The following is a 167,821-nucleotide window of genomic DNA, read 5'->3' on the forward strand; positions in this document are numbered from 1 at the left end:
TGGAATGCGTTCGGTGGGTTGGAGTATCTGGGTCGGTGTGACGATCAGGTGAAGATCCGCGGGTTCCGGGTGGAACTCGACGAAATCCGCGCCGCGATCACCGATTGCCCCGGTGTGCGCACCGCCGTCGTCGTCGCCCGCCGTCGTCCGGACGGGCAGAACACCCTCGCGGCCTACGTCACCGCACTCGAACCCGATCGCGCGGACACGCTCGTCGACGAGGTGCGTGCGTTCCTGTCGGCGCGGTTGCCCGAGTACATGGTTCCCGCGGCGATCGGTGTGGTGGACGCGATCCCGACCACGGTCAACGGCAAGGCGGACATCGCTGCACTGCCCGAGGTCGCCCCGCTCGCAGCGGGTTCGGGCCGACTGCCGCAGACCTATCAGGAGCACGTGCTCGCCCGGCACATCGTCCGGATCCTCGCGCTACCCGAGGACACGCGAATCTCTGTGGACGACAACTTCTTCGAACTCGGTGGTCATTCGCTCGCCGCGGCCCGGCTGGTCGCGGCGATCGACGACGACTTCGGCATCGCGCTGGCGCTGCGTTCGGTGTTCGAGAATCCGACGATTGCCGGCCTCGTCGACGAGATCGCCGGTCGTGCCTCGATCGGCGTGCGCGGCGGCGACGGCATCCCGGTGGTCCTGGCCCCGGGCCGCGACGGCGGGCACACCGTCTTCGCGGTGCACGCAGCATCCGGCTACTCGACCGTGTACGCGGAGTTCGCGGCGCGGATGGCGGACGACGTCCGGGTGATCGGTCTGCAGGATCCCGCGCACGCCCGCGACGGACGGGATTTCGAGACCGCGACCGAACTCGCCGTCGCCTACGCGGATGTCGTCGTGCAGTCCCAGCCGGACGGCCCGTACCACCTGATGGGCTGGTCGTACGGCGGGCACATCGCGTTCGCGGTGGCCCGCGAACTCGAATCGCGCGGACTCGAGGTCGCCGACGTGACGATCCTCGACTCGCCGCCGGTCGCGGAGGGGAACGTGCGGGTGCGCTCCGACGAGGAACGCGAGGCCGACGTGGTCCGCGCCTTCGCCGAGTTCGCCGGCCTCGAGGAGATCGCGGGGGAGACCCGCGCCTCGGTCCAGGCCCGCAACCGCGCCGGCGCAGGTCCGCTGTCGGTCCTCGGTGACCGGGACGCGGCGGCGCTCATGGACTCGTTCGACCGCTGCCTGCGGTTGATGGGTACCGAACCCACCCACGGGCCCGTGCGTGCCCGCGGGCACGTCGTCATCGGCGCCGAACACGCCGCAGAGGGCGGCGGCGGATGCGAGCGGTGGTCGGAGTACTTCGCCGGACCGGTCGAGGTGCTCGCCGTCGACATCGACCACGAACACCTGAACACCGGTCCGGCCCTGGACCGCTGGCAGCGCTGGTGGGCGGACCACACGGGTCTGCCGCTCGCCGACGACTGACCGACCGGCCCGGCGACCCGGGCCGAACGAATCGAGCCGACACGCGTCGGCCGCAACCAGAGGAGAAACGAGAAACCATGCGAGTGATCACCTTCGGCTACCAGACCTGGGGCCACCGGACGCTGTCGGCGCTGCTCGGCTCCAAGCACGAGGTGGTGCTGTCGGTGACGCATCCGCCGAGCGACCATCCGTACGAGCAGATGTGGTCCGACTCCGTCGAGGACCTGGCCCGCGAGAACGGCATCCCGGTGTTCGTGGGCAAGCGCCCCGACGACGCGCTGATCCAGGCGGTGCGCGACGCCGACGCCGATCTGATCATCGCGAACAACTGGCGGACGTGGCTGCCGCGGGAGATCTACCAGGCGCCCCGGTTCGGCACGCTCAACGTGCACGATTCCCTGCTGCCGAAGTACGCGGGTTTCTCGCCGCTCATCTGGGCGCTCATCAACGGCGAGTCCCACGTCGGTGTCACCGCGCACCTGATGGACGACTCGCTCGACGGCGGCCCGATCGTCGCGCAGCAGGCCGTCGCGGTCGGCCCCCAGGACACCACGACGGATCTGTTCCACGCGACGGTCGATCTCATCGAGCCGGTGCTTCTGCACGCGCTGGATCTGCTCGAATCCGGGCGCACCGACTTCACCGCGCAGGATCCCGCGCAGGCGACCTACTTCCACAAGCGGTCCGAGCGCGACAGCCACATCGACTTCCGGTGGCCGGCCGACGCCATCGAGCGCCTGGTGCGGGCGCAGGCGGATCCGTACCCGAACGCGTTCACCTACTACAAGGGCGAGCGCCTGCGTGTCCTGAAGGCCTCGGTCTCGCCGCGGCTCTTCGGCGGCACACCCGGCCGTGTCACGGTCCCAGAGGGCAACGGCATCGCGGTCGTGTGCGGCCCGGACGCATGGAACGGTGGGAACCCCGCGCTGGTGCTCGAACGCCTGCGTCTGGACGACGGAACCGAGGTCGACGCAAAGGATTTCTTCGCCGGTCGCGCGGGCTATCTCGAGTGATTCGGCGCGTCGGGCTTGTGACTCAACCCGGCAAATGAACCGATTGAGACGGATCGCCCACTGCTGCTACTGTGAGGCGTTCCTTAACTGACCCTAACCTAACCTGACCCCTGAGAGTGACGAATGAAGATCAGTGCTTCCCGAGGCCTGGCCGCGCGGCTGATGGCGCTCGCCGCAGTGGTGACGCTGCCCGTGGCATGTTCGAGCAACTCCGACGACACGGCCTCCGGCAGCGGTGACTCGGACTGGACCACGGTGACGATCGACGGCGCCTTCGGCGACGCGGTCATCGAGCAGCAGCCCGAGCGGGTGCTGGCGCTGTCCGAGACCGACGCCGACATCCTGGCGTCGATCGGTGTCGACACCATCGCGTATCCGGATCCGGGTCTCGACGTGCCCGCCGGCTACCCGTGGGAGCAGGGACACTTCCCGGCCGACATCGAAGCCATCGCGGTGACCGACGACAACGACGAGGTCAACTTCGAGGCGATCGCCGCCCTCGATCCCGATCTGCTGGTCGCGACCACGTTCTACGGGCTGGACGAGGACGTCTACGCCAAGCTCAGCGCCATCGCGCCGGTCGTCCACTACACCGAGGAAGCCAACTCCGACTCGTGGCAGGACAGCACCCGCCGCATCGGTGAGGCCGTCGGACGCACCGCCGAGGCCGACGAGGCCATCGCCGAGACGGAAGCCGCTGTCGCCCAGGTCAAGTCGCAGAACCCGCAACTCGAGGGCAAGACCTTCCACGCCGTCGTATCCCCGTCCGCGGAGGGCCTGTGGGTCCTGTGTTCCAACGACGACAACATGGCCCGCGTGCTCACCTCGCTCGGCATGAAGCTCAGCGACTACGCGCAGACCGTCGACTGCAACTGGGGCAAGGGTCAGATCAGCTGGGAGGAGGCGTCCAAGCTCGACGCCGACATGCTGTGGGTCGTTCCGAACACCGCCGACACCTCGGTGTTCGACACCAACCCGGTGTGGACCGCACTGCCGGTCGTCCAGCGCGGATCCGTCGTGATCACCCCGAGCGAGGACGGCACCCCCCGCGCCGCTGCGTTCCCGTCCCCGATCAGCCTGAAGTGGGTCATCGAGGAGTACGGCCCGCAGTTCTCGGCTGCTGTCGACCAGGGAGCCGACGCTCAGCCGTGACGTAGTTTCGTGCCGTCGCCCCATATCCGGGGCGACGGCACGTACGCGTCCGGCGGCGCCTCGCCCACCCACCCCTCGAAGAACGGAGCACCCGGATGACCGCGGCGGAGAGCCTCGACGACCTGACCGAGAAGATCGTGATGCACGATCTCGTGCCCCGTCGGCTGACGGTTCTGCGCACGGTCGACCTGACCCCGCGGATGCGGCGCATCGTCGTCGGCGGTCCGGAGATCGCCGGCTTCCCGCACGGCACCGGGCGGCCCACCGACCATGTGAAGCTGTTCTTCCCCGACGACACCGGCGACGTCGCGATGCCCGAGATCGAAGGCGACGGCAAGTGGATCGAACCCGCGGGCCGGCGTCTCGAGTTCCGTGACTACACGGTTCGCGCGTTCGATCCCGAGGCCGGTGAACTCACCCTCGACTTCGTCCTGCACGAGCACGGCACCGGGGGCCGCTGGGCCGCGACCGCCGAAGCCGGAGCCCCCCTCGGCGTGCTCGGCCCCCGCGGGTCGATCCTGGTCCCCACCGGATACCCCGCCTACATCCTCGCCGCGGACGAGACCGCGTTGCCCGCGCTCGCCCGCTGGCTCGAGGAACTTCCCGCGACCGCCCGGATCCAGGCCTTCGTCGAGGTCCGCGACGCGAGCGACGAACTCGATCTCGAGCGGTCCGCCGAAGCGCGGCTGACCTACCTGCACCGCGGCAGTGCCGCACCCGGCAGCACCGACCTGCTCATCGAGGCGATCCGCGCTGCCGAGCTTCCCACCGACCCCTACTTCGTGTGGGCCGCCGGCGAAGCCACCTCACTCAAGCCGATCCGCCGGTACTTCCGCCGCGAGCTGGGTCTGCCGAAGGAACGGGTCGACATCGACGGCTACTGGAAGCGCGGAGTCGTCAATCTCGACCACCACGACGACGAGGGCGACGACGCCTGACCGGAACCGCCAGGTGCCACAACCCCCCGAGGAGCCATGAAGCTGCGCCCGCTGACGTTCAGTAGCGACCGACCGGTGGCGACCCCGCCGATCCGCGTCGACGACGACACCACCGCCCGCCGACTCGCGGTCCGCACGATCTTCGCGGCACGACGGATGACCGTGCCCGCCGCGGTGCTGATGATCGGCCACCAGGTCGGCGAGGCGCTGGTCCCGGTCGTCATGGGCCTGGCGATCGACCGGGCCATCGCGACCCACGACGGCACCCAGCTGCTGCTGTGGCTGGTGGTGCTCGGCGCGGTGTTCGCGATGCTCTCGTTCTCCTTCCGCTTCGGATCCCGGCTCGGGCTGCTCGGCATGCAGGCGGTGCAGCACCAGCTGCGCACCCGGGTCACCGACCGGATCCTCGACCCGCGCGGAATGGCCGGGCCCGCACGACTTCCCGGTGTGTCCCTGTCGATCGCGACCTCGGACGTGCAGCGTCTCGCGATGGCCTGCGCGATCGGCGTCTACCCGATCGGACAGATCGCCGCGGTGGTGTTCACCGGCATCGTGCTGCTGACCATCTCGTGGCCGCTCGGTGTCGCGGTCCTGGTGGGTGCCCCCACGATCCTGTGGATCCTCGACAAGGCCGGTGGCCCGCTGCGGGCGCGCAGCGAGCACCAGCAGGAGATGGCCGGCGAAGCGGCCGGCACCGCCACCGATCTCGTCACCGGCTTCCGGGTGGTCAAGGGCATCGGCGCCGAGGAGGTCGCCGCCCGCCGCTACTTCGAGGCAAGCCGGCGCGCCCTGCGCGGAGTGCTCGCCGCCTCCCGTTCCGAGGGCGCCTACCTCGCCGCCATGGAATCGGTGTCGGGTCTGTTCGTCGTCGCGATCGGTGTCGCCGCCGGCCTGATGGCGGTCAGCGGCGGCCTGACCGTCGGTCAGTTGATCACCGTCGTCGGCCTGACCCAGTTCGTGATGGGTCCGCTCAGCGCCCTCGGCACCAACGCCGGTGCCGTGTGGGCCGGCGCGCTCGCCTCCGCGCGCCGCGTCCTCACCGTTCTGCAGGCACCGCCCGCGACCGAGATCGGTACCGTCGGCGCGACCGCCGGTCCGCTCCGCTTCGACGGCCTCGCCCACGGACCGGTCCGGGACCTCGATTTCGAACTGCCCGCGACCGGACTCGTCGCGGTCGTGGCCGACGCTCCGACGACCGCCGCGCTCGTCGAGGTGCTGTCCCGGTCGGCCCCGCCCGAGAACGGCACCGTCCGGATCGGCGAGACCGACCTGTTCGATCTCGACGAGGACACCGCGATCGCCACCGTGCGCGTCGCCCCGCACCACGCGGCGCTGTTCGAGGGATCCGTGCTCGACAACATCGCCGCCGCCGTCGATCCGGAGGCCGCGGATCGCGACACCCGCATCACCCGTGCCGTGTTCGCCGCAGCCTGTGACGACGTCGTCGAGGTGCTGCCCGACGGCCTCGACACCCCGGTGGGGGAGGCGGGCCGGTTGCTGTCCGGTGGTCAGCGGCAGCGCGTCGCGCTGGCCCGGGCGATCGCCGCGGACTCCTCGGTGCTCGTGCTGGTCGACCCCACCACGGCGGTCGACTCCGTCACGGAATCGAATGTCGCCGAGCGGCTGGGGCAGGCCCGCACCGACGGGCTGACCCTGGTGTTCACCGACGCCCCGGCGCATCTCGCCGCAGCGGACGAGGTGATCGTCCTCGCCGAGGGACGCCTGGTCCATCGCGGAGCCGCCGACGAGGTACCCGCACTGTCCTCGGCCGTCCCGGCCGGTACGCCCGTGGAGGCCCACCGATGACCAGCACCGCGATCCACGAGACCGCACCGGCCGGTCCTCTCCCCATCGCCGACGCCCGCACCACCGCCGCGCACTTCTTCGCCGCGCTGTCCGGCAGCCGCGCACGCCTGATCGGCGTCGTCGCGCTGCTCGTCGCGGCCGCCGTGCTCGGGCTGGTCATGCCGTGGGCGCTCGGCCGCATCGTCGACATCGCCATCGACGGCGGTGACGCCGGCGATGTGTGGCGGCTCGCGATTGTCATGGTCGTCGCCACCGTCGCGGGTGCCGGGCTCACCGGCGCCGGTGTCGCCGCCTCGGCCCAGCTGTTCGAGACGGTCCTCGCCCGGCTGCGCGAACGCATGCTGGCCTCGGCGCTGCGGCTGCCGCTCTCGCGGGTCGAGGCCGCGGGCAGCGGTGACCTGGTGTCGCGTGCCACCGACGACGTCGAGGTCGTGAGCACCGCCATCTCCCAGGGTGTTCCGGCGATCTCGACATCGGTGTTCACCATCGCCGCGACCGTCGTCGGACTCGCCGCGTTGGACTGGCGGTTCCTCGCCGTCGTCGTGGTCGTGCTGCCGGTGCACATCTTCACGGTTCGGCGGTACGTGCGCGAGGCACCGCCGGTCTACACGGGGGAGCGTGCTGCGATGGCGAAACGCGCACACGAGGTGCTCGGCGCGATCCGCGGCCTCGACTCGGCACGCGCGTTCGGCCTGACCGGACGGCTGCTCACCGAGATCGAGGGACGCTCGTGGGAGGTCGTGCGCTGGACGCTGCGCGCCCGCGTCGTGCAGAACCGCTTCTTCGCGGGCATCAACCTCGCCGAATTCGTCGGTATGGCAACCATTCTCGTCGTCGGCTACATGCTCGTCGGGAACGAGGGGCTCACCGTCGGCGCCGCGACCGCGGCCATGCTGTTCTTCCTGCGGCTGTTCGGGCCGATCGGTGAACTGCTGATGGTGACCGACGACCTGCAGTCCGCAGCGGCGTCGCTGGTGCGCATCGTCGGAGTGACCGTCGAAGGCGAACGCTTCGGATCCGACCGGACCGCGGCCGCGTCGACGCCGGTGCCGCAGGGCCGGGCGCTCGAAGCGCAGGACATCACGTTCGCGTACCCGGGGAAGGACCCGGTGCTCGACGGGGTGTCGCTGACGATCGCGGACGGCGAGCACGTCGCGCTGGTCGGTGCGTCCGGCGCAGGCAAGACCACTCTCGCGGCGGTTCTCGCGGGCATCCACCGGCCCGTGCGCGGTGTGGTGCGCTTCGGTGGTGCCGACCTCGCGGAACTCGACGAATCGGAGCGTGCACGCCGGGTCGCGCTGGTGACGCAGGAAACGCACGTGTTCGCGGGTTCGCTCGCCGACGACCTGCGGATGGCCGCACCGGACGCCACCGCCGAGCAGATCCGCGACGCCCTGTGCCGGATACACGCATGGGATTGGGTGGAGCTGCTGCCCGACGGCATCGAGACGATCGTCGGCGACGGCGGACACGACCTGTCGCCGATGCAGGTCCAGCAGGTCGCGCTGGCACGGCTCGTGCTGCTCGATCCGGCACTGGTGATCCTCGACGAGGCCACCGCCGACGCCGGCAGCGCCGGCGCGAACCTGCTCGAGGCGTCCGCCGAGGCGGCGCTCGAGGGGCGGTCGGCGCTGATCGTCGCGCACCGGCTCAGCCAGGCCGCCACCGCCGACCGGATCGTGCTAATGGACCGCGGCGCCATCGTCGAGCAGGGCTCGCACGACGCGCTTCTCCGCAGCGGCGGTCGCTACGCCACCCTGTGGGCCGCCTGGGCGAGGGGTCGGGCCGGGAACTAGTCAGAGTTCGCGCCAACTGGCGTCGTTCATGTCGTGTCCGTGCGCGGCCATGAGCATCAGACCACCGTCGACCGGAATCGAACGGCCGGTCAGATACGACGCGCGCGGCGACGCCAGAAACGCGACGACGGACGCGACCTCGTTGACGTGACCGGGGCGGCCGGTCGGGTTGCCCGGACGATCCTCGTGGAAGGCCTCGGATTCGTCCATGCCGGTCATCGGGGTGGCGATCTCACCCGGAGCGACCGAATTGACGGTGATGCCGTGCCGTGCGAGTTCGAGTGCGAGACAACGGGTCAGCATCCCCAGTCCCGCCTTGGCCGTACAGTACGCGGACGCACCGAAACGCGGTACGTGTTCGTGGACGCTCGTGATGTTGATGATCCGTCCTCCCCGACCGGCGTCGACCATGTGCCGTGCTGCTCGTTGTGCGCACAGGAACGGTCCGTCGAGGTCGGTGGCAAGCACTTCCCGCCACCGGTCGTAGGACAGGTCGAGGACTCCGTCGCGATGTCCGGTGCCGGCATTGTTCACCAGTACGCCGAGCCCACCGAGTTGCCGGGCGAGGTCGTCGATCACATCGGCGGTGTCCGGGCTCGTCAGGTCCTGGCGGGTGACGAAGCACCGTCTTCCGCGCTGCTCGACGGCGGCACGGGTGTCGTCGGCCCCGGCCTCGTCGGTATGGAACGTGATGCCGACGTCGAATCCCTCGGAGGCGAGCAGTTCGGCGGTGGCCTTGCCCATGCCGGAGTCCGCGCCCGTGATCACGGCGAGTCTGTCGTGTGCTGGAACGGTCATGTTCGGGGTGTACCCCAGGGCGGGAGCGGCACACTGAGCCCATGAGGTTGTTGCTGCTGGCCGACACCCACGTCCCTGCCCGTGCGCGCCGGTTGCCCGACGAGGTGTGGAACGAGGTGGACCGCGCCGACGTCGTCGTCCACGCCGGAGACTGGATCGAGATCGGATTGTTGAACGCTCTGGAGGAACGCGCCGTACGACTCGTCGCGTGCTGGGGCAACAACGACGGCCCTGCCCTGCGGGAGCGGCTTCCGGAGATCGCTCGGGTGACGCTCGACGGTGTTCGGCTCGCTGTGGTGCACGAGACCGGGCCCTCGGCGGGCAGGGAGAAGCGCATGGCGGCGGCCTATCCGGACACGGATGTACTGGTGTTCGGCCATTCCCATATTCCGTGGGACACCACGGCCCCCGGTGGTCTGCGCTTGCTCAATCCGGGTTCGCCGACGGATCGGCGTCGGCAGCCGTATTGCACGTACATGACCGCGACGATCGAGGACGGTGCACTGGGTGGTGTGGAGTTGCATCGTCTCCTGCGCTAGGGACAGCCAGGCGGTCACCGGGTCAGTGCGAGAGCGCCGCGACGGTGCTCTCGCCCAGATCCCGCAGGAACGCGGCCCGATCCAGCGCCGGATCCGGTTCGACACCCGGCGGCAGTGTGTCCATGAAATCGAAGTGCCCGACCCGGGGCAGCACCTGTGCGTCGACCTGCCCGCGGCTGCGGCGCAGGATCTCGATCGTGGCGGGCGGAGTGATCGGGTCGCTTTCCCGGGGGACGGCACCCGCCAGGCACAGGGCGGCCCAGCCGCCGATCGAATGCCCCACCGCGAACACCGGAAGATCCCCGCTTTCGTCGTACCGTGCCAGCGCGTCCTTCAGTCCCCGGGGGCGCTCGACGAACTCGTCGGGTGTCGCAGTGTCGGGGGCGAACCGCGTGTGGCGCGGTGCGAGCACCCGGTAACCGGCGTCCGCCAGCGCGGTGAGCACGGTCCGGTACCGGGCCGGATCCCCGCCGGATCCCGACCCGAAAAGCACGATGCCCCGGGGGTTTTCGGGACCGAGCACGAGCACGTCGAGATCGTGAGGGGTCGCCATGCCGGGAAACCTATCGAAGATCCCCGACAGGTGCGGCACATGCACCGGTGGTAGAACCCGGAAAAACCGGCGCAACGGTTCGGCGCGGGCGATCATTGACGCGGAGGTCGCCATGGAGCAGAAGATCCCGGCCGATGTCGGGCACGCCGAGCCGGGTCGGTCCGGAACCGAGGTCGACGACCGAGAGTCGGCTCCCGCAGGGTCGCGCCGCAGGTTGCTGTACGTCACCCTTCCCGGATGCTGGGGTGCGCTCGTCTTCGCGTGCTTGTCGTTCACCCCGTCCCTGCTCCCGCGCGGAGGGCTCCTGCAGGGCTTGGTCTGCGGGATCACCGCGGCGATCGGGTACGGACTCGGTGTGCTCGCAGCATGGGTGTGGCGCGCGTTCGCCGACCGGGGCCCGCGGCGTCCGAGCCGGCGTGCGTGGCTGGTGTTCGCCGTCACCGCGGTGGTGCTGTTCGCCGTCGCATTCGGATTCGGGCAGTACTGGCAGCACCGGATTCGGGAGTTGATGGGGGTCACCGACTACAACATTCCGCTCGTTGTTCTCTCACCCGTGATCGCGGTGGTGGTCTTCGCCCTTCTGGTGGCGATGGGCCGTGGCATCCGAGGTATCTACCGCTGGATCGCGACGCTGCTCGATCGCTGGATCGGCCGCAGTGCGGCGTCCGCCGTCGGCTGGGTGCTGGTGGCCGCACTGGTCTACCTGGTCGTCTCGGGGGTGTTGCTCAGCGGTTTCGTCAATGTCGCCAATTCGGCGTTCTCGCTTAGGGATACGCAGACGCCGGAGGGGGTGCAGCAGCCCACGACCGGTCTGCGATCGGGCGGCCCGGAGTCTGTGGTGCCGTGGGACACGCTGGGCTACCAGGGGCGCGCCTTCATCGGAGACAGCCCCTCCGTGGACGAGATCGGCGGGTTCGTGGGCGGGCCCGCCGAGGAGCCGATCAGGATCTACGCCGGGCTCGCATCCGCCGACGACACCGAGGCCCGCGCGGCACTGGCCGTCGAGGACCTGACCCGGGCCGGCGGCTTCGAACGCGCCAACCTGCTCGTGGTGACCACGACCGGCAGCGGCTGGGTGGACCCGGCCCTGGTCGACTCGTTCGAATATCTCACCGGCGGCGATGCGGCAACCGTGGCGATCCAGTACTCGTACCTGCCCTCGTGGATCTCCTATCTGGTCGACCAGTCGAAGGCTCGTGAAGCCGGCCGGGACCTGTTCGACGCGGTCTACGAGGAGTGGCTGAAACTGCCGCCGGACAGCCGTCCCCGGCTGTTCGTTGCGGGGGAGAGCCTCGGCTCGTTCGGTGGGGAAACGGCCTTCAGCGGGGAACGCGACCTGAGCAACCGCACGGCGGGTACGTTGTTCGCCGGCCCGCCCAACTTCAACACTCTGTTCCGTGACTTCAGTGATAATCGCGAGCCGGGCAGCCCGGAGGTCGAACCGATCTACAAGAACGGGCGCACGGTGCGGTTCACGAACGACGCCGAGGCAGGGATCCCGCCCGCGGGCCGGCCGTGGGACGGCAACAGGGTCATGTACCTGATGCACCCGTCGGACCCGATCGTGTGGTGGAGTCCGCACCTGATCCTGAACGAGCCGGACTGGATCGGTGAGGCTCCGGGCACGGACGTGCTCGAGGACATGGTCTGGATGCCGTTCGTCACGTTCTGGCAGGTCACCGCGGATCTACCGTTCTCGACCGGGGTTCCCGGCGGGCACGGCCACAAGTACACGACCGAGTACGTCGACGGGTGGAACGCCGTCCTGCGGCCGGAGGGAACGACCCCCGAGGACCTCGCGACCCTCAGGTCCGTCATCGATTCCGAGGAATAGGAACCCACCGACAGCCCGCTGCCTCGTGCGTGGTTTTGGCAGCTGCCGCTACCGAAACCGCGCACGAGGCGCGGAGCGCCGTCAGTCCTGGCTGCGCGGACGCCGCAGCACCAGCAACGACCGGGCCTGCACCTGCACCGACTCGCCGGCGGCGACCGTCAGGTCCCGCAGACCGTCGGGGGTGTCCGTGTCCAGCGCCACCGTCCAGTCGGGGTCGTCGGGTCCGCCCGAGGTGACGAAGTCGATCGGCTCGTGATGGGCGTTGAAACACAGCAGGAACGTGTCGTCGACGACGCGCTGCCCGCGCTGGTCCGGCTCGGGGATGCCGTCACCGTTGAGGAACACCGCGAGGGACTTGCCGAAGCCGCTGTCCCAGTCCTCCGGCGTCATCTCGTCGCCGCCCGGCGTGCGCCACGCGATGTCGCGGGACTGGTCGCCGCTGCGGATCGGCCGGCCCTCGAAGAACCGGCGCCGCCGGAACACCGGATGAGTGCGACGCATCCGGATCACGTTGCGGGTGAAGGCGAGCATGTCGGTGTCCACGCTCTCGGGCGACCAATCCATCCACGAAAGTTCGTTGTCCTGGCAGTAGACATTGTTGTTGCCGCGCTGCGACCGGCCGATCTCGTCGCCGTGGGCGAGCATCGGGGTGCCCTGCGACAGCATCAGCGTCGCCATGATGTTGCGTTGCTGCCGCGCCCGCAACGCCAGGATCTCCGGATCGTCGGTGGGTCCTTCGGCGCCGCAGTTCCACGACCGGTTGTGCGATTCGCCGTCGCGATTGTCCTCGCCGTTGGCCTCGTTGTGTTTCTCGTTGTAGGACACCAGATCTGCGAGTGTGAACCCGTCGTGTGCGGTCACGAAGTTGATCGACGCGCCGGGACGCCGGCCCGTCGCCTCGTACAGATCCGACGACCCGGTGAGGCGGGACGCGAACTCGCCGAGGGTCGCGGGTTCACCGCGCCAGTAGTCACGGACCGTGTCGCGGAACTTGCCGTTCCATTCCGTCCACAGCCCGGGGAAATTGCCCACCTGATAGCCGCCTTCGCCGACGTCCCAGGGCTCGGCGATGAGCTTGACCTGCGAGACGACCGGGTCCTGCTGCACCAGATCGAAGAAGGCCGACAGCCGGTCCACGTCGTGCAGTTCCCGGGCCAGCGTCGACGCCAGGTCGAACCGGAACCCGTCGACGTGCATTTCGAGCACCCAGTACCGCAGCGAATCCATGATCAGCTGCAGGGTGTGCGGGTGACGGGCGTTGAGGCTGTTGCCGGTGCCCGTGTAGTCCATGTAGTGGGCCTTGTCGTCGTCGACGAGCCGGTAGTAGGCGGCGTTGTCGATGCCGCGGAAACTGATGGTCGGCCCGAGGTGGTTGCCTTCGGCGGTGTGGTTGTAGACGACGTCGAGGATCACCTCGATGTCCGCCTCGTGGAAGGCGCGCACCATCGCCTTGAACTCCGCGACGACAGCGCTGGGTTTCGTCGACGACGAGTATTCGGTGTGCGGGGCGAGGAAACCGAACGTGTTGTAACCCCAGTAGTTTCGCAGGCCCTGGTCGAGCAGTACCTGGTCGTGCATGAACTGGTGCACCGGCATCAACTCGATCGCGGTCACCCCGAGATCGCGCAGATGGTCGATGATCACCGGATGTGCCAGTCCCGCATAGGTTCCGCGCAGCTGTTCCGGGATCCCGGGGTGTGTCGCCGTCATGCCCTTGACGTGGGCCTCGTAGATGATCGTCTCGTGATAGGGCCGGCGCGGTGGGCGGTCGGTGGCCCAGTCGAAGAACGGGTTGATGACCACCGTGGTCATGGTGTGCCCGAGCGAATCGAGTTGCGGAAAACCGTCGGCGTCACCGGACTGTTCGTCGCCCGTCTCGTCCTCGGCGGGTGGGTCCTCGTCGGCGGGCTCCGGACCCTCGGCTTCGAGCGCGGTGTCCTCCTCGGCGGCCGCGTCCTCGCCGGCCCCGGATTCGTCCGCCCCGGATTCGTCGTCCCCGGCTTCGGGCACGCTGTCGTCGGCCTCCGGCACCGCGACCGCATACGAGTACAGCGAGGGGTCGCCGTCGAATGCGCCGTCGAACGCCTTGCCGTACGGATCGAGCAGCAGCTTGCTCGGATCGCAGCGCAGCCCCTGCGCCGGGTCGTACGGTCCGTGGACGCGGTAGCCGTAGCGCTGCCCGGGGGACACCATCGGCAGGTACGCGTGCCACACGTACCCGTCGACCTCCTCCAGCGGTATACGCGTCTCGGTGTTGTCGCGGGCGATCAGACACAACTCCACCTTCTCGGCGACCTCGGAGAACACCGCGAAGTTCGTGCCGGCGCCGTCGTACGTGGCGCCGAGCGGATACGGGGTGCCCGGCCAGACCAGCAGTTCCTCCTCGGAGGAGTCACCGGGCGCGGTCGCTTCGCTGGGGTCCATACTCGCTCACCCTAATCGGAACGGCCCCCACTATCCCGGCGAGCGCGACAGGTCACCACCAACCGGTGACCGTGCGCATCCGGCGGCCCAGTTCGGGCGCCAGGGTGCGCACGTACGAGGCGGTGAGGTGGTCGCGATCGCGATAGATCAGGACGTTGCCCTCCACCGCGAGGCACCGCTCCGGGCGGCACACCACATCGGACAGATCCAGCGGATGAACCGTCGGCAGGTGCGCGGCCGCGTCCTGGGCGGGATCGACGATGTCGAGTGCATCGGACCGCGCGACGCCGCACGCGTACGCGTCGCCACCGTGGGCGAGACAGTCCGAGGCGCGGTAGGGGATGCCGTCGTCCTTCAGCCACGGGGTGTCCCGGATCGCCAGGACCGGGATGCCGTACGAGGTCAGCGTCTCCCACAGCGCCACGTACCGGTCGGGGGTGTAGTCGCCCGGACCCTCGCCTGCCTCGCGGGGACGGGTCGACGTCGTGAACACGTAGTCCGGCGGATTCGCGGCCAGTTCGGCCAGCACATTCGTCGACCATGTGTCGCAGTCGAAGGTCGCCGAGTCCTCGGCCGGCGGAGTCGTCGGAGCCGAGAGCGGGCACCCCACCTTGACGTACGTGTCGACGCGGAAGTGATGCTCGACGCCGAGCAGATCCAGGGCGGGCAGCCAGTGCTCGGAATGCGAGCCGCCGGTCAGTGCGATCCGGCGGCTCGCCGTCGGATCCCCGTAGGTGCAGGACAGCGGCTCCTGCTGTCCGTTCACGGCGATGCACTCCTCGAGTGTGGTGGCAGGAAGGTCGCGATCGGCGATCGTCAGCGGGGGTTTCACCGGTGCGCTCACCGGATCGGTCAGCAGGTCGAACACGGCGGCACCGGGATACACATCGGTGGACAGGTTCGGCAGCTCGGCGATCTGCCGGGCGGAACGCTCGACGTACTGGACCCACCCCGCGGAGACGGCGGCCAGTGCCACGCCGACGCTCGTCAGAGCCGCGACGAGCGAGGTACGTCCGCGCGACGGGACGCCCTTTCGGATCGGGTCCTCCACCAGCCGGGTGGTGGCCTCGGCCAGCACCAGCGACAGGGCGATCACCCCGACACCGCCGAGCACTCCGACGGTGAGCCGGTCCCGCAGGATCAGGTACGTGATCAGCACCGGCCAGTGCCACAGGTACAGCGCGTAGGCGATCGAACCGAGCCGTACCAGCGGCGCCGACGCCAGCAGACGTGACACCGCGGTCGATCCGGTCGCGCCGGTCACGACCAGCAGCAGCGCCGCCCCGACCGGTACCAGCGCCCACGGTCCCGGGAACTGTGCGCGGCCGTCGAGTACCGCGCCGCAGCCGAGGAACGTGACCAGCGCGAGCACCGCGAGGGTCGCCGCGGCCCACCGCGGAACCCGCAGCCACGGCAGCAGGCACACGAGCAGCCCGCCGAGCGTCAGCTCCCACAGGCGCGTGGCGCTGTCGTAGTACAGCCAGGTCCGGTCCGCGCCCGAGAACGCGGCGTAGCCGAACGAGGCGGCCGTGACCACGGCGAGGAGCACCGTGAGCGGCATCCGCGTGGGCAGGCCGCGGCGCCGCAGGACCCACGCCAGGGCGAACACCACGATCACGGCGGCGAGGTAGAACTGCCCCTGCACCGCGATCGACCACAGATGCTGCAGCGGGCTCACGGACGGATCGGCCGCCAGATAGTCGCTCGCGGTGCGCGCCAGATGCCAGTTCTGCAGGAAGGTCAGCGACGCGAACAGCTGTTCCGCTGCCGAGAACCACCCGGTCGGCGGGGTGAGGACGACCTGGGCCACCGCCACCGCGGCCAGGACCAGCACCAACGGTGCCAGCAGCCGCCGGCCCACCCGGCGCAGCACCGGCCGCGGATCGAGCGGCGCGGCCGACTCGGTAACACGCAGCAGCGACCCGACGAAGAAGAAACCGGACAGCGCGAGGAACACGTCCACACCACCGGACACCCGCCCGAACCACACGTGGAACACCACGACCAGAGCGATCGCGAGGCCACGGAGGCCGTCGAGATCGGCGCGCCGGGCCGACGCGACGGCACGGTCGCGCTGAGCCGACATGACGGCACCGCCGTCGGCCGACCGCAGCCGTGGTGTGAACGTCGTGACGGGCATCGAGCTCCCTTCCGGGCCGGTCGGACTCGGAGGCGGGCACCGAGCTGTTGCTGTGACGAAAGCACACAGGTACGGGCAGCCACCCTATGCGCTGCTTCGTACGGGCATGAAACCGCCTACAGTCGGGGCTGTGAATTCGCCGTCTCTGCCCGCAGCCCGCATCGCGGAACTCGACGCCGCACACCTGTGGCACCCGTACGGGGCGTTCCCGGCCTCCACCGAGCCCCTCGTCGTCGACCACGCGCACGGCACCCGGCTCGTTCTCGCGGACGGGCGAGAGCTCGTCGACGGTATGAGCTCGTGGTGGGCCGCGGTGCACGGCTACCGGCATCCGGTGCTCGACGCGGCCGTCACCGAGCAGCTCGGACGGATGAGCCACGTGATGTTCGGCGGACTCACCCACGCGCCCGCCGCGCGCCTGGCCGAACTGCTGGTGGAGATCACCCCCGACGGGCTCGACAAGGTCTTCCTCGCCGACTCCGGGTCGGTGTCGGTGGAGGTCGCGATCAAGCTCGCGTTGCAGTACCAGCGCGCACTCGGGCGTCCGGGACGTCACCGGTTGATGACGTGGCGCGGCGGCTATCACGGCGACACGTTCGCTCCGATGAGCGTGTGCGACCCCGAGGGTGGCATGCACTCGATGTGGACCGACGTGCTCGCCCGGCAGGTGTTCGCCCCCGCACCGCCGCGCGACTTCGATCCGGCCTACGTCGCCGAGTTCGAGAAGATACTGAACGAGCACACCGACGAACTGGCCGCGGTGATCGTCGAACCGGTGGTGCAGGGCGCCGGCGGCATGCGCTTTCACGATCCCGCCTATCTGCGCGAGCTGCGCCGCATGTGCGACGAACACGGACTGCTGCTGATCCTCGACGAGATCGCCACCGGATTCGGTCGCACGGGTGAGCTGTTCGCCGCCGGTCACGCCGGGATCAGCCCCGACATCATGTGCGTCGGCAAGGCCCTCACCGGCGGATACGTCACCCTGGCGGCGGTCCTGTGCACCTCCGGGATCGCCGAGGTGATCAGCGCCGGGGAAGGTGGCGGGGTCATGCACGGGCCGACGTTCATGGGCAACCCGCTGGCGTGCGCCGTCGCGGTCGCGGCGGTCGAATTGCTGCTCTCGCGCGACTGGCGATCGGAGATCGCGGCCCTGAACGCCGGCCTCGTGAGCGGACTCGAGCCGGCCCGGGAACTGCCGGGGGTGACCGATGTGCGGGTGCTCGGCGGGATCGGCGTGCTCGAACTCGCCGAATCCGTCGACATGCGCGCCGCCACCGACGCCGCGGTCGCGGCCGGGGTGTGGCTGCGCCCGTTCCGGAACCTGATCTACGCGATGCCGCCGTACGTGTGCACCGCGGACGACGTCGCGGCGATCACCGGCGGGATGCTCGCGGCGGCACGCTCGCGGAGCTGAAGCCTGCCGGCTCGGCGGGACGGTCGTTCGTCAGTTGAACTCGTCCGGGTGGGGTCCGGTGCGCAGGTTGCGGTCGGCCGCGGTGATCGCGGCCATGTCCGTGTCGCTGAGCCGGAAGTCGAAGACGTCGAGGTTCTGGCGGATGCGGGCCGGAGTGACCGACTTGGGGATCACGATGTTGCCCAGTTGCAGATGCCAGCGCAGAACCACCTGAGCGGGTGATCTGCCGGTGCGTCGAGCGATCGCTGCGATGGCAGGATCGTCCAGAACGGCACCCTGGGCGAGAGGGCTCCATGCCTCGGTGGCGATGTCGTGCTTGGTGTGGAAGGCACGCAATTCGGCCTGCTGCAGACCGGGGTGCAGTTCGATCTGATTGACGGCCGGGGTCAGCGCACTGTCGTTCAGCAGGCGCTGGAGGTGAGTCGGCTGGAAGTTCGATACGCCCGCGGCGCGGATGCGTCCTTCCTCCGCGAGGCGTTCGAGGGCGCGCCACGAATCCGGGTAGAGGCCGCGGGCGGGGGTGGGCCAGTGGATCAGATAGAGATCCAGATAGTCGAGACCGAGGTTGGCGAGGCTCGCGTCGAAGGCGCGGAGGGTGGCGTCGTAACCCTGGTCGGCGTTCCACACCTTGGTGGTGACGAACAGTTCCTCGCGCGGTACGTCGGAGGCGGCCAGGGCGCGGCCGACGCCGGTCTCGTTGCCGTAGATCGCGGCGGTGTCGATGCTGCGGTAACCGGCCTGGAGTGCGGCGGTGACGGCCGCGGTGGTTGCGTCGTGGGGGACCTGGAAGACACCGAAGCCGAGCTGGGGGATCTCGACGTCGTTGTTCAGTTTCACGGTGGGGATCGTGGAGGGTGCCATGAGGGAATCCTTCGAAGATGTTCGCTGGGTGAGGGTTTCGAGTGACAGGGTCAGGAGTGGACGGCTCCCGCGGTGGCGTGAGCGGCGCGGCCGAGGTCGGGAGCGGCCGGTGCAGGAGTCGCGGTGGCGCGGGCGGAGCGGCGCTGCAGCCGGTGCGAGATAACGGCCGGAACCAGGGCGGAGGCGGCCAGGATCGCCCCGACGGCATTGGGTGCGGTGTAGCCGAGACCGGCGGAGATCACCAGGCCGCCGAGCCAGGCGGCCAGGGCGTTGCCGAGGTTGAAGGCGCCGATGTTGGCGGCCGAGGCCAGTGTCGGTGCACCGTGTGCGTGGTCCAGGACATGTTTCTGCAGGGGCGGGACGGTGGCGAAACCGAGTGCGCCGATGAGGAAGACGGCCACGACGGACGCGGCTTTGTCGGAGGCCAGGAAGGTGAACAGGCCGAGGACCAGTGCCAGGCCTGCGAGGGCGGTGTAGAGCATCGGCATGAGCTTGCGGTCCGCGAAGTGCCCGCCGACGAGGTTGCCGACGACCATCCCCGTCCCGAAGGCGGCCATCAGCCACGTGAGGGAGGAGTCCGCGAAGTTGCCGACCTCGGTGAGCATCGGCGCGATGTAGGTGATCGCCGCAAACACGCCGCCGAAGCCCAGGACGGTCATCGTCATGGCCAGCACGACCTGAATGTTCTCGAAGGCTGCGATCTCGTGCCGCAGCTGCACTCCCGGCGGCTTGGGGAGGTCGGGTACGAGCTTGGCGACGCCGGCAAGGCCGACGGCGCCGAGAGCGGCGACGACCAGGAAGGTCATGCGCCAGCCTGCGGTGTGGCCCACGAGCGTGCCCATCGGCACCCCGACGACGTTCGCCACGGTCAGTCCGGTGAACATCAGCGAGATGGCGGCCGCCTTCCTCTGTGGCGCCACCAGTTCGGCGGCGACGACGGAGCCGATCCCGAAGAAGGCGCCGTGGGCCAGGGACGCCACCACGCGGCCGATCAGCATGACGGCGAAGACCGGGGCCGCGGCGGAGATGATGTTGCCGAGGATGAACAGGCCCATGAGCAGCATCAGCATGTTCTTGCGAGAGATCTTGGTGCCGAGGACGGTCATGATCGGGGCGCCGATCACAACCCCGAGGGCGTAGCCGGTGACCAGGTATCCGGCCGTCGGCACGGACACCCCGAGATCCGTTCCCACTTGGGGCAGCAGCCCCATGATCACGAATTCCGTGGTGCCGATTCCGAAGGCCCCGACAGCAAGGGCCAGCAGTGCGAGCGGCATGAGAAGCGATCCTTTGATCGGATGAAGAAATGCGCGTACGCGCTTTGCAGGCGTCAACAATAATTGCAGACGCCGACTATTTGCAAGCGCGGGTATAGTCGGGCGTGATGATCACGCCGGTCGACTGCCGGCGTCACCTGTTCACACGACGGATCGAGGGAGCCGACGATGACCGCCACGGACCCGACGATGACCGCGCTGGCACACAGCTGGTCGGCGCTCTCGCTGTTGCACGGGCGAATCGAGAACAGGATCGAAAGCGCGCTGCAGTCGGCGCACGGGTTGAGCGCACGCGAGTACTCGCTGTTGGACGTGCTGGATCGCCAGCACGACGGTGAGGGTGGGCATCTCCAGATGCGACAGGTCGCCGACTCCGTCGTCCTCAGTCAGAGTGCCACCACCCGGCTCGTGACCCGATTGGAGGACCGCGGGTTGCTTGCGCGCTACCTGTGTCCCACCGACCGGCGCGGTATCTACACCGACGTCACCGAGGCCGGGCGGAGCCTGCTGGAGGAAGCCCGGCCCACCCACAACGCCGCGCTGCGTGAGGCGCTCGACGAGGCTACTGCCCAGCCGGAACTCGCGCCGCTGGTCGACGCCATCCGGCAACTGCAGGAGAACGCCCGGTCGGACGCGCCTGCCTGAGGGGGTCGGTGGTTGAGCCGACCGGTGACAGTCGGGTAGCTCGTCTCGTCTGGCCACTTGAACGCTGTTCAAGTATGGTGTCGTTCCATGACCGCACCCGTCAGTCTGGCCTGGCTCGACGACGCCGCCGAGAAGCGCCGCGTCGCGGGACTGCACCGCACACTGCTGCCTCGCACGTCCGGCTCCCGTCTCGTCGATCTGGCGTCCAACGACTACCTCGGCCTGGTCCGGCATCCCGAGGTCGTCGCCGGCGCCGCGGCCGCACTGCGCCGCTGGGGTGCGGGCGCGACCGGTTCCCGGCTGGTCACCGGCACCACCGCCGAACACGAACTGCTCGAACGTGAACTCGCCGAATTCGTCGGCGCCGAAACAGGTCTCGTGTTCGCCAGCGGATACGCCGCCAACCTCGGCGCGGTCACCGCGCTCGGCGGCCCGGACACCCTGATCGTCTCCGACGCCGGCTGCCATGCCTCGCTCGTCGACGCATGCCGCCTGTCGCGGTCGCGGATCCAGGTCGCGCCCCACGGCGACGTCGAGTTCGTCGAGGCAGTCCTCGCTGCGCGCGCGCAACCGCGCGCCCTCGTTCTCACCGATTCGGTGTTCAGCGCCGACGGTGACCTCGCGCCGCTGCAGGCACTCCACCGGGTGTGCCGGGCGCACGGCGCGTTGCTGCTCGTCGACGAGGCCCACGGTGTGGGCGTCCGCGGTGTAGGGGGACGCGGACTCGTACACGAAATGGGCCTCGCCGGCGAGCCCGACGTCGTCATCACGGCGACGCTGTCCAAGTCGCTCGCCGCACAGGGCGGAATCGTCCTCGGCGACAGCAGGATCCGGGAACATCTCATCGACACCGCCCGGACCTTCATCTTCGACACCGGGCTCGCACCCGCGGCGGTCGGCGCCGCCCGCGCCGCCCTGCGCATCCTCCGGGAGCAGCCGGAGCGTGCCACCGCGGTGCTCGACCGGGCCGCCGATCTCGCCCGCATCTCGGGTGTCGACACGCCCGAATCCGCGGTCGTCTCGGTGATCCTCGGGGACCCGATGGTCGCCGTCCGTGCCGCCGCGGCGTGCCGCGAACGCGGCCTGCACGTCGGGTGCTTCCGGCCCCCGTCCGTTCCCGCGGGTACGTCCCGGCTGCGCCTGACCGCCCGCGCGAACCTGGACGCCGACGATCTCGCGATGATCGAGTCGGTGCTCGGTGACGTCCTCGCGGAGGCACGCGTGTGAGCGTTCTCTGCGTCACCGGTACCTCCACCGACGTCGGTAAGACCGTGACGACGGCGGCAGTTGCCGCGGTTGCGGCGGCGGCCGGTCTGCGGGTCGCGGTGTGCAAACCCGCGCAGACCGGCGTCGCCGACGACGAACCCGGCGACCTCGCCGAGATCACCCGCCTCGCCGGTCCCGGCATCGACACCCTCGAACTGGCCCGCTATCCCGAACCGCTCGCGCCGGACACCGCGGCCCGACGCAGCGGACGACCGCTGCTGAGCCTGCTCGATGTCGTTGCCGCGGTACGGGAGCTCGACGCGACCCACGACCTGACACTCGTCGAAGGCGCCGGGGGAGTGCTGGTCCGGATCGGAGCCGACGGCTTCACCCTCGCCGATGTCGCGGCGGCACTGGACGCGCCGGCGCTGGTCGTGGCGGCGGCCGGTCTGGGCACCCTCAACCACAGCGCCCTGACGGTCGCGGCGCTGCGGTCGGCCGGTGTGCGGTGCATCGGCACGGTGATCGGATCATGGCCTGCGGCACCGGATCTCGCGCAGCAGTGCAATCTCGAGGATCTGCCCGACGTCACCGGTGTACCCCTGCTCGGGCGTATCCCCGAAGGTAGTGGCTCAGTCGCTCCGGAGGAGTTCGGAGCCGGTGCGGGGGAGTGGCTGGCCGCCTGCGGACTGCTGCCGGAGCCGGTCGACCCACTTCTTCGGCCGCTCGGGTGACGTCGGCTCACCGATCGGCCTGGTGGCTAGTCCTGTCCGCGTGGGGGTAGGGAGACGTTCACGCCCCCGCTGTCGTGTTCGGGACCCGCAGCCGCGCTGCCCGCCGGGACCCGCTGCCGGAACCGCGCCGCCTCACTCGGGCCGGTCGCGCCGCCCGGGTCGAGCTCACCGCGGTACGGACCCGGCTTCGGGCGCGGTGCTCCGCCCGGAAACGCGAGCCGCAGGATGGTTCGGTGCACCATGGACCACTGCTTCACCAGCCCTCCGGAGTTGTACGGCAGTTCGTACCGTTGGCAGATCTCCCGCACCTTGGGTGCGATCTCCGCGTAGCGGCTGCTCGGCATGTCCGGGTACAGGTGGTGCTCGACCTGGTATCCGAGATTTCCACTGATGATGTGGAAGAGCGGGCTGCCCTCGATGTTCGCCGCACCGACGAGCTGGCGCACGTACCAGCCGCCGCGGGTCTCGTTCTCCACCTCGCGAGGACTGAACGTGTAGGTCTGGTCCGGGAAGTGGCCGCAGAAGATGATGCCGTGTGCCCACACATTGCGGATGATGTTCGCGGTAGCGTTCGCCACCAGGGTGGCCAGGAACGTGCGCTCGACGCCCGGGACCGTGCGATCGAGGATGTCGGCGACGCCGGACCCTCGTCCGGTCGGCCGGAGGGACCGCAGCAGCCGACCGAGCCGAGAGGTTTCCGGTTGGCCGAGCCGGCCGCGGAAGGCGAGCTGGGCCAGGCCGAATGCGCCGGCGCTGATCAACGGCCAGCCGGCGTAGTCCTTGACGATCTGTGCCCGGGCCTTGCCCGCGATCCCTTTGAGGTCCTCCCAGACCTCGGGCCAGGATTTCTCGCCGGCCCGCACGGCCTCGAGGTCCATGTCGTGCAGCGCGACCCCCCATTCGAAGAAGGCCATGAGCAACACGTTGTAGAAGGGCTGGGCCAGGTAGACCGGATGCCATTTCTGGTGCGGGTCGATCCGCATGATCTCGTAGCCCAGGTCCTTGTCCTTGCCGCGGATGTTGGTGAAGGTGTGGTGGATGTAGTTGTGCGAGTGCTTCCACGCCTTCGCGGTCGACGCGGTGTCCCAGTCCCACGACGAGGAGTGGATGGCGGGGTCGTTCATCCAGTCCCATTGGCCGTGCATGACGTTGTGACCGATCTCCATGTTCTCGAGGATCTTCGCCATCCCCAGACACGCGGTGCCTGCCCACCACGCGGGTTTCGCGGCCGAACCCAGCAACAGCACCCGCCCCGCCACGGCCAACTGCCGCTGGGCGGCAATCACCGCTTTGATGTAGCGCCGGTCCCGCTCGCCGAGGTCCGCGTAGACCTCGTCGTGGATGGCGTCGAACTCCTCGGCCAACGCCTCGACGGTTTCTTCGCTCAGATGCGCGAGGGGGCTTTCCACGTCGATACTCACCTCGGTGGTCCCTTCGTTCACAGCTCGATCTCGATGTCGCCTTCCGCGGAGTTGATGCAGGTCCGCACCACCTGACCGGTGAAATCGGCAACCTCCCCGGTGCGCAGATCCCGCAACCGTCCCGATTTCAATGTCCCGGTGCAGGTATGGCAGATCCCGATCCGGCACCCGAAAGGCAACTCGGCTCCGGCCTGCTCGCCGGCAACCAGGATCGGGGTACCCCCGTCGCAGTGGGTTTCAATCCCGCTTTCCAGGAAACGGACGGTTCCGCCCGCACCGGCGGTTGCGGAGCCGCCGATGATGGGCTGGAAGCGTTCGAGGTGCAGCTTCGCGGGGTCGCCGTGGGCGTTCCAGTGCTCCACCAGCGCGTCGAGCATCTCTCCGGGACCGGAGACGAACGCCTCACGCTCGCGCCAATCCGGGCACAGTGAGTCCAGTTCGGCAGGCTGCATGCGGCCCTCCGTCTCGGTCAGCCGCACGTGCAGGTGGAAGCCTTCCCGACGACGATCCAACTCGCGCAAGGTGGAGTCGAACATGATCTGCCCGGCGGTCCGGTCCGAATGCACGGCCACCACGTCGTCGAGGGCGTCCAGGTGGTCGAGATGACGCAACATGCTCACGATCGGAGTGATGCCGCTGCCTGCACTGACGAACAGCATCCGGTCCGGGATCGGGTCGGGCAACGTGAACACGCCCTCGACCTCGCCGAGCCGGACGATGTCGCCGGGGGCGATCCCACGGACCAGGAACGGCGAGACCGTGCCGGTGGGAACCAGTTTCGGGGTCACGCTGATCAGACCGTCGTCGGCGTGGGGATCGGACGTCAACGAATAAGCGCGCCAGTGGTAGACGCCGTCGATGACCACACCGAGGCGAACGTACTGTCCGGCTCGGTGCCCGGGCCATTCGTGGGCGGGCCGGATCACGATCGTGGCCGCGGACTCGCCGGCCGGTTCGATCCGCTCGACACGTCCACGCAATTCCCGCGTGGTCCACAGCGGGTTGATCAACTCCAGGTAGTCGTCCGGGCGCAACGGGGTGAACAGATGCCGCACAGCCTTCAGCAGCCGTCGTCGCGCCTTCGGAACCTTCGGACGTGCACCACGCTCCGCCATCAATCCACCGTAGAGGACCTCGCGCGCCCCGACCGGCGCTTCCCCTCACGGGTTCGCATCGCGGTCCGCCGGTTTGTGCGCGACCACCCGGAACCCCATACCCATGGCACCGACCCGGTGCACCTCGTCGACGACGAACTCCGCGTCCTCGAGATAGGGGACCGGATCACGGGTGAGGTGATCGGCGCCGAACCGGACCGTGAGCGGTTCGACCATCCGCATGAGCGCCGCAGCCACCCGGTTGGTGGCCGGCCCGTGCTCGGCGAGGACGATGCGGCCACCGGGCACCAGTACCCGGAACGCTTCGCGGCTCGCCTGCAACGGATCCGGGATGGTGCAGAACGTCAGCGTCGAGACCACCGTGTCGATGCTGTCGTCCGGCAGGTCGAGCGCCTGAACGTCGCCGCGGCGCACGGTCGCGTGGTTCAACTGCAGATCGGTGATGCGTGCGCGGGCGATGTCGAGCATCTTCTCGGACAGGTCGATGCCGAGGACGCTCGTCACCTGGGGGCCGTACAGCGGCAGGTTCAATCCGGTGCCCACGGCGAGTTCGAGTACGCGACCCTCGGCGCGCGGGACCGCCCACTGCCGGGGCAGACCCATGACGCGGCGTTCCCACCAGTCGATCTGTGTGTCATACCGTCTCGACAGCGTGTCGAAGATCCGGCCCACCGTCTCGTTGTCCGGTTGTCGCATGGCGCCCCCGCCTCAGCCGTGGTGCGAATCCGATCCCGTCAATGTACCGAGATCGGAACCGGAATGAGCGATATACCCCTGCGGGTATATTCGGCAGGGTTGTCGAGAGAAGGGACCCGATCGTGCAGGATCGCACCGACGAAGAGCTGTGGGACGAACGCTACCGCTCGCGCACCGCCCTCTGGAGCGGCGCCGCCAACCGGCACCTCGTCGCGGAGATCGCCGACCTTGCTCCCGGCACCGCGCTCGACGTCGGCAGCGGTGAAGGCGCCGACGCGATCTGGCTCGCGCGACGCGGCTGGACCGTCACCGCGATCGACATCTCCTCGGTCGCCCTCGAACGTGCGGCCGCACACGCGGCCGCCGAACCCGCCGAGATCCGCGACCGGATCACCTGGCGGCACCAGGACATGACCGACTGGGATCCCGGCGACGACCGGTTCGACCTGGTCACGGCGCAGTACCTGCACCTGCCCGCCGGCCCGCGCGACGAGCTGTACCGGCGGCTCGCCTCCGCTGTCGCGCCCGGCGGAACACTGCTCGTCGTCGGGCATCACCCGTCCGATCTGCAGACGACGATGCCACGGCCCCCGCGACCCGAATTGTTCTTCACCGGAGACGATCTCGTCGCGCTGCTGGAACCCGACTCCTGGCAGGTGCGCACGAACGCCGCGGTGCCGCACGAGGCGACCGACCCGGAGGGGCGCGCCGTCACCGTCCACGACACCATCCTGTGCGCGCGGCGGCGCTGACCGCGGCGGGACGTCCCGGTTTGGAGCACGGCAAACGGTTCACCACTGGTGTGCGACGTCCAGCACCACCCGGGAGCCGTTGGGGCCGTCGAGCGTGAACACCCGGAACGGCAGCCGGGCGCGAACCCCGACGCCGAGGGTGGTCTGCCCCTCGAAACTGTTGGCCCACGCGACCTGCCGCAGGGTGCGGTAGCCGGTGACGTCGACGACTTCGCCGCGGTTCGCCGGTGCCCAGTAGGCGGGCGCGAGGACGACCACCTGCAGGTAGGCTCCGCCGCGCAGCGGCACGAAGAACCCGGACCCGTCCTCGTACACCGCGGGGACGTAGCCGACGCGGTACCCGGCCGCGGGCCCGGCGAGGTCGACGACGATCCGGTCGAAACACTCGTGCCGGCCCGAGCGAACCGCGGTGACCGGTGAGGTGACCATCGTCGGATTCGACTTGTCCTGCGAACCCCAGTAGATGCCGCAATAGGGCGTAGCGGCGGACGCGGTCGGGCTGATCAGTCCGATCCCCGCGATGAGTGCGAGCATCGCGAGCCACACCTGGATCCTTCTCATGGCCTTGTCCTCTGTGCGTGGCTGATGAAGTGGCATCGCAGCGGATCCGACGCGCGTTACAGGCGCACAGCGCGATGAGGCGGATGCGTTCACGCGGTGGTGGACGACGCGGTTGTGAACGATGCAAAGTCCCTGTGGCGCAAGGCATCAGTGTTCGGTCGTGAGCGCGTCCCAGAATCGGTCGGGCACCGGAGGCCAGTCGTCTCGCCACCGTCCGGCCTCGCGGTCCGCGCGCAGATCCTCGAGCAACGCCCTCAGGTGCGGGCCGCCGTCGAGCAGGTAGCGCACGATGCCGAGGGCGGCGCACTGTGCGGTGATCGTCGCGAGCAACCCCTTCGCCTCGTCGGTGCGTCCGGCCGCGGCGAGGATGTCGACCAGCAGTCGGCGTGCCTGCAGGAGCGCCCGCGGTCGGCCGGCATCGGCGAGCATGTCCACCCACTCCTGTGCCCAGATGCACGCCAGTTCCGTTGCCGTCGGCGTGCCCTCGTCGAGCAGTGCCCGGATGGCGACGGCCTCGTCGAGCTGGGCGGTGAGCGCGTCGACCCCGTGGACGGGCCGTCGTCGCTGCGCATGGGTGATCGGTGGGGACGGGGGCACGCCCGCGGCCGGGGGCAGGCCCAACCGCACACGTTCGTCCTCGATCCGGGCCCGCAGCCGGGGCAACGTCAGCGCTTGGGCGGCTCGGGCGCCCGCCTCCAGGCGCTGCGCCGCCGCTGCGCGATCGCCCCGAAGGGCCTTGACCCGGGCGCCGATCGCGTACCGGGCCGCCTTGAACTCCACGCTCCCGCCTCCGTAGTCGAGGAGGTAGGCCTCGTCGAGGAGACGTTCGGCGTCGTCGAGGCGGCCCTGCTCGTACAGCAGTTCGCCGAGCAGCGACTCCGCGAGCCGTACCGCGACCGAGTGCTCGTCCCCCTGGCTTCGGGCAACCCGCAGGGCCTGCCGGAACCGCTGCTCGGCGGCGGTGATGTCGAGTCGCTCGTGCGCGGCGATGCCGAGGTAGCAATAGCTGTGCGTCCGGATGTACGGACCGTGACTGCGGGCGTGATACGGCTCGGCCCACTCCTGGAGCCGTTCCGCCGCGTCGAAATCGAACCGGTAGACCGCGGCCATGAGGGCGAGGTGCGCGGCCGCGGACACCACCCACGGGGACAGCGAGCCGGCCCGGGCCACTGCGGGGCGGATCAGCTCGTCGACGGTGTCGAAGCGGTCGCACCGGACCTCGATGACCGCTCGCACCATCCCGCACTCGGCGCGCAGGTCCTCGGCTTCGTCGGCAGTAAGGGAAGCGGTGGCGAGAAGTGATTCGACGGCATCGACGGCCTGCTCGGCGGGTCGGACTCGGTTCGACAGGACGGCGGTCCAGGCCCGCATCAGCTGCAGGCGCGGACGGGTGGTCAGCACGGACGGGGGCAGCTTGTCGAGGAGGGCCTCCGCGGATGCCACCTGGGATAGTTCGAGCAGGATCGTGCCGTGCCGTTCGACCAGGTCGACGGCCATCTCCTGATCTCCCGCGGCCTGGGCGTGGGTCACCGCGTCACGGATGATCTCGTGTTCGGCGAACCACCGGGCCGCGGTGTGGTGCAGTTGCCTCACGCGGTCAGGGGTCTCGCGTTCGATCCGGCGCTGCAGGAACTCCCGGAACAGGTGGTGATAGCGAAACCAGGTGCGCTCCTTGTCCATTCGGCGTAGGAACAGGCCCCGGTCCTCGATTTCCTCGAGCAGCGACTGGCATCGTGTCTCGCCGGTGAGCGCGGTGGCCAGCTCGGCGGAAACGAATTCGCAAATGCACGTGGCGAGCAGGAAATCGAGAATTCGGGGTTCGAGTGTGTCGAGGACGTTTTCGGCGAGGTATTCCCCGATCGCATGGTGGCTGCCGGTGATTCCGTGGATGAGGTCCGCTGGGTCGTCGCTGTCGCGCAGGGACAGAGAGACCAATTGCAGCGCCGCCACCCAGCCGCCGGTCGCGCGGGTGAGGGCGTCGACGTCCTCGTCGGTCAGGCGCAGTCCGGCCCGCTCGACCAGCAGCTGTCGCACCTCCGCCGGATCGAACCGCAGGGCGGCAGCGTCGACCTCGATCAGCTCGTCGCGCAGCCGCATACGGCTCAGGGGCAGACCGGTGCGCGCCTGGCTGGTCACGATCACCCGGAGGTGACCGGGGTCGGTGTTGTCCAACAGGAACGCCATCGCAGCGATGGCCTCGGAGTCGGAGATTCTGTGCCAGTCGTCGATGATCAGGACGACCTGCTCCCCGGACTGCTGAAGCTCGTTGATCAACGTGGTGAACACGTACTGAGCTGCGCCGTCGCCGTGCTCCTCGAGCACCGCGCCGAGGTCCTGGGCGAGGTCCGGCCGCACTCGGCGGAGGGACTCGACCAGATGCGCCAGGAGCCACAGGGGCTTGTTGTCGTCGTTGTCGACGGACAGCCAGGCCACCTGGACGCCGGTGCCGGCAAGTTCACGCGACCACTGTGCGGCCAGGGTGGTCTTGCCGAACCCGGGTGGAGCGGTGATGGCCGTCAGCGTGCGCGGCCCGCCCGCACGCAGGAGCTGCAGCAGTCGCTCACGGACCACCAGGGGACGAGTCGCGGACGGAGGACGCAGTCGCGTGGCGGGCACCGGAGGGGTCAGCGGCCCCGAACCGGTTCGCCGGCGGTAACCGGATCCGGTGGTGGAACCGAAACGAGTGGTGCCGGAGCCGACGGAATCACCGATCTCGGGCACCGCGAGCTCGTCCACCGGCAGTCCGTGACGTTGCTGGACCGTTCGCAACTGCTCGCCGAGTTCGGCTGCCGTGCCGATGCGTGTAGCCGTATCCCGGTCCATCGCGCGCTCGATCACCGTGCAGAGGTCCTCGGGGATGTCGATACCGCCCTGCAGGTCCGGCGCCGGTCCGCCGGTGATCCGGAGGAACTGGGCGACCACCGATTCGCCGCGGCGCCGCTCGTACGCCGCGTGCCCGGTGATCAGGCAGAACAGGGTCGCGCCGAGCCCGTAGACGTCGGCGGAGCGGGTGGGGGGTTGTCCGGAGAGCACCTCCGAGGCGGTGAACGCCGGAGATCCCGTGATCGCGCCGTCGGAGGTTTCGAAGGCCCCTGCGATCCGCGCGATCCCGAAGTCGGTCAGCTGCGGCTCCCCGTAGTCGGTCAGCAGGATGTTCGCCGGCTTGACGTCCCGGTGCAGCATGTTCATGCGGTGGGCGGTCTCCAGCGCGCCGGCGATCTTGACACCGATCCCGAGTGCGTCCTCCCAGCGCATGGGTCCCTGCGCTCGGAGCTGGGCTTCGAGCGAGTTGCGACGGTGGTACTCCATCACGATGTACGGCTGACCGGATGCGGTGGCACCGACCTCGTGGACGGTGACGATGTTCGGGTGGCCGGACAGTCGCCCCATCGCGCGCTGCTCCCGCAGGAAGCGTTCGAGATTGTCGGGGTCCGGTTCCGAGGTCAGCACCTTGATGGCCACGGTGCGGTCGAGTGCCGGCTGCCGGCACCGGTAGACGACGCCGAAACCACCCCGGCCGATTTCGTGCACGTCCTCGAACCCGGCCGCGATCAGTTCGGCCACGATTCGCGGCGGGTCCTTCCGCTGCGTCGCCTGCGGATCGATCTCCGCCATCGGCTGCCTCGTCCATATCAAACCGGGGTTGGTCGAATGCCCCAATGATATGCCCGTGACAGCGGAGACGGGCGATCGTCGAACGACATCGCCCGCCTCCGGAAAGGGGATCTTTATTCGTTGTGAACGTCGGCCTGAAGGTCTGCCTCCTTTCCCGCGTTTCGAGTCGAGTCACCCGAAACGGTCGTAGTGGATGGTGTCGATCGGATGGCCGTTCGTGCTCAGCAACTGCAGGACCGCATCCACCATGGGTGGTGGTCCGGCGAGGTAGACGCGCGCACCGGTGAGGCTGTGGGCCTGTGCGGCGAGCGCGTCGGTGACATAGCCGCTGGGCGTGGAGTCGTCACCGGATGGAGTCGATGTGGTGACGTGCAGGCGGCCGTTCGGCAGTCCCGCCAGGAGATGTGCCAGTTCCGACCGGCCGACGAGTTCGTCGACGCTTCCTGCACCGTAGAAGGCTCGCACCGGCCGGGGGTCGTCGGCCGCCGCCAGTTGCCGCGCAAGCGCGAGGATCGCCGAAACCCCTGTGCCACCGGCAATCAGGACGATCGGCCGTGCGTCCTCGCGTAGCCACATGTCGCCGTACGGCAGTTCCATCGGAACAACCGAACCCAGAGGCAGGGAGAAGAGCCGTTCGCTCCCGGGACCGCCGTCGTAGCGCTTGGCGATGAACTCGACGTGATGCTGTCCGGACGTGGCCGCCATCGAATAGCAGCGCCGCAGATCCGGGCCGAGTTCGAGGAGCGCGAACTGGCCTTCCCGATACTCGGCCGGCCGATCGAGCCGGAATCGGAAGCGGTGGATGTCGGGGCCGAGTTCGTCCACCTGCTCCAGCTGCGCGGTGTAGTCGCCGGTGCCGAGATGAGCGCGCGGGGACTCGTCGGTCCAGGTCGCCTTGACGACGAGGTCCGAGCAGGCCGCGCTCTGGCACGCCAGGATCCGCTTCCGCCTTTCGTCCCGTGGATGAATCGCCGGTGCGGTGTCGAACAGCGGGTCGATCTCACCCTCGGTGAGGGTGAGTTTGCAGGTCCCGCACGCGCCCCAGCCGCATTCGAAGGGAAGCCACACTCCGGAGCGCCGGGCGGCGGCGAGGATTCTCTCTCCTTCACGGATCTTGAATTCCGTGTCGCCCGGCGTCACTCGTACTCGATATACGGAGTTCACTGTTCGTCCCCGGGCGGATCCAGGAGCCCGCACGCCTGCAGGTATTCGTGTTGTGTGGCGGTGACGGCTTCGGTCAGGTCGACGGCCGCGATCGGCTTCGGCGCCTTCTCCAGCAGCTGACCGAGACCTCCGACTGCTTCGAGCATGAGCGGTTGCCACTGCGCGATCCAGGAGAGGAGCACGTCCTTCAGCTGCGGGTCGCGCTCGATGGAGTAGCGGACGAGGGCGGCCGACCAGGTCTGGCTGCGCTTGCTGTCCTCGCCGAAGTCGGTGAACAGGCTCCGCAGGAACTCGTCGCCGTTCTGCCCGGCCAGCGCGGCGAACTGCACGTTGAGCAGCGTGTCGAGCAGCGGCTTGACCACGAGGTTGAGGGCCGCGAAGCTCTCACCCCAGTCGTACGCGATCAGAAGCCGTTCCAAGGCCTCGCGCAGCGGCTGCCACAGGGGATCCTGTTCCCAGGCGGTCCGCGCGACCTCCGTGGACGCGAGCCGGTCCCCGTGAGCGTTCGCGAGAACCTTCGTCCAGTAGGCGAGGCGCTGGATGCGGCGCATCTCGTCCGCGGCCTGGAAGTTGGCGCAGTTGGTGATGAACGACGACGGTGCCATCTGGCCGACGTACAGACCTGTCATCTGCAGGATGTGCAGCGGAAAGCGCAGTGGTACGAAGAAGCGTTCGAGCGTTGCGACCCATTCCGGGTTCAGGTTCGGAGCCGACTCCGCGCATTCGTGTTGGTCGATGAGTTTGTCGACGAACACTTCCCGCTCGTCCTGCGAGGCGACGTAGTCCCTGTAGGTGAGCTTGAAGGGGTCGCGGAACTGCTCCCAGTCGTCGACCTGGAAGGGTGATCCTTCCCGGTGCTGCAGGTACCAGCCGTTGAGGGGCATGCCCGGGTGTTCGAACGGCTGCGGATCACGACGGAAGTGGGTGTGGAAGTTCGAGGTGACGACCTCGTAGGGTGACGGCTTGCGGCGCACGTCGCCGAGCAGGCTCCAGGTCTTGGGCTTGGCCTTGATTCGCGCGTTCGATGCCATCTCAATCTTTCCTTTCCAGAAACCAGACGATCTCGTCGTCTTCGACCTGCTTCATGCGACCGGCGAATCCGCTCAGTGCCGGTTCGAGCTCGACCAGTGGGAATTCCCGTCCGAGTTCGAGTTCGAGGCTCTGCCGGGTGAGCCGGCAGTATTCGGGTACCTGGATGCGGATGTACCCTCCCTCGTCGGACACTTGAACGTCCGAGTCCGGGTTGTCTGCGATGATCGCGTCGGCGACGGCATCGGCGAGGTCCATGTCGAGGCCGCGCATGAGCGGTCCGACCATCTTGGGTGTCAGGTCTGTCATCTCCGCCTTCTAGCTTTCGTTGGCCCGGTTGTAGTGGCGTTTGCCGTCGTTCGGGATACCGACCTGGATCTGCTCGTCGGTGACACGGACGGGGAAGCGGAAGAGCTTGCAGCCGGTGGGGTTGAGTCCTTCTCCGGTGCGCATGTCGAATTCCCATTTGTGTCCGGGACATTCGAGGGTGCCTGCTTCGTCGTTCCACTCACCGTCGGCGAGCAGCACTTCCTGGTGCGGGCACATGCCCTGGAAAGCCAGGATCTCGCCGCCGTTGTGGTGGACCAGCAGGATCTGCTCTCCTTCGACCTCCACGTCGAGGATGTCGCCTTCCCACAGTTCGTCGGTTTCGAGTGCGTCGGTCCAGCCGACTTCGGGGGCGCTCATCGGTATCCCACCTGCAGCACGTCGAGCGGGCCCACTCCCGCGTCGGTCACGGTGGCGGTGTCGGCGAGTACCCGGCCCTGGAACCGGACCTGCAGGGGCCGGGGCTGGGCTGCGACGCGGCGGCCGGCGGCGTGGTACGCCACCTTCTCGGCGACGACCGACATCGGGTCCGTGTCGTCGATCGGGACGAGCAGAACGACGAAGTCGCCGTCGAAGATCCCTTGCACGGGAAACAGTGCCATGTCGAGATCCTTTCTCTCAGCTGGCCTGCCGGCTGCCGGGTTGTCCGGCGAATGCCCAGGCGTAGTTCGTGGCGTCCTGTCCCTGTTCTGCCGGCGACAGACCCATGTAGTTCAGAGCGCCCTCGATGGTCGGTGGCTGGATGACTCCGCTCAGGAAGCGGTCGATGATATTGAGATGCCCGGCGAAGCGTTCCGGGTTCTGCTCGTAGACCCACTTGCACGGTTCCGAGCAGAAGAGCCGGCGCCGGCCGTCGGTGTCCAGGATCAGAGGCTCGGGGCTGTCGAGCTTGCCGACCAGGTGGCCGGCCGGGTTCACGAGCGGGATCTGGCACATGTTGCAGACCATCGGGAACGTTTCCGGCAGGGTCAGTTCGGGTTTGCCGGCGCGGATGTTCGCGGTGATGGCGTCCCACACCTTGCCGAACGTGTCGTTCCAGCCGGGATACTTCTCCTCGAGCCAATCCCGTTCCTCGGGGGAGACCCCGGCGTCGGGATTCCACCAGACGGTCGGCCGCCAGCCCCACACCCCGAGATGCAGACCGTGGTGGTACCAGTCCAGTTCCTGCAGGAAATGGCTCTCCCAGTACCACGGCACCTCGAGACCGAAGTCGCGGAACTGGTCCACGAACTGCTTGATCACCATCTCGTTCATGAATTCCTTGAACGAGTGCTTGCGGTGCTCGAGCGGGGTGTAGTAGTCCATCGACAGCCCGGTCAGCAGGGCGAAGATGTGCCAGGTGCGCCAGAACATGTGGTCGACGAGCTTCTGCGCGACGTCCGCTTGACCGTTGGCGATGAGGACCTTGATCGTCGGTTCGCCCTGCTGGGCGTGCCGGGCCTCGTCCGTCTGGATCGACGAGATCAACGATGCGAAGTCGACGTCGCCGACCTTCATCGCGTCGGCGGCCATGCCGAGGAACTGCAGGTTGGTGAAGCCGGTCTCGAAGGTGAAGGTCAGCTGGATCGCGGTCGAGACGGCGTCGTTGGCGGTGAACATGTCGTCGAAGAGGCTGCGTGCTGCGATCACGCCCCATTCGTTGGTGTGAAATGCCTTGTGCGCCCAGTCGGCTCGGGGTTCCTCCGGCAGGAGTCCGTGGGGGAAGAAGGTCTGGATCTGGCCGTGTCGAGTCTCGTCGAGCGTTCCGTAGGTGGCCATGTTCCGCCACGCGGCCGACCGGCCGAACCGGCCCATGCGGGCCTCACCGATACCTGCCATGTATTCGGGAACCGCGATGGCGCCGTAGTGCGCCAGGATCGCCGACTTCCATCCGGGGTCGAGGTTTTCGTACATTGCCGAGCGGGCCAGGATGGAGTTGACCGCGTAGACGGACGTGTCCTTGTCGACCTGGTTGTGGACGTACTCCGGGTAGGTGATCTTGTACGGTTCGTCCCAGATCCACCACTGCTCCGTCGGGATTCCGTAACTGTTGGACTGGACCTGCGGCCACACCTGGTCCTCCTCGACGTATCGAAGTGTCCAGTTCATGTCCCGCGTGAGGTCGTACCATTCCGATCGCGCCAACTTGGGCATGTCGTTTCCCTTACTGTCGTGCTTGGTGTGTGCACGCCGCGTTGCGGCGAAAGGTGTTGCAGCGGAATCGTGATGGTTCGATTCCTGCTATCCGGGAGTCCGATGCAATTCGAAGGTGTACAGGACGACGAGCGTGCCGTCCCTGAGGCGAGACGGCCGAATCGCGACCTCTGCCTTGTCGATCGGGATCGTGTCGTCCACGACCAGCGAGACCGTGCACCGGTCGTATCCGGGTGCGCTGACGTGGATTTCGATCGCATCGGTAGCGGCGCGCGAACCGTGCGCCAGTATCTCGAAGACTCCCTCGGGTTCGGCGTCGAGGAGCACGCCCCATACTCCGACGACGGCGTCGGTCACGGCGGCGCCGTCGTCGCCGACGATCTCGCCTGCGAGAAGGAGTTCGATTGCCTCGCTGTCGAATTCGTTCACCGTGAGTGCTGCGGGGGATGCGAGGTGTGTCGAACGGGCTGCGGGAGGCTCGACGCTGATGACGGACATGTGAATCCCTCTTCTTCTTCTCCGGACGGGACGTCGGTTGGACCGCGTCCCCTTCGGGGCGGGAGTTCCGGCCACGCGCTTTGCTCGCTGTCGCGCCTTCGTTCCGGTGGATTCCCGCTCGCGTGGAAGAAATGTTAGGTGGATCACAGAGGGAGGAATATCCGCCCGGCGCAGGGTCTGGCCGGATTGCGCAACGAGTTCGAAAGCCGCGTCGACGCTCGCCTCACCACGTCGGCGACAGGGAGCTCTGTGGTTCCCTGTTGCGCAGAGTCTCGGACGGTGTCTCGCCGAACTTGTTGCGATAGGCCGCGGCGAACCGCCCGAGATGCGTGAAGCCCCATCGGAACGCACTGTCCGAGACGGACGTCTGCACCTCCGGGTTGCAGAGTTCCGCGTGCACACGCTGAAGGCGGACTTCACGCAGATAGGTGGTCGGGGATACGCCGACGTAGCGCTGGAACCCGGACTGCAGCGTTCGGGCGCTGACCCCGATCGCGCGGGAGAGTTCCGATATCGTCCATGGTTCTTCCGGCTGCTGTTCGAGCAGGTCGATCGCCTGCTTCACGACACGCGGCCGTGCCGGTCCGTGTGTGCTGAGCAGCTGTTCGGAATAGTTGTGCGGCTGACCGACCAGCAAGCCCGTCATCACCAGTTCTTCGACGCGTGCGACCAGGAGCGGCTGGTGACCGATCTCCGCGTCGCGTTCCATCTCGGCCTGCAGCAGCCTGACGCTGTCGACCCAGGTGTGCAGCGGCGGGGTGGTCAGGTCCATGCCGAAGTCGAAGCACAGCGGCGCCTTGATCTCGCAGCCCAGCAGGCCTGCAAGCTGCCGTTCCAGAGCGTGGCGTTCGATGCGGACGAAGAACATGCTGTAGTCGGGGGTCAGGGCGATCATCGAGGGGTCGTCCGCCCGATAGGCCACGCCGTGGTTCGGTATCGACACAGCGGTTTCGTGCCGGCCCCGCCGCGCTTCCGCGCTTCCCGTCAGGGGCAGAGTGAAGAAGTACTGCGCCTCGGTCGTCGGCGCCTCCAGCGTGATACGGGATTCGTACTTCAGGTACGCCAGAGTGATGTGGCCGAGCTTGGCGGCGTTCATCCGCGCATTCGAGGACACCGCGCCCAAGGCCTGCACCTTGTGGGGCACCAGGAGACGGGCGCCGACATCGCGGATCACATCGAGGTCTCCGGTGCGGAACTGAGTGCAACCGGCAAGGGGTTCCATCGCCATGTAAGCAGCACCTCTACTTCTCTGGTCCCCCCGCGCGAATGCGTTGTGTGAAAGACGTGGGGCAGCCATCGCGGGTGTGGTGTGACCCGCGTCACGGCAGTGTACGCCGAGGAGGGTGCTCGTGCCAGTTTCGGTCGAATTGCGGTGACCGCGCAGGTGCAGACAGGGAAATCGCGTCCTACGAGTGCCTGTCACACGTTCCGGGCGAGGCGCTCAGCGCGCGACCTCCTCGAAGTGCGTGCGACCCTTCCGCTGCCACAGCACACCACCGCCCGCGGTGACGCCCTGTGCCTTCAGTTCGCGCTTGAGGATCTTGTTCGTCGCGGTGACCGGCAGGTCGCGGTCGATCCGCACCCAGCGCGGCCATGCCTTCGGGGACAGGTCGGACTGCGCGGCGAGGAACTGCTCGAACTCGTCGGGGGAGAGGTCGGCATCGTCCTGCAGCACCATCGCCGCCATCACCTGATCGCCGACGGTCTCGTCGGGGACCGCGTAGACGGCGACCCGGTTCAGGGCCGGAAGGCGCTGCAGGATCCGTTCGATCGGGGCGGCGGCGAGGTTCTCGCCGTCGACGCGCATCCAGTCGGCGGTGCGTCCGGCCAGATAGATCCACCCGACCGCATCCCTGTAGCCGAGGTCGCCCGACCAGAACATGCCGCCGCGCATCCGCTCGTTCGTGGCGTCCGGATCGTTGTAGTAGCCGGAGAAGAACCCGCCACCGTGCGTGTTGACGAGTTCACCGATTGCCTTGTCCGCGTTGATCAATGCGCCGTTCTCGTCGAACTCCGCCGGCTCGCACTCGGTGAGGGTGTCGGAATCATAGACGGCGACACCGTCGAGACCGCGGCCGATCGACCCGGGTGGGGTGCCCGGCTCGCGCGTGATGATGATGGCCAGTTCCGTCGACCCGAATCCGTCGAAGACCGTGCAGCCGAAACGACGCGAGAACTCGTCGATGTCGCGGTCGGTGGCCTCGTTGCCGAACGCCACCCGCAGCGGATTGTCGCGATCGTCGGGTTGTTCGGGTGTGGCGAGAACGTAGGCGAGGGGTTTGCCGACGTAGTTCATGTACGTGACGCCGTAGCGGCGGACGTCGTCGAGGAAGCGTGTCGCCGAGAACGACACCGGCACCATCGCCGCCCCGCTGTTGATCGCGACGCTCCACCCCGCCACGATCGCGTTGGAGTGGAACAGCGGCATGGACAAGTAGCAGACGTCGTCGCCGGTGATGTCGAACCGGTCGACGAGGTTGCGGCCGGAGAAGAGCACCGTGAGGTGCGCGACCTGCACGGGTTTCGGATCGCCGCTGGTGCCGGACGTGAAGATCATCATGAACGTGTCCATGACTGCCGCTTCGCGGTGCGGGGTCAGGTCCCCGGCCGAGGCGATCAACTCGGCCCATTCCGGTGTCGAGGTGTCGAACACCCGCACTCCGGTCAGGTCGAGACCGTCGAGCAGCGGCCGGTGTTCGGCATCGGTGACGACGATCTGGCAATCGGCGCGCCGGATGTCCCGGGCGAGACCGTCCCCGCGGCGGGTGGTGTTGATGCCGCACAGCACGTACCCGCCCAGGCCGGCCGCGGCGATCGCGGTGAGCATGTCCGGGGTGTTGCCGAGCAGGGTGCCCACGTGCACGGGCCGAGCCGGGTCGGCGATGGCGAGGAGTGCGGCGGCCTGCGCCGACGCCTCGCCGAGGTGTTCCCGCCAGGTCCAGGTGCGGTCGCCGTGGACGAGCGCGACGGTGGTGTCGTCGAGGCGCTCGCGCAGTACCTGCTGGACGGTCTCGGCCATCGTCCTACCTTCGTGTCGTGGGGGCGGCGTGCCGGCCGCGGGCCGGTTCCGGGGCGGCTGCCGTGACCTCGGCAGCCTCGTCCGGGACGGTTCCGAGGTGCCGTGCGAGGAACAGGACCTGATGCTCGACCGCAGCGTCGAATCCGCGGTGACCGGCGTAGAGACCGAAGTGGTCGCACGGATAGTGCCGGACCTCGGCGCGGGCGGCGAACCCGGCGACGGCCGCGGAGTGCGGGGGTGCGCTGCGATCGAAATCGGCGATCTGCATCAGCACCGGGCACCGCACGTTCTTCGCCTGCTTCGCCGGCCGGTACGACCCGAGCTGCATCGTGATGTCCGCGTCGATCTCGTTGCGCCAGGTCGGCCCGGCGATGCCGGTGTAGTCCTCGAAATAGCCGTCCAGGCTCAGTGCCGCCGGCTCGCCGGGGCGGCCGACAACCGCGATCGTGATGCCGGTCCGCCCGGTGAGGGCGCCGACGCGGCTGCGCAGACCGATCGCGGCCGAGCGCGCGAGCGTCCGGACGCTGTGGTGACGCAGCGCGGTCACCGAGGCGGCGCGGCCGTCGACGAGCGGGGTCATCGACACCACCGCGGCGACGTCGGTGCGGCCGGCGGCCACCGCGAGCACGTGTCCGCCCGACAGGGACACCCCCCACAACGCGACCCGGCCGGGATCGACGCCGTCGAGTGCGGCCGCGGCCGACAGCGCGGCCCGGTAGTCGTCGAGCTGATCGGCCACGTCGACACGCTGACGCACCGCGCCGCCCGAGGAGCCGAACCCGCGGTAGTCGAATACGAACACGTCGAGTCCGGCGTCGGCGAGCCGCTGCGCGAACGGCTGCAACCCGGAGTCCTTCGTGCCGCCGAGCCCGTGTGCCATCACCACGATCGGCCGGCCCCGGTCGTTCGCGAGGCGGTCGTCGGAGGCGCGGAAATACCAGGCGTCGCACGGGGTTCCGGACGAAGCGAACGTGACGCTGCGGCAGGAGGCCGAGAAGGCCGGCGCTGCGCACCGGTCGTCGGGCGGTGCGGCTGCCACGAGAGCCGCGCGGGCCGCACCTTCCGGCAGTTCGCGGGTGCGCAGGTCGTGCTCGTAGAGGAAATAGTCGACCTGCTGGGTGTGCCGCGGCCGGTCGAGCATGTGACCGGTGTACTTCTGCTGGTCCTCGGCGATCACCCGCCGCATGTCGGCGATCGGCGGCAGCCGGTAACGGCCCGCCGCGTAGGCGGCGATGAGCCGCGCCTGGGATTCGACGAACGGGAACAGTGTCGGGGTCGCCTGGGCGAACCCGGCGAACGCGAGATCGTCGATGCCGGGTACGAAGATCCGCTTGTACAGGTCGATGCGGTTGCCCGGCGCGCTGATGAAGTCCTCGTCGAAGAACGGGAACGTGATGTTGTACCCGGTGGCGTGGACGATGATGTCGAACTCGCCGGACGTCCCGTCCTCGAAATGCACCGTCCGGCCGTCGAGCAGGCGGACATCGGGTCTCGGGATCACGTCACCGGAACCCAGGCGCAGCGGCAGTTCCACCGACTGGGTCGGATGTGCTTCGAAGAAGCGGTGATTCGGGGTGGGCAGGCCGTACCGCTCGGGGCGGCCGGACAGGAGCGGCTGGCCGAGTTGCGCGACCTTGCGCTGCCACGCGAGAGGAAGGTACGGGCTGGTGCGGTAGTACTTGTCGGCGGGTCTGCCGGCGATGTACTTCGGCACGATCCACGCACCCGACCGGGTGGAGAGGGTGACCTCGTTGCCGAGCGTCTTCGACGACAGCTCGACGGCGATGTCCGCGGCGCTGTTGCCGAGGCCGACGACGAGAATCCGCCGGCCGGTGAAGTCCAGCGGGGTCTGCGGGTCGATGTAGTGGTGCGAATGGATCTCGGTGCCGGTGAACTCGCCGGGGAACTCCGCCATCCGCGGATCCCAGTGATGGCCGTTGGCGACGACGAGGAAATCGGCGTGCCGGGTGCTGCCGTCCTCGAGGTCGAGGTCCCAGCCGCCGCTCTCCACCGGTTCGGCGTGCACCACACCGTTGCGGAACTCGATGTTCTTCTCGAGGTCGAACGCGCGGGCGTACCCGTCCAAGTATGCCTTGATCTGGGTGTGGTGCGGGAAATCCGGATACTCGTCGGGCATCGGATAGTCCTTGAAGGACAACTGATGCTTCGAGGTGTCGATGTGCAGCGACCGGTAGGCGCTGCTGTGGCCGTTCGGGTTCCCGAATGCCCAGTTGCCGCCGATGCGATCGGAGGTCTCGAAACAGGTGTAGGGAATGCCGTAGTCGCCCAGCATCTTTGCGGTCGTCAGCCCGCTGATTCCTGCTCCGATGACGGCCGTGGTCGGTGCCGGCATGCGTCAGCTCCTCGATCCTGCTGCCGGAGCGGTTCCGGCGCGGTGCCCGCCAATCTAGAACATGTTTCCCTCCGGTGTGAACAGATCTCGAAAACTGTCTACTGCGCGTATCGTCGCGGTTGTGTCACGGCACCGGGCCGGGACCGGTGCGGAGGCACGATGGGCACGGAAGCCGAAGCGACGACGGTGCGGGAACGGTTGCTGGACGCCGCCGAGAAATGCCTGCGGGACAAGGGGATCCGAGCAACCACCGTGCTCGAGGTCGCCGAAGCCGCGGGGGTGTCCCGGGCCTGGCTGTACCGGCACTTCCCGGACAAGGCGACCCTGGTCGGCAGCGTCATCGTCCGCCTCGACACGGCCTACTGGGCCGGAGCGCACGCGACGCTCGCCGAATGCGGTTCACTCGTCGAGCAGTTGGCGGCGGGCGTGCGGATCGGCCGGTCCGCGTACGACGACCCGGGCGCGCTCGCGATCCGGTTGCGCACCGACGAACCGGAGGAGTTCGCGGCGTGCGCGGGCGCCGGCGTCCACGAACTCGTCCCGCACCTGGCCGAATTCTGGAACCGTTATCTCGTCGCGGCGGCCGAGCGCGGCGAGATCGACCCCGGAATCGACGCTGCCGAAGCGGCCGAATGGGTTGCGCGGGTGCTGATCAGCATCGCCACCGTGCCCGGCGCAACCCTCGATCCCGAGGATCCGGCCGCGGTGCTGCGGTTTCTGCGCCGTTACGTGATGCCGGGCCTGACCGTCACGGAGCCATGGCCGCCAGGTGCGCCAGCAGGTCGGGATACCGGCGGGTGTGGGCGCCACCGTTGATGTCGATGTTCGCCCCGGTCATCCACGCCGCCGCATCCGACGCCAGGAACGCCACGACCTCGGCGATCTCCTCGGGACGTCCGCTGCGGCCGAGCGGCGTGTTCTCGAGGTAGTCCTCCGTGAGCCCGGGCACCAGCGACACCCCGGCGACCAGCGGCGTGTCGACGAGGCCGGGGGAGATCGAGTTGACCCGGATCCGCCGGGGCGCGAGTTCGAGCGCGGCGACCTCGGTCAGCATCAGCACCCCCGCTTTCGCCGAGCAGTACGCGGCCATCCCGGTGCCCGGTTGCCGGCCGTTGAGCGAGGCGATGAGCGTGATGCTGCCGCCGTCGACCACCCGCCGGCCCGCGTGTTTGACCACGAGGAACGCGCCGGTGAGACACACGTCGAGGGTGGTGCGCCAGCCGTCGAGACTCAGGTCGGTGATCGCTCCCGGAACGCTGAGCCCGGCGCAGTCCATCACCGTGCCGATGTCGCCGAACTCGGATGCGATCTCGTCGAACAATCGCTCGACGCTGTCCTCGTCCCGCACGTCGACGTGCCGCGCCACGGCCCTGTTGCCCAGTTCACCGGCGCCCAGTTCTCCGGCGCGCAGCAGCGCGGCGTCGGCGTTCACGTCCGCCACGATCACCTGTGTTCCGCGCGCGTGCAGCCGCCGGCACGTCGCCCAGCCGATCCCCGATGCGCCGCCGACGACGATTGCGTTCGCTTCCTTCACGCCGGTACCCCCGTTTCCCGTTCCACCTGTCGCCGCGATGGTAGAGACGGAACGGGCGCGCGGTGACGATTGCGGGGAACCCGCCGATCGGACGCCAGGTTTGTCGTACTGTGAATGGCGTCACATCGTGTCGGCCGGCCCGACGTGCCGACCCGCCCGCTCGGAGGTTCGGATGTCCACCACCGAAATGCAGGACCTGCAACGCACCATCGGTCACCTGCGGCAATGCGTCGGATCACTGCGCTCGCGCTACGGTGATGCCCCTGCGGTCAAGCGTCTGGCCAACGATCTCGATCGACTCGACATCGACGCGAAGGAGCTCGACAGCGCACCGCCGGCCGAGGTGCGCGGGCACACCGGTGAGCGCATCCCGGTTCCCGACGCGCCGTACGACGACAACCTGTTCCGGGGCGTCGACGTCGACGACGAAGGACTCGGCGGACTCCACGGGGAGCGGTGACCGCCCCGCCGGCCACCGGTGTTCGTTCCGCGACCCGGGCGAGGATCGCGGAACGAACGTTGCGCACCGACCGCTGGTGGCTGACCCCGCTGTTCACGGTTCTGGGCCTGACGATCTTCGTCGTCTACGCCACGATCCGGTCGTTCGTGCGCACCGCCTACTGGGTCGACGACTACCACTACCTGACGCCGTTCTACTCGCCGTGTGTCAGCGCCTCGTGCGCCCCCGGGTCGAGTCACTTCGGGGTGTGGGTGGGCGAGCTACCCATGTGGATCCCACTCGCATTCCTGTCGCTGCCGTTCCTGCTCGGATTCCGGCTCACCTGCTACTACTACCGCAAGGCCTACTACCGGTCATTCTGGCTGTCGCCGCCGGCTTGCGCGGTCGCCGAAACGCGCGCCCGCTACACGGGGGAGACGCGGCTGCCGCTGATTCTGCAGAACGTGCACCGCTACTTCTTCTACGTGGCCGTCGTGATCTCGGTGGTCAACTCGTACGACGCGATCGTCGCGTTCCACAGTCCCGGCGGATTCGGTTTCGGCCTCGGCAACGTGATCCTCGTGGTCAACGTGATCCTGCTGTGGATATACACGCTCTCGTGCCATTCCTGCCGGCACGTCACCGGGGGCAGGCTCAAGCACTTCTCGAAACATCCGGTGCGGTACCGCATCTGGACGTTCGTGTCGAAACTGAACACGCGGCACATGCAGTTCGCTTGGATCACGCTGGGCACGCTGATCATCACGGACTGCTACATCATGCTCGTTGCGAGCGGCACCATCTCGGATCTGCGGTTCGTCGGCTGACGGCACCGTCGGGGGCACCAGGGGACAGGGAGGGCAGCGATGCCGGAGGTCGAACGGCACGAATACGACGTCGTGGTGATCGGGGCGGGCGGCGCGGGGCTGCGCGCGGTCATCGAGGCGCGGCAACGCGGGCTGCGTGTCGCGGTCGTGTGCAAGTCGCTGTTCGGAAAGGCCCACACCGTCATGGCCGAGGGCGGCTGCGCCGCCGCGATGGGCAACGCCAACCCCCACGATTCGTGGCAGGTGCATTTCCAGGACACGATGCGCGGCGGGAAGTTCCTCAACAACTGGCGGATGGCCGAACTGCACGCCCGTGAGGCCCCGGACCGGGTGTGGGAACTGGAAACGTACGGGGCGCTGTTCGATCGCACCCCCGACGGGCGGATCAGCCAGCGCAACTTCGGCGGGCACACCTATCCGCGGCTCGCGCACGTCGGCGACCGCACCGGACTCGAACTGATCCGGACCATGCAGCAGAAGATCGTGTCGCTGCAGCAGGAGGACTACGCCGCCCACGGCGACTACGAGGCCCGGGTGAAGGTGTTCGCCGAGTGCACGATCACCGAACTGCTCGTCGACGAGTCGGGCCGCATCGCCGGGGCGTTCGGCTACTGGCGTGAATCCGGCCGGTTCGTGCTGTTCGACGCGCCCGCCGTCGTCATCGCCACCGGTGGCATCGGCAAGTCGTACAAGGTGACCTCGAATTCGTGGGAGTACACCGGGGACGGTCACGCGCTCGCGCTGCGGGCCGGGGCGGCGCTGATCAACATGGAGTTCATCCAGTTCCATCCGACCGGTATGATCTGGCCGCCGAGCGTGAAGGGCATCCTGGTCACCGAGGGGGTACGTGGCGACGGCGGGGTCCTCAAGAACTCCGAGGGCGAGCGGTTCATGTTCTCCTACATCCCGCCGGTGTTCAAAGGGCAGTACGCCGAGACGGAGGAGGAAGCCGACCGCTGGTACGAGGACCAGGAGAACAACCGCCGCACCCCGGATCTGCTGCCCCGCGACGAGGTCGCCCGAGCCATCAACTCCGAGGTCAAGGCCGGTCGCGATAGCCCGCACGGCGGGGTGTACCTCGACATCGCCTCCCGGATGCCGGCCGCCGAGATCGTGCGGCGGCTGCCGTCGATGCACCACCAGTTCCTCGAGCTCGCCGACGTCGACATCACGAAGGAACCGATGGAGGTCGGCCCCACCTGCCACTACGTGATGGGCGGTATCGAGGTCGATCCGGACACCGCGGCCGCGTCGGTGCCCGGCCTGTTCGCCGCCGGGGAATGCTCGGGCGGCATGCACGGATCCAACCGGCTCGGCGGCAACTCCCTGTCGGACCTGCTGGTGTTCGGGCGGCGGGCCGGGATCGGGGCCGCGGACTACGTGGAGGGGCTGACCGAACGGCCGCAGGTGACCGATGCCGCGATCGACGCGGCCGCGCGGACCGCGTTGTCGCCGTTCGATCCGGCCGCCCCGGACAGCGCCGAGAATCCGTATACCTTGCATGCGGAGTTGCAGCAGTCGATGCACGATCTGGTCGGCATCATCCGCCGCGCCGACGAGATCGAACGGGCCCTGGCCGAACTGGCCACGCTGCGCGAACGGATCCGCAACGTCGCGGTCGAGGGCAACCGGCAGTTCAACCCCGGATGGCATCTCGCGCTGGACCTGCGCAACATGCTGCTGGTCTGCGAGTGCGTGGCGCGAGCAGCGTTGCTGCGCACCGAAAGTCGCGGCGGGCACACCCGTGACGACCATCCCTCGATGGACGCGGAGTGGAGGCGGACGCTGCTCGTGTGCCGCACCGACGGCGGCGACAGATCCATCCCGGACGTGACGGTGACCCCGGAGCGGCAGCAGCCGATGCGACCGGATCTGCTCGCGTTGTTCGACATCGACGAACTGGGCAAGTACTACACCGACGAGGAACTCGCCGATCATCCGGGACGGAGGTCCTGACATGGGCTACCAGGCGGCCTTCCGGGTGTGGCGTGGGGACGCCGACGGCGGCGACCTGCACGACTACACCGTCGAAGCGAACGAGGGCGAGGTCGTGCTCGACGTCGTCCACCGATTGCAGGCCACCCAGACCCCGGACCTGGCGGTGCGCTGGAACTGCAAGGCGGGCAAGTGCGGGTCGTGTTCGGCCGAGATCAACGGCAGGCCCCGGCTGATGTGCATGACACGGATGTCGACCTTCGACCCGGACGAGACGATCACCGTCACCCCCGTACGCACCTTCCCGATCATCCGCGACCTCGTCACCGACGTGTCGTTCAACTACGAGAAGGCCCGCGAGATCCCGTCGTTCACGCCGCCACCCGACCTGGCGCCGGGGGAGTACCGCATGCAGCAGGTCGACGTCGAGCGCTCGCAGGAGTTCCGCAAGTGCATCGAATGCTTCCTGTGCCAGAACGTGTGCCACGTCGTGCGCGACCACGAGGACAACAAGTCCGCATTCGCCGGGCCCCGCTACCTCATGCGCATCGCCGAACTCGAGATGCACCCGCTCGACGTCGCCGATCGGCGCGACGCCGCGCAGGATCAGCACGGTCTTGGACTGTGCAACATCACCAAGTGCTGCACCGAGGTGTGCCCGGAGAACATCCACATCACGGACAACGCGCTGATCCCGATGAAGGAACGCGTCGCGGGCCGGCGCTACGACCCGATCGTCTGGCTGGGCAACAAGCTGTTCCGGCGCTGAGTGCCCGGAAGCGTCGGACCGGGACACCGTTCCCCGTGTTCACGTGAGTGCGGCGATGATGGCGCGGGCGATCCACTGCGCATACCGCTCAACGGTCCAGCCTCGACCCAGCACCAGCAACTCGTACAGATCGACCGCGATATAGGTCCACAGCACATCGCGCACTTCGTCCAGCTCGATTCCCGGGCGCAGCTGGCCGGTGTCGAGCAGGTGGCGTCCGAGCATGGTCATCCCGTTGAGGCGCTCGTCGACGAGGCGCCGCCAGATCTCCTCGAGGTCCTCCTGCCCGTGCCGGCCGTCCCGCAGCATCAACTGGATCCTGGCCGAGCGGACCTGCCGGGCGGCCATCTGGTCCGCATACATCGTGATCTTCTTCCGCACATCCGGTTCGGCGAAGATCGCCTTCGTTTCGGGCCGCTCGATGACGGGCACCGGATCGTCGTCCCCGGCGATCGTGTAGTCGAACACGGCCTTCGCCAAGCCTGCCTTGGTTCCGAAGATCTTGTAGACGCTTTCGGGTGCCACGCCGCCGCGCTGGGCCACCGCTGTCACCGTCGTGGGACGGTACCCGCGATCCTCGAACAAGTCCTGGGCCGCCCGCAGGATCGAGAGACGCGTCTGTTGCGCGCGTTCCCGGCGCCCCGACGCATCGTAGCGGCGTTTCCCATTGACTTTCGGCATCGCGGGTCCATACTTGTATTTGGATACTGACTCACTGTATCCAATTCTTCATTCAACGGCAGGGAGAGCCGCCGTGAACATCAATCATTCCATTTCGGCCCCATCCGTCCCGGACGTCGCCGACACGACCTCCTCCACGGAGAACAAGTCCGTCGCTGCGCGCTTCATGCACATGATGGCCGACGGTGATCGCGATACTTTCGACCGGCTCGTGGCCCCCGAGGCGATCAACCGCGAGTCCCGGACCGAGCCGCCCGCAGCGAGAGTCCCAGGTCCGGACGGGTTCTACGCCACCGCCCTGTGGCTGCGTGAAGCCTTCGGCGACTTCCGCCACGAAGTCGTCCACGCCGTGGAGGAGGACGACGTCGTCGTCCTCGACACCGTCATGACGGCCCGGCACGTCGGGCCGTTCGTGACCTACGACGAGCGTGGCCGGGTCGATCAAGTCTTCGCGCCGACCGGCAAGAGTTTCGCGGTGCATCAAACCCACTGGCTGCGCATCGCCGACGGCAAACTCGTCGAGCACTGGGCGGATCGCGACGACCTGGGCATGGCCCGGCAAGCCGGTTGGATCCCTCCGACCCCGGCCGGACTGATCCGGAACGCGCTCGCAAAACGCAAGGCGCACAAGGAAACAGCACACAGTGCGTGAGTGGCTGTGTGCTGCTCCCCGGCGGCTACGCCGACGTCGCGGCGCCGTCCCTGGTCAGCGCACCGAGCACCTCGTCGGTGTGCTCGCCGTGCGCGGGCGGCGCCGACCCGAGTCGCGGACGTTCGCCGGCGAAACTGACCGGAAAGCCGATCTGGCGCAACGGCCCTGACGGGTGATCGACCGTGCCGATCATCCCGATCGCCTCGGTGTGCGGGTCGTCGTAGATCTCGTCCAGGTAGCGGATCGCCGACACCGGCACGCCGTGCTGCTCGAGGACCGCAACCCAGTGATCGACCGTCCCATCCGCGAACGCGTCCGTCAGTTCCTTTTCGAGCAGTTCCCGATTCGCGACCCGATCGCGATTGCGGTAGAACTCGGTACGCTCGGCCAGGTCGGGCCGGCCGAGCGCGGTGCACAACCGGTCCCACAGTCCGTCGTTGCCGACCGCGACGACGAAATAGCCGTCCTGTGCTGGAAATGCTTGATACGGAGCGAGATTCGGGTGAGCGGAGCCGAGCGCGTGCGGTCGCTTGCCGTCGGCGAACCAGTTCGTCGCCCAGTTCACGTGCATCGCGAGCTGGCATTCGAACAGCGACGTCGTCACGTACTGGCCGCGTCCGGTCCGGGCCCGCTCGACGAGGGCGGCGAGCACCCCGATCGTGCCGAACAGGGCTGCGCCCAGGTCGCCCATCGCGTACCCGGCCTTCATCGGCGGACCGCCGGGTTCACCGGTCAGGGACATGAGCCCACCGGCGGCCTGCGCGACCATGTCGTAGCCCGGCTCGTCGCGCCGCGGACCCACCTCGCCGAACGCGGAGATGTGCAGCACGACCAGGTGCGGGTGACGTTCGGACAACGCGCGGTAATCGAAGATCCGTTGCAGACCGCTGCCGGGCCGGAAGTTCTCGACCACGACGTCGGCGTCCTCGAGCATGCGGTGCACGATCTCCTGCCCCGACTCCGACTTCAGATCGAGCGCCACCGACTTCTTCCCGCGGTTCACCGCCAGGTAGTAGGTGGCGTCGTCGCCGACGAACGGCGGACCCCACTGACGGGTCGGGTCACCGGCGTCGGGATGTTCGATCTTCACGACGTCCGCGCCGAGATCGGCGAACGACATCGTCGCGTACGGTCCCGCGAGGATCTTGGACAGGTCGACGACCTTGATCCCGGCCAGCGGGGCGGGGCCGGTGGGATACGTCATCGGGTAGCTCCCGTCAGATCGGTGCGCGGCGCCGAGCCCCGCGCGATCTCCGCGGCGACCTCGGTGCCGTCGACGATCACCTCGAGATGTTGCAGCGCAGCAGTATTCGTCTCCGAACGCATATCGGAGAGGTACGCGTTCGCGACGAGCAGCGAGCGGTGGTCGCCGCAACAGTCGATGCGATGCGACGCGAGATCGTAGAGTTGCACCGCCATCACCGCCCGCGCGAGCGCATCCGTGTAGCGCGCCATCTCGACCTGCGCGCGGGTGTCGTCACCGGCGAGCAGATCGTCGCCGGTCGCCGCGAGCGAGCCCCACAGGTCGGTGAGGATCTGCGCCCCGGGCCGGCAGTCCGGTGCGAGGGCGGCGAGCGTGGCCTGCATGGTCGCGGCGAGTGCGCGGTGTGCGTTCTGCTTGCGCATGCAGCGCAGGACGTCGAGCGCGATGACGTTCGACGAACCCTCCCAGATCGAACCGAGATGCGAGTCGCGGACCAGCCGGGCGAAGTCCCGCTCCTCGATGTAGCCGTTGCCGCCGCGGATTTCCATCGCCTCGCCGGTCACGCTCCGGGCCCTCTTGCAGACGTAGTGCTTGGCGATCGGGGTGAGGATCCGGATCAGGGTCGTGGCGTCCGCGTCGCCGGCGTCGGCGCGTTGCAGGCAGTCGGCGCTGTAGCCGACGAGGGCGAGTGCGCCCTCGGCCTCGAGCAGCAGCGGCAGCAGGGTTGCGCGCATGAGCGGCTGGTCGAAGAGGGGTTTGCCGAAGACGACGCGTTCGCGGGTGTGGTCGGCGGCGTCGCGGACGGCGCGGCGCATCAGCCCGGCCGAGCGCATCGCGTTCGACAGCCGCGAGGTGTTGAGCATTTCCGTCATCTGCCGGAACCCGCGGTCGAGCTCGCCGACCTGCAGGGCGTAGGCGCCGTGCAGGGTGACCTCTCCGCTCGGCATCGACCTCGTGCCCAGCTTGTCCTTCAGCCGATCGATCGTGTACGAGTTGCGGTCGCCGTTCGGAAGATGCTTGGGCACCATGAACATTCCGACGCCGCGGGTCGAGGTCGGATCTCCACCGGGGAATCGTGCGAGGGTGATGATCACGTCGGCGTCCGGGTTGGACGCGAACCACTTCCGGCCGGTCAGGCGCCATCCTGTCTCGGTGCGCTCGGCACGGGTATCGGTCTGTGCAATGTCGGTGCCGGCCTGGGTTTCGGTCATGAACATCGCGCCGGTCAACCGGCCCGGTCCGGTCGAGGTGAGTCCGTCGATCCAGGTGCCGAACACGTCCGGGTCCCCGAACATCCGCAGCGTGCGGGCGGCGGCGTCGGTCATCGACACCGGGCACGCGAGGCCGAACTCCGCCTGGACGAACAGATACGACGCGAGGTACTTCACGAGGTGCGGGGGAGTGCGGTCCCAGCCGTGGACGGGCCGGTGCGAGAGGGCGGACAGCCCGTACTCGCCGAACGCCGCCTCGCACAGTTCCAGGTAGGCGGGGTGGTAGTCGATCCGGTCGATACGGTTCCCGTCGGCGTCGAATTGGCGAAGGACGGGCGGATTCTTGTCGGCGACCGCCGCGAGCCGGACGAGACGATCGGCGGTGTCGGCACCCAACCGGTCCAGCAGTGCATCGGTGTTCGTGCGGTCCGCGTCGTCGATCCACCGGTCGGCGACGGCTCGGAGTGCGGGGTCGCGGTGCGCGTAGTTCATGGGATTCCCTTCGGCTCGAGGATCGTCTCCACTGTCACCCGCCACACCATGTAGAGTCCAAGACCTAATCGATTGCTATTCATATCCAGCACCACACAATGCGGGGTGACGTGGACATTCGTCAGATCCAGGCGTTCCTGGCGGTCGCCGAGGAATTGCACTTCGGGCGCGCGGCCGAGCGGCTCCACATCGCGCAGCCGCCGCTGAGCCAGACCATCCGGTCCCTCGAACGCGAACTCGGCGTCGAACTCTTCGCGCGCACGACGCGCTCGGTACGGCTCACGGCGGCCGGTTCGGCGCTGATGGCCCCGGCACGCATCATCGAGACGCAACTGAAGGTGTGCCGGACGGTGACGCGGGCGGCGGCGCTGGGGGAGACCGGCGTCGTCGGCATCGGATTCGGGGGCGCCGGCGGGTACGCCGTGCTCTCGGGACTGACCAACGCCGTCGCGGAGGCATATCCGGGCATCGCGCTCGAGCTGCGACCGCAGACGTACTCGGGGCAGGCGGTCGAGCTGATCCGCGCGGGCACAATCGATCTCGGGATCGTGTCGCTACCGGTCGGCGGCGATCTGGAGACGCTGACCGTGCGCAGGGAGACGCTGCTCGCGGCGCTGCCCGTGCAGCACCGGCTCGCCGGCGAGGAACGGATCGCGATGCGCGAACTCGCCGCGGACCCGTTCGTGATGTATCCGTCGGCGCACGGCTCCCGCGTCCGGGAGGCGACGTTCGCGCTGTGCGCGCAGGCGGGGATCACCCCGCGGACGGTGCACGAGGCGCCCGACCCCTACAGCCTGCTCGCGCTCGTCGGCGCCGGGCTTGGGGTGGCGGTCGTCGTCGACTCCACCACGCACGTGCGGGTGGACGGCGTGGTCTACCGGCCGATCGAGGACGAGGTGCCGCCACTCGAGATCGCGATGGCCTGGCGCGCCGAGAATCCGAACCCGGCTGCCCACCGGGTCGTCGCCGTGCTCCGGGACATGGACCTCCCGTAGGTTCCCGGCTTGGTACGGTCTCGGGCGGAGGTGACGCCTGTGGATACCGGCAGGATCGACGAACTCGTCCGGACCAGGATCGAGACGGTCGAAGAACTCGAAGCGGTCGTCGGGGTGCCCACGCCGGCGATCCTCGAGAAGCACACGACGTTCACGACGCCGCTGATGCGCGAGTACATCGAGCAGGCGCGATTCTTCGTGCTCGCAACCTCCGACGCGGACGGCAACTGCGACTGCTCGCCGCGCGGGGACCTGATCAGCAAGGTGCTGTTCCCCGACGACAAGACCCTCGTGCTCCCGGACCGCCCCGGCAACCGGCGGGCCGACTCCTACCGCAACATCCTCGAGAACCCGCACGTGGGAATCCTGTTCCTCGTACCCGGTGTCGACGAGGTGGTGCGCGTCAACGGCAGGGCGTCGCTGTCGACCGATCCCGACCTGCTGGCCGAGCTCGCGATGTCCGGCAAACCTGCGCAGCTTGCGGTGATCGTGCAGATCGACGAGGCCTATCTGCACTGCGCGCGGGCGATCCTGCGCGCCAAGCTGTGGGACCCCGAGACCTGGGTCGAGCCCGAGTCGGTGCCGTCGCTGCGCGACATCCTCGCCGAGCAGCACAACCTGAAGCACGAGGACCTCGAGCCGGCCCGGCAGGAGGCCTACCGGGCCGAGCTCTACTGAGAACCTCGGATCACTGCACCCGTTCGGCGAGCAGCGGAACGAGCTCATCGAGCGCGAACGGCACCGACAGCGCCGAATTCGTCGAGAACGCGGCGGAGATGTCCGAGTCGCTGCCGAGCACCAGGAACCGGCCGTCCTTCACCGCCGGGATCTGCTGGAACAGCACATTGTTCGTCACTTCCTCCGACGGCAGGTAGATCGGCAGGACGATCAGCATGTCCGCGTCGAGAAGGTTCAGGTTCTCCTCGGAGACCGGGATGAAGAAGCTGTCCGTCTCGGTGGCCTGCACCTGCGGGTTGTTCACGAACCCGAGTTCGGTCAGAAAATCGACCCGGGAGTCGCCGACGACGTAGGCGCCCCAGCCGTCGGACGTGTAGGCCGCGACGGTGACGGTCTTGCCGGCGAACTCGGGGTTCTCGGCGGCGGCCGCCGCGAAGTCCGCGTCGATCTGCGACAGCAGCTCCTCGCCCTTCTCCGGCACGCCGAGTGCCGTCGCGACCGACGTCACCTGATCGTCGAGGGAGGTCAGATAGGCGTCACTGCCCTCGGGCACGCCGACGGTCGTCGCGATCTTCGACAGCGACTCGTACCGGGCCGGGTCGCCGGAACTCTTGGTGTCGAGGATCAGATCCGGGGTCACCGCCGCGAGCATCTCGTAGGACGGCTCGAGCGTGCCGATGAGCTCGGGCGACGACGTGTACAGCCCCTCCGCCCACGGGCCGACGCCGTCGCCCCCGAACGCGAGCCAGTCACTGGCAGCGACCGGCTGAACCCCGAGCGCGAGTGCGGTCTCGGCGTCACCCCAGCCGAGCGCGGCGACCCGTTCGGGCTGCGCATCGATGGTGACGTCCCCGAACTTGGTGGTGACGGTCGCGGGAAATGCGCCGGAGCCGGTACCGGAGTCGGATTCGGTTCCGGTGTCGTTCGAGCCGCACGCCGTCAGAGCGAGGGCGGTGGCGGTGACGCTGGCGGTGAGCAGCGCGGCGGATCGACGCTTCATGGATTTCCTCGACTCGTGTGCACGGCAGTTCGATGAGGCAACCCTAATCTGCGTGCGGTTCCGAGGGCGCCCGGGGCGCGGACCGCGGCGCATCGTCTATATGTGTGGAATGGAAAATTCGAGCATCGTGTGCGAAGCAGGGGGACTGCTCGAAGCCCCGCTCGTGCAAGCAGACGGATCCGTGCTGTTCGCCGACACCACCACCGGTGGCGTGTACCGCTGGAACTCCTCCGGGACGCGGACGGTCGTCGAGCGCCGCCGCGGGATCGGCGGGCTCGCCGCACACGCCGACGGGGGCCTTCTCGTCAGCGGACGCGACCTCGCGTACGCCCGTGACGGCGAGACCGTCACGATCCTCGCGCCGGACGGCGCCACCGGAATCAACGACATCGCGGTCACCGCGGACGGGTCACTGCTCGCCGGCGTGCTGCGCCATCGTCCCGCGCTCGGCGAGTCCGCACCGCCGAGTGAACTGGTGAAGATCGCACCGGATGGATCCGTGCGCGTCGTCGCCGACGACCTGTTGTGGCCCAACGGGATCGGGTTCTCACCCGACGGGGCGACCACCTACGTCAGCGAGTACGCGGCGTCGCGGGTGCGCAGGTTCGACGGGGAATCGACGGCGGTGTTCGCCGAGGCTCCGCGCGGTGAATGCGACGGACTCGCCGTCGATGTCGAGGGCGGTGTGTGGGTGGCGCTCGGCAGCGGTGGGGGCATCGCCCGATTCACTCCGGCCGGTCAGCTGGACGAAATCGTCGACCTGGACGGTCGTTTCGTGTCGTCGCTGGCCTTCGCCGGCACGAGCATCTACGTCACGACGGCGGGCGCCCTGCTGCGTCTCGACGTCGGGGTCGCCGGTGTGCCCGTCTCCGAGGCGAAGGTTCCGACCGGCCGCATCCCGGGATGATCTCGGCGTGGTGGCGGCCGCGGTGAACGTCTCGAACGTTCGGTTCCCGAAGGTTCAGCGGGCGCGCAGCGCGGTCGCTGCGCCGGCGACGGCGGACGCGGCGCCGGCACCGGCCAGTCCGGTCAACATCGCCACCGCGACGGTCGCGGAGAAGGCGGTGCCGACCGCCGACTCGACGACGGCTCGGAAACCCGAGGTGCGAGGCGAGGGCGGGGCGTACTCGAGCACCGGCATCGGAAGGTGTGCTCCCGGGAGTCTGGTCGGCGCCACGGGCCGCGGTCGCCGATCGGTGCGGGTGTCGATGAAGTCGAGGGCGAAGGCGATCTCAGTCATGTCCGGGTCCTCCCCGTGTGCCGTCTCACATTGGTCTTCAGTGTTCCGGTCTTCGATCGCCGGGATGTGGCGTCGCTTTGAACACTGTGTTTCGGAATCGGATGTTTTCGGCAAACGACGCTCCGATTCCGTCCGCGCGTGACCGGTGAGTTTCGAACTCCGACAGCTTCGGGCCTTCCGCGTTGTGCGGCCTGGCCGGGAATTCGCGAATCGGCAGCCGCCGCTGGTATGTTCGTGCGCAGTGAACAACACATTGCAGCTTTGACGCAGACCTTCCGCGCTGGTGAGCCGCGCCTTCGTGCGGTGGTGATTCCGTGGGCCCCCGGAGGGAACCCGACACCGGGTTCCCGGCTCCCGCATGCATCGGAATCGTCTCTCGGAGCTCACTGTGATCACCTCATCGCCCTGTACATCCCTGACGTCGTCCGCACTCCGACCCGACACGTCGGACGCGCACACGACGGAAACCGCTCTTGACCGCACCCACTTCCGGGCCGACTGCAGTCGCTGCTTCGCGTTGTGCTGCACGGCTTTCGGATTCTCGAGATCGGCGGACTTCGCCGAGGACAAGCCCGCCGGCGCCCCGTGCCGGCACCTGGACTCCGCGTTCGGATGCAGCATTCATCGAGCATTGCCGTCCAGGGGTTTTCGCGGATGCACCGTGTTCGACTGTTTCGGCGCGGGACAGGTCGTCTCGCAACGACTGTTCTCCGGGACGAGCTGGCGAGAACGCCCGGAGCTCCGGGACCGCATGTTCTCCGCGTTCAAGATCGTGAAACAGCTGCACGAGATGCTGTGGTACCTGCTCGAGGCGCAGGAGCGTACCTATGATCCCGACGCCGAGGACGAAATTCGGGAACTCGCCGATTTCCTCGTATCCCTGACTCGCGGTGACGTGGACGAACTGCTTTCGGCCGACATGGGCGATGTGCATGCCTCGGTGCGAGCCGTCCTGATGACCGTCAGTGCGCACGTGCGGGTTTCGTACTTCGCGGACGGCGGCCGTGTGCATCCGCGCATCGCCCCGGGTGCGGATCTGGCCGGAACGGACCTTCGTGCCTACCGGCTGTGCGGCGCCGACCTGCGGGGAGCGGTTCTGATCGGTGCCGACCTGAGAGGGTGTGATCTCGCCGGGGTCGATCTGCTCGGTGCCGACCTGCGTGATGCCCGCTTGGAGGACGCCGATCTGTCCCGCGCTCTGTATCTCACTCGACCGCAGCTGAGTGCCGCCCGAGGTAACGGGAGGACGCGCGTCCCCGCAGCGGTGTCGGTACCCGAGGGTTGGTGTTGCGAGTAGCCGGACTACATGCTGTCCGGGGAATCCCCGAGAACACGGGCAACGAACCTGTCGAGCCGATGACGGAGGTTTTCGATCCGGGTCTCGGTGGGCAGTGAGCGCTCCGGCTGGGGGTCCGGCAACGGCATCAGGTTGCGCACGTAGAGCGAACAGTGGAAGTCCGTGCAGATGTACGTGCCGACACTGTTGCCCGCTTTCCCGGCGGGTCCGGCCTTGGCGGCAGTGAACAGGTTCGTGTCCGCGTTCCGCCGGGCGGACCGGCACAGATTGCACATCACCCCCCGTGCGCGGGACGGATCGGAGCCTGCGACGCGGAACTCGACACCGACGAATCCGTCCTCGCTCTCGCAGACCAGATACGCACGCTGCGGTGCCCGCGGGTCGATCCACCCGTAGAAGTCCAGGTCTTCCCACGGCGTCCGATCGAAGTCGTCCGGGAACGACACCGATTTGACTCTGCTGCGTGAGCTGTTGACGAAGCTGGCCGTGATCTCGCTTCTCGTCGGCTGCCTCACGTGTCCTCCTCCAGTTTATGAAACGATCGTAGTATAAACTCGGCGTCGTGGGACGCCCCAAGAACGACGCACGTCGACGTGAACTGCTCGCTGCCTCGGTCCGATATGCACAAGAGCGAGGCCTCTTCGGTCTGACGCTCCGGCCGCTCGCCGACGAACTGGGCACATCGACGCGGAACCTGCTGCATCACTTCGGCAGTCGGGAGGAACTGATATCCCGGATCGTCGACGAAGTCCTCACCGGTCAACTCGAGGCTTCACGCACACTGCTGTCCCGGATACGAACACTCGCGCCGGCAAGCGCCGCCGCGACCCCCACCGGGGTCGCAGACGTCATCGCGGACGGTCTCGAACTCGCGTGGACCCAGGGAACGACTCCCGAGGGCCGCACTCGGATGGCGATGTTCTTCGAGATCTATGCCGCCGCGGCGCGAGACGACGATCTTCACGCCAGGTTCGTCGTTCCCGTCGTCGCCGAATGGGTCGTCCCGATGGCACAGGCCCTCGAAGCAGCCGGTGTTGCGGACGCGCGATCGCTTGCCCACCGCATCCTGGCGGTCCACCGGGGACTACTCCTGCAGGCCACGGTGTCGGGCCCCACCCCCGAAATCGAAATCGCACACAGGGATGCGGTCGCGGCCATCCGAAACGAGATTGTTGCTCCCTGAAGGAGGTCGTGGCCATTGCCTGCGGGGGAGCGGAGGAGCACTGTGGATTACAGGGAATCGACCGGCGGCGCCACGTCGGCGCCGCCCTGACCGGAAGGGTGCCGATCGTGTATGCACGCTCGACCACAATTCATGCGCATCCGTCCTACATCGACGCCGGAATCAAGCACGTACGCGACAACGTGATGCCGGCGCTCACGGACATCGAGGGATGCATGGGAATGTCCCTGTTGATCGATCGCGACTCCGGCCGGTGCATCGCGACCAGTTCGTGGCGGGACGAGGAATCGTTGCGCGCGAGCGAGGGACCGGTGCGCGAGTTGCGGGATGCCGCCGCCGAGATCTTCCACGGCACCACGGAGGTGTCGCGGTGGGAGATCGCCGTCATGCATCGTGACCACCACGCCGAGCGTGGGGCCTGCTGCCGGGTCACGTGGATCAAGACCGAGCCGTCCGACATCGACCACGGTGTGGACCTGTGGAAGATGGCCGCACTGCCGAAGATGGAGGAAGTCCCCGGTTTCTGCAGCGCCAGCCTGATGCTCGACCGCGCACCAGGCCGCGGAGTGTCGTCCGTGACGTTCGACAGCAGAGAGGCGATGGAAGGCAACAGGGAACGTCTCGACGCCATCCGGGCCGAAACGGCACGCGCTGCGGGTGCCGAGATCCTCGACAGCTGCGAGTTCGAACTCGCCATCGCGCACCTGCACGTCCCGGAGATGGCGTGAACGATTAGGCGGCCGCGAAGGACGACCTCGCCGAGGGCCGGCGGCCGTCGCAGCCGCCGGCACCACAACCACATCACCCGAGCCATCCTCCCGAATCCGAGCGGAGGACAGCGGCAATCGCGCACCATGGTTCCGTGACCACACCCGACGAGGGCCGTCCCGCCCGAGCACCGCTGGTGCTCACATCGCTGATCCTCGTAGCGGCAGTTGCGAACCTGAACCTCGCCGTCGCGAACGTCGCGCTCCCCGACATCGGGAAGGCGTTCGACGCCGGCCAGACCGAACTCAACCTGATCGCGGTCGGCTATTCGGTCGGGTTGGCGGCGTCGGTGCTCTACCTGGGCGCAGTCGGTGACCGCTACGGCCGCAAGACCATGCTGGTACTCGGCATGTCGTTGTCGGTGCCGGCATCGCTCGTGGCCGGGTTCGCTCCGAACGCGGAGATTCTGTTCGCGGCACGGGTGGTCGGAGGCGTGTCCGCCGGTCTCGCCTTCCCGACGACGCTGGCGTTGATCACCGCGTTGTGGTCGGGTCCGGCGCGGACCCGCGCGATCGCGTTGTGGTCGTCGATCGGTGGCGGTCTCACCGCCCTCGGCCCGCTCGTCGCCGGGGCGCTCCTCGAGGGATTCTTCTGGGGATCGGTGTTCCTGGTGACGATTCCGCTGGCGTTGCTGGCGCTGGCGCTGACGTGGGTGCTCGTGCCGAGCCACGTCAACGAGTCCACCGATCCCGTCGACCATCTCGGTGGCATCGTCTCCGTGGTCCTGGTCGGCTCCCTGGTGCTCGGCATCAACTTCGTGCCGGTCGACGGGATGAAGACCGTCGCCGTCTCCGCGCTGGTGATCGCACTCGCCTCGGGGATCGCCTTCGTGCTTCGCCAATTGCGGGCCCGCAACCCGCTCTTCGATCTGCAGGTCGCGCGGCGGCGCATCTTCTGGGTCGCCGCGGTCGCGGGCATCATCGTGTTCGGCACGCTGATGGGCACGATGTACATCAGCCAGCAGTATCTGCAGAACGTGCTCGGATACTCGACGCTGGCGGCCGGTTCGGCGGCGCTGCCCGCGGCGCTGGTGATGGTGCTGGTCGCACCGCACTCGGCGAAACTCGTCGAATCGCGGGGTTCACGGTTCACCCTGCTGTCCGGATACGTGGCGATCGTGGTGGGACTGGTCGTCGCGCTGGTGTTGTGGGACGAGGACGCGCACTACTGGACAGTGGCGCTCGGGTACATGTGTCTCGGGGCGGGAGTGGGTCTCGCGGGGACACCGGCGTCGCATTCGCTGACCGGTTCGGTGCCGGTGGCCCGCGCCGGTATGGCCTCGGGTACCGCGGATCTGCAACGCGACCTCGGCGGGGCGATCGTGCAGTCGATCCTCGGTGCGCTGCTCACCGCCGGGTACACCGCGTCGTTCACGTCCACCATCGCCGCGAGCCCGCAGGCGTCGTCGGTCAGCGAGCAGACGCAGGTCGCCCTGGAGAAGTCGTTCGCGGGCGCCGTGAACATCGCCGAGACGTATCCGCAGTACGCGCAGCAGATCATCGCGGCGGCCCGGTCGGCGTTCCTCGACGGCGACACCCGCGCGTATGCCGCAGCGATCGGGATCGTGCTGATCGGAGCGGCGCTGGTGTTCTTCGTGTTCCCCAAGCACGATGCGGAAACCGCACTGCTGGAGCGGTATGCGGCCGAGGACGCGGAGACCGGGGGCAGGGAGAGCGGGGACGCGGAGACCGGGGACAGGGCGATCGGGGAGGCAGGGTAGAAAACCGGGCACCCTGTTCCTTCGAGAGGTTCCGATCGTCGCCCGGAGTGACCACCGGCCGAAGCGAGGTTTCGTGTCGGGAATGTTCCGTTCGTATTTCGTGCGGACGGCGTCGCCGCGCTCGTCGCGCGCACCGAGAACAGCTGTGGTGGAATCGGGCCGTCGTCGCTCGGCCGGGAGGATTTCATGGGCATCAGGGTCGCACTGGAGCATCGGACGGAATACCATTTCGACCGCCTCGTCGAGGTGCACCCGCACGTGATTCGGTTGCGGCCGGCTCCGCACACTCGCACCCCGATCGAGGCGTACTCGTTGAAGATCGAACCGGGCGGGCACTTCGTCAACTGGCAGCAGGACGCTTTCGGCAATTTCCTTGCCCGCGTGGTCTTCCCGGAGCGCGCCGGGAAGCTGTCGATCACCGTCGGACTCGTGGCCGACATGGAAGTGATCAACCCCTTCGACTTCTTCATCGAGGACTTCGCCGAATACTTCGGGTGGGAGTACCCGCCGGAACTCGCGGCCGACCTCGAGCCGTACCTGCGCCCGGTCGACGAGGGCGACCCCGGCTCGGGACCCGGCGAACTCGTACGAAAGTGGTTGAAGGGCTTTCATATTCCGGACAAGATCCGCACCATCGACGTGCTCGTGTCGCTCAATCAGGCACTCGAACGAGACATCGAATACAGCGTCCGGATGGAACCGGGGGTACAGAGCCCCGACCACACCCTCGCGACCGCGGTCGGTTCGTGCCGCGACTCGGCGTGGCTGATGGTGTCGGTGCTGCGGCAACTCGGTCTCGCCGCCCGGTTCGTGTCCGGATACCTGGTCCAGCTCACCGCCGACCAGCCGGCCCTCGACGGTCCCAGCGGCCCGGCCGCCGACTTCACCGACCTGCACGCCTGGGCGGAGGTGTACGTGCCGGGCGCCGGCTGGATCGGGCTCGACCCCACCTCCGGGCTGTTCGCGGGGGAGGGGCACATTCCGCTCTCCGCTGCCCCGCACCCGGTGTCGGCAGCGGCGATCACCGGTGCCACCGGGAAATGCACCGCGACCCTGACGTTCTCGAACACCGTCACACGCATCCGGGAGGATCCGCGGGTCACGTTGCCCTACACCGACGAACAGTGGGAACGCATCTGTGCTTCGGGCGCCGCACTGGACGCCCGCACCGCCGCCGCGGACGTGCGGCTGACGGTCGGCGGGGAGCCGACATTCGTGTCGATCGACCGCTACGGCGACCCGGAGTGGACCACCGAAGCCGACGGAGCCCACAAACGCGAACGTGCCTCGGACCTCGCCGAGCGGCTGCGCCGCATCTACGCGCCGACCGGCCTGGTGATGCGCAGCCAGGGCAAGTGGTATCCGGGAGAGGCGTTGCCGCGCTGGCAGATCGCGCTGTTCTGGCGCAAGGACGGCGGCGCGCTGTGGCAGAACCCCGCGCTGCTCGTCGACCCGTGGGACCCGGCGAACCCGCCGTCCGCGCAGGCCGCCGATGCCGAGCATCTCGCCGTCGAACTCGCCACCCGGCTCGGATTGCAGCCGGATGTGGTGCAGCCCGCCTACGAGGACGCGCTCGCGCGGCTGCACCGCTGGGTGCGGCTCCCGGCCGGGCCGCCCCCGGACCCTGCCGACGACCCGGCACCCGACGTCGATTCTCCCGACGCCCGCCGCGGGTTGCTCGACAGGCTCGAACGGTCCGTCACCGAACCGGCCGCGTGGGTGATCCCGCTGCAGCGCCGAGACGACGACGCCGGCTGGCAGAGCGGCCGGTGGAAGATGCGCCGCGGCCGCATCGTCCTCGTCGAGGGCGATTCCCCCGCCGGGCTGCGCCTGCCCATCCGCTCGGTGAGCTGGGAGGAACCGGACCCACTGTTCGAAGCCGATCCACTCCACGACCGGCCACCGCTGCTGTTCCAGCCGGCGCCGCCACCCGCACCGACCGCCGTCGCGTCGCCGACCGTCGGTATCCCCACCGCGCTGGTCACCGAGGTGCGCGACGACGCACTGCACGTGTTCCTTCCGCCCCTGGGCGCGCTCGAACACTTCTACGACCTGATCGCCACCGTCGAGCAGGCCCGCGCCGCGCGGCTGACCACCGAGTCCTTCGACGTCGACGGCACCCACACCGGCACCGGCGGCGGCAACCACATCACGCTCGGAGGCGCGAAACCGAGCGATTCCCCGCTGCTGCGCCGCCCCGACCTGCTCGTCTCCCTGCTCACCCACTGGCAGCGGCATCCCGCGCTGTCGTACCTGTTCTCGGGCCGGTTCATCGGCCCCACCTCGCAGGCGCCGCGCGTCGACGAGGGCAGGCCGGACGCGCTGTACGAACTCGAGATCGCCTTCACCGAGATCGAGCGGCTCACCGGCGACGCGGACGACGACCGGCCGCCGTCACCGTGGGTCGTCGACCGTGCGCTGCGGCACCTGCTCACCGACCTGACCGGCAACACGCACCGCGCCGAATTCTGCATCGACAAGCTGTACAGCCCGGACTCGGCGCGCGGCCGGCTCGGAGTGCTCGAACTGCGCGGCTTCGAGATGCCGCCGCACGCGCAGATGGCGATGGTGCAGTCGCTGCTGGTGCGCGGACTCGTCGCCCGGTTCTGGGACGAGCCGCTGCGGGCACCGCTGGTGCGGCACGGCGCGAACCTGCACGGGCGTTATCTGCTGCCGCACTTCGTCGCGGCCGACATCGCCGACGTCGTCGCGGATCTGCGCGAGCACGGCGTCGACTTCGACACCGCCTGGCTCGACCCGTTCCTCGAATTCCGCTTCCCCCGTCTGGGCAGCGTGCAGGCCGGCCCGGTCACGCTGGAACTGCGCGCCGCCGTCGAACCGTGGCACGTGCTCGGCGAGGAAGCCACTGCCGGTGGCACCGCCCGCTACGTCGACTCGTCGGTCGAACGGCTTCAGGTGTCCGTCACCGGCGCCGACCGCGGCCGGTACGTCGTCACCTGCAACGACGTGCCGGTGCCACTGCTCGAGACCGGCAAGGACGACGTGCAGGTCGCCGGGGTGCGGTATCGCGCATGGCAGCCGCCGAGCGCCCTGCATCCGACGATCGAGGTGCACAGCCCCCTGGTGTTCGACGTCGTCGACCTCGAGTCGGGTCGCTCGCGCGGCGGCTGCACCTACCACGTCGTGCATCCCGGTGGCCGCGCCTACGACACCCCGCCGGTCAACGCGGTCGAGGCGCAATCGCGCCGCAACCGCCGGTTCGAGGACCACGGATTCACACCCGGACGTATCGACCTGGCAAGGTTGCAGGAGACGCAGGCGCGGCTGGCGGCGGACGTGACGGCCCCCGGACTCCTCGACCTGCGACGGACGGACACCGCCTGGCGTTGACGGCACCGAAGCAGAGGCCCGGTGGCGCAGGCAACGAGCCCCGGGAGGACGGCAACCGATGACCGACGTCGCCGATGTGGCGCTGACCGGATACGTGCACCGCGGGCCCGAATTCGACGAACTGCTCGGTCCGGACGGCCGGTTGCGGGCCCACTGGGCCGACTTCGCGGACGGGTGGCGTCCCCGCGGGCCGGAACCGCTCGCGATGTACCGGCAGCGGCTGCGCACGCTGGTCGACCACCACGGCATCAGCTACAACCCGATCGACCCGTCCGGGACGCCGACGTCGGTGCGCTGGAACGTCGACGGCGTGCCGCTGGTGCTGGCCGCCGATGACTGGGCCGAGCTGGAACGGGGCCTGGTGCAGCGGTCGCGGCTGCTCGACGCGTTGCTCGCCGACCTGTACGGCGAACTGCGGACCGTTCGGGACGGGCTGCTGCCGCCGCGGCTGGTGTTCGGGCACGCGGGGTACGTGCGAGCCGCGCACGGGCTGACCCTGCCCGGCCCGCACCAACTGTTCCTGCACGCCGTGGATGTTGCGCGCGGCACCGACGGCCGGTTCCGGGTGTCGCGGGATCTGACGCAGGCGCCGTCGGGTGCGGGGTACGCGATGGTGGATCGGCGGGTGATGTCGCGGGCACTGCCGGACCTGTACCAGACGACGAGCCCGCGGCCGCTGTCCCCGTTCGCGCAGGCCGTGCGGCTGGCGTTGCGGGATGTCGCGCCGGTCGGCGTGGAGGATCCGACGGTCGTGGTGCTCACCCCCGGCGCGACCTCCGAAACCGCGTTCGACCAGGCCTACATCGCCGGGACCCTGGGCCTGCCGCTCGTCGAATCCGCCGATCTCGTGGTGCGCGACGGCCGGTTGTGGATGCGCTCGCTCGGATCGCTGACCCGGGTGGACGTGGTGCTGCGCCGCGTCGACGCGGCCTTCGCGGATCCGCTGGACCTGCGGCCCGATTCGCATCTCGGAGTGGTGGGACTGGTCGAGGTGGTGCGCCGCGGTGCGGTCTCCGTCGTCAACACCCTCGGCAGCGGGGTTCTCGAGAACCCGGCGCTCGCGGCGTATCTGCCGCGGTTGTGCCGGGCCTTGCTCGACGAGGAGTTGCTGCTCGAGTCGGCACCCGCCCACTGGGGCGGCACCGACGACGGGCGGTCGCTGCTCACCGCACGGTTCGACGACCTGGTGCTGCGGTCCGCGGTGACCACCGAGACAGTGGTGCCCGGGGTGCTCGACGCGGCGCAACGGGAACTGTTGCGGGACAGGGTGTTCGCCGATCCGGCACGCTGGGTCGGAACCGAACCGACCGAGCATTCGTACGCGCCGGTGCTGGCAGCCGGGCGCGACGCGTTCGAGGCCGCACCCGTCGGGATCCGCCTGTTCACGGTCGCGCAGCGGGTCGGATTCACGCCGATGCCCGGCGGGCTCGGCCAGGTCCTCGCCCCGGGCGCCGGCCGCGACATCGTCGCCAAGGACGTGTGGGTCCGGTCGGTGCCCGCCGCGTCGACGGCGGATCCGTCCGGCGCGGCCGAGACTCTGCCCGAATTCGCGGTGCCCGCGGTCGACGTGGTCACCTCACCCCGTGTCCTCGGTGACCTGTTCTGGATCGGCCGCTACTCGGAGCGCGCCGAGGACACCGCGCGGCTGCTCATCGCGGTGCGGGAACGCTACCAGGACTATCGGTTCCGGCCGTGGCTCGCGGGCAGCGAATGCCTGCCGGTGCTGCTGCAGACCCTGACGGCCGCGGCGCCGTCGTCCGAGTTCGCGGTCACCGACGATCCGGACGCGCCGCGCATCGACAGCTACCGGGTCGCGACCGCGGAGTTCCGTTCGCTGACGGTCGATGCGGGCCGGCTCGGATCACTGGCGCAGTCGTTCGCCGGACTCGAGCGGGCCGCCCGGGCCGTGCGCGACCAACTCTCGAACGACACGTGGTCGGTGCTGGCGGACGTGCGGCGCGCCCTCGACGAACTGGCCACCACCCCCGACGAAGGCGGGTCGCTGCTCGAGGTCACCCAGTCCGCGGCGCTGCGGGGCATGCTCGCGTTGTCCGGTCTGGGCGCCGAATCGATGGTCCGTGACATCGGCTGGCACGTGATGGACATCGGGAAGCGGATCGAGCGGGGACTGGCGCTCACCTCGCTGCTGTCGACGACGCTGGTCGACGTGCGCGCGCCCGGCACCGAGCGGGCCCTCGTCGAGTCGGTGCTCGTCGCGGCCGAGAGCTCGGTGACGTTCCGGCGCCGCAATCATCGGGTGCGGGTGGCGGCGGTGGCCCAGCTGCTGCTGTTCGACATCGGCAATCCGAGGTCGCTCGCGCACCTGCTGGACCGGATCAAGGAGAACCTCCGGGCGCTGCCGGACGCGTCGGGTGCCTCGCGGCCCGAGCGGCTCGCCGAGGAGCTGATCACCCGGCTGCGGCGCATCGATCCGGTGGATCTCGAGGCCGCAACGGACGGCACCCGCACCGAGCTGGCCGAACTGCTCACCGCGGTGCATCGCGGACTCGAAGAACTGTCCGAGCTGCTCCTGCAGGGACCGCTGTCGCTTCCCGGCGGCACCCGGCCGCTGTGGGGCGGCGCCGAGAACAGGAGGATGCCGTGACCGACACCGCTGGGACCGACACCGCTGGGACCGACACCGTGCGTCGTTACCGGATCGTGCACCGCACCGCCTACCGGTACGCGGGGACGGTCACCTCCTCCTACGGCCGCGGCTACCTGATGCCGCGGGACACCGGTGAGCAGCGGGTCGTCGACACCGCCGTCACCGTCGAACCGGCGCCCGGCGACACCTCCACCGGCGTCGACATCTGGGGCAACCGGGACGTGTACTTCCACGTCGTCGAACCGCACGACACGCTGGTGGTGACCGCACGTTCGGTGGTCGAGGTGAGCCGGCCCGACCCCGCGTTGTGGACGGCCGGGCCCGCGCTGCAGCCCTGGGAGTCGGCGCGACCGGCGACCGCGGGCGGTGCGCTGGCGACCGACTTCGTGCTCGACCTCGAGCCCGCCGAGATCGACGATTCGGTGATCGAATACGCCGCAGCGACATTCGTTCCGGGACGCCCGTTGGGGGAGGCGATCGTCGAGCTCACCCACCGGATCTTCACCGACTTCACGTACTGCTCGGGATCGACCTCGGTGTCCACCCGGGTTTCCGAGGTCCTCGCCGCCCGGGCCGGCGTGTGCCAGGATTTCGCGCGCCTGGCGATTGCCTGCCTGCGCGCGAACGGTCTTGCCGCACGGTATGTTTCGGGATACCTGGCAACGGATCCGCCGCCCGGCAAGGAACGCATGATCGGGGTCGACGCCACTCACGCGTGGGCGGCGGTGTGGCTCCCGGGCGATCGGTGGCTGGCCTTCGACCCGACCAACGATCAACTGGTCGACGAGCGTTACACGACGGTGGGGTGGGGCCGCGACTACGCCGACGTGCCGCCCCTGCGTGGCGTCATCTATACCGAAGCGAAGGACAGTACCATCGACGTGTCCGTGGACGTCGCACCGATCACGAAGGATGGTTTCGATGCGTGACTTCTCCTGTCCCACTTGCGGTCAGCAACTCGCCTTCGAGAACTCGGTCTGCCTGGGATGTGGCGCGCGCCTCGGTTTCGACCTCGGCACGGTCTCCATGGTCACCATCGTCGACGAACCCGCGGTCTCTCTGGATCCGAGCACAGGGTCGGTGCCCGCAGCCGCGTACCGGCTGTGCGCCAATATGCACCTCGCGCGGTGCAATTGGATCGTCCGTGTCGACCACTCCGGCAACGGCGTGACGTTGTGTCCGTCGTGCGAGCTGACCCGGACGCGGCCCGCGGACGACGACGTCGTCGCGCTCGAGGCGTTCGCCGAGGCCGAGGCGGCCAAGCGGCGGCTGCTGGTGGAGCTGACCGAGCTGGGATTGCCGGTGGTCGGCCGGGACGAGGACCCCGAGACGGGGCTGACCTTCGATCTGTTGTCGAGCCGTGACGAGCCGGTGGTCACGGGGCACGATTCCGGGGTGATCTCCCTCGATCTCGCCGAGGGCGACGACGTGCACCGCGAGCAACTGCGGGTCGCGATGGACGAGCCGTACCGCACGGTGCTCGGCCACTTCCGTCACGAGATCGGGCACTACTACCAGATGGTGCTGATCGTCGACGACGAGGCCCGGCAGCGGTTCGCGGAACTGTTCGGTGATCCCGACCAGGACTACCAGCAGGCCCTCGACCGGCACTATTCCGAGGGCGCTCCCTCCGGGTGGGAGGCCACCCACGTGTCGAGCTACGCCACGATGCACCCGGCCGAGGACTGGGCCGAAACGTTCGCCCACTACCTGCACATGCGCGACACCCTCGACACGGCCGCGGCATTCGGGTTCGCGCCGGCCGGTGCCAGCCTCGATCGCCCGCAACCCGGGCCGGCCGGTTTCGACCGGCTCGTCGAACAGTGGTTGCCTCTCACGTGGTCGTTGAACATGGTCAATCGGTCGATGGGGCGGCCGGACCTGTATCCGTTCGTGCTGCCGCCCCCGGTCCTGGACAAGATGCGTTTCGTGCACGAGCAGATCACCGCGCGCGTCTCGGTGTCCTGAGGCGCGTCTGCAGCGGCGCCGTTGTGCCGGGCGGGGGGAGCGGCCTACGGTCGAAACGGAAGCCCGTCGAGGAGTGGTCGCATGAGCCTGTTCTATCGCCTCGCCTACCGTGTCGGCTTCACACCGTGGGAACGCGCGGACGTTTCGCGGGGCGCCCATTTCGACGCGCTGCTCGAGTCGGTACCCGGCCCGGGCCGGGCGCTCGACGTCGGCTGCGGCAGCGGTGAGTTGTCGATCCGGCTCGCGCGGCGTGGCTGGGACGTCACCGGAATCGACAATGTGCCGGCAGCGGTCGAGTTGGCGATGGTTGCGGCCGAGCAGGCCGGGGTCGACGTGAGATTCGTCGAAGGCGACGTCACCGCGATGGCGGACCGGGTCGGTTCGAACTACGGACTGATCGTGGATTTCGGTTGCTTCCACGGACTTTCGGACAGCGAGCGAGCCGCGTACCGCCGGCAACTCGACCGAGTGTCCTCGCCCGACGCGACATTTCTGATGTTCGCGTTCGAGCCGCGTTTCCGCGGACCGCTCCCGCGCGGCGTCGACCTGGCCGAAATCGAGCAGATCTTCTTCGGATGGTCGGTGGTGGAGGAGGTTTCGGTGCGGGTCGGATTCCATTCGAAGTGGTATCGCTTGGTCCGGCGCCGGCACGTGCCGTAGCTCGCGGGGCTTTCGGGCATTCGACCGCGAAATCCTGGCTGCGGGAATCTGAACCGTACGGAACTGTAGAATTAACCGAATGTGCGGGTGCATCTTCGAGCTGGTCAGTTCGGCAAAGCCGGGATGGCACCGGAAATCAACGCCGAAATCATCGAGGCCGGCAGCTGCAGGTCGGGCGCCTGGGTGATGTTGGTGAGAACGACGATGACGGTGCCGTCGGCCTGTCGGACCGCAGCCTGGGTCTGGAAGCCGCTGATGTGCCCGTTGTGACCGACGAGCCCGTTCAGGTCGCCGATGCCGAGGCCGTACGGCAGGGGCCCGGTGGTGACGAAATCCAGTCGCTGAGCCTGCATCTCCGGTTCGAGGAGGTCGCCGTCGACGAGGGCCTTCGCCCAGATTGCCAGGTCCGCGGCGGTGCAGATGGCCTCGCCGGCGCCGAATCCCCAGGAGGGGTTGAAGTTCGTGACGTCGACAAGTTCCGGCCTCGGGGCGGGCGGGCTCGGGTCGTCCCACTCGGTGCCGTACTGATAGCCGTGGCTGAACGGGGCGGGAACGGTCGCATCCGTCGCGGCGGGGAGTGAGCAGCCGTTCATCTGCAGCGGGGTGAAGATGCGATCCTGGATCAACGTTTTCACGGGCGCGCCACCGAAGCGCTCGGCCAGCATTCCGAGCAGCACATAGTTGGTGTTCGAGTAGTCCCAGCCCTCGCCCGGCGCGAATTCGGCGGGCGTGCCCTCGATCGTCGCGAGCAGCTCGTCCGGGGTCCACACTCGTTGTGGATCGTCGGCCAGTGCGTTCAGGAACGCGTCGGTGGTGTAGGTCGGAATCCCGGAGGTCATGTTCAGTGCCTGACGGATGGTGGCCCCGTTGGTGTCGACCTGTGGGAAGTACTGCTCGAGTGGATCGTCCAGTCCGAACTTGCCCTCCTGAGCGAGTTGCAGGACGACCGTCGCGGTGAACGTCTTGGTGATGCTTCCGATCCGGAAGTGGTCGGTCATCTCCACCGGTTCGCCGGTGTCGATGTTCGCGACGCCGGCCGCGATCTCGTAGGCGCCCCGATCGGGACTCCGGACGATTGCGACCAGTCCCGGAATGCCCATCTCCTCCATCTGCTCGGTGATCACCGGCCGCACCGCAGCTTCGAGATCGTCCTGCGCCGGCGGGGCCTCGGCAGTCGGGGCGGAGTTGCCGCAGCCGGTCAGCGTCGCGAACATCATCGTCCCGAGCGCTGTGGCCGCCGCGGCACGATGGCTGCGCATCGAGGACGATCGAGCTCGCATCAGCGGATACCTCTGGCCCGGGCACCTGTAAGGGTGAGACGGATTGTGTTCCCGCGGAACCCTCGACCCGGGGAATGCTCAGGTCAGGGGGCACCGTCGATGACCAGTGTCGCATGTGTCCCGCGGTTTTCCATCCCGGAATCCGGACGGCATCGAACGGCCGGCCGACCGGCGGATGCGGCTTCATGCCACGGTCCGACGGACTAGTCTCGACAAACGAACAGCCTGCTGCGGGCCGCCCCGGCAGCATCTTCGGAAGGGTTTGTGATGGCTGTTTTGCGACGCGCTCTGGTCGCCGCGCTGATGGGCGGGGTGCTCGTGTGCTCGTGCGGCACGGACACGCAGGCCGAGGACGCCGTGGCGAGCGGCGACGTCGCGGGTCGGGTGGACATAGGGGACGGCCACCATTTGTATCTGGACTGTCGCGGCACCGGAAGTCCCACAGTGGTCCTGCAATCCGGGTTCGGCAACGCAGGCGACATCTGGAGCCTGAGCGAATCCGATTCTCCGGCTGTGCAACCGGCGCTCGCGACGTCGACTCGCGTGTGCTCCTACGACCGGCCCGGTTCCCTCGTCACCACGACCGTTCGCGATGGCGAAGTCGTCGACGCGGAGGAGCCGTCGCCGGGCCGCAGCGACGAGGTCCCGATGCCGCGCGATCCGGCGGAGGTGGTCGCCGAACTGCACGACCTGCTGACTGCAGCCGGTGAAACCGGGCCATACGTGCTGGTCGGGCACTCGCTGGGTGGTCCGCTGCAGGCGCTCTATGCCGCTACGTATCCCTCGGAGGTGGCCGGGATCGTCCTGGTGGACGCACCCATGCCGGAACTGCGCGACAGCGTGACCGCCGATCAATGGAACCTGATGGCCCACCCGCAGTTGACGCCGGGAAGCTATCCGGACGGATATACGGCCGAAACATATTCTCTGGACCAGCTCATGGACGAGATCGAGACTGCGCCGCCGCTACCGCCGGTGCCGATGGAGGTGCTGGTCCGCGGCGAGGACACGCCGCTTCCCGACCCGCTGCCTCCCGGCATGTCGGCCGCCGATCTCGAGGCGTTGCACGGTGCCGAGCCGCAGGCCCAGACGGACTTCGTCGCGAGCCAGCCCGATGCCGAACTCGTCGTCGTCCCCGGGACCACGCACTACATCCAGACCCAACGACCCGACGCCGTGGTCGACGCCGTGAACCGCGTCCGCGATCGCGCGGACGGATAACCTCCGCAGCACCTACGCTGCCTGGTGGAAGCGGGGGACCTCGGCGAGGCGCGCCAGCCGTTGCAGGTCGTCGGACAGCGCGTCGCGACGGTCGCGGTGTGCCTTGACGAGGAGCCAGTACACCCGGTCCAGACCGGGAGCGACGTGCACGACGTCGTAGGTCTGCACGATCCGTGTTCCGGTTCCGTTCGGTTCCAGGTCGATTCGCCACACCGTGCTGTCGACCTTGCCCCACAGGCCCACCGTCTTCCATGCCAGCGACCGTGGGGGATCGACCGTGGTGAACATGCACGAGCGGCTCCAGACGAAGATGCCGGACCGGTTCGTGCCCCGGAATCGAACGCCCGGCGCTGCACGCTGGCCGGTGCCGATCCAGTGGGCGCCCCGGCATTCGTGACTCCATTCACCGATCCGGGTCACGTCGGTGATGATGTGCCACACGGCTTCTGGCGGCGCGGCGGTGATCGCTTCGGTGCGTCCGTGTCGTGCCAGCGTGCCCATCACGAATGCTCCTCGATCGGTGCCACGCGCAGCGACGGCACGGTGGACGCAGGACCCGTGCCCCACAGCACGGCGGCCTGCCGACGGTACTTTCGGGCGAAACCGTGCAGGAGGAGGAAGCGCGGCACGGCGGGAACGACGTGCACGATCGTGTCGCGATCCTCGGGTGTCGCCCCGTCGATGATCCAGTGCGCTTCCATGCCGAGTTCGGCGAAACCCTTCGGCTCGACGAAGTACTTCTTCTCGATTGCGCGGTACTCCGCGGTGGTGATCGTGGCGGCAACGACCGGCATCATCTCGAGTTCCTCGCGCTGCAGGTGGGGGAGCAGAACGTCTTCGAGTCCGGTCACGGCGGCGAGCAACCGTGCCCGTGCGGACGGGTCGTCACCGTAGGCCCGCGCGGCGTCCTCCACGACGGCGATCGCTCCGCCGATCTGTTCGTGGTCGGACGCCATCCGATCGAGCAGCGCACCGGCCGCCGGGTCCTTCGCCCGGATCGCCGGCCACAGTCCGGCGTCCTCGCCGGCATGGTGCATGTGCAGGAACAGGCACATCCAGAGGATGTGTGCGGCAAGTGCTCTGCGGCGCGGCTCGTCGGGATACGGAGGAGCCTCCAGCACCATGCGGGCTCGTCGCAGGTCGCGACGCAGTGCACTGTGCACGATTCCCATGCTTCGTGTGTCGGCGGGCTCGATCCTGTTGGTGTTCATGGCCCGCCCTCCTTTCACTTCTCCAGGGAGAGCAATTTGACGATCGTGTCGGTGAGCCACTCTTCGTACCGAGCGGGGCTCCACCCTGCGCTGCGGATGAGAAGGTCGTAGACCTCCAACGTGATCACCGCCCAGAGGCCGTCGCCTTCGAGCGGGGTCAGTTCGCGGCCCGCGATGGCCGCTCCCGCGATGTGAACGGTCTGCCGCTGGGCCTGCCGGATCTCGTCGAGCCGGGACGCGAGTTGCGGTTCCGCGGCGGCTCCCTCGCGCAGGGCGCGTTGCAGGCCGACGGTGCGCCCGTTCACGCCGGCGACCAACTTGGCTCCCGCGGCGGCCCGTTCCAGGTGACTTCCGCGGGAAATAGCGGCGAACTCGGGCCGGTCCATCAGCGCCACCGGCTCGTCGTCGCCGACGACCGCGATATCGAGCACCTGGTTGAACAGGCGAGGCTTGGAACCGAAGTGGCTGTACACGGTCTCGAAGGAGACGCCGGCCGCGCGTGCGATCTCGCGCATCCCGACGGACCAGCCACGTTCGGTGAACAGGGCCGCGGCGGCGTCGAGGATTCGGCGTCGGCTCTCCTCGGCCTGACGGCGCCGGAGTGTCGCGTCGTACCGCCGCGCCTTCGGGGTGGTCGATGCAGTCCCGCGTGCGTCCGCGTTCGTGCTCACCACTCCATTGTGTAACGTCATTATTTTCAATACAAGTGTTTGTATCGAATCATGGCGTGACGTGGTGGGGCCGCTGTGTCTTACAGCGACTGCGCCCACCGCCCGACGTCGCCGCGTTCGAGCGCCAGCGCCAGCAGTTCCGGGAACCGGTCGGGTGTGCACGCGAACGCCGGGATTCCCAGCGCACCGAGCGCGGCCGCGTTCTCCCGATCGAAGGCCGGAGCACCGTCGTCGGACAGGGCCAGCAGCACCACCACCTGCACCCCGGCGTCGCGCATCGACGCCATCCGGCTGAGCATCTCCGCGCGGATCCCGCCCTCGTACAGGTCGGAGATCAACACGAACAGCGACTCGGTGGGCCGGGTGATCAGCGATTGGCTGTACGCGATCGCGCGGTTGATGTCGGTGCCGCCGCCGAGTTGCGTGCCGAACAGCACCTCCACCGGATCGGACAACTTGTCGGTCAGATCCACCACCGCGGTGTCGAACACGACCAGCGACGTGCGCAGCGCCCGCATCGACGCGAGCACCGCCCCGAACACCGACGCGTACACCACGCTCGACGCCATCGACCCCGATTGGTCGATCGCCAGCACCACGTCGCGCTGCACGGCCTGCGAGCGCCGGCCGTACCCGATCAGCCGCTGCGGCACCACCGTGCGGTACTCCGGCAGATAGTGCGCGAGATTCGCGCGGATCGTGCGATCCCAGTCGATGTCGCGCAACTTCGGATTCGACGTCCGCGCCGCCCGGTTCAGCGCACCGGTCACCGCGGACCGGGTGTGCTGGGCGATGCGTTCCTCGATCTCGCGCACCACCTTCTCCACGACCATCCGCGCGGTCGCGCGGGTGGTTTCCGGCATCACCTTGTTCAAGCTGAGCAATGTGCCGACGAGATGCACGTCCGGTTCGACGGCGTCGAGCAGTTCCGGTTCGAGCAGCAGCTGCGTCAGCCCCAGCCGCTCCATCGCGTCGCGCTGCATGACCTGCACCACCGAGGTGGGGAAGTAGGCGCGGATGTCGCCGAGCCAGCGCGCGACCCGCGGCGCCGAACCGCCCAGACCGGCGCTGCGCCGGCCGCTCGGATCCGGATCGCTGCGATCGTAGAGAGCGGCGAGGGCACCGTCCATCGCCTCGTCGTCGCTGGAGCTCAGCCCGCCGGTGGAGTCCTCGGAGGCTTCGCCGAGCAGCAGCCGCCAGCGACGCAGCCGTTCCGTCTCGTCCGATGATGTTGTCACGCAGGAACTCCCAGGATCAGTGCGGTGGTGCGGACGGCGCGGGCCCCGCGCTCGGCATCGACGGAGGCGACGCTGCCGTGGGTCCGCTCGCCGCCACGCACCACCGCGCCGAGCGTGCGGCGCTCGGCGGGAGCGAACGAGCCGAAGGTGCGGCGCAGCACGGGCAGCACGTCCACGAAATCCTGTGCGGGAAGTGCCGAGACCCAGTCGTCGATCAACCGCAGCAGGTCGCGGTCGTGCATGAGCAGGACCGCGCCGCCGCCGACGAATCCGTCGATCCAGCGCGCCTTCGCGCCCGGATCGCTGCCCACCGACAGTGCCCGCGACACCCGCAGCGCGGTTTCGTGCTCGTCGATCCGGCCGATGTCGCGCAGCAGTCGCACGGTCCTGCCGGTGAGGATGCCGTCGACGTCGTCGCGGTCCGCGATCACCCGGAGGGCGGCGAGCCACCGCCCGGTGGTGTCCGCGTCGTCGCGGACGGCGATCGCGGTGTGCACCTCGTCGACGGCCTTGCGCAGCGCGTCCGCGGCATCGGCATCCAGGCCGGTCGCCGCCGCGGGCAGGCCGGCGCAGATCCGCGCGAGCAACGCGTCGGTGACGTGCGCGAGCGAGGTCAGGTCGGTGCCCCGGACATCGCCGTACCGCAGTGTGCGGATCAGCGCCGGCAGCGCCGACATCAGGTGCAGCACGTCGTGATCGAGTGCGGCCGCGGCATCGACCGCGGACAGCACATCGGGGATCGCTGTGCGCAGGTCGGCGAGCAGCGCCTTCTCCAGCGTCTCGGTGACCGCACCGAGGGAAACGTCGGGGCGACTCACCCGGTCGAGGACCACCGCGTGCGCCGCCGATTCGACGGTCGTTCCCCACCGCGAGGCCTCGACGACGGCGACGGAGAGTTCCGGCTCCCACCGCAGCGTCCACGACTCGCGGAAGGTGCCGGTGGAACGGACCGCGCTCGTCGTCGGCTTCGCCCAGTCGATGCCGAGCAGCGCGAGGCGGTGCAGCAACCGCGACCGCTGCAGGTCGTTGTCCTTGCGCAGATCCAGGTCGAGGTTCTTGTCGGCCGCGGATCTCTTGAGCCGCAGCGTCTTCGACCGGGCCTGCAGGTCCGCGTCCAGAGGAACCGTCGGGGTGTCGTCGGGGATCTCGCCGAGCGCCTCGCCGACGACGAGTCGCCGCGTCACCAGGTCGAGCAGCACGTCGTCGCCGTCGCACAGCACCGACCGGGTCGCCTCGGTGACCTCGGTGAGGCCGGGCAGGGGGCGCTCGCGCAGCGCGGCGAGCGCCTCGGCCAGTCGGGTGGCCTCGATGACGTGTGCGCTCGAGACCGGTAGGTCTTCGCGGCGCAGTTCCCGCGCGACCCGAGTGAACCACCGTTCGATCGTGTGGTCGTGGTGGGTGAACAGATGGTGGTACCAGCCGGGCGAGGTGATGCCCGCGCCGTATCCGGAGGCCGCCGCCAGCCGCGAGTGCGTCCACGGCACCCACGTGAGCGACGACTTGATCTTCGGCAGGCCCTTGAGCAGTCGCGCGTCGGGTGCGGCGGGCCCGAGTTTGCCGGACAGCGCCGGAGCGTGCATCGCCCCGCACACCACCGCGACCTTCTGGGCCCCGGCCTTGACGGTCGCGCGCAGCACCTGGCGCATGTGCGCTTCGCGTCGCAGCGTGTGCTCGTCGATCTCCATCGTCTCGCGCAGCGCAGCCATCGCTTCGGTGATGGCATCGAAACCGTCTGCGTGACAGCCGTTTTCGATGTTCGTGTCGTCTCGGTGCCGGGTACGGGATTCGACGACGGCGTCCCACCACTGCTCGAAATCGTCGTAGCCGCCGGCCGCGGCGAGCGCGTCCAGCGGATCCGGACCCTGCTCACCGGCCGGCCGGTCCGCCGCGAGGCTCAGCGTCGCCGGCAGATCGCAGAAGCGGACGTCCGCGTCGTGCAGGATCGCCCACTGCAGTGCCTGCCACTCCGGGGAGAACGTGGCCAGCGGCCAGAACGCGGCCGTCGCCGGATTACCGCTCGCGTAGCCGAGCAGCGCGACGGGCGGGCGCATCTGCTCGGACGCCGCCAGCGTCACCAGCGGATCGGCGTCGGCGGGGCCCTCGATGAGCACGGTGTCCGGTTCGAACTCGGCGAGCGCGCGCAGCAGGGCGCGTGCCGAGCCCGGTCCGTGGTGCCGGATGCCCAGCACCCGGACCTGCGCGGTCACACTCACCCGGCGACCTCGCGGCACGCACGGTAGAAGTCGGCCCATTCGGGACGGCCGCGGACGACGGCTTCGAGGTACTCGTCCCACACGACGGTGTCGGCGACCGGATCCTTGATCACGGCACCGAGGATGCCGGCGGCGACATCGGCCGAGCGCAGCACGCCGTCCCCGAAGTGGGCCGACAGGGCGAGCCCGTTGGTGACCACCGAGATGGCCTCCGCGGTGGACAAGGTGCCCGACGGCGACTTGAGCTTGGTGCGGCCGTCGCTGGTCACGCCGCGCCGCAGCTCCCGGAAAACCGTTACCACGCGCCGGATCTCGTCGGCCGCCGCCGGAACCTGCGGCAGTTCCAGTGCGGACCCGAGCTGGGCGACGCGCCGCGCGACGATCTCCACCTCGTCGTCCTCGCTGGCGGGCAGCGGCAGCACCACGGTGTTGAACCGTCGGCGCAGCGCCGACGAGAGGTCGTTGACACCGCGGTCGCGGTCGTTGGCGGTGGCGATGACGTTGAATCCCTTGGCCGCCTGCACCTCGATGCCGAGCTCGGGGACGGGCAGCGTCTTCTCGGACAGGATCGTGATCAGCGCGTCCTGCACGTCGGCGGGAATGCGGGTCAGTTCCTCGATGCGGGCGACGGCGCCGTCGCGCATCGCGGTCATCACCGGGGACGGCACCAGCGCGGCCGGGGTGGGACCCTCGGCGAGCAGCCGCGCGTAGTTCCAGCCGTAGCGGACCGCTTCCTCGGCGGTGCCGGCGGTGCCCTGCACCAGACGCGTGGAGGTTCCGGAGATCGCCGCCGCCAGATGCTCGGACACCCAGGTCTTGGCGGTGCCGGGTACACCGAGCAGCAGCAATGCGCGATCGGTGGCCAGGGTCGCGACCGCCACCTCCATGAGCCGACGCGGCCCGACGTACTTGGGGCTGACGACGGTGCCGTCGGACAGTTCCCCGCCGAGCAGGTACGTCACGACCGCCCACGGCGACAGCTGCCAGGACGGCGGCCGCGGACGATCGTCGACGCGGGCGAGCGCGGCGAGTTCGTGCGCGTACTGCTGCTCCGCGTGCGGGCGCAGCAGGTTCGGCTCGTCGATGACGGTGTCGGTCAACTCAACTCCTCGTGAAGGGTTCGGCGAAGTTTCAGGATGTCGGCGGCCGTCGCGAAGCGATTGAGCCGGACGAGGTCGTCGGTGCGGGTGGCGGCGTCGTCGAACAGGTCGACCAGTTCGAACGGGGCGCGGCGCGCGAGCAGGTCGGTCAGCGCCCGGAAGCTGTGCGAAGTCGGCGCCGCGGCGGTGTAGAGGACGGTCAGAACCTTCCGGGCGATGTCGGCGGGCCACGGTGCGGGCAGCGCGGCGATGTCGTCGACGAGCAGCAGTTGCCGGGCGGACATGCGTCGCAGGTGCTCGACGAGCACGTCCCGAGGTGCGTGTTCGGCAACCCGGAGGCCGGCCCGGTCCTCGCGCGGCAGCAGCGCGGCGGCCCAGGCGCTGTCGCGCTGATGATCGACGGCGGTCTCCCGGCCGTGCCGCAGGACGTCCCGCAGGTGTTCGCTCACTTCGAGGTCCAGCACGTCGCCGATCCGCATGCCGGGCGCGAGCCATGCGGACAGCGGCGCGGACGCCGCCAGCGCCCACACCCGGGCCCGGTCGCGGGCCTCCTCGACCGGGTACGCGCGGTCGGCGCGTGCCGCCTCGGCGGCACGGGGGAGCGGATCGTCGAGACCGTCGCGCATCGCTTCCGCGTCGAGCACGTCCGGGATCGTGAACTCGACGGCGCCGCCGTGCACGCGCGCCCAGGCTCGGACACGCTCGGTCAGGCGGCGGCCGAACGCGGACTCGGGGAGCCGGCGCAGCAGGTCGAGTGCCACGTCGCGGACCTTGCGGCTGCGGTCGTCCAGCGCGGTGTCGAGCAGGTCCTCGTCGTACGCACCCAACCCGGCCGCGAGCTCGGTGAGCAGGTTCTGGCGGTTCGCGGCCGTCTCGGTGCTCCACGACGCGGCGAGCAACTCGGTCGCCGAGGCGGGGTCCTGTGCGCGCAGTGCCCGGAACCAGCGGCGCCGGGCGGCCGCGGCGCCGTGCTGCCACACGGACGGATCGTCGGTGTCGGGCGCGACCAGATCGGACCAGCGCGGATTCTGCTGCGCCAGCCATCGGCCGCGCGGCCCGAGCAGGACGAGCAGCTTGTCCCGCAGCTCCTCGTCGAGCGCCGAGGCGCGCTCGAGCAGGTCCACGACGATGCCGTGCGGGGCGCGGAAACCCTGTGCGGCATCGAGCCATTCGCCGATCAGGTCGGATCGCACGGTGAGCAGTGCACGGAGTCGTTCGCCTGCCGCCGGGGGCAGCAGCGGCCGGTCGTCGTCGGCGGCGGGCTCGGGCAGCGGGCGCGTCATGGGAACGGATCCGGCGGCGACGAACGCGCGTTCCAGTGCCGCGGCACCGAGCAGGCGGTGCTCGGGCGGGGCCACGATGGCGGCTGCCGCGTCGTGGGTGTGCAGCGCGGCGAAATCGGGTTCGGTCCGGGCGGTGCCCAGCAACGCCGCCGAGGTCAGGGTCTCGAGTCCGTGCGTGCTCACAGGGCGACCGCCTCCTGGCCCGGCTCGAACACCGAGGCCGGTGTCACGGCATGCCCGTCCCACTCGCCGCACACCGTCACCGGGAGGCCGCCGGACACCGCGAGCAGACGCCAGCGGCTGTCGAGATCACCGGCCAGTGGCAGGGCGCGGTCGGCCCGGTCGACGAGCCACCACCGGTCGTCGATGCGGGTGGGTGTCACGGCGCTGAGCAGCACCGGCCACGAGCGGATCCACGGATCGGCGCCGAGCGCGCCGGCGTAGTCGCTCAGTGCGGCGTCGAAATCCGTCGCCCGCAGGGTCGTGAAGGGTTCCGGTGCCGCGTGCCGGGTGCCGATCAGCGCGCGCAACGGTGCGGCCCCGGGATAGAAGTGCAGGTCGGCGTCGACGAGGGTGCCGGGCACCGGCGCCTCGGCGTCGAATCGTGTTGTGCCGTGCGAGAAATCGAGCACCACCGCCCATCGTCCGGTGTCCCGTCCGCGCAGCCACAGTTTGCGGGTGTAGATGCGGTTGTCCTCGGTTGTGCGGCTCGCGACCGCCTGCCAGCGGTCGCGGACCGCGGGTTCGCGGCGCACCTCGTCCGTTCTGGTGGGGAATCCGAGGTGCGTGTAGACCGATCGGACCAGCGGTTCGGGCAGTTCCGCGAGGCTCCGGAAGGCCCGGATCAGCAGGTGCAGGCGCGCGTATTCACCGAGCACCCGTGCGGGCCAGTCCTCGTGGGTCGCGACGACGGACGGCAGCGTCCGCAGTGCCCCGGCGACGCCGGGCACCTGCGCGTCGACCATGCGTCCGGCGATCTCGTCGTAGGTGGCGTAGCCGTGGTCGACGGACCCGAGTCCGTGGCGGATGCGGTCGGTGAGCCAGCGATCGAGATCCTCGAGTCCCGCGGCGGCCCGTTCGAGGCGGCGCTGCAGCGCGGCCGGGTCGGTTTCCTTCGGAGGAGTATCCTCGGAAGTCGTTGCCTTTTCGGCTTTTTCGGTCCTGCTCTTCAGCCAGGCGGTGACGGCGTCGGGTGCGGACCCTTCGGGGACGGACCCCGCGGACCACTGCATGAGCAGGCTCAGGGCGTGCTTGCACGGAAACTTCCGGCTCGGGCACGAACACCGGTAGGCGGGCCCGGTCAGGTCCACCGAAGCCAGGTAGTTGCTCGCGCCGCTGCCGCGGCACACACCCCACAGGGCGCGGTCGCTGCGTCCGGTCTCCGTCCATTTCGACGCCAGCCCGCGCGCCGCCGTCTCCGACGAACGGTCGGGGGCGGCCGCGGCGATCTGAGCGGGGGACCAGGGTGTCGTCACGTCGGAGCAACGTACGGGAGGGGTCCGACAGGACGCCAACCGTCAGTGCGTGACGTGTTCGTCGAGCCGGCGCCGGATGCCGTCGACGAGCAGATCCAGACCGAAGTCGAACCGGACCGCCGGATCGCCGTCGAGCAGGTCGTCGTCGGAGGTAGCGGGGGTTTCGGTGGTCACGTCGGGGGAGACCGGGGACCGCGTGAGCGCGCCGAATTCCGCGAGTTGGAGGCGCGACTGCTCGTCGACGGTGTGGCCGAGTACATAGTGCAGCAGCGCGTAGCCGGCGAGTTCGGCGTGCGCGCGGGACAGCCCCGCGCGCTGGGCGACGGCGACGAAACTGTCGCGGGCGCGGGAGGTGGTCAGCCGGGACGCGTAGCTGGAGGCGACGAGTTCGGCGCCGTCGCGGTGCGCGAGCAGTGCGGCGCGGAAGCGGTGGGCGAGTTCGGCGAGGGCTTCGTCCCACGATTCGGTGCTCGGCGGGGCGTCCACGCCCTCGAGGATGTGGTCGGCCATCGCGCCGAGCAGTGTCTGCTTGTTGGGGAAATGCCAGTACAGGGCGCCCGGCTGCACGCCGAGCGATCCGGCGAGCTTGCGCATCGTCAGGTCGCCGAGACCGTATTCGTCGAGGATCGCCATGGCGCCGTCGAGGACGTCGCCGCGTCGCAACTGCACCTGTTCGCTCCCTCTGTTCCGTGCTTGTCCCCTTTGACAGTAGTCGACCACCGCCCTAACCTGAACGCTGTTCAAGTGAACGGTGTTCAAGTTTGTTCCCGATACTCCAGGAGATCCGCCGTGACCAAGGCACTCGCCCCCACCGACATCCTCGCGGTGGCCCGCGAACAGGTGCTCGACCGCGGTGACGGTCTGCGCCGCGACCAGATCCTCGAAGTGCTGCAGCTGCCCGACGAGAGGCTCGAGGACCTGCTCACCCTCGCGCACGACGTGCGCATGAAGTGGTGCGGACCCGAGGTCGAGGTCGAGGGCATCATCAGCCTCAAGACCGGCGGCTGCCCCGAGGACTGCCACTTCTGTTCGCAGTCGGGGCTGTTCGCCTCCCCGGTGCGCTCCGCGTGGCTCGACATCCCTAGCCTCGTCGAGGCCGCCAAGCAGACCGCCAAGACCGGAGCCACCGAGTTCTGCATCGTCGCCGCGGTCCGTGGCCCGGACGCCCGGCTGATGGCGCAGGTTGCCGCCGGTGTCGAGGCCATCCGCAACGAGGTCGACATCCAGGTCGCGTGCTCGCTGGGCATGCTCACCCAGGAGCAGGTCGACCAGCTCGCCGCGATGGGTGTGCACCGCTACAACCACAACCTCGAGACCTCCAGCTCGTACTTCCCGAACGTCGTCACCACCCACACCTGGGAGGAGCGGTGGGAGACGCTGCGCATGGTCCGCGAAGCGGGTATGGAGGTGTGCTGCGGCGGCATCCTCGGGATGGGGGAGACGCTCGAGCAGCGCGCCGAGTTCGCCGCCGAACTCGCCGAACTCGGCCCGGACGAGGTGCCGCTGAACTTCCTCAATCCGCGTCCCGGCACGCCCTTCGGCGACCTGGACGTGTTGCCCGCGGCCGACGCCCTGCGCGCGGTCGCCGCGTTCCGGCTCGCGCTGCCCCGCACCATCCTGCGATTCGCCGGCGGACGGGAGATCACCCTCGGCGACCTGGGTGCCAAGCAGGGCATCCTCGGCGGCATCAACGCCGTCATCGTCGGCAACTACCTCACCACGCTGGGACGCCCCGCCGAATCCGATCTGGATCTGCTCGGCGAGCTGAAGATGCCGATCAAGGCCCTGAGCGAAAGCTTCTGACATGTTCGATCCGTTCACGGGCGCCGAGCTCGACGGCGCCGAGCCGGTCCGGCCGCGTGCCGCGCAACTCGGCCTCGAACCGCCGCGCTTCTGCGCGCAGTGCGGCCGCCGGATGATCGTCCAGATCACCCCGGACGGATGGTGGGCGCGGTGCTCCCGCCACGGCACGATCGATTCGGCCCAGGACGAGCAGCGCTGAGCGTGCGACTGCGCTGAACATGCGACTGCGCTGAACATGCGACGAGGCCCGGAGGGAAGAACCCTCCGGGCCTCGTCGTCGTTCGGTGCGGCGCTGCCGTTCCGCTCAGCGCTGCTGCGGCGGAACCGGGGTCGTCGTGGTGGGAGCGACGGTCGTGGTGCGGGTCGTCGTCGACGTGGCCGGTGCGGTCTCCGTCGTCTCGGTCGTGGTGGTTCCGGACGTGGTGGTCTCGGTCGTGGTGGTCCCGGTCGTGGCGGTTTCGGTCACCGTCTCCGGGGTCGCGGTCAGGGAGGCTGCCGCCGGATCGGTGGCGGCCGGTGCCACAGCGGTGTCGGCGACCGGCGCCGGGGCGGCATCCGACGTTCCCGTGGTGGTGGTTCCCGCGGTGGACGCGGTGGTGCCGGCCGGGGTGGTCCCGGGCTCGGTGGTCACCGCGTCGGTGCCCGGGGTTGTCGTGGTGCTCGTCGTGGTCTCGGAGGTGGTCTCCGCGGTCACCGCGAGCGCGTCCGCGGAGGCGCTCTTCGCGGTGGACTTGGGCAGTTCACCCTTGTCGGCCTGTTCGGCCAGGTGGGTGAGCCACTGGGCGGCGTATTCGGCCGAGGTCAGCGGCTTGCCGTTCGCCGCGTCCGCGTCGCGCCAGTAGTCGAAGTGGTGTCCGCTGACCTCGCCGAGGGTCTGCTGGTAGGGATCGCTCAGCGCGACCGGGATGGTGTTCGCGTTGTCCGCGATGAAGCCGATGATCTCGTTGCGCACCTTCGCGGGCAGATACACCAGGTTCTCCGCCGCACTGAGCTTCAGCTCCGTGTCGGCGGCGACGTCCGTCGGCTGGGTCGGCGTGTAGCTGGGATCGGACACCTTGATCAGCACGTCGAGGAAGGTCTCGTCGGACTGCATCCAGTTGCCCTGCGCCTGGATGTCGGCGAACGCGAGCATCGCGACGCGGCCGACCGTGACGGCCAGGTCCTGGCCGGTCGCCAGGGTGAGGCCTTCGTCCTGCATCCGGTCGATGTTGAGCTGCCGGCCGACGTTCGAGGCGAGTTGGAGCAGAGCGATGTTCTCCGGGGCGTCGCACGTGAAGTCGCCCTCGGAGCAGAACGAGGCGATCCTGCCGTCCAGCGCGCCGAAGCTGCCGCTGGTGTCCGTCGCGATGCCGCTGCCGTCGGCGCTCGTGTTCCCGGACTGGTAGGGGCGGTCGTATCCGTCGGGATTGCGGAACGGATCCTGCGCGCCGGGGAACGGACCCTCGCCCGCGGTGCGGCCGGCGTCGGCGAGGATGACGACACCGACCACGTAGTTCGGGTCGACGATGTCGTACGAGCCGTCCTCGTTCGGTTTCTGGTTGCCGATCTCCATCGCGGCGCGGCGGGCCACGTCGGCGCCCTCGCTGTATCCGACGATCGCGAACTGCGTGTTCGGGCACTCGGCGCGGATCGCCTTCATCACGGTCTGGGCGTTGTCGACGCCCGTCTCGACCGCGTCCTCGTAGGTCGCCATGTGCGCTGGATATTCGACGTAGAACGCGGCGTAGTCCTTGCCGGCGTCGCGCGGGGCGTTGACCACCGGGTCGACCCAGGGGCTGTTGTAGTCCCCGGACATCGCGGCGGGCAGCGTCGTGCCGTCGGGCGTGGTGAGCATTGCGTGCTGACCGGTGCGCGGGGTGTCGGTCCGGCCGCCGATGGCGATGCTCACCATGTCGTGGCATTCGTTGGTCATCGCGACCAGAGCGGTGTCCGTTCTGACCGGCGTGTCGGTCCCCGTCACGGCGACCGCTACCAGCGCCGCCACTCCCAACACTGCCGGGGCCGCCAGGCCCGCTGCGATCCGCCGTCGGTGCGACGCCGTCTGCTCTGCCATATCCGTCCAATCCGGTTGTGGTCACCCATCGACCACCCCGCAATGGGGTGCCCCCGCGTCACAGGGCATGTCGGCTGCCCCGGCGACGGCGTTACATTTCCGTGGGCCGCGTCGCCGATCTGTGTCCGGTACCAGGTGGTGCCGGCTGCGGGCGAATGAGCGAAAACGCAGCGGCCCTGTGGCTTCGACTCGTAGGATGTCGGACGCGCCCAATGTTCCCTGAGGGCTACGCGGTGTGGCCTGATGGCTACCGCGGGCTCTGCATCTCGATTTTGTCGTGGCACCGACCGTTGCATGTCGAATACTGCACGGGAGGAACGAATCCGTGGCCGATGACGACAACCCGACCCGAGCGCCCTTCTCCGTGCCGCCGAAAGTCTCTGGGCCGGCTGGTTTTGCTGGGAGAGCCCGGACGGCTCCGGACTGTGAGATCTGGTTCACCATCGGGCAGGCGTGGCCGCGGATCACGGCCGAGGCGTATGCACTCGGCCGCCGGAAAATTCAGTTCATCGGAGGGGAGCCGCAGCTCAATCCGGCATTCGGCCGGCTGCTGCGCCGGAGTGTCGACGTCGGATTCGATTTCGTCGAGGTGTTCACCAACCTCACGCGGCTCGACGAGGCGACCCTCGAATTCTACACAGCCAACGGAATCCATTTCGCCACCTCGGTCTACTCGGACGATCCCGCGGTCCACGACACCGTCACACAGGTTCGGGGGAGCCATCGGCGCACGACCGGAAACCTGCGCCGGCTGATCGAACGGAAGGTGCCGACCCGTGCGGCGGTACTGGCGATCGACAACGACACCGCGGGGTTCCGAGGATCGAAGCCTCGGTGCGCGGTCTCGAATCATCCACCGCGCCCGGATGTTCGATCCGGCGCGATCCATCTCAGCCGGGCGGGCGCAGGGCGGCGAATTCGTCGGTGACGCGCAGGCGTGAGTCGGTGAACCGGTAGAGGGCGGCGGGGCGGCCCCCGGTGCGTCCGGGCGGGGCGGTCGTGCCGGTTGCGGTCAGCACGTTGCGGCGCTTGAGAACTCGCTGCAGGTTCGTCGCATCGACCTGGTAACCCAGTGCGGCGCAATAGATGTCGCGCAGTTCCGACATGGCGAACTCCGCGGGGGCCAGCCCGAATGCGATGTTCGTGTAGGACAGCTTCGCCGCCAGGCGGGCACGGGCGTTGTCGACCATCACGCCGTGGTCGAAGGACGTCTCCGGCAGGTGCGCCACGGGATGCCAGGCGGTGTCGTCGGGCAACTGCGGATCCGACGTGCTCGGTATCAGGCCGAGATAGGTGGACGCGATGGTACGGGGGCCGGGGATGCGGTGGGGGGCGGAGAACACCGACAACTGTTCGAGATGGGAGACCTCGCGCACATCCACCTTCTCGGCGAGCTGGCGGCGCGCAGAGGCGGTGAGGTCCTCGTCGTCGCGCAGCTGCCCACCGGGCAGCGACCAGGTCCCGGCCTCCGGATCCAGGGCCCGCTGCCAGAGCAGAACCGCCAGTTCCGGCCCGGTTGCGGGGTTCTCGGGGGTGGCCGGAAAGTGGCGAACCTGGAACACCACGATGAGCACTTCGTGATGAGTGTTACTATGTGGCATGTTTTCGATCCTAAGTCGAAAACCCCCGAATACGGAAATCCGGGCGCAGCCCGCCCCGGATTGCACGAAGGAGCCAGTCCATGACCACGATCGAGTGGGCGGGAGCCGCCGCAATCGTCGACGGCCCCGGCGGCTACGCCGGCATCGACGCGACGCCGGAGTGGGCCGAGGAGGTCCGTCGGCTGGCCCGCGAGCGCAACGCGACGCTGCTGGCGCACAACTACCAGCTGCCTGCCATCCAGGACATCGCAGATCACGTCGGTGACTCCCTCGCGCTCTCGCGCATCGCTGCCGAGGCGGAGGAGGACACCATCGTCTTCTGCGGCGTGCACTTCATGGCCGAGACCGCGAAGATCCTCAGCCCGAACAAGACAGTGCTGATCCCGGACGAGCGCGCCGGCTGCTCGCTCGCGGACTCGATCACCGCAGATCAGCTGCGCGAATGGAAAGCCGAGTACCCGGACGCCGTCGTCGTCTCGTACGTCAACACCACCGCCGAGGTCAAGGGCCTGACCGACATCTGCTGCACGTCCTCGAACGCGGTCGACGTCGTCGCCTCCATCGACCCCGACCGTGAGGTGCTGTTCCTGCCCGACCAGTTCCTCGGTGCCCACGTCAAGCGCGTCACCGGCCGCGAGAACATGCACATCTGGGCCGGCGAATGCCACGTCCACGCCGGCATCAACGGCGAGGAACTGGCCGCCCAGGCCAAGTCGCACCCGGACGCGGACCTGTTCGTCCACCCCGAATGCGGCTGCGCCACCTCCGCCCTCTACCTGGCCGGGGAAGGCTTCGTGCCTGACGACAAGGTCAAGATCCTCTCGACCGGCGGCATGATCGACGCCGCGCGCGCGACCGGCGCCAAGCAGGTCCTCGTCGCCACCGAGGTCGGCATGCTCCACCAGCTCCGCAAGGCCGCACCGGGCATCGACTTCCAGGCCGTCAACGACCGCGCCTCCTGCCCGTACATGAAGATGATCACCCCCGCCTCCCTGCTGCGTTGCCTGCGCGAGGGCAAGGACGAGGTGCACGTGGACCCGGCCGTCGCCGAGCGTGCCCGCCTGTCCGTGCAGCGGATGATCGCCATCGGCAATCCCGGCGGCGGCGAGTGACGACGCCTACGGGGGTCGGCGTGGGCTGGGAGGCCCGCGCCGACCTGGTGGTCGTGGGCGGCGGGGTTGCGGGACTGACCGCGGCCCGCGCGGCCGCGCGGCGCGGCCTGACCGTGCTCACCCTCAGCAAGGGCGGCCCCACCGACACCTCCACCCAGTACGCGCAGGGCGGCATCGCCGTGGTCGCCCCGACCGGCGACAGCGTCGACTCGCACGTCGCCGACACCCTCGCCGCCGGTGGTGGCCTGTGTGACGAGGACGCGGTCCGTTCCATCGTCAGCGCCGGCCCGCACGCCGTCGCCGCGCTCACCGATCTCGGTGCCGTCTTCGACCGCGGCCGCGACGGGGACGTCGCCCGCACCCGCGAGGGCGGGCACTCGACCCGGCGCATCATCCACGCCGGCGGCGACGCCACCGGCATGGAGGTGCAGCGCGCGCTCAACGCCGCGAGCCTGCCCGTGCTGTTCGGGGCTGCGGCCGCCCGGATCCTCACCGATGCGCGCGGCGTCACCGGAGTCCTCGTCCTCGACGAGCGCGGCCTCGGCGTCGTGCACACCCCCGCCGTGCTGCTCGCCACCGGTGGGCTGGGCCAGCTGTATGCGTGCAGCACCAATCCGGCCGGTGCCACCGCCGACGGCATCGCACTGGCGTTGCACGCCGGTGCCGCGGTCGCGGACGTCGAATTCGTGCAGTTCCACCCGACCGTGCTGTACGCGCGGGGCGGCGAGGGCCGGCGCCCGCTGATCAGCGAGGCGGTCCGCGGTGAGGGCGCACGCCTCGTCGATTCCCGCGGCGCCTCGATCACCGCGGGCGTGCACCCGCTCGGTGATCTCGCACCCCGCGACGTGGTTTCCCGTGCCATCGCCGAGCGGCTCGCCGTGCTGGGGGAGGAGCACGTGTTCCTCGACTCCCGGCACCTCGACGGCTTCGCCGAGCGGTTCCCGACGATCACCGCCTCGTGCCTGGCCGTCGGTCTCGACCCGGCCGACGACCTGATCCCGGTCGCGCCGGCCGCGCACTACTCGTGCGGCGGCGTCGTCACCGACGTGCACGGCCGCACCGCGGTGCCCGGCCTGTACGCGGCGGGGGAGGTCGCCCGCACCGGCCTGCACGGTGCGAACCGGCTGGCGTCGAACAGCCTCCCCGAAGGGCTCGTGCTCGGCGAACGCGCCGGGCACGCCGCCGCCGAGGAACGCGCCGGACTGCGCGTGGAAGCGACCGATGCGACGTTGCCGGCCCGGCGGCGCGCGGACCGCGCGACCCTGCAGGCCCTGATGACGCGCCACGCCCCGGTCGTCCGCGACGACGCCGGGCTCGCCGCGGCCCAGGCCGGCCTCCTGGACGCCGAGTACGCCCTGTGCGCCGACGCCACCGCGCTCGAGGACGCCGCGCTGACCGTCACCGCGGACGCGCTGCTCGTCGCGGCACGCGCCCGCACCGAGAGCCGCGGCTGCCACACCCGCAGCGACTGCCCCGACACCGATCCGGCGCAGGCGCGCAGCCTCGAGATCCGCCTGGTCGACGGCGACGTCGCCCTGACCATCCCCGACCTGACAGGAGTGCGTTAGACAATGGCCACCGAGTTGCCCGAAGGCCTCGACCGCGAAGAGATCCTCACCCTGATCCGGGTCGCGCTCGACGAGGACCTGCGTTACGGCGCCGACGTCACGTCCGAAGCGACGGTGCCGGCGGACGCGGTCGCGGCCGCGGCGGTGGTGCCGCGCTCGCCGGGCACGATCGCCGGCGTCGACGTGGGTCTGATGGTCCTCGACGAGGTGATCGGCGACGGCAACTACCAGGTGCTCGACCGGGTCCAGGACGGGCATCGGGTGCAGGCCGGTGAGCCGGTGCTCACCGTCGAGGCGCCGACGCGGGGCCTGCTCACCGCCGAGCGCACCATGCTGAACCTGATGTGCCACATGTCCGGCATCGCCACCGCGACCGCGCACTGGGTGGACGCGGTCGCCGGAACCGAGGCGAAGATCCGCGACAGCCGCAAGACGCTGCCCGGGATGCGCGCCCTGCAGAAGTACTCGGTGCGTGTCGGTGGCGGCGTCAACCACCGCATGGGTCTCGGCGACGAGGCGCTCATCAAGGACAACCACGTCGCCGCCGCCGGTTCGGTGGTCGCGGCGCTGCGCGCGGTGCGTGCGCACGCCCCGGGCATCCCGTGCGAGGTCGAGGTGGACAGCCTCGAACAGTTCGACGAGGTGCTCGCCGAGAAGGCCGAGCTGATCCTGCTCGACAACTTCCCGGTGTGGCAGACGCAGATCGCGGTGCAGCGCCGCAACACCCACGCGCCGCAGACCCGGCTCGAATCGTCCGGTGGGCTGACCCTCGAGGTCGCCGCGGACTACGCGCGCACCGGCGTCGACTACCTCGCGGTCGGGGCGCTCACGCACTCGGTGACGGTCCTCGATCTCGGCCTGGACATGTAACACCGGTTCGGGCGTCGATCCGGCGCGAATCTTCCTCCGCGCCAGGCGAAGTGAGCGGAGTCGGCCGCGGTGACGAGAGCTCGGCACCGCGGCCGCTGTCCTGATGCAGGGTGCAGGCCGGTGGTCAGTCGGCGGGAAGGTCGCGCACGTACCGGCCGGGGGCAGCCTCGAGCGGCGGATACCGGTCGCTGCCGGGTGCGGCGGGTGCGGCGGTCTCCTCTCCGCTGCGGGCGATTGCCCAGTCCGCCCAGGCCTCCCACCAGCTGCCCTGCTGTCGTTCGGCGTGCTCGAGCCAGGTGTCCGGATCCGGGCCCGGTGTGCCGCCGGTCCAGTAGTGGGCCTTGGGGTTGCCGGGCGGGTTGACCAGGCTGGCGATGTGCCCGGAGAAGCTGAGCACGAACTCGGTGTCGCCGCCGAGCAATTGGGTGGTGCGGTAGCAGCTGCGCCACGCGGTCAGGTGATCGGCGATGGCACCGGAGACGAAGGTGGGCACGGTGATCGACTTCAGGTCCACCGGCGTGTCCAGCACGGTGAGCCCGCCCGGCTCGACGAGCAGATTGTCGCGGAAGATGTCGAGGAACTGACCGTGCAGGGCGCCGGGCAGGTTGGTGCCGTCGGCGTTCCAGGCGAGGATGTCGAACGCCGGCGGGGTGCGTCCCATCAGGTAGTTGTTGACGACGTAGTTGAACACCAGATCGTTCGGACGCATCCAGGTGAACGCCGAGCCCATGTCCCGGGCGCTGATCAGGCCCTTGCGGCGCGAGCGGCCCTTCGCGAACCGGACCAGCGCGGGGCGCGCGAACGCGCCGAGCAAGGCCGGGTTACCGAAGTCGAGCATCGTCACCGCGTACGCCATGCTGTGCACCCGGTCATCGCCCTGAGCGGCGAGATGGTTGAGCGCCGTAGTGGCGAGGATGCCGCCGGCGCAGAACCCGATCAGGTTCACGTCGTCGCTGCCGGTGATCTCCCGCACCTCGTCGATCGCCCGGAGTATCCGCGCGGCGTAGGTGTCCATGTCCCAGTCGCCCTGCTCGGCGCTGGGATTGCGCCACGACAGCATGAAGGTCTGCAGGCCCCGGCCGACGTTGTACTCGACGAAGCTGCGTCCCGGCCGCAGGTCCAGGAAGTAGTACCGGCCGATCGGTGGCGGCACCACCAGCACCGGCCGGCTGCGCACCGTGGTCGTGGTGGGGGTGTACTGGATCACCTCGGCGACCGGGTCGCGGGAGACCACCGCTCCCGGGGTCACCGCGAGGTCCTTACCGACGGTGAAGGCGTCGCGCGGCACCATCGACGGCATGCCCCGGTTCTCGATCACATCGGTGACGAAATGCTTGGTGCCGCGCACCAGACTGAGTCCGGCGGTGTCGAACGCTTCCTTCAGTGCCGCGGGGTTGGTCCACAGGTAGTTCGTCGGGGCCAGAGCCGCGGTGAGGATGTCGGCTGCGAATTTGGCCTCGGCCGCCCGGCGCGCGTCGATCGCGCGGCCGACGTCGTCGACCACGCCGTCGACGGCGCCCGTGGCCGCCAGGTAGGTCTGTTCGAGGCGGTGGTAGGCCGGGTGTGTATCCCATGCCGGGTCGGCGAACCGGCGATCGCCCTTGGCCGGGGCCACCGTCGACCGGCCGACGGCGATCTTCGCCAGTTCCTTGCCGAACGCGGCGCTGTGCCGGGCCACTGTCCGTCCGTGGCCGAACACATCGGCCAGGGCGCCGAGGGCCATCCCGAGCCCAGGGGGTGCGACGTCCTCGCCACCGCCGATCGATTCCTCGACGTCGTCCCTGATCACGGGTCGTGTCTGGGTCATCGCGGGTCTCCCTTCGACACCTGAATTGTCGCACCGCATAGGTGCCGTGGCGGCCGACGATATCGAATTGCATTACAAGACAGCACATTCAAGCAGTATGTATCTCGACGCGGAGGAGCTCGGCGCGACGTTCCGGACGACGGAAGCAGCGGTGTACGAATGGATATCGACAGCATCAGGGTGCGATCTCGGCGATGCCCAATCCGCGTGACCACGAAACATCCATCGTGACCACGAAACATCCATCACAGCAACGCAAGTCCCTGAAGGCGCACCGTCGGTGCGGACCCTGGTGGGATACCCGGGCCGGCAACGGTGTTAGTGTCGGTGCCGTCCACACGGGAGCCCTATTGCAGGGGCTGAGATCGGGCTGACGCAGCCTGCGACCGTCGAACCTGTCCGGGTAATGCCGGCGAAGGAAGTAGGCACAGTTCCGATGAGCGCATCGAACCCCCATGCCCTGACCCATGTCCACGACGAGGAACACGACCTCCACGTTCCCGTCACGGAAATCCGCTTGGAGAACTCCCCGGGCGGGGTCCCGAACCCGCCACTGCGGGTCTACCGCACCGAGGGTCCCGGCAGCGACCCGGAGGTCGGGCTCCCGCCGGCACGGGCCTCCTGGATCGCCGCTCGCGGCGACGTCGAGCAGTACCCGGGCCGGGAACGGGATCTGCTCGACGACGGTCGCTCGGCCGCCCGGCGTGGTGAGGCGTCCCGGGAGTGGAAAGGCCCCCGCCGCGTCCCGGTGCGGGCGAAGGCGGGCCGGACGGTCACGCAGATGCACTACGCCAGGGCCGGGATCATCACCCAGGAGATGCGGTTCGTGGCATTGCGGGAGAACTGCGATGTGGAACTGGTACGCACCGAACTGGCGGCGGGGCGGGCGATCATCCCGGCCAACATCAACCATCCCGAGTCCGAGCCGATGATCATCGGCAGGGCGTTCCTGGTGAAGATCAACGCCAACATCGGCAACTCGGCGGTGACCGGCTCCATCGCCGAGGAGGTGGACAAGATGCGCTGGGCCACCCGCTGGGGCGCGGACACCGTGATGGACCTGTCCACCGGCGAGGACATCCACACCACCCGGGAGTGGATCATCCGCAACTCCCCGGTGCCGATCGGCACGGTGCCGATCTACCAGGCCCTGGAGAAGGTCAACGGGCAGGCGGAGGCGTTGACCTGGGAGATTTTCCGCGACACCGTGATCGAGCAGTGCGAACAGGGCGTGGACTACATGACCATCCATGCCGGGGTACTGCTGCGCTACGTGCCGCTGACCGCCGAGCGGGTCACCGGCATCGTCTCCCGGGGCGGGTCGATCATGGCCGGGTGGTGCCTGGCCCACCACGAGGAGAATTTCCTCTACACCCACTTCGACGAGCTCTGCGAGATCTTCGCCCGCTACGACGTCGCTTTCTCCCTCGGTGACGGGCTGCGGCCCGGGTCGATCGCCGACGCCAACGACGCCGCCCAGTTCGCCGAGCTGGACACCCTCGCCGAGCTGACCGCCCGCGCCTGGGCCCACGACGTGCAGGTCATGGTGGAGGGGCCCGGCCACGTCCCGCTGCACCTGGTGCGGGAGAACGTGGAGCGGCAGCAGAAGCTGTGTCACGGCGCGCCCTTCTACACCCTGGGCCCGCTGGTGACCGACATCGCCCCGGGCTACGACCACATCACCTCCGCGATCGGGGCCGCCGAGATCGCCCGCTACGGCACGGCGATGCTGTGCTACGTCACGCCGAAGGAGCATCTGGGACTGCCGAACCGGGACGACGTGAAGACCGGGGTGATCACGTACAAGATCGCCGCCCACGCCGCGGACCTCGCCAAGGGTCATCCCGGTGCCGCCGAGCGTGACGACGCGTTGTCGAAGGCGCGTTTCGAGTTCCGGTGGCGGGACCAGTTCGCTCTGTCCCTGGATCCGGAGACCGCCGAGGAGTTCCACGACGAGACGCTGCCGGCCGAACCGGCCAAGACCGCGCACTTCTGCTCGATGTGCGGGCCGAAGTTCTGCTCCATGCGCATCTCCCAGGACATCCGGGACCGGTTCGGTGATGCCACCGAGCAGGCGGTCGTCGCCGGGATGCAGCACAAATCCGCCGAGTTCCGGGCCGCCGGCGGCACGGTCTACCTCGAGACACCCGCCGTCCCGTCCCCCTGAGGGTTCGCCGGCGGAACGGGACGGCGGCAGGGTCGGGTCGGCGAGCACGCCGGGCGTGTCCGGCGAGGTCACGCCGCTGACGACAGGTGGTACTTGCCGACGGGCCGGGCCGGGCACAGAGTGGAACGGTGACGGGCACCGACCGCGACCGTGCCGACCCGGCCGCATCGGTCGCGTTCACGCACCGCGAGATCCTCTCCATCCTCAGCGGATTGATGCTGGGGATGTTCCTGGCCGCCCTCGATCAGACCGTCGTCGCCACCGCGATCCGGACGATCGCCGACGACCTGAACGGCTATGCGCTGCAGGCGTGGGTCACCACGGCGTATCTCGTCACCGCGACGATCACGACGCCGTTGTACGGCAAGCTGTCCGACATCTACGGGCGACGCCGGCTGTACCTGACGGCGATCTCCGTGTTCCTGCTGGGTTCGCTGCTGTGCTCGTTCGCCACCTCGGTGTACATGCTCGCCGCGTTCCGGGCGATCCAGGGCATCGGCGCCGGCGGCCTGATGTCGCTGGCGCTGGCGATTCTCGGCGACATCCTCGCGCCTCGCGAACGTGCCAAATACCAGGCGTATTTCCTCGCCGTGTTCGGCGTCTCCAGCGTGCTCGGTCCGGTCCTCGGCGGTTTCTTCGCCGGGACCGGCAGCCTGCTCGGTATCACGGGCTGGCGGTGGGTGTTCCTGGTCAACGTTCCCGTCGGGGTGCTCGCCCTCGTGGTGGTGGCCCGCAATCTGCGGCTGCCCGCGCAGCGCCGGGCGATCCGCATCGACTGGTGGGGTGCGCTGGCGCTCGTCGTCGCGGTGGTGCCGCTGCTCGTCGTCGCCGAACAGGGCCGCGAATGGGGCTGGGGCAGCGGCCCGGCGGTGAGCTGCTATCTCGTCGGCGGTGTCGGGGTGGCGGTGTTCGTCGCCGTCGAGATCGGAATGAAGGACGCGGCGCTGATCCCGATGCGGTTCTTCCGCAATCGCACGTTCGCGCTGGGTGTGCTGATCTCGCTGCTCGTCGGCACCGCGATGTTCGGAGGCATCTCACTGCTGCCGCAGTACCTGCAGGTGGTGCGTGGATCGTCACCGACGGTCGCCGGGCTGCAGATGATCCCGATGGTGCTCGGCATCATGACCGGCTCGGTGTTCTCGGGCCAGCTCATCGCGCGCACCGGGCACTACCGGATCTACCCGATCATCGGATCGGCGATGCTCACCGTCGGCATGTTCCTGCTGCACACGATCGCCACGGACACGGCGCTGGCGCTCGTGATGGCCTACATGGCGATCCTCGGGTTCGGCCTGGGCAATCTCCTGCAGCCGATCACCCTCGCGTTGCAGAACGCGTTGCCACCGCAGGACATGGGGGTGTCCACCGCGGCGGCCACGTTCTTCCGGCAGATCGGCGGCACCCTCGGGGTGGCGGTGTTCCTGTCGATCCTGTTCGCCCGAGTCACTTCCGCGATCGCCGAGCGTCTGGCCGCCGCGGCCGCCGATCCCGGTTTCCGGTCGGCGCTGACCGCGGCGACGCGCGGGGGTGATCCGGTCGACGCGTCGTTCGCCCGCGGTGTGCTCGAACGGGATCCGGGTGCGCTCGAATCGGTGCTCGGGGACAGTTCGATCGTGCAGCGGCTGAACCCGGTTCTCGCGCGACCGCTCGCCGACGGGTTCGCCGACGCGATGGACACGGTCTTCCTCGTGACCTCGGTCGTCGGTGTGGTGACGGTCGTGCTGGTGCTGCTCTGGCGGGAGGTACCGCTGCGACCCGATTCCGGCCTCGCCGCGGCCCGGGCCACGGACACCGGTAACTGAACATGCATTCGCAGTGCATCAGATCGGTCGTTCGAACGGTGGCGATCCCGGTGGTTCATCACGTAGAACTTTGGAGAGCACCCGATGTGATCGCTCTCACTGCGGGTGCTTTTCCGGTGAGCTGCAGGGGGCTCACCCCGAAGTGAGCTCTCGCGTGGCGGGTAGCGGAAAGAAACCGAATGCGGTTACCGATGTCACCGACCGATTCGATGTTCCTGCTCGGCGAGTCCCGTGAGCATCCGATGCACGTCGGGGGACTGCTGCTGCTGCAGCCACCGGAGGGCGCCACCGATCAGGACGTTCGAGCTCTGTTCGTCGAGGCGTTGTCCCGCGACGACGCTGTGGCGCCGCTGTGGCGCCGCCGCGCGGTGCGGTCGCTGTCCACGCTCTGGCAGTGGGCGTGGGAGGAGGATCCTCGCTTCGATCTCGACCACCACGTGCGCTTCAACGCCCTGCCGCGACCGGGCGGTATCGACGAGCTGTGGGAGCTGGTGTCGCGCCTGCACAGCACCGTCCTGGACCGGTCCCGGCCCCTGTGGGAGATCTACCTGATCGAGGGGCTGGCCGACGGCAGGTACGCGATCTACGTCAAGATCCACCACGCCCTCGCCGACGGTGTCGGCGCGATGAAACTGCTGCGGCGGGTGCTCTCCCCCGATCCGTGCGAGACCGGGATGCCGGCGCCGTGGGGCACCGTGGACCGCTCGAACCCGGCGAGGTCCGCGGTCGGCACCGCCATCGACCTGCCCGGCGCGATCGTCCGCGCGGTGCGCGCGACCGTCGCGGAGGCCGTCGGGATCGTGCCGGCGCTGGTGGGGACCGTCGATCGGGCGCTGCACGACCGCGGTGGGTCGATGTCGCTGTCCGCGCCGAACAGCATGTTCAACGTGCCCATCGCGGGGGCACGCCGGTTCGCGGCCCGCTCGTGGCCGCTCGAACGCGTGCAGATGGTCGCGAAGGCTGCCGATGCCACCGTCAACGACGTGGTGCTCGCGATGTCGGCGGGCGCGCTGCGCACGTTCATGCTCGAACACGACGCCCTGCCCGACGATCCGCTCATCGCGATGGTCCCGGTGTCGCTGCGCAAGGACAAGGATCCGGGCGGCAACGACGTCGGCGTCCTCATGTGCAATATCGCTACCCACCTCGCGGACCCGCATGCCCGCCTGAAGGCCGTCCGGGACTCGATGGCCGAGGGCAAGCAGTCGATGGAAGGGATGTCGACGGTGTCGCGGCTCGCGGCGAGTGCCCTGGGCATCGCGCCGCTCGCGGTGGGGGTGCTCACCGGGAACCGGGCGTTGCCGCGGCCACCGTTCAACGTGATCGTCTCGAACGTGCCCGGTCCCACGGATCCGTTGTACTGGAACGGTTGCCGCGTCGACGCCCTGTATCCGCTGTCGGTGCCGGTCGACGGGCAGGCGCTGAACATCACGTGCACGAGCACCGACGGCGAGATCGCGTTCGGTCTCACGTCGTGCGGGCGCAGCATCCGGCAGTTGCATCCACTGCTCGATCATCTCGGCGCGGAACTCGAGGCGCTCGAGGCTGCCTACGAGGTGGGGGCCCCGGCGTAGGCGGTGGTCGTCAGCCGTGGTCGATGTACGACTCGAGCTGGTCGCGTTCGGCCTGCAGTTCGTCGATGCGGCTCTTGACGATGTCGCCGATGCTGACGATGCCCGCGAGGTGCCCGTCCACGAGCACGGGCAGGTGCCGGATCCGCCGCTCGGTCATGGTCTCGGCGAGACTGTCGACGCTGTCGCTCGGCAGGCACGTGTACATCGCCGTGGTCATCACGTCGGAGACGCGTGCATCGAGGACGCCGGGGCCGTGCACGTGGATCAGCCGGACCACGTCGCGTTCGGTGACGATGCCGATCGGGGCGGTGTCCTCGAGGACGACCAGGGCACCCAGGTTTCGGGTGGCCAGGACTTCGACAACCTCCCCGACCGTCGCGGTCGGGGGCACGGTCACCACGTTCCGGCCCTTGTTGCGCAGCACATCCGCGATTCGCATCCGGATCTCCGATCCATCCGCTTTTCCGTTATCCGCCCGCGTCCAGCATCGGCAGACATCGAGCGTATGCCAGGGTCGCGACCCGCCCCGGGGTCTTTACCGACTCGTGACCGATGCGCGGCTGTCTGCGCCGGTTTCGGCTTCGCTAGGCTCCTCGCCGTGACTCGATTCGATGCCGACGTCGTTGCTGCCGTGACCGGACACATGAACGACGACCATGCCGACGACAACCTGCTGATCGTCCGTGCCTTCGCGGAGCCCACCGCCACGGCGGCGCGCATGATCGGTCTCGACGCCGAGGCGGGGCAGTGGCAGCTGACCACCGGCGACGGCGACGAGCGGATCGTGCGGGTGCCGTGGCTCGAACCGGCCGGCGACCGGGCGGCGATCCGTGGCGCGGTGGTGGCGCTCTACCACGCGGCGTGCGAGCGACTCGGCGTCGCGCCCGCCGAGCACTGACTCGACAACCCTGACCGCGGGCGGTCGGTACTCCACGATCGCGGGCGGTCAGTATTCCTTCGGCGTGCGGTCGGCGAGATCCTGGAGGTTCGCTCCTTCGGTGACCTCGTGGCTGCCGCTGCCCCAGCCGACGTGCGATTCGGCGCGCATCCGATCCGACATGTGCGGGTAGTGCAGCTCGAACGCCGGACGCTCCGAACGGATGCGCGGCAGCTCCGTGAAGTTGTGCCGCGGCGGCGGGCAGGAGGTGGCCCACTCGAGCGAGTTGCCGTAACCCCACGGGTCGTCGACCGTGACGACCTGGCCGTACCGGTAGCTCTTGAAGACGTTCCACAGGAACGGCAGCGTCGACGCGCCGAGGATGAACGCGCCCACGGATGAGATGCTGTTCAGCGTGGTGAAGCCGTCGGTGGGCAGGTAGTCGGCGTAGCGACGCGGCATGCCCTCGTTGCCCAGCCAGTGCTGCACCAGGAAGGTGGTGTGGAAGCCGATGAACGTCAGCCAGAAGTGCCACCGTCCCAGGCGTTCGTCGAGCATCCGGCCGGTCATCTTCGGGAACCAGAAGTAGATGCCCGCGTAGGTGGCGAACACGATGGTGCCGAAGAGCACGTAGTGGAAGTGCGCGACCACGAAGTACGAGTCGTGCAGGTGGAAGTCCATCGGCGGGCTCGCGAGGATGATGCCGGTCAGGCCACCGAAGAGGAACGTGATGATGAACCCGACCGAGAACAGCATCGGGGTCTCGAAGGTGAGCTGACCCTTCCACATCGTGCCGATCCAGTTGAAGAACTTCACGCCGGTCGGGACGGCGATGAGGAACGTCATGAACGAGAAGTACGGCAGCAGCACGGCGCCGGTGGCGTACATGTGGTGCGCCCACACCGCGATAGACAGGGCCGCGATCGCGATCGTCGCGTACACCAGACCCGAATACCCGAAGATCGGCTTGCGGGAGAAGACCGGGAAGATCTCCGAGACGATGCCGAAGAACGGCAACGCCACCACGTACACCTCGGGGTGCCCGAAGAACCAGAACAGGTGCTGCCACAGGATCACCCCGCCGGTGGCGGGGTCGTAGACGTTCCCGTTCAGCACCCGGTCGACGAACAGCCCCATGAACGCGGCGGTGAGCAGCGGGAACACCAGCAGGATCAGCACGCTGGTGATGAGGATGTTCCAGGTGAAGATCGGCATCCGGAACATGGTCATGCCGGGGGCCCGCAGGCACACGACCGTCGTGGTCATGTTCACGGCGCCGAGGATCGTGCCCAGACCCATGATGGCCAGACCCATCACCCACAGGTTCGCGCCGACGCCGGGCGTGTGCGTCACGTCGGACAGTGGGGTGTAGGAGGTCCAGCCGAAGTCGGGGGCGCCGCCCGGGGTGATGAACGACGAGACGACGATCAGCGCACCGAACAGGTACAGCCAGTAGCTCAGGGCGTTCAGACGCGGGAACGCGACGTCGGGGGCGCCGATCTGCAACGGCAGGATGTAGTTCGCGAAACCGAACACGATCGGCGTCGCGTACATCAGCAGCATCACGCCGCCGTGCACGGTGAACAACTGGTTGTACTGCTCGTTCGACAGGAACTGCATGCCCGGGACCGCGAGTTCGGCGCGCATCAGCATTGCCATCAGGCCGCCGGCCAGGAAGAACCCGAACGAAGTGACCATGTACATGATCCCGAGGTCCTTGGGATCGGTCGTGGTCATCAGCTTGTAGAGCACCGAGCCCTTGAGGTGATAACGCGCGGGCATGGGACGCGTCGCGCGGGGCGCGGGTGCGGTCACCACTGGATTCACGATGCCTCCGGTCCGCCGTCCGAGAACGGCCGAGTCGTGCACCACCGAGAGGTTCGGACGCGGGTACCGACACCCGGTACCGGACGACCGGCAGTTGGCTGGTCCGGGCCAGCGTAACCCCGTTCCGCCGGCGCTCGCGGGGCTTTCGGGGGGCGGGTCAGACCGTCGCGGCGCGGCGCACCGTCGCCAGGAACGCAGCCGCGGTCAGGAACAGTCCGGAGAACACGCGGTTGGTGATCGACTGCTGCCGCGGGGACCGCATCAGGGTGAGCACGCGCGCGGCCAGACCGGTGTAGCCGGTCATCACGACGACGTCGACGGCGACCATGGTCGCCGCGATCGCCAGATACTGCGGCAACAGCGGCGCCGCCGGTTCCAGGAACTGCGGCAGCACCGCCAGCATGAAGACGACGGCCTTCGGATTCGAGGCGTTGACGAGGAAGCCCCGCAGCACCAGCGCCGGCGCGGACGCGCCCCGCGTCGGCGTCTCGGCCTCGGTTTCGGTGGGCCGGGCCCGCCACTGCCGGATTCCGAGATACACGAGATACGCGACGCCGAACCACTTGATGACGGTGAACGCGGTCGCGGACCGGGCCAGGACGGCGCCGACGCCCGCGGCGACCACCGCGATCTGCAGCAGCAGACCCAGTTGCAGACCGAGGATGTTCCAGTAGCCGCGGCGCAGGCCGTGCGCGAGTCCCGAGGACATCGACGCGACGGCCCCGGCGCCGGGGGACAGGCTGATCACCCACGCCGCGCCGAGGAAGGCGAGCCACATCTGCCAGGTCATCGCACGATTCTAGGACAGCGCAGATCTAGGGTGCGCCGCCGCCGATGATCGCGCGATAGGCCTCGACGCCGTCGGTGGGGCGGCGGGCCAGTGTCGGATCGGTGCGGGCGTCGACCGTGTAGAGCCCGAACCGTGGCGTGTACGAGCCCCATTCGTAGTTGTCGGTGAGCGACCAGTAGTTGTAGCCGAACACCGGTGCGCCGTCGTCGATCGCGCGGGCCACCGCGGCGACGTGCTCGCGCAGGTGCCGGGAGCGGGTCCAGCCGTCCGGACGCGGCGCCCCGTCGGCGGTGGGCATACCGTTCTCGACGACGTACAGCGGCAGCCCCGGATACCGCCGGGTGTAGTCCATCAGCGCGTCGTGCAGCCCCTGCGGATGCGGGCGCACCGCCGCGAAGTCGTCGAACGCGGCGTGGATCGCGGTGAGATTGCCGGGCTCCACCCCGTAGTAGTAGTCGACCCCGACGAAGTCCAGGCGGTCGCGGACGCGGTCGAGGAACAACGTGTCCAGGTAGGACTGGGCGCCGGGGATGTACGCGACGTTCGAGGTGACCTTCGCGTCCGGATCGTGCCGGTGGATCAGCTCGTACGCACCGCGGTGCGCGGCGACGAGCCCGTCGAACATGCGGGGGACGTCGGTGGGGAACAACCCGCCGAAGGTGAGTTCCTGCCGCACGTAGATCGTCGGTTCGTTGACGGTGACCCACAGCGCCCCGACGCTCGCGTACCGGGCGACCACCCGTTCGGCGTTGGCCAGCCAGGCCGCGACCGTGCCGGGATCGGCCCAGCCGCCGCGGTCGGCGATCCACCCGGGATACACCCAGTGGTCCAGGGTGATCATCGGCGTCATGCCGTGCTCCCGGATCGCGGCGACCACGTCGTCGTAGTACGCGAACTCCGTCTCGTCCCAGTGATCTGCCCGCGGCTGGACCCGGGCCCATTCGACGGAGAACCGGAACACGTCCACCCCGAGGTCGGCGGCGCGCGCGATGTCCTCGCGATAGCGGTGGCGGAAGTCGACGGCGGCACCGATCGGGTCGCGGGTGCGGCCCGAGGCCGAGTAGCGCGACCAGTTGCTGTCCGGCGACGAGCCCTCGGATTGGAAGCCGGACGAGGAGACGCCCCACAGAAACTCGGTCGGTGCCAACTCGGTCGGTGCCAACTCGGTCGGTGCCGCTGCGGCCGTTGTGGGCAGGATCGACGCGGTGAGGATCAGCGCGACCGCGACGACCGCCGCCCGCACCCGGTTCACCCGAACCCCGCTGCCGATCCGGACTGCGCTGCGACGGCGGACGCGATCGGGGTCCACTGTTCGGCCAGGACCCGGCGCCCGACGAACAGCCCGATGTGCCCGTCCTCGACGGTGTGCAGGGCGATCCGTTCGGGTGCGGTGCCCACGAGCGCGGCCAGGGCGTGCACCTGTGCGGGCGGGGCCAGCAGGTCGCCGGTACCGGCGAGCAGAACCAGAGGGCAGTCGATCTCGGTGAGGTCGACGCGCCGCCCGCCGATCACCAGTTCCCCGCGGGCCAGTTCGTTGCCCACCACGAGGTGCTCGACGATCCAGTCCCGGAACGCGGCGGGGATCGGCTGGCGCCACACGAACCAGCGGCGCTGCTCGGTGATCCGCGCGATCACCTCGGGGTCGTCGAGCCCGCCGAGCAGGTCCATCGCCCGTTGCACCTCGCCGACGGGGTCGGTGAGGTGGACGCCGAACAGGTGCCCGGTGTCGTAGACCAGGGCCGCGGCGGCGGCGCCCATCCTGCGGGGCAGGTGGCCGAGCAGGCCGAGTCCCGGCCGGTCGGCGTGGAAGTCGATCGGGGCTCCCGCGACGGTCAGCGTGTGTACCTCGTCGGGGTGCAGCGCCGCGTACACGGTGGCGAGCCACCCGCCCTGGCTGTCACCGATGAGATTGACCCGTCCGCCGAGGTGGGCCACCGCCTCGGCGACGACGGCCAGATGTTCGTCGATCGAGTCGCCGTCGGTCTCGGCCGTCGCGGGTAGCCAGTCCAGGCAGTACAGCCGGGTCAGTCCGCCGGCGTGCAGCGCCGCGATCTGGCTGCGTTCGGTGGAGTGGTCGACGATGCACGAATCGGTGCCGGCCTGCGGTGGCAGGAGCAGGGTGGGCACGGTCCCGGCCGCCGACGGTGATGCGACGGTGCAGTCCCGCAGCCGCGCGAGCGGCCACTGCAGGGCCACGGGCCACGGATGGGCCCAGCCGGGCCGGTCGCGGTCGGTGAGGACGTTCACGAACGCGGTGGCGTCGTCGACGATGTCGAGCGGACCGGCACCGCGCCGGGCCAGACCGAGCAGATAGGCGCTCCAACCGGCGATCGCCGCGGCCCCGATGCGGAACGGGGCCGCGGCGATCGCGGCGGGTGATACGGCATCCATGCCGCGCACCCTAAGCCTGCGGCTCGGGAGCCGGTGCGCGTTTCCCGTCCTTCGATGCGAGGACGGTGCGCACGGGCCTCACTTGAGGAGGTCGCGGGCGGTGGTGGCGGTGGTGGCGGTCAGTTCGCGGGCGAACGAGACCTGTGCCTTCGCGAGGTCGGCGACCCACTCGATCGGGGTGGCCTCGGCGAACTTCTCCTGCAGGTCGAGAAGGCTGAAGACGGTCTTCTCGTAGGTGTCGACGGCCAGGTTGCCGCTCTGCTTGGCGGCGTCGACGATCTTGCCGTTGAAGTCGTTCACGCGGGCGGTGGTGTCGTCGACGGCCTTGCTCAGCTCCTCCGTGGCGCGGGTGGCGGCCTGGGTGGCGGAGGCGGCGACCTTCTGGGCGGCGTCGGTCGCGTCGGTGGCGGCCTTGGAGGCGGCGTCGGTGGCGACCTTGGCGGCGTTGGTGGTCTTGGGGGAGGTCATAACGAGTCCTTCTGTCGGTGGTGGAAGCGCCTCGAACGACGCTGTTAGCAAGTTAGCACGATGATTGCTAACGCGCTACCCGAGCGTCATCCGAAGACGTAGGTGCCCGGTGCGTCGCACAGCGCCGGATGTGCCGTGCTGCCCATCGACGGCGGTGCGACCAGCGCGCCGGCCCGCGAACCGGACCACACGGCCCAGTCCTCCCACCACGACGTCGTGGTGCGGGTGGCGCGTTCCTTCCAGTCCTGCGCCGAATCGGGAAGGGCGGCAGGGGTTTCCGCGTCGGGTGCGCCGACCGCCTCGAACCAGCACTTCGCCCCCGGCGGATTCACCGCTCCCGCGATGTGACCGCCGTTGGACAGCACGAACCGGACCGAGCCGCCGAGCAGCCGCACCGACTCGTACGACGACGTCCACGGCACGATGTGGTCGTTGATCGCGCCCACGATGTACGTGTCGCACCGGATGTCGCCCAGATCCAGTGTCTTGCCGGCGAGTTCGTACACGCCTTCGGCGAGTTCGTTGCGTCCGTAGAGGGTTCGCAGGTAGTGCGAGTGCATGGCCGCGGGCATGCGGGTGCTGTCCTCGTTCCAGGCGAGGATGTCGAAGGCCGTCGGCTTCTCACCCTTCATCCACCGCGATACCCAGTACGAGAAGATCAGATCCTTGGCCCGGATCATGTCGAAGCTGCCGGACATCTCGTGGCCGGACAGGAAGCCCTGGGCGCGCATCCGGAACTCGACGTTGTCGAGGGTGGCCGGATCGGTCAGCAATCCGAGTTCGCCGACGTCGCGGTAGTCGAGCAGGGTGTTGAGCATGGTCAGCGCGCAGATGCGGCGGTCGCCCTCGGCCGCCAACCGCGCGGCGGCCATCGCGGCCATCGCGCCACCGAGGCAGATGGAGAGCACCTCGATGCGGGACGATCCCGTGATCTCCTCGACCACGTCCAGCGCCGACGCGATGCCCTGGGCGTAGTAGTCGCTCATGGTCACGTCGTGCATGGACTCGTCGGGATTGCGGTACGAGATCATGAACACGGTGCGGTTGTGGCGGATCGCCCACTCGACCAGGCTGCGCTCGGGCGCGAGATCGAGGATGTAGTACTTGTTGATCCACGGCGGCGCCGCCAGGATCGGGATCTCGTGCACCTGCTCGGTCTGCGGCGCGTACTGGATCAGCTCGATCAGATCGTTGCGGTAGACGACCTTGCCGGGCGTCGCCGCGAGATTCTCGCCGACCTTGAAGGCGTCGACGTCGACCTTCAGCGGCCGGCCGCCCCGGTTGGTCAGGTCGTCGAGGGCGTACCGGGCGCCGCGCAGCAGGCTCGCGCCGCCGGTCTCGAGCGCGCGGGTCAGCACCGCGGGGTTGAACAGGAAGTTCGACGGCGCGAGGGCGTCGAACATCAGGTTCGCGAACTGACGGGCCTTGCCGTCCTGCAGCGGGTCACCGGCGCCGGCTTCGGTGAGCTCGAGCGCGTACTCGCGGGTGGCCAGGTAGCTCTGTAGCAGCGAGAAGTAGGCGGGGTTCTCTTTCCACGCGGCGTTGCTGAACCGCCCGTCCCGGGGATCGACGGGCAGCGGCGGCTGCGGGTCGGCCTCGTTGAACACGCGGGTGGCGGCGGCGGGGATCTTGGCCAGGCGCGTGGTGTATCCGGTGGTCGCCGAGGCGACCTTCTGCGGATTGCGGACGGCGCGTCCGGCCACGGACGCGACGGCGGGTGCCCAGCCGATCGGATCGAGGCTGGACTTCAACTTCTTGTGCACATGGTCGAGCACGGACTCACCTCAGGTCATGGTTGGGGGATGCCCGAGGGTGACACGGACCGCAGGGACGCGCACCTTACTTCGAGGTACATGGTCACTGCAGGTAGTGACACGGCACACGGGCACTCGTCCGACCTGCGAGGGGCTGTGACGCGGTCGTAGAACTTGTTTCAGATGTGAATCACGTCACGCTGTCGGGGATTCGTCCGACTCGTCCCGAATGCCCCGTCTCCGTTTGGCGACGGTCACCTCTCGGAACGCCTCGTACATCTCCTCCAGCGACCGGCGCTGCGGGTTGGTCAGATCCGGATCCTCCCGGATCGCTTGCAGCACTGCGGATTCCTTGGCCGCGTCGGGGGAGGCGACCTGGGCCGTCAGGGTGTCCGCCGACAGGTGCAGCTGCTCGGCGATGGCATTGAGCACCCGATCGCTCGGCGCCCGCAGATTCCGCTCGATCTGCGACAGATACGGGTTCGAGATTCCCACCATCGCGGCCAGCTGCCGCATCGGCAGTGCGGCGAGCTCGCGCTGGCGGCGAATCAGCTCACCCAGGGTGGCCGGGTGCGATGCGTCGTCGTCCATGCCGCCCAGCATAGGACCGCCGCAGCCCGGAATCGGTGCCGCCGGGGCGGGGACGCCGCGCCGCCGGGCGACCGGCCGACAACTCGTTTGCGTGTATCGCGGATAATGGAACAGATCCCTGTTCTACGAGAGAGGACACCTCATGCTTGCCCGCACCGACCTGCGCGGTCGTACCCCCACCACTGCGGAGCTGAGGGGCGCCCTGCCCCGAGGCGGAGTGGATGTGGACGCGGTGCTGCATCACGTCCGTCCCGTCGTCGACGACATCCGCGACCGCGGAGCCGTCGCCGCCCTCGACTACAGCGAGAAGTTCGACGGCGTGCGCCCCGCGCAGGTACGCGTACCGCAGGCCGCGATCGCCCGGGCGCTCGCCGAACTGGACCCCGCCGTGCGCGCGGCCCTCGAGGTCGCCATCACCCGCACCCGCCTCGTCCATGCCGATCAGCGCCGCACCGACACCGTCACCGAGGTCGTGCCCGGCGGCACCGTCACCGAACGCTGGGTGCCGGTCGAGCGCGTCGGCCTGTACGTGCCCGGCGGCAACGCCGTCTACCCGTCGTCCGTCGTGATGAACGTCGTCCCGGCCCAGGCCGCCGGCGTCGAATCGCTCGTCATCGCCTCGCCGCCGCAGAAGGACTTCGACGGTCTGCCGCACCCGACCATCCTCGCCGCGGCCGCGCTGCTCGGCGTCGACGAGGTGTGGGCCGTCGGCGGCGCCCAGGCCGTCGCGCTGCTCAGCTACGGCGGCACCGACGTCGACGACGCCGCGACCGAGCTCGCCCCCGTCGACATGATCACCGGTCCCGGCAACATCTACGTCACCGCCGCCAAGCGGCTGTGCCGGGCCGTCGTCGGAATCGACGCCGAGGCCGGGCCCACCGAGATCGCGATCCTCGCCGACCACACCGCCGACGCCGTGCACGTGGCCGCCGACCTGATCAGCCAGGCCGAACACGACGTGATGGCCGCCTCGGTCCTGGTCACCACCAGCACCGACCTGGCCGACGCCGTCGACGCCGCCCTCGCCGCGCAGCTCGAGATCACCAAGCACCGCGAACGTGTGACGACCGCGCTGTCCGGCAGCCAGTCCGGCATCGTCCTGGTCGACGATCTCGAGCAGGGCCTGCAGGTCGTCAACGCCTACGCCGCCGAGCACCTCGAGATCCAGACCGAGAACGCCTCCGAGGTGGCCGCGCGGGTCCGCGCCGCCGGCGCGATCTTCGTCGGGCCGTGGGCGCCGGTCAGCCTCGGCGACTACTGCGCCGGATCGAACCACGTGCTGCCCACCGCCGGCTGCGCGCGCCACCAGTCCGGGCTGAGCGTGCAGACCTTCCTGCGCGGCATCCACGTCGTCGACTACAGCCGCGAAGCGCTGCAGGACGTCGCCGGGCACGTCATCACCCTCGCGAACGCCGAGGACCTGCCCGCCCACGGTGAGGCCGTGCGTCTGCGTTTCGAGGCTCTGCGATGAGCGGCGCACAGACCGGGACCGTGCCCGGCAGCCGCATCACCGTCGACGACCTGCCCCTGCGCGAGAACCTGCGCGGCAAATCCGCCTACGGCGCACCGCAGTTGACGGTGCCGGTGCAGCTGAACACCAACGAGAACCCGCACCCGCCGACGCAGGCGCTCGTCGACGACGTCGCCGAGGCCGTGCGTGAGGCGGCGCGTGAGCTGCACCGCTACCCGGACCGCGACGCCGTGGCCCTGCGCACCGACCTCGCCGCCTACCTGACCCGGCAGACCGGTGTCGCAGTGGGTGTCGAAAACCTGTGGGCGGCAAACGGGTCCAACGAGATCCTGCAGCAGATCCTGCAGGCGTTCGGTGGGCCGGGCCGTAGTGCGATGGGCTTCGTGCCGTCGTACTCGATGCACCCGATCATCTCCGACGGCACCCAGACCGAGTGGCTGGCGACCTACCGGCGCGACGATTTCACCCTCGACATCGAGGCCTCCGTCGCGGCGATCCGGGACCGTAAGCCCGACGTCGTGTTCGTCACCAGCCCGAACAACCCCACCGGGCACAGCATCCCGCTCGACCAGTTGCGGGTGATCGTCGAGGCCGCACCGGGCATCGTCATCGTCGACGAGGCGTACGCAGAGTTCTCCGCGGTGCCGAGCGCGCTCGCGCTGATCGACGAGTATCCGGCGAAGGTCATCGTCTCGCGCACCATGAGCAAGGCGTTCGCGTTCGCCGGGGGTCGCCTCGGCTACCTCGCCGCGGCGCCCGCCGTCGTCGAGGCACTGCTGCTGGTGCGACTGCCGTACCACCTGTCGGTGATCACCCAGGCCGCCGCCCGGGCGGCGCTGCGGCACGCCGAGGAGACGCTCGGGTCGGTCGCGGCACTGACCGCCGAGCGCATCCGCGTCGCCGCGGAACTGGCGCGCCTCGGCTACGAGGTGATCCCGTCGGACGCCAACTTCATCCTGTTCGGCCGGTTCGCGGACGCCCCCGCCACCTGGCAGCGCTACCTCGACGAAGGCGTGCTCATCCGGGACGTCGGCATCCCCGGCTACCTGCGCACCACCATCGGGTTGGCACACGAGAACGACGAATTGTTGCGCGTGAGTGAGCAACTCGCCGCAACGGAAATCGAGGGAACCCGATGAGCGACCGGATCGCGAAGGTCGAACGCACGACCAAGGAGTCGAGCATCAGCGTCGAGATCAATCTCGACGGCACCGGCCGCACCGACATCTCGACGGGTATCCCGTTCTACGACCACATGCTCACCGCGCTCGGCCAGCACGGTTCCTTCGACCTGACCGTCCACGCGAAGGGCGACGTCGAGATCGAGGCGCACCACACCGTCGAGGACACCGCGATCGTGCTCGGCCAGGCGTTCAACCAGGCCCTCGGCGACAAGCGCGGCATCCGCCGCTTCGGTGACTGCTTCATCCCCATGGACGAGACCCTCGCGCACGCCTCGGTGGACGTGTCGGGACGGCCGTACTGCGTGCACACCGGGGAACCGGACTACATGGTGCACTCGGTGATCGGCGGCTACCCGGGCGTGCCCTACGCCACGGTGATCAACAAGCACGTGTTCGAGTCGTTCGCGTTCCACGCCCGTATCGCGCTGCACGTGCGCGTGCTGTACGGCCGCGACCAGCACCACATCACCGAGGCCGAGTTCAAAGCGGTGGCGCGGGCGCTGCGCGAGGCCGTCGAACCGGACCCGCGGGTCAGCGGCATCCCGTCGACCAAGGGCAGCCTGTAGCCGATGGATGTCCTGTTGACCTACGGCTGCTTCCTGGTCGCAGGGCTGGCCGCCGGGGGAACGTGGTCGGCATGGAAAGCCGGCAACCAGCTGTTCGCCGGGGTGCTGCTGGCCCTGACGTTGCTCGCCGCGATCGCCGGGATCCTGAGGTTGCTGTGACGGCTGCGCCGGGCCTGCTCGGCATCCGTGGCCTTCTCGCGTCCTGGGCTCTCGCGGCCGCCGCGTTCGGCGGATTCTCGTTGCTGTTGCCCGTCGTCCCGTGGGCGATCGCGCAGGCGGGAGGCAGCGACACGCTCGCCGGATCGGTGACGACGGTGTTCATGGCGACCACGGTGCTCACCCAGCTGGCCATGCCGAAGCTGATGCGCGCCCGGGGACATCGGCAACTGCTGATCGCCGGGTGCCTGCTGCTCGGTCTGCCGTCGCTGGGGCTGCTCGCCTCGACCGCGCCGCCGGTGGTGCTGGGCATCTCGGCGGTGCGCGGCATCGGCTTCGGCATGATCACCGTGGCCGCGGCCGCGCTGGTCGCGGAACTGACCCCGGCCCGGCAGTTGGGCCGCGCCACCGGCGCCCTCGGCATCGCGATCGCCGCGTCGCAGATGATCGGTCTGCCGCTGGGCCTGTTCCTGGCCGAAAGGTTCTCGACCGCACCGGTGTTCGTGCTCGGTGCGCTCGTGCCCACACTCGGGCTCGTGGCCGCCGCACGGTTGCCGCGGGTCCGACCCGCCGCCGGCGCCACGCACGGCCGGCCTCCGCTGCTCGCACTGTTGCTGCCGACCGTGGCGATCGGTGCCGGCGCCATCGCCTACGGCGGCCTGACGTCGCTGCTGCAGATCGCGGCGGTGGGCCTGCCGGTGCCGATCGCCCTCGCCACGCTGAGCGCGTCCACGCTCGTCGGGCGGTTCGGCGCGGGATCGCTGGCCGACCGGATCGGTGCGGGCCGGTTGCTGCCGATCGGCTTGGCGCTCGCCGCGATCGCGATGGTGCCGTTCGCGCTCGTCGCCGACGACCGCGCCGGCGCGCCTGCGCTGATCGGCGCGGCGGCATGCTTCGGTCTCGGCTTCGGCATCGTGCAGAACGAGGCGCTGCTCGTCGCGTTCCGTCGCGCCGGCCCAAGCCACATCGGATCCGCGAGTGCCGCCTGGAACATCGGCTTCGACGCCGGTGCTGGCATCGGCGCGTTTCTGCTCGGCGCACTCGCGACCGCCGCGGGGTACCCGGCGGCCTTCGCGATCGCCGCGGTGCTCGTTCCGGTCCTTCCCCTCCTGGCCCGCCTTGCCGGGCCGTCCGACCCGAAACCACGACCCATAGAATCGAACCCATGAGCGCAAAGAACGTCGCCCTTCTCGACTACGGTTCCGGCAACCTGCATTCGGCTGCCCGGGCACTGGCCCGCACCGGAGCGAACGTCGAAGTCACCGCGGACCCGAAGGTCGCGCTCAACGCGGACGGCCTCGTCGTCCCTGGCGTCGGCGCGTTCGACGCGTGCATGAAGGGCCTGCGGGCCGTCGGGGGCGAGAAGCTCATCGGAACCCGCCTGGCCGGAGGCCGGCCGGTCCTCGGCATCTGCGTGGGCATGCAGGTCCTGTTCGAGAAGGGTGTCGAGCACGGCGTCGAGACCGAGGGCTGCGGCGAATGGCCGGGAACGGTCGCCCGCCTCGACGCCCCGGTGCTGCCGCACATGGGCTGGAACACCGTCGAAGCCCCCGCCGACTCGGTGCTGTTCGCCGGCCTCGACGCCGACACCCGCTTCTACTTCGTGCACTCCTACGCCGCGCAGGTGTGGGAACTGCCCGAACCCGAACGCATCGCCCCGCCGAAGCTCACGTGGGCCGAGCACGGCGTCAGGTTCCTCGCCGCCGTGGAGAACGGCCCGCTGTCGGCGACGCAGTTCCACCCGGAGAAGTCCGGAGACGCCGGCGCGGCATTGCTGCGCAACTGGGTCGGCAGCCTGTGACCGGCGCCGGCGGCCGAGGCGACGATCCACGCAAGGATCTGCCGCTGGGGAAGCTGGCGCTCGCGGTCGTCGGTTCGGCAACCGCGGTGCTCGCGCTCGTCACCGTGCTGATGATCGTGCTGCAGCCGGGTCCGGTCGTCGGGCTGATCATCGTCCTCGTCGGCATCGCCGGCGCCATCGCCGCGATGGGTGTCGTTTCGACGCGGATGACGCGCCGGGCCTACGGGCGCGGGGACGATCGCAGCTAGCCGGACCACGCCGCGGGGTGGTTCACGGACGCGACAGGCGGGCCGGATCCAGATCGAGGCGACGCAGCAACTGGGCGTTGAGCGCGACCACGATGGTGGACACCGACATGAGGATCGCGGCCACCGCGGGGGAGATCGCCACCCCGGCGAAGGCCAGCACGCCGGCGGCGAGCGGCACCGCGACGATGTTGTAGCCGGTGGCCCACACCAGGTTCTGCCACATCTTCCGATAGCCGGCACGCGACAGTTCGATGATCGACAGCACCGCCCGCGGATCGTCCGCAGCCAGCACGACCCCCGCGGATTCGATCGCGACGTCGGTGCCCGCGCCGATCGCGACACCGACGTCCGCGCGAGCGAGGGCGGGTGCGTCGTTGACGCCGTCGCCGACCATCGCGACCCGGTGGCCGCGCTGCTGCAGTTCGGTGACCTTCGCGTCCTTGTGCTCCGGTAGCACCTCGGCGAACACCTCGTCGATGTCCAGGTCGGCGGCGACGGCATCGGCGACCTGCTGTGCATCGCCGGTGATCATCGCGACCCGCACCCCGCGGGCGTGCAGGGCCTCGATCGCCCGGCGTGACTCGTCGCGCACCGCGTCCTCGAGCGTGACCGCGCCGAGCACCTGCGCGCCGCGCGCGACGTGCAGCACCGAGGCGCCGCGCTGCACCCATCCGCCGGTGACGGCGGCAACCTCGTCGGGCACCGAGAGCTGCAGGTCGCGCAGCATCGCCGGTCCACCGACCGTCGCCTCCACACCGTCGACGACGGCGCTCACTCCGCGGCCGGGCAGCGACCGGAAGTCGGTGGCGGTGACCCGCGCGTCGTGGGGCACACGGTCCTCCGCCGCCGCGACGACGGCCCGCGCGACCGGGTGTTCGCTGTCGGCCTCGACCGCGGCGGCCACGGCGAGCAGCTCCTCGTCCGTGACACCCGTGGCGGGCGCGATGCCGGTCACCTGATGGCGACCCTGGGTGAGGGTGCCGGTCTTGTCGAACAGCACCACATCGACGGTGCGCATGCGTTCGAGCGCCAGGCGGTCCTTCACCAGAACCCCTGCCCGCGCGGCGCGTTCGGTGGAGATCGCGATCACGAGCGGGATCGCCAGACCCAGGGCATGGGGGCAGGCGATGACGAGCACGGTGACGGTGCGCACCACCGCCTCGTCGAGGTTGCCGAGCAGCGTCCACACCGCGAAGGTGAGCGCGCCGGTGACCGCGGCGAAGTAGAACAGGAACGCCGCGGCCTTGTCGGCCAGGGCCTGCGCGCGGGACGACGAGGCCTGTGCGTCGGCGACCATCCGCTGGATACCCGCCAGAGCGGTGTCCTCGCCGACTGCGGTGACACGTACCCGCAGGGAGCTGTCGGTGGCGACGGTGCCGGCGACGACGGTGTCGCCGACCTGCCGGACGACGGGTTTGGATTCGCCGCTGATCATCGATTCGTCGACCTCGGCGCGGCCGTCGGCGATGTTGCCGTCCGCCGGCACTCGCGCTCCGGCCCGCACGAGAACCAGGTCGCCGACCGTCAATTCGTCCAGCGGCACCTCGCGGGTGCCGTCGTCGGTGATCTTCTCGGCGGTGTCCGGCAGCATCGCGGCGAGCGCCTCGAGTGCGCCGGACGCCGAACCCAGCGCGCGCATCTCGAGCCAGTGGCCGAGCAGCATGATGACGATCAGCAGCGCCAGCTCCCACCAGAAGTCGAGGTCGAAGCCGCCCAGGCCGAGCGTGGTGACCCACGAGGCGACGAACGCGACGCTGATCGCCATCCCGATCAGCAGCATCATCCCCGGCCGCCGGGACCGCAGCTCGGCCCAGCCGCCGGTGAGGAACGGCATGCCGCCGTAGACGAAGATCACCGTGCCCAGCACGGGCGGAATCCACGCGACCCAGGGGGCGTGCGGGAGGGTGTAGCCGAACAGTTCGGCGACCATGTGGCTGAACGCGACGACCGGCACCGACAACACGAGGCTGATCCAGAATCGTCGCCGGAACATCTCCCCGTGGGCCCCGTGTCCCGCGTGCCGATCGTGACGGCCGTGTGCGGCGTCGGCGGTGTGCGCGTCGTGACCGGCGTGACCGGCGTGTGGTTCCGGGAGCAGAGTCGTCTTCGTGGCGCCGGGTTCGCTCTCGGGCTGGTGGTTGTGCATGGGCACCTCTCCGGGCTGGACGAAGGTGGACCTCTTGCTGGTCTTGTACCCGCATGGGGGTTTGCCACAACCGACGGTATACCCCCAGGGGGTATGTGGCAAGGGTGATGATCGACGGCTCCCACGACCCCGCCCGACACCCGCCGACCCAGCAGACAGCCGCGCGCGGCATGCAGCGCGCCGCTGTCTCCTCGGTCGGCGACTGCATCGAGGCGCCCGCGCCGGCGTTTCTGTTGCATCGGTAACGAATCATTTACCTGACGGACGCAAGCCGTCATCTTCGTCCCGTTCGATGATCCCTGTGACTGATTCGAACGTTTCGACCGTTTCCGACGACCCCGTCCTCATCGACGGGTACATCCCGCAGATCGACCTGTCCCGGGCGTTGACCGGGGATCCGCAGGCGCGCGCGGCCGTCGGACGTGCCCTCGACAAGGCTTGCAGCACTTCGGGATTCTTCGTGATCTCCGGCCACGGCATCGACCGGGCGCTCATCGACCGGGTGCTGAGCGTGACCCGCGACTTCTTCCACGTGCCGCTCGAGCAGCGTCGGCATCTCGCCGCGCCGCCCGGCGACGTCACGCTGCGGGGGCTGCGCCTGTTCCACGAGGGCCGGGCCAGCACCCCGGGCCGCGACGGGGCCAGCGCCGATGGTTTCGCGACCCGCCTGGACTCGCCGCCCGACCTGTGCGAGCTGTTCACTATGAACCGCGCCGGTGAACCCGGCATCGCCGATCCCGCCGAACTCGCCGAGGGATACGAGGTGTGGTCGCGTCCCAACCGCTGGCCCGACCTGCCCGGTCTCGAGGACTTCCGGCCCAGCTGGCTCGCGTACTACGCCGAGCTCGAACACCTCGCCCTCGAGGTGATGCGGTTCTTCGCGCTCGGACTCGACCTCGACGAGCACTTCTTCGACGGGATGTTCGACAACCACCTGACCAACCTCTGCGCGAACTACTACCCGCCCATCACCACACCGCCGGCCGAGGGACAGTACCGCAAATTCCCGCACACCGATTCCGGCACGCTGACGATCCTGTACCAAGACGAAGAGGGCGGCCTGCAGGTCGTCGATCGGTCGACCGGGGAATGGGTCGACGTGCCGTTCGTCGAGAACTCCTTCGTCGTCAACATCGGTGACCTCATGGCGATCTGGACCAACGACCGCTGGGTCTCCACCCGCCACCGCATCCTCACCCCGCCGCAGGAGAAGTGGGAGCGCGAGCGCGTCTCGATGCCGTTCTTCCACACCCCGAACTGGTCCACGATCATCGAGTGCCTGCCGTCGTGCACCGACGCCGACACCCCGATCGCCCACGAGGCCGTGCATTCCGGCGAATACCTCGAATACAAGGTCGTCGGACTCACCGCCTGACCGGTGACGCAACCCGGCCGCACGCACTCCCCAGGAGAATCATTTTGACGACCATGCACCGACGTGCCTTCCTCGCCCGCTCGCTGGGCGGTCTCGTGCTGCTCGGCGGAGGATCCGCCCTGCTGGCGGCCTGCTCCGGCAGCGACGGCGAATCCGCCGGCGGCTCCGACGGCTCGCGCTCGCTCACGTTCCGTCTCTCGTACACCCACGGCGTCTCGTTCGCCGGCACCTACCTGGCGATCGCCGACGGGTTCTACGCCGCACAGGGTTTCGACACCGTGGAGCTCGTCGAGGGCGGACCCACCGCGACCCCGACACCTATCGACGTGGCGGTCGGCAAGGCGCTGATCGGGGTGGCGTCGTCCCCCGACCAGGTCGCGACCGCGCGCCTCAACGGCGGCGCCGGGGTCAAGATCGTCGGTGCGCTGTACCAGAAGAACCCCTACTGCGTCACGTCCCTCGCCTCCTCGCCGATCCGGACCCCGCAGGACATGGTCGGCAAGACCATCGGTGTCCAGGCGGTCAACGAAACCGTCTGGGCCGCATTCCTCGCCGGCGCCGGCATCGACCCGGCCTCCGTCCGGACCGTTCCCGTCCAGTTCGATCCCACCCCGCTGACCGCGGGCGAGGTGGACGGCTGGTTCTCGTTCGTGACCAACGAACCGGTGACCCTCGCCGCGGCCGGGCACGCCGTCACGACGCTGCTGCTCGCCGACCACGGCTACCCCCTCGTCGCGCAGGTGTACGTAGCCGACGAGTCGTCGCTCGCGGGGGATCGGCGCGCCGACGTGATCGCCTGCCTGACCGCCGAGATCGAAGGCTGGATCGCCGCGATCAAGGATCCCGACCGGGCGGCGACCATCGCGATCGAGCAATACGCACCGGATCTCGGTCTCGACGCCGCCGTGCAGAGCGAGATCGCCCACGTCCAGACCGGGCTCGTCGTCACCGGCGACACCCGCCGGTCCGGGATCATGACGGTCACCGACGAACTCGTCGCGCAGAACATCGCCACCCTCGCCGACTCCGGCCTCGACATCACCGCCGAGGACCTGTTCGATCTGTCGCTGCTCGCCGAGATCTACGCGGCCCGACCCGAATTGGCGACGGCGCTCGCCGACGTCGAGGGATGAGTACCGCCACCGCCGCCCGGCCCGTCACCGAAACCCCAACGGCGGTCCCGGCGCATCGGAGCAGGACGTTCCGGGTCGACCGCAGGTTGATCTCGGGCACAGTGGGATTCGCTGTTCTCCTACTGGTGTGGACGGGTCTGGCGCTGCTGCGCCCGGCACTGTTTCCCACCCCGGCAGCGGTTCTCGGCGCGTTCGTCGACGACCGTGCGCTGATCGCGGCCAACACCGCGGCGACCGTGCGGATCGCGGCGGCGGGCTGGCTGGCCGGCAACGTCGTCGCGCTCGCCGCGGCCGGACTGGTCGTGCTGGTGCCGCGGCTGGAATCGTTCGTGCTGCGGATCGCCGCGATCGTGTCGTTCCTGCCGGTCCTGGCGATCGGGCCCGTGCTGTACGTGCTGCTCGACGGGGACGCCCCGAAGATCGTGGTCGCGTCCCTCGGGGTGGTGCTCACCACCGTGGTGGGGGCGCTCGTCGGCCTGCGATCGGTGAGCCCGGCCGTGCTCGACGTCGTCCGCGCGGCCGGCGGCGGCCGCGGCGCGCAACTGCGTTTCGCGCGGCTGCGGGCGAGCCTTCCGAGCGTGCTGGCCAGTCTGCGCATCGCCGGACCCGCCGCCGTGCTCGGCGCCATCATCGGTGAATATCTCGGTGGCTCCGACGGTCTCGGTCCCGCCATGATGACGGCCCAGCAGCAACTGCAGGTGCCCCGCACGTGGGCGCTCGCGCTCGCGGCGACCGCCGTCGCGGGCATCGCCTATGCGCTTCCCGCGCTGGTGAACCGCGTGACGTCACCGTGGACGCGCACCGTCTCCGCGTCCTCGGTGACGGTCGGGACGACCGGCGCCGCCGGGCACCGCGTCGGGCTGCTCGGACTCGCGGGCGGGTTCGTGGGGTCGGTGGTCGTCATGATCGGGGCGTGGTGGGCGGCCGTCGAACTGTTCGACCTCAGCTCGTTCGTCGCCAAGACCCCCGACGACGTCGTCCGCTACCTGCTCACCGGCGACGACGCGACCGCGCACCGGGCCGAGGTGTTCGGCGCGCTGGGGCAGACGCTGTCGTCGGCCGCCGTCGGCTACCTCGCGGGGACCGCGGTGGCCTTGGCGCTCGTGACCGCGTTCGTGCGGTTCCCGGCGCTCGAATACGTGATGATGCCGCCGGCGATCGTCCTGCAGTCGGTGCCGCTGGGCGTGTTCACCCCCGTCTTCATGATCATCTTCGGCCGGGGGCTGTTCACCGCCGCCTTCATCTGTGCCGCCGTTACCTTCTTCCCGACGCTCGTGATGACACTCGCCGCCGTGCGGGCGGTGCCCAGCAGCATCACCGACGTGTTCGCGGTATCCGGAGCAAGCGCCCTGCGCACCTTCGTCGGTGCACAGCTGCCCGCCGCACTGCCCGCGCTGCTGGCCGCCGCCCGCATCGCCGTGCCGGCCGCCGTCGTCGGCGCGCTGCTGGTCGAGTGGCTCGCGACCGGGACGGGCATCGGGTACCTCATGCTCCGCGCGACCACGACCTTCTCGTACGACAAGCTGTGGGCCGCCGTCGTGGTGTGTACCGGCACGATGATCGTCGCCTACACGTTCGTCTCGGCACTCGAGTCGACGGTGCTCGCGCGGATGGGGGAGTGACGGAATCGCCGCGCATCCGCGGGCGGCGCAGAGCCGCCGAGCGAATAGACAGGAGCGCGCTGCCCGCCGCGCGCGGCTGTCTTCTGGATCTGCGGCAGTGTCGACCGCGGCACGTTTTCCGGGTCGAGGGCACCAGGCACTATTGTGGGCGCAGTGAGCCTGGTCCTTTTGCCTGCAGTCGACGTCGTCAACGGTGAAGCAGTTCGCCTCGTCCAGGGAGAGGCGGGTAGCGAAACCAGCTACGGCTCGCCGCGTGACGCCGCCCTCGAATGGCAGAACGCCGGAGCCGAGTGGGTGCATCTCGTCGACCTCGACGCCGCCTTCGGTCGCGGCGACAACCGGGACCTCCTCGCCGGTGTGATCGGTGAGCTCGACGTCAAGGTCGAGCTGTCCGGTGGCATCCGCGACGACGAGACGCTCGCCGCGGCCCTCGCGACCGGCTGCGCCCGCGTGAACATCGGTACCGCCGCCATCGAGAACCCGGAATGGTGTGCCCGCGCCATAGCCGAGTACGGCGACCGCATCGCCGTCGGTCTCGACGTCAAGCTCATCGACGGCCAGTGGCGCCTGCGCGGCCGCGGCTGGGTCTCCGACGGCGGCGATCTGTGGGAGACCCTGGAGCGACTCAACCAGGACGGCTGCTCCCGGTTCGTCGTCACCGACATCACCAAGGACGGCACCCTCACCGGCCCGAACCTGGATCTGCTGAGCGAGGTGGCGAACGCGACCGACGCGCCCGTCGTCGCCTCCGGTGGTATCTCGACCGTCGACGACCTGCGGGCGATCGCGACACTGGTGCCCGAGGGTGTCGAGGGTGCGATCGTCGGCAAGGCGCTCTACGCCGGACGGTTCACCCTGGCCGAAGCGCTCGACGCCGTCTCTCGGTGAGCCGATGACCGACACCGCCGACCTGTCGAGGCTGCTTGCGGTCGCGAGTGAGATCCTCGACGGCGCGGCGGAGCGGTTCGTCGCCGGTCGCGGCGCGCCCCGATCGGTCGACAAGGGTCCCGACGACTTCGCCACCGATCTCGATCTCGAGCTGGAGCGACGCATCAGCGGCGAGCTCACCGAGCGCACCGGCATCGCGGTGCACGGTGAGGAGTTCGGCGGACCCGGCGCCGGGACGGGCACGGTGTGGCTGCTCGACCCCATCGACGGCACCGTGAACTACTCCGCCGGCCTGCCCACCGCCGGGATCCTCCTCGCGCTCGTGCAGGACGGTGACCCGGTGCTCGGACTGACGTGGCTGCCGCTGGTGGGGGAGCGGTTCGCCGCCGCGGTCGACGGCCCCCTGCTGCACAACGGCGTGCCCGCCGAGCCGCTGAAGCCGGGGCGGCTCGCCGACGCGATGGTCGGCGTCGGCAGCTTCGACATCGACAGCCGCGGCCGTGTCCCGGGCCGGCGACGGCTCGCGGTCATCACCGAACTGAGCCGCCGGGTGTCCCGGCTGCGGATGCACGGCTCGACCGGTGTCGACCTCGCCTACACCGCCGCCGGGGTACTCGGCGGTGCCGTCGTGTTCGGGCACCATCCGTGGGACAACGCGGCCGGGGTGGCGCTGGTGCGCGCCGCCGGCGGTATCGCCACGGACTTCACCGGCGCACCGTGGCGGATCGGCTCCGGCTCGGTGGTCGCGGCCGCGCCCGGCGTGCACGACGAGATACTCGACATACTGGAATCGGTGACCGATTCCCGCCTCGAAGGAGAACAACCATGACCCTGGCAGTTCGGGTGATCCCGTGCCTGGACGTCGACGCCGGACGCGTCGTCAAGGGCGTGAATTTCGAGAACCTGCGCGACGCCGGTGACCCCGTCGAACTCGCCGCCGTCTACGACGCACAGGGCGCCGACGAACTGACCTTCCTCGACGTCACCGCCTCGAGCGGTGACCGCGGCACGATGCTGGACGTGGTCACCCGCACCGCCGAGCAGGTGTTCATCCCGCTCACCGTCGGTGGCGGTGTGCGCACCGTCGAGGACGTGGACCGGTTGCTGCGGGCCGGCGCCGACAAGGTCAGCGTGAACACCGCCGCGATCGCCCGCCCCGAGGTGCTGCGCGAGATGTCCGAGCGGTTCGGCGCCCAGTGCATCGTGCTGTCCGTCGACGCCCGCACCGTTCCCGAAGGGCAGGAACCCACCCCCTCCGGTTGGGAGGTCACCACCCACGGCGGTCGCCGCGGCACGGGCATCGACGCGGTCGAATGGGCCCGCCGCGGTGAGGAACTCGGGGTCGGCGAGATCCTGCTCAACTCGATGGACGCCGACGGCACCAAGGCCGGATTCGATCTGAAGATGATCGAGGCCGTCCGCGCCGCCGTGTCCGTGCCGGTCATCGCCAGCGGCGGCGCCGGTGCCGTCGAGCACTTCGCGCCCGCGGTGAAGGCCGGGGCCGACGCGGTGCTCGCCGCCAGCGTGTTCCACTTCGGGGAACTCACCATTCCCCAGGTCAAGGACGCCATGCGGGCAGAAGGGATCACGGTGCGATGACCAACATTCTGGACCCGCGGATCGCCGACCGACTCAAGCGCAACGACGCCGGGCTGTTCGCGGCCGTCGTACAGGAGAAGTCGACCGGCCAGGTGCTGATGATGGCGTGGATGGACGACGAGGCGCTCGCCCGCACCCTCGCCACCCGCAAGGCGACGTACTTCTCGCGGTCACGCAACAGCTACTGGGTCAAGGGCGAAACCTCCGGGCACACCCAGTACGTGCACGAGGTGCGGCTGGACTGCGACGGTGACACGGTGCTGCTCGTCGTCGACCAGACCGGCGCCGCCTGCCACACCGGCACCCACACCTGCTTCGACACCGACGTGCTGCTCGCCGCCGAGTAGAGCCGTCGGCAGGCCGGGGCCGATGCTCAGGACGCGGTGAGCGACAGGAGGAATCCGCCTCCGGCGGAGTCGATCCGCGCCGCGACCTTCAGGTCGGGTGCCAGGCGCGACATCCGGTCCACCAGCCAGGCACCGGCTTCGGTCGCGTCGGCTTCCGTGGGGCAGCGTGCGACGGCGACGCGGCCGCCCTTGCGGGTGAGCTGATCCATCACCCCGATGATCGGGGCGGGGTCGACGACGAAGAGGTGCTCGGCCCACGGCACCACCGGTTTCACCGCGCCCTTCTTCGTGTTGCACGCGCGGTGAGCCAGTCGTTCCTGCCCGCCCTTCGCGCCCTTCTTCGCGGTGGTGAGGGCGTCGACGCTGGGGCCGCGCGGATCGTTGACCGAGATGTCCGGGTCCACGGGTTCGTCGCACAGCCAGCATCGCCACGCGTCGCGCTCGCCCACTTCGTCCAACCTGCTCATGCCGTGAACGCTACACAGCGCGCGTGAGAGGCCCGAGGACGGTTGTGACACAGTGTCCTACATGCCACTGATCCAGATCAGCCAGACACCCGGCCTGACCACCGAGCAGAAGGCCGCCGTCATCGCCGCGGTCACCAAGGCCTACGCGGAAACCTCCGGCAAACCCGAGTCGTCGGTGTGGGTGACCCTCACCGAGGTGCCCCGCGAGAACTGGGGTGTGGGCGGGGTTCCGCTCGGCTGACCCGCGACGCCACTTCCGGTGACGGCGGATCCGGGTGCGGGCACCATAGGATCGTCGCGTGAGCACCGCGAACCTGACCCGAGCCGAGACCGCGACCCGCGCGAACGCCGTCCGCGTGCACGCCTACCGCGTGGAACTGGACCTGCGGGACGCGCCCGATCCGGCGACCACCGGTTTCGCGACCACCACCACGATCGAGTTCACCTCCACCTCCAGTGAGACCTGGCTCGACTTCCTGGGCCCGTCGGTCGAGTCCGTCACCGTCAACGGCGTCCCCGTCGCGGTCGCGTACGACGGGGCGCGGATCGCGTTGAGCGGGCTGGCCGAGGACAACGTGGTGACGGTCGCGGCGACCGGCGAGTACAGCCGGTCCGGGGAGGGTCTGCACCGGTTCGTCGACCCCGCCGACGGACAGACCTATCTCTACACCCAGTACGAGCCGGCCGACGCGCGCCGCGTCTTCGCGTGCTTCGAGCAACCGGATCTCAAGGCGCCGTTCACCTTCGACGTGGCCGCACCCGAGGGGTGGCAGGTTGTGTCCAATCAGGCCGTCGCGCACCGGAATTCGGTGCCAGGCGGGCAGCGCGTGGTGTTCGCGCCGACCCCGCCGATGTCCACCTACATCACCGCGGTCGTCGCCGGCCCCTATCATCTGGTCGAATCATCATGGAGCCGAGACGATCTCACCGTCGACCTCGGTGTACTGTGCCGGGCGTCACTCGCGCAGTACCTCGACGCCGACGCGATCGTCGAGATCACCAGGCAGGGACTGGACTTCTTCGCCGAGCACTTCGGTTACCCGTACCCCTGGGGCAAGTACGACCAGGTGTTCGTGCCCGAATACAACCTCGGTGCGATGGAGAACCCCGGCTGCGTCACCTTCACCGAGTCCTACGTCTTCCGGGGCGCGGCGACCGCGGCGCAGTACCAGGGCCGGGCGAACACGATCCTGCACGAGATGGCGCACATGTGGTTCGGCGACCTCGTCACCATGAAGTGGTGGGACGACCTGTGGCTCAAGGAATCCTTCGCCGACTACATGGGTTCGCTCGTCAGTGCCGAGGCCACCGAGTTCACCGACGCGTGGGTGGCGTTCGCGAACCGGCGCAAGGCGTGGGCGTACCTGCAGGACCAGTTGCCGACCACGCATCCGGTGGTCGCGGACATCGTCGACCTCGAAGCCGCCAAACTGAACTTCGACGGCATCACCTACGCCAAGGGTGCCTCCGTTCTGAAGCAACTCGTCGCGTACGTGGGCCGGGACGCGTTCTTCGAAGGTGCCCGCCGCTACTTCCGTGCCCACGCCTTCGGCAACACCACCCTCGACGATCTGCTCACCGAACTGTCGGCGACCTCGGGGCGTGACCTGACCGGCTGGGCGCGCGCGTGGCTGCAGACCACCGGCGTCTCCACGCTCACCCTCGAACCGGCCGGCAGCGGCGGGTTCGAGATCGTTCAGAGCGATCCGCGGCCGCACCGCCTCGCGGTCGGGCAGTACGACTTCGACGAAAGCGGAAACCTGGTGCGGCGCTACCGCATCGAGGTCGATCTCGAACAGCGCCGCACGCGGGTGGACCTCGCCGACGCGCCTCTCACGCTGCTCAACGACGACGACCTCACCTACGCGAAGATCCGGCTCGACACGCGCTCCCTCGCCACCGTCGAGGAGTCGCTCGACCGGATCACCGATCCGCTCGCCCGCGGTCTCGTGTGGTCGGCGTTGTGGAACGCCACCCGTGACGCCGAACTGCTCGCCACCCGGTACGTGACGATGGCGCAGCGCTTCGCCCCGGCCGAATCGAACCTTGCGCTGCTCAGCGCCGTGCAGAGCAACGTTCCCACCGCGATCGAGCACTACCTGCCGGAAGCGACGCGCCCCGGCTACCGTCGCGCGTGGCTCGACTCCGCGTGGGCCGCGCTGCACGCCGCGGACGCCGGCTCCGGCGCGCAACTCGCCTGGGCGCGGACGGTCGCGGCGGCGGCCGTCTACGACGACGCCCGCGCCGCGGACATCCGGGCCGTCCTCGACGGCGCCGCGCCGCCGCCCGAAGGGCTGGCGCTGGACCCGGACCTGCGCTGGTCGCTGTGGCTGGCGCTGGCCGCGACCGGGCATGCCGACGCCGCCGACCTCGACGGCGAACTGACCCGCGACGACACCGGTTCCGGTCGCACCGCGCACCTGCGTGCCCTCGCGGCCCGACCCGCCGCCGACGTCAAGGCCACCGCGTGGACCGCGATCCTCACCGATCGCAGCCTGTCCAACGAGCACCTCGACGCGACCATCGCGGGATTCCGCGCCGGTGGTCGACGAGACCTGACCGCGCGCTACGACACCGACTACTTCGCCGCGATCCGCGGGGTGTGGGACGAGCGGAGTATCGAGATCGCCCGGCGGATCGTCGTCGGCCTGTTCCCGGACACCGACACCGTCGCACTCGCCGACGGCTGGCTGGATGCGCACCCGGACGCTCCGGGGGCGCTGCGCCGCTTGGTGCTCGAGCAGCGCGACCATCTCGCCCGCGACCTGCGGGCTCAGTTGGTCAACCGACCCTAGGGGATTGCGCCGGGCCGATCAGCGATCGAAGCGCGGCAGCACCGTCGAGCAGGGCCCGCGCGCGGGCATCGATGTTCTCGCCCCGGGCGGTCAGCGCCGCGCTCAGCTCGGCGCGGCCGCGGGCGGCCCGCAACCGGGGCAGCACCTGCCGCAGCTGCGGGATGCGGTACCCGGCGAGGCGCAGCTGATGGACGATGCGCGCGTCCCGCACGTCGGTGGGGGAGTAGCGGCGCGGGCCGCGCGCCCCGGCCCGGTCCGGCACGAGGAGCCCTTCCGCTTCCCAGTGCCGCAGCGTCGAGACCCGCACCCCGAGCGCGCCGGCGAGTTCGGCGATGCTCATGGCGTCGGAGGGGTGGACGTCGTCGATCGGTTCGGTGGAGATCGCCGCCGCCGCCTCCTGCGCGAGCGCGAGGTCGCGGCGTTCGGTGTGGAGGCGTGCGTGGGCTGCGTCGAGGAGCGCGAGCAGATCCGACGCCGGGTAGGTATGCGCCGCGCGGACGATCGCCTTCGCCTCGACCGGCCCCACCCCCGCAGCCAGGGCCCGGTAGGCGCATGCGGATTCCAGGTGCTCCTCGCCGTAGATCCGGTAGCCGGTATCCGATCGGGCCGCCGGTGGCAGCACGCCGTCGCGTTCGAGATTGCGGATCTGCTGGACCGAGTACCCGGCACCGCGCGCGACGTCGCTCGTGCGCAGCCGCGAATGGCGACTTTCCACCGATTCTCCTCGCTGTTTGCGGTCCAGGTCTCCACAAGCACTTGAATGAAACACTCGAGACATGAGTATCGACGAGATCATCGACTTCGTCACCGAACCCGGCGGCGTGCTGGCCTTGCGGCCGGTTCCCGGCGACGGCTCACCCGAGATCAGCTGGGGCGACACGTTCTTCTACTACGCCCCGGACGGGCGGATACCGGAGAGGACCCAGCCGTTCGCGACGATCGTGACCAAGGACTACCCGGGTGACGAGAAGTCACAGCTGAATCGTCCGGATGCCTTCCGGCTCAACGTCTTCGCCGGAAAGGATGCGTTCATCGCGCGGACGGGCGTGCGACCGCGCGAGGCGGGGACGCTCGAGACCGACCCGAGCGTGGTAGACCGGATCTTCGCGCATCCGGTGTACGGCACGCTCGGGTGGCTGTCGGTCGTGAACCCGGGACGCGGAACCGACGCCGACGTGCGGGAGTTGCTGGCGCAGGCCCACGCGCTGGCGCGGTCGCGCTACCGGCCGGGGCGCTGACCTGCCTTCACGCTCGGGGATACAGCAACCGCGCCCGGGCATTCACCGCGTTCATCCGCGTGTACGCGGCCTGCAGCAACTCGGTGACGCCCTCGAGTTCGGAGGCGATCCACCCGATCGTGGCAGTGTTCGTCATGGCAGATGAAGCCGGTGGGGTCGGACACGTTCGGTGCGGCGACCCATCGGTAGAAGCCTCCCGGTTCTCTGCCATTGACGCATTCCGATATGGGAATATGATTGGGGCTATGGCACGAGCAGCAACGACGTCGGATGTCTTCAACGCGATCGCGGAGCCGCAGCGCCGGGAGATCCTGATGCTGTTGCGCGCGGGGGAGCGACCGGTGACCGAGCTGGCCCAGGAGCTGAGGATGACCCAGCCGGGGACGTCCAAACACCTGCGGGTGCTCCGGGAGGTCGGGCTGGTGCGGGACCGCAGGGTCGGCAAGCAGCGCCTGTACGGCCTCGACGCCCGCGGGCTGCGGCCGGTTCACGATTGGACCGGCGGATTCGAGCGGTTCTGGAACCAGAGCTTCAACCGGTTGGACAAGTACGTGCAGGAACTCGAGCAGACAACGCGAGAGGAATAGCTGATGAGCGCAACGGGACGAGGAGTGCCGGCTCGGTCCGCAACGGCGGACCGCGAGATCGTGATCGACCGAATCATCAAGGCACCGAGGGATCTGGTGTTCGAGGCGTTCACCGACGTGCGGCACCTGTCACGGTGGTGGGGTCCGGACGGGTTCACGACCACGACGCGGGCGTTCGACTTCCGCGTCGGCGGAGAGTGGGACTTCGTGATGCACGGCCCGGACGGGACGGACTACCAGGAGTGGATCTCCTGGACCGAGATCTCCCCGCCGGAGCGGATCGCGCTGGTCCACGGTGAATACCCGGGCGACCCGAGCGCTTTCGAGTCGGTCCTGACGTTCGAGCCCGACGGTGCGGCGACCCGGATCGAGATGCGCACGGTGTTCCCCACCAAGGAGCTGCGCGATCAGGCTGTCGAGCAGTACCACGCGGTCGAGGGCGGCCGGCAGACCTTGAGCCACCTGGACGCCTATGTCACCGAGATCGTCCGGAAGGCGGCGGAGGGCTGATGACCGGGAAGGTGTTCTTCAGCGTGTCCATGTCGCTGGACGGATTCATCGCGCCCGAGTCCCTCGACGACCTGATGGGCCGGCAGTGGACGGAACTGCAGCAGTGGGTCTTTCCGCAGCGGTTCTTCCGGGAGAACCTGAAACTCGGCGAGGGCGGCGAGGAAGGACGCGACAACGACATCCTGCGGCAGACGTTCGAGCGCACCGGCGCGAGCGTGATGGGTAAGCGCATGTTCGACGGCGGCGAGCAGGGGTGGCCGGAGGAAGCGCCGTTCCACACCCCGGTGTTCGTCGTGACCCACGAGAAGCGTGACCCGTGGGAACGGCCGGGCGGCACGACCTTCCACTTCGTCAACAACGGTATCGAGGCCGCGCTCGAACAGGCCCGAGCGGTCGCCGGCGACCGGGACGTCCGCATCGCGGGCGGCGGCGCCGCGATCCTCGAGTACCTGAACGCCGGCCTGATCGACGAGTTCTCGATCGCGCTGTCACCGGTGCTTTTCGGCTCCGGGATCCGCCTGTTCGAGGGTGTGGACGCGGAGCGAGTGGCCCTGGAGCCGGTACACGTGGAGTCCTCGCCGAGGGTGACCCACCTGACCTACGCCGTGCGCCGCCGGTAGCTGTGTGGGCGCCGAGTCAGCGCGCTCACCGCCCGGCCTGGTGCTCTTCCACGAGAATCTTCTTCTGCACCTTGCCCATAGCGTTGCGAGGGAGCGTGTCGACGAAGTGGATCTCCCGGGGCCGCTTGTGGATCGACAGGGTGCGTGCGACGAAGTCGGAGAGCGTCCGCGCGTCGTTCGCTTCGCCGACGACGAATGCAACGATGCGCTGACCCAGATCGTCGTCGGGGACTCCGACGACTGCGGCCTCGCCGACGTCCGGGTGATCGAGCAGTGCCGCCTCCACCTCGCCGGCGCCGATCCGGTAGCCGCCCGACTTGATCATGTCGATCGACTCGCGGCCGACGATGCGATGGAATCCTGTTTCGTCCACGACCGCGATGTCCCCGGTCCGGAACCATCCGTCGGCGGTCATCGACTCGGCGGTCTTCTCCGGGTTGCGGAGATATCCGTCGAAGAGGGTGGCACCCGTGATCTCGAGGTTGCCCAGGGTCTCGCCGTCGTGCGGCACGTCGCCGCCGGAAGCGTCCCGGATCCGGCTGTGGACCCCGTCGATCGGGAGGCCGACCCACCCGGGGCGGCGTTCGCCGTCCACCCGGGTGCTCAGCGTGATGATGGTTTCGCTCATGCCGTAGCGCTCGATGGGCGCCGATCCGGTCAACGCCCGCAGCCGTTCGAAGACCGGCACCGGGAGCGGTGCGCTCCCGGACACGAGCAGTCGCGCGGAGCCGAGGGCGCGAGCGGACGACTCGTCGGCGCAGACCCTCGACCAGACGGTCGGTACCCCGAAATACAGCGAGCCCGCCGCAGCCGCATAGGAATCCGGGGTCGGCCGGACGGTGTGATGGAGCGGCGACCCGTGCCGCAGTGCGCCGACGACCCCGAGGATCAGCCCGTGGACGTGGAACAGCGGCAGGCCGTGGACCAGGGTGTCGTCCGGATTCCAGTCCCAGGCCTGCGCCAGCCCGTCGAGTCCGGCGGCCACGGCCGAGCGGGAGAGCAGCACACCCTTCGGTGCACCGGTCGTCCCGGAGGTGTACATGATCATCGCGGTTCGGTCGGCAGCCGGTTCTCGGTGAGTCGACCCGGATCGGGCAGTGATGTCGACCGGGACGGTCTCGAGCGCGACGTCCTCGCGAGGGTCGCCGAGCCAGAGTTGCGCGCGGGAGTCGGTCAGGATGTGTCCACGCTCGCCAGGGCCGGAGTCCGGGGGCACCGGCACCACGGGGACACCGGCGGTCAGGCAGCCGGTGACGGCGACGATCGTCTCGAGGCTTGCGGTCGCATCGATGGCGACGGCACTCGCCCCGGCGACCCGGTCGGCCACGGCAGCCGCAGCAGCGGTCAGTTCCGAACGGGAGAGGGCCCGATCGCCGACCTGGACTGCCGTGCGGTCTTCGGCGTCGGGGGAGAGCGCGGCCAGCAACGGCCGGGTGTCGTCGGTCATGTGTCGATCCTTTTCAGGGGTCGCCGGGGACGCACCCGGGAGACCCGGGTGCATAGGGGGTGATGGATGAGGGGGTGGGTCAGTCGGAGGTGCGCTTCGCCGAGCGGCGGGGTCGCGATCCGTTCTCGAGGGGCTCGAACAGCACGGCCGTGTTGATGGTGGCGAGTTCGCGGCTCGCGGCCTCGTACAGGCCGGTGAGCACCTGCATCGATCGCGACGCGTGCCGCATCTTCGTGGTGATGTCGCTGAGTTCCTCGAGATTGGACACGAGGGTCTCGCGGCGCAACTGGGCGTAGCGGTCGGTGACGGCCCGACCCTTCTCGGTGACGGTGAAGACGGACGAGGTGCCGGCCTTCCGTCGTTCGAGCAGGCCGAGGGTGACGAGTTTGCGGAGGTTGTACTGCAGGTTGGGCAGATCCTCCCGGTTGGTCAGTTGCGCGATCGTCGCAGTATCCTTGGACCGTTCCTGCATCCGGACGACGTGCAGCGCCACGATCTCGTTGAACGCCAGGTCGAGGTCGGTGGCCGTCCGGATCGCCTGGACGGCGAAGCGTTGGAACCCGCCCTCGGCCTGGAGGATTGCGAACTCGAAGGACGTCAACGCGTCCTCATAGGCGTTCTCGGCGAGATGCCAGCGCCTGCCGTCGGGCAGGGGGGTGTTGTCGTCGGTCGGCTCGGAGTCTGCGCTGGTCATCACTGTCTTCCGGGGTCGGCCCGGGCTCATCGCCCCGCGACGCGGTGCGCCGCGCTGGTCAACGGTACCAAGCCCGGCCGCACAGCATCAATGAAAATTTCACGAAATTTCCATTGACTCTCGATCGAAGTTCGATATTGTGGTGTCGGACACAGCGAGTGTCACTCCACTTCTCGGATCACCCGGTTCGCGGGTTCTCATCCCGGTTGCGTCTCAGCCCACAAGATCGCGACCGATCCCACAATCACCACCTCCAGGGAGGTCATTCCATGACCGCTATTTCGCACAGTGGATCCTCGGCGGGCGTCACCCGCCAGTACGCCCCGTATGTCCAGGCGGACTGGGGTTTCGCCAATCACTGGTACCCGGCCCTGCTGTCCAGCGAACTCGAGGACGGCACCGCCAAGGGCGTCACCATCGGCGGGCACGACATTGCGCTGCGCCGTAGCGCAGGCAAGACCTACGCGGTATCCGACCGGTGCATCCACCGCGGCGTGAAGCTCTCGGCGAAGCCGATGTGCCTGTCCGAGGGCACGATCACCTGCTGGTACCACGGCTTCACCTACGGACTCGACGACGGGAGTCTGACCACCATCGTCGGCAATCCCGACGACTCGCTGATCGGAAAGGCCCGCATCCGGACATATCCGGTGGAAGAGGCGAACGGGATCATCTACGTGTTCGTGGGTGAGGAGGACTTCGGCACTCCGCCGCCGTTGGCCAGCGACCTTCCGGCTCCGGTTACCAACGACCCCAACGATTCTCCGGTGCCGCACCTGCTCGACGAAGGTGTCGTGATCCGTGGGATCCACCGCAAGCTGGTCGGCAACTGGCGCCTCGCCGCGGAGAACGGCCTCGATCCGGGCCACCTGCTGGTGCACTGGGACAACCAGATCCTCGTCGCCCTCGACCGTGCCCTGCCCCTCGGCGTCAACGCGCTCACCGACTCGGCGACCGAGGAAATCGACATCGAGAACGGTCCCAAGGGCGTGATGAACCGCTACGACCGCCCCGACCTGTATCAGCCGGTCCTCGACAACCCCAAGGTCAACATGAAGGCCCGCGGCACGGTGCCGCACTACTTCCGCACCTCGCTGTGGGTTCCCGGCGTCCTGATGGTCGAGCACTGGCCGATCACCGATCACGTCCAGTACGAGTTCTACGTCCCGATCGACGACCACCACCACGAGTACTGGGAGGTCATCGCCACCCGCGCCCGCACCGACGAGGAGATCGCGGAGTTCAACTTCAAGTACGACAACTTCATGCTGCCGCTGGCGCTCGAGGGCTTCAACAACAGCGACGTCTTCGCCCGTGAGGCCACCGAGGAGCACTACACCCGTTTCGACGGCTGGAACAACGAAATGCTCTGCGACATGGACTATTCCATCATCGCGTGGCGCAAGATGGCGGCCCGTCATCCGCGCGGGTTCTTCGAGTCGCCGTACCTGGACGAGGACTGACCCATGACGATCACCCCGACCGAAGCGGTGGCGGCGTCCGAGGCCGGCGTCGCCCACACGGTAGACCTGACGTTCGCAGACGGCACCAGGACGGTGACCGTGCCGGCCGGTTCGACGGTCCTCGAGGCGGCGACGGCCGCCGGGGTCCGTCTGGTCAGCCAGTGCACCGTCGGCACGTGCGGCACGTGCGTCGGCAAGGTCGTCCGTGGCGACCTCGCGATGCCCGAGGATCGCGTGTTCTCGTTGCGGCAGGACGAGATTCGCGATGGACAGCGACTGCTGTGCCAGTCGGTGGCGTGCGCGGACAGCGAGGTCGAGCTCGACTACCCGGCCTCGATGCTCGACGAGTACCCGCTCGTCGCCGCCACCGCCAAGGTCGGGGCGATCACCTGGCTCGGTGAGTCGGTGGTCGAGTTCGTGCTCAAGCTGCCGAAGTCCGTCCGGTTCGCCTTCCGTGCCGGTCAGTACGTCCGGATGCGGGTACCGGGCACCGACGAGTGGCGCTCGTACTCGATGGCCTCCGGTGAGCGGGACCGCAAGAAACTCGCCTTCACCATTCGAGTCCTGCCGTCCGGGGTGATGTCGGACTACCTGCGCGACGCCGCCTCCGTCGGTGACCTGATCGAAATCGAGGGTCCCAGCGGCGGATTCGGCCTCGCGGAGGAACCGGGACCCACGCTGATGATCGCCGGCGGCACCGGTCTCGCACCGATGCTGTCCATGCTCGAGAACCTGCAGACCGCCCGCGAGGACCACCCGATCCGCTTGGTGTTCGGCTGCGCCCGGGAGGTGGACCTGTTCCACCTCGACGAACTCGACGCCCGCCGGAGCTTCATGCGCACTCTCGACGTCCGGGTGACGTGCGACGAGCCGACCTCCATCGACGAGGTCCTGACCGGGAACCCGGTCAGCGTCCTCACCGAGGACGATGTCCGCGACCCGCGCACCTCCGCCTACCTGTGCGGACCGCCGGCGATGCTCGCCGCCGCACACGACCGGCTGGTCGAACTCGGCCTGCCCGCCGAGCGCATCCACGCCGAGCAATTCCTTCCCAGCTAGCCGCTCCGCGGCCCCCCTTTTCGAAACAGAGGACGATATGAGCATCACCCGCTTGGGCGCTCTGAGCGTCGACGTCACCGACCTCGACACCTGGCGCCAGGTTCTGGTCGATCTGCTCGGCCTGCAGGCACGCCCCCGGCACAACGACAACGATCCCCTGCTGATCCGGCTCGACGACCACCACCACCGCATCGCGTTGTACCCCGCGAACGAGGACCGGATCCGGGCCATCACCTGGGAGGTCGACAGCCTCGACGACCTCCGCGACGTCGCGGAGCGGGTCGCGGCCGAAGGTATCGACGTCGACTGGATCGACACCGGAGCGCCGGAGGAGAGACTGGCCGTCGCGGCGTTCCGGTTCACCGACGCCGAAGGTTTCCCCAACGAGGTCGTGTTCGGACCCACCATCGACCACACCCCGCTCGCCGGGGGAGGGGTGATCAGTGGCTTCGTCACCGGTGAACTCGGCCTCGGTCACGTGGTGCTGATGTGCCGGGACTACCCGGCCGCGGTCGACTTCTACACCCGCGTCCTCGGCTTCGAGCTCACCGACTACATCGTCTGGGACGGTGCGGATGCCACCTTCCTGCACTGCAATCCGCGGCACCACAGCCTGGCGCTGATGAACGAGTGCTTCAGCTTCACCGGCGGTGACTTCAACCACCTGATGATCGAGACGAAATCGCTCGACGACGTGGGCCGCGCATACGATCTCGTCACCGGCGCGGGCATCGCACTGCAGATGACTTTCGGCCGGCACACCAACGACGGCGTCACCTCGTTCTACATGCGCACACCGTCCGGCTTCGCGATCGAGATCGGCTACGGAGGCGACACGATCGACTCCGACGACTGGGAGGTCAAGACCTTCCGCTCGCCGTCGCGGTGGGGCCACGAACCGCAGAAGGTCGGATGAGTACCGTGACCGGCACCGAGGCCGTCTCTCCGATCGCCGATATTCTCGCCGACGAGCACCCCAGCGTCTCTGCCGTCGAGCGCTGTCTGGACCGGATCACGCAGCGCGACCAGGAAATCGGAGCGTGGGCGCACCTCGATCCGGCGCTCGCCCTCGAACAGGCACGGGCGCGGGACGCCGAGCCGCGACGGTCGCCGCTGCACGGTATCCCGTTCGGGCTCAAGGACATCATCGAGACCGGTGACCAGCCGACCGGCTACGGATCCGACCTGTGGTCCGGGTGGCAGCCCGCGCAGGACGCCGAGGTGGTCCGTCGGCTCCGGCGGGACGGCGCGGTGATCCTCGGCAAGACGACCACCACGGAGTTCGCCACCTACCGGCCCACCGCCACCCGGAACCCGCACGGACTCGATCGAACACCGGGCGGGTCGTCGAGCGGGTCCGCGGCCGCGGTCGCGGACGGTCAGGTGCCGCTCGCGCTCGGTACCCAGACCGCGGGATCGGTGCTGCGGCCGGGATCGTTCTGCGGGGTGTTCACCCTGAAACCGACCTACGGGCGGTGGCCGTTCGACGGGGTCCTGCCCGTCGCGCTCACCTTCGACACCGTCGGCGCATTCGCCCGCCATCCGGCGTGGCTGGGGGCGATCGACGAGTCGCTCTCGACCGACGGGTCCACCACCCCGCCGGCCGCGGTTCTTCCCGCGTTGCGGAACCTGCGCGTGGGGATTCTCCGGCCCCCGTGGGCGGACCGGGCCACCCCGGCCGCGGCGGCGCTGCTCGACGAGTTCGCGGAGAACCTGCGCGGGGTCGTGGCCGACGTGCGGGACGTGCCGGTGCCGGACGAACTGGACGCGCTGGACCGGGCGCACACCCTGGTCATGGCCGTCGAGGCGTCCGCCTCGCTCACCGACCGCATCGCGCGTCCGCATGTCGAACGGGTCTCCGAGCAGTTGCACCGATTCCTTCACGACGGGCGCACCGCCGCCCCCAGCGAGATCCAGCGGGCGCGCCAGGTGCTGAGGGGCGTGCGAACGTTCGTCGGGCGTGCGTTCGACGAGGTCGATGTGCTGGTCACGCTCGCGGCACCGGGCGAGGCCCCGCCGATCGAGACCGGCACCGGCGACCCGGTGTTCAACAAGCTCGCCAGCATCGCCGGGTGCCCGGCGGTCGGCCTGCCCGCCGGGCGCGGGGTCGAGGGCCTGCCCCTCGGTATCCAGCTCATCGCGCCGCACCACGCCGACCAGGGGCTGGTCCGCATCGCGACGTGCCTGACCGATCGCGTCGGACTGGCGCATCGCTTCGAAGTCCACGAAGGGGGCCGACCGTGACCGACACTCTCGACACCACGGACGCCGTGACACTCGATCCCGCCCGGCGGGAGATGTACGAGAAGGTCTGCGCGAAACTGAATCCCGATCGATTCCGGGATCTGCTCGTCGACCTGGTGAACATCCACAGCCCGACCGGTCGGGAGCGTCCTGCGTCCGAGCACATGGCGAGCTACCTGCAGGAGAACGTCGGAATCGACGCCCGGTACCAGCCGATCTCCGAGCACACCGGCAATGCGATCGGCGAGCTACGGGGTAGCGGTGGCGGAAGCCGATTGCTGCTGTACGCGCCCATCGACACCCACATCGATCCCGAGGCCGACGTGCCGTGGGTCGGGAAGTCGTTGCGGCCCGACATGATTCCCGAGGCGAAGGTCGACGGCGATCTGGTGATCGGGCTCGGCGCCTCGAACCCGAAGTGCATGGTGGCGGGGCTGACCGAGGTGCTGCACGCGGTCGTCGACGCGGACCTGCCGTTGCTCGGCGATCTGGCGATCGGCTTCGCGGGCGGCGGGATGCCGGTGAGCATGAGCAATCGCGATCAGGTCGGGATGAGTTCCGGGGTGTTCCATCTGCTCACCCACGGCATGATGCCCGATCACGCGATCGTGCTGAAGCCGTGGTGGGCGGTGTACCCGGAGGAACCCGGGATGTGCTGGTTCAAGGTGACGGTGCGCGGCACGTTCGGGTACGCGGGCATCAGCCGCGGCACCGAGGGTTTCCGATCCTCGATCGTGCCCGCCGCCACGGTGATCCAGGAGATCGAGGCGTGGCTGCCGGAGTACACGGCGCGCAACACCTCCGGGTCGACGCTGCCGGAGGGCTGGATCTCGGCGGTCCGGTCCGGCAGTCCCGACAAGCCGGCCTTCCCGTCCGCGGCGACGGAGATCTATCTCGATGTGCGGGTCAATCCGCGGACCACACCCGGCGAGGTGCGGCATCAGTTCGCCGAGATGATCCGCGCCCTGCGCACGCGACATCCCGACATCGAACTGGACTGGGAGATGTACGGGTCCCTCCCGGCCGGCATGACCGACCCCGACAACTGGATCATCCAGAGCTGCCGACGGGGTTGGGAGGAAGTCGAGGGCAAGCCCTACGAGTCCACCCCTCTGCTGGGTGGGCAGACCGACGGCACTCTGATCCGTCGTCTCGGAATTCCTTGTGCCCGAATCGGTTACCCTTGGCCGCCGGCAAGTGCCCCGGCCGAACTCAACGAGGGTCTCGGCGGCATGGGTGTCGCCTCGGTGACCGACGTGATGATGGCGACCCGTGCCATCGCCTTCGCCGTCGTGGACACCCTGACCCGTACCCGAGAGGAACTCGACCTGTGAAACGTGTACTGAACATCGTCCCCGTCCCGGTTCCGCCGGAGGCGCTGGACGCCTTCGCTGCCCAGCTCTCCGGAGACTTCGTGCACCCGGCGTTCGAGAACGTCTTCGTCTCGGCGCGCAACGGCGGCGGCAGCCTCGACAGCGCCTACGAAACGACCCTCGCGGACGCGTTCGTGCTCGACGCGGGCTGTCGCGCCGAGGAGCAGGGCTACGTCGGGGTCTGCGTGAACTCGATGAGCGATTCGGCGCTCGCCGCCCTGCGGTCCCGGCTGTCCATCCCGGTCGTCGCGCCGAGCCAGGCCACCATGCTGCTGGCCTGCCTGCTCGGCAAGAAGTTCTCGGTGGTCACCATGTGGCCGCAATGGCACGAGCTCTATCACAAGGCTGCTCGCGAAAACGGCATCACCTCCCGACTGGCGTCGGTGCGCGACATCGGCGTCCGCCCGGATGCTGCCGAATTGCTGGCGGGCAAGGAGGATTTCGTCTTCGCGGCGCTCGAGCGCGAGGCGAAGGCCGCCGTTGCGGAGGACGGCGCCGACGTCATCATCCTCGGTTCGACGACGATGCATCAGAGCCACGCCCACCTGTCCACCGTCCTCGACGTTCCGGTGCTCAATCCCGGTGTCGTGGCCTACAAGATGTGCGAAATGCTCGTGCAGACCGGCCTGTCGCACAGCAAGCAGGCATACCCCTCGCCCGAACGGCCGCAGGACGACCTGCTCGCCGCGGTGGCATCCGTCTTCCCCTCGAAGGAGTCCTGATGCAGGTCGACACCAATCCCGAAGTTGCACAGACCATCCGAACCGGTGGGTTCGAGACCAACTACCACGACGTAGGGTCGGGTGACGGCATCCCGGTGCTGCTGCTGCACGGTTCCGGCGCCGGCGTCTCGGCGTGGGCCAACTGGCGGGGACTGATCCCGGTGCTCGCCGAGCAGCGTCGGGTGATCGCCCCCGACCTGGTCGGTTTCGGGTACACCACCCTGCCGGACCCGGTCCGCTTCGAGATCTTCGATACCTGGATCGATCAGATTCTCGCGCTGCTCGACGCCCTCGAGATTCCGAAGGTGCACGTGGTCGGCAATTCGTTCGGTGGGGGACTCGCGTTGCACCTGGCGGTCCGGCATCCGCAGCGGCTCGGCCGGATCGTGCTGATGGGAGCCGGTGGTGTGCAGTTCGACTTCACGCCCGAACTCGACGCGCTGTGGGGCTACACGCCCTCGGTCGAGAACATGAAGAAGATCATGGACATCATGGCCTACGACCGGTCGCTGGTCACCGACGAGCTGGCCGAGCTGCGGTACCGCGCGACGGCGCGGCCCGGCGCACAGGAGGCCTTCGAGCAGGTCTTCCCCGAGCCTCGCCAGCGGTGGCTGGACGCGCAGATCGTGCCCGACGCCGACCTGGCCGCGATCGAGCACGAGGTGCTGATCCTGCACGGCCGGGAGGACCGGGTGGTGCCGGTTGCGGCGTCGCAGAAGATGTTCGACCTGATTCCGAATTCGCAGCTGCACGTCTTCGGCAAGTGCGGTCACTGGACACAGATCGAGCATGCCGCACGCTTCCAGCAGCTGGTGAGTGCCTTCTTCGCCGAGGACACCGCGGGGGCCGATCGGTCATGACCGGCCAGGGACGAAGAGTCGCGGTGGTCGGTGCGGGGATCGCCGGCCTGTGTTCGGCGAAACTGCTGTCCGAGTTCGGATTCGACGTCCACGTCTACGATCGGACCCCGGACGTCGGTGGGGTGTGGAGTGTGACGCGGCGGTATCCCGGTGTCACCACCCAGAACAACAAGGGCACGTACGCGTTCTCCGACTTTCCGATGCCGGCCGACTATCCCGAGTGGCCGACCGGGGAACAAGTCCAGCGGTACCTCGACGACTATGTCGAGCACTTCGATCTCCGGCGCCTGTTGCGTTTGGACACCGAAGTGGTCTCGGCGGACCAGGATCCCGTCTCGCAGCGCTGGACGGTCACCAGCCGGAACGCCGTCGCGGGGGAGACCGCGGTCGAGGAGTACGACCGTCTGGTGGTCGCCAACGGCATTTTCTGCGACCCGTTCCTCCCGCCCTACGAGGGGCGGGAGGAGTACGAGGCCGCGGGAGGCCGGCTCTGCGCAGCCTCGGACTTCCACGACCTCGCCGACGCCGCGGACCGCGACGTACTGGTCGTCGGCTACGGCAAATCGTCCTGCGACGTTGCCGAGGCATTGAGCGACGTCGCGGCCTCGACCACCCTCGTGGCCCGTGAGGTCACCTGGAAGATGCCGCGCAAGCTCGCAAACGTACTGAACTACAAGTACATCCTGCTCACCCGTCTCAGCGAGGGACTGTTCGAGCACATCGAGCAACGCGGACTCGGGCGGTTCCTGACCGGGTCGGGGCGGTTCGTCCGCAACGGGTTGCTCGGCGGCATCGAGGGGGTCGCGCGTCGGCAACTGCGGCTCGACCGGACCGGGCTGGTGCCGGAGGGCTCGTTCGAGCGGATCGTGCGTCACGCGGTCAGCCTCGCCACCGAGGGCTTCTACGAGAAGGTCGAGGCCGGCACGATCTCGGTACGGCGGGGAAGGTCCATCGCGGTGCTGAGGGAGAAGGACGGGCGGCCGGTCGCCGAACTCGACGACGGCACGGTGCTGCCCGCCGACGTGGTCGTCTGCGCTACGGGGTTCGTGCAGCGAGTGCCTTTCCTGCCGGAAGCGGTGCAGAAGCGACTGCTCGACGACGACGGCAACTTCCTGCTGTACCGACAGATCCTGCCGAACGAGGTGGCCAATCTGTACTTCGTCGGCTACGGGTCCTCGCTGTTCAGCCCGCTCAGCGCCGAGGCGGCGGCACTGTGGACCGTCAACCACATGCTGGGAGGGGCGATCCCGCCGGTCGAGGAGCGTCGCGCGTTCGTCCGCACGCGACTGGACTGGATGATCGACCGTACCGAGGGCAAGCAGGCCCGCGGCACGAACATCATCCCGTTCTCGCTCCGGCACGTGGACGAGGTTCTCGACGAGATCGGACTGAACGTCGGCCCGGGCACCCGACTGCTGCAGTGGCTGCTGCCTGCCCGCCCGTCCTCGTACCGGCACGCCGCCCGGGAGCTGAAGCGGCGTCACTCGGTGACCGAAGAAAGGACGGTGGTCTCGACAGCGTCATGATCGTTCGGCTCGATCGTGCGACAGGGCTCGGCGCTGTCATGTCCCGGCACGCGGATCAACGAGGGATCTGCGGGTCTCGGTCATGTACAGCGCCGAGTCCGGTTGTCGGTGTCGCCACGGTCGAGGCGGTGGGTCACAACGGCGGGAGCAGCCGGGTGCGGAACAGGTCGAGGACCTGGTCGAGTGCGTCCCGCGTCGGTTGCCCGGGTTCCTCGATGAGGTGTTCGGTGAGCACCGAGTGAGGTCCGAGGGCCGCTGCGGGATTGGCGGCGGAGTTCTCGAGCTCCACACCGACGAATGCCGGGCCCAGCTGCTCGCGCAGATAGGCGAAGCGTTCGGCACGGCAGTTCTTGTCGCCCTTGAATCGCAGCCCCAGGACCGTGAGCCCGTTGGCGCAGCGCTGTTTGACCTTCGCCAGATCGTCGGGGGAGATGTCGATCGAACGCCGCTGTCGTGCGGTGATTCCGTACGGCAGCGAGGGCTGGGAGAGCACCGGCGCCAGCAGACGGTCGTCGGTGGCCATCGCCAGGGCGAACCCGCCGGTGAAGCACATGCCGACCGCTCCGACCCCCGGCCCGCCGCATCGGCGATGTTCCTCGGCGGCCAGGGCGCGCAGCCACGAGACGACCGGGGAGGTCTTGCCGGTGGCCAGCACGGTGAATTCGCGGCTGATGCAGGCGGGAACGAGCGACTCGGCGAACACGCGGGCCGCGCCCAGCCTGCCGTCGACGTCGGGGTCGGGGTAGGCGCGTCCCGGCCGGCCGAACAGGTGGGGCAGCACGGCCGTGCAGCCGATCGCGGAGACGCGGCGGGCGAACTCGAGCACTTTCGGTGTGATGCCGGGTATTTCGGCGATCACGATCACCGCCGGTCCCGTGCCCTGACGGAAGACCGTGCGCGTCTTGCCGTCGTGGGTGAAGGTGACACGGTCGAAATCGTCCATGGTGTCGTCCGGCATGGAACGTGACGATATCCCGGTGCGTGTTAGGCCGGTGCGGCTTTCGCGTGCGCGGCCGCGAGTGCAGGCGGATCCACTGTCCGCCAGCGCCTGGGTTGGGCGGGACACAGCACCGGGTTTCTCCCCAAACGTTCAGTTGCGTGGTGACTTCGGGCCCTGGTTCCTCGGCCGGGTACGGCGTAGCGTGAGGCGAAGACCAAGTGTGAAGCGCTTGCTCCTCGAGGAATGGCGGTTCGCCGCGACGGGTGTGGGGGCGTCGCACCTGCGTTTGCCATCGCAGATCCTCTCGACGGGAGCCTGCCCGAGGGACCTACCCCTCCGGGCGCTGAAATAGACGCGAGGTGCTCACAGGAGCGACTACGAACGTTCAGACCACCGTCGACGAAGTTCAGCCCAAGCCGTTTGATCCCCGGTCCATCATTCGATCCCCGGTCCATCATCTTGGGGAAGGCTGATGAAAGGCGTCGCCATGGGACACCCACAACGCTCCGAGACGTCGGTCCTCGTGAAGGCCGCATCGACCATCCGGCGGCGCCGCACAGGGTTGGTGGGAGTCCCGTCGAAGCCTCCAGGCCACGTCGCTATCCGCACGACAGCATCCATCGGCGTCGCCGTGTCGGCGGTGATCGGTGTCATGGCGGTGGGCGTCGCGGCTACGGTGTCGCCGCCGGTGCCGCCCGTGAAGCCGGCGGCTTCGACCGCGCTGATCTTGGGCACGTCCACTGTCCCAACGCCCGACGACTACTGGGTCGAGACCGTGATGAATCAGTTCATCGTGCCGACTCATCCGGGGCAGACGATCACGCCCGTTGCGGTGACGACACCGGAGGAGGGCTGGCCCCTCGGTGGGCTCTTGCGCATCCTCGAACTCGTGCTCGGGCCGCCGGAAATCTGGGGGCTCGATGGCCCAGGCTGGCCGGACGAGCCGTGGTGGAAACTCACCGGACTCTTCGATCGCACCCTGAATCAGTCGCTGGAGGCGGGGCTGGACGATCTGGAGAGGGCGATGGCCGAGCACGGCAACGACCATCTGGTGATCTACGGTTACTCACAGAGTGCGATCCTCGCGAATCTGGAGAAGCGCAAGCTCGCCGAGCAATACCCGGCAGGAACCCCAGCCCCCGATATCGACTTTGTACTCGGTGGTGACTTCAACCTTCCGAACGGCGGCTTCTTCGCTCGATTCCCCGGCCTTTACATTCCGATCCTCGATTGGTCGTTCAACGGCCCTGAGCCAGCCGACACCCAGTTCGACACAGTGGTGATCACTCGGCAGTACGATCCCTTCGCCGATTTCCCGTTGTATCCGCTCAACCTCATCGCCGATTTGAACGCGGCTCTGGGCTTCTTCTACGTGCATTCGTATCCGTTCGACGTCAGCCTGGCTGACCCGGCGGCGTCGTCGGCATTCCAGGGCACCCACGGTGACACCAGCTACTACTTCTTCCCGACCGAAGATCTGCCGTTGTTCGGTCCGCTGCGCACTCTCGGTGTTCCTGAATCTGCGATCGACGTGGTGGAACCCACTTTCCGGGTGGTCGTGGAATCGGGCTACGACCGCAGCATCCCGCCCTGGCAACCCACTCCGGCGCGGCTGTTCCCTCCGTTGGATCCGGTGAAGGTGACTGCTGATCTTGTGGAGGCGGTCGGCGAGGGCGTCGACAACGCCCTGGCTCATTTCGCCGCGCCGCCGTTGCCGAGTATCCCGGCGGCGGCGGTCGCGGACGCCAGCCAACCGATGGTGGATCAACCTCCCAGTCCGGTGCGGTTGTTCCCTCCGGAGCCGGCGACTGTGGCCGCAGATATCGTGAACGCAGTCGGGAAGGGTGTCACTAACTTCCTGGCTCCTGTCGGCCCGTATCCGAACTGACCGTTCATCGATGGTTGGGCATCGGCACGTGCTGCGTCGGTCGGATTCTTCGGTGCTGCAATAGCGTCGAGTTGAGGTTCATGGCGTCGTAGACGCCCGCGCCAGCTCCGCTGTCCTCGAATCGTCTCTGTGCTCCCCTGCGCCACCACCTCACGGACCTGCGGGAGTTCACTGTGTACGTCGTCCCGGATCGTCTCGATGTCGACGGCGTGTTCGATGGACCGGGACTATGCGCGCAGGAGCCGGTAGCGGGTGGAGCGGGGGAGCGCTCGCCAGGGCGATTCCTCTAGCCGGTTTGTTCGAGATCCGCCGGCGGCAGGCAGAGGCGGGCGAGGTCGTCGAGTGAGACCGACAGTTCGGTAGCCAGTGCGGCGACCGTGGTGAACGCCGGTGTCGCCAGTCGCCCGGTTTCGATCTTGCGCAGGGTTTCGGGCGAGATGCCCGCGGCGTTCGCGACGTCGGCCAGCGTGCGCCCGCCGCGCGCGCGGCGCAGGTGTTCGCCGAGGCGTTTGCCGGTGGCGAGCTGTTCCGGGGTCAAGGGGAGGCGGACCATGGGGCCACCCTACCCGAACCGGTATGAAAATACCGATGCGATCCGCTTACGGTGGTATTTTAATACCGATTCTTCGACCGATGCAGGAGTGCGGATCGTTGCTGGAACTGAAGACGACACAAGAGATCGCGGCCATGCGCGTCACCGGGGCGTTCATCGCCGATCTGCTCGCGGATCTGGCGGGAATAGCGAAGCCCGGGGTGAACCTGCTCGATCTGGAACATCGCGCGCGGCACCTCATCGAGGAGCGTGGCGCGAAGTCCTGCTACTGGGACTACGCCCCCTCCTTCGGAAGCGGCCCGTTCCGGAACGTCATCTGCCTGTCCGTCAACGACGCTGTCCTGCACGGACTTCCACACGACTATCTGCTACGCGACGGTGACGTGCTCACCATGGACATCGCGGTCTCGATCGACGGATGGGTCGCCGACTCCGCGCGCACCGTCATCGTCGGCACGCCGCGACCCGAGGATCAGCGGCTCGTCGAAGCCACCGAACGGGCCCTCGAAGCCGGAATCGCCGCGGCCCGACCCGGCAACAAACTGGGCGACATCTCGGCGGCGATCGGCGCAGTGGCAGCCGAGTACGGCTATCTCGTCAACACCGAGTTCGGCGGCCACGGCCTCGGTCGTACGATGCACGAGGATCCGCACGTATCCAACACGGGACGTCCCGGCCGCGGCCTGAAACTGCAGCCCGGCCTGACCCTGGCACTCGAACCGTGGTTCGCGCAGGGCACCGACCGGATCGTCTACGACCCGGACGGATGGACCATCCGTTCCGCGGACGGATCACGCACCGCGCACAGCGAACACACCATCGCCATCACCGACGGTGACGCGCAGATCCTCACGCTTCCCGCGGGTCTCTGAACCGAGTGCGATGCGCGGATCCGGTGGGGTGAACGCCGACCGTCGACTAGATTCGTTCGCACGGCTGGAGCCGGGTGCGCCGGCCTCGTCCCGAGCGGAGTGCCATGACCCTGATCGGCGGACTTCCGGCCCATGTCCTGCTCGTTCACGCGATCGTGGTCCTCGTGCCGCTCGTCGCACTCGGGGTCGTTCTCTCGGCGCTCTGGCCGGTCGCGCGTGTCCGGCTGGTGTGGCCCACGCTCGTGCTGGCCGTCGTGCTGCTCGTGCTGACCCCCGTAACCACCGACGCGGGGGAATGGCTCGAGCAGCAGCTCGGGGAGAGCCCGCGGATCGAGACCCACGCCGACCTCGGCGAAACCATGCCCTGGGTCGTGATCGCCCTGTTCGTGGCGGCCCTGCTGGTCGCTGCCGTCCATGTGCTCATCGCCCGTGAACGCATCCCCGCCGCCCGGGTGAGGATCGTGACCGTGATCGTCGCGGTCGTCGCCGTGATCATCGCCGTCGGCGCGGTTGTTCAGGTGTATCGGGTGGGGGAGTCCGGTTCCCGGGCGGTGTGGGAGGGGCGGGTCCCCGTGACGTCCGGATGAGCCGAGCCCGGTCTCGGAAGAAGGGTCGCCCGGCCTCCGCGGTGTTCGGCACCGGACGCACCACGTATCCCATTCCCTGCCCACCGGCCACGAATCGGTCCCGTATCGTCTCGTCGCACGGGCCGCATCCCGCGCCGCGCACGCACGACAAGGAGTCCCGATGGGGGAAGCATTCATCGTCTCGGCCGCCCGCCTACGGATCGGCCGCGCATCGTTCGAGGCCACCCGATGAGCGGCCTGTTCGACGTCGAGGGCAAGACCGTGGTCGTGACCGGCGGCACCCGCGGCATCGGGTTGATGATCGCGAAGGGCTTCGCCGAAGCCGGTGCGCGGGTCATCATCTCGTCCCGCAAGGCCGATGCGTGCGAGTCGGCCGCCGCGGAACTGTCCGCGTTCGGTGACGTGGTCGCGCACCCGGCGGACCTGAGCACCCCGGAGGGGGTGGCCGATCTCGCCGCATTCGTGACCCGGACCTTCGACCGGGTGGACGTGCTGGTCAACAACGCCGGGGCCACCTGGGGTGCGCCCGTCGACGAGTTCCCCCTCTCCGGGTTCGACAAGGTCCTGGGCCTCAACGTCACCTCGGTGTTCGCGCTGACGCAGGCGCTGCTGCCGCAGTTGCGGGCCGCGGCGACCCCGGACGACCCGGCGCGAGTGATCAACATCGGATCGATCGACGGGATCGTGGTCTCGGGAACCGAGAACTTCTCGTACGGGGCATCCAAGGCCGCGGTGCACATGCTCACCCGCAAGCTCGCCGCCACTCTCGCACGCGAGCACATCACCGTGAACGCCGTGGCGCCGGGACCCTTCCCGACGAAGATGATGGCGTTCATACTGGACGACCCCGCGCTGAAATCCGCGGTCGAGGGCAATGTCCCGCTCGGGCGCATCGGTAGCCCCGAAGACATCGCGGGCACCGCGATCTTCCTGTCGTCGCGGGCCGGCGCCTACCTCACCGGCACGGTGATCCCGGTGGACGGGGGCATGAGCGGTACCCGCTGATTCGTTCCGCTCCCGGTGTCGGTAGCAGGCCCTTGTCAAGTGCCCGGTCGAACCCTTTGACTGGTAGGTGGACCCAGCTCCCGATCCCACACCGGACAGCGAGGATGCAGATGCCCACACATCGAGCAGTTCACGTCGAGTCGGCCGGGGGAGCACTGACCCTCGTCGACACCGAAACCACCTCCCCCGATCCCGGACATGTCCGAATTGCGGTGTCCGCCTGCGGAATCTGCGGCACCGACCACGGCTTCGTGAACGGCGGATTTCCCGGTACGACCTGGCCGCTGACGCCCGGCCACGAAATCGCCGGAACCATCGCCGAACTCGGCGCCGGGGTCACCGGTTTCGACATCGGCGACCGGGTCGCGGTGGGATGGTTCGGCGGCCACTGCAACGAGTGCGTTCCCTGCCGCCGAGGAATATTCATCCACTGCGAAAAGCTGCAGGTGCCGAGTTGGCACTATCCGGGCGGTTACGCCGAGTCGGTGACGGTGCCCGTCACTGCGCTCGCCCGGATTCCGGACGAACTGTCGTTCTCGGAGGCCGCCCCCATGGGTTGCGCCGGCGTCACCACCTACAACGCGCTGCGCAAGACCCGGGCACTACCCGGCGACCGGGTCGCGGTCCTGGGACTCGGCGGTCTCGGTCACCTGGGAGCGCAGTTCGCCCGCGCGATGGGATTCGAGACCGTTGCCATCGCGCGTGGCGCCGGCAAACGGGACGACGCCCTGGAGCTGGGGGCCCATCGCTACGTGGACTCCTCGGCGGGCGACGTGGCGGAGGCGTTGCAGGCACTCGGTGGCGTGTCGGTGGTGCTGGCCACCGCGGCGAACTCCGCGGCGATGGCCGCGACGGTCGGTGGGTTGCAGCCGCAGGGCGAACTCGTCGTCGTCGGCGCGACGGTCGATCCGCTGCCGATCAATCCTCTGCAGCTGATCATGCCCGGGCTGAGTGTGACCGGTCACCCGTCCGGGACGGCACGCGATGTCGAGGAGACGATGCGATTCGCGGTACAGACCGGAGTGCGCGCTCGCATCGAGGAATGTCCCCTGTCCGAGGCCGCGCAGGCGTACGCCGTCGCCGAGGAGGGACGCGCGCGCTATCGCATGGTGCTCACCATGTGAGCACAACTGCCCTAAGCCCTGCCGGTCCCCTCGGCGAGCCCCTTGTCCAGCTGTGCGACGAGCACCTTGCCGAGTTCGGTGAGGGCGCGCAGCTGATCGTCGTCCAGCCCGTCGAACACCAGCCGGCGCACCGTCTCGACGTGGGACGGCGCCGCCTCGACGACCTTCTCGTAGCCGCTGTCGGTCAGTACCGCGTACGAGCCGCGGCTGCCCGGAATCGGCTCGCGGTACACCCAGCTGCGCTTGGCGAGGCGGGTGACCACGTGGGACAGCCGCGACAGCGACGCATTCACCGATTCCGCGAGGACGGACAACTGGGCGCGCCGGTCCGGTGCCTCCGACAGCAGCGCGAGGGTGAAGTACTCGAAGTGCGTCAGATCGGAGTCGCGCTGGGTCTGGGTGTCCAGGGCGGCGGGCAACCGGGTGATCACCGACACCAGCAATCGCCAGGCGGCCTGCTCGTTCGGGTCGAGCCAGCGGGGACTGTCGCTGCCCATGAATGTGTCCTCGCTTCCGTCGTCACTACCCGTCCAGCCTGCCAAAGAGACGGGTGCTCGCGCGCGGCGGGCCGCTCCGATCACTTCGGATCGGTGTCGTCCGCGCGGCAGATCATCACGGGCCGCTCCGCGCGGTGAAGAAGATTCTGACTCGTCGAACCGAGCAGGGCACCGGCGATGCGGCCCCGGCCGCGGCTGCCGACGACCACGAGCTGGGCGTCGTCCAGGACCCGCAGCAGCTCGCGTGGCGCGGATCCGCGCGTCGATACCTCCTCGACCGCCACGTCGGGGAAGCGCTGCCGGTAAGGGGCGAGAATCTCGCGCAACTTCGACGCCTGCTCGCCTGCCACGGCGTCCCAGTCGACGAGGAGCGTCGCCGGACCCACGATCGGCATCGAGTCGGTGATCACGGTGTCGGCGGCGAATTCGCCGGTCCAGGTGCGGACCGCGGTGACGGGTGCGCCCGTCAGCTCGGCGAAGCCGAATGCGGTTTCGGTCGCGTTCGCGGATGTCGACGTGCCGTCCACGCCGACGACGATCGGGCGGGTGTCCGGTCCCGGATCGGCCGGGTCGCCGCGCCACACCACGACCGGGCACGGCGCGCGGCCGGCCACCCGGGACGCGGTGGAGCCGAGCAGCCACCGCTCGACCGACCCGCGACCGGTCGCGCCGACGACGATGAGCGACGCGTCCTTCGCGGCCGTGAGCAGGGTCGTCGCGGGGGCCTCCTCGTCGAGCAGCGTCGTCAGCTGGGCCTCGGGTGCGTGCTCCCGGACGGCGGCGACCGTCTCGGAGAGGATGCGGGTGCCGTCCTCGGTCAGGCTGTCCGCCAGCTGCTGGGACAGGGTCGGATCGCCGATGCCGAGCAGGCGCGTGGGGTGCGATGTCGAATGCACCAGTTGCAGTGACCGGCCCAGCTTCCCGGCGACCGCTGCGGCCCACTTCGCGGCGCCGAGCGAGGTGTCGGATCCGTCGATGCCGACCGCGATGTGTGTTCCGGTGTTCACGAATGTCATGCCTTCCTCGCCTTCGGCCGATGGTCAGCTGTCGTGCGAACTTGCGTGGCGATCGAGCCTGCCGCGACACGAGTTGAGACTATCTCTCGCATGGCTCTTCTCGCGGCGTTCATTGTGGTGACGACCCTCGTCGTGATGACGATCGGGAAGGCCCCTGCAGTGCTGGCATTGGCCACGGCACTGGTCGTCGCGGGCCTGGCCGGGATTGCCACTCCGGCCGAACTGTTCGCGGGGTTGAGCAACAGCGGCGTCATCACGATCGCGGCGATGCTCGTCATCGCGAAAGGCGTCCTGCGGACCGGGGCGGTTTCCCGCGTCACCCATCTGCTGCTGTCCGGGGTTCGCACCTCGGGTCAGGTGCTGCGCCGGTTGATTCCGTCGGTCGGGTTCGTCTCGGCGCTGATCAACACGACCCCGATCGTGGCGATGCTCATCCCGGCCACGAAGGAACTCGAGCAGCGGTCCCGGATCCCGGCGCGCGGAATCCTGCTGCCGGTGGCGCACGCGACGACCCTGGCGGGGTCGGCGACGCTGATCGGAACCAGTTCGAATCTGCTCATCGCCGGGCTCGCCGAGCCGGCCGGGGTGCGGGTGTCGATGTTCTCGTTCGTGCCCATCGCGGTGCCCGTGGCCGTCGTCGGCTGGCTGGTGCTGACGGTCACCGCACCCTTGCTGCTCGGTGGACGGGTCGCCGAGGGGGAACGCGACCTGTCGTGGCAGGCCGAGATCCCGATCTCGGCGCGGGCGCTTGCCGTCGGCCGCACCGCATCCCGGCTCGACGTCCGTTCCACGGCGGAGTACGAACTCGTGGAGATCCGCCGCTGGGGCGACCCCGTGGCCATCGACAGCACGCTCGAGCCGGGCGACGTCCTGGTGTACCGGGCGACCGAGGCCGGTGTCCGGATGCTGTGGTCGAACCCGGTTTTCGGCCTCGTTCCGCAGCGGTTGTTCCGCGTGGCCATCGCCACCAACGAGGGCCGGTCGGTGCGCGACCTCGAGGAGCACGAGGACATCCTGGTGATCGCCGCGCAGACCGATCGGCTGCTGCGTGAGGCTCCCGCGCAACCCGGTGGGTTGTGCCTGGTCACCGCGGAATCGGCCGACTCGCTCGCGGACAACTCCCTGGTCGCGGTGTGGCGGGAGCTGTCCGGCAAGGCGCCGCAGGCCGCGAAGACGTGGATCGCCGTGAGCATCCTGGCCGCCACCATCGCCGCGGCGTCGTCCGGCGTCCTCGCGGTCGAACTCGTCGCGACCGCCGGCGCCGTCCTGATGGTGCTGACCGGGGTGCTGACGCCGAGATCGGCCGTGCGCGCCCTGAACTGGAACATCCTGGCGATCATCGCCGGATCGGTGGGGCTGGGCACGATCGTCATGCGCAGCGGCCTCGGGGACTACATCTCCGACGCCGTTCTCACCCTGGGGGCCGGGAACGTCGCGTTGATCGTGCTGGTGTTCGTCGTCGGCACGACGTTGTTGACGAACGTGGTGACCAACGCCGCCGCCGCGGCCATCCTGACCCCGATCGCCCTGCAGATCGCCGCGACCACGGACCTGGATCCGGTGCTGCTGCTCACGCTGATCGGCACGTGCATCTCGTTCACCTTCCTCAACCCGTACAGCCACCAGACGAACCTCATGGTGTTGCGCCCGGGCGGGTACTCGACGGCGACGTTCGTGCGGTTCGGGATCCCGCTGACGCTGGCGGTCGCCGCGTCGGCGGTGGGGGTGGGCTGGGCGCTGCTCACGTTCACGGGCTGACGCGGACGGTCCGGCCGGTCGGAGGCGCCCGGTACGACGGTCGGTGCACCGATATTTCGGTACGCCCGCCGTCATTTCGGTCTTCTCCGGTGTGAGCACGCTCGCGGCGGTGGGGAATGAACTTGGCGATCCGCTCGTTGCACCCCTATGATGGTTGAAGCTTCAACTTTTAGGAGTGTCATGAGCACCATGCCCGCCCTGTTCCTGAGCCACGGCGCCCCGCCGCTCGTCGACAGCGAACTGTGGGTGTCCCAGCTGCAGCGGTGGGCAGCGGACCTGCCGCGACCCACGGCGATCCTCGTGGTGTCCGCGCACTGGGAATCGGCGCCGCTGACCATCGGCGCCACCGCCACCGGCACCCCGCTCGTCTACGACTTCTGGGGCTTCCCGCAGCGCTTCTACGAGGTCACCTACACCGCACCCGGCGCACCCGACCTCGCCCGCCAGGTCGCGGCGCTGATGCCCGACAACGAACCGGTCGTGCAGCAGCCCGACCGCGGTCTCGACCACGGCGCCTATGTGCCGCTGACCGTCATGTACCCCGACGGCGACATCCCGGTGCTGCAGATCTCGCTGCCCACCCTCGACCCGCAGCGGCTGCTGCACCTCGGCGAGCGCCTGCGGCCGCTGCGCGAGCAGGGCGTGCTCATCGTCGGCTCCGGCTTCACCACCCACGGCCTGCCGTTCCTGCGCGACATGCGACCCGAGGCGACCGCCCCCGGCTGGTCCTCCGAGTTCGACGCGTGGGCCGGGGAACGGTTCGCGGCCGGCGACATCGAGGGACTGCTCGACTTCCGCACCGGGGCACCGGGCATGCCCTACGCGCACCCGACCGTCGAGCACTTCGCGCCGCTGTTCGTCACGCTCGGTGCGTCCAGCAACCCCGAGCAGTCGGCCCGGCAGGTCATCGACGGATTCTGGATGGGCCTGGCGAAACGCTCGATCCAGGTGGACTGAACCCGCTCAGCGGGCGCGCAGCGCGTCGAGCGCGCGGTCCGCGTGCACCGACGCGCGCAACTCGCTCGCGACCACGTCGAGGATGCGGCGATCGGTGTCGATCACGAACGTGGTCCGCTTGACCGGGGACAGCTTCCCGAGCAGCCCGCGCCGCACCCCGTACGCCGCGGCGGCGACACCGTCCGGGTCCGACAGCAGCGGGAAGTCGAATCTCTGCCGCGTCGCCCACGACGCGAGCCGGTCCACCGGATCGGCGCTGATCCCGACGCGGGTCGCGCCGACGGCGGCGAACTGCGCCGCCAGATCCCGGAAATGGCAGGCCTCCGCGGTGCACACCGGCGTGAACGCGGCCGGGTAGAAGAACAGCACCAGCGGGCCGTCGGCGAGCAGCTCGCCGAGCGAGCGCAGCTTGCCGTCCTGGTCGCGCAGCGAGAAATCGGGGGCGATGTCACCGGGTCTCATGCCCGGCGACGCTACCGCGCGCGCGGCCCTCGCGGCAGCCCTGGGATGATGGGCGCATGTCCGGCGAGCCCACCACCATTCCCGCAGCCAGCGACCCCTCCGCGCGCGGTCGATCCGATACCACCACCCGCGAGGAGTTCCGGGTACTCGCGGCCGAGCACCGCGTCGTGCCCGTCACCCGCAAGGTGCTCGCCGACGCCGAGACGCCGCTGTCGGCGTACCGGAAGCTCGCCGCCGACCGGCCCGGAACCTTCCTGCTCGAATCCGCGGAGAACGGCCGCTCCTGGTCGCGCTGGTCGTTCATCGGCGCCGGCAGCCCCGCCGCGCTCACCGTCGTCGACGGTGAAGCCGCCTGGTACGGCAGCGTTCCCGCCGGCGCACCCCAGGGCGGCAACCCCGTCGACGTCCTCGGCGAAACCCTGAAGCTCCTGCACACCGAGCGCCTGCACGGCCTGCCGCCGCTGACCGGCGGCATGGTCGGCTACCTCGGCTACGACACCGTCCGGCGCCTCGAGAAGCTGCCCTCGATCGCCGAGGACGACCTGCAGATCCCCGAACTCGTCATGCTCCTCGCGACCGACCTCGCCGCCGTCGACCACCACGAGGGCACGATCTGGCTCATCGCCAACGCCGTCAACTGGGACGGCTCCGACGAACGAGTCGACGAGGCCTACGACGACGCGGTCGCCCGGCTCGACCGGATGACCGCCGCGCTCGCCGCCCCCGCCGCGTCCACCGTCTCCACGTTCGCGAAGCCCGCCCCCGACTACCGGCGGCAGCGGACCACCGAGGGCTTCGGCGCCGACGTCCGCAAGCTCATCGGCGACATCGAAGCCGGTGAAGCCTTCCAGGTGGTGCTCTCGCAGCGCTTCGAAATCGACTGTCCCGCAGCGCCCATCGACGTGTACCGGATGCTGCGCGCGTCGAACCCGAGCCCGTACATGTTCCTGCTGCACATTCCGGGCCCGGACGGGGAGACCGCGTTCTCCATCGTCGGATCCAGCCCCGAGGCGCTGGTCACCGTCTCCGACGGCGTCGCCACCACCCACCCGATCGCGGGCACCCGGTGGCGCGGCACCAGCGAGGAGGAGGACGTCCTGCTCGAGAAGGACCTCATCAACGACGAGAAGGAGAACGCCGAGCACCTCATGCTCGTCGACCTCGGCCGCAACGACCTCGGTCGCGTGTGCGAACCCGGCACCGTGAAGGTGCACGACTACCGGCACATCGAGCGGTACAGCCACGTGATGCACCTGGTCTCGACCGTCACCGGCCGCCTCGCCGACGGCAAGCACGCCCTCGACGCCGTCACCGCGTGCTTCCCGGCGGGCACCCTGTCCGGTGCGCCGAAGGTCCGCGCGATGGAACTCATCGAGGAGCTCGAACCGACCCGCCGCGGCATCTACGGCGGCATCGTCGGCTACCTCGACTTCGCCGGCGACGCCGACACCGCCATCGCCATCCGCACCGCGCTCGTCAAGGACGGCGTCGCGTACGTCCAGGCCGGTGCCGGGGTGGTCGCCGACTCCGATCCGGTCTACGAGGACACCGAGGCCCGCAACAAGGCCATGTCCGCGCTGTCCGCGGTCGCCGCCGCCGCCACCCTCGTCCCCTACGGTGGTGACCCCGAGTGACCGACCCCGTCGCACCCGCACCCGCACCCGCCGCGCCGCGCCGCCGCCCCGCCGTCGTGGCGGCGCTGCTGCTCGGCGTCGCCGCGCTCGCGCTGTGGGCATCGAGCCGGATGACGTGGGTGACCGTGTCCTCCTCCGACGGGCTGGGACAGGATCGGACCAGCACACTTGACGGCGGCACCTGGGCGGCCTCGCTGACGCCGCTCGCGCTCGTGCTCGTCGCCGCGATCGCCGCGTCGTTCGCGGTGCGCGGCTGGGCGCTGCGGATCGTCGCGGTCGCGGTCGCGGCCGTCGGGATCGCCGCGGCGGTTCCGGCCGTCGGACTGTTCGCCGGCGGCGCCGACCCGGAGGACGCGGCCCGCATCGCGGAACTGCCCGCGCGGGCGACGGTCACCGCCACCGACATCGCCTACGGACCGGCCGTCCTTGCCCTGGTAGGGGCGGTCGCGGCGCTGGTCGCGGGGGTGGTGTTGTGGCGGACCCCGCGCAGTCAGGCGGGCCTGTCGTCGAAGTACGCCGGTCCCGCCGCGCGACGCGAGGCGGCCGCGCGGCGCGGCGAGGGCGACGAACCGGTCACCGAACGCGCCCTGTGGGATGCCCTGGATGCGGGGGAGGACCCGACGCTCGACGCCGATCCCGCCCCGGACGCCACCCGCAAGCCGCCTCGTGACGGCGAAGACGGCGACGATTCGGGTACCCGCCGCTGACCGCTGTGGAGCGGCCCACTAGGCTTCAGGAACCTGATGAGCTTCGTCACAGGGGGATTGACAAGGGTGCGGAAAGGACTCGAGCCATGACAGTTCTCGACTCGATTCTCGAAGGGGTGCGCGCCGACGTCGCCGCCCGAGAGGCGGTCGTCGACTTCGACACCGTCAAGGCCGCCGCTGCCGCCGCACCCCCGCCGATCGATGCGAAGGCTGCGCTGCGCGAGCCCGGGATCGCCGTCATCGCCGAGGTCAAGCGGGCCAGCCCGTCGAAGGGCGCACTCGCCGACATCGCCGATCCGGCCGAACTCGCCAAGGCCTACGAGGCCGGGGGAGCACGCGTGATCAGCGTGCTCACCGAGGAACGCCGCTTCCACGGCAGCCTCGCCGACCTCGACGCGGTCCGCCGCGCCGTGCGGATCCCGGTGCTGCGCAAGGACTTCATCGTCGGCCCGTACCAGATCCACGAGGCCCGCGCGCACGGCGCCGATCTCGTGCTGCTGATCGTCGCCGCGCTCGAACAGCCCGTGCTCACCTCCCTCATCGACCGTGTCGAATCGCTCGGCATGACCGCGCTCGTCGAGGCGCACACCGAGGAGGAGGCGACCCGCGCTCTCGAGGCCGGCGCGACCGTCATCGGGATCAACGCCCGCAACCTCAAGACCCTCGAGGTCGACAAGGGCACGTTCGCGCGGATCGCGCCGGGCCTGCCCAGCGACGTCCTCAAGATCGCCGAATCCGGTGTGCGGGGCCCGGCGGACCTGCTGGCGTACGCCGGTGCCGGTGCCGACGCCGTGCTCGTCGGTGAGGGTCTCGTGACGAGCGGCGACCCCCGCCAGGCGGTCGCCGAACTGGTCACCGTGGGTACGCATCCGTCCTGCCCGAAGCCGGCACGCTGACCGACCCGACCCTCCGAACGACGCTCAGACAGCCGCGCGGTGTCCTCACTGCGCGGCTGTCCGCGTCGTCGGCGGATACCGGTGCGCGCGGACATCTTCGGCCGACGACGCACCGCGAACTGCGCGGGTGACCCGACGGCACGGCGGGTGCGATGGTGGGGCAGACTGGACACGTGACTGCAGACGATTCCGTCCTCTCGGCCAAGGGCCGCGGCCTTCCCGTCATGAGCGAAGCCGTGTCCGTCCCCACCGCGCACGAACCGGACGCCAAGGGACACTTCGGGGTCTTCGGTGGCCGCTACCTGCCCGAGGCGCTCATGGCCGTCATCGAAGAGGTCACCGCCGCCTACGAGAAGGAACGCACCGACCCCGGTTTCCTCGCCGAGCTCGATCGTCTCCAGCGCGACTACACGGGCCGGCCGTCACCGGTCTACGAGGCCACCCGGCTCAGCGAACACGCCGGCGGCGCGCGCCTGCTCCTCAAGCGCGAAGACCTCAACCACACCGGCTCCCACAAGATCAACAACGTGCTCGGGCAGGCCCTGCTCGCCAAGCGCATGGGCAAGACCCGCGTCATCGCCGAGACCGGCGCCGGTCAGCACGGTGTCGCCACCGCGACCGCGTGCGCCCTGCTCGGCCTCGAATGCCTCGTCTACATGGGTGAGGTCGACACCCAGCGGCAGGCCCTGAACGTGGCGCGCATGCGTCTGCTCGGTGCCGAGGTCGTCGCCGCCAAGACCGGCTCGCGCACCCTCAAGGACGCCATCAACGAGGCGATGCGCGACTGGGTCACCAACGCCGACAACACCTACTACTGCTTCGGCACCGCCGCCGGGCCGCACCCGTTCCCGGCGATGGTCCGCGACTTCCAGCGCATCATCGGCCTCGAGGCGCGCGCCCAGGTGCAGGCCCACACCGGTCGCCTGCCCGACGCGGTCGTCGCCTGCGTCGGTGGTGGTTCCAACGCCATCGGCATCTTCCACCCGTTCATCGACGACCCGTCCGTCAAGCTCGTCGGCATCGAGGCCGGCGGCGACGGCGTCGAAACCGGACGGCACGCCGCGACCATCGGCGGCGGCACCCACGGCGCCCTGCACGGCGCGTACTCGTACCTGCTGCAGGACGAGGACGGCCAGACCATCGAGTCGCACTCGATCTCCGCGGGTCTCGACTATCCCGGTGTGGGACCGGAACATTCGTGGCTCGCCGACACCGGCCGTGCCGAATACCGGTCGGCCACCGACACCGAGGCGATGGACGCGTTCAAGCTGCTGAGCCGCACCGAGGGCATCATCCCCGCCATCGAATCGGCCCACGCGGTCGCCGGGGCGCTGAAACTCGGCCGCGAACTCGGCGAGGGAGCGATCATCCTGGTGAACATCTCGGGCCGCGGCGACAAGGACGTCGACACCGCCGCCAAGTGGTTCGGCTACCTGCCCTCCGACAGCACCGACACCGAAGGAGCCGCGCAGTGAGCGCACCGCACGAACGCCTCTCCGCCATCTTCGCGACCTGCCGCGCCGAGAAGCGCGCCGCGCTCGTCGGTTACCTGCCGGTGGGCTACCCCACGGTCGAGAAGTCCATCGAGGCCGTCACCGCGCTCGTGGAGGGCGGCTGCGACCTCGTCGAGGTCGGCATCCCCTACAGCGATCCCGTCATGGACGGCACCACCATCCAGAACGCCGCCAACGCGGCGCTCGCCGCCGGTGTGCGCGTGCGGGACGTGTTCCCGGCGGTGAAGGCGGTCACCGACGCCGGTGGCGCCGCCGTCGTCATGACCTACTGGAACCTCGTCCTCAAGTACGGCGTCGAGAACTTCGCGCGCGACCTCGCCGCGGCGGGCGGGCTCGGCATCATCACCCCGGACCTGATCCCCGACGAGGCGGCCGACTGGATCGCCGCGTCCGACAAGTACGGGCTCGGCCGCATCTTCCTCGTCGCCCCGTCGTCGACCAACGAGCGGCTCGCGATGACCCTCGACAACTGCCGCGGGTTCGTCTACGCGACGTCGACGATGGGCGTCACCGGTGCCCGCGACAACGTCGACAACCGCGCACCGGAGCTCGTCGCGCGGGTGCGGGCCCACTCCGACATCCCGGTCGGGGTCGGTCTCGGTGTCCGCAACGGCGCCCAGGCCGCGGAGATCGCCGGATACGCCGACGGCGTCATCGTCGGTTCCGCGCTCGTCACTGCCGCCGGTCAGGGCCGCGACGCGCTGCTCGAGCTGACACGCGATCTCGCGAAGGGAGTGCGCTCGGCTACCGTGGCACCGTGACCGACACGACCACGTTCCTCGCCTATCTTCCCTCGCCCCCACAGGGCGTCTGGTATCTCGGGCCGGTGGCCCTGCGTGCCTACGCCCTGTGCATCATCGTCGGCATCGTCGTCGCGATCGTGTGGGGTGACCGGCGCTGGGTCGCGCGCGGCGGCGAGAAGGGCACCGTCCTCGACATCGCCGTGTGGGCGGTGCCGTTCGGCCTGATCGGCGGCCGCCTCTACCACGTCGCCACCGACTGGCGGAAGTACTTCGGCGACGGCGCCGATCCGATCGACGCGTTGAAGATCTGGGAGGGTGGCCTCGGGATCTGGGGCGCCGTCGCGTTCGGCGCGGTCGGCGCCTGGATCGGCTGCCGCCGCCGCGGAATCCCGCTGCCCGCGTTCGGGGACGCCCTGGCGCCCGCGATCCTGCTCGCCCAGGCCATCGGCCGGCTCGGCAACTGGTTCAACCAGGAACTGTACGGTCGCGAGACGACGCTTCCGTGGGGCCTCGAGATCTACGAACGCCGCAACGACGCCGGTCAGGTGTCGCCCGGCCTGATCGACGGCGTCTCCACCGGGCAGGTCGCCTCGGTGGTGCACCCCACGTTCCTGTACGAACTGCTGTGGAACGTGCTGATCGTCGTGCTGCTCGTCGTCGTGGACCGTCGCTTCCGGATCGGGCACGGCCGGCTGTTCGCCCTCTACGTCGCCGGGTACTGCCTGGGCCGGTTCTGGATCGAACTGATGCGCAGCGACGCCGCCACCCAGATCGCGGGCATCCGCATCAACTCGTTCACCTCCGGCATCGTGTTCGCGCTCGCGGTCGCGTACTTCGTCTTCGCCCGCAAGGGCCGGGAGGCACCCGAGGAGCTGAAGTCGACCCGGACCCGGCACTCCGAAGACGGGACCGACGGTGCTGTGACCGCCGGTAACAGCACGGTCGCGAAGGGCGATGAGGACCCGCAGGGGGGCGACGACAAGCAGGCCGACGACAAGACGGCCGACGCCGAGCCAGCGGACGAGAAGTCGGCCGAGAAGCCGGTCGAGGAGGCCGGCGGGTCGAAGACGGCGGACCGCTGACCCCTGCCTGAACCGAACCCGGGAGCAAGCGCCGGTAAGGTCTGACACACACATCGACCACGAGGGGGATCACCAGTGACAACACCGGATCCGGCTGCTTCCGACCCGAATTCGGGCCGCCCGATCGATTTCGGCAAGAAAGCATCCGACCCAGCGGACGCGCAGTCGAACCCGAACTTCGGACCCGGGTTCGACTACGACGCGACCGCGCAGGCATCTCTCTCGGAGCCGCCGCAGACCTCCGAGTCCACGGCAGCGTCCCCGGGCACCGCCGGCCCGGGCTGGGACACCTACTCGGGCATCGGCAACGGCCCGGGCTGGGGCACCACGCCCAGCTACCCGCCGCCGTCCGACTACTCGTCGGCGCCGCAGCAGCCCGGCGGTCCGGCCGGTCCCGTCTACGGCACCCCGAACCCGCAGTACCCGATGGGCGACCAGTCCGGTTACGGCGCACCGGGAGGATTCGGGGGACCGACCCCGCCTCCGCCGCCGCAGCCCTACGGTGCCGCGCCCGGTTACGGTGCCGCCGCCCCCGGCTCCGGCCCGGGTGGAACGCCCGGCTACGGCTTCGCCGGCCCGTCGGCGCCGTACGGTCGTGATCCGCTCACCGGCGAGCCGTACTCGGACAAGTCGCGGATGACCGCGGGTCTGCTCGAGATCCTCCTCGGTGCGTTCGGCGCCGGCCGGTTCTATCTCAACCAGCCGGGCCTGGCGATCGCGCAGATCGCGGTGGTGTGGCTGACCTGCGGCCTCGGTGGCATCTGGCCGTTGATCGACGGCATCATGATGCTCACCGGCAAGGTTCGGGACGAGCACAACCGGCCGCTGCAGCCCTGATCGCGGTACCCGAACAAGCCACGTCTTCTCGCGGAGGGCCCGGCTGCGCATGCTCGCGCAGCCGGGCCCTCCGCGCGTAAACTGACGCCCGCGGGCCACGATCCCCGGCATTCCCGGGCGGAGCCGATCGGCCCATCCCCGCCACTGCACCGCCCGTGGTGGCGACCCTCCGGGGCCGCCGCCCCGACGCGCGACGCGTCACCCCCGCACCGTCCGCCCCGGTGGAGGTGACAGCAGTGCTGTACTCCTCGATTCCCGACGCCCGCGGCCTGTACGACCCGGCGCTGGAATCGGACTCGTGTGGGGTCGCCGCGATCGTCGACATCCAGGGCCGCGCCGGTCACGACGTCGTCGTGGACGCGATCCGCGCGCTGCAGAACCTCGCTCATCGCGGGGCGTGCGGGCGTGAACCGGCCACCGGAGACGGCGCCGGCATCACCCTCGCGGTCCCCGCGGCGCTGTTCGACGCGGTCACCGACTTTCCGCTGCCCCCACCCGGCCGATATGCGACCGGTCTGTGCTTCCTGCCCCGCGATCCTGACGACCGGGCGCGCGCCCGCCGGCGCATCGAGGATCTCGCCGCTGCCGAACACCTGGAGGTCCTCGGCTGGCGTCCGATGCCCGTCGAACCCGAACGCGCCGGGATCGGCGTCACCGCCGACGGGTGCCGACCGCACATCGACCAGTTGTTCGTCGCCGCACCTGCTGTCGCGGGGGTCCGGCCGGGCGGACTCGATCTCGATCGACTCGTCTACCCGCTGCGCCGCCGCGCCGAGCGGCCCGGACCCGACGCACCGGCGGTGTACTTCCCGTCGCTGTCCGCGCGCACGATCGTCTACAAGGGCATGCTCACCGCCGAGCAACTGGCCCGGTTCTACCCGGATCTGCGCGACCCGCGCTGCGCCAGCGCGATCGCCCTGGTGCACAGCCGCTACTCGACCAACACGTTCCCGTCGTGGACGCTCGCGCAGCCGTTCCGGTACAGCGCGCACAACGGCGAGATCAACACCATCCGGGGCAACCGGAACCGGATGCGGGCCCGCGAGCCGGCGCTGCGCACCCCGCGGGTCGTGGGCGACCTCACCCGGCTGTTCCCGATCTGCAGCCCGGGCGGGTCGGATTCGGCGACGCTCGACGAGGTGCTCGAGCTGCTGCATCTGTCGGGCCGGTCGCTGCCGCACGCGGTGAGCATGATGATTCCGCCCGCGTGGGAGAACGATTCCACGGTCGACGCCCGGCGCCGCGGATTCCACGAGTTCCACGCCGCGCTGCTCGAGGCCTGGGACGGACCGGCGTGCCTGCCGTTCACCGACGGCCGCGTCTTCGGCGCGGTCCTCGACCGCAACGGGCTCAGACCGGGCCGCTGGTGGCGCACCCTCGACGACCGGGTCGTCTTCGGCAGCGAATCCGGGGTACTGGATCTGCCGCCCGACCAGATCGTCGAGAAGGGCCGGCTGGAACCGGGCCGGATGTTCCTCGTCGACACCGGCGCCGGGCGCGTCGTGCCCTCCGACGAGCTGCTGGCCGGGCTCGCCCGTACCCACCCCTACCGCCACTGGCTCCGCGCCGGCCAGGTCGCCCTCGCCGACCTGCCGCGCCCGGACACCCGCCCCGGCCCGTGCACCGCGACCCCGCAGGCGCATCGGTTGTTCGGCTACACCCGCGAGGACCTCGACGTGCTGCTCGCCCCGATGGCCGGCACCGGCCGCGAACCCCTGGGATCGATGGGCAACGACACCCCACCGGCGGTGCTGTCCCCGCGACCGCGCCTGCTCTACGACTACGTCACCGAGATGTTCGCGCAGGTCACCAACCCGCCGCTGGATTCGATCCGCGAACGCATCGTCACCACCACCGCCGTCGCCGTCGGACCCGAGGACAACCTGCTCGCCTGCTCGCCGGATTCGTGCCGCCGGTTGCTGCTGCCCGGCCCGGTGCTCACCGCCGACGAACTCGACACGGTCCGCACCCTCACCGCGGACGGACCGCACCCGGCGCTCGCGACACGGGTGCTGCCGACCCACTTCTCCGCCGACGGACCGTCGGGTGAGACCCTCGCCGCCGGCCTCGCCGCCCTGTGCCGGGCCGCGGACACCGCCGTCGACTCCGGGTTCGGATTGCTCGTCGTCACCGACCGCGGCGCCGGACCGGACGCGGTTCCGATCCCGTCGCTGCTCGCGGTTTCCGCGGTGCACCACCACCTGATCCGGACCGGTCGTCGGACCCGCGTGGGCCTGCTCGTCGAAACCGGCGATGCCCGCGAGGTGCACCACGTCGCCGCCCTGCTCGGTTTCGGGGCCTCCGCGGTGTGCCCGTACCTGGCGTTCGACACCGTCCGGGCGCTCGCGGCCGCTGCCGGTGACGATCCGGACACCGCCGCCGCCAACTACCGGCACGCGCTGGTCGCGGGGGTGCTCGAGGTGATGTCGAAGATGGGTATCTCCGTGCTCGGCTCGTACGTCGGGGCGCAGACCTTCGAGGCGGTCGGGCTGGGCCGCGACGTGATCGACGCGTATCTACCCGGCACGGCCTCGCGGATCGGTGGAGCCTCGCTGAGCGACCTCGCCGACGACGCCCGCGCACGGCACTCCGCTGCCTACGGCGAATCCGATTCGGGCACACAGGAACTCGACAGTGGCGGAGTCTACCGCTATCGCCGCGACGGGGAGCCGCACCTGTTCACACCCGAGACGGTGTTCCTGTTGCAGCACGCCACCCGCAGCGGCCGGGCCGACATCTTCGCCCGCTACAGCGACGAGGTCGACCGGCTCGCCGCGGCCGGGGGCGCCCTGCGCGGACTGCTGGGCTTCCGCACCGGCGTGCATCCGCCGATCCCCGTCGAGCAGGTCGAACCCGTGGAACGGATCCTCACCCGATTCGCCACCGGCGCCATGAGTTACGGGTCGATCTCCGCCGAGGCGCACACGGCCCTCGCGGTCGCGATGAACCGGATCGGGGGACGTTCGAACTCCGGGGAGGGCGGGGAGGACTCGGACCGGCTCGGGGATCCGCTGCGCCGCAGTGCGGTCAAGCAGATCGCCAGCGGACGATTCGGGGTCACCGCCGAGTACCTGGCCGACGCCACCGACCTGCAGATCAAGATGGCGCAGGGAGCGAAACCCGGTGAGGGAGGGCAACTTCCCGGCGGAAAGGTGTATCCGTGGATCGCCCGCACCCGGCACAGCACACCCGGGGTCGGCCTGATCTCGCCGCCACCGCACCACGACATCTATTCGATCGAGGATCTCGCCCAGCTCATCCACGACCTGCGCTGCGCCAACCCGCGGGCCCGCATCCACGTCAAACTCGTCAGCGGTGTCGGGGTCGGCATCGTCGCGGCCGGCGTCGCGAAGGGGCACGCCGACGTGGTGCTGATCTCCGGCCAGGACGGGGGCACCGGCGCGGCGTTGCTCACCGCGCTCGCCCACTCCGGCACCCCGTGGGAGATCGGGCTCGCCGAAACCCAGCAGACCCTCGTGCTCGGTGGCCTGCGCGACCGCATCACCGTCCAATGCGACGGCGGGCTGCGCACCGGCCGCGACGTGCTCGTCGCGGCGCTGCTCGGTGCCGAGGAATACGGCTTCGCGACCGCGCCGCTCGTCGTGCTCGGCTGCATCCTCATGCGGGTCTGCCACCTCGACACCTGCCCCGTCGGGATCGCCACCCAGAATCCGGAGTTGCGCGAAAAGTTCACCGGCCGAGCCGAATACGTCGAACAGTTCTTCCGGTTCGTCGCCGAGGACGTGCGCCGCCGCCTCGCCGAACTCGGGTTGTGCAGCCTCGACGACGCGATCGGCCGCGTCGATCTGCTCGAACCCGCCGCCGCCCTCGCGCACTGGCGCGCCGCCGGACTGGACCTGTCGCCGCTGTTCGTGCCGCCCGTCGACGCGAGCGGCGGGCCGCCGCAGCGCCGCCGCACCCGGCCCGCCGCGCCCCCGGCCGGTGAGACCCTCGACGACCGTCTCATCTCCGCGGCGGCCGATGCCCTCACCGGTTCCCGCCCGGTGCGGATCGAGGCGCGCGTGCGCAACACCGACCGCACCGTCGGTACCCGGCTCGGCGCCGAGATCACCGCCCGGCACGGGCGGGCCGGTCTGCCCGACGACACCGTCCGCGTCGAGTTGCGCGGCAGCGCCGGCCAGTCCCTGGGTGCGTTCCTCCCGCCCGGCGTCACGATCACCGTCACCGGCGACGCCAACGACTACGTCGCCAAGGGGCTGTCCGGCGGACGTGTCGTCGTGCGACCCGACCCGACCGCCCACTTCGCGGCGCACACGCAGATCATCGCCGGCAACACCCTGCTGTACGGCGCGACGAGCGGGGAGGTGTTCCTGCGCGGACGCGTCGGCGAACGCTTCGCGGTGCGCAACTCCGGGGCGGACGCGGTGTGCGAGGGCGCCGGCGACCACGCGTGCGAATACATGACCGGTGGGCGGGTGGTGATCCTCGGCGCCACCGGGCGCAACCTCGCCGCCGGCATGTCCGGTGGTCTCGCGCACGTGCTCGACCTCGACCCGGTCCGCGTCAACCGGGACTCGGTGCACCTGACCGCGGTCGAACCCGGCGACCTCGAACCGCTGCGGAAACTGCTGGCCGCCCACCGCGACCGCACCGGATCCCCGATCGCCGCCGCGCTGCTCGTCCACTGGCCCTGCGCCGCAGCGCGATTCACCACGATCCTGCCGGTCGACTACGCGCGGGTGCGGGCCGCCGAGCAGCGCAGCGAACCCGCCACCGCAGGAGCGGGCGGTGGCTGACCCGCGCGGCTTCCTGCGGTACCGCAGGATCGAACCCCCGCACCGGCCGGTCGGGGAGCGCACCCGCGACTGGGCGGAGATCGCCGCGCCGATCGCACCCGCCGAACACGACCGTCTCATCCGCGACCAGGCCACCCGCTGCATGGACTGCGGCATCCCGTTCTGTCACTCCGGCAGCGCCGGATGCCCGCTCGGCAACCTCATCCCGGAGTGGAACGATCTGGTGCGCCGTGACCTGTGGGCCGAGGCCTCCCGCCGCCTGCACGCGACCAACAACTTCCCCGAGTTCACCGGGCGCATCTGCCCGGCGCCGTGCGAATCGGCCTGTGTGCTGGCGCTGTCCGATCCCGCCGCGGCCGTCACCATCGAGAAGATCGAAATGGCCATCGCCGACCACGCCTTCGCCGACGGCACCGTCACCCCGCAACCGCCGCCGCACCGCACCGGACGCTCGGTCGCGGTCGTCGGCTCCGGTCCGGCGGGGCTGGCCGCCGCGCAGCAGCTCACCCGCGCCGGACACGCCGTGACCGTGTTCGAACGCGACGACCGGCTCGGCGGGCTGCTCCGCTACGGCATCCCGGCCTACAAGATGGACAAGGCGCTGATCGACCGTCGTATCGCGCAACTGCGCGCCGAAGGCACCCGGTTCCGCACCGGCTGCGAGGTCGGCACCGACCCCACCCTCGCCCGCCTGCGCGCCGACTTCGACGCGGTGGTCCTCGCGGTCGGCGCGGGCGCCACCCGCGACATGGACCTGCCCGGCCATGACCTGTCCGGCGTGCACCAGGCCATGGACTACCTGGTCGCCGCCAATCACGACTGCGAAGGCGACGGGCCCACCCCGATCCACGCGGCCGGACGCCGGGTCGTGATCATCGGTGGCGGCGACACCGGCGCCGACTGCCTCGGCACCGCGCACCGCCACCGCGCCGCGTCGATCACCCAGCTCGACTACCGCGTCCGGCCCCCCGAGACCCGCGACGAGAACCGCAGTCCGTGGCCGCTCGTCCCGTGGGTGCTGCGCACCACGCCGGCGCACGCCGAAGGCGGCGAACGACGCTTCGAGGTCGGCGTGCAACGGTTCGTCGGCGACGACCACGGCCGGCTGCGGGCACTGGTGGTCGCCGAGGTCGACGCACACCGCACCCGGGTGGGCCCGGAATTCGAGATCCCGTGCGATCTCGCGCTGCTCGCCATCGGATTCGACGGGGTGCGACCCGGCAGGCTGCTCGACGACGGCCCCGCGACCACCGCACGCGGCACCCTCGACTGCGGCGCCGACTGGCAGACCGACGAACCGGGAGTGTTCGTGTGCGGAGACGCGCACCGCGGCGCCTCGCTCGTGGTGTGGGCGATCGCCGAAGGCCGCGCGGCCGCGCGCGGCGTCGACACTTACCTGACCGGCCGGTCCCGGTTGCCCGCACCGGTCACCCCGGATTCGCGAGTGCTGACCACGGGCTGAGGGCATCGGCCGGAACCACAGGCACCGAATCGAGTGCCGCCAGGGGTGGCGCAATTCACACGAGCAGCGCGCTACCCGTCCCGTGCGGCGGGTTGTCGTAAGTTACGCGCGAGTTGGGTTCCAGCGCCCTCCAACCGCGGTCGTCACCCCGCTGTCGGGGGACTAGGCTCGACCCGTGACCCGACGCACCAAGATCGTTTGCACCATGGGCCCCGCCACCGCCGACCCCGAGGTTCTCAAGGAACTCGTCGCAGGCGGCATGGACGTGGCCCGACTCAACTTCAGCCACGGAGAACACTCGGAGCACGAGGCCCACTACAACCGGGTCCGCGCGGCGGCCGAAGCCAGCGGACACGCCGTGGGCATCCTCGCCGACCTGCAGGGACCGAAGATCCGTCTCGGCCGCTTCCTCGAGGGCCGCACCGAATGGGCCAACGGTGAGGTCGTGCGGATCACCGTCGACGACGTCGACGGCACCCACGACCGGGTCTCGACGACGTACAAGGAACTCGCGCAGGACGCCGTCCCCGGCGACCGTCTGCTCGTGGACGACGGCAAGGTCGGGCTCGTCGTCGAAGCGGTCGAGGGCAACGACGTCGTCTGCCGCGTCACCGAAGGCGGACCGGTCAGCAACAACAAGGGCGTGTCGCTGCCGGGGATGAACATCTCCGTGCCCGCCCTGTCCGAGAAGGACATCGAGGACCTCGAATTCGCGCTGCGGCTCGGTGTCGACTTCATCGCCCTGTCGTTCGTGCGTTCGCCCGCCGACATCGAACTCGTGCACGAGGTGATGGACCGTGTCGGCCGCCGGGTCCCGGTCATCGCCAAGCTCGAGAAGCCCGAGGCGATCGAGAACCTCGAAGCCGTCGTCCTCGCGTTCGACGCGGTGATGGTGGCCCGCGGCGACCTCGGCGTCGAACTGCCGCTCGAAGAGGTGCCGCTGGTGCAGAAGCGGGCGATCCAGATCGCCCGCGAGAACGCCAAGCCGGTCATCGTCGCCACGCAGATGCTCGAGTCGATGATCGAGAACTCGCGGCCCACCCGCGCCGAGGCCTCCGACGTCGCCAACGCGGTGCTCGACGGCGCCGACGCGGTGATGCTCTCCGGCGAAACCTCGGTCGGCAAGTTCCCCGTCGAGACGGTCCGGACGATGGCCCGCATCATCGCGGCCGTCGAGTCCGATTCGACGGAGGTGCCCGCCCTGACCCACGTGCCCCGCACCAAGCGCGGGGTCATCTCCTACGCGGCCCGCGACATCGGCGAGCGCCTCGATGCGAAGGCCCTGGTCGCGTTCACCCAGTCCGGCGACACCGTGCGCCGGCTCGCGCGCCTGCACACCCACCTGCCGCTGCTCGCGTTCACCCCGGTCCCGGCCATCCGCAATCAGCTCGCGCTGACCTGGGGTACCGAGACGTTCTCCGTCGAACCGATGCAGACCACCGATCAGATGGTCGAACAGGTCGACGCGGCGCTACTGTCGTTGGGTCGCTACCAGCGTGGCGACCTCGTGGTGATCGTGGCCGGTGCCCCTCCGGGACGTTCCGGCTCGACGAACCTGATCCACGTGCACAGGCTGGGGGAGAAGGACACTCGTTGACAGGTATCGAGGCGACGGACCTCGACGTCCTCCTCGGTCTGCTCGATCTCGAGCAGACCGAGGAGGACGTTTTCCGTGGAGCACACCCGCCGCAGACCGGCCTGCGGACCTTCGGCGGACAGCTCGTGGCACAGGCGCTCGTCGCCGCCGGCCGCACCACCGGTGACCGGCCGATCCACGCGCTCAACGCCCACTTCATCCGCGGCGGCAACGTCGAGGAACCCATCGAATACCGGGTCGCGCGGCACCGGGACGGGCGCGACTTCGCCAATCGCATGGTCACCGCCTATCAGGGCGACGAGGAACTGTTCGTCATGCTCGCGGCCTACCAGAAGTGGGGCAAGGGACTCGAACACGCGGTGACCGTCCCCGACGTGCCGTACCCGGAGGCGCTGCCGCCGATCGGTGACCATCTCGAAGGCTACGAGGAACACCTGCCCGGCTTCGTGAACGCCCTCAAACCCATCGACATGCGGTACGCGAACGATCCCGCGTGGATCCTCAAGGGCACGGGCGAGAAGCTCAACCACAACCGGGTGTGGATGCGCACCGACGGGGAGCTGCCGGACGATCCGCTGCTGCACGTCGCCGCGCTCGGCTACAGCTCCGACACCACCGTCCTCGATTCGATCCTCACCACGCACGGACTGTCCTGGGGTCTGGACCGGATCTTCGCGGCGACCGCGAACCACTCCATCTGGTTCCATCGGCCGCCGCGGTTCGACCAGTGGCACCTGTACGCCACCGAATCCCCGGTCGCCGCCGGATCGCGCGGCCTGGCCACCGGCCGCTACTTCAATCTGGACGGCGAACTCGTCGCCACCGTGGTCCAGGAAGGGATCATCAAGCACTTCCCGTCCCGGCGCTGAACGGGCGGTAGCGGCGATGTTCGCGAGCCTCGCGCTCGTCATGGTGGTCGCGATCGTCGGGTCGCTGCCCGCGGCCCGCAGCGGTGTCCGGTTGCCGCTCGTGCTCGGCGAGTTGCTCGCCGGGGTCGTCGTCGGAGTCAGCGGCCTGGGCTGGATCGACGCGAGTGAACCGACCCTCGACGCGGTCGCGCAGGTGGGTTTCGCGCTGGTGATGTTCCTCGCCGGCACCCACGTGCCGATCCGCGACGCCCGGCTGCGTCCGGCGCTGCGGCGGGGGATCGCGCGGGCCGCGCTCGTCGGTGCGGTCGCAGTGCCCGCCGGGGCGGGGCTCGCGTGGCTGTTCGACGCGCCGCACGCGGCGCTGTTCGCGGTGCTGCTCGCGTCGTCGTCGGCGGCGCTGGTCCTGCCGATCGTGGATGCGTCCGGCATCGGCGGGCGCGAGCTGCTGCCGCTGCTGGTGCAGGTCGCGGTCGCCGACACCGTCTGCATCGTCGCGTTGCCGCTCGTCATCGACCCGCCCGCAGCGCTGCGCGCCGGGCTCGGCTCGCTCGCGGTGATCGCGTGCGCGGCGGTGGTGTTCCTCGTGCTCCGGCAGCTGGACCGCACCGGCGTGCAGCGCCGCGTCCACAACGTGTCCAAGGACCGCAAGCTCGCCGTCGAACTGAGGGTGAGCCTGGCGGTGCTGTTCGGTCTCGGTGCCCTCGCGGTGTGGACGCACGTGTCGGTGATGCTCGCCGGGTTCGCGCTCGGGCTCGCGGTCGCCGGGGTCGGGGAACCGCGGCGGCTCGCCGGCCAGCTGTTCGCGGTCACCGAAGGGTTCTTCGCCCCCGTCTTCTACGTGTGGATCGGGGCGTCCATCGACGTCCGGGCGCTGGCGGAGGATCCGTCCCGGATCGGGCTGGGCCTGGCGCTCGGCGCGGTCGCGGTGCTCGTGCACCTCGTGCCGCGCGTCACCGGTCAGCCGGTCGCGCTCGGCGCGCTGTCGGCGACCCAGCTGGGGATCCCGCTGGCGGCGGTCGCGATCGGCCTCGCCGGGGGCCTGCTGTCGCGGGCCGACGCCGCCGCCCTGGTTCTCGGGGCGCTCGTCACGATCGCCGTGGCCGCGATCGCGGCGGCGGTGGCGACACCTCGCGGCCGAGACGCCGTGGAGCCGTGACCGCTCCCGACCCGCGGAATGTCCCGAGTTCGGCTGCTGTTGCTCGAATCGGGGTCGCGTACTCGTGCGGCTTCGGAAAGGACTCAACGTCATGTCGGCGACCACCACGCTGCCCGTGATCGACCTCGCGGACCTCGACCGCGGAGCCGAGGCCCGCGCGGATCTGCTCACCCGGCTCCGCACGGTGACCCACGAGATCGGGTTCTTCCACCTGGCCGGCCACGGCATCGATCCGGCGCTCGGCGCGGACCTCATCACCGCGGCCCGCGCGTTCTTCGCGTTGCCCGACGCCGCGAAACTCGAGATCGAGAACTCGCATTCGCCGCAGTTCCGCGGCTACACCCGCATCGGTGGGGAACGCACCCAGGGCTACGTCGACTGGCGCGAACAGATCGACATCGGGCCCGAACGCGCGGCCGTCACCGAGATCGATCCCGCGAAGCCGTGGGAGGTGCTGCACGGTCCGAACCTGTGGCCGGCGCAGCTGCCCGAGCTGCGGGAGCTCGCGCTGCGGTGGATCGACCAGGCGCAGGCCGTCGGGATCGTCCTGCTGCGCGCCTGGGCGGAGTCGCTCGGTGCCCCCGCCGACTTCTTCGACGACGCCTTCGCCGATCCCGATCCGCTGCTCAAGATCGTCCGGTATCCCGGTCACGACCGGTCGGTCACCGGGCAGGGCGTCGGCAGCCACAAGGACGTCGGGGTCCTCACCCTGCTGTATCCGGAACCGGGCAGCACCGGATTTCAGGTCGACCGCGACGGCACCTGGATCGACGTGGCTCCGCAACCGGGCTGCTTCATCGTCAACATCGGGGAACTGCTCGAACTGGCCACCGGCGGATACCTCGAGGCCACCGCCCACCGGGTATTGCCGCCGGAACCCGGCACCGACCGGATCTCGCTGCCGTTCTTCCTCAACCCCGGGCTCGACAAGGAACTGCCGACCGTTTCGCTGCCGCCCGAACTCGCGGCGAACGCGCGCGGCGTCGGCACCGACGAACACGGCGGCACCCTGCATTCGGTGTACGGCCTAAATGCGCTCAAGTCCCGGCTGCGCGCCCATCCGAACGTGACCGAGCGGTACCACGCGGACCTGTTGAACTCACCCGCTCTGCGTGGGTGACCGCGGCGTCGACATCCCGGTCCGGTGACCGTGGATGTCGGTGCGCGGGTCCACACTGTCGCCCATGGCATACGACGAGGAGTTGGCCGACAGGATCCGGGACCTCATCGAACCGGGACCGGCCGTGACCGAACGCAGAATGTTCGGCGGCCTGTCCTTCATGGTGGACGGCAATCTGGCCCTCGCGGTCAGCGGTGCAGGCGGACTGCTCGTGCGGGTCGGAGCCGAACCGCGCGAACGACTCGTCGACCACGACTCCGTCCACCCGGCGAGGATGGGGGATCGCGAAATGACCGGCTGGGTGCGCGTGACCGCGTCATCCGTCGAGGACGACGCCGATCTGCGCGCGTGGGTCACCAGAGGAGTCGAGTTCGCTCGTTCGCTTCCGCCGAACGGTTGACGCCCGCCCTCGTGCGCGGTTTCGGTAGCGGTGGCTACCGAAACCGC

General features: G+C 69.3%; 152 protein-coding genes, 1 pseudogene and 1 riboswitch. Of the genes and pseudogenes, 92 read left to right on the plus strand and 61 right to left on the minus strand.

Annotation, left to right across the window (positions count from 1 at the left end; all coding sequences use genetic code 11):
- From ACWDTS_RS11170 to ACWDTS_RS11195, 6 genes are all read left to right on the plus strand, one after another.
- The coding region (locus tag ACWDTS_RS11170; protein WP_450111376.1) for an alpha/beta fold hydrolase at nt 1–1,425 on the plus strand (1,425 nt) is incomplete at its 5' end.
- A gap of 77 nt (nt 1,426–1,502) precedes the next feature.
- A complete protein-coding gene (locus ACWDTS_RS11175; protein ID WP_197255247.1) occupies nt 1,503–2,438 on the plus strand; it encodes a methionyl-tRNA formyltransferase in 936 nt (311 codons plus the stop codon).
- A 123-nt stretch (nt 2,439–2,561) separates the two neighbouring features.
- Nucleotides 2,562–3,590: an iron-siderophore ABC transporter substrate-binding protein gene (locus tag ACWDTS_RS11180; RefSeq protein WP_450118198.1), complete on the plus strand. Its 1,029-nt coding sequence runs from the start codon at nt 2,562–2,564 to the stop codon at nt 3,588–3,590.
- Between the two features lie 95 nt (nt 3,591–3,685).
- Nucleotides 3,686–4,528: a siderophore-interacting protein gene (locus tag ACWDTS_RS11185; protein ID WP_450111378.1), complete on the plus strand. Its 843-nt coding sequence runs from the start codon at nt 3,686–3,688 to the stop codon at nt 4,526–4,528.
- Between the two features lie 36 nt (nt 4,529–4,564).
- Nucleotides 4,565–6,334: an ABC transporter ATP-binding protein gene (locus ACWDTS_RS11190; RefSeq protein WP_450111379.1), complete on the plus strand. Its 1,770-nt coding sequence runs from the start codon at nt 4,565–4,567 to the stop codon at nt 6,332–6,334.
- Nucleotides 6,331–8,130, plus strand: coding sequence for an ABC transporter ATP-binding protein (locus ACWDTS_RS11195; RefSeq protein WP_450111380.1), 1,800 nt, complete (start codon nt 6,331–6,333; stop codon nt 8,128–8,130). Before ACWDTS_RS11190 ends, ACWDTS_RS11195 begins: the two co-directional genes overlap by 4 nt.
- Here ACWDTS_RS11195 and ACWDTS_RS11200 read toward each other — a convergent pair whose 3' ends face one another.
- Complete coding sequence (locus ACWDTS_RS11200; protein WP_450111381.1) at nt 8,131–8,928, minus strand: SDR family oxidoreductase; 798 nt, start codon at nt 8,926–8,928, stop codon at nt 8,131–8,133.
- Nucleotides 8,929–8,969: 41 nt separating this feature from the next.
- Between ACWDTS_RS11200 and ACWDTS_RS11205 the strand changes: the two genes are divergently transcribed.
- Nucleotides 8,970–9,467 (plus strand): metallophosphoesterase family protein, encoded by a 498-nt coding sequence (locus tag ACWDTS_RS11205; protein WP_450111382.1) that lies wholly within the window; start codon nt 8,970–8,972, stop codon nt 9,465–9,467.
- Nucleotides 9,468–9,489: 22 nt separating this feature from the next.
- Here the strand turns inward: ACWDTS_RS11205 and ACWDTS_RS11210 are convergent, their stop codons facing one another.
- A complete protein-coding gene (locus ACWDTS_RS11210; protein WP_450111383.1) occupies nt 9,490–10,020 on the minus strand; it encodes an alpha/beta hydrolase in 531 nt (176 codons plus the stop codon).
- Between the two features lie 112 nt (nt 10,021–10,132).
- Between ACWDTS_RS11210 and ACWDTS_RS11215 the strand changes: the two genes are divergently transcribed.
- Nucleotides 10,133–11,854, plus strand: a complete 1,722-nt coding sequence (locus ACWDTS_RS11215) for an alpha/beta hydrolase (protein ID WP_450111384.1) — start codon at nt 10,133–10,135, stop codon at nt 11,852–11,854.
- An 81-nt stretch (nt 11,855–11,935) separates the two neighbouring features.
- Here ACWDTS_RS11215 and glgX read toward each other — a convergent pair whose 3' ends face one another.
- Together glgX and ACWDTS_RS11225 are read right to left on the minus strand one after the other, a co-directional pair.
- Nucleotides 11,936–14,278: a glycogen debranching protein GlgX gene (glgX, locus tag ACWDTS_RS11220; RefSeq protein WP_450118199.1), complete on the minus strand. Its 2,343-nt coding sequence runs from the start codon at nt 14,276–14,278 to the stop codon at nt 11,936–11,938.
- A 52-nt stretch (nt 14,279–14,330) separates the two neighbouring features.
- Entirely contained in the window at nt 14,331–16,418 is a 2,088-nt protein-coding gene (locus ACWDTS_RS11225) for an acyltransferase family protein (RefSeq protein WP_450111386.1), read from the minus strand.
- Nucleotides 16,419–16,548: 130 nt separating this feature from the next.
- Here ACWDTS_RS11225 and ACWDTS_RS11230 point away from each other — a divergent pair, with 130 nt between their 5' ends.
- Nucleotides 16,549–17,835 (plus strand): adenosylmethionine--8-amino-7-oxononanoate transaminase, encoded by a 1,287-nt coding sequence (locus ACWDTS_RS11230; protein WP_450118200.1) that lies wholly within the window; start codon nt 16,549–16,551, stop codon nt 17,833–17,835.
- 30 nt (nt 17,836–17,865) lie between these two features.
- Here ACWDTS_RS11230 and ACWDTS_RS11235 read toward each other — a convergent pair whose 3' ends face one another.
- Together ACWDTS_RS11235 and ACWDTS_RS11240 are read right to left on the minus strand one after the other, a co-directional pair.
- Nucleotides 17,866–18,696 (minus strand): aldo/keto reductase, encoded by an 831-nt coding sequence (locus ACWDTS_RS11235; protein ID WP_450111388.1) that lies wholly within the window; start codon nt 18,694–18,696, stop codon nt 17,866–17,868.
- 50 nt (nt 18,697–18,746) lie between these two features.
- The gene (locus tag ACWDTS_RS11240) at nt 18,747–19,973 is read right to left on the minus strand and encodes an MFS transporter (RefSeq protein ID WP_450111389.1); all 1,227 of its coding nucleotides are present in this window, start codon (nt 19,971–19,973) and stop codon (nt 18,747–18,749) included.
- A 168-nt stretch (nt 19,974–20,141) separates the two neighbouring features.
- On the opposite strand from ACWDTS_RS11240, the gene ACWDTS_RS11245 reads away from it, so the two are divergent.
- From ACWDTS_RS11245 to bioD, 3 genes are all read left to right on the plus strand, one after another.
- Nucleotides 20,142–20,618, plus strand: a complete 477-nt coding sequence (locus ACWDTS_RS11245) for a MarR family winged helix-turn-helix transcriptional regulator (protein ID WP_450111390.1) — start codon at nt 20,142–20,144, stop codon at nt 20,616–20,618.
- Nucleotides 20,619–20,705: 87 nt separating this feature from the next.
- On the plus strand, nt 20,706–21,845 hold the full coding sequence (locus tag ACWDTS_RS11250) for an 8-amino-7-oxononanoate synthase (RefSeq protein ID WP_450111391.1): 1,140 nt from the start codon (nt 20,706–20,708) through the stop codon (nt 21,843–21,845).
- Entirely contained in the window at nt 21,842–22,558 is a 717-nt protein-coding gene (gene bioD, locus ACWDTS_RS11255; RefSeq protein ID WP_450111392.1) for a dethiobiotin synthase, read from the plus strand. Before ACWDTS_RS11250 ends, bioD begins: the two co-directional genes overlap by 4 nt.
- 26 nt (nt 22,559–22,584) lie before the next feature.
- Here bioD and ACWDTS_RS11260 read toward each other — a convergent pair whose 3' ends face one another.
- The 3 genes from ACWDTS_RS11260 to ACWDTS_RS11270 are packed head-to-tail and all read right to left on the minus strand — an operon-like array spanning nt 22,585 to nt 25,790.
- Entirely contained in the window at nt 22,585–23,979 is a 1,395-nt protein-coding gene (locus ACWDTS_RS11260; RefSeq protein ID WP_450111393.1) for a fatty acid desaturase family protein, read from the minus strand.
- Nucleotides 23,980–23,996: 17 nt separating this feature from the next.
- Nucleotides 23,997–25,094: a ferredoxin reductase gene (locus ACWDTS_RS11265; RefSeq protein ID WP_450111394.1), complete on the minus strand. Its 1,098-nt coding sequence runs from the start codon at nt 25,092–25,094 to the stop codon at nt 23,997–23,999.
- 45 nt (nt 25,095–25,139) lie between these two features.
- Nucleotides 25,140–25,790: a class I SAM-dependent methyltransferase gene (locus tag ACWDTS_RS11270; RefSeq protein ID WP_450118201.1), complete on the minus strand. Its 651-nt coding sequence runs from the start codon at nt 25,788–25,790 to the stop codon at nt 25,140–25,142.
- A 122-nt stretch (nt 25,791–25,912) separates the two neighbouring features.
- On the opposite strand from ACWDTS_RS11270, the gene ACWDTS_RS11275 reads away from it, so the two are divergent.
- Complete coding sequence (locus tag ACWDTS_RS11275; RefSeq protein WP_450111396.1) at nt 25,913–26,542, plus strand: class I SAM-dependent methyltransferase; 630 nt, start codon at nt 25,913–25,915, stop codon at nt 26,540–26,542.
- A 39-nt stretch (nt 26,543–26,581) separates the two neighbouring features.
- Here ACWDTS_RS11275 and ACWDTS_RS11280 read toward each other — a convergent pair whose 3' ends face one another.
- The 13 genes and pseudogenes from ACWDTS_RS11280 to ACWDTS_RS11340 form a co-directional block, all read right to left on the minus strand.
- Nucleotides 26,582–27,103: an AMIN-like domain-containing (lipo)protein gene (locus ACWDTS_RS11280; RefSeq protein WP_450111397.1), complete on the minus strand. Its 522-nt coding sequence runs from the start codon at nt 27,101–27,103 to the stop codon at nt 26,582–26,584.
- Nucleotides 27,104–27,250: 147 nt separating this feature from the next.
- Entirely contained in the window at nt 27,251–30,718 is a 3,468-nt protein-coding gene (locus ACWDTS_RS11285; RefSeq protein ID WP_450118202.1) for a protein kinase domain-containing protein, read from the minus strand.
- A 171-nt stretch (nt 30,719–30,889) separates the two neighbouring features.
- Nucleotides 30,890–31,858 carry a 2Fe-2S iron-sulfur cluster-binding protein gene (locus ACWDTS_RS11290; protein ID WP_197254008.1) on the minus strand — a complete coding sequence of 323 codons (969 nt, stop codon included), beginning with the start codon at nt 31,856–31,858 and terminating at the stop codon, nt 30,890–30,892.
- 20 nt (nt 31,859–31,878) lie between these two features.
- Nucleotides 31,879–32,913, minus strand: a complete 1,035-nt coding sequence (locus ACWDTS_RS11295; protein WP_450111399.1) for an aromatic/alkene monooxygenase hydroxylase subunit beta — start codon at nt 32,911–32,913, stop codon at nt 31,879–31,881.
- A gap of 1 nt (nt 32,914) precedes the next feature.
- Nucleotides 32,915–33,220: an MmoB/DmpM family protein gene (locus ACWDTS_RS11300; RefSeq protein ID WP_197254016.1), complete on the minus strand. Its 306-nt coding sequence runs from the start codon at nt 33,218–33,220 to the stop codon at nt 32,915–32,917.
- A 9-nt stretch (nt 33,221–33,229) separates the two neighbouring features.
- On the minus strand, nt 33,230–33,598 hold the full coding sequence (locus ACWDTS_RS11305) for a Rieske 2Fe-2S domain-containing protein (protein ID WP_197254024.1): 369 nt from the start codon (nt 33,596–33,598) through the stop codon (nt 33,230–33,232).
- The gene (locus tag ACWDTS_RS11310) at nt 33,595–33,840 is read right to left on the minus strand and encodes a toluene-4-monooxygenase system B family protein (RefSeq protein WP_231611075.1); all 246 of its coding nucleotides are present in this window, start codon (nt 33,838–33,840) and stop codon (nt 33,595–33,597) included. The genes ACWDTS_RS11305 and ACWDTS_RS11310 overlap by 4 nt, the downstream gene beginning before the upstream one ends.
- A 16-nt stretch (nt 33,841–33,856) precedes the next feature.
- Nucleotides 33,857–35,371, minus strand: coding sequence for an aromatic/alkene/methane monooxygenase hydroxylase/oxygenase subunit alpha (locus ACWDTS_RS11315; RefSeq protein ID WP_197254026.1), 1,515 nt, complete (start codon nt 35,369–35,371; stop codon nt 33,857–33,859).
- An 87-nt stretch (nt 35,372–35,458) separates the two neighbouring features.
- Entirely contained in the window at nt 35,459–35,869 is a 411-nt protein-coding gene (locus ACWDTS_RS11320; RefSeq protein ID WP_450110510.1) for a hypothetical protein, read from the minus strand.
- 223 nt (nt 35,870–36,092) lie between these two features.
- Nucleotides 36,093–37,166 carry an AraC family transcriptional regulator gene (locus tag ACWDTS_RS11325; RefSeq protein ID WP_450118203.1) on the minus strand — a complete coding sequence of 358 codons (1,074 nt, stop codon included), beginning with the start codon at nt 37,164–37,166 and terminating at the stop codon, nt 36,093–36,095.
- A gap of 144 nt (nt 37,167–37,310) precedes the next feature.
- Complete coding sequence (gene fadD1, locus ACWDTS_RS11330) at nt 37,311–38,888, minus strand: fatty-acid--CoA ligase FadD1 (RefSeq protein WP_450110508.1); 1,578 nt, start codon at nt 38,886–38,888, stop codon at nt 37,311–37,313.
- Nucleotides 38,889–38,892: 4 nt separating this feature from the next.
- The gene (locus tag ACWDTS_RS11335) at nt 38,893–39,927 is read right to left on the minus strand and encodes an alpha/beta hydrolase (protein WP_450118245.1); all 1,035 of its coding nucleotides are present in this window, start codon (nt 39,925–39,927) and stop codon (nt 38,893–38,895) included.
- A gap of 3 nt (nt 39,928–39,930) precedes the next feature.
- Nucleotides 39,931–41,241 (minus strand): annotated as a pseudogene (locus ACWDTS_RS11340) (flavin-containing monooxygenase); the annotation flags it as partial.
- 159 nt (nt 41,242–41,400) lie between these two features.
- Between ACWDTS_RS11340 and ACWDTS_RS11345 the strand changes: the two are divergent.
- On the plus strand, nt 41,401–42,057 hold the full coding sequence (locus ACWDTS_RS11345) for a TetR/AcrR family transcriptional regulator (RefSeq protein WP_450110507.1): 657 nt from the start codon (nt 41,401–41,403) through the stop codon (nt 42,055–42,057).
- Here the strand turns inward: ACWDTS_RS11345 and ACWDTS_RS11350 are convergent.
- Nucleotides 41,990–42,775 (minus strand): SDR family NAD(P)-dependent oxidoreductase, encoded by a 786-nt coding sequence (locus ACWDTS_RS11350; RefSeq protein WP_450118204.1) that lies wholly within the window; start codon nt 42,773–42,775, stop codon nt 41,990–41,992. The two genes, ACWDTS_RS11345 and ACWDTS_RS11350, sit on opposite strands and share 68 nt — an antisense overlap.
- 172 nt (nt 42,776–42,947) lie before the next feature.
- Here ACWDTS_RS11350 and ACWDTS_RS11355 point away from each other — a divergent pair, with 172 nt between their 5' ends.
- From ACWDTS_RS11355 to ACWDTS_RS11370, 4 genes are read left to right on the plus strand one after another with little or no spacing between them, the layout of a single operon-like run.
- On the plus strand, nt 42,948–43,235 hold the full coding sequence (locus ACWDTS_RS11355; RefSeq protein WP_197254038.1) for a hypothetical protein: 288 nt from the start codon (nt 42,948–42,950) through the stop codon (nt 43,233–43,235).
- Nucleotides 43,232–44,041, plus strand: coding sequence for a hypothetical protein (locus ACWDTS_RS11360; RefSeq protein WP_450110505.1), 810 nt, complete (start codon nt 43,232–43,234; stop codon nt 44,039–44,041). Before ACWDTS_RS11355 ends, ACWDTS_RS11360 begins: the two co-directional genes overlap by 4 nt.
- 39 nt (nt 44,042–44,080) lie before the next feature.
- Nucleotides 44,081–45,997: a fumarate reductase/succinate dehydrogenase flavoprotein subunit gene (locus ACWDTS_RS11365; RefSeq protein ID WP_450110504.1), complete on the plus strand. Its 1,917-nt coding sequence runs from the start codon at nt 44,081–44,083 to the stop codon at nt 45,995–45,997.
- A 1-nt stretch (nt 45,998) separates the two neighbouring features.
- On the plus strand, nt 45,999–46,745 hold the full coding sequence (locus ACWDTS_RS11370) for a succinate dehydrogenase/fumarate reductase iron-sulfur subunit (RefSeq protein ID WP_450110503.1): 747 nt from the start codon (nt 45,999–46,001) through the stop codon (nt 46,743–46,745).
- A gap of 39 nt (nt 46,746–46,784) precedes the next feature.
- On the opposite strand, the gene ACWDTS_RS11375 is transcribed toward ACWDTS_RS11370, so the two are convergent.
- Entirely contained in the window at nt 46,785–47,426 is a 642-nt protein-coding gene (locus ACWDTS_RS11375; protein WP_450110502.1) for a TetR/AcrR family transcriptional regulator, read from the minus strand.
- 166 nt (nt 47,427–47,592) lie between these two features.
- Here ACWDTS_RS11375 and ACWDTS_RS11380 point away from each other — a divergent pair, with 166 nt between their 5' ends.
- Nucleotides 47,593–48,078, plus strand: coding sequence for an ester cyclase (locus tag ACWDTS_RS11380; RefSeq protein ID WP_450110515.1), 486 nt, complete (start codon nt 47,593–47,595; stop codon nt 48,076–48,078).
- 25 nt (nt 48,079–48,103) lie between these two features.
- On the opposite strand, the gene ACWDTS_RS11385 is transcribed toward ACWDTS_RS11380, so the two are convergent.
- Nucleotides 48,104–49,282 carry a CaiB/BaiF CoA transferase family protein gene (locus tag ACWDTS_RS11385; RefSeq protein WP_450110501.1) on the minus strand — a complete coding sequence of 393 codons (1,179 nt, stop codon included), beginning with the start codon at nt 49,280–49,282 and terminating at the stop codon, nt 48,104–48,106.
- Nucleotides 49,279–50,985: an acyl-CoA dehydrogenase family protein gene (locus ACWDTS_RS11390; protein ID WP_450110500.1), complete on the minus strand. Its 1,707-nt coding sequence runs from the start codon at nt 50,983–50,985 to the stop codon at nt 49,279–49,281. Before ACWDTS_RS11390 ends, ACWDTS_RS11385 begins: the two co-directional genes overlap by 4 nt.
- 110 nt (nt 50,986–51,095) lie before the next feature.
- On the opposite strand from ACWDTS_RS11390, the gene ACWDTS_RS11395 reads away from it, so the two are divergent.
- Together ACWDTS_RS11395 and ACWDTS_RS11400 are read left to right on the plus strand one after the other, a co-directional pair.
- Nucleotides 51,096–51,980, plus strand: a complete 885-nt coding sequence (locus ACWDTS_RS11395) for a LysR family transcriptional regulator (RefSeq protein WP_450110499.1) — start codon at nt 51,096–51,098, stop codon at nt 51,978–51,980.
- Nucleotides 51,981–52,019: 39 nt separating this feature from the next.
- Entirely contained in the window at nt 52,020–52,658 is a 639-nt protein-coding gene (locus ACWDTS_RS11400) for a pyridoxamine 5'-phosphate oxidase family protein (protein WP_450110498.1), read from the plus strand.
- A gap of 10 nt (nt 52,659–52,668) precedes the next feature.
- On the opposite strand, the gene ACWDTS_RS11405 is transcribed toward ACWDTS_RS11400, so the two are convergent.
- Nucleotides 52,669–53,658, minus strand: coding sequence for an iron-siderophore ABC transporter substrate-binding protein (locus tag ACWDTS_RS11405; RefSeq protein ID WP_450110497.1), 990 nt, complete (start codon nt 53,656–53,658; stop codon nt 52,669–52,671).
- Nucleotides 53,659–53,767: 109 nt separating this feature from the next.
- Between ACWDTS_RS11405 and ACWDTS_RS11410 the strand changes: the two genes are divergently transcribed.
- Nucleotides 53,768–54,565 carry an SMP-30/gluconolactonase/LRE family protein gene (locus tag ACWDTS_RS11410; protein ID WP_197251028.1) on the plus strand — a complete coding sequence of 266 codons (798 nt, stop codon included), beginning with the start codon at nt 53,768–53,770 and terminating at the stop codon, nt 54,563–54,565.
- Nucleotides 54,566–54,619: 54 nt separating this feature from the next.
- Here the strand turns inward: ACWDTS_RS11410 and ACWDTS_RS11415 are convergent, their stop codons facing one another.
- Nucleotides 54,620–54,898, minus strand: coding sequence for a hypothetical protein (locus tag ACWDTS_RS11415; protein WP_197251029.1), 279 nt, complete (start codon nt 54,896–54,898; stop codon nt 54,620–54,622).
- A gap of 661 nt (nt 54,899–55,559) precedes the next feature.
- Here ACWDTS_RS11415 and ACWDTS_RS11420 point away from each other — a divergent pair.
- Nucleotides 55,560–56,195 carry a pentapeptide repeat-containing protein gene (locus ACWDTS_RS11420; protein WP_450118205.1) on the plus strand — a complete coding sequence of 212 codons (636 nt, stop codon included), beginning with the start codon at nt 55,560–55,562 and terminating at the stop codon, nt 56,193–56,195.
- 5 nt (nt 56,196–56,200) lie between these two features.
- On the opposite strand, the gene ACWDTS_RS11425 is transcribed toward ACWDTS_RS11420, so the two are convergent.
- Complete coding sequence (locus ACWDTS_RS11425; protein WP_450118206.1) at nt 56,201–56,710, minus strand: FBP domain-containing protein; 510 nt, start codon at nt 56,708–56,710, stop codon at nt 56,201–56,203.
- 47 nt (nt 56,711–56,757) lie between these two features.
- Here ACWDTS_RS11425 and ACWDTS_RS11430 point away from each other — a divergent pair, with 47 nt between their 5' ends.
- The 8 genes from ACWDTS_RS11430 (at nt 56,758) to ACWDTS_RS11465 (ending at nt 68,453) form a co-directional block, all read left to right on the plus strand.
- A complete protein-coding gene (locus ACWDTS_RS11430; protein ID WP_450118207.1) occupies nt 56,758–57,378 on the plus strand; it encodes a TetR/AcrR family transcriptional regulator in 621 nt (206 codons plus the stop codon).
- A 98-nt stretch (nt 57,379–57,476) separates the two neighbouring features.
- The gene (locus ACWDTS_RS11435) at nt 57,477–58,106 is read left to right on the plus strand and encodes a hypothetical protein (RefSeq protein WP_450118246.1); all 630 of its coding nucleotides are present in this window, start codon (nt 57,477–57,479) and stop codon (nt 58,104–58,106) included.
- Between the two features lie 134 nt (nt 58,107–58,240).
- Nucleotides 58,241–59,866 (plus strand): MFS transporter, encoded by a 1,626-nt coding sequence (locus ACWDTS_RS11440; RefSeq protein ID WP_450118208.1) that lies wholly within the window; start codon nt 58,241–58,243, stop codon nt 59,864–59,866.
- A gap of 186 nt (nt 59,867–60,052) precedes the next feature.
- Entirely contained in the window at nt 60,053–63,217 is a 3,165-nt protein-coding gene (locus ACWDTS_RS11445; RefSeq protein WP_450118209.1) for a transglutaminase family protein, read from the plus strand.
- 58 nt (nt 63,218–63,275) lie between these two features.
- A complete protein-coding gene (locus tag ACWDTS_RS11450; RefSeq protein WP_450118210.1) occupies nt 63,276–65,822 on the plus strand; it encodes a circularly permuted type 2 ATP-grasp protein in 2,547 nt (848 codons plus the stop codon).
- Nucleotides 65,819–66,754: a transglutaminase family protein gene (locus tag ACWDTS_RS11455; RefSeq protein ID WP_450118211.1), complete on the plus strand. Its 936-nt coding sequence runs from the start codon at nt 65,819–65,821 to the stop codon at nt 66,752–66,754. The genes ACWDTS_RS11450 and ACWDTS_RS11455 overlap by 4 nt, the downstream gene beginning before the upstream one ends.
- On the plus strand, nt 66,747–67,793 hold the full coding sequence (locus ACWDTS_RS11460; protein ID WP_450118212.1) for a zinc-binding metallopeptidase family protein: 1,047 nt from the start codon (nt 66,747–66,749) through the stop codon (nt 67,791–67,793). The genes ACWDTS_RS11455 and ACWDTS_RS11460 overlap by 8 nt, the downstream gene beginning before the upstream one ends.
- 81 nt (nt 67,794–67,874) lie before the next feature.
- Nucleotides 67,875–68,453 carry a class I SAM-dependent methyltransferase gene (locus tag ACWDTS_RS11465; protein WP_450118213.1) on the plus strand — a complete coding sequence of 193 codons (579 nt, stop codon included), beginning with the start codon at nt 67,875–67,877 and terminating at the stop codon, nt 68,451–68,453.
- Between the two features lie 104 nt (nt 68,454–68,557).
- Here the strand turns inward: ACWDTS_RS11465 and ACWDTS_RS11470 are convergent, their stop codons facing one another.
- Nucleotides 68,558–69,733 (minus strand): serine hydrolase domain-containing protein, encoded by a 1,176-nt coding sequence (locus tag ACWDTS_RS11470; RefSeq protein ID WP_450118214.1) that lies wholly within the window; start codon nt 69,731–69,733, stop codon nt 68,558–68,560.
- Between the two features lie 267 nt (nt 69,734–70,000).
- Here ACWDTS_RS11470 and ACWDTS_RS11475 point away from each other — a divergent pair, with 267 nt between their 5' ends.
- Nucleotides 70,001–70,954: an alpha/beta fold hydrolase gene (locus ACWDTS_RS11475; RefSeq protein WP_197256735.1), complete on the plus strand. Its 954-nt coding sequence runs from the start codon at nt 70,001–70,003 to the stop codon at nt 70,952–70,954.
- 12 nt (nt 70,955–70,966) lie between these two features.
- On the opposite strand, the gene ACWDTS_RS11480 is transcribed toward ACWDTS_RS11475, so the two are convergent.
- The 9 genes from ACWDTS_RS11480 to ACWDTS_RS11520 form a co-directional block, all read right to left on the minus strand.
- Nucleotides 70,967–71,455, minus strand: coding sequence for an SRPBCC family protein (locus tag ACWDTS_RS11480; RefSeq protein ID WP_450118247.1), 489 nt, complete (start codon nt 71,453–71,455; stop codon nt 70,967–70,969).
- Nucleotides 71,455–72,165 carry a hemerythrin domain-containing protein gene (locus ACWDTS_RS11485; RefSeq protein ID WP_197256731.1) on the minus strand — a complete coding sequence of 237 codons (711 nt, stop codon included), beginning with the start codon at nt 72,163–72,165 and terminating at the stop codon, nt 71,455–71,457. Before ACWDTS_RS11485 ends, ACWDTS_RS11480 begins: the two co-directional genes overlap by 1 nt.
- Nucleotides 72,166–72,179: 14 nt before the next feature.
- On the minus strand, nt 72,180–72,836 hold the full coding sequence (locus tag ACWDTS_RS11490) for a TetR/AcrR family transcriptional regulator (protein ID WP_248674879.1): 657 nt from the start codon (nt 72,834–72,836) through the stop codon (nt 72,180–72,182).
- 80 nt (nt 72,837–72,916) lie between these two features.
- Nucleotides 72,917–74,074: a VWA domain-containing protein gene (locus tag ACWDTS_RS11495; RefSeq protein ID WP_450118215.1), complete on the minus strand. Its 1,158-nt coding sequence runs from the start codon at nt 74,072–74,074 to the stop codon at nt 72,917–72,919.
- Entirely contained in the window at nt 74,071–76,326 is a 2,256-nt protein-coding gene (locus ACWDTS_RS11500; protein WP_450118216.1) for a DUF5682 family protein, read from the minus strand. The genes ACWDTS_RS11495 and ACWDTS_RS11500 overlap by 4 nt, the downstream gene beginning before the upstream one ends.
- A complete protein-coding gene (locus ACWDTS_RS11505; RefSeq protein WP_197256717.1) occupies nt 76,284–77,387 on the minus strand; it encodes an ATP-binding protein in 1,104 nt (367 codons plus the stop codon). The genes ACWDTS_RS11500 and ACWDTS_RS11505 overlap by 43 nt, the downstream gene beginning before the upstream one ends.
- Entirely contained in the window at nt 77,384–78,853 is a 1,470-nt protein-coding gene (locus tag ACWDTS_RS11510) for a DUF5691 domain-containing protein (RefSeq protein ID WP_450118217.1), read from the minus strand. Before ACWDTS_RS11510 ends, ACWDTS_RS11505 begins: the two co-directional genes overlap by 4 nt.
- A complete protein-coding gene (locus ACWDTS_RS11515) occupies nt 78,850–80,145 on the minus strand; it encodes an SWIM zinc finger family protein (RefSeq protein WP_450118218.1) in 1,296 nt (431 codons plus the stop codon). The genes ACWDTS_RS11510 and ACWDTS_RS11515 overlap by 4 nt, the downstream gene beginning before the upstream one ends.
- 42 nt (nt 80,146–80,187) lie before the next feature.
- On the minus strand, nt 80,188–80,814 hold the full coding sequence (locus ACWDTS_RS11520) for a TetR/AcrR family transcriptional regulator C-terminal domain-containing protein (protein WP_450110483.1): 627 nt from the start codon (nt 80,812–80,814) through the stop codon (nt 80,188–80,190).
- A gap of 120 nt (nt 80,815–80,934) precedes the next feature.
- On the opposite strand from ACWDTS_RS11520, the gene bioB reads away from it, so the two are divergent.
- Together bioB and bsaP are read left to right on the plus strand one after the other, a co-directional pair.
- Nucleotides 80,935–81,948 (plus strand): biotin synthase BioB, encoded by a 1,014-nt coding sequence (gene bioB, locus ACWDTS_RS11525; protein WP_197256709.1) that lies wholly within the window; start codon nt 80,935–80,937, stop codon nt 81,946–81,948.
- A gap of 1 nt (nt 81,949) precedes the next feature.
- Nucleotides 81,950–82,147: a biotin synthase auxiliary protein BsaP gene (gene bsaP, locus ACWDTS_RS11530; RefSeq protein WP_197256707.1), complete on the plus strand. Its 198-nt coding sequence runs from the start codon at nt 81,950–81,952 to the stop codon at nt 82,145–82,147.
- 105 nt (nt 82,148–82,252) lie between these two features.
- Here bsaP and ACWDTS_RS11535 read toward each other — a convergent pair whose 3' ends face one another.
- Nucleotides 82,253–84,001 carry a cutinase family protein gene (locus ACWDTS_RS11535; RefSeq protein WP_450110482.1) on the minus strand — a complete coding sequence of 583 codons (1,749 nt, stop codon included), beginning with the start codon at nt 83,999–84,001 and terminating at the stop codon, nt 82,253–82,255.
- A 364-nt stretch (nt 84,002–84,365) separates the two neighbouring features.
- Here ACWDTS_RS11535 and ACWDTS_RS11540 point away from each other — a divergent pair, with 364 nt between their 5' ends.
- Nucleotides 84,366–84,929, plus strand: a complete 564-nt coding sequence (locus ACWDTS_RS11540) for a radical SAM protein (RefSeq protein ID WP_450118248.1) — start codon at nt 84,366–84,368, stop codon at nt 84,927–84,929.
- On the opposite strand, the gene ACWDTS_RS11545 is transcribed toward ACWDTS_RS11540, so the two are convergent.
- The gene (locus ACWDTS_RS11545; RefSeq protein WP_450110480.1) at nt 84,892–85,602 is read right to left on the minus strand and encodes an NUDIX hydrolase; all 711 of its coding nucleotides are present in this window, start codon (nt 85,600–85,602) and stop codon (nt 84,892–84,894) included. The genes ACWDTS_RS11540 and ACWDTS_RS11545 overlap by 38 nt on opposite strands.
- Nucleotides 85,603–85,682: 80 nt before the next feature.
- On the opposite strand from ACWDTS_RS11545, the gene nadA reads away from it, so the two are divergent.
- Genes nadA through nadC form a run of 3 tightly spaced genes read left to right on the plus strand, consistent with a single transcriptional unit; the run spans nt 85,683 to nt 89,152 of the window.
- A complete protein-coding gene (gene nadA / locus ACWDTS_RS11550) occupies nt 85,683–86,714 on the plus strand; it encodes a quinolinate synthase NadA (protein ID WP_197255389.1) in 1,032 nt (343 codons plus the stop codon).
- Entirely contained in the window at nt 86,711–88,282 is a 1,572-nt protein-coding gene (locus ACWDTS_RS11555) for an L-aspartate oxidase (protein WP_450118219.1), read from the plus strand. The genes nadA and ACWDTS_RS11555 overlap by 4 nt, the downstream gene beginning before the upstream one ends.
- A gap of 3 nt (nt 88,283–88,285) precedes the next feature.
- Nucleotides 88,286–89,152 (plus strand): carboxylating nicotinate-nucleotide diphosphorylase, encoded by an 867-nt coding sequence (gene nadC, locus ACWDTS_RS11560; RefSeq protein ID WP_450110478.1) that lies wholly within the window; start codon nt 88,286–88,288, stop codon nt 89,150–89,152.
- Between the two features lie 124 nt (nt 89,153–89,276).
- Here nadC and ACWDTS_RS11565 read toward each other — a convergent pair whose 3' ends face one another.
- Nucleotides 89,277–90,959, minus strand: a complete 1,683-nt coding sequence (locus tag ACWDTS_RS11565) for a PHA/PHB synthase family protein (RefSeq protein ID WP_450118220.1) — start codon at nt 90,957–90,959, stop codon at nt 89,277–89,279.
- A 46-nt stretch (nt 90,960–91,005) separates the two neighbouring features.
- Between ACWDTS_RS11565 and ACWDTS_RS11570 the strand changes: the two genes are divergently transcribed.
- The 4 genes from ACWDTS_RS11570 to ACWDTS_RS11585 all read left to right on the plus strand — a co-directional run bounded on the left by ACWDTS_RS11570 (nt 91,006) and on the right by ACWDTS_RS11585 (nt 96,502).
- The gene (locus tag ACWDTS_RS11570; protein WP_450118221.1) at nt 91,006–91,170 is read left to right on the plus strand and encodes a hypothetical protein; all 165 of its coding nucleotides are present in this window, start codon (nt 91,006–91,008) and stop codon (nt 91,168–91,170) included.
- A gap of 117 nt (nt 91,171–91,287) precedes the next feature.
- A riboswitch (TPP riboswitch) is annotated at nt 91,288–91,397 on the plus strand.
- Nucleotides 91,396–93,126, plus strand: a complete 1,731-nt coding sequence (thiC, locus tag ACWDTS_RS11575) for a phosphomethylpyrimidine synthase ThiC (protein WP_450110476.1) — start codon at nt 91,396–91,398, stop codon at nt 93,124–93,126. Its footprint overlaps the riboswitch before it by 2 nt.
- A gap of 128 nt (nt 93,127–93,254) precedes the next feature.
- A complete protein-coding gene (locus ACWDTS_RS11580) occupies nt 93,255–94,928 on the plus strand; it encodes an MDR family MFS transporter (protein ID WP_450118222.1) in 1,674 nt (557 codons plus the stop codon).
- A 179-nt stretch (nt 94,929–95,107) separates the two neighbouring features.
- A complete protein-coding gene (locus ACWDTS_RS11585; protein WP_450110474.1) occupies nt 95,108–96,502 on the plus strand; it encodes a WS/DGAT/MGAT family O-acyltransferase in 1,395 nt (464 codons plus the stop codon).
- Nucleotides 96,503–96,512: 10 nt separating this feature from the next.
- On the opposite strand, the gene ACWDTS_RS11590 is transcribed toward ACWDTS_RS11585, so the two are convergent.
- A complete protein-coding gene (locus tag ACWDTS_RS11590; protein WP_450110473.1) occupies nt 96,513–96,941 on the minus strand; it encodes a CBS domain-containing protein in 429 nt (142 codons plus the stop codon).
- 159 nt (nt 96,942–97,100) lie between these two features.
- Between ACWDTS_RS11590 and ACWDTS_RS11595 the strand changes: the two genes are divergently transcribed.
- On the plus strand, nt 97,101–97,400 hold the full coding sequence (locus tag ACWDTS_RS11595) for a DUF2470 domain-containing protein (RefSeq protein WP_248674891.1): 300 nt from the start codon (nt 97,101–97,103) through the stop codon (nt 97,398–97,400).
- 48 nt (nt 97,401–97,448) lie between these two features.
- Here the strand turns inward: ACWDTS_RS11595 and ctaD are convergent, their stop codons facing one another.
- From ctaD to ACWDTS_RS11630, 7 genes are all read right to left on the minus strand, one after another.
- Entirely contained in the window at nt 97,449–99,161 is a 1,713-nt protein-coding gene (ctaD, locus tag ACWDTS_RS11600) for an aa3-type cytochrome oxidase subunit I (protein WP_450110513.1), read from the minus strand.
- Between the two features lie 202 nt (nt 99,162–99,363).
- On the minus strand, nt 99,364–99,996 hold the full coding sequence (gene rhtB / locus ACWDTS_RS11605) for a homoserine/homoserine lactone efflux protein (protein ID WP_248674892.1): 633 nt from the start codon (nt 99,994–99,996) through the stop codon (nt 99,364–99,366).
- Between the two features lie 25 nt (nt 99,997–100,021).
- On the minus strand, nt 100,022–101,239 hold the full coding sequence (locus ACWDTS_RS11610; RefSeq protein ID WP_450110512.1) for a glycoside hydrolase family 1 protein: 1,218 nt from the start codon (nt 101,237–101,239) through the stop codon (nt 100,022–100,024).
- 5 nt (nt 101,240–101,244) lie between these two features.
- On the minus strand, nt 101,245–102,387 hold the full coding sequence (locus ACWDTS_RS11615; RefSeq protein ID WP_450118223.1) for an alpha/beta fold hydrolase: 1,143 nt from the start codon (nt 102,385–102,387) through the stop codon (nt 101,245–101,247).
- 78 nt (nt 102,388–102,465) lie between these two features.
- Nucleotides 102,466–102,855 (minus strand): hypothetical protein, encoded by a 390-nt coding sequence (locus ACWDTS_RS11620; protein WP_450110896.1) that lies wholly within the window; start codon nt 102,853–102,855, stop codon nt 102,466–102,468.
- 86 nt (nt 102,856–102,941) lie between these two features.
- Entirely contained in the window at nt 102,942–104,630 is a 1,689-nt protein-coding gene (locus ACWDTS_RS11625; RefSeq protein WP_450110895.1) for a PHA/PHB synthase family protein, read from the minus strand.
- A gap of 174 nt (nt 104,631–104,804) precedes the next feature.
- Entirely contained in the window at nt 104,805–105,200 is a 396-nt protein-coding gene (locus ACWDTS_RS11630; RefSeq protein WP_450110894.1) for a helix-turn-helix domain-containing protein, read from the minus strand.
- Between the two features lie 142 nt (nt 105,201–105,342).
- Between ACWDTS_RS11630 and hisD the strand changes: the two genes are divergently transcribed.
- The 7 genes from hisD to ACWDTS_RS11665 are packed head-to-tail and all read left to right on the plus strand — an operon-like array spanning nt 105,343 to nt 110,626.
- A complete protein-coding gene (gene hisD / locus ACWDTS_RS11635) occupies nt 105,343–106,671 on the plus strand; it encodes a histidinol dehydrogenase (RefSeq protein WP_450118224.1) in 1,329 nt (442 codons plus the stop codon).
- Nucleotides 106,668–107,810 carry a histidinol-phosphate transaminase gene (locus ACWDTS_RS11640; protein ID WP_450118225.1) on the plus strand — a complete coding sequence of 381 codons (1,143 nt, stop codon included), beginning with the start codon at nt 106,668–106,670 and terminating at the stop codon, nt 107,808–107,810. Before hisD ends, ACWDTS_RS11640 begins: the two co-directional genes overlap by 4 nt.
- Complete coding sequence (gene hisB / locus ACWDTS_RS11645) at nt 107,807–108,421, plus strand: imidazoleglycerol-phosphate dehydratase HisB (protein WP_197251333.1); 615 nt, start codon at nt 107,807–107,809, stop codon at nt 108,419–108,421. Before ACWDTS_RS11640 ends, hisB begins: the two co-directional genes overlap by 4 nt.
- Nucleotides 108,422–108,424: 3 nt before the next feature.
- Nucleotides 108,425–108,580, plus strand: coding sequence for a hypothetical protein (locus ACWDTS_RS11650; RefSeq protein ID WP_231610203.1), 156 nt, complete (start codon nt 108,425–108,427; stop codon nt 108,578–108,580).
- A 23-nt stretch (nt 108,581–108,603) separates the two neighbouring features.
- Nucleotides 108,604–109,746 carry an MFS transporter gene (locus tag ACWDTS_RS11655; protein ID WP_248674918.1) on the plus strand — a complete coding sequence of 381 codons (1,143 nt, stop codon included), beginning with the start codon at nt 108,604–108,606 and terminating at the stop codon, nt 109,744–109,746.
- Nucleotides 109,743–110,378 (plus strand): imidazole glycerol phosphate synthase subunit HisH, encoded by a 636-nt coding sequence (gene hisH / locus ACWDTS_RS11660; RefSeq protein ID WP_197251335.1) that lies wholly within the window; start codon nt 109,743–109,745, stop codon nt 110,376–110,378. Before ACWDTS_RS11655 ends, hisH begins: the two co-directional genes overlap by 4 nt.
- Nucleotides 110,375–110,626, plus strand: a complete 252-nt coding sequence (locus ACWDTS_RS11665; protein WP_197251336.1) for a hypothetical protein — start codon at nt 110,375–110,377, stop codon at nt 110,624–110,626. The genes hisH and ACWDTS_RS11665 overlap by 4 nt, the downstream gene beginning before the upstream one ends.
- 22 nt (nt 110,627–110,648) lie before the next feature.
- Here ACWDTS_RS11665 and ACWDTS_RS11670 read toward each other — a convergent pair whose 3' ends face one another.
- The gene (locus ACWDTS_RS11670; protein ID WP_450118226.1) at nt 110,649–112,772 is read right to left on the minus strand and encodes a heavy metal translocating P-type ATPase; all 2,124 of its coding nucleotides are present in this window, start codon (nt 112,770–112,772) and stop codon (nt 110,649–110,651) included.
- Nucleotides 112,773–113,073: 301 nt separating this feature from the next.
- Here ACWDTS_RS11670 and ACWDTS_RS11675 point away from each other — a divergent pair, with 301 nt between their 5' ends.
- The 7 genes from ACWDTS_RS11675 to hisI all read left to right on the plus strand — a co-directional run bounded on the left by ACWDTS_RS11675 (nt 113,074) and on the right by hisI (nt 119,736).
- Nucleotides 113,074–114,147, plus strand: coding sequence for an isopenicillin N synthase family dioxygenase (locus ACWDTS_RS11675; protein WP_450118227.1), 1,074 nt, complete (start codon nt 113,074–113,076; stop codon nt 114,145–114,147).
- 53 nt (nt 114,148–114,200) lie between these two features.
- Nucleotides 114,201–115,280, plus strand: coding sequence for an ABC transporter substrate-binding protein (locus tag ACWDTS_RS11680; RefSeq protein ID WP_450118249.1), 1,080 nt, complete (start codon nt 114,201–114,203; stop codon nt 115,278–115,280).
- A complete protein-coding gene (locus ACWDTS_RS11685) occupies nt 115,277–116,902 on the plus strand; it encodes an ABC transporter permease (RefSeq protein ID WP_450110890.1) in 1,626 nt (541 codons plus the stop codon). Before ACWDTS_RS11680 ends, ACWDTS_RS11685 begins: the two co-directional genes overlap by 4 nt.
- 153 nt (nt 116,903–117,055) lie before the next feature.
- A complete protein-coding gene (gene priA, locus ACWDTS_RS11690; protein WP_450110889.1) occupies nt 117,056–117,790 on the plus strand; it encodes a bifunctional 1-(5-phosphoribosyl)-5-((5-phosphoribosylamino)methylideneamino)imidazole-4-carboxamide isomerase/phosphoribosylanthranilate isomerase PriA in 735 nt (244 codons plus the stop codon).
- Nucleotides 117,791–117,794: 4 nt separating this feature from the next.
- On the plus strand, nt 117,795–118,619 hold the full coding sequence (locus tag ACWDTS_RS11695) for an inositol monophosphatase family protein (protein ID WP_450110888.1): 825 nt from the start codon (nt 117,795–117,797) through the stop codon (nt 118,617–118,619).
- Entirely contained in the window at nt 118,616–119,389 is a 774-nt protein-coding gene (gene hisF / locus ACWDTS_RS11700) for an imidazole glycerol phosphate synthase subunit HisF (protein ID WP_450110887.1), read from the plus strand. The genes ACWDTS_RS11695 and hisF overlap by 4 nt, the downstream gene beginning before the upstream one ends.
- The gene (gene hisI, locus ACWDTS_RS11705; RefSeq protein ID WP_197252028.1) at nt 119,386–119,736 is read left to right on the plus strand and encodes a phosphoribosyl-AMP cyclohydrolase; all 351 of its coding nucleotides are present in this window, start codon (nt 119,386–119,388) and stop codon (nt 119,734–119,736) included. The genes hisF and hisI overlap by 4 nt, the downstream gene beginning before the upstream one ends.
- 26 nt (nt 119,737–119,762) lie before the next feature.
- On the opposite strand, the gene ACWDTS_RS11710 is transcribed toward hisI, so the two are convergent.
- The gene (locus ACWDTS_RS11710; protein ID WP_450110886.1) at nt 119,763–120,203 is read right to left on the minus strand and encodes a hypothetical protein; all 441 of its coding nucleotides are present in this window, start codon (nt 120,201–120,203) and stop codon (nt 119,763–119,765) included.
- A 61-nt stretch (nt 120,204–120,264) separates the two neighbouring features.
- On the opposite strand from ACWDTS_RS11710, the gene ACWDTS_RS11715 reads away from it, so the two are divergent.
- Together ACWDTS_RS11715 and pepN are read left to right on the plus strand one after the other, a co-directional pair.
- Complete coding sequence (locus tag ACWDTS_RS11715) at nt 120,265–120,444, plus strand: tautomerase family protein (RefSeq protein ID WP_197252026.1); 180 nt, start codon at nt 120,265–120,267, stop codon at nt 120,442–120,444.
- A gap of 58 nt (nt 120,445–120,502) precedes the next feature.
- Nucleotides 120,503–122,998, plus strand: coding sequence for an aminopeptidase N (gene pepN, locus ACWDTS_RS11720; protein WP_450110885.1), 2,496 nt, complete (start codon nt 120,503–120,505; stop codon nt 122,996–122,998).
- Here the strand turns inward: pepN and ACWDTS_RS11725 are convergent.
- On the minus strand, nt 122,985–123,713 hold the full coding sequence (locus ACWDTS_RS11725; protein WP_248674899.1) for a MerR family transcriptional regulator: 729 nt from the start codon (nt 123,711–123,713) through the stop codon (nt 122,985–122,987). The two genes, pepN and ACWDTS_RS11725, sit on opposite strands and share 14 nt — an antisense overlap.
- Nucleotides 123,714–123,774: 61 nt before the next feature.
- Here ACWDTS_RS11725 and ACWDTS_RS11730 point away from each other — a divergent pair, with 61 nt between their 5' ends.
- A complete protein-coding gene (locus ACWDTS_RS11730) occupies nt 123,775–124,236 on the plus strand; it encodes a DUF6194 family protein (protein ID WP_197252023.1) in 462 nt (153 codons plus the stop codon).
- 7 nt (nt 124,237–124,243) lie between these two features.
- Here ACWDTS_RS11730 and ACWDTS_RS11735 read toward each other — a convergent pair whose 3' ends face one another.
- Entirely contained in the window at nt 124,244–124,372 is a 129-nt protein-coding gene (locus ACWDTS_RS11735) for a hypothetical protein (protein ID WP_269437598.1), read from the minus strand.
- A 109-nt stretch (nt 124,373–124,481) separates the two neighbouring features.
- On the opposite strand from ACWDTS_RS11735, the gene ACWDTS_RS11740 reads away from it, so the two are divergent.
- The 3 genes from ACWDTS_RS11740 to ACWDTS_RS11750 are packed head-to-tail and all read left to right on the plus strand — an operon-like array spanning nt 124,482 to nt 125,953.
- Nucleotides 124,482–124,823, plus strand: a complete 342-nt coding sequence (locus ACWDTS_RS11740; RefSeq protein WP_450110882.1) for an ArsR/SmtB family transcription factor — start codon at nt 124,482–124,484, stop codon at nt 124,821–124,823.
- 3 nt (nt 124,824–124,826) lie between these two features.
- Entirely contained in the window at nt 124,827–125,333 is a 507-nt protein-coding gene (locus tag ACWDTS_RS11745) for an SRPBCC family protein (RefSeq protein WP_450110881.1), read from the plus strand.
- The gene (locus ACWDTS_RS11750; protein ID WP_450118228.1) at nt 125,333–125,953 is read left to right on the plus strand and encodes a dihydrofolate reductase family protein; all 621 of its coding nucleotides are present in this window, start codon (nt 125,333–125,335) and stop codon (nt 125,951–125,953) included. The genes ACWDTS_RS11745 and ACWDTS_RS11750 overlap by 1 nt, the downstream gene beginning before the upstream one ends.
- Nucleotides 125,954–125,978: 25 nt before the next feature.
- Here ACWDTS_RS11750 and ACWDTS_RS11755 read toward each other — a convergent pair whose 3' ends face one another.
- On the minus strand, nt 125,979–127,400 hold the full coding sequence (locus ACWDTS_RS11755) for an acyl-CoA synthetase (protein ID WP_450118229.1): 1,422 nt from the start codon (nt 127,398–127,400) through the stop codon (nt 125,979–125,981).
- A 79-nt stretch (nt 127,401–127,479) separates the two neighbouring features.
- On the minus strand, nt 127,480–128,094 hold the full coding sequence (locus ACWDTS_RS11760) for a winged helix DNA-binding protein (protein WP_450110878.1): 615 nt from the start codon (nt 128,092–128,094) through the stop codon (nt 127,480–127,482).
- Between the two features lie 269 nt (nt 128,095–128,363).
- Between ACWDTS_RS11760 and ACWDTS_RS11765 the strand changes: the two genes are divergently transcribed.
- Genes ACWDTS_RS11765 through ACWDTS_RS11800 form a run of 8 tightly spaced genes read left to right on the plus strand, consistent with a single transcriptional unit; the run spans nt 128,364 to nt 137,341 of the window.
- On the plus strand, nt 128,364–129,557 hold the full coding sequence (locus ACWDTS_RS11765) for a Rieske 2Fe-2S domain-containing protein (RefSeq protein WP_248674905.1): 1,194 nt from the start codon (nt 128,364–128,366) through the stop codon (nt 129,555–129,557).
- 3 nt (nt 129,558–129,560) lie between these two features.
- The gene (locus ACWDTS_RS11770; RefSeq protein WP_450118230.1) at nt 129,561–130,616 is read left to right on the plus strand and encodes an FAD-binding oxidoreductase; all 1,056 of its coding nucleotides are present in this window, start codon (nt 129,561–129,563) and stop codon (nt 130,614–130,616) included.
- 37 nt (nt 130,617–130,653) lie between these two features.
- Nucleotides 130,654–131,532, plus strand: coding sequence for a VOC family protein (locus ACWDTS_RS11775; protein WP_248674907.1), 879 nt, complete (start codon nt 130,654–130,656; stop codon nt 131,530–131,532).
- Entirely contained in the window at nt 131,529–132,860 is a 1,332-nt protein-coding gene (locus ACWDTS_RS11780) for an amidase (RefSeq protein ID WP_450118231.1), read from the plus strand. Before ACWDTS_RS11775 ends, ACWDTS_RS11780 begins: the two co-directional genes overlap by 4 nt.
- Nucleotides 132,857–134,194, plus strand: a complete 1,338-nt coding sequence (locus ACWDTS_RS11785; protein ID WP_450118232.1) for a M20 family metallopeptidase — start codon at nt 132,857–132,859, stop codon at nt 134,192–134,194. The genes ACWDTS_RS11780 and ACWDTS_RS11785 overlap by 4 nt, the downstream gene beginning before the upstream one ends.
- The gene (locus ACWDTS_RS11790; RefSeq protein ID WP_197252014.1) at nt 134,191–134,955 is read left to right on the plus strand and encodes an aspartate/glutamate racemase family protein; all 765 of its coding nucleotides are present in this window, start codon (nt 134,191–134,193) and stop codon (nt 134,953–134,955) included. The genes ACWDTS_RS11785 and ACWDTS_RS11790 overlap by 4 nt, the downstream gene beginning before the upstream one ends.
- Entirely contained in the window at nt 134,955–135,815 is an 861-nt protein-coding gene (locus ACWDTS_RS11795; protein ID WP_420752312.1) for an alpha/beta fold hydrolase, read from the plus strand. The genes ACWDTS_RS11790 and ACWDTS_RS11795 overlap by 1 nt, the downstream gene beginning before the upstream one ends.
- Complete coding sequence (locus tag ACWDTS_RS11800) at nt 135,812–137,341, plus strand: flavin-containing monooxygenase (RefSeq protein WP_450118233.1); 1,530 nt, start codon at nt 135,812–135,814, stop codon at nt 137,339–137,341. The genes ACWDTS_RS11795 and ACWDTS_RS11800 overlap by 4 nt, the downstream gene beginning before the upstream one ends.
- A 133-nt stretch (nt 137,342–137,474) precedes the next feature.
- On the opposite strand, the gene ACWDTS_RS11805 is transcribed toward ACWDTS_RS11800, so the two are convergent.
- Entirely contained in the window at nt 137,475–138,299 is an 825-nt protein-coding gene (locus ACWDTS_RS11805; RefSeq protein ID WP_450118234.1) for a dienelactone hydrolase family protein, read from the minus strand.
- A gap of 454 nt (nt 138,300–138,753) precedes the next feature.
- Between ACWDTS_RS11805 and ACWDTS_RS11810 the strand changes: the two genes are divergently transcribed.
- On the plus strand, nt 138,754–140,169 hold the full coding sequence (locus tag ACWDTS_RS11810; RefSeq protein WP_450118235.1) for a PE-PPE domain-containing protein: 1,416 nt from the start codon (nt 138,754–138,756) through the stop codon (nt 140,167–140,169).
- A 286-nt stretch (nt 140,170–140,455) separates the two neighbouring features.
- On the opposite strand, the gene ACWDTS_RS11815 is transcribed toward ACWDTS_RS11810, so the two are convergent.
- Nucleotides 140,456–140,722, minus strand: a complete 267-nt coding sequence (locus ACWDTS_RS11815) for a helix-turn-helix domain-containing protein (RefSeq protein ID WP_450118236.1) — start codon at nt 140,720–140,722, stop codon at nt 140,456–140,458.
- 98 nt (nt 140,723–140,820) lie between these two features.
- On the opposite strand from ACWDTS_RS11815, the gene map reads away from it, so the two are divergent.
- From map to ACWDTS_RS11835, 4 genes are all read left to right on the plus strand, one after another.
- Complete coding sequence (map, locus tag ACWDTS_RS11820; protein ID WP_450118250.1) at nt 140,821–141,594, plus strand: type I methionyl aminopeptidase; 774 nt, start codon at nt 140,821–140,823, stop codon at nt 141,592–141,594.
- A 104-nt stretch (nt 141,595–141,698) separates the two neighbouring features.
- On the plus strand, nt 141,699–142,181 hold the full coding sequence (locus ACWDTS_RS11825; protein ID WP_450118237.1) for a DUF2231 domain-containing protein: 483 nt from the start codon (nt 141,699–141,701) through the stop codon (nt 142,179–142,181).
- A gap of 228 nt (nt 142,182–142,409) precedes the next feature.
- Nucleotides 142,410–143,186 carry an SDR family oxidoreductase gene (locus ACWDTS_RS11830; RefSeq protein ID WP_450118238.1) on the plus strand — a complete coding sequence of 259 codons (777 nt, stop codon included), beginning with the start codon at nt 142,410–142,412 and terminating at the stop codon, nt 143,184–143,186.
- 110 nt (nt 143,187–143,296) lie between these two features.
- The gene (locus ACWDTS_RS11835; protein ID WP_450118239.1) at nt 143,297–144,310 is read left to right on the plus strand and encodes an alcohol dehydrogenase catalytic domain-containing protein; all 1,014 of its coding nucleotides are present in this window, start codon (nt 143,297–143,299) and stop codon (nt 144,308–144,310) included.
- Between the two features lie 11 nt (nt 144,311–144,321).
- On the opposite strand, the gene ACWDTS_RS11840 is transcribed toward ACWDTS_RS11835, so the two are convergent.
- Together ACWDTS_RS11840 and ACWDTS_RS11845 are read right to left on the minus strand one after the other, a co-directional pair.
- A complete protein-coding gene (locus tag ACWDTS_RS11840; RefSeq protein WP_450110868.1) occupies nt 144,322–144,807 on the minus strand; it encodes a MarR family winged helix-turn-helix transcriptional regulator in 486 nt (161 codons plus the stop codon).
- 80 nt (nt 144,808–144,887) lie between these two features.
- Complete coding sequence (locus ACWDTS_RS11845; protein WP_450110867.1) at nt 144,888–145,823, minus strand: universal stress protein; 936 nt, start codon at nt 145,821–145,823, stop codon at nt 144,888–144,890.
- Between the two features lie 90 nt (nt 145,824–145,913).
- Here ACWDTS_RS11845 and ACWDTS_RS11850 point away from each other — a divergent pair, with 90 nt between their 5' ends.
- Both ACWDTS_RS11850 and ACWDTS_RS11855 read left to right on the plus strand, forming a co-directional pair.
- On the plus strand, nt 145,914–147,581 hold the full coding sequence (locus ACWDTS_RS11850) for an SLC13 family permease (RefSeq protein ID WP_450118240.1): 1,668 nt from the start codon (nt 145,914–145,916) through the stop codon (nt 147,579–147,581).
- Nucleotides 147,582–147,770: 189 nt separating this feature from the next.
- Complete coding sequence (locus tag ACWDTS_RS11855) at nt 147,771–148,538, plus strand: dioxygenase family protein (RefSeq protein WP_450110897.1); 768 nt, start codon at nt 147,771–147,773, stop codon at nt 148,536–148,538.
- A 6-nt stretch (nt 148,539–148,544) separates the two neighbouring features.
- On the opposite strand, the gene ACWDTS_RS11860 is transcribed toward ACWDTS_RS11855, so the two are convergent.
- Nucleotides 148,545–149,000 (minus strand): peroxiredoxin, encoded by a 456-nt coding sequence (locus tag ACWDTS_RS11860; protein WP_450110864.1) that lies wholly within the window; start codon nt 148,998–149,000, stop codon nt 148,545–148,547.
- Between the two features lie 56 nt (nt 149,001–149,056).
- On the opposite strand from ACWDTS_RS11860, the gene ACWDTS_RS11865 reads away from it, so the two are divergent.
- From ACWDTS_RS11865 to ACWDTS_RS11930, 14 genes are all read left to right on the plus strand, one after another.
- Nucleotides 149,057–150,634, plus strand: a complete 1,578-nt coding sequence (locus ACWDTS_RS11865) for an anthranilate synthase component I (RefSeq protein ID WP_197251572.1) — start codon at nt 149,057–149,059, stop codon at nt 150,632–150,634.
- Nucleotides 150,631–151,341 (plus strand): TIGR02234 family membrane protein, encoded by a 711-nt coding sequence (locus tag ACWDTS_RS11870; RefSeq protein ID WP_450110862.1) that lies wholly within the window; start codon nt 150,631–150,633, stop codon nt 151,339–151,341. The genes ACWDTS_RS11865 and ACWDTS_RS11870 overlap by 4 nt, the downstream gene beginning before the upstream one ends.
- An 86-nt stretch (nt 151,342–151,427) precedes the next feature.
- The gene (gene trpC, locus ACWDTS_RS11875) at nt 151,428–152,237 is read left to right on the plus strand and encodes an indole-3-glycerol phosphate synthase TrpC (RefSeq protein ID WP_248676677.1); all 810 of its coding nucleotides are present in this window, start codon (nt 151,428–151,430) and stop codon (nt 152,235–152,237) included.
- Between the two features lie 224 nt (nt 152,238–152,461).
- Nucleotides 152,462–153,712 carry a tryptophan synthase subunit beta gene (trpB, locus tag ACWDTS_RS11880; RefSeq protein WP_450118251.1) on the plus strand — a complete coding sequence of 417 codons (1,251 nt, stop codon included), beginning with the start codon at nt 152,462–152,464 and terminating at the stop codon, nt 153,710–153,712.
- Complete coding sequence (trpA, locus tag ACWDTS_RS11885) at nt 153,709–154,512, plus strand: tryptophan synthase subunit alpha (protein WP_450118241.1); 804 nt, start codon at nt 153,709–153,711, stop codon at nt 154,510–154,512. The genes trpB and trpA overlap by 4 nt, the downstream gene beginning before the upstream one ends.
- Nucleotides 154,509–155,576 carry a prolipoprotein diacylglyceryl transferase gene (gene lgt / locus ACWDTS_RS11890; RefSeq protein ID WP_450118242.1) on the plus strand — a complete coding sequence of 356 codons (1,068 nt, stop codon included), beginning with the start codon at nt 154,509–154,511 and terminating at the stop codon, nt 155,574–155,576. The genes trpA and lgt overlap by 4 nt, the downstream gene beginning before the upstream one ends.
- A 75-nt stretch (nt 155,577–155,651) precedes the next feature.
- Complete coding sequence (locus ACWDTS_RS11895) at nt 155,652–156,413, plus strand: TM2 domain-containing protein (RefSeq protein ID WP_450118243.1); 762 nt, start codon at nt 155,652–155,654, stop codon at nt 156,411–156,413.
- Between the two features lie 236 nt (nt 156,414–156,649).
- Complete coding sequence (gene gltB, locus ACWDTS_RS11900; RefSeq protein WP_450118252.1) at nt 156,650–161,170, plus strand: glutamate synthase large subunit; 4,521 nt, start codon at nt 156,650–156,652, stop codon at nt 161,168–161,170.
- Nucleotides 161,163–162,632 (plus strand): glutamate synthase subunit beta, encoded by a 1,470-nt coding sequence (locus tag ACWDTS_RS11905; RefSeq protein ID WP_450118244.1) that lies wholly within the window; start codon nt 161,163–161,165, stop codon nt 162,630–162,632. Before gltB ends, ACWDTS_RS11905 begins: the two co-directional genes overlap by 8 nt.
- Before the next feature lie 175 nt (nt 162,633–162,807).
- Entirely contained in the window at nt 162,808–164,229 is a 1,422-nt protein-coding gene (pyk, locus tag ACWDTS_RS11910) for a pyruvate kinase (protein WP_450111718.1), read from the plus strand.
- A complete protein-coding gene (locus tag ACWDTS_RS11915) occupies nt 164,226–165,098 on the plus strand; it encodes an acyl-CoA thioesterase domain-containing protein (RefSeq protein WP_450111719.1) in 873 nt (290 codons plus the stop codon). The genes pyk and ACWDTS_RS11915 overlap by 4 nt, the downstream gene beginning before the upstream one ends.
- Nucleotides 165,099–165,114: 16 nt before the next feature.
- Nucleotides 165,115–166,254, plus strand: a complete 1,140-nt coding sequence (locus ACWDTS_RS11920) for a cation:proton antiporter (protein WP_450111720.1) — start codon at nt 165,115–165,117, stop codon at nt 166,252–166,254.
- Between the two features lie 91 nt (nt 166,255–166,345).
- Nucleotides 166,346–167,374 carry an isopenicillin N synthase family dioxygenase gene (locus ACWDTS_RS11925; RefSeq protein ID WP_450111721.1) on the plus strand — a complete coding sequence of 343 codons (1,029 nt, stop codon included), beginning with the start codon at nt 166,346–166,348 and terminating at the stop codon, nt 167,372–167,374.
- A 64-nt stretch (nt 167,375–167,438) separates the two neighbouring features.
- Nucleotides 167,439–167,774, plus strand: a complete 336-nt coding sequence (locus tag ACWDTS_RS11930; RefSeq protein WP_450111722.1) for a TfoX/Sxy family protein — start codon at nt 167,439–167,441, stop codon at nt 167,772–167,774.
- Nucleotides 167,775–167,821 lie beyond the last annotated feature (47 nt).

This window comes from Rhodococcus sp. NPDC003383, assembly GCF_053589115.1.

Excerpts from the sequence above, each read along its gene's own strand:
- ACWDTS_RS11175 (WP_197255247.1), top strand. The coding sequence starts at position 1,503 with ATGCGAGTGATCACCTTCGGCTACCAGACCTGGGGCCACCGGACGCTG.
- ACWDTS_RS11180 (WP_450118198.1), top strand. The coding sequence starts at position 2,562 with ATGAAGATCAGTGCTTCCCGAGGCCTGGCCGCGCGGCTGATGGCGCTC.
- ACWDTS_RS11185 (WP_450111378.1), top strand. The coding sequence starts at position 3,686 with ATGACCGCGGCGGAGAGCCTCGACGACCTGACCGAGAAGATCGTGATG.
- ACWDTS_RS11190 (WP_450111379.1), top strand. The coding sequence starts at position 4,565 with ATGAAGCTGCGCCCGCTGACGTTCAGTAGCGACCGACCGGTGGCGACC.
- ACWDTS_RS11195 (WP_450111380.1), top strand. The coding sequence starts at position 6,331 with ATGACCAGCACCGCGATCCACGAGACCGCACCGGCCGGTCCTCTCCCC.
- ACWDTS_RS11200 (WP_450111381.1), bottom strand. The coding sequence starts at position 8,928 with ATGACCGTTCCAGCACACGACAGACTCGCCGTGATCACGGGCGCGGAC.
- ACWDTS_RS11205 (WP_450111382.1), top strand. The coding sequence starts at position 8,970 with ATGAGGTTGTTGCTGCTGGCCGACACCCACGTCCCTGCCCGTGCGCGC.
- ACWDTS_RS11210 (WP_450111383.1), bottom strand. The coding sequence starts at position 10,020 with ATGGCGACCCCTCACGATCTCGACGTGCTCGTGCTCGGTCCCGAAAAC.
- ACWDTS_RS11215 (WP_450111384.1), top strand. The coding sequence starts at position 10,133 with ATGGAGCAGAAGATCCCGGCCGATGTCGGGCACGCCGAGCCGGGTCGG.
- glgX (WP_450118199.1), bottom strand. The coding sequence starts at position 14,278 with ATGGACCCCAGCGAAGCGACCGCGCCCGGTGACTCCTCCGAGGAGGAA.
- ACWDTS_RS11225 (WP_450111386.1), bottom strand. The coding sequence starts at position 16,418 with ATGCCCGTCACGACGTTCACACCACGGCTGCGGTCGGCCGACGGCGGT.
- ACWDTS_RS11235 (WP_450111388.1), bottom strand. The coding sequence starts at position 18,696 with ATGGCACCCTCCACGATCCCCACCGTGAAACTGAACAACGACGTCGAG.
- ACWDTS_RS11240 (WP_450111389.1), bottom strand. The coding sequence starts at position 19,973 with ATGCCGCTCGCACTGCTGGCCCTTGCTGTCGGGGCCTTCGGAATCGGC.
- ACWDTS_RS11245 (WP_450111390.1), top strand. The coding sequence starts at position 20,142 with ATGACCGCCACGGACCCGACGATGACCGCGCTGGCACACAGCTGGTCG.
- ACWDTS_RS11250 (WP_450111391.1), top strand. The coding sequence starts at position 20,706 with ATGACCGCACCCGTCAGTCTGGCCTGGCTCGACGACGCCGCCGAGAAG.
- ACWDTS_RS11265 (WP_450111394.1), bottom strand. The coding sequence starts at position 25,094 with ATGGCGGAGCGTGGTGCACGTCCGAAGGTTCCGAAGGCGCGACGACGG.
- ACWDTS_RS11270 (WP_450118201.1), bottom strand. The coding sequence starts at position 25,790 with ATGCGACAACCGGACAACGAGACGGTGGGCCGGATCTTCGACACGCTG.
- ACWDTS_RS11280 (WP_450111397.1), bottom strand. The coding sequence starts at position 27,103 with ATGAGAAGGATCCAGGTGTGGCTCGCGATGCTCGCACTCATCGCGGGG.
- ACWDTS_RS11285 (WP_450118202.1), bottom strand. The coding sequence starts at position 30,718 with ATGGCGGAGATCGATCCGCAGGCGACGCAGCGGAAGGACCCGCCGCGA.
- ACWDTS_RS11295 (WP_450111399.1), bottom strand. The coding sequence starts at position 32,913 with ATGGCATCGAACGCGCGAATCAAGGCCAAGCCCAAGACCTGGAGCCTG.
- ACWDTS_RS11300 (WP_197254016.1), bottom strand. The coding sequence starts at position 33,220 with ATGACAGACCTGACACCCAAGATGGTCGGACCGCTCATGCGCGGCCTC.
- ACWDTS_RS11305 (WP_197254024.1), bottom strand. The coding sequence starts at position 33,598 with ATGAGCGCCCCCGAAGTCGGCTGGACCGACGCACTCGAAACCGACGAA.
- ACWDTS_RS11310 (WP_231611075.1), bottom strand. The coding sequence starts at position 33,840 with ATGGCACTGTTTCCCGTGCAAGGGATCTTCGACGGCGACTTCGTCGTT.
- ACWDTS_RS11315 (WP_197254026.1), bottom strand. The coding sequence starts at position 35,371 with ATGCCCAAGTTGGCGCGATCGGAATGGTACGACCTCACGCGGGACATG.
- ACWDTS_RS11320 (WP_450110510.1), bottom strand. The coding sequence starts at position 35,869 with ATGTCCGTCATCAGCGTCGAGCCTCCCGCAGCCCGTTCGACACACCTC.
- ACWDTS_RS11325 (WP_450118203.1), bottom strand. The coding sequence starts at position 37,166 with ATGGCTGCCCCACGTCTTTCACACAACGCATTCGCGCGGGGGGACCAG.
- fadD1 (WP_450110508.1), bottom strand. The coding sequence starts at position 38,888 with ATGGCCGAGACCGTCCAGCAGGTACTGCGCGAGCGCCTCGACGACACC.
- ACWDTS_RS11345 (WP_450110507.1), top strand. The coding sequence starts at position 41,401 with ATGGGCACGGAAGCCGAAGCGACGACGGTGCGGGAACGGTTGCTGGAC.
- ACWDTS_RS11355 (WP_197254038.1), top strand. The coding sequence starts at position 42,948 with ATGTCCACCACCGAAATGCAGGACCTGCAACGCACCATCGGTCACCTG.
- ACWDTS_RS11365 (WP_450110504.1), top strand. The coding sequence starts at position 44,081 with ATGCCGGAGGTCGAACGGCACGAATACGACGTCGTGGTGATCGGGGCG.
- ACWDTS_RS11370 (WP_450110503.1), top strand. The coding sequence starts at position 45,999 with ATGGGCTACCAGGCGGCCTTCCGGGTGTGGCGTGGGGACGCCGACGGC.
- ACWDTS_RS11375 (WP_450110502.1), bottom strand. The coding sequence starts at position 47,426 with ATGCCGAAAGTCAATGGGAAACGCCGCTACGATGCGTCGGGGCGCCGG.
- ACWDTS_RS11380 (WP_450110515.1), top strand. The coding sequence starts at position 47,593 with ATGCACATGATGGCCGACGGTGATCGCGATACTTTCGACCGGCTCGTG.
- ACWDTS_RS11385 (WP_450110501.1), bottom strand. The coding sequence starts at position 49,282 with ATGACGTATCCCACCGGCCCCGCCCCGCTGGCCGGGATCAAGGTCGTC.
- ACWDTS_RS11390 (WP_450110500.1), bottom strand. The coding sequence starts at position 50,985 with ATGAACTACGCGCACCGCGACCCCGCACTCCGAGCCGTCGCCGACCGG.
- ACWDTS_RS11405 (WP_450110497.1), bottom strand. The coding sequence starts at position 53,658 with ATGAAGCGTCGATCCGCCGCGCTGCTCACCGCCAGCGTCACCGCCACC.
- ACWDTS_RS11410 (WP_197251028.1), top strand. The coding sequence starts at position 53,768 with ATGGAAAATTCGAGCATCGTGTGCGAAGCAGGGGGACTGCTCGAAGCC.
- ACWDTS_RS11415 (WP_197251029.1), bottom strand. The coding sequence starts at position 54,898 with ATGACTGAGATCGCCTTCGCCCTCGACTTCATCGACACCCGCACCGAT.
- ACWDTS_RS11445 (WP_450118209.1), top strand. The coding sequence starts at position 60,053 with ATGGGCATCAGGGTCGCACTGGAGCATCGGACGGAATACCATTTCGAC.
- ACWDTS_RS11450 (WP_450118210.1), top strand. The coding sequence starts at position 63,276 with ATGACCGACGTCGCCGATGTGGCGCTGACCGGATACGTGCACCGCGGG.
- ACWDTS_RS11460 (WP_450118212.1), top strand. The coding sequence starts at position 66,747 with ATGCGTGACTTCTCCTGTCCCACTTGCGGTCAGCAACTCGCCTTCGAG.
- ACWDTS_RS11465 (WP_450118213.1), top strand. The coding sequence starts at position 67,875 with ATGAGCCTGTTCTATCGCCTCGCCTACCGTGTCGGCTTCACACCGTGG.
- ACWDTS_RS11470 (WP_450118214.1), bottom strand. The coding sequence starts at position 69,733 with ATGCGAGCTCGATCGTCCTCGATGCGCAGCCATCGTGCCGCGGCGGCC.
- ACWDTS_RS11475 (WP_197256735.1), top strand. The coding sequence starts at position 70,001 with ATGGCTGTTTTGCGACGCGCTCTGGTCGCCGCGCTGATGGGCGGGGTG.
- ACWDTS_RS11480 (WP_450118247.1), bottom strand. The coding sequence starts at position 71,455 with ATGGGCACGCTGGCACGACACGGACGCACCGAAGCGATCACCGCCGCG.
- ACWDTS_RS11485 (WP_197256731.1), bottom strand. The coding sequence starts at position 72,165 with ATGAACACCAACAGGATCGAGCCCGCCGACACACGAAGCATGGGAATC.
- ACWDTS_RS11500 (WP_450118216.1), bottom strand. The coding sequence starts at position 76,326 with ATGGGCCGACTTCTACCGTGCGTGCCGCGAGGTCGCCGGGTGAGTGTG.
- bsaP (WP_197256707.1), top strand. The coding sequence starts at position 81,950 with ATGTTCGATCCGTTCACGGGCGCCGAGCTCGACGGCGCCGAGCCGGTC.
- ACWDTS_RS11535 (WP_450110482.1), bottom strand. The coding sequence starts at position 84,001 with ATGGCAGAGCAGACGGCGTCGCACCGACGGCGGATCGCAGCGGGCCTG.
- ACWDTS_RS11545 (WP_450110480.1), bottom strand. The coding sequence starts at position 85,602 with ATGCCACATAGTAACACTCATCACGAAGTGCTCATCGTGGTGTTCCAG.
- nadA (WP_197255389.1), top strand. The coding sequence starts at position 85,683 with ATGACCACGATCGAGTGGGCGGGAGCCGCCGCAATCGTCGACGGCCCC.
- nadC (WP_450110478.1), top strand. The coding sequence starts at position 88,286 with ATGGCCACCGAGTTGCCCGAAGGCCTCGACCGCGAAGAGATCCTCACC.
- ACWDTS_RS11565 (WP_450118220.1), bottom strand. The coding sequence starts at position 90,959 with ATGACCCAGACACGACCCGTGATCAGGGACGACGTCGAGGAATCGATC.
- thiC (WP_450110476.1), top strand. The coding sequence starts at position 91,396 with ATGAGCGCATCGAACCCCCATGCCCTGACCCATGTCCACGACGAGGAA.
- ACWDTS_RS11585 (WP_450110474.1), top strand. The coding sequence starts at position 95,108 with ATGCGGTTACCGATGTCACCGACCGATTCGATGTTCCTGCTCGGCGAG.
- ACWDTS_RS11590 (WP_450110473.1), bottom strand. The coding sequence starts at position 96,941 with ATGCGAATCGCGGATGTGCTGCGCAACAAGGGCCGGAACGTGGTGACC.
- ctaD (WP_450110513.1), bottom strand. The coding sequence starts at position 99,161 with ATGCCCGCGCGTTATCACCTCAAGGGCTCGGTGCTCTACAAGCTGATG.
- rhtB (WP_248674892.1), bottom strand. The coding sequence starts at position 99,996 with ATGACCTGGCAGATGTGGCTCGCCTTCCTCGGCGCGGCGTGGGTGATC.
- ACWDTS_RS11615 (WP_450118223.1), bottom strand. The coding sequence starts at position 102,387 with ATGGATGCCGTATCACCCGCCGCGATCGCCGCGGCCCCGTTCCGCATC.
- ACWDTS_RS11620 (WP_450110896.1), bottom strand. The coding sequence starts at position 102,855 with ATGACCTCCCCCAAGACCACCAACGCCGCCAAGGTCGCCACCGACGCC.
- ACWDTS_RS11630 (WP_450110894.1), bottom strand. The coding sequence starts at position 105,200 with ATGGACGACGACGCATCGCACCCGGCCACCCTGGGTGAGCTGATTCGC.
- hisD (WP_450118224.1), top strand. The coding sequence starts at position 105,343 with ATGCTTGCCCGCACCGACCTGCGCGGTCGTACCCCCACCACTGCGGAG.
- ACWDTS_RS11640 (WP_450118225.1), top strand. The coding sequence starts at position 106,668 with ATGAGCGGCGCACAGACCGGGACCGTGCCCGGCAGCCGCATCACCGTC.
- hisB (WP_197251333.1), top strand. The coding sequence starts at position 107,807 with ATGAGCGACCGGATCGCGAAGGTCGAACGCACGACCAAGGAGTCGAGC.
- ACWDTS_RS11650 (WP_231610203.1), top strand. The coding sequence starts at position 108,425 with ATGGATGTCCTGTTGACCTACGGCTGCTTCCTGGTCGCAGGGCTGGCC.
- hisH (WP_197251335.1), top strand. The coding sequence starts at position 109,743 with ATGAGCGCAAAGAACGTCGCCCTTCTCGACTACGGTTCCGGCAACCTG.
- ACWDTS_RS11670 (WP_450118226.1), bottom strand. The coding sequence starts at position 112,772 with ATGCACAACCACCAGCCCGAGAGCGAACCCGGCGCCACGAAGACGACT.
- ACWDTS_RS11680 (WP_450118249.1), top strand. The coding sequence starts at position 114,201 with ATGCACCGACGTGCCTTCCTCGCCCGCTCGCTGGGCGGTCTCGTGCTG.
- ACWDTS_RS11685 (WP_450110890.1), top strand. The coding sequence starts at position 115,277 with ATGAGTACCGCCACCGCCGCCCGGCCCGTCACCGAAACCCCAACGGCG.
- ACWDTS_RS11695 (WP_450110888.1), top strand. The coding sequence starts at position 117,795 with ATGACCGACACCGCCGACCTGTCGAGGCTGCTTGCGGTCGCGAGTGAG.
- hisF (WP_450110887.1), top strand. The coding sequence starts at position 118,616 with ATGACCCTGGCAGTTCGGGTGATCCCGTGCCTGGACGTCGACGCCGGA.
- hisI (WP_197252028.1), top strand. The coding sequence starts at position 119,386 with ATGACCAACATTCTGGACCCGCGGATCGCCGACCGACTCAAGCGCAAC.
- ACWDTS_RS11710 (WP_450110886.1), bottom strand. The coding sequence starts at position 120,203 with ATGAGCAGGTTGGACGAAGTGGGCGAGCGCGACGCGTGGCGATGCTGG.
- ACWDTS_RS11715 (WP_197252026.1), top strand. The coding sequence starts at position 120,265 with ATGCCACTGATCCAGATCAGCCAGACACCCGGCCTGACCACCGAGCAG.
- ACWDTS_RS11730 (WP_197252023.1), top strand. The coding sequence starts at position 123,775 with ATGAGTATCGACGAGATCATCGACTTCGTCACCGAACCCGGCGGCGTG.
- ACWDTS_RS11735 (WP_269437598.1), bottom strand. The coding sequence starts at position 124,372 with ATGACGAACACTGCCACGATCGGGTGGATCGCCTCCGAACTCGAGGGC.
- ACWDTS_RS11740 (WP_450110882.1), top strand. The coding sequence starts at position 124,482 with ATGGCACGAGCAGCAACGACGTCGGATGTCTTCAACGCGATCGCGGAG.
- ACWDTS_RS11745 (WP_450110881.1), top strand. The coding sequence starts at position 124,827 with ATGAGCGCAACGGGACGAGGAGTGCCGGCTCGGTCCGCAACGGCGGAC.
- ACWDTS_RS11750 (WP_450118228.1), top strand. The coding sequence starts at position 125,333 with ATGACCGGGAAGGTGTTCTTCAGCGTGTCCATGTCGCTGGACGGATTC.
- ACWDTS_RS11755 (WP_450118229.1), bottom strand. The coding sequence starts at position 127,400 with ATGACCGACGACACCCGGCCGTTGCTGGCCGCGCTCTCCCCCGACGCC.
- ACWDTS_RS11760 (WP_450110878.1), bottom strand. The coding sequence starts at position 128,094 with ATGACCAGCGCAGACTCCGAGCCGACCGACGACAACACCCCCCTGCCC.
- ACWDTS_RS11765 (WP_248674905.1), top strand. The coding sequence starts at position 128,364 with ATGACCGCTATTTCGCACAGTGGATCCTCGGCGGGCGTCACCCGCCAG.
- ACWDTS_RS11770 (WP_450118230.1), top strand. The coding sequence starts at position 129,561 with ATGACGATCACCCCGACCGAAGCGGTGGCGGCGTCCGAGGCCGGCGTC.
- ACWDTS_RS11775 (WP_248674907.1), top strand. The coding sequence starts at position 130,654 with ATGAGCATCACCCGCTTGGGCGCTCTGAGCGTCGACGTCACCGACCTC.
- ACWDTS_RS11780 (WP_450118231.1), top strand. The coding sequence starts at position 131,529 with ATGAGTACCGTGACCGGCACCGAGGCCGTCTCTCCGATCGCCGATATT.
- ACWDTS_RS11795 (WP_420752312.1), top strand. The coding sequence starts at position 134,955 with ATGCAGGTCGACACCAATCCCGAAGTTGCACAGACCATCCGAACCGGT.
- ACWDTS_RS11800 (WP_450118233.1), top strand. The coding sequence starts at position 135,812 with ATGACCGGCCAGGGACGAAGAGTCGCGGTGGTCGGTGCGGGGATCGCC.
- ACWDTS_RS11805 (WP_450118234.1), bottom strand. The coding sequence starts at position 138,299 with ATGCCGGACGACACCATGGACGATTTCGACCGTGTCACCTTCACCCAC.
- ACWDTS_RS11810 (WP_450118235.1), top strand. The coding sequence starts at position 138,754 with ATGAAAGGCGTCGCCATGGGACACCCACAACGCTCCGAGACGTCGGTC.
- ACWDTS_RS11815 (WP_450118236.1), bottom strand. The coding sequence starts at position 140,722 with ATGGTCCGCCTCCCCTTGACCCCGGAACAGCTCGCCACCGGCAAACGC.
- ACWDTS_RS11825 (WP_450118237.1), top strand. The coding sequence starts at position 141,699 with ATGACCCTGATCGGCGGACTTCCGGCCCATGTCCTGCTCGTTCACGCG.
- ACWDTS_RS11830 (WP_450118238.1), top strand. The coding sequence starts at position 142,410 with ATGAGCGGCCTGTTCGACGTCGAGGGCAAGACCGTGGTCGTGACCGGC.
- ACWDTS_RS11835 (WP_450118239.1), top strand. The coding sequence starts at position 143,297 with ATGCCCACACATCGAGCAGTTCACGTCGAGTCGGCCGGGGGAGCACTG.
- ACWDTS_RS11840 (WP_450110868.1), bottom strand. The coding sequence starts at position 144,807 with ATGGGCAGCGACAGTCCCCGCTGGCTCGACCCGAACGAGCAGGCCGCC.
- ACWDTS_RS11845 (WP_450110867.1), bottom strand. The coding sequence starts at position 145,823 with ATGACATTCGTGAACACCGGAACACACATCGCGGTCGGCATCGACGGA.
- ACWDTS_RS11850 (WP_450118240.1), top strand. The coding sequence starts at position 145,914 with ATGGCTCTTCTCGCGGCGTTCATTGTGGTGACGACCCTCGTCGTGATG.
- ACWDTS_RS11855 (WP_450110897.1), top strand. The coding sequence starts at position 147,771 with ATGCCCGCCCTGTTCCTGAGCCACGGCGCCCCGCCGCTCGTCGACAGC.
- ACWDTS_RS11860 (WP_450110864.1), bottom strand. The coding sequence starts at position 149,000 with ATGAGACCCGGTGACATCGCCCCCGATTTCTCGCTGCGCGACCAGGAC.
- ACWDTS_RS11865 (WP_197251572.1), top strand. The coding sequence starts at position 149,057 with ATGTCCGGCGAGCCCACCACCATTCCCGCAGCCAGCGACCCCTCCGCG.
- trpC (WP_248676677.1), top strand. The coding sequence starts at position 151,428 with ATGACAGTTCTCGACTCGATTCTCGAAGGGGTGCGCGCCGACGTCGCC.
- trpB (WP_450118251.1), top strand. The coding sequence starts at position 152,462 with ATGAGCGAAGCCGTGTCCGTCCCCACCGCGCACGAACCGGACGCCAAG.
- ACWDTS_RS11920 (WP_450111720.1), top strand. The coding sequence starts at position 165,115 with ATGTTCGCGAGCCTCGCGCTCGTCATGGTGGTCGCGATCGTCGGGTCG.
- ACWDTS_RS11925 (WP_450111721.1), top strand. The coding sequence starts at position 166,346 with ATGTCGGCGACCACCACGCTGCCCGTGATCGACCTCGCGGACCTCGAC.
- ACWDTS_RS11930 (WP_450111722.1), top strand. The coding sequence starts at position 167,439 with ATGGCATACGACGAGGAGTTGGCCGACAGGATCCGGGACCTCATCGAA.